Genomic DNA, 224,505 nt, shown 5'->3' with positions numbered 1-224,505 from the left:
TCACTAGGCTTTCTGATGGTCATCCTTGGCCGAATGCAGCTGTTCACCGAAAACACCATTACCACCGTGGTGCCGGTCATGTTGCGCGGGGACAAGGCCAGCCTGCTGCGCACCGCGCGGCTTTGGTCGGTGGTGCTGGCTGCGAATGTTGTCGGGGCCTTCCTGATTGCGTCGTTCTTTGCCCTGACCCCGGTGCTGGACCCGGCCCTGCGCGCCTCCATGGTGGAAATCAGCGAACACGCCACCGGAATGCCACCGTTTATCGGCATGATCAGCGGTATCCCGTCGGGGATCCTGATTGCCGCAATTGTCTGGATGCTGCCCTCTGCGCAGCATAGCGAAATCCCCCTGATCGTCATCTTCACCTGGCTGATTGCCGCCGGGGACTTCACCCATATCGTCGCGGGTTCGGTTGAGATGGCGTTTCTGATGGTGCAGGGCATGCTGCCTCTGGGGCAGGCTGTCTTTGGTTTTTTCCTGCCGGTCTTGGTGGGCAATATCATCGGCGGGACAGCGGTTTTCACCGTGTTGACCTACGCGCAGATCAAGCCTGAGATTGACGAGAAATAGGCGTCTGTTTCAGACCCGGTCCGCGCCAGTCAGGCGTAGGACCGGCCAAGTCTCGGAACCTTTTCCTGTCAAAAACGTTGTGTTTGCAGAACCATAACGGATAGAGACGAGGATGATCGATGATGAATTGGCCACTGGTTTTTTCTCTGATTGCAGCTGCTTCGGCAGTACTGGCATTTGGTGGTGTCGCGGCAGGGGCGGCATTTGCTGCCAACGTGGTATTCCTGATTTCAATGTTCTTGCTGGGGCTTTCGCTCATCGATCGGACGCTATGCGACTGACCGGACGACGCCTCCGATAAGAGCAGACAAAAAAAGACGCGACCCAGAGTGGATCGCGTCTTTTTTTGTCTGCGGTATCTTACGGGCCGACCGTCTCTTCTGCAAAACTGGGGTGAATGCCGACGACTGCGTCAAGATCGTCTGCGGTGGCTCCGCTTGCGATCAACGCGGCGAAGGGGGCGATCAGCTCCGGTGCTGCGTGATCGACCAGCGCCACGCCGCTCAGCAGGGGGCCGTTGAACGATCTGTCAAAGAACGAGTTGGCAGCCGTGCCGTCGTCCAGCACATCGCTGGACAGGCCAGACACCTGTTCACCGCCGGTGTTTGTCTGATCCATCCGGCCGACCTGCGCGACCGGCGGGATGGTATAGGCCGACTGCGGCACCAGATTGAGATCTATCTGTGCGGCGCCGTCGCCAAAGTGTTGGGTCGCAAAACAAGCGCCGTCTCGCGTTGCCACAGGGGTAAGCGGCAGACGGTCGGCAGCGTCGCCGACCGCGTAGATGCCGGGAATGGATGTTTGGAAATGCTCATCAATGGCCAGCGCGCCGGATTTCGCATGGACGATGCCCTGCACCCCTGGCCCAAGGGTGTCGGTGTTTGGTACTCTCCCAATGGCGGCTATCACCTGATCCGCATATTGGATGCTGCCATCGTCGAAGCTGACTTTGAACATTGTCCCGTTGAAGTCGATCTGCTTCGGCTTGCGGCCAAAGCCGATGGTGACGCCCTGTTTCTGAAGACCGGCCTGCACGCAGGCGATCGCCGGTGCGTGAAATTGATCAAGCAGTCTGTCGCCATCGGTCATCAGCTGCACCTCGCTGCCAAAAGCCGCGAAGATACTGGCGAACTCACATCCGATATAGCCGCCGCCGATAATCAGCAGCCGCCCCGGTAAATCACTCCACCCAAAGACATCATCACTTGTGGCGGCCAGATCACCGCCCGGAATATCCAACGCGCGCGGGCGCGCCCCGGTCGCAAGCAACAGTTTTCCGGGCTGGAAAACCTCACCACCGGCGTGAATCTGGCCCGCTTCGCCAATCTCGGCAGTGGCGCGCAGCAGGCGCACACCGGCCTGTTGCAATTGATCCTCGAAGTGGTGGTTGAGGTGGTCAATCTTGGCGTCGGAGCGACGGCGCAGCGCCGCGAAATCAAAGTCGGGCAAGGCCGTCAGGCCAACCTTGGCCATATCACGGTGGCTCTGGCGATGGGCCGCGGCCTTCCACATCAGCTTCTTCGGGGTGCAGCCGCGGTTGACGCAGGTTCCGCCCAGCTCAGCCTGTTCGATCATCACAACCGAGGCCCCCAGCCGCGCTGCCGCCTTGGCGGCCGCCAGCCCGCCGGAACCGCCTCCTATGACCACCAGATCGTGGGAAGCAGCCGGGTGATGGGTGAAGTGGCTCATGGTTGTCTCCAATTGGATTGCGTCAAAACCTCAACTCGCGGGCAAGGGCTAAGTTCCAAGAAACAAAACGCCATCTTGCTGCGTTGAGATGGCAACGCGGGAGACAGCCTCATGCCAAAACAGTCAGATCACAGCTCAACCTCCAAGTCGGGGACGACCACCACCACCGACCAGTCGAAAACAGCCCCCAACCTCGACCGCAGCGGTCCACCGAGTGACCCCGGACGGGACCGGAGCGGGCAGACACGGGATGGATCGCTTGCGCAACTGGCGTCGTTTGTGAAACTGCTCTGGCGGGCCTGGGGCCGGATGGGACAGGCCAACGGCGGGCTGCTCGCCGCCGGAGTCGCCTTTTACGGCCTCCTGTCGGTTTTTCCAGGTATTACGGCAGCGGTTGCTCTGTTTGGTCTGATTGCGGATCCAATCCTGATCACTGCACAGGCTGCTTGGCTGACCGGGCTGTTGCCACCGTCGGCTGCGGATCTGGTCAATCAGCAATTGGTGCAGGTAGCGGGCGCGCGCCCAGAGTCGCTGGGCTGGGCCGCCGCAATCTCCGCTGCTCTGGCGCTTTGGTCCGCATCGCGTGGCACCGACAGTATGATCCAGGGGCTGAACGTTATTTTTGGCACCCGGGAGGGGCGCAGTTTCATCGTTCTGAAGGCGATGACTGTCGGCATTACTTTCACGGCCATTATTGGCGGATGTGTCCTGCTGCTGGTCGTTGCAGCGATACCCGCCGCGGCTGCGCTCCTGGGCGAGTCAGCGTTGTTGTCGATGGTGACCCAACTCCTGCGCTGGCCCCTGATGTTCGCAGTCGGTATCGCTGGAATTTCGGCGCTCTATCGATTTGGACCGGACCGGTCCGGGGATGGCTGGCAGCTGTTCACGCCCGGCGCGATACTGAGTTGTACGCTTTGGGTCGTCGGCAGCATCGGCTTCAGCCTCTATGTGCAAGCTTTCGGCAGCTACAACGAAACCTTTGGTGCCCTCTCGGGGGTGATCGTTCTGCTGACCTGGATGTGGTTGTCTGCTTTTGTGATCCTGTTCGGGGCCGGGCTTGATGCCGAGCGCCGCGCGGTGGTGAAAACCGGCCATTCTGTACCGGGTGACGCGCCGCGTGAAGACAAGCTGACAGCGGATCACGTGCCAGCTCCCCACGCCGCCTAACCGAGCGATGGGATCGGGAGAGGCGACAGGGAGATGACGCGGGCCAGTTGGGGTGTTAGCCTTCGGCATCCTCCTGCACTTCGCTCAACCGTGAGCCAAGTGCCGCGCCCAGCCCGCTAAGCAGGGCGAGGAGCGCCAGAACCGGTGCTGCGCCAACAGCATCGGCCAGCAGCCCAAAGCCGCCACCCAGCAGCAACAGCACGCCAATCATCGTGTTGGAAAGTGCGGTATAGACCGATGTGTGACCATCCGTATCCATATCGGTCAGATGTGTTTTTCGACCGGCGCGCGCGCCTTGATAGGCGATCTGGGCGACAAAGACGAAGCAGGCCACCAAGGCACTGGCAACAACGCCCTCACCCGAGCCGAACGCCGCCGCCGCCGCCAGCGTCACAGCGCTCAGCGCACCCGACACCATCAGGGTTTGGCGGCTTGATCGGTCCGATAGCTTGCCCCAGATGTAGGAGGAGACAATCGCAGCAATGGAGGAGGCCAGCACCAGCAGCCCGAGATTGCCAAAGCCGCTTTCGGCGTCGCGTCCACCAAGCATTACCAGAAACGGCGGCGCCAAGGCGGTTGAGATCAGCAGCGCCCGGGTGCCGATGTAACGCTGCAACTCGCTGTCCTGCCGCAACGGGCGCAACAGCTCCTGCGGGCTGAATCCTTCTTCGGACTGAGGCTCGGCTTCTGGCTCGTTCAAACGTGCAAAGACGGCAGCGGCACCGAGCCAAAGCAGGCCTGATACGGCAACAACCAGCGAGATGGCCATCGGGCTGCGGGGCAACAGCCCGGTGCTGAGCAAAATCGCAAACAGAAACACACCGCTGGCGGCGACGGTTCCCGCCGTTCCCGAGACGGACCCCCGTTTGCCCTTGTCCACGGTTCGGGCGAGGATGTCCTTGTAGCTGGCGCTACACGCCGACCGCGCTAGGGCCAGCATGGCAAGGCAGCCCAGAATGACCCAGCCTGCCATGACACCTGGTAGCAGCATGGCAGCGGCGGCAATGCCAAGCGCAGCGAGACCTTGAAGCGCCGATCCGGCAGCCCAATAGTATTTGCGATATCGGCTTTGTTCGATCCGCTGGGCAAGGACCAGCTGCGGCAGGAGCGATCCTGATTCCCGCACCGGGACCAGCACCCCAATCAGATAGCCCGGCGCACCGATTGCGTTCATCAGCCAGGCCAGCACCAGTTTGGGATCAATCAAACCATCGGCCAGCTTCGTCGCAGTGAGGGCGGTGACATGGGTCGCAACCCGGCGGGCGGCTTTGGGATCGGAAGCCTCAGACCCGGCCGTCAGCTTATACGTCAATTTTGCAAAACCCATTTCAGTCTCCGCCTCGCGCTGTTCCGATATCCTCTGCGATATGTGGCAACGGGCGCAGAAGTCTACGATCACATGCAATTGCCGCCAGAAAGCGTCGCCGAAGGAGGAGGTGGCCCGGTTTCAGCCACGGGTCCGTCGCGCGACCTTCAGGAGCCGTTGAAAGGTTGGGCATTCCATATGCGATGGCGCAGGGCAGTCGGCCACATGGCGGATCGCGTCACGAAGCGTCGACAGGTTGCGGATCTGTTGATCCAGCTTGTCCGCCCTTTGGTGCAGCTCATCGCGTGGCAGGTCCGGCCGCCCATCCGAGCCAAACATCCCCGAAATTTCCGCCAGCGAGAAATCGGCTGCCTTGCCAAGCGCGATGACCGATAGCTGCAACAAGGTCTCAGGCCCGAATTGCCGCCGCAATCCCTTGCGCGCGAGCGAGGTGATAAGGCCGAGCTCTTCGTAATACCGCAATGTGGCGGGGGTGACGCCACATCGGGCGGCTACTTCTCCGATGTCGTACAGGCGCATCGCTCTTTCCTCTTGACCTAAAGTGGGCTTGAGGTTGCAGGCTGCGCCAGAATGCTCACACCCACAAGAGGAGACTGGCATGTCTGTACCGGCAGCCCCGATTTCTGATGCAGTCTGGAAGGATCCGCGCGCGCTGGCCCTGCTATTCGCCGCAACCCTGACCATTATGGCGAACGCCACCATCAGCCCGGCCCTTCCCGGGCTTGAGGCCGAGTTCGCCGATACACCGAATGCGGCCTTGCTGACGCGGTTCCTGGTCTCTGCACCGTCGCTGTCGGTTCTGATCTGCGCGCCGCTCGCCGGGTGGATGGCGGATAGATACGGGCGGCGCTGGATACTGCTGCTGGGTATTGCGTTGTTTGCCGTCAGCGGCGCCGCAGGGGCGGTGCTGCCGAACCTGACGGCGATCATGATCAGCAGGTTGCTCTTGGGCGTGGCGGTGGCGATGATCATGACTGCCCAGACAGCGCTGATCGGCGATTATTTCACCGGCGACGCGCGGCGTTCTATGATGGGTTTGCAGACATCGGCACGCAACTTCGGGGGGCTGATCTTCATCACCTCAGCTGGGGCGCTGGCGGTGATCTCAGCCCGGCTTCCCTTTGCGATTTACGCGGTTGCGATCCTTCTTTTGCCGCTGGTCTGGCGTTACCTGGCAGAGCCGGACCCGGCCCAGCGGAGCGAAACCGCAACCGGATCAACCGAGGGCGCAGCCCGTTCGGCTTGGCCTGTGCTGCTTGTCGGGTTGGCATCGTTGCAGATGATAACCAGTCTGGTTTTCTTCATGATGCCGACACAGCTGCCATTTTTTCTGGCGACGCAGGCTGGCGATCATTCCGCAAAAACTGGGCTTCTGTTGGGGGTGCTGACACTATCTGGCGGGATGACAGGGTTTCTTTACCTGCGCATCAATCGCTGGCTCGGTGCGGCGGGCGCCTACGCATTGGGATATGCCTTGATGAGCAGCGGGTTTCTGATGCTGACGGGGGGCGGCACCCTGTGGCAAAGCCTGGCGATGGTCGCCATCGGTTCCGGATTGGCCACGGTGATGCCGAATTTCGTTGCGCTGGCCTTGGCGCTGTCACCCGCCTCGCGGCGCGGCGTTGTGGCGGGCGCGTTGATGGCATCGGTGTTTCTGGGACAGATCCTGTCGCCTGCCGTCAGCATACCCGGCATTGCGACCCTGGGGTTTCTGGAGATGTTTCGTGCGGCGGCTGTGCTGCTGATCTGCCTGGCCATTGGCGCTGCTATGTGGGCCCTGATTCCCCGGCTCTATGCGATTCTTCTTGAGCCGATCAGGGGCTGCGCCGCTCCAGATAGGTCGAATTGGCAGCATCACACCACCGCGCGTTAAGATATTGCAGATAAGTCCTAAGGGAAGGTTAAGGCAGAGTTTTGGTTATTTGAAAGTTAAAACGGCTCTTCCTGTGCTCTGTCGACCGACCCGCCGCGCGGCGCCTGCGGCAATGTGGCAACCCTGCCGCACGGTGGCCGTAATGCCATCGTCAGCTGCCAACGGCAGGCTGCAGCCTGATTTGCCACCGTGAGAATTTACTAAGCGATCACAAAGGTTTGCTAAAAAGTTAATAAAACACCCGAGAAATTGTGTGCGCTCTGCGGTTTTTTTGCGATGATGGGCCATCAAAACCCTGGGGGGGGTCCTGATTTGTGTAGAGAGACTTATTTTGCGCATGGTTTCGGCCATGTCGGGCAGTTTTGCGTCTCATTCCAGCCGCACGCTTGAACCAAGGTGTGAGCGTGGGAATTTGGAGTGGGCGATGAAACGCATTTTTGCTGCTTTTGCGGCATGCCTCCTGTTTGGCATGCCTGATAGCTCTGCTGCGGAAGATCCGCAGTCGAGCATCACCTCCGTTATTGGATGGGAAGCCGTGGGTCGGCTGAACATTTCAGGACGGAATATGTGTACCGGGGCCTTGGTGGCACCCGATCTGGTCGTGACGGCGGCGCATTGCGTCTACAACCCCGACACCGGCCGCCAGGTTGATCCGACCAGCATCCGGTTCGAAGCGGGGCTGAACGGGCGACATGCCAAGGCGGCGCGGTCTGTCACCAAGGCGGTTGTCCACCCGAGCTACGAGTATCAGCCACTCGGCGATTCGCAATTGGGCAGCGATATTGCGATCCTGCGTCTGGATCGGCCAATCAGCCGCAACATGATCCAGCCCTTTGAACTGGCCAATCGTCCGGCGCGCGGGGCGTCGGTTGAAGTGCTGTCTTATTCGATGGCGCAGCAGAACCGTCCAAATCTGGAACAGAACTGCCACGTTCTGGCGCGACAGGCGCAGGTCGTGGTGATGACGTGCCGGGTTGATTTCGGTGCGTCAGGCGCGCCTGTCTTTGACGTCGTTCCGGGCCGGATGCCGCGACTGGTCTCGGTTATCTCGGCCAAAGCGGCGATGGGCAATCGTCGGGTCTCAATCGGAACTTCGTTTGATCAGACCGTTCTGGCGATGATGCGGTCCGCCAGCTGATGGTACGATACGGGGACAAACCGGCATTCAGACCGGTCGAGCAGACCCCGTTCATCCATCTTGCGAAGGATCTTTAGGCAGCACCGATCCGAGGAAACCAGCTGACGGCCGCGGATACACGTCGGTTTTCTCCAAGCGATCAACCCCTTAGACAGCCCCCCCTGCATCCAATTGGATCGCGGGGTTTCTGGATGTGTTGCCTTAGGGTTCGCGCAGGGCCTCGCGGGATTTATACAGCGGTTTCAGCATGTAGTTCAGGATCGTTTTGCTGCCGGTCTGCAATTCAGCGGTGGCGCGCATCCCGGGGCGGATCTCGATGGCCTGCTGGCGTTCGGTAAATTCGGAACGATCAACCTTCACCGTCACCCGGTAGTACGGCTCTGCACGGGGATTGCGCTCGTCTTCGAAGGTATCGGGCGAGACAAAATCCACCTTGCCGCGCAGCGATCCGTAGATGGTGTAATCATAAGCTGAAAGCTTGATCGTGGCATCCTGGCCGGGTTGGACGCTGGCGATGTTTTCGGGCTTCACCCGTGCCTCTACAAACATTTCCTCGCCGAGCGGGATGATCTCGACGATTTCCTCACCGGGGCGGATCACGCCGCCGATGGTGGTGACCGCAAGGCTGTTGACGATCCCGGCCATGGGCGAGGTGATCACGGTTCGGTCAAGCTGATCCTGCGCCAGCCGCAGCTCCTGCCGGTATGAGGTCAGCTCGCGAAGGGTTTTGGAGTAATCCTCCGCCAGCTCCAGCTCTGACTGGGTGCCAATTTCATTGTATTTGGCCTGGGCGTCGCTCACGGCCTTTTGCGCGCGGTTGACCTCAATCAACGCCACGATCTCTTTCTTGTAGAGACGCTGCATATTGGCCAGTTCGTCCTTCAGCTGGTCGAGGATCTCGCGGGCGCTGGCGCGGCGACTGGTGAAATCGGTCTGCCGGGCATTCAGCAGCGCACGCTCCGAGGTGTAGATGCCTGGGGAGCGTTCGGCCAGATCGTCGGGAACATTGAAATCAAACGCACCCTCCAGTTCGGCCTCAAGCCTGTATTGTTTGATTTCCAGCGCGTCGATCCGGTCCTGCAGATCATCAGCGGCGGCGCGGAACTTGGTATCCTGCAGACGGGCGAGGATCTGCCCGGCCTTCACCGTGTCGCCCTGATGCACATGGAGTTCGGCAAGAATGCCGCCTTCAAGGTTCTGCACGATCTGAGAGCGCGAGGAGGACACAACCTCGCCGTCGGCACGAACGATTTCGTCGACCCAAGCAAAGCTGGCCCAGATCAGAAACACCACCAGAGCGCCCGCCGCCAGATAGATGATGCGGCTTGCCCCGCGCGAGGTTTCGCGAAGATCGTAGCCGGTCGAGGTCATTTGCCCTCACCTGCGGCAAGATGTGCCAGAACCTGATCACGCGGTCCGTCGACCACCATGCGCCCGGATTGCAGGATCAGCGTCCGGTTGGTCAGCGACAGGATCGGCATCCGATGTGTCGCAATCACGGTCGTGCGACCCTCCAGCCAGGTTTCCAGACGGCTGACCAATGTGCGTTCCAGCGTTTGGTCCAGTGCGGCAGTGGGTTCATCCAGAAGCACAATTGACGGGTTCTGCAACCACAGGCGCGCCCAGCCGATCGACTGGCGCTGCCCGATGGACAGCCCGCCGCCACCGTCGAAGATTTCCAGATCGAGGCCCTTGTGGTGATTGCGCACATGGGCGCCGAGACCTGCAAAATCCAGCGCCGTCATCAGCCGGTCGTCGTCGCGTTCCAGCTGGTTGAGGTTCAGGTTCTCGCGCAGCGTCCCGGCAAACAGCCGCACATCCTGGCTGAGATAGCCGATATGGCGGCGCAGGTCGCGCGGGTCGATCTGGGTCATGTCGGTGCCGTCAATCATCACCCGGCCACGGTCCGGCGCATAAAGTCCCGACATCAGTTTCAGCAGCGTCGATTTGCCGGAGCCGTTGACGCCAAGAACCGCAACCCGCTGGCCGGGGGTAACGGCAACGCCCGGCACGTCCAGCGTCGGGGCGCCGTCTTCGTCATAGCGAAACATCACTTCGCGCAGTTCGAACCGGCCTTGCAGGCTGTCGCGGCGCAGATAAGAGCGTTCGTCTTCTTTTTCCTGAGCGGAGTTGGCGATGGCGTCCAGTCCTTCCAGCGCACCTTTGACGTTGCTCCAGCGGGCCAGCGTGGCAGCAAACTGGGTCAGAGGTGCCAGCGTGCGGCTGGTCAGAATACCGGTTGCGATGATGGTACCGACGGTGAACTCACCGGCGAAAACCATCAGAGTGCCCACCACGACAGAGCCGATATAGGTGGCCTGCTGGACCCCCTGCGACCAATGGGTTAGCGCGCTGGCAAGGCGGCGCTGCTCGGTCGCGGCATGAGTGGAGAGCGTGTTCAGCTCATCCCAGAGCCGCAGAACCCGGTCTTCGCCGCGCTGGCTCTTCAGCGTGTCCAGCTCGTTCACGACCTCATGCAGCAGGCGTCCGGCTTTGGCATTTGCGCCCTGTGTCTGACGTGTCAGCGCGATCATGCGCTTCTGCATGAAATAGGCGGGCAGCAGCATCAGGATGCCACCTGCAATGATAATCCAGACGATCGGGCCCGCAATCGATGCCACCAGCAGCAGGAACACGGCGATGAACGGAATGTCGGCCAGTGTTGAAATCGTGGTGGAGGTAAAGAACTCGCGCACCGATCCGAAATCGCGCATCGCGGCAAACAGACCTGAGGGGGGCAGTGGTTTCTTGTCAGAGCGCATCCCGATCAACCGTCGCATCAGGTTGTTCTGTACCGACAGCTCGATCTGGCGTCCGGCGGCATCTGTCAGCCGGGCACGGGCCAGCTTCAGCAGTGCTTCCAGCATGATCGCAAGGAAGGCGCCGATTGCCAGCACCCAGAGCGTCGCATGGGACTGGTGAGGAACCACGCGGTCATAGACCTGCAGCGAGAACAGCGCGACTGAGACGGCCAGAATATTGGCAACCAGCGAGCCGAGCATGATCTCGCCGACCTGACGGCGGTATTTGGGGAACTCACCCCAGAACCAGTGATCACTTTCCAGCTGCGGTGTATGGCGGGCGGCGATCTGTTTCAGGGAATTGCGTGCGCCCAGCGTTGTGCCGGTGAAATAGGGGCCGAACTCGGCCACTGGCACATCCGCGCGATTATCTGTGCAAGTGGTGTCATAGACGCTCAGCATATCCCGGCTTTGCGACAGGACCAGAACGCATTGACCATTGTTCATCATCGCCAGCGCGGGCCAGCTTTCGGGGATGAGCGGCACCTGATGATTGATCTGCGCCTGCATCCCCGTGGTCTGAAGCGCACGGGCAAGCGAGTCGACGGAGACATCGCCCGGATCATTGCGCCACATATGTTCGGCAAGGTCGCTGAGTGCGACATTCGTGCCTTTAAGGGCTGCAAAGGTCGCGATGAGCGCGGCGCGATGCTGAATACGCGCTGTTGCGTCCTCGATCAGCGCGCTGACCTCGCCCACGTTGCCATCCTCCAGCAGGCCGGTCAGATCGACATCGGGCATCGGTGGGGTCGCGGGACCGGGGGCCGGCGCAGGGGCGGCCGCGGCCGGCGCCAGATGTGGCGTCGACTGGGTATCAATGGCGCGCAGCACCGGTTTGCCACCACTGGCACGTCCTGCCGTCCCGGTGTCGCGCGGGGCAGGGGGGACGGTCCGCAGCACGGTGTCATCTGTCGGGCGGTTGGAATTGCTCAAATCCGGTCCCCATCGGCCAATAGTCCCATATCGCTTGCCAGCGCCAGCTGGATCAGAACGACTTCGTATTTTGCGTCGATATGGGCGTGTTCGCGGCGTACCACCTCTTCGTAGATGGATACCACATCCATGACCGAGCGTTGCCCGGCCTTAAACTGTGCCTGAAACAGGCGATAAGTCTCGCGGCTGGTCTGCGCCAGGGATGCCGCTTCGGCCTCTTGCCTACGATAAGAGGCGAGGCCTTGCATCTGGCGACTGAAATCGCGGCGTGCATCTTCCTCGGCCTCGGATACCTGCCGTTTGGCAATTTCCTTGGAGGCTTCGATCGCTTTCAGCGCCGCAGGCGTGCCAAGGCCAAAGGGCTGCGCCAGATCAAGGGTCAGTCCGGCGCCCGAACCATCGCTGGTGACATTGCCCGCGGCTGAGACCTGCGGCAGCAGCCCTGCGCGCTCCATCTTGGCCTGTTCGACACTGCGGGTGGCCTCGGCTTCGGCTTTGAGAACGGTGAGATAGGCACCGGCCTCCGGCGGGGTCGCCAGTTGCAGGTGGCTTGGCGTCCCGTCAAAGCTCTGACCGGTCATCGCCCTAAGTTCGGCTGTTGAGGTGGCGGTGGCGTCCTTGGCCGTGGCCACTGCTGAGCGGATGCCGTTGATCTTGCTCTGCACTACGTTGAGGTCGGACCGGTCCGACACGCCGCCATCAACGCGCCCCTTCACGATACGTTCAAATTCATACATCCGCGACAGGGCGCGGGTGCCGATCGCAGCTTTCTCAGCACCGCGCAGGCCCGCGACATAGAGGCCCAAGGCCGTCTCTACACGGCTGTTCATGTCAATCGAGAGGTTGACCGCTGCGACTTCGACATCGGCGGCGGCAAAGGCGCGCTCGGCCTTGCGGCGTCCATTGTCGAACAACACCTGTTCAATCAGGATACCCGCCACCAGATCCCCGAGATCGGTGAGGCTGACAGAGGGGCCAAGCGTCGGCAGCCAGTTCTTGGATTTGGCCTCCGCACGCAGTTTGGCGCTGGTCAGCTCGGCCTCGGCAGCGCGGGCAGAGGCGGAAATCGCGGATTGCGCAACAACGTCATAGACACTGCCGTCTTCAAGCAGGGACTGACGCTGCATCAGGGTTGAGATCACCACCGAGGGGTTTTTGGCATCCGGCTGGGCAAAGCTGCTGGCGCGCCGATTGACATCGGTTTCGGCGCCTTCGCCGGTTTTGGCAAAGGGCAGGGACTGCATGCAGGCCGACAGGCAGCACAACAGTGCCACCGCGCCAATGGGTCGTCCCAATTGCATTCTGCCCCCTCGCATCGCCTGTGCCCTTACCCTTGTTGCCGGGTAGTTTTGCCGGGGGCCGTTGGTTTGCGCCAAACGGCCCCCGGGTGATCGCTGTGGATCAGAAGACCACCTGAACGTCCTGATCGACGATCAGCGTCGTGCCATCGTTGCCAATGGTATAGACATTGTAGAGCTCACCATCGACCACACGGGTCCCCGCGCTCGCGGCGTTGCCGCCGGTGAGGGTGATCTGGTCGTTGTCATTGTCGCTGCCGTGGATCGTCAGGGTGTCGGAATTGTTCGACAGTGCCTTGATGTCAGCTTCATTGAGTGTGAGGTGCACGTCGTTGGCAAATTGCAAGTCCAGATGGTCGATGTTGAACTGGCCCAGCCCGGCGTGATTGATGGTGCCGCTGTTCGTTGCGTTGTCATCAAAGATCACCAAGGTGCTGGAGGTATTGCCAACATCATCGCTGCGCGACAGGACCAGATGTGTTCCATCCGGGATCGGCGTGCCGAAGGCAAACTCGGTGCCATCCTGCGGGTCGACCGTCTTGGTCGCCGCGGGAGAGCCAACAGTGCCTGCCGGGTTCAGCGTATTGACCGCGTAATTGTCGGTCGCGTCCTTGGTTTCCAGCTCAAGAATGCCCTGGCCAGTGATTTTCAGCGCGTAGATGGACGCCGGATCAACCAATGTGTCGATGTCGAACTGCTCGGTGATGCTGCGTTCGTTACCGGCAGCGTCGGTCGCGGTAATGGAGGCTGTCACGGTGCGGTCACCGTCCGGCAATGTTGCGTCGTCGAGCGTCGCCGTCCAGTTGCCGAGGGCGTCGACTGTGGCAGTCTGCTCTTTGCCTTCAACGTTGATCACCACCGTCGATCCTGCTTCGACAGTTCCGCTGAAGGTGACACCCGCCTGCTGCTCTGCCTTGTTCACGATGTCGTCCGAGGTCTGGTTCGGTTGCACCGTCAACGGCGTCACCAGCGTATCGAGCGCAACGCTATCTGAAACGCTCGCGGTATTGCCCGCGTCATCGATGATGGAGGCGGTGATCGGCAGGTTGCGGGTGCCGGTCGGGATCTGGGCCGCCGGGAAGGTGGTCGCCCAGTCGCCGTTTGCATCGGCGACGACCTGACGGCTTGCGGTGCCAAGGCCAACGGTCACGGTCAGGCCCGGCGTCGCGGTGCCGCTGATTTCGACACCGTCGGCGCGTTCGACAGCGTTGATCACGTCGTCGATCTCGATCGGGTCGGGAGATAGCGTCACAGTGCCCGCAACGGTGTCTACCCGCAGGGCAGAGGAGGCCGAAGCGGTGTTACCCGCCGCGTCCGTTGCCGACACTGTGACCGAGGTATTGTATTCGCCAGCAGCCAGCGCGCCGGGCTCGAACAGCGCACTCCAGTTGCCATTTGAAGCCACGGTTGCGCTGCGGGTCACGCCTGCAACGGTCACCGAAACCACGGAGCCGGGCTCGGCGTTGCCTGTGAGCGTGACACCGGCCTGCGCCTCTGCTGCGTTGACGATATTGTCGCCGCCTGCCTGGTTGGCATCAATGCTGACAGCGGTCGAGGTATCGACACGCAGGGTGCCGGAGGTGCTCTCGCTATTGCCGGCCGCATCGGTCGCGGTGACGCTGATCGGGGCGTCATACTCGCCGGGGGTGATTTCGTTGGTTGCGTAGGGCGCGCTCCAGCGGCCCTGTGCGTCGGCGGTGACGGTCCGGGTGATGCCCTGGAAGGTCACCGCGACAGAGGCGCCAGGCTCGGCGCTGCCGGTCAGGGTCAGACCACCTGCGGCTTCGGCACCGTTCAGCACATCGTCGCCACCGGCCTGCCCGCTATCAAGCCCAACGCTGGTGGTGGTATCCACACGGATCTGGCTGCTGGTGGAGGCGGTATTGCCGTAGGCATCGGTCGCTGTTGCGGTCACCGTTGTGTCATAGGTGCCATCGGCGATATCCGACCCGGCGAAGCTGGCCGTCCATTGCCCCTGGGCGTTGGCTGTCACAGTGCGGGTGGCTGTCCCCAGCTGGACCACAACGCTGGCGCCCGCTTCGGCGGTGCCGGTCAGGTCCAGACCGTTGTTGGCCTCTGCCGCATTGATCATATTGTCGCCCGCCAGCGGATTGCTGAGGGTGATATCGGTTTCGGTATCCACACGGACGGTGCCGGTGGTGGAGGCACTGTTGCCCAGTGCATCTGTTGCTGTCACCGAAACATTGGCGTCATATTCACCGGTCGGGATCTCGCTGCTGGTGAAATCGGCGCTCCAGTTGCCCTGCGCATCCGCAGTGACCGTGCGTGTCGTTCCCTCGAGCGTCACCGCGACACTGGCGCCTGGCTCGGCCTTGCCGGTCAGGGTTACGCCGCTGGCGACTTCCGGCGCGGAAATCACATTGTCGCCGGCCTGAACCGCGTCGAGCGACGCCATGGTTTCAGTATCGACCGGGATCTTGGTGGAGGTGGAGCTGGTATTGCCGCTGGTGTCTGTTGCCACGGCAGAGACGCTTGCGTCATAGGTGCCGGTTGCGATTTCAGAGCTGAGATAGCTGGCCGACCAGTTGCCCTGTGCATCTGCGGTTACGGTACGGCTGACCCCCTGGAAGGTCACCACAACACTCGACCCCGCCTCGGCTGTACCGGTGAGGGTAATGCCCGCTGCCTGTTCCGCGCCGCTGATCATGTGATCAGTGCCCACTTGGGTGTTAATCGTGACCCGGGTTTCGGTGTCGACGTCGACCGTGTGAGTCGTGGTGCTTGTGTTGCCAAAGGAATCGGCGCTGGTGACTTCGATGGTGGAGCTGTAGATGCCCGTCGCCACTTCGTTCACGCTGTAGTTCACCGACCATGTTCCATCATCGGCCACGGTGGTTGTGCGGGTCACACCCTGGAACACAACACTGACGCTGGCCCCTGCTTCGCCGGTGCCGTTGATCACAACACCGTCGGCCACTTCGATATAGTTGATGTGATCGTCGCCTTCGACAGTGTTGACGTCGATTGGCGGCGGGGTGGTGTCGATGATGACCGAGGGACCATCCAGATTGAATTCGGTCCCGGCCGGATCTTTTACATAGACTGTGGTCTCGTAGGAGCCATCCGGCGGCAGGTTGGTCACCGGGAAGTTGGCAACCCAGGTGCCATCATCCTTGACCGTGACGGTTTCGGTAATTGTGCCGAGCGTGACTTCCACGGTGGAGCCGGGGGCGCCAGTGCCGCTGACGATCACATCTTCGGTGGTCGAGCCTGCAACCGGATAGGTCGCATCGGGATTGTCGACGGTTGGCGTGACGGCCCCGCCGCCTCCGCCACCACCACCGCCGCCTGCACCAACAATGGCCGCCGCGCCAACGACGCCAGCTGCGGCGCCTGCGGTGCCGAGGCCGCCGATCAGCGGGGCCACAAGGGGAGCGACAACCGGTTCGATGCGGTCCACGTCAAGGAACACCATGTCATCGTAGGCGCTCCACTTGCCGCTCATGTCGAGAGGTTCGTAGCTGGCATAGAGCATGCCATCGGTGCGGTCCTCCAGAACCACTTCGATGAAGTTGCCTTCTTCGCTGAGGAACAGGTTCTTGCCACCTGTCGCATCGGTGTTGAAGAAATCATCCAGCACCACCACCTGACCGTCGATCAGCGTAATATGCAGGTCTTGGCCGCGCCGCGCGTAGCTTTCGACATCGGAGGGTCCGAGGTTCAGCGAAATGTCTTTCGCGGTTGCTGTCGCAATTGTCGCCTGGGGGGTGTCAGCAGATGTACCATGCTGCTTGGTGCCCGCCATGTCGCGGACGATGTATCCAACCGTACTCATTTTTATATACCGCTCGTCAAAAGACCAAAGCGCCGAAACCGTGACGCCCAGGTAGCCTGCATTGTTTTGCCCATCAGCCGTCTCCGCGGCCATATTGCCGCCATATTGCTGCCTTCCCAGCGGCCTTGTCTAGGTTTTGATGAGCGGATTTTTACCGAAAAGATCAGGGTGTGGCTAATTTGTATTCAATTTGCATCGAAGTTTATCCGTCGGTTTTTGTTAATGATCCCCTCTGGTTGACGTTAGGGAAGTGGCTGCGGTGGGTTTGCGGTGCATTTGCGATGGGCGCTGCGTTTATTTGCCTTCTGTTTATGGTGGTACCGTGTGTCCGCAGGCCGAAGAGCCGTCAGAAAGGGGGCCGGTTTCGGCTGTTCGGGTCACGTCTATATCGCCAATGTGTGAACAAGCGTTCTATTAAAACGCACTGGCAATTAACCAAAAAGACACCAGTTTCAGATAGGCTGAAGGACATAATTGGTGTAGAGTTGATCCTAAGTACACGACGCCGAAACCCAGGCCACAGCTGGAATGTCACCGCTCAGAGTGACCCGCTGGTCTTGTATCGCCGGATCCGGCGCCGAGCAGAATTCAGACGAATATTTTCACGCGGACATTACTTGGCCCTCGCGCTGGGCGCCCTCTGTCCGTGTGCGATCTTGGACCCCAGGAGGACCGGCGCGCAGTAACTAGGAGGCTAGAGCCAGATGAAAGACATTGCCGAAATTTTTGCCGAACAATACGGCGAAACGCGCGAGCAGGAGATGTCGTTACAGGACTATCTGAATGCTTGTCGCGATGATCCCAGCATGTATGCCAATGTCGCCGAACGTATGCTCAAGGCGATTGGCGAAGAGGAGCTGGTTGATACGTCAAAAGATGCGCGACTGGGTCCGATCTTTCAGAACCGCACCATCAAGCGATACGCTGCCTTCAAGGATTTCTACGGCATGGAGGACACGATCGAGCGGATCGTGGGTTATTTCCGCCACGCCGCGCAGGGGCTGGAGGAGCGCAAGCAGATCCTCTACCTGCTGGGTCCGGTCGGCGGTGGTAAATCCTCGCTCGCGGAACGTCTGAAACGTCTGGTAGAGGAGCAGCCGATCTACGTGCTGAAGGCTGGAGCTCAGCTGTCGCCGATCTTCGAGAGCCCGCTTGGCCTTTTCGATCCGGTGCGGATGGGCAAATTGCTGAGCGATGAATATGGCATCGCTCAACACCGGCTGCCGGGGCTGATGTCGCCCTGGGCGGTCCAGCGGCTGGATGAGTTCGGCGGCGATATCAACAAATTCTCGGTGGTGCGGCTCTATCCGTCGCGGCTGCGCCGGATCTGCGTTGCGAAGGTTGAGCCGGGCGATGAGAACAATCAGGACATCTCCACGCTGGTCGGGAAGGTCGATATTCGCCAGCTGGAACATTACAGCCAGGACAATCCCGACGCCTATAGTTTCTCAGGTGGCCTGAATCGTGCGACCCAGGGCGTTCTTGAGTTCGTCGAGATGTTCAAGGCGCCGATCAAGATGCTGCATCCGTTGCTGACGGCGACGCAGGAAGGCAATTACATGGGGACCGAGAGCTTCGGCGCGATCCCCTTCACCGGGCTGATCCTTGCACATTCCAACGAGAGTGAATGGCAGCAGTTCAAGAACAACAAGAACAACGAGGCCTTCATCGACCGTGTGTCGATCGTGAAGGTGCCTTACTGCCTGCGGGTTTCCGAAGAGGCTAAGATCTACGACAAGCTGATCGAACACAGCGAGCTGGCTGCGGCCCCATGCGCGCCTGAAACTCTGAAGATCCTCAGCCGGTTTTCGGTGCTGACCAGGCTGAAACCGCATGAAAACTCAAATCTCTATTCCAAGCTGCGCGTCTACGATGGCGAAAGCCTGAAGGACACCGACCCGAAGGCCAAGACCGTGCAGGAGTATCAGGATCGCGCCGGAGTCGACGAGGGGATGAACGGGATTTCGACCCGTTTTGCCTTCAAGGTACTGTCGACCACCTTCAACTTTGACACCGATGAGGTGGCGGCGGATCCGGTGCACCTGATGTATGTGCTGGAGCAGATGATCAAACGCGAACAATTCCCGGCGGAGACAGAGGCGAAATACCTTGCTTTCATCAAAACGGAACTGGCCCCGCGCTATGAGGAGTTCATCGGCAATGAAATCCAGAAAGCCTATCTGGAGAGCTATACCGAATACGGGCAGAACGTGTTCGATCGCTATATCTCTTATGCCGATGCCTGGATCGAGGAGCAGGATTACAAGGACCCGGACACCGGCCAGCTCTATGACCGCGAGGTTCTGGACGCCGAGCTGAGCAAGATCGAAAAACCGGTGGGCATCGCCAACCCCAAGGACTTCCGCAATGAGGTGGTCAAATTCGCCCTGCGTCATCGCGCCAATACCGGCTCGAACCCGGCATGGAACTCCTACGAGAAGCTGCGGGATGTGATCGAGAAACACATGTTCAGCCAGGTCGAGGAACTGCTTCCGGTTATCTCCTTCGGATCGAAGAAGGACAGCAAGACCGAAGGCAAACATCAGGAGTTCGTCGAACGGATGCGCAGCCACGGCTATACCGACCGGCAGGTTCGCAGGTTGGTGGAATGGTACATGCGCGTAAATAAGGCGGGCTAACAGCAAAGGGTGGGTGGCAGATGCATCACTTTATCGACAGGCGCGCCAATCCCAAGGGCAAGAGTTTGGGGAACCGGCAACGGTTCCTCGAACGCGCCCGCGAAAGCATCAAGGAGCGCGTGGACAGATCGGTCCGCGACAAATCGATCAAGGATGGTGGCGGTATTCCTGCCGAAGGTGAGAAGGTCACTATTCCCTCACGCGGTTTGAAAGAACCCCGGTTTCACCATTCCGCCAAGGGGGGGCGCCGCCGTCACGTGCTGCCCGGCAACAAGGATTTTGTTGTTGGCGACACGCTCAAGCGACCGCAGGGGGGCGCCGGAGAGGGGGGCAAACAGGCGTCCGAGGATGGCGATGGCGCGGATGAATTTTCCTTTACCCTGACGCGCGACGAATACCTTGAGATCCTGTTTGATGGTCTTGAGCTTCCAGATCTGGTCAAAAAAGCCTCTGTAGAGACTGAAACCATCGGGACACGCCGTGCCGGGCTGACCACTGCGGGCACGCCGAACAACCTCAACCTTGTGCGGACGATGCGCAATTCGCTGGGACGTCGGATCGCACTGCAACGCCCGACTGCCAAATCCATAGCCGAGCTGCAAAAACAGATCGAGGAGCTTCAGGCGCTGGCGGAACGCAGCACCGAACAGGAAGCCTATCTTGAAGAGCTGATCCTCCGGTTGGAGGCCCTGGAGCGCAAACGTCGCGTGGTGGGGTATATTGACCCGCTGGATCTGCGATATGACACCCACGTGCCGGAGAAGATCCGCAACTCCCGTGCGGTCGTGTTCTGCCTTATGGACGTCTCTGGCTCCATGCAGGAGCGGGAGAAGGATCTGGCCAAACGGTTCTTCCTGCTGCTGCATCTGTTCCTGGCGCGCAGCTATGAGCATACCGAACTGGTCTTTGTGCGTCACACCCATCACGCGCAGGAGGTTGATGAAGAAACCTTCTTCTATGCCCGCGAGACAGGCGGCACCATCGTGTCGACCGCGCTAGAAAAGATGAAGGAGATCGTCGCCGAACGCTACCCGCCGGATGAGTGGAACATCTACGGGGCGCAGGCCTCTGATGGGGAGAATTTCGGCAATGACTCGGCGCGTTGCAAGGCGCTGCTTCTGGAAGAGCTGCTGCCGGTCTGCCAGTACTACGCCTATGTCGAAATCGTCGATGAGAACGCGGAGATGCTGTTGAGCAATCCCGAGGCGGGTGAGGATCTCTGGCAGAACTACCGGCAGGTCAAGGCTCAGGTCCCGCATTTTGAGATGCAGCGTGTGTCGCAACCCTCCCATATCTATCCGATTTTCAGGGAGTTCTTCCTCCCCAAGGCAAAAGGGGCGCAGAATGCAGGCGGGTGATACTATCGCGAAGCCACTGTTCACGGGGCCGGAATGGACCTTTGAACTTCTGGAAGTTGCGCGGGACGCGATTGAGGATATTGCGCTGAATGATCTGGGGCTTGATGTATATCCGAACCAGATCGAGATCATCTCGGCCGAGCAGATGCTGGATGCCTATTCCTGCGTCGGTCTGCCGCTGATGTATCAGCACTGGTCATTCGGCAAGCATTTCGCCCGCGACGAGGCGCTGTATCGGACCGGGCGGCAGGGGCTGGCCTATGAGATCGTCATCAACTCAAACCCCTGTATCAGCTACAATATGGAAGAAAATACCATGGCCATGCAGACGCTGGTCATGGCCCATGCGGCCTTTGGGCATAATCATTTTTTCAAGAACAACTACCTGTTTCAGCAATGGACCGATGCGGCCGGCATTCACGACTATCTGGCCTTTGCCAAGAACTACATCGCCGCCTGCGAGGAGCGCTACGGGCTCAGCGCAGTAGAGGAGATCCTGGACGCGGCCCATGCGCTGCAATCGCAGGGGGTCTTTCGCTATGGCCGTCCGCCCAAACCCACCACCGAAGAACTGGCAGCGATGCAGAAGGTGCGTGAAGGTTATGAAAGCGGTCAGAGCGTTCTGGATATATGGACCGATGCAACCATGGGGGGCGACAAGCTGGAGCAGATCAGGGACGAGCCCTATAGTGCCCGTCGCAAGCTGATGAATCTGCCGCAGGAAAACTTGCTGTATTTTCTGGAGAAACACAGCCCGGTTCTTGATCCCTGGCAATCTGAAATCCTGCGCATCGTGCGGATGCTGGCGCAGTATCTTTACCCCCAGAAACAGACCAAGGTTATGAATGAGGGCTGCGCGACCTTTGTGCATTATTACATTATCAACAAGCTGTTCGAGCAGGGCCGCCTGACCGAAGGCGCCTATATGGAGATGATGCACAGCCATACCAATGTGGTGCTCCAGCCGGAATATGACGACCCGCGGTATTCTGGCATCAATCCCTATGCGCTGGGCTTTGCGATGATGCAGGACATTCGCCGCATCTGCGAGAACCCGACCGATGAAGATCGCGAATGGTTTCCGGATTTCGCGGGTGATCCCGACTGGCGCCGGGTGATGCGGGATGCCTGGGCCAATTACCGCGATGAAAGTTTCATCCAGCAGTTCCTGTCGCCGCATCTCATCCGCAAGTTCAAACTGTTCACCCTCGCTGATGACGCCGAGCAGTCACATCTGGTGGTGAGTCAGATCCACAATCGCAGTGGCTATCGCTCGGTGCGGCGCGATCTCGCGCATTCCTACGATCTGGCCTATTTAGAGCCTGATATTCAGGTCACCGATGCCGATCTGAAAGGCGACCGCGAGCTGAAGCTGACCCATACGGTGCGCGACGGCATTCACCTGTCGGAGGATGACCGCGACGAGGTGTTGAAGCATCTGCGCCGCTTATGGGGCTACGATGTCAGCCTTGAGGCGGTGGACGCCGGATCCTAGAGGTGCGGCAGTGCGGCGTTAGGGGATCTGCGCGCGTAGCTGATCCTCAAGCGAGGTTTTGGCAGCCAGAATATGCTCTGCTGTCAATTGGGCCGCGAGATCGGCATCACCTGTTTCGCAAGCCGCCAGTATCGCGCGATGCTCCCTGCTGCTGCGGGCCATGCCGTCGCTCATGATAAGCTGCGCGCGAAGGTAGCGATCAATCCGGTCCATCGAGGTTTCGACGATCTCGACGTGATAGGGCAAGCCGCTGACGCTATAGAGCGTGCCGTGAAATTTTCGGTTCAGCGGCCCCCATTGCATTGGCGCATTGCAGGCGGCAAAGGCATCCAGATGCGCGCGCGCCTGTGCGAGGATGTCCATGGTCATATTCGGGACGGCGGCGCGGATGATATCCGCTTCAAGCTTGGCGCGCAGGTCAAAGAGTTCTGAGGCGTCCTGCATCGACAGGGTTGCGACCACGGCACCCTTGTAGCGCTGGGAGGTGACCAGCCCCTGCTGTTCCAAGCGGGCAATCGCCTCGCGAACGGGAAAGCGCGAGGTGTGAAAGGCCTTGGCGATTTCATCTTGCCGCAGGGGGGTTCCATCCGACAGCTCACCGGTGATGATCGCCTTGCGCAGGGTGCGAAAGATGATCGTCGCGGCGGATTCGGTCCGGGAGATGTCAACGGCTTGTAGTTTCAAGCAAGGTCCTCAACCAAAGCGGGGCAGGTGCCGGGCAATTATGCCTTTGGTTGACGCGGCTCGCCACCCCTTGCTGGCAGGACGTTCCCCGAATGCAGGCAGATGAAGTGCAAAAAAAACGCAGGCCCTGCGGCCTGCGTCATGATCTCGGGTCTGCGGGTGGATCAGAATTCGACCACGGCGCGGATCGACTTTCCTTCGTGCATCAGTTCGAACCCATGGTTGATCTCGTCCAGCGACAGTTTGTGTGTGATCATCGGGTCGATCTCGATCTTGCCGTCCATATACCAGTCCACGATCTTGGGCACGTCGGTACGTCCGGCGGCGCCGCCAAAGGCGGTGCCACGCCAGCTGCGGCCTGTGACCAGCTGGAACGGACGTGTCGAAATCTCGGCGCCTGCCGGAGCCACGCCGATGATGATGCTCTCACCCCAGCCTTTATGCGCCGCTTCAAGCGCGGTCCGCATGACCTGCACATTGCCCGTCGCGTCGAATGTGTAATCGGCGCCACCCTTGGTCAGCTCAACCAGATGCGCCACCAGATCGCCCTCTACCTCGGAGGGGTTTACGAAGTCGGTCATGCCGAATTTCTTGGCCATCTCAACCTTGCCGGGGTTGAGGTCGACGCCGACGATCTGATCCGCACCTGCCAGTCGCAGACCCTGGATCACGTTGAGTCCAATGCCGCCAAGGCCGAAGACAATCGCGCGCGACCCGATCTCGACCTTGGCGGTGTTGATCACCGCGCCGATGCCGGTGGTGACGCCGCATCCGATGTAGCAGACCTTGTCAAAGGGGGCGTCCTTGCGGATCTTGGCCAGGGCGATCTCAGGCACCACCGTGTGATTGGCAAAGGTCGAGCAGCCCATGTAATGGTGGATCGGTGTCCCATCCAGCATCGAGAAACGGGTGGATCCGTCCGGCAGCAGGCCCTGACCTTGGGTAGAGCGGATCGCCTGACACAGATTTGTCTTTGGGTTGAGGCAATACTCGCATTCGCGGCACTCGGGGGTGTAAAGCGGAATGACGTGATCGCCCACTTCAAGGCTGGTGACGCCTTCGCCAACTTCGATCACGACGCCTGCGCCCTCGTGGCCCAGGATGGCCGGGAAGATCCCTTCTGGGTCATCCCCGGAGCGGGTGAATTCATCCGTGTGGCAGAGGCCGGTTGCCTTGATTTCGACCAGCACCTCGCCCTTTTTCGGGCCTTCGAGGTTCACTTCCATGATCTCAAGCGGTTTGCCCGGGGCAACGGCCACAGCGGCGCGAGTGCGTATCATTGCGAAATTCCTTTGTTCTGTCAGTGACGGCAGGCGCCAATTGCGCTGAGCGGCATATTGGCAGACCCATTGGGGGGGCGTAAACCATCGGCCGTCGCGGGATGTGTATTTCTTGCGCTACCACACTAGCGGCTTCGGCTGGCTGCGCCTCAGAAGAATACGACGAGGGCCTCTTCGTTCCCGTCACCTGCCGGTCCGGTGCGCGTAAGTATGGCCACATCATCTGTTCGAGAAACCTGCGCTATCTGCCCTTGACCTTCCCCTAACTGGAAGCCTCATATCTGCCGCAAAAGGGGATGATCAGATGTCGAAAGGGGCGAGCCATGGAACAGGCGCGTGTCAGAAAACTGAACGTTAAGGTGACCGGCCTCGGCAACAGCCTGGGCTTGCGTCGGATGAGTTCCGAAATAGATCCCTTAGGAAAGTTCCCAAACGCGCGAGGCGCGCAGCAATTGGCAGAGGTGCGACCATGAATATAGGCGATGTGGCGAACCGCTCCGGCCTACCGGCCAAGACCATTCGATACTATGAGGACATTGGGCTGATCAAACCGCGGCGCAGCGAAAACGGGTATCGCTGTTTTGCGGAGACCGACCTTCACAAGCTGGCGTTTCTGGGTCGTGCCCGCGCGCTTGGGTTTACGATCGAGGACTGCCGCACGCTTCTTGCGCTTTACGAGGATGAGAGCCGTGCCAGCGCAGATGTCAAACAACTGGCGCAGGAACATCTGGACAAGATCAACCTCAAGATCGCGGATCTGGAAGCGATGCGGGACACATTGTCGGAACTGGTCACCTGCTGTTCCGGCGATAATCGCCCGGACTGCCCGATATTGCGTGATCTGTCGCAGATCCCGGAGCAGCAAGACGTCGCGGATTGAGGAGGCTTGGCGCTATATCTCATGGCCAATGGGATGCGAGGGATGGTAACGCGCGGCGCATTCCAAGCCCTGTGCAACTCGGGAGGGTTAGGCAATCAGGCTACAGCAGCCGAGGGAGGAGCGGCTCTTGCTGCGAATGCGTCGCGCGCATTCTCGAGATAGGGTGCGATATGCGCGCAGACAAGGGGGTCAGGCTGGCTGACGCCGCGTCCGTTGGGATGGGCATGAAACAGCCGAAAGAGGTGTCTTGGGTCGGCCTATTGCTGCGCTGACAGGTGATAGCCGGTCGCCCCGTTTCAGCCGTTGGCTGCGCGAAGGCCCAGAATGCTGCGGGCCTGATGAGCGGTAGCAACGGGTCGCCCGTAGCGTTCGCACAGATCCGCCGTCCGGCGCACCAGTGCGGCATTGGAGGGGGCAAGCGTATGCCGGTCCAGTCGCAGATTATCTTCCAGCCCGGTACGGGTGTGCCCGCCTGCCGCGATGGCCCATTCGTTGACCTCGATCTGTCCGGCTCCGATCCCGGCCGCGCACCACTGCGCATCTGGGGCAAGGCGCTGCATAGTCTTGACGTAGTAGTCGAACACATCACGATCCACCGGCATTGCATTCTTCACGCCCAGTACAAACTGGACGTAGAGTGGGGCCTTCAACCGGCCGTCACGCGACATCGCCACTGCCTGATGAATATGGGAGAGGTCAAAGGCCTCAATTTCCGGTTTCACGTCGTAGGCCTGCATCTGCGCAGCCAGCCAATCGACCAGATCCGGCGGGTTCTCGTAGACGCGGGTTGGAAAATTATTGGAGCCCACCGAGAGCGAAGCCATATCGGGCCGTAGAGACAGCATTCCGCCGCGTTCGCGACCAGCGCCGGAGCGGCCGCCGGTAGAGAGTTGGACAATCATGTCGGGACAGTGCCGCCGGATCCCATCCATCAGTTCAGCAAACCTGTCAGGATCGGAAGTCGGTGTTTCGTCGTCCTGGCGGACGTGGCAATGGGCGATGCTGGCACCGGCTTCATAGGCTTCCTGTGTGCTCTCTACCTGTTCGGAAACAGTGATCGGCACGGCCGGGTTATGGGCCTTGCGCGGCACAGAGCCGGTTATCGCGACGCAGATGATACAGGGATTGGTCATGATCAGCCCTCAGATATCGAAGAACACGGTTTCGTCCGGCCCTTGCAGGTGAATGTCAAAGCGATAGGTCACGGGTGCCTGCGCATCGTCCGCCCTGCCGTGATCCTGGCGGCGGGCGATCAGGGTTTTTTGCCGCTCGGTCTGCTCGATCAGCGCCATGATGGGATCGCTGGCGTTGGCCTCCGGCTCATCGTCGAAGTAGAGCCGGGTATTCAGCCCGATGTTGATGCCACGCGCCACGATCCAGAGGTTGATATGTGGTGCCATGGTCTTCCCGTCACGCCCGCAGACACCTCCCGGTTTCACGGTATCGAACTGCCAGTCCCCGGTGTCGAAATCAGAAATCGCGCGGCCCCAGCCACGAAAGCCGGGTTCGACCGGCGCGCGCGTGTTATCGGATGTCGGAGTTTCCGGGTGCGGATAGCGCCCATCGGCATTGGCCTGCCAGACCTCGATCAAAACGTCCTTCAGAGCTGCGCCGGTGCCATCGAAGACCCGGCCTTGAACCCGAATGCGCTGGCCCCTGGCATTAGGCCCGGCGATATCCTGACCCAGCTCGGCCTCATAGATTTCAAACCCGGCGGCACCTGGCGCTAGGCCGATATGCACATAGGGGCCTGCGGTCTGAGACGGGGTTTCCTTCAGTGGCGGCACCATCAGTTCCCCTCCCGCCGGTTTTCAAACAGGGTAGAGCGACGCCCGCGCAGCACGATATCAAAGCGATAGGCAATCATGTCAAACGGCAGCGTCTCGTTCATGTCGAGCCGCGCAATCAGTTGCTGAACGGCGGCGGGATCGGGGATGGTGCTAACGATAGGGCAGCGGGCAATCAGCGGATCGCCCTCGAAGTAGAGCTGGGTGATCAGCCGCTGCGCAAAGGCGCGGCCAAACACCGAAAGGTGTATATGTGCAGGCCGCCAGTCGTTTATGCCATTGCGCCAGGGGTAGGCCCCTGGTTTCACTGTGCGAAAGGCATAGGCGCCCTGATCATCGGTCAGAACACGACCGCAGCCGCCAAAATTGGGGTCCAATGCACCCAGATAGCCGTCCTTTTTATGGCGGTAGCGGCCCGAGGCATTGGCTTGCCAGATCTCGACCAGTGTATTGGGAACGGGACGTGCGTTTTCGTCCAGAACACGCCCATGCAGCAATATGCGCTCGCCGATCGGACTGCCGCCATCGTGGGCGAAATTGGTCAGAAGGTCATTGTCTCCGGGCGCGATATCGCTGGGCGCAAACGTCGGGCCGGTGATTTCGCTGGCAGTGTTTTCGAGGCTGAGCAGCGGCAATCGGGGGGATCGGCTGACCGAGGTTTTGTAGTCCGGCGTGAAGGCAGGAGGGTGCCAGCGGCGGTCGCGGGTAAAATAATCAGGGGGCGTCACAGCTGTCTCCTGCGGGGGTGGCGTCGCCTCGTTCTTCGGCGGCCATTTCGGCATAGGTTCTCTTGGCGAGCTTCAGCGCATGATTGGCGCGCGGCACCCCCGCGTAGATGGCAACATGTTGGAAAACTTCAGCAATATCTTCGGGTGTTGCGCCGGTATTTGCGGTTGCACGGATGTGCATCGGGATCTCATCGAAATTGCCGAGCGCCGCAAGAAGGGCCAGCGTCAGCATCGAGCGTTCGCGTCGGCTGATCTGCTCAGAGGCCCAGACTGTCCCCCAGGCTGCTTCGGTAATCAGGGACTGGAAAGGCGCATCCAGCGCTGTTGTCGCAGCATCTGCGCGGGCCACATGGGCTTCGCCCAATACCTCGCGACGAACCTTCATCCCTGCGTCATACTGCGGCTTGTGCATATGCTCCTCCATGGATTATCCCTTATCTCATATCGTAAATGGTCTGTATAATCCCCTTGTGTGGATATTTTTATGTCGAAAATGATATGCGCCTTTCATCTCAGCTGAAGCTCCGCCATCTGGAGGTCTTTGTCGAGGTTGCCAGAAATATGAGCGTGACCCAAGCGGCGGAGCGCCTGGGCATGACCCAGCCGGCAGTGACGCGGGCGCTGCGCGAATTGGAAGCCGTCTGCGATAAACCTCTGGTCGAGAAACACGGTCGCGGCATTCGACTATCCAGCTATGGTGAGATGTTCAGGGACTATGCGGGGCGCAGTCTGGCCCTGACACGCGACGGTGTCGAATTGCTACGTGGGCTGGATGAGGCCGCGGGATCCAAGGTCGCGATTGGGGCTTTGCCGACGGTCTCGGCAACCGTTGTCCCGGAGGCGCTGGCCAATATCTGGACGCAGGGCGCGCGTAACCGGTTTTCCGTCATGTCGGGAGACAATCAGCATCTGCTGGATCTGTTGCGGCGCGGAGAGCTGGATGTGGTCGTAGGGCGACTACCGGCACCCGAAAATATGGTGGGCCTGGATTTCGATCCGCTGTTCCGTGAGCGGGTAACCGTGGTCGTCGCACCGGGCCATCCGCTGACGGAGCTGGCACCGCAGGATCTCCCCTATGCGCTGTTCGGCGCGTTTCCGGTTTTGATGCCGCCGCCGAAGTCAATTATTCGCCCTTCGGTTGAACGCATGTTCTTGGAACAGGGCATTTCGATGCCTGAGGCCGCCATTGAAACAGTCTCGTCGACGTTTGGGCGCCAGTTCACATTGGCACATCAGGCGGTCTGGATCATCAGCCATGGGGTGGTGAAATCTGACCTCGCCAGCGGCGCCCTGGTAGAGCTGCCGCTGGACACTGACAGCACCCTTGGGCCGGTCGGGCTCTGCCTGCGGAGTGAGCACCTCTTGTCGGCAGCGGCCGCGAGATTTTGCGCTGCGCTAAAGAGCGTCTGCGGCTGACTGGTCACCTCGCGCACCGGTTCGGCCCAAGATTGCGCCGCGAATGGTAGAGGCATTTTTCGAATGCGGTAGCCTGTTTTTCTGGCGCTGACGCAGTGTCGCGCGGATTGACAGGTGAATTTCAACCTCTCTACTCTGGGTTTAATCGCAGCGGCGTTTTGGCTTGAGGAGGTCTGAAACGCATAGGACCTGCGCAAAAGAAAAGCCGCCTTGAACGGGTGGGGGAGGACAATTTGGACGGAGTGCAGCTGCTGGTCAGCGGGCTCGCGAACGGCTGTGTTTACGGTCTGATCGCGCTTGGCTTCGTGTTGATCTACAAGGCGACCGAGGCGGTCAATTTCGCTCAGGGCGATTTCATGATGCTTGGCGCCTTCGTTACGCTGGGACTGACCAATGCTGAATATCTGGACTTACCCTTCTGGGTCGCGGCACCGCTGTCGATCGCAATCATGGCCGGGCTTGGGTATCTGCTTGACCTGCTGATCCTGCGTCATCTCTTTGGGCAGAACCAGACGGCGGTTGTCATCCTGACGATCGCGCTGGGCTTTGTCATTCGCTTCTTTGCCGGTGCGATCTGGGGCCATGAGCCACAGACGCTTGAGAGTCCGCTGGCGCTGGGAGATGTACAGCTTGCCGGCGTCGTTCTGGGGCTGGCCGATATAGCGGTGATTGTTGTCACGGTGCTGTTGACTTGGTCGCTCTACCAGTTCTTTCAGCGCACCAAGCTGGGTCTGGCCATGCAGGCGGCCAGCCAAAACCAGATGGCGGCCTATTTCATGGGCATTCCGGTCAGGCGGGTGCAGGGGCTCATCTGGGGGCTCTCGGGAGCGACGGCGGCTGTTGCGGGAATCCTCTTTGCGTCGAAGGGCGCGATTGATCCAAATGCCGGGCTGCTGGGCATCAAGGCCTTTGCTGCGGCGGTGATCGGTGGATTCGGCTCGCTTCCGGGTGCGTTGGCGGGCGGGTTGATCGTCGGCGTGATCGAACCTTTTGCCGCGCGTTACCTGGCGGCTGGCTATTCGCAGATTGCCCCTTACGTGCTGTTGCTGGCGGTGCTGGTCTTCCGTCCGCATGGTCTGTTCAGCCAAGTGCGCACAAAGAAGGTATAAGGCGATGCGGATTCAGTTCAAAACCAGCTACGACCACGACATCCGCCTGTTTCCTGACCGTCATAGCCTGCTGGTTTATGGTGCGTTGATTGTGCTGGCGCTGGCTTTGCCACTGCTGATCAACGAATTCTACATCGGCGAGGTCACCAATGTTCTGATCTGGGCGATTGCCGGGCTGGGGCTGATGCTGCTGACCGGCCAGACGGGACAGGCCAGCCTTGGCCATGCTGCGTTTCTGGCGATTGGCTGCTATGCCAATACCATCCTGATTGAACAGGGTGTGCCCTTTGTTCTGGCGTTCCCGCTGGCAGGGGTACTGACCGGGGTTGTTGGGGCCATCATCGCCATTCCGGCCCTGCGATTGCACGGGATCTATCTGGCGATTGCTACCATTGCCCTGTCGATCCTGGCCGATGACATCATCGTTCTGCTTGAACCCTGGACCGGTGGTGTGTCGGGCAAATTTCCTGACGTGATCCGTCTCTTTGGGATCGAGATTGAACGCTGGACCATGCCGGTGCGCTTTTACTATCTGGTTCTTGGTGTCACGGTGATTTCAACGCTGTTTTACCGCAATCTATTACGGTCACCGCTTGGCCGGGCCTTTGCAGCGGTGCGCGACAGTGAAGTCAGCGCCACCGCGATGGGCGTACATATCGCCCGGACCAAGGCAACCGCCTTTGGGTTAAGCTGCATGATCACCGGTTGGGCCGGGGCGCTGATGGGCTATTACGCCGGTGCCTTTAACAATGAGACCTTCTCTCTGGTGATCTCGATTACGCTGCTGATGATGATCGTGATTGGCGGGCTGGGATCAATACATGGCGCGTTTTTTGGCGCGGTGGTGGTCGCCTTTCTGCCGCAGGGGCTGTCGATCCTGAAAGACAGCGTGCTCGGCAGCGGGGTTGCCATTCCGGGTCTGGAAACCGGCGTCTTTGGCATGATCCTGATCCTGTTCATTCTGTTTGAGCCGATGGGCCTCTATGGACGCTGGCTGAAGATTCGCATCTGGTTCGAGCTGTTCCCCTTCGCACGCAAGGACATGTTCCGGCGTCAGAAATCCTATCTCAAGACGGAGCGCCTCAGATGAGCCTGTTGGAGATTGAACATGCCACGTTGAAATTCGGTGGCGTTGTGGCGGTGAATGATCTCAGCTTCTCGGTTGAGGAAGGTGAGGTCTATGCCATCGTCGGGCCAAATGGGGCGGGGAAGTCCACCGTATTCAACCTGATTTCCAGGTTCTACCAACCACATTCCGGCCAGTTCCGCTTTGATGGGCGTGACCTGTTGCAGTGCAACGCGGATGCGGTGGCGGATCTGGGCATTGCGCGGACGTTTCAGAATATCGAGTTGTTCGATCATGCGACGGTGCTGCAGAACCTGCTGGTCGGTCGGCATCGTCATCGGCGCACTACCCTGATCGAAGAGCTGTTTTTTGCGCCACGTGTCCGGCGCGAGGAACGGTTGCACCGGGCTGCTGTTGAGCAGGTCATCGATTTCCTGGATCTGCAAGCCTACCGCAACAAGATGATTGCCGGGTTGCCCTATGGCATCCGCAAGGTTGTCGAGCTTGGCCGTGCATTGGCCTCGGGGCCGCGGCTTTTGTTGTTGGATGAACCCGCCTCCGGCCTGTCGGTGGAGGAAACCCAGGATATGCGCTGGTGGATCGACGATATCCGCAAACAGATGGGGATCACTGTCCTGATGGTGGAACACGACATGGGTCTGGTGTCCAGCGTGTCGGACCGCGTTCTGGCCCTCGCCGATGGCGCGAAACTGGCCGAAGGCACCCCGGCTGAAGTGCAGGCCGACCCGGCTGTTATCGAAGCCTATCTGGGCGCGGGGGCGGTGTGATGGGCGCGGCCTTGCTGGACATTCGCAATCTTGAGAGTTTCTACGGGCCGATCATGGCCATTCGCGGTGTTTCGCTATCGGTTCAGGCCGGGCAGATCGTCACGGTTCTGGGCGCCAATGGCGCTGGAAAATCTACCCTGCTGAAGACGATTTCGGGTATCATGGATCCTGAGAAGGGCACGGTCAGCTTCGACGGCGAAGAAATCCAAGGTGAGGAACCGCATCGGATCGTCCGCCGGGGCATCGTACATGTGCCCGAGGGGCGCGAGGTCTTTCCGTTGCTCAGCGTTGACGAAAACCTGACCCTCGGGGCCTATACCCGCCGTGATCAGGCTGAGATCGAGCGCGACCGTCAGATGGTGTTTGACTATTTCCCCATCCTGGCTGAGCGGCGCCATCAGGAGGCTGGCACACTGTCAGGCGGTCAGCAGCAGATGCTGGCGATCGGGCGTGGGTTGATGCTCCGTCCGCGCATCATGCTTCTGGATGAACCAAGCCTTGGCCTGTCGCCACTGCTGGTACAGGAAATCTTTGGCATCCTGAAGCGGCTGAACCGCGATGAGGGGGTGACCATGATGCTGGTGGAACAGAACGCGCGGATCGCGCTGGAGTTGGCGCATGTCGGCTATGTCATGGAAATCGGGCGTATCGTCATGGATGGCAGCGCCGACCGGCTGATGGACAGCCAGGATATCAAAGCGTTTTACCTCGGCCATCAGGAGGCCGGGCAGCGCAGCGAGAAACGCTGGAAGCGCAAGAAGACATGGCGCTGATCGGCGCGACTGAGATCAACTAGGGACCTGAATGGATGCGAGGACAGCGGTGACACAGACAGCGTCGGCGGCAGACATAACAACACAGGCGGGCGGCGATGCGGCCCCGCTTCCTCAGGTTGAACTGAACGGCGCCAGCTACAATGCCACGCCGGGGCAGCGGCCCGTCATGGTCGATGGCTGCGATACCGTGGCAAAATTGTTTTCGCTGCGCTGTCATCAACTGGGCAAACGGACCGCTCATCGCGAAAAGGATATGGGCATCTGGAAGGCCTATTCCTGGCAGGACTACTGGGACCATGCGGAAAAGATCGGCCTGGGCCTGATGGCGCTGGGGCTTGAGCGAGGTGAAGTTGTTTCGATCCTGAGCGAAGACCGCAAGGAATGGCTCTATCTCGATATGGGCATCCAGGGCGCCGGGGCCATTGCGTCTGGCGTCTATACGACAGATTCCGCCCAGCAGCTGGCCTATTTGATCAATGACAGCGGCAGCCGGTTTCTGGTGGTAGAAAACGACGAGCAGCTGGACAAGTTCCTGGAGATCGAAGCCGAGGTCCCGCATCTGCGCTGGGTTATCATTCTGGAGCGCGACGGGCTGCATGATCTGGAGCATGACAGATGCCTGTTTCTCGATCAGCTTTATGATCAGGGCGCGGCCTTCAAGATGGCAAATCCAACCGCTTTCGAGGACGCGGTGGCCCGGTCGCGGCCAGATGAAACCGCGCTGCTGATCTATACGTCGGGCACCACTGGCCTGCCCAAGGGCGCCATGTTGAGTCACGAGAACATCCTCGCGACGATGGAGTCAGGCGCGCGTGCACTGGAATGCTACGCCACGGATGAGCAGCTCTGTTTCCTGCCGCTCTGCCATATCCTTGAGCGCAACGTCTCCGTCTACCTGCCAATGGCGGCCGGCAGTACGGTGAATTTCGCCGAAAGCCCGGAAACCGTTTTCGACAATATGCAGGAAGTGTCGCCGGCCACCTTCTTTGCGGTGCCGCGTGTCTGGGAAAAAGTCTATTCCCGCGTTCTGGTCCTGGCGCAGGAGGCGACCTGGCTGGGGCGCTGGGCCTTTGGTCGGGCGGTCGCTGCGGGGGCTGCGCGGGCCGAGTATGTACTGGCCGCAAAACCCGTCCCTGCGGGTATCGCCCTGCGCTATCGGATCTGGGATATGCTGGTTCTGCGTAATCTGCGCCGAATGCTCGGGCTGGACCGGCTGCGCCGGGGCGGCACCGGGGCGGCACCGATTTCCCCTGAATTGCTGCGTTGGTATTGGTCGATTGGCGTGCCGCTGATCGAGGGCTACGGGATGACCGAAAACGCAGGACTTACGGCGGCAAACCGGGTGTTGTCGCATCGGCCGGGCACTGTTGGCCAAGCCGTGCCGGGCGTTGATATTCGTATCGCGGCGGATGGGGAAATTCAGCTCTGGGGGCTCAACAATTTCCAGGGATATTGGCGCAAGCCTGAAAAAGCGGCTGAGACCTATACCGAGGATGGCTGGCTGCGCACTGGCGATGTCGGGCGGCTGGACGAAGATGGGTTCCTGACCATCACCGGGCGGATCAAGGACATCATTATCACCGCTGGCGGCAAGAATATTACACCGGCTGAAATCGAAAGCCGGTTAAAGTTCAGCCACTATATTTCAGACGCAGTGGTGATCGGTGACCGGCGCAAATTCCTGACCTGCCTGATCATGATTGATCAGGAAAACGTCGAGAAATTTGCGCAAGATCGGAAAATCCCGTTTAGTGATTTTGCCTCGCTCTGTGCTGCGGAACCGGTGGTTGATCTGATCCGGAGTGAGGTCGGTGCGGTCAACCGTGATTTCGCGCGTGTCGAGCAGATCAAGGATTTCCGTCTGATCAACGTTCTGCTCACGGCCGAGGATGACGAGCTGACCGCGACCATGAAGTTGAAACGTGGGCTGGTGGAGAAAAAGCACAAGAACCTGATCGACCAGATGTACTGACAAACAGGCGCATCCGCGCCGGGGGACACAAGGGAGTAAGCGCAGATGAAGAGATGGACAGCGGGCTTTATCGGGGCCGCACTGGCGGCGGGGCTTGCGCCTCAGGCGATGGCGCAGACCCAAGGAGTGAGCGACAGTGAAATTGTGCTCGGCTCGGTCAATGACCTGAGTGGAATATTTGCCGCTGTTGGTGTGCCGGCCGTAAATGGCGCCAATTTGCGGTTTGACGAGGCCAATGCCAATGGCGGCATTCACGGCCGCCAAATTCGTTTCGTGGTCGAAGACAATGGCTATCAGATTCCGCGGGCCATGCAGGGCTACAATAAGCTTCTGAATCGCGATCAGGTCTTTGCAATGCTCCTGTCGTTGGGAACACCCATGAATATCGCAGGGTTCAAATTGCTGGATCCGAAAGGCATTCCCAATATCAGCCCGCTGACCGCTGCGCGTCAGATGTTGCAGGAGCCGATCGACAATAAGTTCATCGGGTTTTCCAGCTATTACGATCAGGTCCGCGCCGGTGTGACCTATCTGGCGGAAGAATTCGATGCGAAAGAAGTCTGCTCGATGTATATCCCGTCGGATTTCGGCAAGGAGATCAAGGAGGGTAGCCAGGATGTTGCTGCCGAACTAGGGCTGAGTTTCGCTGCCGAGACGACCCATAAGCCGGATGAGCTGGACTTCGTCGGTTCGCTGACGAAGCTGAAGTCCGAAGGATGCGATATCATCACCATGGCTCTTGGCGTGCGGCAGGGGATTACCGTGGTTGGCACCGCCAAGAAGCTGGGCTGGACTGAGGCGAAATTCCTCAACACCTCCGCCGGTTTTCTTGAGGTGGTGGCGGCGGTGCCCGGCGGCGTAACGGAGGGTCTATATGCTGCGGCTGGCTGGGCTGACCTGATCGCGCGGGCTGAAGACGACGTTCCGGCGAAGTTTATGGCGGATTACGAAGCAAAGTTCGGCCAGCCCGCCGGTGGCTTTGCCATGCTCGGGTATAGTGCAGCCAATACCGTGGTGAATGCGCTGGAGGCCGCAGGCCCCGATCTGACTCATGAAAGCTTTATCAAGGGGATGGAAAGCCTCGATTTCTTTGATGCCTTGACCGATACCCAGATCACCTATGGGCCGGATGACCATAGGGGCGCCGATGTCATTGTCATCTCGGTGGTAGAGAATGGCGTCTGGAAAGAGCTGAGCCGGAAATAGGCGACCGCCTCGAAAACAAAAGGGAAAAAGCCGACAGGTTTCTATCTGTCGGTTTTTGCTATTCTTCGGTCAGGCCCTCTATCCGGCGTATTGGGCTTCATTTTATGCACATATTTGAATATTATTACTCTTGCGGAAGAGGGAGTTGAACCATGGCAGTAACAAGACGGCATTTTGTGCAGGGGTTGGGGGCCGGGCTCGCGCTGGTGCCCTTCGGGCGTGTTTGGGCGGAAACCAGAGTGTCGCTCGGCGCAGCGGAGCTGCTCAGCCTCTCAGATGGCCGAATGCAGTTGCCACCCTCTTTTCTGTATGGGGATCTGGAGCCATCTGCGCTTGCGCGTGTCCTTGCGGAGCATGGGATTTCTCCTGATGAGCCGCTCACACCGGAGGTGAATGTCACGCTGTTGCGCGACAAGGATCACATCATTCTGTTTGATACCGGTGCGGGGCCCGCCTTTCAGGATGGGACTGGACAGCTGCCCGATGCGCTAGCTGCCGTGGGGATCAGCCCGGAGGATGTCACGCATGTGGTGTTCACGCATTGCCATCCTGACCATCTCTGGGGCGTTCTGGATGATTTCGACGAACCGCTCTTTAGCAACGCTCAACATATGATGGGGCGCAAGGAATGGGACTACTGGTTTGATCCTGCAACCGTGGGGTCAATCGGCGCCGCGCGTGAGTCCATGGCGGTTGGCGCACGCCGACGTCTGGAGATCCTTGCCGATGGTATCACCCTGTTCGATGATGGCGCCGAGATCCTGCCAGGTGTTGCTGCACACGCGACCTTTGGCCATTCACCCGGCCATATGTCGTTTGAAATTTCAGGTGGGACGGATAACGCGATGGTGCTGGGTGATGCGATCACCAATGCACATGTCAGCTTCTCCGAGCCGGGCTGGGAAATCGCATCCGATCAACTCCCGGCCGCCGCGGCCAGGGTGCGGCAAAAGCTGTTGCAGCGGCTGTCATCTGAGCAGCTGATGGTTGTAGGGTATCACCTACCGAATGGTGGCGTGGGTCGTGTCGATACTGTCGGCAGCGGGTATCGGTTTATATCTGAAAATTAATCAAAACAATCATAGGGTGCATTATTTCGCATCCGTATCCGGTCTCCCGATCAATGACTGTTAGAGAACGGCGTCGGATGTGACGGCTATTCCGCCTGCGCGGCTCGGCTGTCCTGACACCGGATGTGCAGTTTCTCCATCTGGAGGAGACAATATATTGCGGCTGTCGTCTCATTCAGCCGTGGTCAATAGCTGGATTCCGATCAGTGGTTTGGATGCTGGAGGGAATACTCCACAAGTGTGCGTTATCCAAACATACTGAAATCCTTTAGGTTGTATTATTTGTGGTGACTTTTATTGATTCTTGTGAGATGGTTAATGGGTGGGTAATCAATTCGGTCGGAGTTGGGGTTTATAGGTTCCGGTTGTATTGCTAGAGGTAATGGGTTTGGGATATGGAAAATAAACTTAGAATTCGCCATTTTGGCGCGTTTGGAGTTTTTCTGCCCGACGGAGACAGTCTTCTCCTCGGCTCAAAGCACCAAGCACTGTTGGCACTTTTGTCTACTGCAGAAGGCGGTGTGCGAACACGAGCGTTTTTGGAGCGTACCCTGTGGAGTCTGGCCCAGCCAGAGCAGGCGAAGGCCAGTTTGCGAACCGCGCTCTCGACTCTCCGTCGGCATCTTGGAAGCGAATGTGCGTCCTTTCTGTCCGCCAATCGAGAGCGCGTGGTCCTGGATCTGTCGAAAATCGAAGTAGATGCAGACCCTGCCAAGGGCGATTTCATGGAAGGCTTTGAGCTGCCGCATGAAACGACATTTGCGGTCTGGTTGGAACAGCAGCGCAATGAGCTGACGCGCGCCGATGCCCGCAATCGGGCCGCCACGGGCATGCTGCGTGACTACAGCCGCGCCGTATTGGACAGCCTATTGCCGCCGATCGCCGTTCTGCCGTTTGTGCACCGCGCGCCGGGAGATGCAAAATCTCCGCTTGGGGCATTGCTCTCGGAGGAGTTGGTGCGCCACCTGTCGCGCAGCCATGCCTTTTGCGTCACGTCATATCTGGCGTCGCGGCAGTTCGATCCGCATCAGATCCGCCCTAGCGAAGTCTATTCGATGGCGGGTGCCAGCTATCTTGTATCGGGGACCGTCAATGTTACCGGCCAGACCTACCGTTTGCAGGTTGACCTGCATGACGCCGAGCGGGAGCGGGTTATCTGGTCGCGAGACTTCACCGAAACCCTCGCGATGCTAACCAATGGGTGCAGCATGGCCTTGCGAGATGTTACCGCACAGATCGGCTGGACCGTGGTCGGTGAAGCGGTGCGTTTGGTTGGCTTCAGGCCGCTGTCCAAACACGATAGTCATACCTTGCTGATGGCGGCGATCGCGCTGATGCAGGACATGCAGATGCCGCAGTTCAACCAGGCGCAGGAAATCCTCGCAGTCCTGCTGGAACGTGAAGTGCAGCACCCGGTTGCCCTGACGTGGATGGCGATGTGGCATGTGATGCGCGTGCAGAAAGGTTTCTCCACGGATCGTCAGCTTGACGCGCATCTCGCCAACCAGCTGGTGGCAGCGGCGCTCGCCCAGGATCCGACGTTCTCTCTGGCACTGACGGTACGGGGGCTGATCGCCAGCCACCTGATGTTCCGGTTCGATCTGGCGCAGGATTCCTATGATCTCGCACTGAAGGACAATCCGAACGAAGCATTGGCATTGCTGCTGAAGGGCACAACCCTTGCCTATCAGAACCAGCCGGAGGATGCGGTAAGGCTGACGGATGCCGCACGGCGGCTCTCTCCGCTGGGACCGCAGCGCTATTACTTCGATTCATATTCGGCGACAGCCAATCTGGGCGCGCAGAATTACGAGCGTGCAGTCAACCTGGCAGACCGGTCCTTGCAGGCCAACCCGACCTTCCCGGCAACGTTACGGACCAAAGCCATCGCCCTGCAGGCATTGGGGCAATCGGACAAGGCGCGGGATGTCGTGAAATCGCTACTCACCGTGCAGCCGGGGTTCAACATTGCACGTTACGAAAAAGATCACGCGGCATCCAATGCCCCCTTCGGCAAGGATTGGAGCAAGGCGCTGCGGTCCGCGGGTGTGCCTGCCTGAGCGGTAAAAATCCATCGGGCGGACCATCGACCCGGTGAGAGCGGTGGAGACGCGGGGGCTTGCAGGCCTGCCGTGTCTTCGCTCATTTACGGGGGCAGCAGAGGGTGTGCATCGCACTCGCCAGTACGAAGAGGTCCCTATCATGAAGGCAGTCACCTATCGCGCGTTTGGAGCGGCAGAAACCGTCCTGCAGCTGGAAGACCTGCCCGATATCGCACCGGGGCCAGGTGAGCTGCGTGTGGAACTGACCTATTCCGGCGTAAACCCCTCTGACGTGAAGGCGAGGGCTGGCGCCCGCGCCGGAGTGACTGAGCTGCCCTATCCGGTGATCATTCCCCATAGTGACGGGTCGGGCGTGATTGCAGAGGTCGGCGAGGGGGGCGACCCGGCCCGTATAGGGGAGGCCGTCTGGATCTGGAACGGTCAGTGGCAGCGGCCGTTCGGGACCGCCGCCACCTCCATAACGCTGCCGGCTGAGCAGGCTGTTCCGCTACCGGAAGGGCTTGACCTGAAACAGGGCGCGGCTCTGGGGATCCCGGCGCTAACGGCTGCTCATGCGGTGTTCTCGGGTGGGGATGTCACCGATCGAACAGTGCTCGTTCAGGGCGGTGCCGGCACCGTTGGTCTATTGGCCGTGCAGCTGGCCAGATGGGGCGGGGCGCGGGTGATCGCGACCTGCGCATCTCACGCGGCGGACCGGGTCCGGCAGGCCGGAGCTGACGCCACCCTGGCCTATGCCGACGGGGACCTGACAGAGCAGATCCTGGCGGCAAATGATGGTCGCCACGTCGACCGTATCGTCGAAGTTGAGTTTGGTGCGAACTGTGCCGTCGACACCGAGGTCATTGCACCAAATGGTCGGGTAACGGCCTATGGGTCGGCGCAGCAGATGACACCGCAGCTGCCGTTCTACCCGTTGATGTTCAAATCGGTGACGCTGGAGATGATGCTGGTCTATCTGCTGCCGCCCGTGGCCCGTCGTGCAGCGATCAAACGTATCGAACATGCCGCAGCCGCTGGGGCGTTGCATCTGCCCATCGCTGAGGTTTTCGATCTGGTCGACACCGCCAAGGCGCATCAAGCCGTCGAACGGGGGCATCGCGTCGGCTCCATCCTTGTAAGGACCGGAAGAGATTGAGAAACCCAGCACCAGAGCTGAGTATTTCCGGGTCAGAACAGACCAGCCAAAGGGAAGCATGAAAACTGCATTTTTTTCCAAAAATCCTCTTGCACCTGCTGAAATCTGGCATTAGACACCCGCTCACCGATGGGGTGTGGCCAAGTGGTAAGGCAACAGTTTTTGGTACTGAAGATCGTAGGTTCGAATCCTACCACCCCAGCCATTTTTCCACATATTATGATGCTTTTTAAGGGTCTGGCTCCTCTGGCCACAGTTGGCGTATCGGTGTGGCCAACTGATACCTCGCGGCATATTCGTCTCTAGGTGAAGACCGAGGGGAGGCGCGCTCTACGGTTGTAGTCTCGCTCTGTTCAGCTGCGATATCCGTGCTGAATGCCTCTGGTGCTCGTCAAATCAGAATGGATAAGAGGCAAATACTATATAAATTTTAATATATTTTACAAAGCAGTATCGATTTTCGAACCGTTGCAGGCCCTGTATTCATTTTGTTTCAACCATAACAGCCTAACCTGATGCACCCGTCGAGACGCGGCAGGCCCACCGGCGCGCACTCGAGGAACGGTAGACTCGGAGGCTGGCCATGACGGTTGGGTATCTTGTCACTCTTGGCGACGGCACACTGGATGCCGGCGACGGGATTTCTGCGAACCAATCCAACTTTACTTCAGCCGATGTCATCGGGACTGGCAGCTGGACCTGGAGCGGTGTCTATCAGGGCGACGGTCAGACCTACTCAAACATCAGTGACACTGGCACCTATCACTATGGAAGTGACGGGAATGTCTATTTTGTTCCAGATACTTGGTACACGACCAGCGGATCCGGCAGTGCGACGACGATCCCTGCCAATTCGATGTCGGGCACATCGGGTAATGACGCAATCAACGGCGACGCCAATGACAATGTTATCTACGGCGGTGATGGTGATGACTACCTGACCGGCTCCTCGGGCGATGACATTATCTTCGGCGGCGAGGGGAACGATAACTACGATACCGATACCGGCAATGACACCTTCTACGGTGAGGGCGGCGATGACTGGGTTGCAATCTATGACAACATGGATGGCGAATCGCTCTACGGTGGCGAAACCGGAGAGACCCTGGGCGATATGCTTGAGGTCTACGGCGATTATGCAGGTGTTGATGTCAACGTCACCTTTACCGGCGATGGGGACGGAACCGTCACATTTGAAGGGCAGACGGCCTATTTCTGGGAGTTTGAGCGGTTCTATCTCCATTCGGGAGACGACACGCTGGACGGCTCTGCGGCGACTTCGGCGCTCAACGTGCAAACTGGCAGCGGTGCCAACAGTGTTACGGGTGGGGCTGGTGATGACACGATATCGACCGGCGCGGGAGCGGATGTGGTCGACGGCGGCGCAGGCGACGATCTTGTCTGGGCCGGGGTAGGGGCCGACACGGTTGACGGCGGCGCCGGGGCCGACAGGCTCTTTGGTCAGGACGACAACGACCTCATCTACGGTGGCACAGGGTCTGACACCATCGATGGGGGTTTGGGCGACGACACGATCTACGGGGGTGAAAACCCGGCAACCTCGGTCGGCGGAAGCAATACCGCAGGGAACACCTACACGGTCATTCATCTTGGGACGGCGTCCGAGGTCGACAGCGTCGAGGGGAACGCCGCCAACGAAAACCCGAACGCTCTGCTGGGGACATACGGGAGCGCGGGGGCAGAGCTATATAACAACTTCCAGACTGCCATCGCGTCAGACGATAATGCGAATACGCGCATCGACTTCGATGACGAAGCCGCGCCGGAAACGATCAATATCAACGGTGTAGACAAGCTCGTCGACACCGGCATGGTCTATAACGCAACGGTAACGTTCACCGACGGCACCACCGGGACGTTCACGGCTGTGGTCATCCAGACCACGGACGGCCACGTCTACATGATGCCGGAAGCCTCGAACAACGCCGAGAACGTTCTTCTAACCAGCAAGACGATCGAGAGTATTTCGCTTGATAGTGTTGTTGTCGGCTACTCAAACGTCACCGCAACCCGGGTAGATGCCGACTATGCTCTGCCGGGTGACACGGATACCTCGGGCGACAGCATCATTGGCGGTGCCGGCGCAGACGTCATCTATGGCGGTGCCGGGAATGACACCATTGCGGGCGGAACCGGCGCTGACAGCATAGATGCCGGGGACGACGCGGACCTCATCCTTCTCCAGGATGGCTTCGGCAACGACACCATTGTTGGTGGTGAAGGGGGCAACGACAGCGATACGCTTTCCATGTCGAGCCTGACCGGGCCAGTGACTGTGACCTATACCGGCGACGAGATGGGGACGATCACCAACGGAACCGATACGGTCAGTTTCTCGGAGATCGAGCGTCTGAACCTGACCGAGCAGGCCGATGTCGTGAATGCCAGCGCGGATAGTGCCGGGGTCGATATAGATGCTCGAGGCGGTGACGACACCATAACCGGCGGCGCGGGGGCCGATTCCATCAAGGGTGGCAGCGGCAGCGATTCCATCGTTGCCGGGGCTGGTGCTGATACGATTGTTGGCGGCATTGGCGACGACACCATTCGGCTGACTGCGGATGCAGATCGCGATCAGCTGGTGTTGGCCGATGGGGCGGGATCCGATCTGATCTATGATTTCGATCTGACGGACAGCGGTGACGGGACCACGGTTGATCAGCTGGATGTTTCAGGGCTCACCAATTTGGCTGGAGATCCAGTCAAAATCGGTGATGTCGTGGTGACCGATACCAATGGTGACGGGACCGGCGATGCGATCATGACCTTCCCCAATGGGGAGAGCATCACATTGGTCGGGGTGCAGCGGTCGCAGGTGGACAACGGGCCCGAAATGCACGCGATGGGCATACCCTGTTTTACGGCCGGGACGCTGATCCAGACGCCAACCGGGCGCGTCAAGGTCGAAGACCTCAGCCCCGGTGATTGCGTCAGCACAATGGGGGCGGGTGCCCAGCAAATCCTATGGGTTGGGGCATCGTCGTTCACCGCCACGCGCAAGCGCCTATCGGAGGCGCTGATGCCGGTGCGACTGGACCCGGACGCCTTTGGAGGTGAGCGGGCGCTGCTTGTTTCGCCTCAGCATTGCGTCCTGATGAAACAGCGCAGTAGCGGGCGCCCGGTGCATGTGCGCGCCAAGCATCTGGCACAGGTAACCGGATTTGCATCGTTCGCACGGGAGGTGACGCAGGTTACCTATGTTCATGTACTACTGAAAAAGCACGAGAATATCCTGTCGAACGGAATCCCCAGCGAGACGTTTTATCCCGGCCCTATGGCGGTCTCCACGCTTGGCCCGGCAGATCGCCTGGGACTGTTTAAATGCCTGCCGCAGCTGATCCTCCATCCGGTAGAGCAGGCTTATGGGCCTCGTGTTCTGCCCGTTCTGACACGCCGGGAGGTGCAATCACTGGCCCGCGCCGGAGACCTGGTGCCCTGGCTGATCGGTGACATATCTCGGCACCCGCCCGCGGAGCAGTGGGCCGAGACGGGCGGCTGGCAGGCAATGTATTCGCCGCGGTACAGCTTTCAATCCGGCGCCGCAGCAGGGTAGGCAGTCGTCTCAGCCTATCCGCTGTATGGACATGGTCAGTGGGTGTCGCGCAGGATCATTTCTGCGTCCAGCCTCACCGTTTCTTCGGGGGCCTGCGGGTAATCCAAGCGCCGCTCCAGGCAGCGCAATACGGCGGCAACCATGCCGTCAATCGGGTTTCGCAAAGTGGTCAGTCGTATGGTCGGCCAACGGGCCATTTCGATGTCATCAAAACCGATCACCGAGACGTCGTTGGGAACCACCCGACCGGCATCCCGCAGCGCACCGAGTGCGCCGATGGCCATGGCATCATTGGCACAGAATATCCCATCGAAATCCGTCTGTTCCAGCAGATTGCGGGTGGCGAAATATCCACTCTCGGTGGTGTAGGTTCCGGTGATCTCCCCTGCCAGCGTGATGCCTTTGGCCGTCAACCCGGCAAGCAGTCCGCTGCGGCGTTCAGCGGTCGCGCCGAATTCCCCCGGACCGCCCACCATCGCAACCCGGCGACGGCCGCGTTGCGCAAACAGATCCGCCGCCATCTGTGCGGCTTCGTGGTTGCGCAGACAGATGTTGTCGACGCCCTCTGCTGCGATGATTCGGCCAGAGGCGATGACCGGGATATGCAGTTTGCTACAGAGTTCGACGATTTCGGTCGCAAGACTGCCGCTACGCAGGATCATCGCATCCAGCGGATAGCGGAGCACCTGGGTCACCGCATCGCGGGCATGGTCGCCACCACCGGCGATCACCACCGGCCATTTGCCCGCGGCATTCAGGCCGGCGATCAGGGCAGAGGTCGCCTCCTTGTCGTATTCATTGCGCATCTCACCGGCGAAAACCGCAACCAGATTGGAGCGCGCCCCCTGCAGACTGGCGGCCAGCGCATTGGGCTGGTAGCCGAGTTCATGTGCCGCCAGCAGGATCCGTTCACGTTTTTCTTGATCCAGATAGGCGCCCTCGGTGAAAGCCCGAGAAACAGCCGAACGCGAAACGCCAGCGATTTCAGCCACATCTGCGGCTGTCACCCGGGGTTGGCGTTTGCCGCCAGCTGACCCTTGTCGCTTCATCTGTCGTCCCTTTCGGGCGTGATGTTTTTTTTGTGAGACACCGAAACCCTTGACACAACCGTTACATAGCGCCCCTATATGAACACGTGTGCAGTTCTGGTGCAACGGACAAGCTCCTGGCAAAAGACACAGGGCGGAAAGACGCAGCGAGCCGCACAGGCCCAGGGGAGGCCATTTCAAAAAACACCATCGGTGGCCGTTTTCGGCTGCCTTGGACAATTGGATCGTTGGCCCGATTGGGCAACGGCAGACCGGAGACTGATGATGAAGCGTATTACGTTTACGACCGCTGCGACGCTGGCTTTTGCTGCAAACGCTGCGTTTGCCGAAACCGAGATCACCTGGTGGCACGCAATGGGTGGAGCGCTGGGCGACACCGTCAACCAGATCGCATCCGACTTCAACGCGAGCCAGGATGAGTACAAGATCACCCCGGTCTTCAAGGGCACCTATGAAGAGACCCTGACCGCAGGTATCGCTGCCTTCCGCGCAGGCGAACAGCCGAATGTGATGCAGGTGTTTGATGCTGGCGCCGCAACCGTGATCGGCGCCAAGGGCGCGACCATTCCGGTTCAGGATCTGCTGGCCAACAATGGTGTTGAATTCGACATCAACGATTACATCGCCGGCGTGCGCTATTTCTACGCCGACAGCGATGGCAAGATGATCGGCATGCCGTTCAACTCCTCCACGCCGATCATGTATTACAACATCCAGGCGCTGGAAAAAGCGGGCGTTACCGCGCCCAAGACCTGGGAAGAGTTCCAGACCGTCACTGCACCAGCGCTGAAAGAGGCAGGCTATACCGCCCTGTCGCAGTCACATCTGCCCTGGATCTTCACCGAGAATTTCCACTCGCGCCACAACCTGCCGTTTGCCACCAACAACAATGGCTATGATGGGGTCGACACCCAGATCCTGGTGAACAACGACGCGATCAAGGCACATTTCACAGCTGTCACCGACTGGCAGAAAAACGGCTACTTCGAATGGTTCGGCACAGGTTGGGGCGACAACCAGACGCCGTTTGAAGAAGGCAAGGTTGCGATGTGGCTGGGCTCCTCCGGCTCCTTCGGTGGTCTGAGCAAGAAAGACCTGCCGTTTGATTTCTCCGCGACCATGCTGCCCTATTGGGAAGGCGTGACAACAGAGCCGACGCAAACCTTCATCGGTGGCGCCTCGCTGTTTGCCATGGCGGGCCATGATGCCGAAGAAAACAAGGCAACTGCTGCGTTCTTCGACTTCCTGACCTCCGCTGAGGTTCAGTATTTCTGGCATAAAGAAACCGGCTATGTGCCGATCACCGAAGCCGCATATGAGATGGCAAAGGCGGACGGCCATTATGACCGCGCCCCTGCGGCCGAGGTCGGCATCCAGCAGCTGTCGCTGGCGGCTGGTGACAACACCAAGGGCTATCGCATGGGCTTCTACGTACAGATCCGTGACGTGATGAACCGCGAATACGGTCGCATCCTGACTGGTGAAACCTCGGTTGAAGACGCCTTTAACGCGATTGAGTCCGAAGCCAACAACCTGCTGGCCCGTTTCGCCAAGACCCAAGGCTAATCGCGGGGAATTCCCCCTTACCTGTGACGGCCGCAGCCCCTGCGGCCGTCACGCATTACAACGAAGAGGCACACCGTGAAACGCGCCGGATTCTCGACCAAGTGGATGCCGATCCTGCTGCTGATGCCGCAGCTCGTCATTATCGCTATTTTCTTCTATTGGCCCGCCTGGCACGCAATCCAGTCGTCCTTTTACCTGCAGGATCCGTTCGGGTTTGGCTCTACCTTTGTCGGTCTGGAAAATTACACCGATCTTATGGGAAACAGTGAATATCGCCGCGTTGCGGTTTTCACGCTTGTATTTACGGTTTTGGTGACCTTCTTCTCGCTTGCGATTGCACTGTTGCTGGCGGTGAAGGCGGACAATGTCCTGCGCGGCGCACGCACCTATAGGACCCTTCTGATGTGGGTCTATGCGGTCGCCCCGCCGGTTGCCGGCTTCATTGGTCTGATCATGTTCGACCAGAGCTGGGGACCATTGACGCGGCTTGCCGGTTTCTTTGGCTGGGACTTTGTTCTGGGCGTGAACTTCAACGATACGGCAGCCGCCATGGTTCTGGTGTCGGTCTGGAAACAGATTCCGGTCAACTTCATCTTCTTCCTGTCCGGTTTGCAATCCATCCCGCGTTCCGTACGTGAGGCGGCTCTGATCGACAACGGATCGGCGACCAGCCGGTTCTGGGATGTGACGTTCCCGCTGCTTGCGCCGACGGGTTTCTTTCTCCTGATCATCAATATCACCTATGCCCTGTTCGACACCTTCGGCATTGTCGATACACTGGTGAAGGGCGAGCCGGGCAACAATCCGATGACCCTTGTTTACAAGGTTTATGTCGATGGTTTCCGTGGCAATGACCTTGGCGGTTCCTCGGCACAGTCGGTGATCCTGATGGTTCTTGTCCTCGCGCTTACGGTCTTCCAGTTCCGGCTGATTGACCGTCGGATCCACTATACCTGAGGGGGCTGACATGGCTGACCAAACACCCGTTCAAACGCCGCGCCGCTCCATCAACTGGGGGGCCGTTGGCGACCACACCGTTCTGATCCTCGGCTCGCTCTTCATGCTGGTGCCGCTGATCATGGTGGTGATGACCACAACCGTGCCGGATGTGGATATCATCAAATACGGACCGCAGCTGAAGATCGGCGACCAGTTCGACGAGAACTTCAAAAAGGCGATGTTCGAGGCCTCCGGCTTTTCCGGGGCCAACACCGGCACGCGGATGCTGTTCAACTCCTTTGTTCTCGGCATCGGCTTTGCGCTTGGGAAGATCCTGATTGCGATGATGGCGGCCTATGCCATCGTTTATTTCCGCCTGCGGTTTGCCACGCTGGCATTCTGGGTGATCTTCACCACGCTGCTGCTGCCGCTAGAGGTCCGTATTCTGCCGTCCTATGAGGTGGTGCAGCAGCTGGGCATGCTCAACACCTACCAGGGTCTGATCATCCCGTTGATTGCGTCTGCAACCGCAACCTTCTTCTTCCGCCAGTTTTTCCGGTCTGTGCCGGAAGAGCTGGTCGAGGCTGCGCGCATTGATGGGGCTGGGCCGGTGAAGTTCTTCATCGATATTCTGGTGCCGCTGTCGCGGACCATGATTGCGGCCATGTTCATCATCATGTTTGTCTTTGGCTGGAACCAGTATCTCTGGCCCACCATGATCACCACCGAAGAGGACATGTATACGCTGGTGCGGGGGATCAAACAGATCACCCAGACCCTCGAAGGCACCAATGTCCCCGAATTCGGTCGCGCAAATCTTCTCGCCGTGATCGCCATCCTGCCGCCCGTGGCAGTCGTCATTTTCTTCCAAAGCTGGTTCGTCAAGGGCCTGACGGAATCCGATAAGTAAGGACTTCAAATAATGGCTCAGGTTTCCCTGAATTCTGTACGCAAGGTCTACCCCAATGGGGTCGAGGCCGTCACTTCCTCCAGCTTCAAGATCGAGGATGGCGAATTCGTCGTCCTGGTCGGCCCATCGGGCTGCGGCAAATCCACGTTGCTGCGCATGATTGCCGGTCTGGAGGATATCACCGAAGGCACGCTGGAAATCGGCGACCGGGTGGTCAACAATGTCGATCCGGCGGATCGCGATATCGCGATGGTGTTTCAGAACTACGCGCTCTATCCGCATATGACGGTGCGCAAGAACATCGCCTATGGCCTGAAGAACCGCAAAACCCCCGAGGCTGAGATCAAGCAGAAGGTGGCCGAGGCCGCCAAGATGTTGAACCTTGAGGAATATCTGGACCGCAAACCCTCGCAGCTGTCCGGCGGCCAGCGCCAGCGGGTTGCCATGGGGCGCGCCATCGTGCGCGATCCGGCGCTGTTCCTGTTTGACGAACCTCTGTCGAACCTTGATGCCAAGCTGCGCAACCAGATGCGGATTGAGATCAAGGCCCTGCAACGCCGTCTGGGCGTCACCTCGATCTACGTGACCCACGATCAGGTTGAGGCGATGACCATGGCGGATCGCATCATTGTCCTGAACGGTGGCCGGATCGAACAGATTGGCACCCCGTCTGAGATCTATCACAATCCGGCGTCGGTCTTTGTCGCCTCCTTCATGGGCGCGCCACCGATGAACCTGGTTGATGCCACGATCTCCGATGGTCAGGTCACCCTGCCGGATGGTGTGGCGATGGGGGCACTGGATGGCGCCGCATCAGGTGCCGTCAAGCTCGGCATCCGCCCCGAGGATGTGCAGCTGGTCAGCGAAGGTGGTATTTCGATCAACGTTGAACTGATCGAAGAACTGGGCGCACATCGCCTGCTGCATGGCCAGCTCGGCGGGCAGCCGTTCACAATCCACGTCCTGAAGGACATTCCGGTTGATCCCGGACCCCATCAGATCTCGGTGGATCCGGCGGCGATCTGCCTGTTTGACGCAGAAAGCGGCAAACGCAGATGACCGAGGTTCTGGACAGTCTGCCGCCGGTTTCCCCCGAGATGCAGGCCCGGATCAAGGCAGCGCCGCGCACTGCAGCGGCGCACCGCGCGCTCATGGCAGAGGTGCCGGCGATGGCCGCCTTGCAAGGCGGTGGTAAGGGTCATCTGGAGGCGTTGGCCTCCTCGGTGTCGGTTGTGGCCTGGAACGTCGAGCGCTGCCTTTTTCCTGAGGATACCGCGGGCCACATCCGCCCGCTGGCGCCGCAGGTTGTCCTGCTGTCAGAAGTCGACCATGGCATGGCGCGTACCGGTCAGCGCCACACCACCGAGGAGATGGCTGCCGCACTCGACATGGCTTATGTCTTTGGTGTGGAATTTCACGAGCTGGATCTGGGTGGGCCTACCGAACAGGCGTTTTGCACCGATGATTTCAATCTGTTCGGCTGGCACGGCAATGCCATCCTGTCGGCGGTCCCGCCGGAACGGGTGACGCTGATCCGGCTGGATGATCACGGGCATTGGTTCGCCTCGGATGAGGTGCCGGCTGACCCGGACCAGCCGCGCCTTGGTGGCCGCATGGCGATTGCCGCGGTTCTACCGACTGAGGCTGGACCGATCTGCGTGGTTTCCACCCATCTGGAGAGCAACGCCGACGCAGCCCATAGGCATCAGCAGTTTGACAGGCTGCTCCGCGCCATCGACGCATTTGCGCCGGATATGCCGGTACTGATTGGCGGTGATCTGAATACAGGCAATCACCTGCCGCCTGATTTCGACTGGCAGCGCGAGACGCTGTTCGATCTGGCCCGTTTCCACGGCTACGACTGGAGCGCGACCCCGGATGGTGTCACCACCCGCCCCAGTCTCATCACGCCGCATCCTGATCGGCAGATGAAGCTGGACTGGTTCTGCACCCGCGATATGCGCGCGACCGAGAGCCGGCTGCTGTCTTCGGTTGATCAGAATGGTCGCCCGCTGTCTGATCATGATGCCGTCTGGTGCCGCGTCGCGCTCGATTGATGCCGGCACTGGCCTGATCCATTGACCGGGCGGCATGTGTCCGGCCGGTCAAGGCCCTGAGGTGCTATACGCCCGCGGTATTAAAATACACGCCTGATTATCGGCGGCAGGTCTGCGATCGCGTGATAAACAGGGCGCATGTTGTTTGATCTTCCTGACCACGAAGCGCTCTATCAGGCGCTGCTGAACCGCGATGACCGTTATGACGGGCAGGCCTATGTCTGCGTGGCCACGACCGGCATCTTCTGTCGCCTGACCTGTCCGGCACGCAAACCTAAGCGGGAGAACTGCCAGTTCTTCGGCAGCGTCGGCGAATGTATCGAAGCCGGGTTCCGGGCCTGCAAACGATGCCACCCGCTGCGCCCGATGGCAGAGGCCGATCCGGCAGTGGCCAGCCTGTTGGCCGCCTTGGATCAACGCCCGGAGCACCGCTGGAGCGAGGGTGATATCCTCCGCATGGGTCTTGATCTCTCGACGGTCAGGCGCAGCTTCAAGCGGCAGTTCGGCATGACCTTTCTTGAGATGGCGCGCCAGCGCCGTCTTCGCGAAGGCTTCACCGTGCTGTCAGACGGCGGCAAGGTCATTGAGGCGCAGTTGGATGCGCAATTCGACTCTCCCAGTGCGTTTCGTGCGGCCTTTGCCCGGTTGCTGGGCAGGGCGCCCGGCAGCCTGACCCGCGAAGGCCTTTTGTTGGCCGATTGGATCCCGACACCGCTCGGCGACATGATCGCAGTCAGCAGCCGGACTGAGTTGCACCTTCTGGAATTTGTGGAGCGCAAGGCGCTGAAGGGCGAGCTGGACAAGCTGCAAAAGGCGGTGAAGGGCGATCTTGGAATTGGTCCGACACCACCCGGAGAGCAGATCCGTGCGGAACTGGACGCGTTCTTTGCCGGGATCTCCGCCCGGTTTGAAACGCCGCTGGCCTATCACGGGACACCTTTCATGCAGCAGGTCTGGGATGCTCTGCGCCAGATCCCGCCCGGCGTGACGCGTAGCTACTCGGAGATCGCGCGCCAGATCGGACGTCCAGAGACGACCCGCGCTGTTGCACGCGCCAATGGTTCCAATCAGATCGCGCTGGTGGTGCCCTGTCACCGGGTGATCGGGGCTGATGGGTCGCTGACCGGTTACGGCGGCGGTCTTTGGCGCAAACAGCGCCTGCTGGATATCGAGCGGCAGTATCGCGCGCCCGTCCGGCATGCCGCCAGATCCTGCAAGTAACGGCGGGAAAGGGCGCCCGGATGCCCTGCAAAGGCCTATCGGCGGTTTCCCAAGCCCCGGCAAATCTGTAGAAGGCGGTAACGCCACTCAGAGCCGGAGCCTGAAACCATGTCGACGCCCAAACCTGTTGTTCTGTGTATCCTTGATGGCTGGGGTAGCGCCGATCCGGGAACCGCCAACGCGCCCTATCTGGCCAAGACGCCGACGCTGGACGAGATTGCGAAGACATGCCCGACAGCACGGTTGATCACGCATGGGCCGGACGTCGGCTTGCCGACCGGGCAGATGGGGAACTCCGAGGTGGGGCATACCAATATCGGTGCAGGTCGCGTGGTGGCGATGGATCTGGGCCAGATTGATCTCGCAATCGAGGATGGCTCATTCTTTGACAATGACGCGCTGCAAGCCTTCATTGCGAAGATGAAGCAGACCGGCGGCACGGCCCATCTGATGGGGCTGGTTTCGGACGGTGGCGTGCACGGCCATATCACCCATATCATTGCGGCGGTAAAGGCGATCCGCGATGCCGACGTCCCTGTCTGGCTGCATGTGATGACGGATGGCCGCGACGTGGCCCCGAAATCTGCTGCCGGTTTCGTCGCTGCCCTGCAATCGGAACTGGCGGCTGGCGCGCGCATCGCAACAGTGACAGGCCGTTACTACGCCATGGACCGCGACAATCGCTGGGAGCGGGTCAGCCAGGCTTATGACGCAATGATCCATGCCAAAGGCCAGCACCGGGCAGCGACAGCGGAGGCTGCTATTGAGGCCAGCTATACCCGCGAGGAGTTCGACGAGTTCATCAAGGCGACAGTGATCGAGGGCTATGATGGCGTGAAAGATGGCGATGGCCTGTTCTGCCTGAATTTCCGCGCCGACCGCGCCCGCGAGATCCTGCGTGCGATTGGCGAGCCGAGCTTTGATGCTTTTGACACCGGCGCACGCCCGGATCTTGCGGCGCTGCTTGGCATGGTGGAATACTCCGAAGGCCACAACAGCTATATGCAGACCGTGTTTCCCAAACGGGCCATCGTCAACACCCTGGGGGCATGGGTGGCAAAACAGGGCAAGCGCCAGTTCCGTCTGGCCGAGACCGAAAAATACCCGCATGTGACCTTCTTTCTCAACGGTGGCAAAGAGGATCCCGAGGACGGCGAAGATCGCGCGATGCCGAAATCGCCGCAGGTGGCGACCTATGATCTGCAGCCGGAGATGTCGGCGCCAGAGGTGACGGAGCGCTTTATCGAGGCTATCGAAGCGGGGTATGACCTGATTGTCACCAATTATGCGAACCCGGATATGGTGGGCCATACCGGTGATCTCGACGCTGCGATCAAGGCCTGTGAGGCCGTGGATCAGGGTCTTGGCAAGGTCGTGGCCGCGCTGACGGCGGCGGGCGGCGTCATGCTGGTCACCGCCGATCACGGCAATTGCGAGGTGATGGTGGACCCCGAAACAGGCGGGCCGCACACCGCTCATACCACCAATCTTGTGCCAGTCGCGCTGGTTGGTGGGCCGACAGGCGCAAAGCTGCGCAACGGTCGGCTCGCGGATCTGGCCCCAACCGTGCTGGAGCTGATGGACCTTGCGAAACCGGATGAAATGACTGGAGAGAGCCTGCTCGTATGAGGCCTGCGTTTGGCATCACTGGACTGTCGGTAATCCGGCGCGCTCTGCTGATATCGGCGGCGTCGCTTGTCCTGCCGATCCTGGCCGGGACTGCGGCGGCCGCGGATAATCCCGCCGCTGCCGCGCAGCAGGCCGCCAACCAGCTGGAAGCCGCGACGCTGGCCTTGCAGGACGCCGAAAGCGCGCGCGACCGGGTTGCCGCGCTGACCGAGACGGTGCGTGCCTATGAGGCGGGTCTTGCTGCGATGCGCGATGGGCTGCGTCGTGTGGCGCAGCGCGAGGGCCAGCTGGCGGCCCAGCTGAAGGCACGCGAGGACGATGTGGCGGATCTTCTCGGCGTGTTGCAGACCATTGAAACCTCGCCGCCGCCGGTGTTGATGCTGCACCCCTCAGGCCCGCTTGGCGCGGCGCGCTCCGCCATGACACTGGCAGAGGTGACACCGGCGCTTCAATCGCGCGCAACCGCACTGCGTCGCGACCTTGAGGAGGTCCAGACCTTGCGCCTGTTGCAGCAGAACGCGGCGAATACGTTGCAGGAGGGGCTTAACGGTGTGCAGGAGGCGAGGGCGCAATTGTCTGCCGCTATCGCCGACCGGACCGACCTGCCGCGCCGCTTTACCCAGGACCCGGTGCGGACGGCTATTTTGATTTCATCCACTGAAACCCTCAGCGGATTTGCCAGCGGGCTTGCTGAAATCGCCGAAGGCGAGATTGCAACGACTGACGCTGATATCAGCGCCCTGCGGGGTGAGTTGTCGATCCCGGTCGAAGGGCTGGTTCTGCGCGGCTACGGCGAGAAAGACGCCGCAGGCATCGCCCGGCCCGGCTGGCTTGTTGCGGCACGTCCGCGCGCGCTGGTGGTCTCTCCCACGGCGGCAACGATCCGCTATCAGGGGCCGCTTCTGGATCTTGGCAATGTGGTCATTCTTGAACCACAGCCGGAGACACTGTTTGTACTCTCCGGGTTGGCTGAGGTTTACGGCACCATGGGCGAGGTCATCCCGGCAGGAACCCCGGTTGGCCTGATGGGGGGCAAAAGCCCCGAAATCGGTGCCATTTTGTCACTAAGCGGTGAAGGGGCTGGAACTGACCGCACAGAAACGCTCTATATAGAAGTGAGAATGGACAACAGTCCGGTGGACCCCGAAACCTGGTTCCGCACCGACAAGGATGGAAATTAGTTCATGAGAAAATTTGCGATGGCCGCGGTGGGCGGCACGCTGGCAGGAATCCTTGCCACCACCTATGTAGCTGAGCCGCTTCTGGCTCAGGAAGGCAGCCGAGAGGCCAGCGTCTATGAACAGCTGGATCTTTTTGGCGACATCTTTGAACGCATCCGCGTGCAATATGTCGAAGACGTCGATGAGACCGAGCTGATCGAAGCCGCCATTGGCGGAATGCTGGCCTCGCTGGATCCGCATTCCAGCTATCTGTCGCCCGACGATGCCACCAAGATGCGGGTGCAGACCCGTGGTGAATTCGGCGGTCTCGGGATCGAGGTCACGCAGGAAGAGGGCTTTGTCAAAGTTGTCTCTCCGATCGATGGAACACCGGCGGATGAAGCCGGGATCGAGGCCGGTGATTTCATCACCCATGTGGATGGCGAAAGTGTTCTTGGCCTTTCGCTGGACGATGCGGTTGAGCTGATGCGGGGGCCGGTTGGTTCCGAAATCATCATCACCGTTGTGCGCGAAGGCGAGGCGGAGCCGTTTGACGTCTCGATCATCCGCGACACGATCAAGCTGACAGCGGTGCGGGCGCGGACCGAAGACGACACGGTCGTGCTGCGACTGACCACATTCAACGATCAGACCACGCCGAACCTGGAAGCCGGGCTGAAAAAACAGCTCGAAGAAGCCGGTGGTATGGATAACGTCAACGGGATCGTGCTGGACCTGCGCAACAACCCCGGTGGCCTTCTGACACAGGCGATCAAGGTGGCCGACAGCTTCCTCGACAGCGGTGAGATTGTCTCGACCCGCGGTCGTAACCCCGAGGACGGCGAGCGGTTCAACGCTACGCCGGGCGACCTTGTGGACGGCAAACCGATTGTGGTGCTGATCAACGGTGGATCGGCGTCTGCATCGGAAATCGTTGCAGGTGCCCTTCAGGACCATCGCCGCGCCATCGTGGTCGGCACCAAATCCTTTGGCAAAGGGTCTGTGCAGACCGTGATGCCGCTGAAAGGGGAGGGCGCAATGCGCTTGACCACGGCGCGCTATTACACACCCTCCGGGCGCTCCATTCAGGCCCTGGGTGTCTCACCCGATATCGTCGTGGAACAGCCCCGACGCACCCCGGATACCGAGGAGGAGGACGAGAAGGCCTCCGCAGCACGCCGGACCCGTTCGGAGGCCGACCTGCGCGGACGTCTGAACAATGACAGCCTTTCCGAGGATGAAATCCGCCAGATCGAAGAAGACCGCGCCAAGGCCGAGGCCGCTGCCGAACGTCGCGAAGAGGATTATCAGCTGGCCTATGCCATCGACATTCTGAAAGGTTTGTCGAAGCTGGGGCCGGAGCAGCAGTAGACACCACCTCGCAGATATGACCCATGATAACCGCCCCGGACCTGTTCCGGGGCGGTTTCAGTTTGACCAGCTCGGTCGCAAATGGGGTTTGGCCAGGGCGGGGCGGCTCACGCGCGGGGCGGTTTTCCCGCAATGATATCGCGACGAAACCGGCGTGGGGGCAGCCCGGTGCCCCGGGTAAAGACGCGGCTGAAATGTGCCGGGTCCGAATAGCCCAGCTCGTAGGCGATTTCTGCCGCACTCAGCGCGGTATAGATCAAAAGTCGCCGCGCCTCGCGCAGCATCCGCTCACTGATAAGTTGCGAGGCTGGCTGACCGGTAGCCTGATGGCAGATCCGATTGAGGTGTGTTGTCGAAACGGCAAGTTCGCGCGCATAGTCGCTCACTTGACGCCGTTTGCGGAAATCCCGGTTCACCAGTGTTTCGAACCGCGCAAACAGCTGGTGGGCCTTGGGGCTCGCGTTGCGATATCGCAAGGCGCCGATAGACTGCGCGACAGTGCCGGTAAGCGCGCCGACAAGCCCGCGCAGGATCTGGCGGCGTGCAAATCCATCGGTTTCATAGGCGTCCCGGATACTCTCGACAAGGCGCTCCAGAGGTGCATCCAGCGGGGTGATGGTTGCGCGGTCTAGCGTGGTCAGGACATCGGGAATGTCATCAAGTACCTGATCAATAAGGTCTGATGTCAGGGTCAACACCCAGCCGCAGGTGTCACTGTCAAAGCGGAAGCCATGCACCGCACCGCGTGGCACATTGATCACGCAAGGCGGTGTCAACTGTTGAGCGATGCCATCCAGGGTAGCCTCACCGCTGCCCCGCATCAGCACGATCAGTTGGTGAAGCCGCGCGTGGCGGTGTGGTTTCAAAGCCCAATCATGCAGCGAGGAACGCGCCTCAATGCTCTCGATATGCAGAAGGTCTGCCAGCTCCCCATGCTCTCCAAACAGGGAGTAGGTATTGATAGCGTATTCTTTGTTCATGTACGAAATATACAAGAAATCGGCGGTAGGGTCTATTCGCAACCCTGCCTTCTCCGGGCAAGATATGGATGCGAACAGGAGAGAACCGGAATGCCGAACCAGACAACACAGGTGGTCATTGTAGGGGGCGGCCCGTCTGGCTTGTTGCTCTCGCAACTGCTGCACCGGGCCGGTATCGATACGATTGTGCTTGAGCGTCAGACCCGCGACTATGTGCTTGGTCGCATTCGTGCCGGTGTGTTGGAACATGGGTTTGTGGACCTGATGCGCCGGGCAGGAGCCAATGCACGTATGGACCTCGAAGGCGTGGTTCATCACGGATTTCACATTGCTCATCAGGGTCGTCTGGACCGGATCGACCTTTCGGGCAGAACCGCCGGTCAAACCGTCATGGTCTATGGCCAGACCGAGGTCACGCGCGACCTCTACGACGCCCGCGATGCCATGGGCGGGCAGATCATTCACGAAGCGATGAATGTCGCCCTTCATGATATCCAGTCGGATCAACCCTATGTCACCTATGAGTTGCAGGGCGAAACCCGCCGGATCGATACCAAGTTCATCGTCGGGGCGGATGGGTTTCATGGCGTCAGCCGTCGCTCAATTCCAGCGGATGTGCTGCGTGAATATGAGAAGGTCTACCCTTTTGGCTGGCTTGGCGTGCTCTCACAGACGCCGCCCGCAACGGCTGAGCTGATCTATGCCCGCCATGAACGCGGATTAGCCCTGTGCTCGATGCGCAATGCACAGTTGAGCCGTTACTACATTCAGGTGCCGCTGACCGACCGTGTCGAGGATTGGAGCGATGCGCAATTCTGGGAGGAGTTGAAGAGGCGCTTGCCTGCGGATGTTGCGGACAGTCTGAAAACCGGCCCCTCGATTGAGAAATCCATCGCCCCGCTGCGCAGCTTCGTCGCAGAGCCGATGCGCTACGGCGCGCTGTTTCTGGCAGGCGATGCGGCGCATATCGTGCCACCCACCGGGGCCAAGGGGCTGAACCTCGCGGCATCTGATATCTACTATCTGTTCGAGGGGCTGTCGGATCATTTCCAGCGCGGCGATGACGGCGCGCTGGACAGCTATTCAGAGCGCGCACTGGCGCGGATCTGGAAGGCGGAGCGCTTCAGCTGGTGGATGACCAACCTGCTGCATCGGTTCCCCGACATGTCGCCGGCGGATGTACGATTGCAACAGGCCGATCTCGACTATCTGTTTTCCTCCGATGCGGCCCAGGCCTCTCTGGCGGAAAACTATGTCGGCCTGCCTTATTAGGCTCTACCCCAGGCCACTGTCAGCCGTTTATCCGGCCGGTGGTCCTGTTCCGCCAGATCCATAAGCGCACCGCCGAAATCGGCAAAGGAAATCTGTGACTGGCCTTCGTGATCGGTGACCAGAGTGTCGGTTCCCCAAGCGTACCGCCCCTTGCGCGGTCCCTCTTGCAGCATCGCTGGCGGGCGCAGGCAGGTCCAATCCACATCCGGTGTGGAATCCAGTAACTGATCCTGCGCAGCGCAGGCTTCCGCGATCGGGCGCACCGCTTCGGGCAGAAAACCAGGTGCGCTCAGCACGGTCTCGCCGCTGCCATCTGCAAGCTTCAACAGAGCGGCGCCACCGGTGATGAGGGCAGGGATGCCGGCGGAGCGGGCGGCATTCAGGACCGCCCTGGTCAGATCCACCAGCAATGCATCCTGCCCGGGCAGCGGGCGAAGGGCGCTGATAATGATCTGGTGTTGCCGGGCCAGCCCCGCCAGCTGGTCTGCACTGGACAGAACATCCAGCGCAACTGCGGTGACCCGGGCGTCGCCGCTATGGCCTGACCGTTCAGGATGACGGGCGACGGCGGTCACGGTATGGCCGCGTTCGATGGCCTGTTGCAGAGTCGCACTCCCGACATCGCCGGTCGCCCCAAAGAGAAGAATATCCATTTCAAACCTTTTATCTTGATATCGAGATAGTGGGTATTGATTATTTATCTTCACGTCAAGATATTTGGTGCAGTGCAAAAACGCACAAAATATTGCGCGCAGGCAAACATTTGGCCTGCATTCCACGCTGGCGATCCGATGACCTGGACGCTAACGTGCACTGAACTGATCAGTTTACTTTTAAGGGAGGCAGCAATGTCAGCCATCCTATCTATCCGTGATTTGGAAAAGACGTACGAAGGCGGGTTTCAGGCGCTCAAAGGGGTCTCGCTCGAGATCGAGAAGGGGGAGATCCTCGCCCTTCTGGGGCCGAATGGCGCAGGTAAGACGACGCTGATTTCGACCGTTTGCGGCATCACCACGCCCAGTTCCGGGAAGGTGTCGGTGGGCGGTCACGACATCATCGAAGACTTTCGGGCCGCGCGCAGCCTGATCGGGCTGGTGCCGCAGGAGATCAACCTTGAGCCGTTTGAGACGGTGTGGAATTCGATCAAGTTTTCGCGGGGGCTTTTTGGCAAGCCGCGCAATGATGCGCTGCTGGAGGATATTCTCCGCAAGCTGTCGCTCTGGGACAAACGCAAGAGCCAGATCAAGGAATTATCCGGCGGCATGAAGCGCCGTGTGCTGATCGCCAAGGCGCTCAGCCACGAGCCGCGCATCCTGTTTCTGGATGAACCGACTGCCGGGGTGGACGTGGAGTTGCGCAAGGATATGTGGGACGTCGTGGCAGAGCTAAAACGCGGCGGTGTCACCATCATCCTGACCACCCACTACATTGAAGAAGCCGAAGCCATCGCGGATCGGGTCGGAGTCATCACCAACGGAGAGATCCTGCTGGTCGAGGACAAGGACAAGCTGATGGCGCAGCTTGGCAAGAAGCAGCTGGAGGTGCAGCTGACAGAACCGCTAACAGCCGTGCCGGAAGGTCTCAGCGGCTATGGTGTGACTCTGACAGAAGATGGCCGAGGCCTGATCTATTCCTATGACACCAACGCCGAGCGGACCGGCATCACTGCCCTGCTGAACGACGTGGCCACCGCGGGTCTGACGCTGGCGGATGTGCAGACCCGGCAATCCAGCCTCGAGGACATATTCGTCGGGCTGGTCTCAGGAGAACCGACATGAATTGGACTGCTATCGCCTCCATTTACCGCTTTGAAATGGCGCGATTTTTTCGCACCCTGATGCAGAGCTTCCTGTCGCCGGTGCTGTCAACCTCGCTTTACTTCGTGGTGTTTGGTGCCGCCATCGGTAGCCGGATCGACCAGGTCGAAGGCGTGCCTTACGGTGCCTTCATCGTTCCGGGTCTGATCATGCTCAGCGTGATGACGCAAGCCACCTCCAATGCCTCTTTCGGGATCTATTTCCCAAAGTTCATCGGCACTATATACGAGCTGCTATCGGCGCCAGTGAACTTCCTTGAGATCGTGATCGGCTATGTCGGCGCCGCCGCCACCAAGGCCCTGTTTATCGGTGTGGTGATCCTGCTGACAGCCTCGCTGTTTGTCGATCTGACCATTGCGCATCCGCTCGCCATGGTGCTGTTCATGGTGCTGACCTGCGTCAGCTTTGCGCTGCTGGGATTCATTATCGGGGTCTGGGCGAAAAACTTTGAACAGCTGCAATTGGTGCCGCTGCTGATTGTCACGCCTCTGGTCTTCCTGGGCGGGTCTTTTTATTCGATTTCGATGCTGCCGCCGATCTGGCAGAAAATCACCCTGTTCAACCCGGTGGTCTATCTGATTTCCGGCTTTCGCTGGTCCTTCTTCGGAACCTCTGACGTGCCGGTCGGGCTCAGCCTTCTGGCCATCGGCGGCTTTACCGCGCTTTGCCTGGCGGTGATCTGGTGGATCTTCAAAACCGGCTGGCGGATCCGCGCCTGACCCTGAGTAACCGCGCGGCAGAATAGGGCCATAACCCGCCCGCCGCGCGGCTTTGGGGCAGCCGCAACATCGCTGCCCCAAGGGAAGGTAAGCCCGGTTAATTCCGCACGTATGTGGCGAACGTTGCAATTTTACCCAAGGTGCGCGGCTTTTTTGCTGCTGCTTTCGCCTCGTTCCGGTGCCATCCCTTGTTTCAGGGCAGTCGGCATTCTACATCGGCGCCATGAACCTGAGATTGCCTTTCTTGAACAAGCCTCCGCTGGTTGCTGTTGTGCGCCTCAATGGCGCCATTGGCATGGCCGGTCGCGGTGCGCTGAATGATGCCACTCTTGGACCGGTGTTGGAGCGCGCCTTTCGAAAGGGAAAGCCGGCAGCGGTCGCCTTTGAAATCAATTCGCCCGGCGGTTCGCCGGTGCAAAGCGCCCTGATTGGTGCCCGCATTCGTCGCCTCTCCGAAGAACTGAAGGTTCCCACTATCGCTTTCGTCGAAGATGTCGCCGCGTCCGGGGGCTATTGGCTGGCCGCCTCGGCGGATGAGATCTGGGCCGACGAAAGCTCGATCCTCGGATCGATTGGGGTGATATCGGCTGGCTTCGGCGCCCATGTCTTTCTGGCCCGCCAGGGTGTCGAACGGCGGGTCTATACCGCTGGCCGCAGCAAATCGATGCTCGATCCCTTCCGCCCGGAAAACGCTGAGGACGTGAAGCGTCTGAAGCAGCTTCTGGGGGACATCCACGACAATTTCATCGCCCATGTCAAAGATCGCCGCGGCGATAAACTGGACACCAGCGAAGATCTCTACACCGGTGAAATCTGGCTGGGACGACGTGCGGTCTCGCTGGGGCTGATTGATGGCATCGGCCATCTGCGCCCCAAGATGCAGGCCCGTTTCGGCGACAAGGTGCGGTTCCGCCGCTATGGTATCAAAAAACCCCTGTTGGGCCGGATCGGTATGCAGATGGCGCAGGATGCGCTGAACGGTATCGAGGAACGCGCTGAATATGCGCGGTTTGGCCTCTGACGTGATTTTCAAAATCGTTTCCCTGTTTCTTGTGGTGATGGCTGTGCTGGCGATGTTCGGCAAGCTGCGGATGCCCGGGCAAAAGCGCCTGGCCTCGCGGCGCTGCGCCAGCTGCGGACGCTTCAAGATCGGAAAAGGCCCCTGTGCCTGCAAAAAGAATGGAGGGCCTCGGCAATGATGCCATGGCTGTTATCTGGACTTGGGCTGGTCATCCTGCTGTTGGCAGGGGATGCGCTGGTACGGGGTGCGGTGAACCTCAGCCTGCGGATCGGCGTGCCTGCATTGATCGTCAGCCTGACCATCGTTGCCTTTGGCACCTCGGCGCCTGAGATGCTGATCTCCATCCGGGCTGTCGGAGACAATGCGGACGGCATCGCCCTTGGCAACGTCGTTGGCTCGAACACGGCAAATATCCTCATGGTTCTCGGCATCCCGGCGTTGATGCGATCGCTTCACACCAGCGAATGCGATACCCGCAAGAACTATGTGTTCATGTTGATCGCATCGGTTCTGTTCATCGCGCTGGCGTTTTACGGAACCTTCACGGTCTGGTCTGGCCTTATCCTGCTGGGCGCGCTGTCGGTTGTTCTGGGCGTGGCCTTCCGCGAGGCGCGCGCCCATCGCCGCAACGGCAAGGATAGTGACCTCGATGAGATTGATGAGGCGGATCCCGATATGCCCTATTGGCGGATCGGCATCTACCTGTTCCTCGGATTGGTCGGATTGCCGCTGGGGGCCGATCTGCTGGTCGACAACGCGTCGATCATCGCGCGGACCTATGGCGTTACCGAAACGGTGATCGGTCTCACGCTGGTGGCCATAGGCACCTCGTTGCCGGAGCTGGCAACCACCGTCATGGCTGCACTGCGTCGGCAGGCGGATGTGGCACTGGGCAATGTGATCGGCTCCAACATGTTCAACCTGCTGGCAATTGTCGGCGTTGCCACCTTTGTCGGCCCGATCAGCGTTGATCCCTCCTTCCTGCGGGTGGATCTCTGGGTGATGCTGGCCTCATCGCTGCTGCTGGTGCCGTTTGTTTTTCTCAAAATGGACATCACCCGCACCTGGGGTGTGATTTTATCGGCGGTTTATGTGGTCTACCTGGTGCAGCTGTTCTAACTCATTGCCAAACAGGCAGATGAGGAGAGAGCAAGATGCGGGCATTGGTAACCGGCGCGGGCAAGCGACTTGGCCGCGCGATGGCACTTGAATTGGCTGCGAGCGGCTATGACGTCGCCGTTCACTACGCCAGTTCCGCAGATGCGGCGGAACGCACGGCGGAAGAGATCCGCGCCATGGGGCGCATGGCTGTTACCCTGCAGGCCGATCTTCTGCAGGAGTCGGCGACAGCCGCCCTGCTGCCCGCCGCTGCCGAGGCTCTGGGCGGTCCGATCACCTGCCTTGTGAACAACGCGTCAATCTTTGAGCATGACAGCCTGGAGACGGCGACCCGCAGCAGCTGGGATCGTCACATGGACAGCAATCTGCGCGCGCCGTTCATTCTGACACAGCAGCTGGCCGCGCAGGACCTGCCCCAGCAGATGGACGATGAGGGGCGACCGCTGGCTTCTGCCGCTGTCATCAATCTGATCGATCAGCGTGTGCGCAAGCTTACACCGGAGTTCATGACATATACGCTGGCGAAATCCGCCCTCTGGACGTTGACGCGGACCAGCGCACAGGCGCTCGCCCCGCGCATCCGGGTAAACGGGATCGGTCCCGGCCCTACGCTGAAAGGCCCGCGTCAGAGCGAGAGCCAATTTGCCCGTCAATGTGCAAATACACCGTTGCAGCGCGGCGCTGACCCGGCCGATATCCGCGCGGCTCTGGCCTATCTCCTGCGCGCACCCTCGGTCACCGGGCAGCTGATCTGCATCGACAGCGGTCAGCATCTCAGCTGGGAAACACCCGACGTTGTGGGGTTGGAATAAGGGGCTCTGCGGCCTGGTTCAAAAGTGGTAGCGGCGAAGTTGTGCACGTAGCGTCAACGCGTCGTAAATCCGTTACAAAATTCCTTTTGGAATCATAAACTTGTCAGCAATTGGAAAATTTTACGATTGAAATCAATAACTTATGATAGTGCCTAATTATTAGGCAAACGCTGGAAATCAGCCGAATATAAGGAAAAATCGCGGATAGCCATAAGATACTACCAGACTTATCCACAGCATCGGTGGATTTGTTCGCTGTTGATCCCGATGCGCTAACATTGCAGACCAGCCCCGGGAATCATAGATCTCGAAACATGACAGACCATCAGCCCGACACCCCATCCGAAACGGCATCTTCCCCGGCATTGACGGGGTATGCCGTGATTCAGGAGTACCTGAAGACACTGGACCACTCGCCCGGTGTTTATCGGATGCTCGATAGCGAAAGCCGCGTGCTCTATGTCGGCAAGGCGCGCAATCTACGGGCGCGGGTGTCGAATTACTCTCGTCCCGGCCATTCGCCGCGGATTGAACGAATGATTGCGGCGACCGCTTCGATGATGTTCCTGACAACCCGGACCGAAACCGAGGCGCTGCTGCTGGAGCAGAACCTGATCAAGCAGCTGAAGCCAAAATACAATGTGCTGCTGCGTGACGACAAAAGCTTTCCGAATATTTTGGTGGCAAAGGATCATGCCTTTCCCCAGATCAAGAAACACCGTGGTGCCCGGCGTGAGAAAGGTAGCTACTTTGGACCTTTCGCCAGTGCGGGCGCCGTAAACCGGACGCTCAATCAGCTGCAAAAGGCATTTCTGCTGCGCAATTGCAGCAATGCCATGTTCGAAAGCCGCACCCGCCCGTGTCTGCAATATCAGATCAAGCGCTGTACTGCGCCCTGCACCGGTGAGATATCGGCCGAGGATTATGCCGCATCCGTACGGGACGCCGAACGTTTTCTGTCCGGTCGCTCGACCAAGATCCAGGAGGAACTCGCCGAGCAGATGACCGCCGCATCCGAGGCCATGGAGTTTGAACGCGCCGCTGCCCTGCGCGACCGGATCAAGGCGCTCACTCAGGTGCAGACGTCTCAGGGCATCAACCCCCGTGGTGTGGCAGAGGCCGATGTGCTCGGCCTGCATCTCGACAGCGGACAGGCCTGCGTGCAGGTGTTCTTCATCCGCGCCAATCAGAACTGGGGCAATCAGGATTTCTATCCCCGCACCAGCGGCGATGTCTCCCCGGCGGAGGTGATGGAAGCCTTTATCGGCCAGTTCTATGACAATAAGGAACCGCCCCGGCAGCTGATCCTGTCGGATGAGATCGAGAACTGCGACCTGATGGAACAGGCGCTCAGCGACAAGGCCGGGCGTCGCGTCGAAATTCTGGTGCCACAGCGCGGGGAAAAGACGGAACTGGTCGCTGGTGCTGTGCGCAATGCTCGCGAATCTCTGGCCCGCCGCATGGCCGAAAGCGCGACGCAGGCGAAACTGTTGCGCGGCGTGGCCGAAGCCTTCGGCCTTGATGGGCCACCCCAGCGGATCGAAGTCTACGACAACTCGCATATTCAGGGCAGCCATGCCGTCGGCGGCATGATCGTCGCAGGTCCCGAGGGTTTCATGAAAAACGCCTATCGCAAGTTCAACATCAGAGGTGACGAACTGACCCCCGGCGATGACTTCGGCATGATGAAAGAGGTGCTGAACCGACGTTTCTCACGCCTGCTGAAAGAAGATCCCGACCGTGACAAAGGTCTTTGGCCGGATCTATTGCTGATCGACGGTGGCGCCGGTCAGGTCAGCGCCGTTGCCGAGATCATGGCCCGCCACGGCGTCGAAGACATCCCGATGATCGGCGTCGCCAAGGGGGTTGATCGCGATCACGGCAAGGAAGAGTTTCACCGTCTCGGCGAAGCGCCCTTTGCTTTGCAGCGCAATGACCCCGTGCTTTATTTCGTGCAGCGGATGCGGGATGAGGCGCACCGCTTTGCCATCGGGACCCATCGTGCCAAACGGGCGAAAGCCATCGGCGCGACCCCACTGGATGAGGTGCCGGGGGTTGGTGCCGCGCGCAAACGCGCCTTGCTCACCCATTTTGGCAGCGCAAAGGCGGTGAGCCGGGCCAACTTGTCGGACCTGAAAGCGGTCGAGGGGGTCTCGGCAGCGCTGGCGCAGCGGATCTATGATTACTTTCACGGGCAGGGGTAGCCACGCAAACCGGCCGTCGGGTGCCATTGGCGCCTAACCATTGGTTGGGCCGGGCAAGGTCCTGACTTATTGGTCAAAAAACAGCCTCGTAGATGTGACCATTCGCGACGGAAAATTCATCTGTTCCGCTTTCCACCCGTGAAACTGCGGGCTAGTGTGCAGCCATGAAATGGACTGTTCCCAATATCCTCACCCTCCTGCGACTGGTGGCAGCCCCGGGGCTCGCGATCATGTTCCTCTATTTTTCGCGCCCCTATGCCGATTGGTTTGCGCTGATCCTATTTGTCAGCGCGGCCATCACCGACTGGTTTGATGGCTATCTGGCACGCTCCTGGGGGCAGGAGACCAAGATGGGCGCGATGCTGGACCCGATTGCCGACAAGGCAATGGTGGTGATCGCGCTGATGATCCTGGTTGGATATGCTGCCGAGCATTGGACACCCTGGCTGGTCCTGCCTGCAACGGTGATCCTGTTTCGCGAAGTCTTCGTCTCAGGCCTGCGCGAATTTCTTGGAGATACGGCCGGCACGCTCAAGGTGACGTCACTGGCGAAATGGAAAACCACGGCGCAGATGATCGCCATCGCCACCTTGTTTTCGCAAGGGATCTTTGAACACTATCTGGTCATGTCCTCCTTTGGCATGGATCAGTCGATTGTGGATCAGATCATGATGGGGGAGATCAGCGATGAATTCGGCCTGCGCTGGAAGTTCGAGGGCATGATCTGGACCGGCCGACTCGGGTTGTGGCTGCTTTGGATCGCGGCCGCGCTAACCCTGATCACCGGCGCTGACTACATGCGCAAGGCACTGCCACATCTGAAGGAGACCCGCTGATGGATATCCTCTATTTCGCCTGGGTGCGCGAACGTATCGGCCTGCCGAAGGAAAAGATCGAGACAACTGCCGGCACCGTGCGCGAGCTGGTGGGCGAGCTGAGCGCCCGGGATCCGCGCTATGCGGCCGCATTTGCCGACCTGTCGGCGCTTCGTGTGGCGCTGGATCAGGACCTCTCGGATTTCGATGCCCCGTTGGAGGGCGTGCGCGAAGTGGCGTTCTTCCCGCCGATGACCGGAGGCTGAGCCATGCGGATCGCAGTGCAGGAGGCCACTTTTGATCTGGGCGAGGAGAGCCAGCGCTTTGCGGCAGATGTTGCGACGTCCGGCGCCAATGCCGGCGCCATCGTGACGTTCACCGGCGTTGTGCGCGGGTTGGACAGCGGCGACATGGTGGCGATGGAGATCGAACATTACCCCGGCATGACCGAGCGTGCGATCGGGCAGATCACGGAGGAGGCGCTGCGGCGCTGGTCTTTGGCCGATGCGCTGGTGATCCACCGCCATGGACGTCTGGTCCCCGGCGAGCAGATCATGATGGTCGCCACTGCCGCACGCCACCGGTCCGATGCTTTTGAGGCGGCGGAATATCTGATGGATTACCTCAAGTCCCGCGCGCCCTTCTGGAAGAAAGAGCTGACACAGGACGGTTCGGGCAACTGGGTCGAGGCCAAAGACAGCGATGAAGATGCCCTGACCCGCTGGGACTGACCCGGCGTTCTGCGCCCGGTCAGCGGGCAGCCAGACTGGAACGTTTCTGATTCCGGTATTAACCGTGCAGCTGGCCGCGCAGTTCTTCCGCCTCGCGACGGGCATCGCGCAGCCCATCCATGGCAGCCCGCAACTCGGCTTCGGTCTGAACCAGTTGATTGGACAGCTCTGCCTCACGTTGTTGCAGGTAGGTGATCGCCTGATCGCGGGTTTCCTCCGCTTCGTGCAGCTCCTGGCTCATCCGATCCAGATCGGCGACATCGCTTTGCCGCACGCGGGTGAAACGATGCACCAGCCAATTGGCAAACCACCCCATCGCAAAGGCGACAAACAGGATAATGGCAGTGGTGATGATGAACTCTGTCCTGTTCATTGTCCGGAGGTCTCCTGTTCGCTGTCTGGGGCGGCTTCTTCGGCGGCGGCCTCATCAAGGGTCGTTTCGCTTGTCGGGTCATTGGCCGGGCGGATCAGCCGGAATTCGATACGGCGATTGGCCTCGCGCCCTTCCTCGGTATCATTGGTCGCAATTGGTGTGCTTTCGCCATAGCCCTTGGCGGTAAAGCTGCTGGTCACCAGCCGCCGTCCGCGCAGCTCGTTCAGAACCGATTGGGCCCGCGACTGGCTGAGCGACTGGTTCATTTCCTCGCGCCCCTGACTGTCAGTATGGCCCTGGATCTCCAGCCGCACACCGTTACAGCGCGACAGGATATCGGCGATCTGATCCAGCGTATCGCGGCTGCCCGCGGCGACGGTTGCCGACCCCGGCTCAAAGGTGATTTTCGAAACGGTCTGCACCGCTGCCAGTTCGGCTTCGCAGAGTTCCGGCGACATCGGTTTGTCCGCAGGCTCTGGCGGCTCCTCATAGGAGACGTTCAGCTCATAGCTCTCCGCCTCGCCCAGCTTGGCCGACAGCAGCTTGGCAATTTCAGCCGGGGCGTCTTCGCGGTGGCTCATCCCGCTCAGTGTGAGACTATCCGGCGTCACGGAGACCGCACCGCGTTGCAGAAAGGACAGCGCCTCCAGCCCGGCCAGCACCCGCACAGGCCAGTCGGCAGGCAGGTCTTCGACAACGCGGGTGGCGCTGTGAACATTGTCGGAACCAAACCGGGCCTTGGCATAGCTGCTGCTGATCTGACGCAGCGCCTCATCCGAAATGCGCCCGCGCAGCTGGACCTGGCCCTCCGGGCTCAGGGTTGCGGTGAACTCAGGCGGCCCATTGCCCGCGTTGGCTTCGGGTTGCGGCAGGACCGCGTGAACCGCAAAGACCTGCGGCAGGGCGCTTTCCAGCTCTCCCACGACATGGTCAAACAGCGCCGCTGCGGTGCCTTCGGCGGCGACCAGCGTCATATCGGCATTGGCCAGTGTCATGGATCCAGCGCCCAGCTCGGCCAGTGCCGCGATCCCCAGCTCTGCGGCGCGCGCCCAATTGGGCGAGGGAACGCCCATGCCGATCACGCAGTCAACCTTGCCGTCAAACCCGGCCTTCTCGGCGGCCCGCAGGATGCGGTCGCGGCTCAGCTCGCTTTCGGCGGAACAGGCATCAAAGCGCCCGCCAGAGCCATCAATGCTGTAGCGCAGTGTAAATGGAGTAATGACCGGACGCGGGGCCGCGATATCCAGCGATAGGCGCAGACCGGCCGGCGCCATCCGTGTCAGGCGTTTCTCGATCTGTTCCTTGGCTTCGATACTGTCCGAGATCGCGGTGATCGAAACTTCCTCGGCCTCAACCGAAATCTTGGACCGGGGCAGCAGGCTCAGCGCGTCCAGCGCGTAATCCATCGCAGACATCCAGCCCTTCGGAGCGGCGTAATTGGCGGTCTCCAGCAGATCGGCGACCTGATCGGCGCCCGCAATCGTATTCAGCCGCGTGATCACCGTGTCACGGTCCGTGACGCGGGGGATCAGTCCGATGATCGAAATGCCGCTGTCATTGCGCAGGATCTCAGCCGAAAATCGCGGAGGGGCGATCCCTTCGGACGGGGTGATCTGCATGTCGTCGATCACGCGCGCCGCATCGACCACGCCACCCACCAGCGAAATCGCGCCAAAGCGTGTGGCCTCATCGGGGGCGGTGCCGTTCAGGATCACCCGCAGCCCGTCGGCGGTCACCTCGGCCCAGGTGTAGCCTGCCTTGTCCAACGCGCGCCGCACGGCGGTTTCGCTGCCTGCTTCGATCCCCGTCACTGCAAACCCGGCCACAACCAGACTGAGCGCGGCAGCCGCGACAAAGGTCAGGCCAGAGATCAAAAGCGAGGACAGGCGCATGGGCAGACTGGTCTCCGTTGGGGCATCCGTCCGAGACGGCTTTTGTCTGTCTTACAGGGGCGCGGCGGCGGGTTCAATCATGCGAACAGAGCTGCGGCAAAGAAGATCAGCGGAATCAAGCCCGTATCCCGATTGAGCCGAAACAGCTGCAACAGGCGCTCGCCGTTTTCGGCATCAAACACCCTGAGTTGCCAGGTCATGTGCCAGCCCATCGCCCAAGGAGCCACCAGCGCCAGCACCAGCGCCAGCACCGATCCCTGCGGCTGCACCGCAAGAATGATCGCGATCCCCATCAGGCTGACCGTTGCCACGATGAAGCGGCGCAGCCACATCGGCGTTTGCGTGCCAAACAGCCGGGCGGTTGATTTCACGCCGATCAGCGCGTCATCCTCGGTATCCTGATGGGCGTAGATCGTGTCATAGAACAGCGTCCAGGCAATGCCCGCCAGATACAGGATGACCGCAGGCCAGTTCAGCGTGCCGGTATGGGCAACCCAGGCCAGCATCGCACCCCAGTTGAAGGCAAGGCCAAGAAAAACCTGCGGCCACCAGGTGAACCGCTTGGCAAAGGGATAGATGGCCACCGGAAACAGCGCGAGGATTCCCATGGCAATGGCCGCCTGATTGAACGTCAGCAGGATGCCAAGGGAGACAAGCGCCTGAAGCCCCATCCAGATCACCGCACCGCGAACGGTCACCTGACCGGATGGAATGGGGCGCGAGCGGGTGCGTTCGACCTGACCGTCAAAATTGCGGTCGGTGATATCGTTCCAGGTACAGCCTGCGCCGCGCATCAGCCAGGCACCGGCACCGCAGGCCACAAAGATCCACAGATCACCCCAGCGCGGGCTTTGATCCCAGAGGATCGCCAGCATCAGGCCCCACCAGCAGGGGATCAGCAGCAACCAGGTTCCGATGGGGCGATCGGCGCGGCTCAGCCGCAGATAGGGACGGCTCCATGCCGGGGCGTAGTGATCGACCCAATTGCCTTTGACCGCATCTGCGACCTGTCCATCTGGTGTTGGCGTCCCGCCTTGCATATGTATGCCTCATGAGTGCAAAGATCAGACTGTATGTAGAGCACCCGCTGGGGGCAGGGCAATCGGTTCCTCTGGACCGCGATCAGGCGCATTACCTGTTTGGGGTCATGCGGCAGACGGTGGGGGCGCAGCTGTTGCTGTTCAACGGACGGGACGGCGAATGGCGCGTCGAGGTGGCCGAGGCCAGCAAGCGCAGCGGTGTCCTTATCTGCCAGGAGCAGACCCGGCCATTGGTGCTGCCGCCGGATTTGTGGCTGCTGTTCGCCCCGATCAAGAAGGCGCGAACCGATTTCATCGTGGAGAAGGCCGCTGAAATGGGCGCGGCGCGGATCCTGCCGGTGCAGACCGATTTCACCAATTCCGACCGCATCCGGCAGGATCGACTTCAGGCCCATGCGGTGGAGGCCGCAGAGCAATGTGGCGGCACCTACGTGCCGGAGGTCGCGGATCTTCAGAAACTCTCGCGGCTGCTCGACTATTGGCCCGAAGAGCGCCAGCTGATGTTTTGTGACGAAGCAGAGGTCGGCAGCGCATTGGCACTGGCCAGCGAGGCACAGGCACAGGTACCTTGGGCCATCCTGATCGGTCCCGAGGGCGGGTTTTCCGAGGCAGAGCGCAAGCGTCTCCACGCGTTGCCGCAATCCCATGTCGTGAGCCTTGGTCCCCGCATCCTGCGCGCGGATACCGCAGCGGTGGCGGCGCTGACCGTTTGGCAGCAACGCTATGGGGATTGGTAATGACTTGGCGCCCGGCACAGGACAATGATCTCCCGGCGGTTCAGGATCTGCTGCATCGCCATATCGAAAGCTCCATGTTTCTGCTGATCAACCTGCGTGATCACGGGCTGGCTGGCACCGCGCCAAAGGCGGTGCAGCTCTGGGTGCGCGGTCGCGCAGAGGATGGTGTTGCCGGGCTCACCAATGATGGGAGTCTCTTGATCCAGGCGGGCGCCGCCACCGCAGAGGACTGGCGGCAGCTGCAACAGCTGGTGGATCACCGACTGGCGCAGACAGCGTCGCAACAGCAGGTCGGCGTGTTGGGGGAGACCGCCGAGCTGCGCCGCTACCTCGCCGCCACCGGCCTTGATCAGCGGCCCAAGCGCCTTGACCGCGATGAGCCGGGGCTGGCGCTGACCCTGTCCGATCTGGATCGGAGCAGCCTTGATCGTCCGCAGCTGCGGGGCGCGGTGTTGCATCCGCTATCTGCGGCACCCCGCCCGATGTTGGTACAGTGGCGGGCCGCCTACCATCAGGAAACTCTGGGCACTCCGGCATCAGAGGCCGTCGCCGTCGCGGTCGGCGATATCGACAGCTATCTGCTGCGCGACAGCCATAGGGTGCTTGAGGTGGCGGGCCATTGGGTTGCGATGACCGGCTTCAACGCCCAGCTGCCGAAGGTCGTACAGATTGGCGGGGTCTATACGCCACAAGAGCAACGCGGGCGCGGCTATGCCCGCTGCGCTCTGGCATTCCACCTGCAAGAGGTCCAGACCGCAGGGGTCGAGAAGGCGGTTCTCTTTGCAGCCGGAGACGCGGCAGTCCGGGCCTATCGTGCCATCGGGTTCCAACCCATCGGGGGCTATTCGCTTGTCCTGTTCGATCGGGAACCCGAGACCGTCGTGACCGCGGGAGAGCTGACAACATGAGCTTCATCCGACCCGAAGCCCGCCGGTCCCTCTGGCGCTGGCGCGAGATGATCGCGGCGGCCGTGCTGGGGGCTCTCGGCCTGTTCTGGGCTTTTGGTGGCTACGGGGTTCAGGCGCTGGTCGGTTGGGCTCTGCTGGGCCTTGGGGTGATCATTGCCGTCATCGGTATGCAGCGGATGCGGTTCCGTCTGGGTGGAGGTGGCCCCGGCGTGGTTCAGGTCGACGAAGGCCAGATCGCCTATTTCGGTCCGCTGACCGGTGGGGCCGTTGCGCTATCCGAACTGGAGCGGCTGACACTGGACCACGCCGCGAAACCACCCCATTGGCTGCTGGATCAGCCGGGGCAGGCAGCGCTGGCGATTCCGGTCAATGCGACCAACACGGATGCGCTCTTTGATGCCTTTGCGACCCTGCCGGGGTTGCGTATGGAGCGGATGCTGGCAGAATTGCATAAATCCGGCGCTCACCAGGTCGTGATCTGGGAGCGTGCACCAACACGTCAGACCGTGCACAGGCTGCATTGACACCACCGGAAATACCGACCACGACTTGCAACGCAAGACGGATCAACCTTACGGAGAGCCCCAGATGTCTATTCCTCAATCCGGCGGTGGGCCGATCGAACGTCACGAGCAGCTTGCGGAATATCTTGCCTCCGGCTGCAAGCCCCGTGACCAGTGGCGGATCGGTACGGAGCACGAGAAATTCGGCTACTGCAAGGACTCCCTGAAACCGCTGCCATTTGAGGGCACCCGCTCCATCGTTGCCGTGCTTGAGGGCTTGCGCGACCGCCATGGCTGGTCCGAGGTGCGCGAAGGGGGGCATCTGATCGGTCTGGAAAAGGATGGCGCCAATGTTTCGCTGGAACCCGGTGGTGCCTTGGAACTCTCTGGTGCGCCATTGGAGACCATCCACGAGACCTGCGACGAGGTGAACACCCACCTGCGCGAGGTGAAGGATATCGCCGACGAGATCGGCGTCGGGTTCATCGGTCTGGGCGCGGCTCCGATCTGGACCCATGAAGAAATGCCGCTGATGCCCAAGGGTCGCTACAAGCTGATGGACGCCTATATGGGCAAGGTCGGCACCATGGGGCGGACCATGATGCGGAGGACCTGTACCGTGCAGGTCAATCTCGACTTCGGATCGGAGGCCGACATGGTGCAGAAAATGCGGGTGGCCATCGCGCTGCAACCCGTTGCCACTGCGCTGTTCGCCAATTCTCCCTTCCTTGAGGGAAAACCGAACAACCACAAATCCTGGCGCTCGCGGGTCTGGCGCGATCTGGATGCAGATCGGACCGGCATGGTGCCTTTCGTGTTCGAAGAGGGCTTCGGCTTTGAACGTTGGGTGCAATATGCCCTCGATGTGCCGATGTACTTTGTCTACCGCGACGGCCAGTACATTGACGCGCTGGGCATGTCGTTCCGCGATTTTCTCAACGGGGAACTGCCCGCACTGCCGGGTGAAACCCCGACCCTCAGCGACTGGGCCGATCACCTGACGACGGCTTTCCCTGAGGCACGTATCAAGAAATACATGGAGATGCGGGGCGCCGACGGTGGCCCGTGGCGTCGCCTCTGTGCCCTGCCGGCCTTCTGGGTGGGGATGATGTACGATCAATCCAGCCTTGATGCCGCCTGGGATCTGGCCAAGGGCTGGGACGCGGAAACCCGTGAAACCCTGCGTGTCGCCGCTTCGGAGCAGGGGCTGCAGGCACAGGTGGGCAATATCAAGATGCACGATCTGGCGCGCGAAGTGGTGGCGATTTCCGAGGCGGGTCTCAAATCCCGCGGTCGCGCGGGCGCCGGTGGGCTGGTGCCGGATGAAACGCATTTCCTCAACGCGCTGAAGGACAGTATTGAAACCGGCAAGGTCCCGGCGGATGAGCTGCTCGACCGCTACAATGGCGACTGGAACGGCGATCTGAGCCGGATCTACGCGGAATACAGCTACTGAGGAACGCTCAAGATCGCCTCAGACCAATCTCAGGGGGTGCCTATCGGGGCGCCCCTTTTTTCATATGGCGGCCGGTTGATACCTGCTCGCTATGACTGGGTGTCGCAGGGGCGTTCACCGGTGGGTTCACTGGCGCTATCCAGCTGGTTTTCCCCCTAAATGACACCTTGCCCACTCATTTACTGGTCCCTAGAAGAGCGCGCATTCTATAGCTCTGAAAGGTGTTGAAATGGGCAATTTCTTTATCTCCGCATTTGAAAAACTTGTAGGCGTATTCATGGTTTTGTTGCTGATCGCCGTCGCAGGGGGTGCTGTGCTTGCCGCCCTGCAGCCCGGTGGCGGCGGTATCCTCGCAGCCCTCGGCGTGCTGGTGGTCGGCGGTCTCTACGTCGTACTGATTGGTGGCTCGCTGTATCTGGCGGTGGGGATCTACAACAACACCAAGCGGACGGCTGATGCGATCGAACGACTGGCTTCAAAGTAACTATTGTCGGCTGGGGCGATGCTCCCAGCATTGCGGTAATACAAATGGGCGGCAGGATACCTGCCGCCCATTATTCATGATCTAGCGTCGCGCGCTGGGAAGGTTACTGCAGAAGCTCGGCCGGTTCAGCGTCGGCGATTTCTTTCCAGTTCACATCAGCTTTTTCAATGAAGCCGGGAATGTCCTTGCTCCAGCGTTCCTGAATGTCCTTCGACAGGTTCAGGTAAAGCACATTGTCGACGATTTTCCACTCGTTCGGGTCGCCGTCGAATTTGAAGCCCATCGCGGCCCCAAAGGCGCAGTAGCCACCATAGGCCGGGACATAGGCCTCGGGGCTGGCTTCAAACAGTGCTTTGTTTTCCTCGGTGGCAAACCAGTAGGTGGCGTCATCGAATGTCGCGGTTACCTTGTAGGATCCTTTGGTCGGCTCTCCGGCGTTGAAATATGCGACCGGGTCGTAGCCCTGCATTGCCAGACCGGTGGAGGAGGCGTTGACATCCACGCCGGCTGCCAGTGCCGAGGTTGCCAGTGTCACGGAAAGGGCGATCCCGCCCAGAAGGGATTTTACGGTGTTCATCGGTGTGAACCTTTCGATTTGTCGGATGCCGTGGCACCCGGAGTTGGAATGATAAAAGGCGTGCGTCATCAAAATGTCGGCGTTCGAAATTGGACCGTCCTGGTCACGACACCGATATGAGGGCTCTACCGATCACGTTCAAAACAACTCCTTTTGTATGTGTGTTGATGCACAATCACTCTGCACCGGAGCGCTGGCACATTCGCGTGATGAAAAAAGCCCTCATCCGATGTGGATGAGGGCTTTTCTTTGAAAACAAGTGCTTATCTGGCGATGGCCGCTATTTCTGGCCGATCCTCGGTTCGGTGCCCATGCGCAGCCGGGCGATGTTTTCCTTGTGCCGCCAGAGGATGATCAGCGCCAGAAGCGCGGCCAGTGCCGTGATCATCGGGACACCCAGCAGCAGGCACCACAGCGGTGCGGCCACGGCTGAGACCAGAGCGCCCATCGAGGAAATCTTGCTCAGATAGGCTGCCGCCAGCCAGGTGAGACAGCAGGCGATGCCCACCGGCCAGGCCAATGCCAGCATCAGGCCGAGGAAGGTCGCGACGCCTTTGCCGCCTTTGAACTTCAGCCAGATCGGGAAGCAGTGACCCAGAAACGCGGTGAGACCGGCCAGCTGCGCTGCATCCTCACCGGCCAGAACACGGGCCAGCAGGACCGCCGCCGCGCCCTTACCGCCGTCCAGCAGCAGCGTCAGCGCTGCGGCCTTTTTCGATCCGGTGCGCAGCACATTGGTGGTGCCGATATTGCCGGATCCAATGGCGCGAAGATTGCCTAGGCCCATGATCCGGGTCAGCAACAGGCCAAAGGGGATGGACCCCAGACCATAACCGATCACGGCCCAAAGCAGCAGAAATGGGGCGGCAGTCTCAATTGGCGGCATCAGTCTCTCCGATAGACCGGTTCGCCGGCCACATAAGTTGCCAGCACCCTACCTTGCATGCGCTGCCCGTCAAAGGGGGTGTTCTGCGATTTCGAGTGCAGCGAAAAACGGTCCATTACAAAGGGCTGGTCGGCGTCAAACAGCACCAGATCAGCCGGTGCGCCTTCGGCCAGGCGACCGCAGTCGAGCCCCAGTCGTTTGGCCGGGTTGAGGGCCATCGCCCGAAACAGCGTTGGCAGGTCCAGCTGTTCGGCATGATAAAGCCGCAAGGCCGCGGGCAGCAGTGTTTCCAGTGCGACAGCCCCGGCGGCGGCTTCCTCAAACGGCAGGCGCTTGCTTTCTTCATCCTGCGGTGTGTGCATCGAGGAGATCGTGTCGATCAGCCCCTCGCGCAGCGCGTCGATCAATGCCAGCCTGTCCTCCTCGGATCGCAGCGGCGGTTTGACCTTGAAGAAGGTGCGGTAGTCGGCAACGTCCAGCTCGTTCAGGGTCAGGTGGTGGATCGAGGTTCCGGCAGTGATGTCCAGCCCGTTGGCTTTGGCCCGCTGAAGGGCGGGCAGGGCGCGCGCGGTGGTGATCTGATCTGCGTGATACCGCGCTCCGGTCATTTCCAGCAGGGCGATATCGCGATCCAGTCCCATCCGCTCGGCCATCGGGGTGACGGCGGGCAGCCCACGCAGCGTGGCGAATTTACCCGAGGTTGCGGCGGCCCCTTTGCTCAATCCCGGCTCCTGGGGGTGGGCGATGACCAGCGCGCCGCAGCTGCGCGCATAAGACAGGGCGCGGGAGAACACCTTGGTGTCGGCGACGACATGATCGCAATCGGAAAAGGCAACCGCACCTGCATCCATGAGAAAGCCGATCTCGGTCATTTCTCGGCCCTCGCGCCCCTTGGTCAGGGCGGCCATTGGCAGCACGTTCACCGGTGCATCGGCCTGCGCGCGGCGGGTCACGAATTCCAGTGTCTCGGGGCTGTCGATGGCAGGCGTCGTATCCGGCCGCGTCACCATGGTGGTAACCCCCCCTGCCGCTGCTGCAAGGCCTGCGGATTTATAGCTTTCCTTGTGACGTTCCCCGGGTTCGCAGACCTTGACCCCGATGTCGACGATACCCGGCGCAAGACATTTTCCGTGGCAGTCAATAAGGGTCGCATCCTCTGCCCCAATGTTTCGCGTGCGAAACAATTGGTCAGGGTCGGTGCCATTCTTTTCAACCGCTGCAATGCGCCCCGAGTGTACCAGAACCGCACCTAGGCTGTCGGTGCCGACTTCGGGGTCGATCAGTCGGGCGTTGGTGAACAAGAGGGTCATGCGCGTGGACTTTCCGGGTGGTCAGAGAGGGCGGTTTCGATGGCGGTGCGGGTCGCAGCCGGGTCGGGCTGGTATTTGATCAGGTATTTGTGGCCGTCGCGGGTGACGATCTGCACAGTGCTGCCGAGCTGGTTCACCTGGGCAATATTGGCCAGCGGAATCTGTTGGTGATCCGGGCCGATCACCGATGTGTCGCCAAGGGCCCAGACCCGGGTCAGCTCATCCGACATCAGATAGCCACCACGCAGGCCGATCGCGGCGAGCCCGCCAATGGCGCCAGTCCAGACATATGGGTTCCCCATCACCCAGAGAATGCCCATCGCGCCAACCATGGCGATGACCGCGAGCCAGGCGTGGCTGCGCCAGTAGGCCATGCGGTCCGGGGAAAAGCGGGTCTCGGCCATGATGTCAGCTCGCCAGCAACAGCACGACGAGGAGGATCAGTGCCATCACGATGGCAAAGATGGTCGCGCCGATGCGTCGGGCGCGTGAGCGTGCCGCGCGCGGGGAGGGGCGTGGAGCCGAATAGGGTTTGGCGCTGTCAGGGGTTTCGTCGGGATTGCTCGGCAGGCTGGCCCAATCCGCACCAAGTTCGCTGTAATCGCCGATATGGCGGATCTGATGCGCCGGGATCAGGCGGGTTTCCTCGCCCCGAAATGCGCGCGACCGCAGCAGCAGCACATAGCCGTCGATTGCCATCAGCCTCTGGGCATCGGCTTGCAGCTGCTCGGCGGGAATGCCGCAGCCGTCGCGCAGGTAACCGATCAGCCCCAGATCCTCCAGATCGCTTACCGGAAAGATTTCGACGTGATCGAGGTCGACATACTCAATCCCCAGAACCTGTGCCAATGCGCCGGGCTCTCGCAGGAAACGGGCCTGTTCCGACCGCATGTCGAGATCAAAGACATGGATCATCCGCTGCTCGCCTGCGGGGATGGTCAGGGGCTGCGTTACCGGCTCGGTCATTGATCAGACCACGCCCGGTTGCGCCATGGCAGTCTGACGGCTGGCGCGCAGATTGCGGGCCAGAAGATCCATCACCGCCATGCGAACGGCGACACCCATTTCGACCTGCTCCTGAATGACCGAACGATTGATATCGTCCGCCAGCGTACCGTCGATTTCAACGCCCCGGTTCATCGGGCCGGGGTGCATAACGATGGCGTCGGGTTTGGCCAGCGCCAGCTTCTCGGCATCCAGCCCGTAGCGGTGGTAATACTCGCGTTCTGAGGGGATAAAGCCACCGTCCATCCGCTCCCTTTGCAGGCGCAGCATCATGACCACATCCACGTCTTTCAGCCCTTCGCGCATGTCGTCGTAGATTTCGGCACCGAACTCTGCGAAATGGTCGGGCACCAGGGTTGGCGGGCCGATCAGCCGGATGCGGTTTTCCATCTTGCCCAGAAGGATCAGATTGGAGCGGGCTACCCGGGAATGCGCGACATCGCCACAGATCGCAATGTTCAGACGGTGCAGGCGCCCTTTTGCACGGCGGATGGTCAGCGCATCCAGCAGCGCCTGTGTAGGGTGCTCATGCCGCCCGTCACCTGCGTTGAGCACGGCGCAGTTCACCTTTTGCGCCAGAAGATCCACGGCACCTGAGTGCGGGTGGCGCACCACCAGCAGATCGGGGTGCATCGCGTTCAGTGTCATCGCGGTGTCGATCAGGGTCTCGCCCTTTTTGATCGAGCTGGCCTGCATCGCCATGTTCATGACATCTGCCCCCAGCCGTTTGCCTGCGATTTCAAAACTGGCCTGAGTGCGGGTGGAGTTCTCAAAGAACATGTTGACCTGGGTCAGCCCGGACAGCGCATCGGCGTGTTTGTCAGGGCGTCGGTTCAGCTCGGCATAGCTGTCGGCCAGATCCAGGATGGCGGTAATTTCATGCGGCTTCAGCGGCTCAATACCCAGAAGATGCCGTTGGTTGAAGGACATCGGATCAATCGACGTGGGGGCATTGGGCATGGGCTGGCTCCGTGCTGTTTGGCGCTCTTATAGCAGGGCTGTGGCGTCCGGCAAGACAGCCGGGGCGTGTTCTGGGCCGGGGTGAAGGCTGCGGTGAAGTCAGGTGTTTTGCTTGGCTCCCGAGCAGAGTAGCTTGGGGCCATGGAATCGGCATTGGATTATCACAGCGCGCGGGCGCTCTTGGCGTGGCAGATTGAACTGGGGGCGACCGATGCAATCGGCGATGCGCCGGTTAATCGCTATGAGCTGCAGGCGCGGCTGCCCAAGGCGGCTGCGACGGCTGCGGATGCCGCGCCGATCAAACCTCTCGAAATCGACCCGGTTGCGGTGGCGCGACAGATGGCAGGGGCGGCTGGTTCGCTGGCGGCGCTGCGCGATGCGCTGGATCAGTTTGAACATTGCGAGCTGAAAAAGGGCGCGCGTAACCTGGTGTTTGCCGATGGCCACCCCGGTGCCCGCGTGATGGTGGTTGGCGAAGCCCCCGGTCGGGATGAGGATATGGCCGGAAAGCCTTTTGTGGGCCGCGCCGGGCAGCTGCTGGACCGGATGCTGGCAGCCATTGGCCTGTCGCGTGAGGACAGCGTTTATATTGCCAATGTGTTACCGTGGCGACCGCCGCAGAACCGGGATCCGCTGCCTGCGGAAATCGCCATGATGACTCCGTTTCTGGAGCGCCACATTGCCCTTGTGCAGCCGGATATCCTGATTGCCATGGGCAATATCAGCTGTGATGCCCTGCTCGGAAAACGCGGTATCACCCGGATGCGTGGCACTTGGCATGAGGCGCAGGGCAAACCGGTGATGCCGATGTTTCACCCGGCCTATCTGCTGCGTCAACCGGTGCAGAAACGCGCCGCCTGGGCGGACCTGCTCGAGGTGAAGATGCGGCTGACCGCCGGGTGATACGCAACCACTAACGGGGCGGGCCGGAAACGGGCGCGACCCAAGGCAGCTGATATTTCAGATGGGGGCCGGAAACATGGCACAACTCGACGACAGCAAGGATTTTATTCCCGTCCGCATTGCAGTGCTGACGGTCTCGGACAGCCGGTCGCTGGCGGAGGATCGTTCCGGTCAGGTTCTTGTCGATCGGCTGGAGGCGGCGGGGCATGTGCTGGCCGATCGCAAGATCCTGCCGGACGAGCAGGCCGAGATCGCAGGCCAGCTGCGTGACTGGATCGCCGACCCAGAGGTCGATGTGGTGATATCGACCGGCGGCACCGGGCTGACCGGCCGCGATGTCACGGTCGAGGCACACCGGGATGTCTATGAAAAGGAAATCGATGCCTTTGGCACGGTTTTCACCATCATTTCCATGCAGAAGATCGGCACATCAGCGGTGCAATCAAGGGCCACTGGCGGCGTCTCTGGCGGCACCTATCTCTTTGCGCTGCCCGGAAGCCCGGGCGCCTGCAAGGATGCCTGGGATGAAATTCTGGTGAAGCAGCTGGATTACCGGCATCGTCCCTGCAATTTTGTGGAAATCATGCCGCGGCTTGACGAACATTTGCGTCGCAAGTGAGACGGAATTGATCCGTGACTGCGTGTAACCTCGTATAGTTTGTACAAACTGGTATTCTTGCGGCTTAAGGTGTTCATTTTGAACGCTGCGGTGGTGGTGTGGCCGGTTCGTTTAGCCGATTGAAGGATAAAGAATGCACTTTTTGCGGCAAACGGTGATTGGGGTCTTTCTTGCGGCGCTGACAGCGGCGCTGCTGCTTCTGGCGGTGCAGATGGTGGTGTCTGCCATTCAGACCCGTATGGCGGACGAACGTGGCGCGCCGCCGGATCGTGAACGGGTGTTTGCGGTGAATGTCGAGCGGGCTGAGCTGGGTACGGTGCAGCCGCGGCTGACCGCCTTTGGCCGGATCGAGAGCCGCCGCAGGCTGGAGCTGCGTACGGCGGCTGCCGGCCGGGTGGTCGAGCTGGCGCCGGGTTTCGAGGATGGCGGTGACGTGAAGGCCGGGGCGCTTCTGGTGCAGATCGACCCGGCAGATGCGCAGGCCGCCCTGCGACGCGCAGAGGCGGACATGCTGGACGCAGAGGCCGAGACCCGAGAGGCCCGGCGCGGGCTGGCGCTGGCGCAGGATGAACTGGCCGCTGCCGAGGATCAGGCAGAGCTGCGCACGCGGGCGCTGGAGCGGCAGCGCAACCTGGAAACGCGGGGCGTCGGATCGGCGGCAACGGTTGAGGTGGTGGAACTGGCGGCGGCACAGGCCCGGCAGGCGGTGATTTCTCGCAGGCAGGCGGTGTCGCTGGCCGAGGCCCGCATTGATCAGAGCGTCACGCGACTGGCCCGGGCCGAGATCGCACTGGAGGATGCCCGCCGCAACCTGGCCGACACCACGATCACCGCCGCGTTTGACGGGACGCTGCAATCGGTGAACCTGGTGGAAGGGCGGTTGGTTTCGGCCAATGAAAAGCTGGCCGATCTGGTGGATCCGGCGCAGCTGGATGTGGCGTTCCGGGTGTCGACGGTTCAATACGCCCGTCTGCTGGATGCCGATGGGCAGCTGCTTGCGGCCCCGGTTGAGGTCACGCTGGATGCCACCGGCGCCGCATTGAAGGCAAGGGGTGTCGCGGTGCGGGTCAGCGGTGATGCAGGCGAAGGGCTGGCAGGGCGGTTGATCTACGCGCGGCTTGATCCGGCACTTGGCTTCAAGCCCGGCGATTTTGTCACCGTTCACGTGCAGGAACCGGAGCTGGCAGAGGTGGCGCGGCTGCCGGCCTCGGCGCTGGGGGCGGATGGGACGGTTCTGGTGCTGGGGGAGGACGACCGCCTTGAGGCGCTTCCTGTAACGCTGGTGCGTCGCCAGGGTGATGACGTGCTGCTGCGCGGCGCAGGTCTGGAAGGCCGCGACGTCGTCACCGGGCGCACGCCGCTGCTGGGGGCGGGGATCAAGGTGCGCCCGCTCCGTCAGGGGGCGGAGGCCAGCGGCGCAGGGGATAGCGCCGCCGCGGAGGCGGATCTGGTTGAGCTGACCGAGGATCGTCGAGCCAAGCTCGTCGCCATGGTCGAAGGCAACAGCAGGATGCCGCAGGCGGTGAAGGCGCGGATGCTGGAACAGCTGGCTGCGGCCAAGGTGCCCGCTGGGCTGATCAACCGGATCGAAACGCGGATGGGAGGGTAGCGACGATGCTGCGCAATCTCCCCCGATCGGCTGGCGGTGTTCTGAGTTATTTCACTCGCCACCGGACCTTGTCGAACCTGCTGCTGGTCCTGCTCCTGGTGCTGGGTGCGGCGGCGATCCCCAATATGCGGGCGCAGTTCTTTCCCGATGTGATCGTGGACCAGGTGTCGGTGGGAATCGAATGGGAGGGGGCTGGCCCGGAAGATATCGACAACGCGATCGTGCAGGCGCTGGAACCGGCGCTGCTGGCGGTTGATGGGGTCGAGAGTTCAAGCGCGACGTCGCGCGAAGGCTGGGCCAGCATCTCCTTGGAATTCGAACCCGGCTGGGACATGGCGCGGGCTGCCGATGACGTGCAAACCGCCGTCGACGGCGTCACCACCCTGCCGGAGGAGGCAGAGGAGCCCAGCGTGCTTCGCGGGGCCTGGCGTGACAGGGTCACGGATGTGGTGATCACAGGCCCGATCGCGCCGCGCCAGCTGGGGCTGTTTGCGGATGAGCTGATCGCGCGCCTGTTCGAGGTCGGGGTGACGCGAACCACGATCCGTGGCATCGCCGCACCGCAGACCATGGTCGAAGTGCCCTCGGCCAGTCTGATTGCTCATGATATCGCGATGACGGATATCGCCGCCGCAATCGCCGCAGAGGTTGATGCCAATCCCGCGGGCGATGTGAGTGGCGCAAATGCCCGGATCCGCACCGGCAGCGAAAAGCGCAGCCCGGAGGAATTGGCAGGCATCGTGCTGCGTACCAACCCCGATGGGTCCGCGCTGACCGTGGGAGATGTCGCCACAATCCGTGTGGAGGGTGTGGATCGCAATCGTTCTTATTTCGTCGGCGACGATCCGGCGATGTCGATCCGGGTGGACCGATCGGATCAGGGCGATGCGATTAAGATTCAGCATCAGGTCGAAGGGGTGGTTGAGGCTTTGCAGGCCAGCCTGCCGGATGGTGTCAGCGCCAGTCTGATCCGAACCCGGGCCGAGGCGATCACCGGTCGTCTGGATATCCTGCTGGACAACGGGCTGATGGGTCTGGGTCTGGTGTTGGCATTGCTGTTCCTGTTTCTGAACGCACGCATTGCCTTCTGGGTCGCGGCAGGGATCCCGGCGGCGATGTTTGCCGCAGTGGCCTTCATGTATATGGCTGGTCTGACGATCAATATGATCAGCCTGTTTGGCCTGATCATCACGCTGGGCATTGTGGTGGATGATGCGATCGTGGTGGGTGAACATGCCGATTTCCGTGCGCGGCGTCTGGGCGAGCATCCGGTTGCGGCGGCAGAGAACGCCGCGCGCCGCATGGCCATGCCGGTTTTCGCGGCCACATTGACCACGGTGATCGCATTTTTCGGATTGGTGTCGATTGGCGGGCGGTTCGGCGAGCTGATCCGCGATATCCCCCTGACGGTGATTGCCGTGCTTGCGGGGTCACTGATCGAGTGTTTCCTGATCCTGCCCAATCACCTGGCCCATGCCCTGGCCCATAGCGCCAAGGAACATTGGTATGATCTGCCGAGCCGGGTGGTCAATCGCGGGTTTCGCAGGCTGCGCGATGGTCTGTTCCGACCGCTGATGGCGCTGGTCGTACGCGGACGCTACGTAGTGCTCGCGGGTGCTTTGGTGATCCTGGCCAGTCAACTGGCGCTGTTCATCGGCGGCGATGTCAAATGGCGGTTCTTCAATGCGCCGGAGCGTGGCTCGGTCACCGGTAATTTCGCGATGGCCGAAGGTGCGACGCGGGCCGATACGCTGGCGATGATGCGCGAGATGCAGCGTGCGGTGGATGAGCTGGGTGCGGAGTATGAGGACCGCTATGGCCGCAACCCCATCGAATTTGTTATGGCTGAGATCGGCGGCAACGCCGGGCGCGGTCTGGCCGGTGTCGATGCCAAGGATAGTGATCTTCTGGGCGGGATTTCGATTGAGCTGATTGATGCGGATCTGCGGCCCTATTCCAGCTTTGCCTTTGTTGCGGAGATCCAGGAGAGGGTGCGCCGTCATCCGATGACGGAGACGCTGTCTTTCCGTGGCTGGCGGTCCGGCCCGGGTGGGGATGCGCTGAATGTGCAGTTCAGCGGTGCGGCGGTCGAGGTTCTGAAAGCCGCATCGGAGGATCTGAAGACGGCACTGCTGCGCTATCCTGAGGTCTCCGCTGTTGAGGACAATCTTGCCTATGACAAGGAAGAGCTGGTGCTGGAGCTGACGCCGCAGGGGCGCGCGCTGGCGTTCACGGTTGAGACGCTTGGCCGGGCGCTGCGTGCGCGGCTCAATGGGATCGAGGCGGCAACCTACCCGGAGGGCCCGCGTAGTGCCACGATCCGGGTGGAACTGCCGAAGGACGAGCTGACGGCCGATTTCCTGGAGCGCACGCTGATGCGTAGCCCGGCGGGTGTCTATCTGCCGCTTGCGGATATCGTCTCTGTCAGCCAGCGCACCGGTTTTTCGACAGTGCGGCGGGAAAACGGGGTACGCGTGATCAGTGTCACGGGCGATATCTCCGAGGACGATCCGGCCAGAGCTCAGGCCATAGCAACCGCGCTGGAAGAGGAAATCCTGCCGAGCATCGCCAGCGAACGGCAGGTCGATTGGCAGCTCGCCGGGTTGAGCGAACAGGAGAACGAGTTCCTGAATGACGCGCGAACCGGACTGATACTCTGCCTAACCGGTATCTATCTGGTGCTTTCGTGGATATTCGCCAGCTGGACGCGGCCCTTGGTGGTAATGGCGATTATTCCCTTTGGTCTGGTTGGCACGATCTGGGGCCACTACCTGTGGGACGTGCCGCTGTCGATGTTCACGGTGGTGGGGCTGTTGGGAATGACCGGCATCATTATCAACGATTCGATCGTGTTGGTGACCACGATCGATGAATATGCGCAGGAACGTGGCTTGATACCGTCGATCATTGACGGGGCCGCTGACCGGCTGCGGCCGGTGATGCTGACGACGCTGACAACGGTGCTGGGGCTGGCGCCCTTGATGTACGAGGGTTCGCAGCAGGCGCAGTTTCTGAAGCCGACCGTGATTACGCTGGTCTATGGTCTTGGTTTCGGGATGTTCCTGGTGCTGCTGGTGGTACCGGCGCTGATCGCGGTTCAGGCCGATGTGGCGCGCCCCTTTGCGGCGCTGCGGCGCGGGCTGACATCGCGGGCGGGCGAACTGCGCTGGCTGACGCTGGGGCTGGGAGCGGCGCAGCTGCTGTGGCTCGCGGTAACACTTGGCTATGCGATGGCGGTTGGGCTACTGCATCCGCTGCTGCGAACGTTTGTGCCGGTGCTGGCGGCGATGGATCCGGTGCGGGCAGCCACGCTGCTGTTCATCGTTGGTGCTGCGCTTCTGAGCCTGTTTGGCTACCTCTGCGCCCGCGCGGTGGGCGCACGCCGCGCCAGGGTCTGAGCGCGCAACAGTTCTGAGCGTCGACCCGGGCTTTATGGATGCAGTGTGAGCGGGAGTCCCAAGGCTAACCCGTCATCCGGCGGCGCTGTTGCTGGGCGAGGGCGGCGACCTCCGCCACCTGGTCAATCAGCATCCTGTCAGGAGACTGGTCGAAGCCAGTGGTCAGATCGGAGACCTGCACCCATTGTGCCTGCAGGGCGTCATCATTGGGGGCGGGCTGGCCTGAGACGTAGTCGCAGAGCACGGCGACGAGAAGATATTGCCGCTGCACCTCACCTGCGTCATCCCTCAGCATAACGTCGATATGGGTCAGCACTTCGCGGGGGCTGGCGATGACGCCGGTTTCTTCCAGCAGTTCGCGGGCGGCAGCCTGCATCGCGGTCTCGCCGAGTTCGACATGGCCGCCGGGAAAGCCCCACCAACCTGCATTTGGCGGCGATCTGCGCTGGATGAGGATCACCTGATCACCATCCTGCCGGGGATGGCAGACCACGGCCAACGCCCCTAGGACCGGGCGGCGAGGGGCTTCGTCGGAGGCGGGATTGGCGGGCATGGCTGGATCCGGTCGGGCAGATGATCCCTTGTTAGTGCCGGGTGCAGCCCTGAATGTCTACCGCCCGGTTCTGCCCAAGTACGGTGATACGCATCTGCGAGCGATCCACAGCGAAGGGACCGCCATCGGCGGAGATGATTTCGGTTTTCGCCGTCAGCTTGTGGCCCTGTCGGCTGGTCGTCGTTTCGGTTGTGACCAGCGAGGGGACGCCGGGTTCGACAACCACGACCTCCTCACCGCCTGCGCTGGGCATGGTGATCCGGGCAACCAGCTCCATCCCATAGCGGCTGGGGGACAGCGCACAGGTCGCGGCCTGCACCCCTGCCTCCTTTGCGGACCAGGGACGGTCAGCCAGTGCTGCGACAATTGCCGGGTTGCGCGGGCTGTCCGGTTTCAGCGCCTGATCGAAACGCAGTTCCGAGGGTATGCAGACATCCTTGCAGATGCCGAGCTCCATGCGGCCCTTCAGCCGCAGCGGCTGCCCGGGTTTGGCCGGGGTGATCTCGACCGGAAGCACCAGCTGATCATGATAGCCGATGGTGCGAAATCCTGAGGTGAGGAACACTTCGGGCGTGGGCCAGCGGATTGCGACGGCCCCGACATTGCGCGAGCCTTGCCAGCTGAAGCGGGGCGGAATGCCGGCATCGCCGGGCGCGCGCCAGTAGGTTTTCCAGCCTTCGGAAAGCGTCAGCCGCAACGCTCCCATATGGGTGCCGCGTCGCGTGGTGCCGCCGTCCAGCACCTCGATACGGACAATATCGGACATCTGCTCGGCGGGGGCCGTGGCAGGCAGGGCCAGAAACGACAGCGCCAGCGGTGCGCAGAGGCATTTCGCCAAGGTCTTGGCCGTCGTGGTGCGGGCCGTCAGGGGCGTCGCAAGCGCCGAGAGAAGGGAGAACATAACCATGCCCATTTACATGCGCATTCCAGTAAGAAAAGCCAAGTCACGTTCCGGTCAACGGCGTTGAGCATTGGCTAAGGCGCGGGTTGGTCTTGAACCTCTGCCTGCGGGTGGCCATTGTGACAGGGCAGGCAGGTTGCCCGGTCATGGGTGGCGGCGATTTGAAAAAAGGACGACAGATTCATATGGATCTTACCGGCGAACTGCTGATTGCGATGCCCGGCATCGGTGACCCGAGGTTCGAGCATTCGCTGATCTTGCTATGCTCGCATGAGGACGATGGTGCGATGGGCTTGATCGTGAATAAACCGGCCACCGGCGTTGATTTGTCCAACCTGTTGGAACAGCTGGATATTACTCCGCGCAGTGCAGAAGAGGCCGCGCTACCGGTGCGGTTTGGCGGGCCGGTCGAGACGCAGCGCGGCTTTGTCCTGCATTCACCGGAGTACAAATCCAACGTCAGTTCGTTGCGGGTTTCCGAGGCGTTTTCGATGACCGCGACCGTTGACGTGCTCGAAGACATCGCGATGGGGCGGGGACCTGAGCAGGTGATGGTCATGCTCGGCTATGCCGGCTGGGGGCCGGGGCAGCTTGAGACCGAGATTGCCAATAATGGCTGGCTGACCGCAACAGCAACGCCGGAGGTGGTGTTCGAGCTGGACGATTTCGCCAAATGGGAGGCGGCGCTGCGCTCCCTCGGCGTCGATCCGCTGACTCTGTCCACCAGCGCCGGTCACGCGTGACCGGCGGCTTACGATGCCCTGAGCAGGCTGCTAGCGTGGCGCGGCGGCGCGGCGCAGCCGGTCGTTGATGGCGACACCCAGCCCGATTTCCGGGATTGGGGCGACAGCGATAGGGCGGGCGTTGGCGTCAAGCTGGTGGAGATGTCCAAACAGCTGCGCCGCAGCCTCGCGCAGATCGCCGCTGGCCGAGAGGTTGAGATCACAGTCCATTTTGCCAAATCCGAGATAGAGTTCGCCCTCTGCTGGGTTTGTGACATTCAGCCTGACGCTGGCGCGCGGGGCGTAGTGCGACAGCAGCTGCCCCGGAGCGGTCAGTGGATCGCCGACATCGCGCTGCTGCAGCGGGTGTCCCAGAACGGCCTCGATTTCCTCGGCGGCCAGCCCGCCGGGACGCAGCAGCAATGGCGTGCCGGTTGCAAGGCCGACAATGGTGGATTCCACGCCGACGCCGCAGGGACCGTCATCGACCACGGCCGCGATGCGGCCGTCCAGTCCGGCGATGACATGGGCGGCGGTTGTCGGGCTGATCCGGCCCGATGGGTTTGCGGAGGGGGCCGCCACCGGGCCATCCAGAACCGACAAAAGCGCCCGGGCCGCAGGATGGGCCGGGATACGGACGCCGAGGGTGGTCAGCCCGGCGGTGACCAGAGGCGAGATACCGTGGTCCTCACGCAGCGGCAGGACCAGCGTCAGCGGGCCCGGCCAGAAGGCCTCGGCGAGTTTGCTGGCGGTGTCGGACCAGACCACATAGCGCTGGGCGGTCTCCACCGCGTGGACGTGGGCAATCAGCGGGTTGAAACTGGGGCGGCCCTTGGCGGCATAGAGGGCCTCAACCGCGTCGGTCTGGCGCGCATCAGCCCCGAGCCCGTAGACGGTTTCGGTTGGAAATGCGACCAGCCGGCCCTCTTTTAACAGGTCCGCAGCTGTGCTGATCTCCTGTGGTTGCGCGGTCAGGAGGCGGGTTGTGGGGCTGGACATGGCTGGTGACGCGGCGTTTTGGTTGCTTGATTAAAGGGCCCGGTTAGGTAATCGGACAAGACATTCAACATAAAGGTTTGGGGCAATGATGCCAAGGCTGCCCCAACCAGCTCTCTGAAAGAGGCCAGACATGACCTTCCGTGCCCCGGTTCCCGAGTATCAGTTTCTTCTCGAACATATCATCGGTTTTCATGAAATCGCCGCTACCGAGCGCTTTGGCGAGGCCAGCGATGATGTGGTTACGGCGATCCTGACCGAGGCGGGGAAGTTCTGCGATGAAGTTATGGCCCCCTTGAATCGTGGCGGCGATCTGCAACCGGCGCGTCTGGAAAACGGGGTGCTGCGCAGCTCTCCCGGTTATGCCCAAGGCTGGCAGGCGATTTCCGAAGGCGGCTGGATCGGGATGAGCGCGGCAGAGGAATTTGGCGGCATGGGGCTGCCGATGACCCTGACCACCGCGGTCAATGAGATGATGTCGGGCGCCTGCCTGTCGCTGCAACTGGCCCCGCTGATGAGCCAGGGTCAGATCGAGGCGTTGGAACATCACGCCAGCGATGAGCTGAAGTCGCTCTACCTGCCCAAGCTGATTTCGGGGGAATGGTCGGGCACCATGAACCTGACCGAGCCGCAGGCCGGATCGGATGTGGGGGCGCTTAGCTCGAAGGCAGAGCCTCTGGACGACGGCACCTATGCGATCAGCGGTCAGAAGATCTATATCTCCTGGGGCGACAATGATTTTGCGGGCAATATCTGCCATCTGGTTCTGGCCCGCCTGCCTGATGCGGCACCCGGAACCAAGGGGATTTCGCTGTTCCTCGTCCCCAAGTACCTGCCGGACGCCGAGGGTAACCCCGGCAAGGCCAACACGCTGAAGGTGGTGAGCCTTGAGCATAAGATGGGCCTGCACGGTTCGCCGACCTGCGTCATGCAATATGACGGCGCAATCGGCTGGATGGTCGGCAAACCGGGGGGCGGTCTGGCAGCAATGTTCACCATGATGAACAATGCCCGGCTGGGCGTTGGTGGTCAGGGCGTCGGTGTCGCTGGTGCGGCCTATCAAAAGGCGCTGGCCTACGCGCTGGAGCGCAAGCAGGGCAAATCCGCCTCCGGCACCATCGTGGACCATGCGGATGTGCGCCGGATGCTGATGGAAATGAAGGCCGATCTCTTTGCAGCGCGCGCGATCCTGCTGGCCTGTTCGCAGGCCATCGACATGCAGACCGCAACCGGCGCACAGGAATGGACCGCGCGGGCAGCGTTTCTGACGCCCATCGCCAAGACCTTTGGCACGGAAACCGGGATGCGTGTTTCGGAAACCGGTGTGCAGGTGCATGGCGGTATGGGGTTCATTGAGGAAACCGGTGCAGCGCAGTTTTATCGCGATGTGCGGGTGACGGCGATCTACGAAGGCACCAACGGCATTCAGGCGATGGATCTGGTTGGGCGCAAGATGATGGACGGCGGCGATATGGCCAACCGTCTGATCGACGAGATCGAGGAGCAGGCCGAGCGCGCCCGAACCACTCATCCGAATATGGCCGAGGCCGTCTGGCAGGCCTGTGAATCCCTGCGCGAAGCGACCGAGTGGTTGACCGCACAGAGCGACATGGATGAGCGTTTCGCAGGAGCGGTTCCCTATCTGCATGCCTTTGCGCGGGTTCTTGGCGGGCATTACCACCTGGCGGCTGCGATGGCCGACATCGGTGGCCCGCGCGAAAAGCTGGCGCGGTTCTACATCAACCGGATGTTGCCGGAACACGCCGCGCTCTTGGCTCATGCGCAGGCGGGTGCGGACGGCGCGCGCGCTCTGACGCTGGATGAATTGGCTGACGGATGACCAGCCCGCGACCCGACGGTCCATGGAACACGCCGCCTGCGGAGGGTGAGGCGATCGAGGTGGCGGAGGGCGTCCTCTGGATGCGGCTGCCGCTGCCGATGAAGCTGGATCATGTGAACGTCTATGCGCTGGATGAAGGCGATGGCTGGACCATCGTCGATACTGGCATGTCCTCAAACAAGACCCGCCGCATCTGGGAGCGGCTGATGGCGGGGCCGCTGGAGGGCAAGCCGATCCGGCGCGTGGTGGTCACGCATCATCACCCCGATCACATCGGCAATGCCGGCTGGTTCCAGTCTGAGCATGGGGCTGAGCTGGTGACCACGCGAACGGCCTGGCTGTTTGCTCGAATGCTGACGCTGGACGTGCAGGAAAGCTGGCCTGAGGAAACGCTGGCGTTTTACCGCAGCTCGGGCATGGATCCCGCGATCTATGACGCACGGTTGGCGGAGCGGCCGTTCAATTTCGCCGATACGGTCTATCCGATGCCGCTGGGCTTTACCCGGATCGAACAGGGCGACGTGTTTCGCATGGGCGGGCGCAACTGGGACGTCCACATGGGTAATGGTCACTCACCAGAGCACGCAACCTTCTGGAGCCGCGATGACAATCTGGTGATCACCGGCGATCAGATCCTGTCCTCGATCAGTCCCAATATTGGCGTCTATGCGACCGAGCCGATGGCGGATCCCGTGGCCGAATGGCTGGAGGCCTGCGAGCGTCTGGCACCGCTGACACGGGGTGATCAGCTGGCTTTGGGCGGGCATAAGTTGCCATTTCGCGGTCTGCCGCATCGGATGGCCCAGTTGATCGACAACCATCACGGGGCGCTGGCGCGGCTTCTTCAGCATCTCGACGAACCGCGCAGCGCGGCCGAATGTTTTGCGCCGCTGTTCAAACGCAAGATCGGCTCCGGGGAATATGGCCTTGCTTTGGTCGAGGCGGTGGCCCATTTAAATCATCTGTACCATCTGGGTCAGGTTGACCGCAGCCGTCGTGCGGACGGGGCTTGGCTTTACCAGCGCAAGGGGTGATCGACCCCTGGAAAGGGAGAGATCATGACCGATGAGATCGCAACCAGCGCCGAGGCAGCAGAGGCGGCCGTTCTGCCCTGCGTTCACGAGGTCCACGCGGATCCCGACGCCTGCACCGGTATCGAAAAAGTGCAGATGCCGTTGCAAAAATCCGTTGCCGAGAAAAGCGCCGCACGCTGGGCCTATGAACGGTTGATCCTTTATATCAAGAACTTCGAGGAGCAGCTGGATAGCGAGCATGAGGTCGCGATGGGGTTTGCCGGCGGCGATGCCGGTGTGATGCGGATCGAGGGTATGGGCTACTTCGACCCCGATATCATCACCTATTACGGCAGCGATTCCAGCGGCGCGCGCACGCAGCTGGTCCAACACGTCAGCCAGCTCAATGTGATGTTGCGGGCCCTGCCGAAGCGGAATGAGGCGGCACCTGCCAATCGGATCGGTTTTCGTTTGGTGTCCGACCTTGAGAGTGATCCGGCTGAGACCTGACGTCCGGGCAGCCTGTTGCGCTGGGGGTGTTACCACACTTCTGTTCGGCGCGTTCAGCAGCGTTGCGGCCGCCGAAGACGCGGTTGCGGCGGGCTATTGGGCAATGTTGGAGCGTGCAGCTCATCGCGGCCTCATGCAGGAGGTCGCGGCAGCAGATGGCAGGCCAGCCCCCTTTGCCACCGATGGCTGTAGCGGTGGGTTGTCTGCGATCTGGCGCCAGTTCAGTGGCAGGGAAGAGACAGCCGACGGTCCGCCGTTTGAGGCCTGTTGCGTGGCTCATGACCTGCTCTATCACGATGCCGACGGGATCGGATCATCTGGCCGAATCCTTGATGGTCGCGACGAAGATCTGGCCACCGCCAGCCAGCAGGCAAGACTGGCCGCGGATCAGGCTCTGCGCCGCTGTGTAGAGACGCAACTCAGCAGCCGCGAGTCCCCAACAGCGGCCATCGCCGCACCGGTCGCAACCGCCATGTATGCTGCGGTGCGATTCGGTGGCGCGCCTTGCAGCGGGCTGAGCTGGCGCTGGGGCTACGGCTATGGTCACTGCCAAGCGGTGTTTGGCCGGTGAATTGCCCGGTGATTTGCCCTGGCTGCGCCCGATTGACGTGGTGACAGGGTCTGTGAAATCCAGTATTCAGCGGAAAACAGACGCGAATAGGAATGGACACATGGCTGACCATAAGCACGGTTCGATGGATATCACCGTTCAGGAAAAGACCTACAACGGCTTCATCAAGTTCACGACACGGTTCTGCATCGCAGCGCTGCTCTTTGCAGTGTTCCTCGCGATTTTTGCAACCTGATCACCCTCGTGAATGGTTCTGATCTGAGCGGGCGTTGTGGCGCCCGGCACCTTGCGAGCGGGCTAAGGCTTGCGCTTGTGTGCGCCGGTGTGGCGCTGCTCTCGGCCTGTGCCGCCCAGCAGCAGCCCAACGCGGATGACGCCACGCTGGAACGGGTTGCCTATCGGCATAATGGTCCGCCTGCGCTGACGCTTTATACGATGATCAACAATCGTACCGGGCAGGGCGCGCATACCTCGCTGATGATCAATGCCTCGGAACGGGTGATCTTTGATCCTGCCGGGTCATTCTATGCCGATGTGGTGCCGGAGCGGGATGATGTGCTCTTTGGCATCACGCCGGGGGTGGAGAAAGCCTATCGCGGATCACATGCGCGCAGCACCCATCATGTGGTGGTGCAGCGGATCGAAGTGACGCCCGAGCAGGCGCAGCGCGCCTATCAGCTGGTACGGGCAAACGGTCGGGTTCCGGGCGCGTTCTGTGCCAATGCCACGGCCTCGATCCTGAAGCAGGTACCTGGGTTTGAGACGCTGGATGTGACTTTCTACCCTGGCAATCTCTCGGAACAATTTGGCGCCTTGCCGGGGGTGACGACCGAACGCTACCGTGAAAACGACAGCGCAGACTTGCAAGAGGGGCTGGCAAAGAACAATGCGGCGTTGAACGCAGGCGGGTGATGCTGCCGCGTTCAGGCAGAGCTATAGATGGGAAAAGCCGCAGCATCGTCTGCGGCTTTTGTCTGTTCGTGTGGATGAATCAGCCTGCCAACAGAAAGAGCAGCAGGAAGCCAACAGCGCCGCTGCCCATGGCGATCAGGACATTGCGTGTCCAGTACCCGAGCGCGAAGACCGCCGCGGCGACGGCGAGATGGGGCAGGCTGGGGGTGCCACCGGTCGGCGTCGGCCAGACCACCAGCGGCGCCACCAGCGCAGGAATGATCGCCACCGCAGTATAGCGCAGATGGCGCATCAGCCAAACGGGCATGGTCCTGCCGCCCATCAGCCCGATAAAGGCAAAGCGCAGGGCGAAGCTGCCAATGGCAAGGCCGATGATGATCGTCCATAGCAACGTCGGATCGGGGGGCTGGGTCATGACGGATCCTTTGCAATGCTGCGGCGCTCCAGCCAGAGCTCGGCCTGGGCGCCAGCCATCATGCCGATAAGACCGGCAACAATCAGGCCAAGATTGTACGGCAGCGCGGTGGCCGGCAGCGCGGTGGCGACAGCGGCGAAACAGGCAATGACATGGGCCGGTGTGCGCAGCATTGGGCCGATCATGGCCAGGAACGCCAGCGGCAGGACAAAGTCGAGGCCCCAGCTGGCCGGGATCTGGGTGCCGACCAACGCCCCGATATAGGTTGCGAGCATCCAACCGGGGGCAACGCAGCCATTTGTGCCGAAGAAATAGGCCATGCGCTGTGATAGGGTCATCTGCGGATGGGTTTCGAACTGGACGATCGAGAGCGCATAGGATTGGTCGACGGTGAGATAGGCCGCACAGGCGCGTTGCCACAACGGAGCGCCGCCAAGGTACGGCGTCAGAGATGCCGAATACATCGCCACCCGCAGGTTCACCGCAAGCGCTGAAATCAGGATGATCAGAACCGGCGTGTTCTCTTGCATCAGCTGCAGCGCTGTAAACTGGGCCGAACCGGCAAAGACCGACAGGGAGAAGATCATGGCCTCAGGGACAATCAGTCCCGCTTCGGCAGCAAGAACGCCAAACAGCAGCCCAAATGGTCCCGAGACCAGAAGGAAAGGCGCGCCGTCGCGAAACCCCTTCCAAAAGGCCGATTTCGTGGTGGTGATTGCCATGATCAGGTCCTAGGTTATTGCTGAAACGGCATAGGCCTGCTGGCGGAGGTTTGCAATTGATGATGGTTGAGAACAGCTCCGACCTGGCGTCGATACTGGCTGAATATGTGATTGCACCTGCGCCGAACGATGCACGGCTGACACGGGTGGTTCAGGGGTTTGATCACACGGGGACCGCGACGGAGATCTCTGTCGTGGAGGAACGACCGCTGACGATTTACCTCAACCGTCAGGAAATCGTCACCGCCATGACCATTGGCGATTACCCCGAATATCTGGCGCTGGGGTTTCTGCGCAATCAGGGGATGTTGAATCCTGGTGATGAGGTCACCGCCATCGATTATGATGAAGAGCTGGATACCGTGGTCGTAAGGACAGCTGTTGAGACCTCATACGAAGACAAGCTGCAAAAGAAGACCCGCACGTCAGGCTGTGCGGTGGGCACTGTGTTTGGTGACATGATGGAGGGGCTGGAAGGGGTGAGCTTGCCGCAGACAGCGGTGCGCAGCTCCTGGCTTTATGCGTTGGCGCATAAGATCAACCGCACCCCCTCGCTCTATCTTGAGGCTGGCGCCATTCATGGCACGGTTCTGTGCCAAGAAGATCGCCCATTGGTCTATATGGAGGACGTGGGGCGGCACAATGCGGTGGACAAGATCGCCGGCTGGATCCAGAGCACCGGCGCGGAGGTCTCCGACAAAATCCTCTATACCACCGGGCGGCTCACCTCGGAGATGGTGATCAAAACCGCGATGATGGGGATTCCGGTGCTGGTGTCTAGATCCGGCTTTACCGCATGGGGGGTGGAGATCGCACAGGAGCTGGGTCTCACTTTGATCGGGCGGATGCGGGGGCAGCGGTTTATCTGCCTGTCGGGAGAGGATCGGCTGATCCGGGATGTGGATCCGGCAAAGGTGCCGGTTGAGGCAAAAGCGCATCGGCGCAAGAGTGCGGACCACTAGGCGCAGACCGCCCGCGATATGGTCCGCAGACGATGTGGCATCAGGCGCAGAGAGGAGATGTCGTGAGACAAAGCAAACCATTGGGCATCATCCTTGCTGGCGGGTTGGCCACAAGGATGGGTGGCGGTGACAAGGGACGCTTGCGGATTGGGGGACGCAGTCTGATTTCCCATGTGATCGACCGTCTGTCGCCGCAGGTCGAGCGTATCGCGCTGAATGCCAATGGTGATCCTGCGCGCTTTGCCGATCTTGCGTTGCCGGTGATCGCCGACAGTATCGACGGCTTCGCAGGTCCTCTGGCGGGGGTGCTTGCCGGGTTGGACTGGGCGGCAGCGCAGGGAGTCGAGAGCATTGTCACGGTGGCTGCCGACACGCCGTTCTTCCCCAAGGATCTGGTTCAGCGGCTAAAGGAGAGCGCCGCCGGGCAGCAATATCCGCTGGTGCTGGCGACAACGCCAAAGTCCGGCGAGGAACATCTGAAATCCGGTGGCGGCGGCCGGGTGAACCGGCATCCGACCTTTGGTCTTTGGCCTGTTGCCCTGCGCGATGACCTGCGCGCTGCGCTGGAGGGCGGCCTGCGCAAGGTGGTTTTGTGGACAGACCGTCACGGCGGCCAGGAGGCCCTGTTTGAGGCGGATCCGTTTGATCCGTTTTTCAACGTCAATACGCCTGAGGACTTGGCCCGGGCAGAGGCCTTGCTGCGATGAAAATATATGGCGTCACCGGCTGGAAGAACTGTGGCAAGACCGGGCTGATGGAGCGGTTGGTGGCTGAGTTCTGCAGACGGGGTCTTACCGTGTCGACCTTGAAACATGCCCACCACAGCACTGATGTGGATCAACCCGGTACTGACAGCCATCGCCACCGGATGGCGGGTGCCGCCGAGGTGATCCTTGCCTCGCCCAATCGGGTGGCGATCATGCAGGAGCTGCGTGGCATGGCCGAACCCAGCTTTACCGAGCTGCTGGCCCGTCTGCGGCCTGTGGATCTGGTGCTGGTCGAGGGGTTCAAACGCGAGGTGCATCCGAAGATCGAGGCCTATCGCACAGCGGCGGGCCAGCCGCTCATCGCGCCTGAGGACCGGTCCATTCGTGCCGTTGCCAGTGACATTCCGCTGCATCTGGACAGGCCGGTTTTCGATCTGGACGACACGGTGGCGATTGCCGATTTCATCGCCGGGGAGATTTCCCTTTGAGCGGATGGCAGAGCTTTGCCATGGTGGATTGGTCTGGCGGCAACGACCGCGGGCCAAGCCCCTGCAAGGATTCCATCTGGGCCAGCGTCAGCCGCGATGAATCAGCGGATGAACCGGTATATCTGCGCAATCGGCAGCTGGCGGAGCTGTGGCTCACCGAGCTGGTCGAGGCAGAACTGGCCGCCGGGCGCCGCCTTATGCTTGGGTTTGATTTCCCCTTTGGCTATCCGGCGGGGTTTTGCGATGCAATCACGGGTTCGGATGATCCTCTTGGCCTGTGGGACTGGTTTGAGACACATATTGAGGATGCGCCAAAGTCTAACAACCGCTTTGATCTGGCGGGGGCGATCAATCGCCGCTTTGGTGGGCAAGGGCCATTCTGGGCCAATGGGCTAGCCCGCGACATCGACGGTTTGCCGCGTCGCAAGGACCGCTATCGCAACCCGTTCCCGGACCGCCGCGCGGTTGAGCATCGGGCCAAGGGCAGCTTTACCTGCTGGCAGATGGCCGGGGCAGGTGCCGTGGGCAGCCAGGTGATGATGGGCCTGCCGGTTCTGTCACGCCTGCGAAAGCGTTTTGCCGGGCAGGTCGCTGTCTGGCCGTTTGAATCCCTGGACACGCCGGTGGCTCTGGTGGAGATCTGGCCGACCCTTCTGGCAGGCCCCGCGCCGGATCACTGGATCAAGGATGCCTGGCAGGTGCATAAGGTGTCCCTAGAATTGTCGGGCCTGCACATGGCAGAGTTGGACCAGTTATTGACCGTCACAGCGCCCGAAGAGGGCTGGATCCTGGGAGTGGACCAGATATGAGCCTTGCCCCGCCACCCCTGCGTAATGATTGCTTTGCTCTTCCAGCAGGCGTCGATTGGACACCGGTGGATGACGCGCTGGATCACTTACGGCGAAATCTCACGGCAGTGACGGCGGCAGAGGTTCTGCCATTGGGGCAGGCTTTGGGGCGGGTTCTGGCTGAGGATGTTTTTGCCGCGCGCAGCAACCCGCCGCAGGCGAACACGGCCGTGGATGGCTACGGGTTTGCGGGTGCCGCCGGAGAGGGGCCGCAGGTCATGCCGCTGAGCGAGGGACGTGCGGCGGCGGGGCTGGCCCATGAAGGCGCGGTTGCTCCGGGGCAGGCCATCCGCATTCTGACAGGGGCGGCGTTGCCTAGGGGGGTTGATACCGTCATTCTTGAAGAGGACGTAACCTGCGATGGTGCGCAGATTGCTTTTCACGGACCACTTAAACTGGGCGCCAATACTCGCCGGGCTGGCGAAGATGCCGCCGTCGGCGATCGGATCCTAACCAAGGGTCGCGTGGTGACCCCGGCGGATCTGGCGCTGGCCTCCGCCACGGGATTGTCTGAGCTACCGGTGCGGCAAATGCTGAGGGTGGGTGTGCTGTCGACGGGAGATGAACTGATCGAGCCGGGTGAGACGGCTGCGGCAGGGCAGATTTACGATGCCAATCGCCCGATGCTGCTCGCGCTGCTGGCAAAGATGGGGTTCGACGCTGTGGATCTGGGCAAAGCTGCCGACGATCGCGCCGCTCTGCGACGTCGCCTGGACGCTGCGGCTGAGGCGGTGGATGTGATCCTGACAAGTGGTGGTGCCTCTGCCGGGGATGAGGATCATATGTCGGCGCTGCTGCGCGAAAGCGGGGCCATGCAGCAATGGCGGATTGCCCTGAAACCGGGCCGACCGCTGGCGCTGGGGGTTTGGCAGGGAACGCCGGTGTTCGGTCTGCCGGGCAATCCGGTGGCCGCGATGGTCTGCACGTTGATCTTTGCCCGCCCTGCGATGGGGCTGATGGCGGGCGCAAGCTGGGCTGAGCCGCAGGGGTTTGATTTGCCAGCCGCCTTTGAGAAACGCAAAAAGCCGGGACGGCGAGAATATTTGCGCGCCCGTGTACGCAACGGTCAGGTCGAGGTCTTCAAATCAGAAGGGTCGGGCCGTGTCAGTTCGCTGAGTTGGGCCGAAGGTCTGGTGGAACTGGCGGATGGCGCTGCGGTGATTCAGCCGGGGGATCCCGTCCGTTTTATTCCCTACGCCAGTTTTGGCATGTAACCGGAGCGCGGTCGGAAACCGTCAGTCAAAGGTGCCAGCGACCCGCCCCAGCAGCATGAAGGCGCGGGCGGTGCGGGTTTCGCCAAGCGATGATATCTCGGCGTCGCTGGCCTCTTGTTCAAATTCCGCCAGCATCTGGTCAAAGCGGCGCAGGAAATGATGTGCGGCATCGCGAAAGATCGGATCCTGTTTCATCCGCGCATTTGTCAGGGCAAGTGAGCTGCGATCCCTCACGCCGCCCAATGCGGCAACGGCGCGACCGCGTGTGCCCTGGGCGAACTGTCGCCAGATCTCTGGTCGGGCCATATCGGGGCGCAGGTCATCCATGTAGATGCCATCCTGACTGAGCAGGGTGAGCACATCCTGCGCGGCCTGAATGATCTGGGCGGCTTTGCGGTCCCGCAAGGCAAGGCGCAGGGCGGCAAAGCCTTCCTCGTCTTCGGCGGTTTCAGGAAAATTCAGGGCCCGGATCAATTGCGGAGCAGGCAGCGGGGCTGCAAAATCCTCGGCGGGCGTGCCAAGCGCCAGCAGTCCCTGATCGGTCGCGTCGCCGTCCGTCCCCACGGTGGTGGATATGCCCGGCATGGGTCGATCACGGCGGCTGGTGTGAAATGTCGCGAGGGCGGTTTCCGTCTTGCGGGTCGCGGCGGCAATCTCGTCCAACTTGCGTGTGACGGAGGGTTCGGAGACCGAAGCCGCCTGCTGCGCATGGGCGATATAGGCGTTGCGCATTCCGTCGATGGCAGCGTGCAGGCGCTGCGATTCATCCCGCATCACCTGGGCGGATCGCAGGGCGATAGCACCGACCCAGATCAGGAGGACAGGCAGGACCACAGCGACGATCCGCAGCAGGATATCCGACCATCCCGCCGCAGGCGTCGCGTCAGGCGTACCACCCAGCACGAAAACTGCGACAACCACGAGCAGCCACAACGCGCTCAACGCAAGCGCCGCAGCCTCGATCAGGCCAAAGACCGGTCGTTCCGGCGGCGCGTCGAGGGCGCTGGTGGGCGGCTTTGCAGCGGTGGAACTGGTGCGGGTCATACTGTTGCTCGAAACAGAGGGTGGCGAGAGAGGTTGGCATATGCCGCATGGCGCGGCGGCGAGATGGACATGGCGGGGCGCCGGTGACTGGCGCCGAGCCGGTAATGCGTATCAGGAAAAGACGATCTTGAGGATTTCATAGGCGCGGTCGCCGCCTGGGGTGCGGACCTCGACGCTGTCGCCTTCTTCCTTGCCAATCAGAGCGCGGGCGATCGGGGATTTGATGTTCAGAAGGCCAGCTTCGATATTGGCCTCATGCTCGCCGACGATCTGCCAGGTCTTTTCCTCATCGGTGTCTTCGTCGACGACGGTGACCTTGGCGCCGAATTTGATCGCGCCGGACAGTTTTGCCGGGTTGATCACATCGGCGAGCGACAGGATGCCCTCCAGCTCTTTGATGCGGCCTTCGATGAAGGACTGTTTTTCGCGCGCGGAATGATATTCGGCGTTTTCCGAAAGATCGCCGAGTTCGCGGGCTTCGGCAATGGCCTTGATGATGGCCGGGCGTTCGACCGACTTCAGGGTCTTCAATTCAGCTTCTAGGGCGGCGTGACCCGCGGGGGTCATCGGGATCTTTTCCATGTCTGTGTCCAGATATCGTGTCAGGTTTGGCCACCGGCCGTGGCGGTTCGCGTCTATAGGAAAACCGGTTTGTCCCACTGCCAGACTGACAGCGGGACAAACCGGTTATGTCTCATTTACCTGACCCAATCCTGCCGCCGAATGCAAGAGGGCGGCAGGGGCTGTCCACAGCGATTTCATGCCAACAGGCGGAAAACTCCGCTTTTTTACGCCTGTCCGCTTTGCGCCTGTCCGGGCGCGGTGTGGCGGCAAACGCGTCACTGACAGGCGGGACGACGGGTCGGCGCCTCGCAGTCCTGCCGTTACGGAGTAAGGTCAGCGAACCTGCGCCGTGGAGGACGTCTTGCCGGTGATGCTGTGGCGGGGCACCCGCGGGCGCGGATCCAGTTGCCGCAGCAGCTTTAGCAGACGGCTGTACCCGAGCAGGGTTTCTTCCCGCCCGAAGCATGGCTGTATCACAGGTTGCCGCTTCGAGCGTTCGGCGTCAGGCGTGATGAGGCGCGGAGGCAGGATCGCGCGCGGGCGGCTGGTGTGCCAGAGCAGATCAAGCATCATATTGAACCACCTCGAATTCGATATTGTCGCGGTCGCGGAAGTAGAACCTGCGACCCGGCTCGTAGTCGTGATGCTCACCTGGGGTGAAGCCGGCATCCCGAACACGGGTCTCGACCGTGCTCAGATCATCAACGACGACGGCAATGTGATTGAGCCCTCCGGTGATGCCGTAGCTGATCGGGGCTTTGGCCAGCGGTTCCGGGGGGCAGTAGAGCGCAAGATAACTGTCAGAACCACCGATATGCAGGCTGTAGCCGCCGTTGATAGCCTCACCCTGCCAGCGAATGCGCCAGCCGAACACATCCTGCATCCAGGCGGCGGTGGCTTCAGGGGAAGAAACGGTGATGTTTGCATGTTCAAGACGTACAGTCATATCAGGCTCCGATGCTTGTCATTTTGGATCGATTACCTGTAGGCTAACTTCTCAACCTAACTTTAGATCAAGGTTTTTCTTTACCTTGAAGGTGAATCTGTAAACCTATTATTTTTCAGTTGTTTATCAGAATGATGGAGGGGTTATGGCAAAGTCAGCTGGCGTGTCGATCGGATATCTTGCGGAGCGAACCGGGCTCGCCGTGTCTGCTATCCGCTATTATGAGTCGCAGGGTCTGGTTGAGCCCTGGCGGAATGCGGGAGGACAACGGCGGTTCCACCGGGCGGACCTGCGGCGGCTGAGTTTTGTGATGATCGCGCAGAGGTTTGGGTTTTCCCTGCCTGAGATCCAGGGGTTTCTGAAGAGCCTGCCGGGTGGGCGCACCCCGACCAAGGCTGACTGGACGCGGCTTTCATCGCAGTTCCGCGAGCACCTGAACGCCCGAATCGAAACGCTGGAGCGGCTTCGTGACAATCTGGATGGCTGCATCGGCTGTGGCTGCCTGTCGCTGCCCAATTGCAAGTTGTACAATCCGGATGATGCTGCCGCTTCCAAGGGGCAGGGGCCGCGCTATCTGATGGGGGACCGGCCAGCGGATCTGGCCAAAGACGGGAACAGCGCGCCAAATGACGATATTTGACGCACCATTTGTCGCAATTGAGGGTTCTAGATCATCGTAACGTAGAGTTTGGATTGACCAGAGCCTCTGGCACCCGCTAAGCAACCGCGAAAGAAAATTGCGCCAAGGACGCACAGCCTGCACGGGCTGGTCCTGAGCCATAGCCTAAGGAGCCTTCGATGGCCGAGATTGAACGCGAAGCAATGGAATACGACGTTGTGATCGTTGGGGCAGGCCCGGCTGGTCTGTCTGCGGCGATCCGTTTGAAACAGCTGGACAGCGACCTGCAGGTCGTGGTGCTGGAAAAAGGCTCTGAAGTGGGTGCGCATATCCTGTCCGGCGCGGTGCTGGACCCCTGCGGGCTGGATGCACTGATTCCCGACTGGAAAGAAAAAGGCGCGCCACTGAACGTTCCGGTCAAGGACGACAATTTCTACATGCTGGGTGATGCGGGGCAGATCCGCATCCCGAACTTCCCGATGCCGCCGCTGATGAACAACCATGGCAACTACATTGTCTCGATGGGCAATGTCTGCCGCTGGATGGCTGAGCAGGCAGAAGAGCTGGGCGTCGAGATCTTCCCGGGTATGGCCTGTTCCGAATTGGTCTATGGTGACAATGGTGAGGTCAAAGGCGTGGTTGCCGGTGTCTTTGGTCTGGAATCCGACGGTACCTATGGTCCGAACACCGAGCCGGGGATGGAACTGCACGGCAAATATGTCTTCCTCTCCGAAGGTGTGCGCGGCTCGCTTTCCAAAGAAGTGATTGCCAAATATGGCCTGTCTGACGGCAAGGAGCCGCAGAAATACGGCGTTGGCATGAAAGAGATCTGGGAAATTGATCCTGCCAAGCACAAAGAGGGCTCTGTCACCCACACCATGGGCTGGCCGCTGGGGTCCAACGCGGGTGGCGGATCCTTTATCTATCACCTCGACAACAATCAGGTTTACGTCGGTTTCGTGGTTCACCTGAACTACAAGAACCCGCATCTGTACCCCTACATGGAATTCCAGCGCTTCAAGCACCATCCGATGGTGGCTGAGCTGCTGAAAGGCGGTAAGCGCGTGGCCTATGGCGCCCGTGCGATCACCGAAGGTGGCTATCAGTCGATGCCGAAGCTGGTCGCCCCCGGCGTGGCGCTCTTGGGTTGCTCGGCTGGCATGGTCAACGTGCCGCGCATCAAGGGCAACCACAACGCCATGCTGTCGGGCAAGGCAGCCGCCGAAGCCGCCTATGACGCGATCAAGGCTGAGCGTTCGGGCGACGAACTTGCCGACTATGAGGTCAGTGTCCGCGACGGCGCGATCGGTGCCGACCTGAAGAAAGTGCGCAACGTCAAACCGATGTGGTCGAAGTGGGGCCTCACCGCCTCGCTGATGCTGGGTGGTCTGGATATGTGGACCAATACGTTGGGCTTTTCGCTGTTTGGCACTTTGGGTCACGGTAAAAATGACGCAGAGGCAACCGAGGAAGCCTCCAAGCACAAACCCATCGACTATCCCAAACCCGATGGTGTGCTGTCGTTTGACCGCCTGACCAACGTTGCCTTTGCGGCGACCAACCACGAAGAGAGCCAGCCCTGTCACCTGCGTCTGGGCAATCTGGACACGCCGATCAGCGTCAACCTGCCAAAGTTCGCGGAGCCTGCGCAGCGCTATTGCCCTGCGGGTGTCTATGAGGTGGTGGAGAAGGACGGCAAGCCGGAGTTCGTGATCAACTTCCAGAACTGCGTCCACTGCAAGACCTGTGACATCAAGGATCCGAGCCAGAATATCACCTGGACCACGCCGCAGGGCGGTGACGGGCCGAACTACCCGAATATGTGATCGGTTTCGGCAGGTATTTGCCGGAATAATTGGGGCAGCCTGCGGGCTGCCCCATTGCGTGTTAAGGGGCGGCGTTCTACGCTTTGTGGCGAGGCAGTATTTGACCAGTCACCAACGAGGAGGCCCCCCGTGCCCGTCCCATTCTTTCGCAGCCTGACAAGCGCAGCGGCTCTTGCCGTGGCGACCACCCTGCCGATACTGGTGCAGGCCGATGCGGTGCGTGCAGATGGGCTGGCGGGTGCGTATCTGGCGGCACGGGCTGCTACCCTGGATAGTGATTTCCGCGCCTCCGCGGATTATTACAACCGCGCGCTGGTGCGCGACCCGAAGAACCCGCTGCTCATGGAGCATGTCGTGTTTTCCCGGCTTGCGCTGGGTGATATCAAAGGGGCCGCGCCGGTCGCGACCCGCCTGTCGGAGATGGGCGCGCGCAGTCAGGTCGCCAATATCGTTACCACTGCCAACCTGGTCCTGACCGAGGACTATCAGACCATCATCGAACGCGTGACCTCTCAGCAAGAGGGGCAGTATGAGATCAATGCCCTGGTGGATGGCTTGCTGTTGGGCTGGGCACATCTGGGCGCCGGTTCAGTGTCCGATGCGCTGACACAGTTTGACGTCTTGGGTGAAAAAGAGGGGCTTGGCCTTTTCGCGCGCTATCACCGGGCGCTGGCGCTGGCCTCTGTCGGGGATTACGAGGGGGCGGAGGCCCTGTTTGCTGCCGAGGAGGGCCAGCTGACCAATACCTCGCGTCGGGCGGTGATCGCGCGGCTTGAGATTCTGTCGCAGCTGGGGCGCAATGAACAGGCGCTCGATGTGCTGTCCGACGCCTTCAATGGGCAGCTGGATCCGGGGCTTGCAGCGCTGTCCGCACGGCTGAAGGACGGCGAAACCCTTCCCTATACGCTGGCGGCCACGCCGACACAGGGCATTGCCGAAGTGTTCTTCACCATGGGGGCTGCCCTGAATGGTGAAATGGCCGATGACTATGTGCTGATGTATGCCCGTGTCGCAGCTGCCTTGCGCGAAGATCACGTGGACGCATTGTTGCTGGCTGCGGAGCTCTTTGACCAGCTGGGCCGCTACGCCCTGTCGATCGAGCTTTACAAGCAGGTGCCGCGCGAGCATCCGGATTACCACGCCGCAGAACTGGGACGCGCCGAAGCATTGCGTCGCGCCGCCAAACCTGATGCGGCCGCCGAGGTCCTGCAGCAGCTGGCGCGTGATTTCCCGAAAGAGGCACCGGTCCATACTAATCTGGGTGATCTGTTGCGGCAGCAGGAGGACTACAGCGGCGCCGTCGCTGCCTATGACACCGCGCTAGGGCTGATGGATGAAAGCGTGGAGGGACGTTGGTTCCTGCTGTATGCCCGTGGCATCTGCCACGAGCGGCTGAAAAATTGGGAGCAGGCAGAGGCGGATTTCCGCGCCGCACTCGAAATTCGCCCTGATCAGCCGCAGGTTCTGAATTATCTCGGCTATTCTCTGGTGGAGAAGCAGATCAAACTGGACGAGGCGCTGTCGATGATCGAACGCGCTGTCGCCGCGCGCCCTGACGCGGGCTATATCGTCGACAGCCTCGGCTGGGTACTCTATCGGCTGGGTCGCTATGAAGAGGCGGTTGGCCATATGGAAACCGCGGTTGAATTAATGCCGGTCGACCCTGTGGTCAACGACCACCTCGGGGATGTTTACTGGGCTGTCGGGCGGGCGCGGGAAGCTGAGTTCCAGTGGAAGCGCGCGCTGTCGTTCATCGACCCCGAAGATACCGACAGTGAAGCCGACCCTGAGCGCATTCGCCGCAAGCTGGAAAGCGGGCTTGATGCCGTTCTTGCCGAAGAGGGTGCGGCGCCGTTGAACGTGGCACATGACGGTTGAGGGATTTGCCCCGGCCAAGATCAATCTGACCCTGCATGTGACCGGCCAGCGCACAGATGGCTATCATCTGCTGGATTCGCTTGTGGTCTTTGCTGACATCGGGGACCGGATCACGGCTGTATCTGCCGACACCCTGAGCCTGCGGGTGGGGGGCGCGATGGCAAGGGGTGTACCGACCGACAGCTCCAACCTGATGATGAAAGCGGCTGAGCTGTTAGAGGTCGAGCGGGGGGCGGAGCTGAGGTTGGATAAGCAGCTGCCACCGGCCTCTGGCATCGGGGGCGGGTCCTCCGATGCGGCGGCGACGTTGCGGGTCCTGTGCGAGCTGTGGCAGGTACCTCTTCCCGGAGTTGCAGAGGTTCTCCCCCTGGGAGCGGATCTGCCGGTTTGCATGGAGCCGGGCGCCCAGCGGATGCGTGGTATCGGTGAGCAGCTGGAGCGGCTGCCAGCCTTGCCTGACTGCGCGATTGTTCTGGCAAATCCGGGGGTGTCAGTCGCCACGCCCGCGATTTTTCGCGCGATGGAGAAACGTGACAACCCACCGATGCCCGACAGGCTACCCGTTTGGCAGAGCGCAGAGGAGCTGGCGGCCTGGCTTTCGGGTCAGCGCAACGATCTGCAGGGGGCGGCAATTATGCTCGAGCCTCTGATCGGAGCGGTTCTCGACGCGCTGTCGGGTTTGGCCCCGCTGTTTCACGCGATGTCGGGGTCAGGTGCGACCTGCTACGCGTTATTTGCCGACGAGGCGACGGCAGAGGCGGCGGCTGCCACCTTGCGGGCGGCACATCCTGACTGGTGGGTGCGCGCGGGCCGGTTGCTGGCATGACCGGCGCACAGCCAAAAAAGCCTGCGCAGCGGTGCGGGCCTCCCAGGCGTTAATCCGGTTATTCTTTAGGCCTAGGCAAGGCGGGCGACAACATAGTCGGCCAGATCATGCAGCATCTGGCGGATCGGATCCTCTGGCAGGGATGTCAAGGCGTCCTGTGCCTTGGAAACCCATTGCATCGCATCGCGGCGGGTCGCGGCCAACGTGTCGTATTTGTCCATCAGGGACAGCGCATGGTCGAGGTCGCCCTCATCCTGACGTCCCTTTTCAATGGTGCGAACCCAGAAGGCGCGCTCTTCTGCGGTGGCCTGTGCAACGGCCTTGATCACCGGCAGGGTCAGCTTGCGTTCGCGGAAATCATCGCCGACGTTTTTTCCCGTCGCGGAGCTATCACCCTGGTAATCCAATAGATCGTCGGCAATCTGGAAGGCGATACCAAGCGCATCGCCATAGGCAAACAGCGCGTTTACCTGCGCTTCGGGTGCGCCGGCGACGACGCCACCGGCCTGAGTTGCGGCGGAGAACAGCGCTGCTGTCTTGCCGCGCACAACCTGCAGGTACACGGCCTCATCGGTGGCAAGATCGCTGGCCGCAGTCATTTGCAGAACTTCACCCTCGGCAATGGTCGCCGAGGCGTTGGCCAAGATATCGAGCACCCGCAGAGAGCCGGTTTCCACCATCAACTGGAAACTGCGCGCAAAGAGATAGTCGCCGACTAGAACCGAGCTTTTGTTGTCCCACAAGAGATTGGCTGTCGGACGACCGCGGCGCTGTCCGCTTTCGTCAACCACGTCATCATGCAGCAGGGTGGCGGTGTGAATGAATTCAACGGTTGCTGCCAGTTTCACGTGGTTTTCACCGCTGTAGCCACATAGGCGCGCTGCCGCGAGGGTCAGCATCGGGCGCAAACGCTTGCCGCCGGCCTCGACAAGATGGGCCGTCACCTCGGGAATGCGCGGCGCATGTTTCGAGGCCATGCGTGTCTGGATCAGCGTATTGACCGCTGCCATTTCGTCGCTGAGTGTCGCGGCCAGCATGTCATGCGGCTTTTGCGTCAGGATTTGATTCATCGTTTTCCCGCTTGCAAGGCTCGACAAGGCGCAGCCCTTGCCCTTAGATCCATCCCTATGAAGGAACTTTTGCGCAGCACCGACCCAACTGTCATGGCCTTTGCCACCGCCCTTCTTGAGGGTGAGGATATAGACTGCTTTCAAATGGACGTAAATATGAGCATCCTTGAAGGTGGTATCGGGATATTCCCGCGCAGATTGATGGTGCGCAGCGATGATCATGCCGCTGCCGAGCGCGTGATGCGTGACAATGATATTCCGCTGCGCTGATGTCGGGATTTGAGGACAGCGCTCTTAGCCAGGACGCGTTTCTGGGTGGGCGGGTACAGTTGTTGCAACCAAAGCAGGGGTATCGCGCCGGGGTCGACCCTGTCCTGCTGGCCGCAGCCGTTCCCGCACAGCCTGGTGATCGGGTGCTGGAGCTGGGCTGCGGAGGCGGTCCGGCTCTGTTATGTCTGGCTGCACGGGTCCCGGATCTGGACCTGACCGGGGTCGAGCTTCAGGCCGATTATGCCGATCTGGCGCGACGCAATGCCGCGCTGAACGCAGTCGATATCACGATCGTCGAGGCTGATCTGGCAGCACTGCCGGTGGATCTGCGCCAGATCCAGTTTGACCATGTCATCGCCAACCCGCCCTATTATCGCGCCGGTGCGCACAGTCCGGCGCAGGACGTGGGGCGGCAGATTGCACTCGGCGGGGCGACGGAGTTGACCGTCTGGTTCGATACCGCAGCGCGACGCCTCACCCATAAGGGATATCTGCACATGATCCAGCGGGCCGATCGCCTGCCGGAAATGCTTGGGGCCTGTTTTGGACGTCTGGGCTCACTTGAGGTGTTGCCATTGGCCGCCCGTGTCGGTCGTGGCGCCGAATTGGTTCTGCTGCGGGCGCGCAAGGGTGGCCGTGCAGGGTTCAGGCTGCATGCGCCGCTGATCCTGCACAACGGTGAAGCACATTTGCGTGACGCCGAAAACTACCAGGCGGAGATCCGGGCTGTTCTTCGTGATGGCCATGGGTTGCCCTGGCCAAGCTGATATTTGCGGGAGACTCGCGGAGAATCGGCTCTCATTCGGCGAGGACATGCCGAAATGACGGTTTCATGACAAAATATATGCTTCTGCAGCGTGACAGAGCAATAATCTTGTGTTCCACTCACTTTGTACGCAACACGCTCAAAGAAGGAGGAATGACATGAGCCTCAGCTCGCATCTGACCGAACTAAAGAAGAAGCACGAGCATCTGAGCATGGAAGTCGAACACGCCCAACGCTCACCCGCGACCGACGGGCTGCGTATCGCGTCGATGAAGAAACAGAAACTGAAACTCAAAGAAGAAATTAAACGTCTCTCGACGGAGGAACTTGCCGTCTGAGAGAGTGGTCTGATCTGAGGTGACCGCAGTCCCGTCGCTGCGGTGCCTGAGGCAGAACCGATTGGTTGTTAGGGGTCATCAGCACGGCTGGTGACCCCTTCTTGTTTCTGCGTCTGGCGCGGGATTTTCTGTTGCGGCCCTTGGGAAGGGATGCGCCGGTAGATGGATGCTTCAGGGCGTCGCATTGGCCCGCGCGGCCAGCAGCGCCCCGCCTGTTATCAGGCAGGCTGCAATCGCCAGCGTCCATGACGCAGGCGCAATTCCTGCAACAACAAGGATCAGTGTTGAAAGCAAAGGTGCTGCATAAGAGCTGGTGCCGAGCAGTTGGATGTCACCCTGTTTCACTCCGATGTCCCAGACATAGAACGCAAGGCCGACCGGCCCCAAACCCAGCGCGACTGTCGCTCCCCAACCGCTGATGCCGATGGGCCAATGGCTTTCTTCCAGCGCGAAATGAAGGCCCCAGGATGCTGCTGCAGTGATCAGGCAGAATACGGCAACCGTGCTGGTGGGGGCTGTCCCCAGGCGTCGCGCAAGCACGGAATATCCCGACCACGTCAGTGCGCAGAGTAGCGCAAGCCCATAGCCGGGCAGTGCCGCGGCATCAAACTCGGCTCCGCCACCGGTGATGATCGTTGCAGCACCGGCGAAGCCGAGGAGGGCCCCCAGCAAATGCCCCGCGCGCAGTGTTTCCCCTGGCAGCAGGCCGGACAACAGCACAATCAGCAATGGCCAGAGATAGGCAATGAGCCCTGCTTCGGCTGCGGGGGCCATCCTCAGCGCGGAGAAGTAAAGCGCATGATAGCCAAAGAGACCGAGGCTGCCGAAGAGATAGACCCGCCATGACACTTGTCGCAGTGCCGTGAGGCCACCACTGCGCCAACACCATATGAGGCCCAATGAGCCGCCGATTGTGAAACACAAGGCGTTCAACAGGAGCGGTGGGGTCGGCGCAGTGCCAACGGTGAGAACAGCCAGTAGCGACCAAAGCAATACCGCGACAAAGCCGGTCGCCGTTGCGCGGTTCCTGGTCATGTGAGACTGTCTACCGACACGATTTTCAGCCCATCTGACACAGCGGCGGTCTTTTCGATTTCGGCCAGGATCCAGTCGCGGAATGCCACGATCTGCGGGCGCGTTTCAGCGCCTTTCTGACAGAGGAAACTAAATCGGGCCTTGCCGGTTAGCGCCGTTTTGAAGGGGGCAACCAGACGCCCTTCGGCAAGATCCTTTACCACCAGCGCGCGCCGCCCTAAAACCACCCCGGCCCCTGCCAAAGCGGCATCCACCGCGTGGTCGGCGTTGCTGAAGCGGGCGCCATGGGTGGGGTTGAACTCCTCACCCATCAACTTGAACCAGGCGGTCCAGTCGAGCTGCGGTGACATAAAGTTCAGTGAATCGTCGTGGATTAGCGGCGCGTCTTTCAGCGCGGCGACGGTGGGGTAACGCTGCGCGATATCAGGTGTCATGACCGGCATCACCCACTCCACAGGCAGCGGCATTGAATAGACGTCTGGGTATGGGCCGTAGCCAAAACGGATCGCCACATCAACGTCGTCGCGCATCAGATCGACACGGCGCAGGCTGGCCGAGAACCGAAGGTCGATTTCAGGGTGGGCGCGCGCAAACTCGTAAAAGCGCGGCGCCAGCCATTTCGCGGTAAAGGCAGGGCCGGCCGTGACCGTCAGGACCCCATCGTCCTGTAGCCGGATTGCCGCGCGCCAGGCTGCCGTCAGTGCCTGAAACCCATCAGACGTCCCGGGCGCCAGGGCAGCCCCTGCTTCCGTCAGCTCGACGGCGCGGTTCAGGCGGCGGAATACCGGTGTTCCCAAATGCTCTTCCAGGGATTTGATCTGAAATGACAGCGCTGCCGGGGTCACGTTCAACTCCTGTGCCGCACGGGCAAAGGACATATGGCGGGCGGCGGCTTCAAAGGCGCGCAGGGCGGTCAGTGGTGGCAGGCGATCAGACATATGAGATAAGTAATACTTAAGTGAAGTGCTGAAAAGTCTCGTTTGTCTGTTGTCACGAAAAGGTGCATATCTAGGTCAAGTTAGCAACACTGATCTGAATGGAGGCCGAAACGATGGAATATTCTGCCAGTGCTACCGTAAAACTCGCCCTGCAACGCGCACATGAGGAGCGCGGCCAGGTCGTACGTGCGCTGTGGGCGCGTATATTTGCACCGCGTCGCGCCACGCGGCTGCGTGCTGGGGTTTCCCGCTGGGCATAGCGCGCATGTCCTTACGGGATTGGAAAAGGGCCGGCCCAGTGGACCGGCCCTTGCCATGTGTGCTTGGTGCGGTCTTACACGAAGAACTGCGCGCCATTGGCCGAAATGGTGGAGCCGTTGATAAAGCCCGAGTCCTCTGATGCGAGGAAGGTCACGCAGCGAGCAATCTCTTCCGGCTCACCCAGGCGGCCAGCTGGGATCTGGCCAATGATCGACTCGCGGACCTTCTCAGGAACGGCCATCACCATCTCGGTCGCAATATAGCCTGGGCAGATCGCGTTGGCGGTGATGCCCGCCCGCGCCCCTTCCTGGGCCAGAGATTTCACGATGCCGAGGTCGCCTGCTTTGGTCGCGGCATAGTTTACCTGAGCGAACTGCCCTTTCTGACCATTGATCGAGGAGATCACGATCACACGGCCGAACTTGCGTTCGCGCATGCCGGGCCAGATCGGGTGCACGGTGTTGAAGACACCAGTGAGGTTGGTGTCGATCACCTGCTGCCATTGCTCCGGTGTCATCTTGTGGAACGGAGCATCGCGGGTGATGCCTGCATTGGCGACGACGATATCGATCGGGCCGATATCCGCTTCAACCTTGGCGATGCCAGCGGCGCTGTCTTCGTAGCTGGCTACGTCCCACTTGTACGTCTTGATGCCGGTTTCATCGGTAAACTTCGCCGCTGCCTCATCATTACCGGCATAGGTCGCCGCCACAGTATAGCCTTCCGCTTTCAACGCCTGTGAGATTGCAGCGCCGATGCCGCGAGAGCCGCCGGTGACGAGTGCGTTACGTGCCATGGAAAAGTCCTCCGTTATTTGACTTGGTAATCTTGCTACTATTTTGTTTTTGATTGCGCAATTATATTACTCCGTGAATTCGGGCGCTGGAGCCGATACGGAGTGCGACGCTGCGTCGCTCTCTTCGACAAAGCTATCGTAAAATGCGCTCCATATAGAAAAGGGCGCCAATCGGGCGCCCTTGATATGGTCAGAATAATGCGCCTCAGGGACGCTCCACGCACATGGCAACGCCCATACCGCCGCCGATGCAAAGCGTGGCGAGGCCTTTCTTGGCACCCCGCCGCTTCATTTCAAACAGCAGCGTATTGAGGACGCGGCAGCCGGAGGCACCAATCGGGTGACCAATTGCGATTGCGCCACCGTTGACGTTGACGATTGCCGGATCCCAGCCCATGTCCTTGTTCACGGCGCAGGCCTGCGCTGCGAAGGCTTCGTTGGCCTCAACCAGATCGAGGTCATCCACGGACCAGCCGGCTTTCTCCAGTGCCTTGCGCGAGGCGTAGATCGGACCAACGCCCATGATGGAGGGGTCCAGACCTGCGGTGGCATAGGAGGCGATCCGGGCCAGCGGTTCGATACCCCGCTTTTCGGCGTCATCGGCACTCATCAACAGGGTGGCCGCGGCGCCGTCGTTCAGGCCTGAGGCATTGGCGGCTGTGACCGAACCGTCCTTGGTGAAGGCGGGGCGCAGCTTCTGCATGGCCTCGATGGTGGCACCGTGGCGGATGTATTCGTCCTGATCCACAATGATGTCGCCCTTGCGGGTCTTGACGGTGAAGGCTGCGATTTCATCGGCGAATTTGCCTGCCTTCTGTGCCGCTTCGGCCTTGTTCTGGCTTGCAACGGCAAATTCATCCTGCATGTCACGGGAGATCTGCCATTTCTCGGCAACATTCTCCGCAGTCTGGCCCATGTGGTAGCCGTTGAAGGCATCCCAAAGGCCATCGCGGATCATGGTATCAATATAGCTCATATCGCCCATTTTGTGCCCGGCGCGCAGATTGGCGGCATGGGGCGAGAGGGTCATGTTTTCCTGACCGCCCGCACAGACGATGGCCGCGTCACCGAGTTGGATGTGCTGGGCGCCAAGTGCCACGGCACGCAGACCGGAACCGCAGACCTGATTGATCCCCCAGGCTGCCGATTCCTGTGGCAGGCCGGCATTGATATGGGCCTGGCGAGCAGGATTCTGACCCTGTGCCGCCGTCAGCACCTGACCCAGAATGGTTTCGGAAACTTCGGATTTGTCTATCCCGGCACGTTCAACTACAGCCTCCAGCACTGCGGCGCCAAGATCATGGGCGGGGGTATTGGCGAATGCGCCACCAAAGCTGCCGACGGCGGTGCGTGCGGCGGATGCAATTACTACATTGGTCATCAGTTAGGGTCCTCTGCCATTCATAGTCCCGGGAGGCCAACCGCGCAGTCCGCATTTCGCAGCCGCAGCAACCGGGATCCCCCTGCCTTTTTTTAAAGGCCGTGTGTTTCGCTGCAATTGCAGCACGTGCAAGGTGTCCCACAGGGAGAGCCTGTGTCAATCAATACTATGGCACATATTCTGAGGCAGGTCCGGTCGTTTGCCAAGCGATCATTCCCGACAGGAATTCGCCCTTACGTTGCGCGGCAGGTATCTGGCGCAAAGATGCGCGAATTCACCCATAAGGCAACGTGCTGTGAGGTCAGGATGCGCGACTGTTCCTGCGCAGCTCTTCCAGCCATGGCGGGCTGACCGAGGGGGCGCCGAACAAATAGCCCTGCAGGCAGTCCACACCGATGGAGATCAGGAACTCGGCGTCAGCTGGGCTTTCGACGGATTCCGCAACCACCAGCATATCGAATTGCTTGGCGATCCCTACCAGCGCGCGGACAACAGCCTGATTGTCATGGTTGGCATGAATGTTACGGATGTACTGCCCGTCAATTTTCACCGCATCAAAGAAGAACTGCCGGAAATAGCTGACGGCCGTTGCCCCGGCGCCGAAGTTATCAAGCGCAAAGGCGATACCGTGTTTCTGCATCCGGTCCATGAAGTCGATGACCAACTCGGGCGCAGCCATGGCAGAGGCCTCAGTGATTTCCAGCACCAGCCTTTCGCCTGCGGCGGCATCTTTCTTCAGATGTTTCTCCAGGACACGCATCCAGCGCTGATAGCCGATCGAGCGCGCGGACATATTGACGGAAAGGCGGATATTGGGGCTGCGGGCAAGTGCCTTCAGGCCATGTTCGAGGGCAAGACAGTCCAGTTCACGCCCGGTTTCCTTATCCTCGACCAGCGGCATGAATTCGCGCGCAGGTATCACGCGACCCGTTGAATCGAGAACCCGGATATACCCCTCGTAAAACGCAACCCCCTGTGGCGGCATAGCCTGTATGATGGGCTGATAGGCAAGCATCGTCTGGTTGTGGCGAATCGCGTCGCTGACCATGTCGAGAGTCGACCGATCACGCGATACAACCGCAGAGGTCAGCGGGTTATCGCCGCCTTCTGGCATGTCGGCCATGACCTTTTGCTTCTTCTTCACGGGTATATCCCTTGGCGCTGGGGTGGTCTGATCAATATGGATCAGACCGGACCTTGGCGCAAAAGCGTTGAGCTAGGATTAAGGTGACAATTTTACCCAAATTGAGAGCTGCACTCAGGTCTTGTCAAAGCCAGCGCTGCCGATGTCCTCAGGATGACGTTGCAAATGCTTTGCGCGGATTGTGTCGGAGCTGTCGCGGCTGCCGTCATGGCTGTAGCCCGGCGGGGCAACCGCATATAGCAACCGCTGCCGGAACGTCAGCCCGGGTTGGGTCGCATCCTTGAAGATGCTGACCCATTCGTGGAAGGCGACACGCAGTGGGTTGAAGGTGCCGATGTTGTGAACCAGGCCGTAATCCGGGCGGTCGTGATCCTGTTCGGGTACGAATGTGCCGAACATCTTGTCCCAGATGATAAAGACGCCAGCATAGTTGCAATCAAGATAGCGCGGATTGCGGCCGTGGTGGGCGCGGTGATGGCTGGGTGTGTTCATCACGGCCTCAAACCAGCGCGGCATCCGGCCGATGGCCTCGGTGTGGATCCAGAACTGGTAGACCAGATTGATGCCTCCGACAAACAGCACCATGGCAGGATGGAAGCCCAAGAGAACCAGCGGCGCGCGCACCACCATCATAAAGGTGAATGTGCCCGTCCAGGTCTGCCGCAGAGCGGTGGTGAGGTTGTAGTGCTGGCTTGAGTGATGATTGACATGGCTGGCCCAGACCCAGCGCACCCGGTGGCCAAAGCGATGCACCCAGTAGTAGCGCAGGTCGTCCAGGACGAAGCACAGAACGATCACCCAGACCGATGTGCCCAGGTCCAACGGCGTGATCTGCCACAAAAGCATGAAGAAGGCCCAGGCGATGAAGCCAAGCGCAATGCCTGACGCCACGCTACCGGCGCCCATAACAAGAGATGTGACGGCGTCGCGGGTTTCATATCGCCCGCCACGTCCCTTGATGGCGATCCAGAGGAACTCAGCCAGAATCGCGGCGATGAAGAAAGGGACCGCCCACTGGGTGACATCAGGGTACGAAATCGTATCAGGCATGTGTCTGTCCTTCTGTCTGCGCTGTCACGGTCGGTGTGATTGGTGCGCTGTGGTCGCCCATGATGCGCCGTCGCCAATCTTTTCGCTCGGCATCCGACAGGTGGAGCACCACGGAGGGGGTAGCAAAATCGGCGAACCGCAGCTTCAGGCCCTTGGGGTGATCCAATAGTCGCACCCCGGCAAGTGGCCGGGCAATGGTATCGGCGCCAAAACACCAGACCAGACCAAGCCCGAGATCGGTTTCAATCAGGGCCGCCTGACCAAGAGTGCTTGGCCATGTGTTCAGGATTTGAGTATCGGGATCATGACGAGACCAGGCCTTGGCGGCGGTGTCTCGCGTCATCAGAACCGGAGCGGACCGCCCGGTGACATGAAGCAGTATAGCTATGACAACAATGCCGATCAGCACCATCGCCACCAAGATTTCCAGCGGCATCACGTCCTCCCTGCCGCTCAGATTGGCGGCAGGGTGACGGCTCTGTCAAAGGTGGCGTTGGGTCAAGCTCCGAAAGATGCCAGCTATCTGGCCACCGCCCGCGCACGCCCGGGAAAGCTGCTGCACTGCGGTACGGCCGCGGGTCTTCTTAATGAGCGTCAATCAGTCATTCTGCGTCGATCAGAGTTTGCAGGATTGCCTTGGCACTGTCGGAGTTCCACTCTGCATCGCCACGCAGGCGGCCGATTTCATTGCCGTCGCGATCGAGGATCATTGTCATCGGTAGGCCAAACACGGCCATTTCCTTGGCCAGCGCACCCTTTGGATCCTGATGGCGGGGCAGATTGGTGATGCCCGTTTCATCAAAGAACTTCTGAATCCCGGCGGGCGAGTTGCGACCGGTGGCTAGGGTCAGGACCTCAAAATCCTCACCGCCAAATTCACTTTGAAGTTCGGACAGCATCGGCATTTCTTTCCGGCAGGGAGCGCACCAGGTGGCCCAGAAGTTCAGCAGGACGACCTTACCCTCATAATCGGCAAGCGAGGCGCTGCCCTTGCCGTCTTCCAGTTCAAAGCTGTTGCTGGAGGTCGGTTTTGCTTCCGGGTGGAGGATCAGACGGCGCATGTCACCTTCGCGGAGCTCGGAAAGGGCTGCGGGGTCCGCGGCAAAGGCGGCATTTGCACCGAGGGCAAGGGCCATATAAAGGGTTAGCTGACGAAACAGACGCATATTATCTCCGGGGTTCCACACCATGACAGATCAATCCTCGAACCAGATGTGGGGCGGCCGCTTTGCCGCTGGCCCGGACGCGATCATGGAGGCGATCAATGCCTCGATCGGGTTCGACAAGCGGATGGCAGCGCAGGACATTGCCGGCTCCAGGGCCCATGCGGCGATGCTGGCCGCGACAGGTGTCATTACGGATAATGATGCCGAGGCCATTCGGGAAGGGCTGCTCACCGTATTGTCAGAGATCGAGGGCGGAACCTTCCAGTATTCCACCGCACTGGAAGACATCCATATGAACGTGGAGGCCCGCCTGAAAGAGATCATCGGTGAGCCTGCGGGCCGCCTGCACACGGGCCGGAGCCGCAACGACCAGGTGGCAACCGACTTTAAACTCTGGGTGCGCGACCAGCTGGACGCCGCCGAAAGCGGCCTCTTGGCGCTGATCCGCGCGCTTCTGTCGCAGGCGGAGGCTGGTGCCGATTGGGTGATGCCGGGCTTTACCCATCTGCAGACCGCGCAGCCGGTGACCTGGGGCCACCACATGATGGCCTATGTCGAGATGTTCGGCCGCGACCTCAGCCGCGTGCGCGACGCCCGCGCGCGGATGAACGAATCGCCGCTGGGCGCGGCAGCGCTGGCCGGGACCTCCTTCCCGATTGACCGGGAAATGACCGCCAAGGCGCTGGGCTTTGACCGCCCGGCGGCAAATTCGCTCGATGCCGTCTCTGACCGCGATTTCGCGCTGGAGTTCCTGTCCTGCGCCTCGATCAGCGCCATGCACCTCTCCCGCTTTGCCGAGGAGCTGGTGATCTGGTCTTCTGCCCAGTTCCGTTTCGTGACGCTCTCCGACCGCTTCTCCACCGGCTCGTCGATCATGCCGCAGAAGAAGAACCCGGACGCGGCTGAGCTGATCCGCGCCAAGGTGGGCCGGATTTTTGGCGCCAACACCGCGCTGATGATGGTGATGAAGGGGCTGCCGCTCACCTATTCCAAGGACATGCAGGAAGACAAGGAACAGGTCTTTGACGCTGCCGACAACTGGATGCTGGCGCTGGCGGCGATGGAAGGCATGGTGAAGGACATGACCGGCAACCGCGAGAGCCTGGCGGCGGCCGCGGGTTCCGGCTTCTCCACCGCCACAGACCTGGCCGACTGGCTGGTTAGGGTGCTGAAGGTGCCGTTCCGCGATGCGCACCACGTGACCGGCACCTTGGTGGCGATGGCCGAAAAGCGCGGCTGCGACCTGCCGGACCTCGCGCTCGCGGATATGCAGGGCGTGCACGCAGGCATCACCGAGGACATCTTCACTGTGCTTGGCGTCGAAAACTCGGTAAACTCGCGCATGTCTTATGGCGGCACCGCACCCGCCCAGGTGCGCGCGCAGGTGGCCCGCTGGCAGAGCCTCCTGGCGGACTGATAGCAGGGCGGTTGCGGTTAAGCGGTGATGTGCCGGTTCAATCGCAACCGCCCAGATCGAAAGGGATCAATATGCAGAAAACCGTTCTGATCCTGGGCATTCTGGTGGCCTGCGTGGGTCTTGCGGCCTGCGGGGTCGACGGAGAGCCGGTACGACCCTCGCTCAATGCCGGAGTTGGCGTGTCCAGCAGCGGCGTCCACGCGGGCGGCAGCCTTGGCCTGCACAAAGGGCCACTCAGCGTCTATCTGGGCGTCTGACCCTGAGCGGAATCATTTGATCCGCGCCCCGGTTCTGGTCTAAGCGCGATCTATGGATCATTTTCTCTATCGTGACGGCGCTCTCTACGCCGAAGATGTGCCGGTGGCCGAGATCGCGGCTGCTGTGGGCACTCCGTTTTACCTGTATTCAACGGCGACACTGCTGCGCCATTTCCACCTCTTTGATGATGCGCTGAAGGAGATGGATCATCTGGTCTGCTACGCAATGAAGGCAGCCAGCAATCAGGCGATCCTGAAAACGCTGGCACAGGCCGGCGCCGGCATGGATGTGGTCAGCAAGGGCGAATATCTGCGCGCCAAGGCGGCCGGGGTTCCCGGTGACAAGATTGTGTTTTCGGGCGTCGGCAAGACCGAGGACGAGATCCGAACCGCCCTGAGCGGTGGTATCCGTCAGTTCAATGTGGAATCCGAGCCGGAAATGGACGTGATCAACGCGGTTGCGCAGGAACTGGGCGTTGTGGCGCCGATCACCGTACGCGTGAACCCGGATGTCGATGCAAAGACTCACGCCAAGATCGCGACGGGCAAATCTGAGAATAAATTCGGCATTCCGATTGCGCGGGCGCGGGAAGTCTATGCCCGTGCCGCCAGCCTGCCAGGGCTGAAGGTGATCGGCATTGACGTACATATCGGCTCGCAGCTGACCGAACTGGCCCCGTTCGAGCTGGCCTATCAGAAAGTGGCGGAACTGACCGAGCAGCTGCGCGCTGATGGTCATGAGATTCACCGTCTCGACCTTGGCGGTGGTCTTGGTATTCCCTACACCCGCTCGAACGATACGCCACCGTTGCCGGTTGAATACGGCGCTATGGTACAGCGCACCTTGGGGCATCTTGGGTGTGAGATCGAAATCGAACCGGGGCGTCTGATTGCCGGCAATGCCGGCATCATGGTGAGCAAGGTGATCTATGTGAAATCCGGCGAGGACCGGGATTTCCTGATCATCGACGGCGCCATGAATGATCTGATCCGCCCCGCCATGTATGAGGCGCATCACGAGATTGTTCCGGTGATCGAAGCCGACGCCGGAGTGGAGCAGCGTCCATATGATATCGTTGGACCGGTCTGCGAAACTGGCGATACCTTTGCGCGCCATCGCGATATGCCGCCCCTGGAAGCGGGGGATCTGGTGGCTTTCCGCAGTGCCGGCGCCTATGGCGCAGTGATGTCGAGCGAATATAACTCGCGCCCGTTGATCCCTGAAGTTCTGGTCAATGGGGATCAATTCGCGGTTATCCGCCGACGTCCGGACTTTGACGAAATGATAAACCGCGATACCATCCCCGAGTGGCTCTGACGGGTACCGCGACATCTGACGCGGCGCAGGGCTGATCGGAGGCGCCGCCCGCATGGTCAACGACCCCAAGTTTCGCCGCAAGGCTGACGCGACATCTGCCGCCGCGCCGGGTTCACCGGCGCGCCCGCAGGCGGAGGGTGGGTACTCGCGGAAAGACGGCGGTTCCGATCTGCCGTCCGATCCGATCCCAACAGGTCGCTGCTCAGGCCCGAGGCTCTCAGATCCGCGCCTGGTGCGGCTTCGCTGGCCGTTGCGGCTGACCTGGGTGGGGCTGTTGTCGGAACGTCTGGTGCGCGCCTTCTGGCCGTTGGTTTCGCTACTGATGCTGGCGCTTGCCGCTGTGATGTTGGGCCTGCACGAGCAGTTGCCGATCGAACTGGTCTGGGTGGGGGCCGTGCTGCTGGTGTTGGCTGCGGCAGTCGCGATTGGCTTTGGGGGCTGGCGGTTCAGAATGCCCAGTCTGTCCGACGCCCTGGCTCGTCTGGATATGACGCTGCCCGGACATCCTATTGCGGCGCTGCTGGACGCGCAGGCCATCGGGTCGGATGATCCGGCGTCGCAAGCCCTGTGGCAGGCGCATCAGCGGCGGATGCAGGCGCGCGCCGCCACCGCAGTTGCCCCTAAACCCAATCTGTCAGTCGCGCGCGCTGACCCCTTTGCGCTGCGCTATCTGGCACTTCTGGCGCTATCGGTTGCCATGCTCTTCGGCTCCATCTGGCGGGTTGGTAGCCTTGGCGAGATGGCCCCCGGCGCGGTGAATGCGGCAGCAGGGCCGACATGGGAGGGCTGGATCGAACCGCCGCGCTACACCGGTCTGCCGGTGCTTTATCTCAATGATCAGTCCGAGCCGGTTCTGACCCTGCCCGAAAACAGCCGCCTGACCCTGCGGTTTTACGGTGAGGTCGGAGATCTTACACTGGATGAAACCCTCTCGGGACGCACCGGAGACGTGCCCTCTGCCGCCGCGGCTGAGCAGAGTTTCGTGATCACCCGCGACGGGACATTGACCATCAATGGCACCGGTGGCCGCAGCTGGGATGTGACGCTGATTGAGGACCTGCCTCCGACGATTGCCATTGTGGGAGAGCCGACGCTGGAGTCCGATGATACGACCTCGCTTGCCTATACCGCCAGTGACGATTACGGCGTGGCGGCTGGTCAGGTCGAAATCTCGCTGGATATGGCCGAGATTGATCGGAGCCATGGGCTGGCAGCCGAACCAGATACGCGGGAGCCGATTGTTCTGGACCTGCCACTGCCGCTGACCGGTGATCGCCACAGCTTCGACGAGCAGGTGATCGAGGCCTTCGCCAAACACCCCTGGGCCAACATGCCTGTCAGCTACCGTATGGTCGCACAGGACGCCAAGGGGCAGGAGACCGAGGCAGAGGTGCTCAGGGCGCCGTTGGTGACCCGGCGTTTCTTTGATCCGATGGCCGCAGCGGTGGCAGAGCAGCGGCGCGATCTGCTCTGGGCGCGTGCCAATGCGCCACGGGTGGCCCAGGTCCTGCGCGCCCTGTCGACCTATCCGGCCGAAGTGTTCCACGACCATGGGGATTATCTGCGTCTGCGCACTATCCTGCGTCGTCTGGAACAGCACAGCAACGCAGGAACGCTTGGGCCAGAGCAGCAGGACGCGTTGGCTGAAGCGCTCTGGGATTTGGCAATCCAGCTGGAGGAAGGCGATGTCGGCGACGCTCTTGCCCGCATGCAGCGCGCTCAGGAGCAGCTGAGCCAAGCGATGCGCGATGGTGCCAGCGATGAAGAGATTGCCCGTCTGATGCAACAGCTGCGCGATGCCACGCAGGACTATCTGCGTCAGTTGCAGCGACAGGCGCAGGAGCAGGGCAATGACGGGCAGCCGCAAGGCGCTCCGGATGAGAACGCCATGCAGCTCACTCAGCAGGATCTTCAGGCGATGATGGATCGTATTCAGGAGCTGATGGAACAGGGCCGGATGGCCGAGGCCGAGCAGGCGCTGCGCGAGTTCCAGCAGATGATGGAAAACATGCGTGTCACCCAAGGGCAGGAAGGTCAGGATGGCAGCCCCGGAGAGCAGAGCATGGAGGGGTTGGCCGAAACCCTGCGTGAGCAGCAGGGCTTGTCGGATCAGGCATTTCGGGATTTGCAGGAGCAGTTCAATCCCGGTGCACGCCGCGGCGAAAGTCAGGGAAATGAAGGGCGCAATGGCGGCCTGGGACGTGGGGAGTCCCACGAGGGCGGTCAGGGCAATCAGGGTGGCCAAGGCGACAGGCCCGGCTCCGGCGACCCCAGCGGTGACCGGCAGCCCGGTCAGGGTGGTCAGGGACAGCGCGCGCCTGATAATGATGGGACCGGGCAGGGTGGCGGCGCCAACACTCCGCAGGGCGGCACACAGGGTCCTGCCGGGTCGCTGGCTGATCGCCAGCAAGCTCTTCGCGATCAGTTGCGGGCGCAGCGGGATGGCCTCCCGCTTGGCAATGGCGAAGGCGGTCAGGCGACGCGTGATGCGCTTGATGATGCCGGACGGGCCATGGATGGGGCGGAGGAGGCTTTGCGGCAGGGTGACCTCGCCGAGGCCATCGACCGCCAGTCCGACGCGATGGAAGCTCTGCGAGAGGGAATGCGCGCGCTGGGAGAGGCAATGGCCGAACAGCAGCAACCGGGTCAGGGACAGGGGCAGGGGCGCACCAGCAGCTCAAGCCAAGGCAACCAAATGGATCCGCTTGGCCGACGCAATGGGGAACAGGGTGATGGTGGTGTTTCCGACGGGCAGTTCAGCGAAGGGCAGGCCTATCGCCGCGCCTGGGATCTTCTTGAAGAGATCCGCCGCCGCGCCGGAGAGCGCAGCCGTAGCGAGACTGAGCGAAGCTATCTTGAGCGTCTTCTGGATCGCTTCTGACGACGGCGGTGGACCTGCGGGACGACCGTTCGTGTCCGATCGGTCGCCGGTACCGTCTGGTTGCGGTTCTACTGCTGCACGGTGAATGCACGCACCTGCGTATCTAGCCACAGCCGCGCCGCGTCCACCTTGGCGACATAGGTGCTGAGGTAGGGATCCGCCTGTGGCAGCTTCTGGGCGATCAGGGGCGCGTTGTCATAGGCCATGGCAAGACCCAGCGCGATCAACAGTGCAAAGGCAAAGCCCCGTGCAAAGTTCCGCTTTTTCCTTGGGGTCGGTGCATCGACTGGTGGTGCGATCGGGGCCGCAGGCCCTTCACCGGATCGCAGGGTGGAGTTGATTTCGTCGATATTGGGCAGCAATCCGCGACGAGATTCGGTTTCCGAGGTGGAGAGCTGCTGGGGATCTTCGCCACGCATCCGGGCCATCTGCTCGCGGGCTTCGCGGGCACGGCGGGCGGATTCTTCTTCCGGCAGAGAATCCAGTCCCAAATCCGTCTGTGTTTGCAGGCTGTTGCTTTCAGCGGCGCGCAGCCGGGCTTCACGCTCAGCCTCCTCGCGCAGAATATCGCTGATCGTCGGGTCAAGACCTCGCGACGTGGCTGTGATCTCTGGCGGCTGATTCTGGATTTCATCCTGCTGATCAGGCTCTGCGGTCTCCTCCTCCGGCGCGTCTTCCACGATGTCATCGTCTTGTGTCGCCGTAAGGGAAGCGGGATCAGGGGTGCCGATTTCGTCCTCAACCGGGGCTATATCGTCGCCGGGTTCCGCAGCGGGGGAAATGCTCGGGTCATCCTCCGCCTCAATCGCACGGCCAGCCTGAAACCACGTTTGCCCGCAATTGGAACATTGCACGTCGCGCCCCTCATCGGGGATCACATCATCCGGCACCTCATATTGGGCGGCACAGTTCGGACATGTCAGTCGCATGGGTCACTCCTTGGGACCTGAGGTGGCTCCCGGGGGGGCCGGGCGGCTGTCGGCGGGTGATTGTTGAATAATCATAGGCAGTTCCGTCTTTCCACGAAAGAGCCAATCGCTCTCATCTGAACGGACTGTTTCAGCCAGGGTGGCGTGGCAACAGCGCGGACCATTGAAACTGGGCGCACAGTCGGGCAAAACACCGGTGACCAAAAGGGGACCGCCGTGATCGAGCTGGACAATGTGGGGTACAACTACGGTGGCGGGGAACTGCTGAGCGACGTGTCGGTGCAGCTGGCACCGGGGTCGTTCCATTTCCTGACAGGCCCATCGGGCGCGGGCAAGACCACCCTGTTGAAACTTTGTTACGGCGCGCTGACACCAACGTCAGGCCGCGCACGTGCTTTCAACATGGATATCAAGGGGCTGGATCGTGACCAGATGGCCTATCTGCGCCGCCGCATCGGGGTGGTCCACCAGGATTGCCGGTTCCTCGATCACCTGCCGGTGCTGGAGAATATCGCGTTGCCGTTGACGGTCTCCGGGCGGGATATCACCCAGGAAGAGGCTAATCTGCGCGAGCTGTTGAACTGGGTTGGCCTGTCGGAGCGCGCCCATGCCACCCCACCGGAGCTCTCTGGTGGTGAGCGGCAGCGCGCGGCGCTGGCCAGATCGGTGATCCTCTCGCCTGAGGTGATCATCGCCGATGAACCAACTGGCAACGTGGATTGGGACATGTCGCAGCGGCTGCTGCAATTGTTGGTGGAATTGAATCACATGGGCAAAACCGTTCTGGTCGCGACACATGATCTGTCGTTGATCCGGGCCGCCAAGAAGCAGGTTCAGGCACGAGTCCTGCGGATTTCGAACCGCCAGCTTCAGCAGGCCGGAGCGGACCTATGAAACTGACCCGTTTGCGCAACCTGATTGTCGGGGATGCCCAGGCTGACCGTGTTGTTCCGCCCAGTGGATTTACCGCCCAGCTGACTTTGTTTGTCTCTGGTGCGATGGCGTTTCTGGCGGTTTTTGCCTTGGCGCTGTCGCTGGCCTCCGGCCGTTTGGCAGATCGCTGGGCAGAGGAACTGGCGCGCGCGGCCACGCTACGGATCAATGCACCGGCGGAGCAGCGTGCTGCCCAGACCGAGGCGGCAATGACCATTCTGGAACAGACGCCGGGTGTCGCCTCTGCTCGTGCGCTGAGCCGCGAGGAACAGGCGGCTCTGTTGGCGCCATGGTTTGGCACCAAACTGCCGCTGGATACGCTGCCGATCCCACAGCTGATCGAAGTGATCGAGGGCGATCCGGGCTATGATGAGACCGGTCTGCGCTTGCGCCTTCAGGCTGAGGTTCCGGGCGCGATCTTGGATGATCACACGCGCTGGCGGGCGCCGCTGGTGGATGCTGCCCAGGCGCTTCGGCGGTTGGCCTGGGTGTCCATCCTGTTGATCGGCGGGGCCACCGCGGCGATGATCACCCTTGCTGCGAATGCAGCGCTTGCGGCCAATGCCCAGGTGATTGAGGTGCTGCGTCTCGTCGGCGCGCTGGACACCTATATCGCTCAGGCCTTTATCCGGCGTTTCACCCTGCGCGCGCTATTTGGTGCCAGCGTTGGCATGGCGCTGGGAATGCTCGGGGTCTGGCTGATGCCCGAAGCCTCCCGCGAGGGCGGGTTCCTGACCGGGCTTGGCTTTCAAGGCTGGAGCTGGCTCCTGCCACTCTGCATCCCTCTGCTTGGTGCGCTTGTCGCCTTTGCCGCGACCACCCGTGCGGCCAACAAACGTCTTGGAGATTTGGCGTGAAAACTGCGTTTAGATGGCTGCTCTCGGCCGTGTTCATGATTCAGATCTATGTGATGATGCTGATCTTCGGTCTGGTCTTTGCGCCATGGGCCCTGGTCTCGCCGCGCGGTGCCCGAGTGGCCTGTCGCAGCTATGCCGGTTATGTGCTGTGGTGCGCGCGTTGGATGCTGGGCCTGCGTACGGAGGTGCGTGGCGAGGTCCCGACCGATGAGGTGATCATTGCGGCCAAACATCAGAGTTTTCTGGATATTCTGATCATCTTTCACGCCACGCCAGCAGCCAAGTTCATTATGAAACGTGAGCTGTTGTGGACGCCGATTATCGGCATTTATGCCAAGCGCCTGGGCTGTGTGCCGGTCAACCGTGGCAAGAAGGGCAATGCCATTGCCCGCATGGTCAAGGACGTGGCAGCAGAATTCGCAGAACCCGGCCAGCTGGTGATCTATCCGCAAGGCACGCGGGTCGCGCCCGGGGTTGACCGGCCCTACAAGATCGGCACTGGCGTCCTTTATGCCGCGCTGGAGCAGCCCTGTGTGCCTGCGGCGACCAATGTGGGGTTGTTCTGGCCACGCACAGGTATCATGCGCAAACCGGGTTTGGGCGTTGTGGAATTTCTGCCTGCTATCGCCCCGGGACTGGACCGCGATGCCTTCATGGCCACGCTGGAGCGCGAAGTGGAGACACATTCAGACAAGTTGATGCGGGAAGCGGGGTTCAAGGTCGATGGAATTTCTCAGCACAGTTGATGAGTTGGAGGCGCTTTATGGCGCTCCGGGAACACCGTCCCTGCGCAAGGTGGCACGGCAGATGACGCCGCTGTACCGGCAGTGGATCATGGCATCGCGACTGTGCATGTTGGCCACCGTTGGGCCGGAGGGGACCGATGACAGCCCGCGCGGTGATGATGGTCCGGTGGTGCTGGAGCTGGATCCCGGAACGCTCGCGCTGCCGGATTGGCGCGGTAACAACCGTATCGACAGTTTGCGAAACATCCTGCGGGACCCCCGGGTTTCGCTGATGTTTCTGGTACCGGGGTCAAACAATGTGGTGCGGGTCAACGGGCGGGCACGGGTCACTGCAGATGCGGCGATGTTGGCCCGGTTCGACAAGAACGGCAAGCAGCCGCGCACAGTGATTGTGATCGAGATTGGCGAGATCTACAGCCAGTGCGCCCGCGCGCTGATGCGGGCTCGGACCTGGACCTCAGGCGACGAAAGCGCGGGGCTTCCTTCTATGGGCGAGATCCTGGCCGAGCAGACCGCAGGGCAAGAGGGCGGTGTCGCCTATGACGAGGCCTGGGCGCCCCGTGCAGCCAAGACCCTCTGGTAACCGGGAGCGGCTGTGAATGCCCCATCCGGGCTTTCACAGCAGGGTTCGCCCGGGTGGCAGAGCAGGGTCAGCTCATAAAGACCTCACCGACAAGGATCTGCGGACGCACATTGGTGAAATTGGCGACGTCGTCGATGATTGGTCCGCTTTTTTCGCCCATCGCGCGGTCCAATGTGTCCATATCTGGAAAGGTGATCGTGGCGATCAGCAGATAGGCCGGCGGAATATCCGGGCCGCTTGCAATCCCGCGCGATGCCTCGACGGTTTCCATCAGATCGCCAAAATGTTCTTCGACCAGCGGCAGGTGGGTGGTCTCATAATAATCATAGTCAAACGTCGCGTCGGCGGAGGCGGGGTAGATCACTTGCAGGCTGACAGTCATGGCAGAGGCTCCGGTTCATGAGAAAGCGGCCCACCATGGATGGGCCGCTCTGGTGTGGGTTAGATATCTAGCAGGCGGAGCCCGGGTAGGGCACCCGGTTTCCTGCGCTGCTCCATTTAACTGTGGATCGGACCGTCACCGCAGGCCAGCGCCGCTTCGCGGACAGCTTCGGAATAGGTCGGATGTGCGTGGCAGGTCAGCGCCAGATCCTCGGCGGAGGCGCCGAACTCCATTGCTACACAGATTTCGTGGATCAGGTCACCGGCTGCCGGGCCAATGATCGAAGCGCCCAGGATGCGGTCGGTTTCCTTATCGGCGATCAACTTGACGAAGCCGCCTTCTGCCTGATGCACCGCTTTGGCGCGGGCGTTGCCCATGAACATGAACTTACCCACCTTGATCTTGCGACCTTCGGCTTTCAGCGCATCTTCGGTCTGGCCGACGGTGGCCACCTCCGGTGTGGTGTAGACCACGCCAGGGATCACGCCGTAGTTGACGTGGCCATGTTTGCCCGCAATCACCTCGGCAACGGCCATGCCTTCGTCTTCGGCTTTATGGGCCAGCATAGGACCTTCGATGACGTCACCGATGGCATAGACGCCTTTGACATTGGTCGCCCAATGGGCGTCGGTGGCGATCTGACCCCGTTCGGTCATCTTGACGCCGAGGGCGTCCAGCCCCAGCCCCTCCGCAAAGGGTTTGCGACCCGTCGCTACCAGCACCACATCTGCGTCGATCACCTCTTCGTCGCCGCCTTTTTTCGGCTGGTACTTCACCTTTGCCTTGGTCTTGGCGGCGTCGACCCCTTGGACGGCCGCGCCCATCACAAAGGTCAGGCCCTGTTTTTCAAGGATCCGCTTGAAGCTGCGCTGAACGTCCTTGTCCATACCGGGGCAGACGGCGTCCATATATTCCACCACGGTGACTTCGCTGCCCAGGCGGGCATAGACCGAGCCCAGCTCCAGACCGATGACGCCAGCGCCGATTACCACCATTTTCTTTGGGATCTTCGGCAGGTCTAGTGCGCCGGTGGAATCCACCACGATGCCCTTGTCATTGTCGACCTCGACGCCCGGCAGAGCCGAGGGAACGGAGCCGGAGGCAATCACGATGTTCTTTGCCTCATGGGTGTCATCGCCCACCTTGACCTTGCCAGCCTCCGGGATGGAAGCCCAGCCCTTGATCCAGTCGATCTTGTTCTTCTTGAAGAGGAATTCGATGCCACCGGTGTTCTGGCCGATGACCTCTTTCTTGTAGGATTTCATCTGTGCCCAGTCGACCGAGGGGCTTTTGCCCTTGAGACCCATATGGGCGAAGTTGTGCTCGGCCTCATGCAGCAGATGGGTGGAGTGCAAGAGCGCCTTTGACGGGATACAGCCGACATTGAGGCAGGTGCCGCCGAGGGTTTCGCGGCCCTCGACCACTGCGGTCTTGAGGCCCAGCTGGGCGCAGCGGATAGCGCAGACATAGCCACCGGGGCCGGCGCCGATTACGATCACGTCATAGGATGCCATATTGATGTGCTCCTTGAGGGGTTAGCGATGAAGATCATGGGGAAAGGGGGCGCTGCCCCCGGCCCCTGGCGGGGCCTCCCCCGGAGTATTTTGGGAAAGATGACGGCTCATGTCAGGGCCGCAATCAGCATGAGGGTGGTTGCGAGGTAGCCCACAGACCAGATCAGCGAGCGCCACGGGACCCAGCCAAAGGCATAGGCGGGAATGTAGAGGACGCGCGCGCCGAGGTAGGCATAGGCGCAGGCCGCGGTGAACCCGGTTGACTTGCCCGCCAGTGACACCACCAGGCAGGCGATCCCGAAGAGGATCAGCCCCTCAAAGTGGTTTGACATCGCCCTGTGTAGACGCGCGGTGCGGGTCGAGAGCTGATCGCGCAGATCACCGCCGAGACGATCCCGGTCGCGCGGGCCAAGCGTTTTGCCCTGACCCAGCTCAAGGTTCGCAGGCACCGCCATCAGGGCGATCTGAAACACCTGCAGAAGGGCGGCGAGGGTGAGGGCGGTGAGTTCAGGGGGCATCTAGACCTTACACAATGCTTGTAGAGGTTGCAGATCGGTTTCGCAGCCAGATCACGATGCCGCACAGAGCCACGAAGTTCAGGATACTGGAAACGATGGTGCCAAGAGCGTAAAGCAAGCCCAACCCGATAAGATTGCTGCCAACAAAAAATCCTAGCAGAAGGTATCCACCGTAAAGAATGCCCACTACCGCCCAATCGCGGGCGAGAGCATAGAGAAAAAAGATATAGAATATGCAAACCGCTACCATCGCTTGCGAGTAGGGCGCAATCTCATTCCCAGCAGCAATCTCCAGCGTGCCAATAACGGCGAACAGCCCCCAGACAACGGCGAGCTGAACAAGAGTTGCGCGCGCTGCGAGGCGGCGACCGTCAGCCGCCCGGCCCTTCTCCGTAATCTGGAACAGCGCGCGCATGCTATCCTACAGATCCATCAACAACCGGCGGGGATCTTCCAGCGCTTCCTTGACGCGCACGAGGAAGGTCACGGCACCTTTGCCGTCGACGATGCGGTGGTCGTAGGATAGCGCCAGATACATCATCGGGCGGATTTCCACCTTGCCGTTGATCGCCATCGGGCGGTCCTGGATCTTGTGCATGCCGAGGATACCGGACTGCGGCGGGTTCAGGATCGGCGAGGACATCAGCGAGCCATAGACACCACCGTTGGAGATGGTGAAGGTGCCGCCCTGCATTTCCGCCATCGACAGCTTGCCGTCGCGGGCGCGCGCGCCTTTTTCGGCAATCGCTTTTTCGATGTCAGCAAAGGACATTGCATCGGCGTCGCGGATGACCGGAACCACCAGTCCCGTGGGCGTGCCTGCGGCGATGCCCATGTGGACAAAGTTCTTGTAGACGATGTCGGTGCCGTCGATCTCGGCATTGACCTCGGGCACTTCCTTCAGCGCGTGGCAGCAGGCCTTGGTGAAGAAGGACATGAAGCCCAGTTTCACACCGTGCTTCTTCAGGAACAGATCCTTGTACTCGTTACGCAGGGCCATCACCTCGGTCATGTCGACCTCGTTGTAGGTGGTGAGCATGGCCGCGGTGTTCTGGCTGTCCTTCAGACGCTTGGCGATGGTCTGGCGCAGGCGGGTCATTTTCACCCGTTCTTCGCGCGCGGCGTCGTCGGCTGCCACAGGTGCGCGCACCGGAGCGGCAGCTGCGGGCGCTGAGGCAGTAGCCGCCGGTGCCGCTGCGGCCGCAGCCACAGCGCGGGCGACATCGTCCTTCATGATGCGGCCATCGCGACCGGTGCCCTGGACCTGATCTGCGGACAGACCGGCCTCGGCCATGGCTTTCTCTGCGGAGGGCGCATTGGCGACATCCTTTGCGGGACCGCCCTGACCTGCAGGAGGTGTGGTGTATTGCGCACCACCGGCGGTTTCTGCCTTTGTCGGCTCGGGGGTGACGGCGCCGGCGTCGCCACCGGAGATCACACCAAGTTTGGCCGTTGCATCCACAGTGCTGCCTTCTGCGGCGGTGATTTCGGTCAGAACGCCGGAGACCGGCGCGGGCACTTCGACCGAGACCTTGTCGGTTTCCAGCTCACAGAGCATTTCATCCTGCGCGACGGTATCGCCGACCTTCTTGAACCAAGTCGAGACGGTGGCTTCGCTGACCGATTCACCGAGAGTGGGGACCATCACATCGGTGCTGGCCCCCGCCTTGTCACCGGTGTCTGCGGCTGGCGTGGTATCGCTCTTGGGCGCACCCGAGGTTGCGGCGCCGGAGGACGCACCTTTGGAGATGGTGGCCAGAAGGGCGTCGACCCCTACGGTCTCGCCTTCGGCGGCGACGATTTCACCCAGGGTGCCTGCGGCAGGGGCGGGGACTTCGACGGTGACCTTGTCAGTCTCCAGCTCACAGAGCATTTCATCAGCCGCTACGGCATCACCGGGTTTCTTGAACCAGGTGGCAACGGTGGCTTCGGTCACGGATTCGCCCAGGGTGGGCACGCGAACTTCGGTGGTCATAGGGTGTTATCCTTCGATGCTCAGCGCTTCGTTGACGAGCGCAGCTTGTTGGGCTTTGTGTTCGCTGGCCAGACCCGTCGCGGGTGAGGCCGATGTGGCGCGACCGACATAGATCGGGCGGCTGTTCTTGGCGCCGATACGGGTCAGCACCCATTCGATATTCGGCTCGATGAACGTCCAGGCACCCTGGTTCTTGGGCTCTTCCTGGCACCAGACCATCTCGGCGCCCTTAAAGCGCTCCAGCTCTTTTACGAGGGAGATGGCAGGGAAGGGATAATACTGTTCGATCCGCATCAGGTAGATGTCGTCGATGCCGCGCGCGTCACGTTCTTCCAGCAAGTCATAGTAGACCTTGCCAGAGCAGAGCACCACGCGCTTGATCTTGTCGTCGGCCACCAGATTGGTGTCGGAGTTGCCGTGCTGTGCATCATCCCACAGCACCCGGTGGAAGCTTGAGCCGGTGGTGAACTCCTCGGCCTTGCTGACCGCCAGCTTGTGACGCAGCAGCGATTTCGGCGTCATCATGATCAGCGGCTTGCGGAAGGTGCGGTGCAGCTGACGACGCAGAATGTGGAAGTAGTTTGCCGGTGTCGTGCAATTCGCCACAATCCAGTTGTCCTGGCCGCACATCTGCAGGAAGCGTTCCAGACGGGCGGAGGAATGCTCCGGGCCCTGACCTTCGAACCCGTGCGGCAGCAGGCAGACGAGGCCTGACATACGCAGCCATTTGGATTCGCCGGAGGAGATGAACTGGTCGAACATGATCTGGGCGCCGTTGGCGAAATCGCCGAACTGGGCCTCCCACAGGGTCAGCGCATTGGGTTCCGCCAGCGAGTAGCCATACTCGAACCCGAGGACAGCATATTCCGACAGGGCGGAATCGATCACCTCATACTGCGACTGGCCGCTGCGGATGTTGTTCAGCGGATAGTAGCGCTCTTCGGTCTCCTGGTTCACGATGCCGGAATGGCGCTGCGAGAAGGTGCCGCGCGTGGCATCCTGACCGGCGAGGCGGACAGGGTAGCCTTCAGTCAGCAGCGAGCCAAAGGCGAGTGCTTCACCGGTCGCCCAGTCGATGCCTTCACCGGTCTCGAACATCTTGCCACGGGCTTCGAGGAAACGGCCGATGGTCTTGTGGATCGGGAAGCCCTCCGGCACGCGTGAAAGTGCGGTGCCGATTTCGTTCAGGGTGTCCGGCTTGATGGCGGTACGGCCGCGCTGATACTTGGCGCCGTGTTTGTCGAGGTGCGACCAGCGTCCGTCCAGCCAGTCCGCCTTGTTCGGCTTATAGTTCTTTCCGGCTTCGAATTCCTCGTTCAGGCGAGCCTGGAACGAGGCTTTCATATCCTCAATCTCGCCCTCGGGGATCAGCCCGTCCTTCACCAGACGTTCGGTATAAAGCGACAGCGTGGTCTTGTGGCCCTTGATCTTCTTGTACATCAGAGGGTTGGTGAACATGGGCTCGTCGCCCTCGTTGTGACCAAACCGGCGGTAGCAGAAGATATCCAGAACCACGTCCTTGTGGAACTTCTGCCGGAACTCGGTCGCGACCTTCGCGGCATGGACCACCGCTTCCGGGTCATCGCCGTTGACGTGGAAGATCGGCGCCTCAACCACCAGCGCGTTGTCGGTGGGATACGGAGAGGAGCGAGAGAAATGCGGTGCGGTGGTAAAGCCGATCTGGTTGTTCACCACGATATGCATGGTGCCGCCTGCCTTGTGGCCGCGCAGCCCTGACAGGGCGAAGCATTCCGCCACGACCCCCTGGCCGGCAAAGGCCGCATCACCGTGCAACAGGATCGGCAGAACCTTGCTGCGATCGCGGTCTTTCAGCTGATCCTGCTTGGCGCGCACCTTGCCCAGAACCACCGGATTTACCGCTTCGAGGTGAGAGGGGTTCGCGGTCAGCGACAGGTGGACGGAATTGCCATCGAATTCACGATCTGACGACGCGCCAAGATGATATTTCACATCGCCCGATCCATCCACGTCTTCGGGTTTGAAGCTGCCACCCTGAAATTCGTTGAAGATCGCCTTGTAGGGTTTCTGCATCACATTGGCGAGCACCGACAGGCGGCCCCGGTGCGGCATCCCGATCACGATGTCTCTGATCCCCAGCGCGCCACCGCGCTTGATGATCTGTTCCATCGCCGGGATCAGGCTCTCGCCGCCATCAAGGCCAAAGCGTTTGGTGCCCATGTACTTGACGTGCAGGAATTTCTCGAAGCCCTCGGCCTCCACCATCTTGTTTAGGATCGCCTTGCGCCCTTCGCGGGTGAAGGTGATTTCCTTGTCGTAGCCCTCAATCCGCTCCTTCAGCCAGCTGGCCTGCTCGGGGTCTGAGATGTGCATGTACTGCAGGGCAAAGGTGCCGCAGTAAGTGCGTTTCACGATGTTCACGATCTGGCGCATCGAGGCGACCTGAAGACCCAGAACATTGTCTATGAAAATCGGGCGATCCATGTCGGCTTCGCTGAAGCCGTAGGTGCGCGGATCCAGCTCGGGGTGCTGGGCGTCCTCGCGCATACCGAGCGGATCAAGATTTGCTGCCAGATGGCCGCGGATCCGGTAGGCGCGAATCAGCATCAGTGCGCGGATCGAATCCAGCACGGCGCGCTGGACCTGATCGTCGGTCACTTCGACACCCTTGGCGGCAGCCTGCTCCTTGATCTTCTTGCCGGCGCTCTTGCTCTCTTCCGGGGCGGGCCATTCGCCGGTCAGCGCGGCCGTCAGGTCGTCATTGGGAGCAGGCGGCCAGTCGGAGCGCGCCCAGGAGGGGCCTGCGGCCTCGGCCTTCACGTCGAGCTCTGCGTCCCCCATCTGCCGGAAAAACTCCGCCCAGGCGGCATCCACCGCATTGGGGTCATTGGCATATTGGGCATAGAGCTGCTCCAGATACTCCGCGTTGTGCCCCTGCATGAAGGAGGAGGCATGGAAGAGATCGTTAGGGCTCTGGTCGGTCATGAGAGTACCTCTTGCGGGTTGGGACCGGTTTTGGTGCGACCTTGGGTCAATGCGTTGCAGCCTGATCAGAAGGCGTTTCGGAAGAGTAAAACGCCCTCGGAATCCTGCAGCAGATAAGAACGGCCTCTGGAGGTAACAATCTTATCTGCAAAAGGATCCCCGAAACGGGAAGACGAGCGGCCCGGACAGCCGCTCGGTTCCCGGACAGACAGGGTATGCCCGTCCGGGATTTGGTCCTTGATGCCATATGAGGCAGCCTTCGGCATTATTTGCCGATAGCTTTCAGAACGGCCTCGCCCAGGGTGGCCGGGCTGTCAGCCACAACGATACCAGCGGATTTCATCGCTTCGATCTTGTCCTCTGCGCCACCTTTGCCGCCTGCGACGATCGCGCCGGCGTGGCCCATGCGACGGCCCGGAGGGGCAGTACGGCCTGCGATGAAGCCAGCGACCGGCTTCCAGCGACCTTTTTTCTTCTGCTCGGCGATGAATTCTGCCGCTTCTTCTTCAGCGGAGCCACCGATCTCACCGATCATGATGATGGATTCGGTTTCCGGATCGTCCAGGAACATATCCAGCACGTCGATGTGCTCGGTGCCCTTGATCGGGTCGCCGCCGATGCCCACAGCGGTGGACTGGCCGAGACCGATATCGGCGGTCTGCTTAACAGCTTCATAGGTCAGGGTACCCGAGCGGGACACAACGCCGACCGAGCCACGCTTGTGGATGTGGCCGGGCATGATGCCGATCTTGCAGGCATCTGGAGTGATGACGCCGGGGCAGTTCGGGCCGATCAGACGCGATTTGCTGTCTTCCAGCGCGCGCTTCACCTTCATCATGTCCAGAACCGGGATGCCTTCGGTGATGCAGACAATCAGCTCCATTTCGGCGTCGATGGCCTCAAGGATGGAGTCAGCCGCGAAGGGCGGTGGCACGTAGATCACGGAGGCATTCGCCTCGGTGACGTGCTTGGCTTCGTGCACGGAGTTGAACACCGGCAGGTTCAGGTGGGTCTGGCCACCTTTGCCGGGGGTCACGCCGCCGACCATCTTGGTGCCATAGGCGATGGCCTGTTCGGAGTGGAATGTGCCCTGCGAGCCAGTGAAGCCCTGACAGATGACCTTGGTGTTTTCGTCGATGAGGACTGCCATTTTAGGAGTCTCCTGTAAATTCTGTGGGGGTTTGCCACACGAGCATCGAGCTACCTGTAGTATAGGGACTCGCGTTTCGACCGCCTTTGAGTGCTGGATTGAACTGGAATGAGATCTCGATGATTTCTTCTTTTTCGGTAGAAACCATGCAAAGCACCTCGACCGCCACGTCTCCGTGCTCCGACGAAAGTCGACTGTCTGGGAATGCATAATTCTCAATGCCGACAATAGTAGAAGTCCAGTAGTTCGAAGCTGTAATGGTGAGACTATTGATCCCTTCAAAACGTTTGCCCAACGCTTTCAAAGCTTCGGTCTGGCAAGCCTTATCGCGTTTCGACACCTTTGACTCAAAGTACTGATGCTGGCTCTCGAGAATGAGTTCTTGAGCCACGACAGGGGTTGCACCAACGAGAGCCAGCGCAGCGACCAGAAGGGATTTGAAGCCTTGCATCGGGTTTACCCCTTAACCGCTTTCACGATCTTCTCGGCGCCGTCGGACAGGTTGTCGGCTGCGATGACATCAAGACCGGAGTTGTTGATGATGTCTTTGCCGGCTTCCACGTTGGTGCCTTCGAGGCGAACAACCAGCGGAACCTTCAGGCCGACTTCTTTCACCGCGGCGACCACGCCTTCGGCGATGACGTCGCAGCGCATGATGCCGCCGAAGATGTTGACCAGGATGCCTTTGACGTTCGGGTCAGAGGTGATGATTTTGAACGCTTCGGTCACTTTCTCTTTGGTGGCGCCGCCGCCAACATCGAGGAAGTTCGCAGGCTCAGCGCCGTAGAGTTTGATGATGTCCATGGTGGCCATCGCCAGACCCGCACCGTTCACCATGCAGCCGATCTCACCGTCCAGAGCGATGTAGTTCAGATCGTATTTGGAGGCTTCCAGTTCCTTGGGGTCTTCCTCGGTGGTGTCGCGCAGCTCGGAGATATCGGCGTGGCGGTAAACCGCGTTGCCGTCGAAACCGACCTTGGCGTCCAGGACCTTCAGATCGCCACTGTCGGAGACGATCAGCGGGTTGATCTCCAGCATTTCCATGTCTTTTTCGACAAATGCCTTGTAGAGTTGGCCCATCAGTTTGACGCATTGCTTGATCTGTTGGCCCTCAAGACCCAGCGAGAAGGCGATGCGGCGGCCGTGGAACGGCTGGTAGCCGGTTGCCGGATCAACGGAGAAGGACAGGATCTTCTCGGGGGTGGCTTCCGCCACTTCCTCGATGTCCATGCCGCCCTCGGTGGAGCAGACAAAGGAAATGCGCGAGGTCTGGCGGTCCACCAGCAGCGCGAGGTAAAGTTCGGTCTGAATGCCGGAGCCTGCCTCGATGTAGATGCGGTTCACCTGTTTGCCGGCCGGGCCGGTCTGGTGGGTCACAAGCGTGCGACCCAGCATTTTTTTGGCTTCGTCAGCGGCTTCTTCGACCGACTTGGTCAAGCGCACGCCGCCTTTTTCGCCCGCGTCGGCTTCCTTGAAGGAGCCTTTGCCGCGGCCACCTGCGTGGATCTGAGCTTTAACCACCCAGAGCGGGCCGTCCAGCTCACCAGCTGCGGTTTTGGCATCTTCTGCCTTGAGAACCACACGCCCGTCCGAAACCGGCGCGCCGTAGCTGCGGAGGAGGGCCTTGGCCTGATATTCGTGGATGTTCATCTGAAACTGTCCCGTCTGGCTGCAATTGTCTTGTCTAATACGCCGTCATGGCGCCAATGTTTAAAGGGTTTTCTCACAGCTGGTAAAGAATTCCCGAAGATTTATCGAATTTGTGATCACAGTTTTCCAGCGTGTGATCACAAATTTACGGAATGTGAATGCAGTTGATTCGATGGGAGGGGTTTGGATCCTGACCGACCGTAAGATGCCCGGATGCGGCATTCGACCGCCCGGACGCCGCGCGTGTGGCACGAACTGGGCATGTGGGGTCGCCGTCTCAGCGGGGCACGGCAGAGATTTCCAACACCCGAGCGCTGAGGCGACGGGCAGTTTCCATGATGCAAAAGGGGGGGGGCTTCATGACCGAGGGGACAGCGCGGCATGTCATTCTTTCGGGATGTTCAGGGGGTGGAAAATCCACTCTACTGACTGAGTTGGGATGGCGCGGGTTTGCGACTGTGGCCGAGCCGGGGCGTCGGATCGTCGCCGAGGAAAAGCTGGGGAGCGGCGCTGCGCTGCCATGGGTGAATATGGAAGCGTTTTCGCGACGGGCGATGGATCTTGCGCGCGAAGATCGCCGCTGCGTTTCTTCTACCCGGGGATGGGTGTTCTTTGACCGGGGGATGGTGGATGCGGCGGTCGCGTTGTCGCATGTCACCGGACGGCCTGTTGGCGATATTCTGGCCAAATCCGAACGCTACCACGATCTGGTGGTCCTAACGCCGCCCTGGGCGGAGATCTATTGCCAGGACGCCGAGCGGCAGCATGGTTTCGGACAGGCTGTTGAGGAGTATGACCGCCTGGTAATGGCTTATCGACGGCTCGGCTATCGTGTCGTTGTCCTGCCTAAAACGACTGTTGCGGCTCGAGCCGATATCGTGCTGCGCCTTCTTGGGATCTAACTGGGTACAGGCGGGGGCGGCTTCCTGCTGGAGGCCGTGCGGCAAGAAAAAGGCCCGCCAAGATGGCGGGCCTTCTAAAATGACGTGTTTCTTGCCGTCGAATTCAAGCCAATGAGCCGTCGATACCTTTGCAGGCTTCGACCAGGCCTTTGACTGCGTTGACTGAATTGTCGAACATTGCCTGCTCGTCTGCGGTCATCTTGATGTCGATGACGCGTTCGATACCTCCGGCACCAATCACCGTGGGCACGCCAACATACATGCCTTTGAGGCCCAGAGCACCATCAACATAAGCCGCGCAGGGCAGGACGCGCTTTTGATCTTTGAGGTAGGCTTCTGCCATTTCAATCGCCGAGGTGGCGGGCGCGTAGAAGGCCGACCCGGTTTTCAGAAGGCCGACAATCTCGGCGCCACCGTCACGGGTGCGCTGAACGATCGCGTCGAGTTTCTCCTGGCTGGTCCAACCCATTTTCACCAGGTCCGGCAGCGGGATGCCCGCGACGGTGGAGTAGCGTGTCAGCGGAACCATCGTGTCGCCATGTCCACCCAGCACAAAGGCGGTGACATCTCTCATGGAGACGTTGAACTCTTCAGCCAGGAAGTGACGGAAGCGGGCGCTGTCCAGAACACCGGCCATGCCGCAGACCTTTTCGTGGGGCAGGCCCGAGAACTCGCGCAGGGCCCAGACCATTGCGTCCAGCGGGTTGGTGATACAGATCACAAATGCGTCCGGCGCGTGGTCACGGATGCCTTCACCGACGGATTTCATAACTTTGAGGTTGATGCCCAAGAGGTCATCGCGGCTCATGCCGGGCTTGCGCGGGACACCGGCCGTGACGATGCAGACGTCGGCGCCTGCAATGTCCTCATAGGACTGGGTGCCCTTCATTTTGGCATCGAAGCCCTCCGAAGGACCGGATTCTGCGATGTCGAGCGCCTTGCCTTCAGGGGTGCCTTCGGCAATGTCGAACAGGACGACGTCGCCGAGTTCTTTCAGTGCTGCGAGGTGGGCAAGTGTGCCGCCGATCTGGCCTGCGCCGATCAGGGCGATTTTGGGTCGAGCCATTGGAATATCTCTCCGGTCCGGTTGTGATTGCCGGGAGGACTAAGCCCTTCTGTGTCTTGGCGCAAGATCCCTGCGTGGCTACGGCTGATCTGCCGCAGACTGTTCATTTCGGACGGATCTGTTTAAAAAATCGACATATGAGGCACTTAGAGGGATTTCTCAGATGCCCGAGATCACGGTTATGTTTTTTCTGGTGGCGGTTCTGGCAGTTACCTTCGCGGGTGTTTCCAAGGCGGGCTTTGGCTCTGGCGCTGCCTTTGCCTCATCCTCGATTCTTGCTCTGATTGTGGAGCCTGGTGTGGCACTAGCCTTTATGTTGCCGTTGCTGATGCTGATTGATGTGGCATCACTCCGACCGTACTGGGGGCGCTGGCGGATGCGCGAGTCGCTTTTGCTGATTGTCGGCGGTTTGCCCGGTGTGCTGTTGGGGGCTGTCTTCTACCGATCTGTCGACGCAGATGCCATGCGGATCCTCATCGGTGTCATCTCGGTGGGGTTTGTGGCTTGGCAGCTGTCGGGGCATCTGCGGGCGCGATTGGCAGAGCCGCGTGAGAACGCTGATGTGACCGGGCTGTTGGCCGGACTGGTTGCGGGGTTCACCAGCTTTGTAAGCCATGCCGGCGGGCCGCCGGCGGCGGTCTATCTGCTGGGGCGCAACATGACCAAGACGGAATATCAGGCCTCTACCGTATTGGTGTTTGGCGTTCTGAATATGGCGAAGTTCGTGCCCTATGCGATGCTTGGGTTGGTGACCCCGGCATCGTTGACACTTGATCTGATGTTGGCGCCCTTTGCCTTGCTGGGGGCCTGGATCGGGGTGCGGCTGCACCACCGGGTATCTGAGCCGCTATTTTTTGGACTGACCTATGTTTTATTGCTGGCCACGGGGACCAAGCTGATCTGGGATGGGTTGACCTAATGATCGACCCCGCCCCAAAGGTTTAAAATGCCGGAGCCAGAGAAATCCAGGTGTCTTTATCCGTGCCCGTAGTCCCGGTCAGCCAGATTGGCAGAGGGCCGTTTGCTGCTCCCCTCCGCCGCTAGACGAACCGACCAATTGGGCAGGTGGTCTTCTGTCTTCGGGTGGGCCGTCTGTCAGGCGTCACTGTCGACAGCCGGGAGCGCCTCAGCCAGGAACTCAAAGGATTGGCCCGAGGCAACAAGGCATGTCACCCCACCCGGCGTTGTGATCGTGATTGTCCAGCTGCCAGTGTCGGCCGAGGCGAATGTTTCCATCACGACACCACGTTGGCCAATCCCAATGCTTTGGCGGCTTTCACCGTAGCGCTCAGCCAGCCGTTTCACGACCTGATCGCGGGGCGCGCAGTTATTGCTGGTTTGTGCCGTCGCCGGCAGGGCCATAAGACCAAGTGCCGCCAGCGTGGCGCCTTTGAGAACTGCAACTTCAAACGTCTTCTTCAACATGGGTTTTACCCTTTCCGGAAGATCCGGCAGCGGGGCGGTCCCTCGGGTCGTGTGATCCGACCCGGGCGGGTCATGCATCGCGCCGGTATCGCGTCATCGTCTGTGCGGATCTGTTTGCCCGCTCCCGGAAGGGTCGTGCCGTTTTGGTTCGGTCCTCATCCGGTCTGAAAAGTGTTGCAAATAGATGCTGACATCCCATTAACGCAGAGTTCTCCTTGATTTTTCTTTAAAATAATAAATCGTTCCAAGTGTTTAGGTTTTCACGGTGACTCGCTTCCAACCGGTGTGATGTCGGGAATTCTGCGCTGCGGCGTAATTTCACTTGAAAGCTTCCTTTCACTTGGATACCCGTTTGCGCAACAAAATGTCTCAGGAGGTCGCTCATGGATCCGCGCACACGTCCCTATCGTTCGGTACTTTACATCCCCGGTTCCAAGCCTCGCGCGCTCGACAAAGCGCGCAGCCTGCCTGTGGATGCGATTATCTTTGACCTCGAGGATGCCGTTTCTGCCGATGAGAAGGAAAACGCCCGGGCGACGCTGGCGGCGGCACTGGACGAAGGGGGGTATGGCGGTCGGATGAAAATCGTTCGGATCAACGGTCTGGACAGCCCCTGGGGCGCCGCGGATGCAGAGGCGGCGGCCGAGATGGATTGCGATGCAATACTGCTGCCCAAGGTGTCCTCTGCCGCTGACCTGGATCAGCTGTCCAAGGTCACAGGCGATACGCCGCTCTGGGCAATGATGGAAACGCCTCGCGGCATGTTGAACGCAGCAGAAATCGCCGCACACCCGCTGCTTCAGGGCATGGTGATGGGCACAAATGATCTCGCCAAGGAGCTACAGGTCCGTTTCCGCGCGGATCGGCTGCCGTTGATGGCCGGGCTCGGTCAATGTCTGCTCGCGGCAAAGGCGGAAGGGATCATTATTGTGGACGGGGTCTATAATGCCTTCAAGGATGGCGAGGGCCTTGCAGTGGAGTGTGCCCAGGGCCGCGACATGGGGTTCGACGGCAAGACGCTGATCCATCCGGCGCAGGTCGATGTGGCGAATACGGCCTTTGCTCCGTCAGAGGATGAGATTGACCTCGCCCGTCGTCAGATCGCGGCCTTCGATGCAGCCGAAGCAGAGGGGCAGGGGGTCGCGGTGGTCGATGGCAAGATCGTCGAAAACCTGCATGTCGCCACGGCCCGCGAAATTCTCGCAAAAGCGGATGCAATTGCGGCGTTTTCCGCCTAGGCGTTGGGTCAGTCATATTTCTTGGGGAGACTGACATGGCATTGTTGCTTCTAGGCATCCTGATCTGGTGGGGCGCGCATTTCTTCAAAAGGCTGGCGCCGGATGCGCGCGCCGCAATGGGGGGGCGTGGCAAGGGGATGATGGCGCTTGCGCTGCTTGCAAGCGTTGTCTTGATGGTGATTGGCTACCGCAGCGCCGAATCCTTCGATCTGGCGCTGCCGCCCCCGTTTCTTACCCATATCAACAACACTCTGGTGTTGCTTGGCCTCTACTTTACCAGTCCTGGCCCCAGCAAGGGGGCGCTGTTTTACAAGCTGCGTCACCCCATGCTGCTCGGCTTTGCGATGTGGGCCGTGGCGCATCTTCTGGTGAACTGGGATCCGGCCTCTTTTGTGCTCTTTGGCAGTATGCTCGTCTGGGCGCTGGCTGAAATGGTTGTGATCAACCGGTCCGAGCCGAACTGGACCCCGAACCCTAAAGGCAGCATCGCAAAAGATGGGATGTTCCTTGTCGCGTCGATCGTGCTGCTGGGGGTGATCGGCTATATCCACGGGCTGGTTGGCCCTTCGCCGTTTCCGGGGTGATCGCTGATGAAACTCTATCGTTTTCTGTCCGAGGACGACACCTCGGCCTTCTGCCACAAGGTGACCGATGCACTGAACAAAGGGTGGGAGCTTTATGGCAGCCCCACCCAGACCTTCGATCCGGTGAAGGGTATCATGCGCTGTGGTCAATCTGTGGTGAAAGAGGTGCCCGGCACCTATACCCCTGACACCAAATTGGGAGATCACTAATGGCCAAGACCAATCCGGGCCGGTTCTTTGAGGACTATGCCGTCGGCGACGTGCTGCATCATGCGGTGCCGCGGACGGTTTCAGGTGGGGAGCGCGCATTGTATCATGCGCTCTACCCGGCGCGACATGCGCTCTATTCCTCGGATGAATTTGCGCGCGGGTGTGGTCTGGCTCAATCGCCGCTGGAGGATCTGGCGGCGTTTCACATGGTTTTTGGCAAAACCGTGCCGGATGTTTCGCTGAATGCGGTGGCGAACCTCGGTTATGCGGAGGGGCGCTGGCACCTGCCTGTTTACCCGGGCGACACCCTGCGCGCCGAGAGTGAGGTGATTGGGGTCAAGCAGAACTCAAACGGAAAGTCCGGCGTGGTCTACGTGCGGACGCGTGGCCTCAACCAACATGATGATTGCGTGCTTGACTATGTTCGCTGGGTGATGGTGCGCAAAGGCGATCTGGACGTCCCTGCGCCGGAGACCTGCATTCCGGACCTGGCCAGGGTGATCTCTGCTGAGGAGCTGGTCATTCCGGCCGGGCTGGATTTTTCCAACTATGATTTCACGCTGGCAGGCGAGACGCATCGCTGGGGCGACTATGAGGTTGGCGAGCAGATAGACCATATTGACGGGGTCACTGTTGAAGAGGCTGAGCACATGCTGGCCACGCGCCTGTGGCAGAACACGGCCAAAGTGCATTTCGACACCACCGCGCGGCCCGATGGCTCACGATTGATTTATGGTGGTCATGTGATTTCCATGGCGCGGGCGCTGTCGTTCAACGGCCTTGCCAATGCACAGATGATCGTGGGGCTGAATGGAGGCGCCCACGCAAACCCCTGCACATCCGGCATGACCATTCGCGCCTGGTCGGAGGTTCTGGACAAGGCGGAAACCGCGGCTCCCGGGGTTGGGGCAATCCGGTTACGTCTGGTTGCGACGAGTGGCGGTGCTCCGTTCCAGCTGAAGGGGGATGACAACAAATATCGGCCCGAGGTCCTGCTGGATCTGGACTATTGGGCCCTGATGCCACGATGACCTACGCGGGATCAATGGGTGTGAAATGATCGAACTTGATCCCGCCACTGTTCTTTACATCACGCATCCGCAGGTGGAGATAGACGCGGCTGTCGCCCCGCCTGATTGGGGGCTGTCCGCGATCGGCTCAGCGCGGGTGGCGCACCTGGCGCAGCGTCTGACGATATTGAAGCCGACAGGCAAGGCGGCGGTGATCGCCAGCGCCGAACGCAAAGCGGTCGAGACCGCCGCGCCGCTGGCCGCCGCGCTTGGGGCGCTGGTCAGCTGTCGACCGAACACGCATGAGAACGATCGCTCCAGCACAGGGTATCTTTTGCCTGAGGCCTTTGAGGTGCAGGCTGATGCCTTCTTTGCGAAGCCGTCGCAGTCGGTACGCGGCTGGGAGAGAGCTATGGATGCGCAGGCGCGGATCCAGCGGGAGGTTCAGGCGGTGGAGCAGGATTACCCGGATTCAGCGCTAGTTTTCTGTGGTCACGGGGCGGTCGGCACACTGCTATACTGCGCCTTGAGGGGCGTGGCGATTGATCGGCGCTGGGATCAGCCCGCTGGTGGCGGCAATTGGTTCGCCTATGATCGGCACAGCCGCCAGGTGCTGGGTCACTGGGCGCCGATCGAGACCCTGTTTGCGGGACAGCGGGCGGGCTGCGAAAAACGATAGGGCAACCGCCCGGTTTTCGCTAAGCTTGGAATATGCGGATCCTTCGACTGTGCGTTTTTATGCTTGTGACACTGGCGCCGATGCAGACGCGGGCGTGCGATCTTGCCTTGGTTCTGGCGGTTGACGTCTCCGGCAGCGTCGATGTCGAGGAATACCGCACGCAGATGGAGGGATTGGCTGCGGCGCTGCGCGATGGGATCGTCGCCGAGGCTCTGGTGCGGGCACAGGCGCGGGTAGCGCTAATTCAATGGTCGGGCAGCGGGCGCCAGGACCTGACGCTCAGCTGGCGCAGCGTCACAGATTTCCCGGCGGTCGACCGGCTGGCTGCGGAGATTGCCAGTGCTCCGCGCCCCTGGCGCAACTACGCAACCGGCATCGGTGAGGCACTGCAGCTGGCGTTGGAGCAGTTCCAGCTGGTGCCGAGCTGTCGCCGCCGGGTGATCGATGTTTCTGGTGACGGGCCGTCGAATGAGGGGATCGAGCCGACGGCGATGCGCGGTGCTCTCAGCGCGGCAGGGGTGACTGTCAATGCGCTTGCAATTGAGGAGAGCGAGCCGGATCTGACGGCGTATTTCTTTGAACAGCTCATTCACGGACCCGGCGCCTTTGTTCAGACTGCGGCCAGATTCGACGACTATCCAGATGCGATCCGCAAAAAACTGTTGCGGGAAGTGGCACAGCAAAATGCAGATTTGGGCAGCTTTGTCCCGTCAGTCCATTAAATTCGCGAACACCATGTGATTCTGTAAGGATTCACCTATATGCTGTTTTGTGATCACTTACCGGAACCGTGTGATCACATATTGTTGTTTTCGTAGCATTCCCAAAAATAACTGCGCATTTTTACCGCTCGTTTGCGTGACAGGACGCAAAAAACCGCTAAAACGTCGTCAGCTAACCGGAAAGGAGCCAACATGGCCGATGTAAATCGGGGCAACCGCCCGCTTTCGCCACATTTGCAGGTCTACCGCCCGCAGATCACTTCGATCACCTCGATCCTGACGCGGATTACGGGCAATGCCTTGCTTGTGAGCGCGCTATTGATCGCCTGGTGGTTTCTGGCGGCGGCAACTTCTGAAGATTATTTCCGCACCGCAAATGCGGTGATGACCAGCTGGCTCGGCGACATCGTGATGAGCCTGTCGGTGCTGGGCCTCTGGTACCACACGCTGGCCGGTGTGCGTCACCTGATTTGGGACAACGGCAAGATGTTGGATCTGGAACCCGCGCAGAAACTGGGCTGGGCCGTCATTATCGGATCGGTTGTTCTGACCGTCCTCACCCTTGTTATCGTCTGAGCTGAAGGAGTTGTCGCAATGCGCTATTTGACAGATCGCAAGCGTGCCGTTGGCATGGGTGCAGCAAAATCCGGTACAGCACATCACTGGTCGATGCAGGTCAGCTCCATTGGATTGCTGATCCTGGTTCCGCTGTTTGTCTTCACCTTTGGCTCCGCGCTGGGGGGATCCTACGAAGAGATCACAGCCTATTACGCGCGCCCGTTCCCGGCGCTGGTTGCTCTGCTGACCATCTGGGTGGGCATGATGCACTTCAAATCCGGCGCGCAGATTATGATCGAAGACTATGTTCACGGTTTTGCAGGTCGTCTGACGATTATTCTGATCACCTGCCTGTCCTATGCCGTGGCCGCTGTCAGCGCCTATGCGCTGATCCGCCTGGCCCTGTAAACTCCGAGGTTCTCAATGGCTGCTTACGAATACGAAACACATGATTATGACGTGGTCGTGGTTGGCGCCGGTGGTGCTGGCCTCCGTGCGACCCTCGGCATGGCAGAACAGGGCCTGCGCACAGCCTGTGTGACCAAGGTGTTCCCGACCCGCTCCCACACCGTCGCGGCGCAGGGCGGCATCGCGGCATCGCTGTCAAATATGGGGCCTGATCACTGGCAATGGCATATGTATGACACCGTCAAGGGGTCTGACTGGCTGGGTGACACCGACGCGATGGAATATCTGGCCCGTGAAGCGCCCAAGGCGGTTTATGAGCTGGAGCATTACGGCGTGCCGTTCTCGCGTACCGAGGAAGGCAAGATCTATCAGCGTCCCTTTGGCGGTCACACCACAGAGTTCGGCGAGGGTCCCGCCGTGCAGCGGACCTGCGCCGCTGCGGACCGGACCGGCCACGCCATTCTGCACACACTCTATGGTCAGTCGCTGAAGAACAATGCTGAGTTCTATGTCGAGTATTTCGCCATCGACCTGATCATGTCCGAGGACGGGCAGTGTCAGGGCGTTGTCTGCTGGAAGCTGGACGACGGCACCATGCATGTTTTCAACGCCAAGATGGTTGTGCTGGCGACCGGCGGTTACGGCCGGGCCTACTTCTCTGCCACCTCGGCGCATACCTGCACCGGCGACGGGGGCGGCATGGTGGCGCGCGCAGGCCTGGCGCTGCAGGACATGGAGTTCGTGCAGTTCCATCCGACCGGCATCTACGGCTCCGGCTGTCTGATCACCGAGGGCGCGCGTGGCGAGGGTGGCTATCTTACCAACTCCGAAGGCGAGCGGTTCATGGAGCGCTATGCGCCCCAGTATAAGGACCTCGCGCCGCGTGACTATGTTTCGCGTTCGATGACCATGGAAATCCGCGAAGGTCGCGGTGTTGGCGAGCATGGCGACCACATTCACCTGAACCTCAGCCACCTGCCGGCCGAGGCGCTCGCCGAGCGGCTGCCGGGCATTTCCGAAAGCGCCAAGATCTTTGCCGGTGTTGACGTGACCAAGGAACCGATCCCGGTTCTGCCCACGGTGCACTACAACATGGGCGGTATCCCGACCAACTATTGGGGCGAGGTGCTGAACCCGACCGCAGATAACCCGACCGCCGTTGTGCCGGGCCTCATGGCCGTGGGCGAGGCGGGCTGCGCCTCGGTGCATGGTGCCAACCGTTTGGGGTCGAACTCGCTGATCGACCTCGTGGTCTTTGGCCGCGCCGCAGCGATCCGTGCGGGCAAGGTTGTCGATGCGGATGCCCCGAACCCGGTGCTGAACCAGGCACAGGTTGACAAGGCCTTTGATCGGTTTGATGGTCTGCGCCACGCGAAGGGCGGTATACCGACCGCTGATCTGCGTCTTGAGATGCAGCGCACCATGCAAAGCGACGCTGCCGTGTTCCGCACCTCGGAGACCATGTCCGAAGGCGTAACCAAGATGACAGCGATCGCTGCTAAGCTTGATGATCTGGCTGTGACCGATCGGTCTCTGGTGTGGAACTCGGACCTGATGGAAACGCTGGAGCTGACCAACCTGATGCCAAACGCGCTGGCCACTATCGTTGGCGCCGAGGCGCGCAAGGAAAGCCGTGGCGCCCACGCGCATGAGGATTTCACCAACCGAGACGACGAAAACTGGCGGGTTCATACCGTCAGCCGCGTCGATGGCAACAAGGTGGATCTGTCCTATCGCCCGGTGATCGTCGAGCCGCTCACCACTGAGGCCGAAGGTGGCATCAGCGAGGCGAAGATCGCGCCCAAAGCACGGACCTTCTAAGAGCGTGATGCAGGCAGCCCCAGCATATCAGATTGCAACATTTCCCCGCATACGCGGGGGAGTGGCGACATCTGTGCAGGTGGTCGCGTGATGGCGACAGGTCGGACATCATCGGTGATGCCGGTTGCAGGCGTTGTTGGCAATGCGGGCTGTTGGCCAGAACTCGGCTGGCGGCCCGATGCTGCGCTGCGGATGTTCGGGATGCGTCGTTCCGGCAATCATGCGGTAGCCAATTGGTTGCAGCGCAATGCGCCGCACGGACAGGCGTTGTTCTTCAACAATTGCAAATCGGGCCGGGGGCCGCTGGCGCATCATCAGGGGCTGGAGCGCAACGCTGTGCAGCTGGCGCGCCATGATACGCGCGATCTGGCAGGGTTGGGGGCAACGCTGGGGGCCGGTGGCCTTTTGCTCATCTCATATGAGGATACGGTGCCGTCGGACTTCGGTCTGGAACGGCCAGTTTCCGGTGATCTGGATGAGACTCTTCTGAGCGATGATATCCTGTTGCTGCGTGGGTTTCTGAACTGGTCGGCCTCGCTTTTGAAGAAGCTACAACGGAACCCGGATTTCACGGTAGCGCATCGTAGCGCTTCGGTGCTGCGGGCGATCGACAGCTACCGCAAGATGCTGGAGTTGGTCGCGCGGGCGGATGATCTCGCTCTGACCGTGATTGACTATGATGTCTGGATACATGACGCGGAATACCGCTCCGCTCTGCTGGATCGACTGGGGCTGCCCTGCGTTGACAATACCCTTGGCAAGGTTCAGCGCTATGGTGGTGGTTCGTCCTTTGATACGCCAGAGGCTGGCGCCGATTTTGATTTGCGGACGGATCAGCGCTGGCAGCGCATGTCGGGTGACGCTGAGTATCAGGCGATACTGCATATCGCAGCGCGTGACACGGCACTGCTTGCCGCGCTGAGCCGACACTACCCTGACGATGCCAAAAGGCTTGCGTCGCTTGCAGATCAGACGCCGATAGCGGCGGGAGGGCTGCGCTGATGCTGCCCTGCGCCTACCAGATTGCGACCGACCGGGTCGCTACACCGACAGATCTTCGTTCCGGCCCTGCCGGAGCGCGGACACCGATCTCCTGCCAGCGCAGCGCTTTGTGCCTGTGGCTGGCGGGCAGCTAAGCAAGGAGAACGATCTATGGTCGAATTCGCACTTCCGAAAAATTCCAAGATCACCACGGGTAAAACCTGGCCCAAGCCCGAAGGCGCAACCAATGTGCGCAAATTCAGCATCTACCGCTGGAATCCGGATGACGGCAAGAACCCGCAGGTGGATACCTATTTTGTCGATATGGACAAATGCGGTCCGATGGTTCTGGACGCGCTCATCAAGATCAAGAATGAGATCGATCCGACCCTGACATTCCGCCGGTCCTGCCGCGAAGGGATCTGCGGCTCCTGTGCGATGAACATCGATGGGATCAACACCCTGGCCTGTATCTACGGCCTCGATGAGATCAAGGGCGACGTAAAGATCTACCCGCTGCCGCATATGCCGGTGGTGAAGGATCTAATCCCAGATCTGACCCATTTCTACGCCCAGCATGCCTCGATCATGCCATGGCTGGAAACCAAGACCAACCGCCCCGCGAAAGAGTGGAAGCAGTCCATCGAGGATCGCAAGAAGCTGGACGGGCTGTATGAATGCGTCATGTGCGCCAGCTGCTCGACATCCTGCCCGAGCTACTGGTGGAACGGGGATCGTTACCTTGGGCCGGCCGCGCTGCTGCACGCCTACCGCTGGATCATCGACAGCCGCGATGAGGCAACCCCTGAGCGTCTGGATGAGCTGGAGGATCCGTTTAAGCTCTATCGCTGCCACACCATCATGAACTGTGCGAAGACCTGCCCGAAGGGCTTGAACCCGGCCAAGGCAATTTCGCATATCAAGCAGATGATGGTTGAACGCGCGGTTTAAGCCCTGCCAAGCTTTGATTAGGGAGAACGCCGCTCACCTGCTGTGGGTGGCGTTCTGCGTTGTCGAGCAGCGACTGCGCCCCGAAGTTGCGGCTGACAGTGGGGATCGGTAAACAGGCGATATGCCAGTGTTGATCCTCTTTCTGTTGCTCGGTGTCCTTGGATATTTCCTTTGGCGCCACAATACATCCACCCTCAGCCGGGATTGTCGCTGGCGTCAGGAAAAGTCGGCGAGCCAGTGGCGCTGTGCATCCTGTGGTGCCGTCCAACCAGGAGACGGGGTGCCGCGTGCATGCCTCAGACCCCGAAATACCGGGTAAGTGTTGCAATAGGCGCATGGCTGAAATCTGATCAAATTCCCCATGAAAATAAGGGCTTCAGTGGCCCAGAAAACTCTTGATCGACTCGTGTGTTTGGTAGATATGGCGGACAGACGCCAACGCACGCGCCTCTGTCCCAAGGGTTATCCCCCATGGTTACGTAGCGACGGTAACGTCTCTGATTGAAGTGAGCGGTCATAGATGGCCGGGTCTTTTGGAGATGACCATGAACGCAAACGTAACCGGGCAACTTGCCCGTCAAGATGCTATTGTCCCCGTTTCTCGCCACCTGTCCTATATCGCACAGACCGCGTTTGACCGCCCGACACTGGTGATTGACAGCCAAGCTGTTGCCCGGCAATACGCCGCCCTGGCCCAAGGCCTTGGGCGTGCCCGAATCCACTATGCGGTAAAAGCCAATCCAGAAGCGCAGATTCTGCGTCGGCTCACCACTATGGGGGCAAATTTCGATGCGGCCAGCCGCGCCGAGATTGAAATGTGTCTGGCTGCTGGCGCAAGGCCTGGCCAGATTTCCTTCGGCAACACCATCAAACGGCCGAGCGATATCGCCTTTGCTCATGAGATCGGGATCACCCATTTCGCGGTTGATGCCTTGGCCGAGCTGGACAAGCTGGCCGCCCATGCGCCTGGTGCCCATGTCTGCATCCGCCTGCTGGTCGAAGCCACCGGGGCGGATTGGCCGCTCAGCCGCAAGTTCGGCTGCTCCAGTGCGATGGCGCTTAGCCTGATGGACCGCGCCCGCGAGCTTGGGTTGATTGTCTCCGGCGTATCCTTCCACGTTGGCTCGCAAACCCGCGAGCCGCAGATGTGGGCTGGCACGCTTGATCAGGTCGCCCAGGTTTGGCAGGCCGCAAAATCCGCCGGTCATGAGCTGACCCTGCTGAACATCGGTGGCGGTTTCCCGGCGAGCTACGGCACCGAGGTGATGGCCCCTAATCGCTATGCGCAGGAGGTCATGGCGCTCGTGGAGGCACGTTTCCCCGACGCAACCGAGATCATGGCGGAACCCGGTCGTGGCCTGGTGGCTGAGGCTGGCGCGATCGCGGCCGAAGTGTTGCTGGTCTCGCGCAAGGATGCGCACGATCTGCACCGCTGGGTCTATCTGGATATCGGCAAATTTTCAGGCCTGGCGGAAACCATGGACGAGGCTATCCGCTACCGGATCACAACCGATTATGGGGATGAGCAGACCGGCCCCTGCATTCTGGCGGGCCCGTCCTGTGACAGTGCTGATGTGCTCTATGAAAAGCAGCTTTACCAGCTGCCGCTTGATCTGAAAGCAGGGGATCGCGTTGTGATCCATTCCTGTGGAGCCTATACGACGACCTACGCCTCCGTTGGCTTCAACGGCTTTCCACCGCTCGATGTGGTGGTGATCTGATCTCGGATCTTTGATCAGCAGGGCCTGAGCACCCTGCAATGTCGGCTTGTTTCCGGCGGCTGCATTGGATTTCATGGCGCAAACAACAGAGAGGTTTGCGCCATGTCCGCTACTGATTTTCCCGGCACCGAGGCACAGCCTCCCGAAGATGCAGAGCAAAGGCGTGCCGTGGCGCCAGTCATCTGCTACCCGAACGAGACATTGCCCAAGCCGGATCTGTCGCGATATCGGACTGCTCGTGAGACGGCGCAGAAAACCGCCGAAGTATTGGTCTCGCCGCGGGAGGCGGCCTGTTTCAGCGTCTCTGCTGGAAGCTTCTTTCGTATCACCTCGGTCGAGGGGCCGCAGGTCGGGGACCTAAATCTCTGGAACAGTGCTGATCTGACCGAGCGCTTTTTCTCCGGCAAAACGCGTGCGCTGCATGGAACTCATGTAACCACGGGGGAGAGGCTGTGGAGCAGCCTGCCGCATCTGCGTCCGATGGCGACCATTGTTGCGGATAGCCTGGGCTGGTACGGGATCGACGGCTATGGCGGCTCGGTTCATGACGTGATCGGCACCCGCTGCGACCCCTACACCGGTAATCTGCTGTCTGGCGGTCACTATCATCATTGCTGCCATTCCAACCTGACCCGGGCGCTGGCAGATCATCTGGATATGCCACTGGACGCAGCCGAGCCGCATATTCACGATGTCCTGAACGTATTCATGTGTACCGGATTTACTCGTGACACCGGGCAGTACTTCATGAAAGCGAGCCCAGTGCGCCCAGGCGACTATCTTGAGTTTTTTGCGGAAATTGACCTCTTGGGCGCATTGAGCGCCTGTCCGGGAGGCGATTGTGGTGACGAACACACCAGTGACACCGCGTCCTGTCATCCGTTGTTGATTGAGCTCTTCACCCCCGAAAGCGGTGCGTTGGGAGATTGGCGGCCACCTGCGCGCAACGGGTATGACCGTAGTCACGGGCGCGGTTGAGCCTGGCTGCTGGCAGAACGAAAAAGGCAGCGCGATCGGCGCTGCCTTTTCTATGGGTCTTTGCGATTTCTCAGTTCAGGCAAAGGCCGCTTCGAGAGCGATTTCCACCATGTCGCCGAAACTCCGCTCACGCTGATCGGACGGCAGCGCCTCGCCTGTCCCGAGGTGATCGGATACCGTCAGCACCGCTAGCGCGCGGCGTCTGTAGCGGGCCGCCAGGGTATAAAGCTCGGCTGCCTCCATCTCGACGCCCAGAATGCCATGACGCACCATCTGCTCGTTCAGGTCCGGTCGCTCGTCATAGAAAACATCGGATGAGTAGATGCCACCGATATGCGGCGTGAGCTTATGCGCCTCTGCGGCCTTCGCGGCAGCCTGAAGCAGGGACCAGTCGGCACAGGGGGCAAAATTGACCTCTTTGAAAATCCCACGCGAAGGGGAGCTGACAGTGGTTGCCGTCATGGCGAGGATCACGTCACGGATTTTCACCTTGTCCTGCATTCCGCCACAGGACCCAATGCGGATCAAGGTTTTGGCGTCGTAGTCACGGATCAGCTCATTCACATAAATAGACAGGGAAGGCATGCCCATTCCGCTGCCTTGAATGGTGACCGGATGCCCATTCCAGGTGCCGGTGAAGCCCAGCATTCCGCGCACTTCATTCACGAGGCGGGCATCTTTCAAAAATGTTTCGGCGGCCCATTTCGCGCGATAGGGATCGCCGGGCAGCAATACCGTTTCGGCAATCTCGCCCTTGGCGGCTCCGATATGAACAGTCATACTTTGTCCTCAACTTCTGGAAATCAGATTTCCAGATCGGAAATATCAACGCCCGATGTCAGCGCTGCATGGACCCAATGAGGTTTGCGACCGCGACCGGTCCAGGTTTCTTCCGGGTTCTGCGGGTTGCGGTATTTCGGAGCTGCCTTGGTTTTCTTGGCGGTGCCCCGGTTGTTGCCTGCAATCTCGTCAAGCGAGAAACCATATTTTGCGGCAGCTTCTTCAGCGGCTTTCAATGCTTCGATGCGCTCGCGCTGCTCGGCTTCTTTCAGTGCCTTTTCGACATTCGCCTGCAATTCCAAAAGCTCTTTTCGTGACATCGTTGTGAGGTCAACGGCCATTTTCTTCTCCATAAATGAATGCGCGTCGTGATGCTACGAGGCGCATTCATTTATGACCTTATTCCCATGGTGATTTCACCAAGAAAATTGTGTCGATTAAATTGATTTGCGAAAATCCGCTAATGTGAAGTCGTTTGCGGTTGTTTTGCAAGTTCAACAATATCACCCATGATTGCGTTGAGTTCGAAATCCTTGGGGGTATAAACACGGGCCACACCCATCTTTTTAAGGCGGGCAGCGTCGTCGTCGGGAATGATTCCACCAACGACAACCGGAATATGCGACAGGCCCGCGTCATTCATCCGACCCATCAGCTCCTCAATCAGGGGCAGATGGCTGCCGGAGAGGATGGACATGCCGACCACATGTGCATCGTCCGCCAGTGCCGATGCTACCAGTTCTTCGGGTGTCATGCGGATCCCATCGTAGGTGATATCCATACCGCAGTCGCGTGCGCGAAAGGCGATTTGTTCGGCGCCGTTGGAGTGGCCGTCTAGGCCGGGCTTGCCGACGAGGAATTTCAGGCGGCGTCCCAGTTGGTCGCTTACGGCATTGACCTTTTCGCGCAGCTCATCCAGCCCCTCTGTCTTGTTGGAGGCGGACCCTGACACGCCGGTCGGGCCGCGATATGTGCCGTAGACCTTGCGCATTTCCTCGGCCCATTCGCCGGTGGTGACGCCGACCTTGGCCGCGGCAATCGACGGCTCCATGACATTGGCGCCGCTTTGCGCTGCTGCGCGCAGCGCGGCCAGGGCCGATTGCACAGCGTCATTGTCACGCTCACCGCGCCAGTGGTTCAGGCGGCTGATCTGCTCCTGCTCCACCGCGGGGTCGACCACCATAATGCCGCCGTCCTCGGTCTGCAGCGGCGATGGCTCGCCCTCGGTCCATTTGTTGACGCCCACTACGATGGTTTCATTCTTCTCGATCCGGTTCAGCCGGTCGGCATTGGACTCGACCAGCCGGCCCTTCATGTATTCGATCGAGGCGACAGCGCCGCCCATGGATTCGAGGTTGGCCAGCTCGGCGCGAGCGCCTGCCTTCAGTTCCTCGACCTTGGCATCGACCGTCGGGTTGCCGTCGAACAGGTCGCCGTATTCCAGCAGGTCGGTCTCATAGGCCAGGATCTGCTGCATCCGCATCGACCATTGCTGATCCCAGGGGCGGGGCAGGCCAAGCGCTTCGTTCCAGGCGGGCAGCTGCACCGCGCGGGCGCGGGCTTTCTTGGAGAGCGTCACTGCCAGCATCTCGATCAGGATGCGGTAGACGTTGTTTTCCGGCTGCTGTTCGGTCAGGCCGAGCGAGTTCACCTGCACGCCATAGCGGAAGCGGCGGAACTTGGGGTCCTCGACGCCATAGCGGTCGCGGCAGATCTCGTCCCACAGATCGACAAAGGCGCGCATCTTGCACATCTCGGTCACGAACCGGATGCCCGCGTTCACGAAGAAGGAGATGCGTCCGACCATGGCCGGGAAATCCTCCGGCGCGATGCGCGGTTTCAGCTCGTCCAGCACCGCCTGCGCGGTCGCCAGGGCAAAGGCCAGCTCCTGCTCCGGTGTCGCGCCGGCCTCCTGCAAGTGATAAGAACACACGTTCATGGGGTTCCACTTGGGCACGTTGGTGTAGCAGTACTCCGCCACATCCGCGATCATCTTGAGGCTGGGTTTAGGCGGGCAGACATAGGTGCCGCGGCTGAGGTATTCCTTGATCAGGTCGTTCTGAACCGTGCCCTGCAGCTTGGACACATCCGCGCCCTGTTCCTCTGCCACCGCGATATACAGCGCCAAGAGCCACGGCGCTGTTGCGTTGATGGTCATCGAGGTGTTCATCTGCTCCAGCGGGATCTCATTGAACAGGGTCCGCATGTCACCCAGATGGCAAATGGGTACTCCGACTTTGCCCACTTCGCCGCGGGCCAGCACGTGGTCGCTGTCATAGCCAGTCTGGGTCGGCAGGTCGAAGGCGACCGAGAGGCCGGTCTGCCCCTTGGCCAGGTTGGCGCGGTACAGCGCGTTGGATGCCGATGCCGTGGAATGGCCGGCATAGGTGCGGATCAGCCAGGGGCGGTCTTTTTGCATCTGCGGCATGTCGGGCCTCGCGAGTCAGTGTGATGGTAATTTTATTTCGCCACGATGATGTAGACTGCAATTTTAAACCCATGTCAATTCGCTGCGTTGCGGCATTTCATGCCAACTGCTAATTATGGGTGCCTCTGCCGATCCGGCAAAGTGCTTGTAATGACAGCAAGCATGGGGAAGGGTCTCAGGATGACGCAGACCGTGGAACTCCCGCTTTGGCTTTTTGTGCTTATCGTGCTGTTTGCCGCGATCACCTTTGCCTCGCATTTCCTGTTTCCGTCGGTGCGGTGGTTCTTCCGTCGTCGTTTGGAGCGGGCTGTGGCGCGGTTGAACCGCCGCCTGGAACGACCAATTCAACCGTTCAAACTGGCACGCCGTTACGACATGATACAGCGGCTGATCTATGACCCGCAGGTGGCCCAGGCGATTGCAGACCATGCACGTGCGCAGGGCATTCCCGAAAACGTCGCCTTCGAGGAGGCCCGGCGTTATGCCCGCGAGATCGTCCCGTCGTTTTCCGCAGTTGCCTATTTCAGCATCGCGATCCGTCTCGCGCGGTTTTTGTCCAATGCGATCTATCGTGTTCGCCTCGGTCATCTGGATGAAGCTGCAGTGAAGGCAATAGACCCTGAGGCGACGGTGGTTTTTGTCATGAATCATCGCTCGAACATGGATTATGTCCTGATCACCTATCTGGTGGCGGACCGGTCGGCCTTGTCCTATGCGGTGGGTGAATGGGCGCGGGTATGGCCGTTGTCGCGATTGATCCGGGCCATGGGTGCCTATTTTATCCGCCGTAAGTCACGCAATGACCTCTATCGTCGCGTTCTGGCGACCTATGTGAGGCTGGCGACGCAGGGCGGGGTGACCCAGGCGATTTTTCCCGAAGGCGGGTTGAGCCTAGATGGCGCTCTGGCACAGCCGAAGGTGGGGCTGCTGAAATACATCGTTGACGGTCAGGCGGCACAGGGCGAGGGCGGGCGTGATGTGGTGTTTGTGCCTGTTGCGCTGAACTACGACCGCGTGCTGGAAGACAAGATCCTGACATCGGCTGCGAAATCCGGTGATCGACGATTCCGCGCACGCATCCATGTGGTGGCGGTTCGTATGCTGCGTCAGCTGTGGCTATGGGCGACGAGGCGCTACCAGCGATCCGGCTATGCGGCAGTCAGTTTTGGGCGCCCTCTCAGCCTGCGCGACTTTGTTCTTTGCAGCGGGGGAGAGGACACGCCGACGAGTCTTGCGCAGGAGCTGATGGGTCGTATCGGCGAATGTGTTCCGGTATTGCCTGTGGCCTTGGTCGCCGCCACTGTGGAGTACCTCCCGAAGGGTAAACAGCCGCTCAGCCGTACGGATATTGAAGCTGGGATGGACGCGCTGCTGTCGCGATTGCCCTATGCTTATATCCATACATCGCGCAACGACCGCGGTTCCGCCGCCGAGTTGGGGCTACGTCAACTGACGATGAGAGGCATCCTGCGACAGACAGCGGGCGGCTACGAGGTGGTGGCCGACCAACACGATCTGCTTGTCTACTACGCAAATTCAATCCGTCATCTGATCCCGGAGCCTGACACTGACGGGCCAAAAGAGGCTGGTATTGCTGCAGGTGCAAAGGGTTATTCTGCATCCGCTGGGTCATAAAATTACCCAAATCAAATAAATGATGTTGCATTGTTGCTTGGCGGATCTTATTCCCTAGGTAGCAGCTGCGATTCTGCATTGCGGCAAACAGCGGAAAAAAGGAGGCCAGCATGGCTTTGGACACGCAGAACGGCGCCCTCTCCTACGAGGCCCCTGAAAAAGAGCTTTATGAGATCGGTGAACTGCCGCCGATGGGCTATGTGCCACAGAAGATGTATGCTTGGACCATCCGCAAAGAGCGCCATGGCACCCCTGATACTGCGATGGTGCAAGAAGTGGTCGATGTGCCCGAACTGGACAGCCACGACGTGCTTGTGCTCGTGATGGCGGCGGGTGTGAACTATAACGGTGTGTGGGCGGCTCTCGGCACACCCATCAGCCCCTTTGATGGTCACGGTGCGCCGTTCCATATTGCCGGTTCCGACGCCTCGGGCATCGTTTGGGCCGTGGGCGACAAGGTTAAGCGCTGGAAAGTCGGCGACGAGGTGGTCATTCACTGCAATCAGGATGATGGCGACGACGAAGAATGCAACGGTGGCGATCCGATGTACTCTCCCAGCCAGCGCATCTGGGGGTATGAGACGCCCGACGGCTCCTTTGCGCAGTTCACCAATGTTCAGTCGCAGCAGCTTATGCCCCGCCCCAAGCACCTGACCTGGGAAGAAAGCGCCTGCTATACGCTGACCCTTGCGACCGCCTACCGGATGCTGTTCGGCCACGAGCCGCACGATCTGAAGCCGGGCCAGAACGTGCTGGTCTGGGGCGCTTCGGGCGGCCTCGGCTCCTACGCGATCCAGTTGATCAATACGGCTGGTGCAAATGCCATCGGCGTGATCTCGGACGAAAGCAAACGTGATTTTGTCATGGGGCTGGGCGCCAAGGGTGTGATCAACCGCAAAGACTTTGATTGCTGGGGGCAGTTGCCGACAGTGAACACGCCCGAATATGCCAATTGGTTCAAGGAAGCCCGTAAGTTCGGCAAGGCTATCTGGGACATCACCGGCAAAGGCGTGAATGTCGACATGGTGTTTGAACATCCGGGCGAAAGCACGTTCCCGGTTTCGACCTTTGTCTGTAAAAAAGGCGGCATGGTTGTGATCTGCGCAGGCACCACTGGCTATAACCTGACGTTCGATGTGCGTTACATGTGGATGCACCAGAAGCGTTTGCAGGGCTCGCACTTTGCGCATCTGAAGCAGGCCGCCGCTGCCAACAAGCTGATGGTCGAGCGCCGCCTAGACCCCTGCATGTCGGAGGTGTTCTCCTGGAACGATCTGCCGGAGGCGCATATGAAGATGCTCCGCAACGAGCACAAGCCGGGTAATATGTCTGTTCTGGTTCAGGCGCCCCGGACCGGTCTGCGCACACTGGAGGATGTTCTGGCAGGGTAAACACCCTCGAGAGACACATTATTTCACCCGTCAGTCGCTCCTGTGACTGGCGGGTTATTGTTTTGCTGGTGCGAACGTGGTTGTCGAACATTTGTGCGGAATGACCAGCGGTCATGTGCTGATGGTGAAGACATTTTGTGGCCGCGCCCTAGATAATCGCTTATGAAATAAAAACCTGATCATTATGCGGGCTTACCGTTGACGCTGCATCGATGATCGCGGCACAAAGGCCAGAGCTGCGGCAATTTGGATCTGCCGACAGCCAAATAGGTGCAGAGGTTCTGCGCTGAGACCAAGTGAGAATTCAGGCATTTCATGGCAACCAAAGTTAATCTTGATCTTATCCTTGAGGTTTTGGACGCCACGACAACGGTCGATGGTCTGCAAGAGATCATTGAGCGGGTCTGTGAGACCTTTGAGGTTGATCACGCCATGTATCACTGGGTCGACAGCGCTGGCGATCACTATCACTTTGGCACCTATTCGCGGGAATGGGTCGAGCGCTATCAGGAAAAAGCCTATGTTCGTGTCGATCCGGTCATTATCGGTTGCTATCAGCGGTTTCACCCGGTTGACTGGCGCCGCCTTGATTGGTCGTCCAAGCCTGCGCGCGAGTTTCTGCAGGACGCCCTTGCCCATGACGTAGGCAATCAGGGGTACTCAATCCCGATCCGTGGGCCAAACGGGCAATTCGCTTTGTTCACGGTCAGCCACAACTGCAACGATGAGACCTGGACGAAATTCACGGACAGACACAGCCGTGACCTGATCCTGATCGGGCATTACTTCAACCGCAAGGCGCTGGAATTTGAACCGGATCGCAGCCCGGAGCATGTCCAACCCCTGTCCCCACGTGAGATTGACGCGTTAACCTTGCTCGCGATGGGCTACAGCAGAGCCCAGGTGGCCAAGACGCTGACCATTTCGGAGCATACATTGCGGGTCTATATTGAGAGCGCGCGATTCAAACTGGGGGCGATCAACACCACGCATGCCATCGCACGGGCACTGAGTCTCGGGTTGATCATCATCTAAGACGTTGAAGCTGTTGATGTTCATTAACCCTATAGTTGAAAATATCTTCTGATCGTAATCTGGTCTCACTTTTCTATCTAAAGGGGACTAAGTTATGCTTCGTTACGTATATGCACACGACCTGTATAAGCACCGTGAGCTTGCCCATTCGATGTTCGTGGATCGCGCGGATCAGTTCAAGACGCGGCTGGGTTGGGAGGTCTCGGTAGATGCCTGCGGGGAAGAACGCGATGAATACGATGCGCTTGATCCGCTATATGTGATCTGGCAGCAGCCCGATGGCAGCCACGGTGGGTCAATGCGTTTTCTGCCCTCCACGGGTCCAATCATGGTAAATGATGTTTTTCCCGAGCTGACCGGCGGGGAGGCGATCCGCAGCCCTCTGATCTGGGAATGCACCCGGTTCTGCCTGTCCCGACATGTCAGCGGCAATGTGGCCGGGGCACTGACCCTGGCCGGGCTTGAGATAATGCGGAACTTCAATATCGCGCATTTTGCCGGGGTGTTTGATCGGCGGATGGTGCGGATCTACCGCTCTCTTGGGTTTAGCCCGGAAATTGTCGGCACCATGGGCGCGGGGCGGGACCGGATCTGCCTTGGCCTGTGGGACTATTCTACCGAGGCGTATCACCGGGTCGCGCAGAAGGCAGGCATTCAGCCGGAATTGTCGACACTCTGGTTCGACCGCTCCTTTGGCGGTGCAGGCGCGCCAGGACCCGTTGCGCTGACGGGGTGAACAGGGTGTCGATGGGCATAGCGCTGAAGGAGGGCGAGCTGCGCTGAAACGATATGATGTGGGGCCGTCTGCTCTGGTGCAGCCGGCCCGGCGGCTGTAGTGTCGCCGAATGAGCGCAGCACCCATTAAATTCTCCGACGATCAGGCCGTCGCTTTTGATCGTGTCAGCAGTCTTCTTCGTGACGCAGGGGTCGATCTCGAAGACGATCTGCTTCACCCGCCCCGCGGTGACGGTGGCGCAATGGCGGTTATTGGCAAGGCCGGATCTGGTAAGACGCTGTTGTTGGCGGAGCTCTATAAGGCGTTGGAAAAGGCCGGTGTCGAGGTTGTTTCCGGCGACTATGAGAGCCGCAAGAAGAATGAGGACCGGCGCACACTCGCAATCCTCGCGCCCACAAACAAGGCCGCCAGCGTGCTGCGCCTTCGTGGTGTTCCCGCAACTACGATCCACCGGATCCTCTATACGCCTGTCTATGATCCGGAATATGAGCGGATAGCGGAATGGCTGGCGGGTAGTGGCGATGAACCCGAAATCGAGGGGTTAACCGAAGAAGCCCTGGCGCGGGCGAAGGCGTTTTATGAACGCAACAAGTCGATCCCTGGTGCGTTGGCTGCTGCCGGTCTGCGCGGATCTGACTTCATCACCGGTTGGAAACGGCGGGAGGAGCCGCTGGATATCGGCTTTATCGATGAAGCTTCGATGCTGGATGACCGCCAGTTCCAGGACCTTCAGGAAATTTTCCCGACATTATTGCTGTTTGGCGATCCCGCACAGCTCGCCCCGGTGAACCAATCCGGAGCCATGGTTTTTGAAACGCTGCCAGAAGAGCGCAAACTGATCCTCAACCGCATTCACCGCCAAGAGGCAGGCAATCCCATTCTGGACCTCGCTCATGCTCTGGCTGATCCGAACATCGGGTTTGAGGATTTTGAGCGCATGGTTGAGGACCTCTCTCGCCAGGATGATCGCGTCGTCTGGGGGCAACGGGTCGAGGTGGATCTGATGGCACGTTCTCCGGTTCTGGTCTGGCGCAACAACACCCGGATTCGGCTGATCAATGCGTTTCGTAACGTGCACGGTGCGCCGGAGGACAGTTTGCTGGCTGGCGAGCCGCTGATCTGCGACGGAATCGAATTGCCGATGAAACATCGCAAGAAAAGGCTGGATCTGGAAGCCCGCGGCCTGATCAAGGGGGCCCAGGTCATCTACCTCGGACCGGGTCGCAAGCCTGGATTCTCGCGCCTTCATGTCATGGGAGCCGAGGACCCGCAGGTCTCCGCGGCCTCTATCGTGAAGATCGAAAAACCGGATGAAGAAGAACCCTTCATTCCATTTGCTGCGCGTATGGGGGCGGCGTTTCTGCACGGGGCGGCCGTCACTATTCACAAGGCGCAGGGCTCGCAATGGCCCACGGCGCAGGTTTTTGCGCCTGATATCTATGCCGCGGCGCGCATGGGCCGGGTGGAGGCCGGGCAACCGCTCTGGAAGCGGCTTGCTTATGTGGCCATTACGCGGGCGCAGGAGCGCCTGATCTGGGTGGTGCGCAATCGTCTGGCAAAGCCGACAGGCCCTCTGCAGGTGGACGACCTGCGGGCCGCGCCGGTAGGCGCCCTGACCCTGGAACTGCAAGAGGACAGCCCACTATGACGATCCAAGCTCCAGATTCTAGACGCACGATCCTGATCACCGGAGCCAGCTCCGGTATCGGCCGTGCCGTGGCGGAGCTGTTTCTGGATGAAGGCTGGCAGGTGGGTCTGCTTGCCCGCCGCGCAGAGGCGCTGGAGGCCGTGGCGCAGGGGCGCGACACGGCTCATGTCGTGCCGGCGGATGTCACCGATGCCGAGGCTGTCGATCGTGCCGTGGAGACCTTTGCAAAGCGGGCCGGACGGTTAGATGTGTTGTTCAACAATGCAGGCATCTTTACCCCTTCCGGCACGATTGATGAGATTGCGCTGGAGGATTGGTTTGCAGCCGTCAATGTGAACTTGAACGGCATGTTCCTTTCGGCCCGAGCGGCCTTTCGCCAAATGCGCCAGCAGGCCCCGCAGGGCGGGCGGATCATCAATAACGGATCAATTGCGGCCCATGTTCCGCGCCCACATTCGGTACCCTATGCAGCGACCAAAGCCGCGATCACCGGGCTGACCCGTAGCCTGTCGCTGGATGGGCGCCCGTTTGATATTGCCTGCGGGCAAATTGACATCGGCAACGCACGCACGCCGATGGTTGCGGATTTGAGCGCCCGGCAGGCCGAGACGGATCCGGCAGCGGGCGCGATGGAGACCTTCGCCGTTGAGGATGCTGCACGGTCGGTGCTGCATATGGCAAATCTTCCGCCTGAGGCAAATGTGCAATTCATGACCGTGATGGCAACCAAGATGCCTTACATCGGGCGTGGATAGTCACTGCAGAGGTCTCCCGCCCGTTGTGACACCAGCAAGCTGGCACCACGCCCGTTGGGCGTAGCGCCGCGCTTTGCGCGGCGGTCTGGGTCTGGATCTGGTTCGTGGTCGTCAGCTGTTGCGCAGCAGGCGGAAGGCGGCAGAGGCACCCCAACCTGCGGCAATTGCAATGGCCAGTGACATAAGGCCGTAGAGAAACGGCTGTTCGCGTGAAAGTGTGTAAAGAAACCGTTCCAGCCCGACTTTGCGCACGTCGATGCTGGTTTCGTACTGCGCGACAACCGACCCGCCTCGTGTGAGCAGGATGCGGGTCCGATAGGCCCCTTCGGTCAGGTCAGCGGGCATCTCGATCGCAGTGCGAAACAGCGTTTGCTGATCGACGGCGACAGTGTTCTCCCGCAGAGAATAGAGATTGTTCTCGGACCGGATGCGGATCACGGCTTCGGCGAATTTCTGTGCCCCGCGGATGTGCATTCCGGCACCGACCGAGCGGATGGCCCGCCCCACGGAGACTCGATACCGCAGGTCCTCAGTATCGCTCAGCACCTGAGAGAGCGGCGCGCTTGTCGCAACTGCGTAGAAGCTCGGTGCCGAGTCTACCAGCACGCTGTCGGTGTTGACCCAGATCCCAAGCTTTTTCTCCTTGCGGCGTACCATCACGGGCGAGGCCGGACCGGATACGGCGACGATCACCTGAAGAGGGTCGTCCTGCGGGATAGGGGCTTCCCGCTTCACGGCCCCAAAGACGAGGATTTCCGATCCATCGAAGTCGGCGGTGATGGCAACACGGTCTTGGCTCAGACCGAGCACGACTTCCTCGCGCGGGCCAGCGGGAGGGTCGCTATCTGCCGGATCGGTGGAGGTCTGAGCGGTGGCCATCGACCCGAGTGGCAGGACCAGGAGGAATGCAATCCAGAGCCGCGCGGAGCCGCGGGCCGGCTGGGATTGCGGCGCGCGGCGGAGGCGTTGCCTGATGACGCGATGGAGCATCTCAGTGCCCTCCATCGCTGCCGAGCGAGTAAAGCTCAGACGGCATCAGCAACAGGTCCAGCCCGAGTTTGACGCAGACAATAATTACCATCAGCGCCAACAGGATGCGGAGCTGTTCAGCCTTGAGATAGACGCCGATCCGGGTGCCGATCTGGGCACCGATCACCCCGCCGATCAGCAATAGAACCGCCAGAACAATATCCACGGTATAGTTCGTGGTGGCGTGCAGCATCGTGGTAAAGGCGGTGACCAGAATGATCTGAAACAGCGATGTACCAACCACAACCTTGGTTGGCATCCCGAGGATGTAGATCATGGCTGGCACCATGATGAAGCCACCACCAACACCCATGATTGCCGCGAGGATGCCGACGACGACACCGACCAGCAAGGGAGGAATCACGGAGATATAGAGGCCGGATGTGCGGAACCGCATCTTGAAGGGCAGGGCATGGACCCAGCCACGCTGCCGACGCGGCGCGGGGGCGCCACCTGCGGAGGCTTTGGATTTGCGGATCGCATTCAGGCTTTCGATGAACATCAGCCCGCCGACAACGCCAAGAAAGACGACGTAACAGAGTTTTACCAGCAGATCGACCTGGCCCAATGCTTTGAGATAGTTGAAGACCACAACCCCAAGCGCCGCACCGAAAAGACCGCCCGCTTGAAGAACCAGGCCCATCTTGATGTCGACGGTTCGGCGCCTGAAATGAGCAAGCACACCGGAGAATGAGGAGGCCACGATCTGATTGGCTTCGGTGGCAACGGCCACTGCCGGCGGGATGCCGATGAAGAACAGGAGCGGTGTCATCAGGAAGCCGCCACCGACACCAAACATGCCGGACAGGATACCGACCATACCGCCAAGCCCCAGCAGCAGGAATGCGTTGACCGAGACTTCGGCGATGGGAAGATAAATCTGCATATCAGTGTTAGAGCGCAGCAATTGGCTAAAATCAACTGCCGATGCCGCTCCGCAGAAAACAGGACTGACGCTAGGGCGAAAACTGGACCTATGAAAGTTGGCCGGAACTCGGATGGGGAGAACTGGTTTCCGAAAAGTCTGACTCTGGCTGTGTCAAAACGGCAAGCGCCCGGCCGGAGCCGGGCGCTTGCAGATGCCTTTGGTACAGCCCCTGCGGGCTGTACCAAATTGATGGCTCTATCAGCGCTCCTTGACGTAGGGCTCTCCACCTGCCTTGGGCGGAACCGCCTTGCCGACGAAGCCTGCCAGGATCACCACGGTCAGGATGTAGGGCAGGGCGTCCATCATCTGCACCGGAATCACAAAGTTGCCGATTTCGATGTTCTGAAAACGCAGGGCCACCGCTTGAAGCAGGCCGAACAGAAGGCAGGCACCAAGCGCGTGCCAGGGGCGCCATTTCGCGAAAATCAGCGCTGCCAGAGCGATAAAGCCGCGACCGGCTGTCATGTCCTTTACGAACCCGGCCTGTAGTGCTGTTGCAAGATAGGCGCCGGCAATGCCGCAGAGCAGGCCACAGATCATTACCGCCGCATAGCGCAGACCGACCACGGACACACCGGCGGTATCGACAGCTGCAGGGTTTTCCCCGACCGCGCGCAGGCGTAGGCCAAAGCGCGTACCAAAGAGGATCCAGGCGGTAGCAGGCACCGCGAGGAACGCCAGGTAGACCAGCACGGAGTGACCGGAAAGCAGCTCGCTATAGATCGGGCCCAACACAGGGACATCCGCCAGCGCATCTGCAAACGGCAGGCTGAGAGGCTCAAACCGACCGCCCGAGAACAGCGAGGGTGTGCGTCCACCCTGCTGGAACCAGTCCTGCGCGATCAGTACGGTCATACCTGCGGCCAGGAAGTTGATCGCCACACCGGAGATCAGCTGGTTGCCTCGGAAGGTGATCGAGGCAAGCCCGTGCAGGCCGCTGAGAACCAGCGATGATGCGATACCGGCCAGGAGGCCCAGCCAGACATTGCCAGTGGTCGCAGCCACCGCCGCCGAGAAGAAAGCGGCCATCAGCATTTTGCCTTCAAGGCCGATATCGAAGATCCCCGCCCGTTCGGAAAACAGTCCAGCCAGACAGGCCAGCAGCAGCGGTGTTGCGAGGCGAACGGTGCTGTCGAGCACCTGGATCAGAGTCAGAAAATCCATCACGCTTTCCCCCGGCGCAGAGCAAGGAAGATCCGTTCAAGCGGTCCTCGTACCATATTGTCCAGCGCGCCTGTGAACAGGATCACCAGTGCCTGAATGACGACGATCAGTTCCCGCGGGATGCTGGTCCATAGCGCCAGTTCCGCGCCGCCCTGATAGAGGAACCCGAACAGGATCGCGGCCAGAAACACGCCAAAGGGATGGCTGCGCCCCATGAGTGCCACGGCGATGCCGATGAAACCGGCGCCCTCGGTTGAGTTCAATACCAGGCGCTCGGCCTCGCCCATCACATTGTTGGTGGCCATCATGCCCGCCAGACCGCCAGAGATCAGCATCGCAATCATGGTGATCTTGACCGGCGAGATTCCGGCGTAAAGTGCGCCATATTCGGAGTTGCCATAGGCCCGGATCTCGTAGCCCAGTTTGGTACGCCAGATCAGCAACCATACCGCAACGCAAGCAGCAAGCGCGACGAGGAAGCTCACATTGGCAGGTGCCGCCTTGGAAAACTCGATCCCGATAGGTGCGAGGAGCTCATGCAAGGACGGCAGGTGGACAGCTTCGGCAAAACGGGCTGTCGCCGGGTCCATCGAGCCTTCTGGACGCAGGAGATTGACCAGCACGTAGTTCAGAACGGCCGCCGCAATAAAGTTGAACATGATTGTGGTGATCACGATATGGCTGCCGCGCTTCGCCTGAAGATAGGCGGGGATCGCGGCCCAGGCCGCACCAAAAAGGGCAGCACCCAGGCTGGCAAAGATCAGTGCCAGCGACCAATGCGGCCAGGGAATATAAAGGCATACGAGGGCCACACCCAAACCACCGAGCATCGCCTGACCTTCACCACCGATGTTGAAAAGCCGGGCGTGGAAGGCCACGGAAACGGCCAGACCCGTGAACAGGAAGTTGGTGGCATAATAGAGCGTATAGCCCCAGCCATAAGTGGATCCAAGCGCGCCCGAAACCATCAGCTTCACGGCGGCAATCGGGTCTTCGCCAATGCCAAGAATCACCAAGGCAGACAGAATAGCGGCCAATACGAGGCTGATCAGCGGGATCAGTACGACATCGGCCCATTTAGGCATTTTATCCATTTACGCGGCCTCCCCCGCGACACCGGCCATCAACAGGCCCAGCTCTTTCTCATCGGTCTGATCGGCCGGGCGCTCGCCCATGATCATTCCGTCAAACATCACTGCAACACGGTCGGCGAGTGACAGGATTTCCTCCAATTCAACCGAGACCAGCAGGATCGCCTTGCCCTGATCGCGCAATTCGACGATTTGCTTGTGAATAAACTCAATGGCGCCGATATCGACGCCCCGTGTCGGCTGCCCAATCAGCAACAGGTCAGGGTTGCGCTCGATTTCGCGGGCAACAACGATTTTCTGCTGATTGCCGCCGGAGAAATTCTTGGCCGCAAGCCAGGGGTCCGGGGGGCGTACGTCAAACTTGGCCATCTTGGCCTCGGTATCGGCGCGCAGCGCAGCATTGTTCATTAACAGGCCGCGTTGGTATTCGGGCGCGTGATGATAGCCGAACGCCACGTTTTCCCAAGCGTGGAAGTCCATGATCAGACCTTCGCGCTGACGGTCTTCGGGAACGTGGGCCACATGTGCTGCGCGACGGGCGCGGGCATCGGATCCGGCACCTGACAGGGGCAGCGGCGATCCATTTAGACGAATGGTGCCCTGACCTTCGCGCATGCCACCGAGCACCTCCATCAGTTCGGACTGACCGTTGCCGGCCACCCCGGCGATGCCAAGGATCTCTCCCGCACGCACGGTCAGGTCGATATTCTTCACCCGCGCAACGCCCGCCTCATCGACGACACTGAGGTTCTCGATCTCAAGGATCGGCTTGCCGGGAGTGGCGGGAACCTTGTCCACCCGCAGCAGCACCTTGCGTCCCACCATCAGTTCGGCCAGATGTTCGGGGCTGGTTTCAGCGGTTTTCACGGTCGCGGTCATCTGGCCGCGGCGCATCACCGACACCGTATCGGTATACTCCATGATTTCGCGCAGTTTGTGAGTGATCAGGATGATCGTTTTGCCCTCGGCACGCAGCCTGTCCAGAATGCGGAACAGCTGGTCGGCCTCTGCGGGGGTCAGAACCCCTGTCGGCTCGTCCAGAATCAGAATGTCGGCCTGGCGGTATAGCGCCTTCAGGATCTCGACACGCTGCTGCATGCCGACACCGATTTCGTCGATACGGGCATCGGGATCAACGTTCAGCTCATATTCTGCTGCCAGGTCTTTCAGCGAATTTCGGGCCTTGCTGAGAGAGGGCTTCAACAGTTTGCCATCCTCGGCGCCGAGGATGATGTTCTCCAGTACCGTGAAATTCTCAACCAGCTTGAAGTGCTGGAACACCATGCCGATCCCTGCCGAGATCGCCGCCTGGCTGTCGGGAATCTCGGTACGTTTCCCGTGAATCCAGACCTCACCCTTATCGGCTTTGTAAAAACCGTACAGGATACTCATCAGCGTTGATTTGCCTGCGCCATTCTCGCCGATGATCCCATGGATCGTGCCGGGGGAAACACGGATTGAGATATCCTTATTGGCCTGAACGGGGCCAAAGGCCTTGGAGATGCCTTTTAGTTCAATTGCTGGTGCCGTCATTCGGGCTCCCCTTATTCATCCTGGATCGGTTGGCACAGATCCACGCCGAAGCGAGCGGCGGTTAACATGTGCAATTTGGCCAACCTAGGAAAAACCAAACCCGGAGGCGGCAAAGGCGCAGCCTCCGGGCAATATGAAACCCCCGGTCACCACCATAATCATCAAGAGGATCACGGTGGGCCGGGGGGCAGTTCAGTACTTAGAAGGACAGAGCCGGGCAGCTGTCATCCGACATATAGTCATGCACGGTGATTTCGCCGGTTGCGATCTTGGCTGCGGCTTCATCAGCGGCGGCCTGCATCTCTTCGGTGATCAGCGATGCGTTGTTATCGTCAACCGCAAAGCCGACGCCGCCGTTCGACAGGCCCATGACGGAGAAGCCGGTTTCCAGGTCAGGACCGTCGGAGAAGGCTTCGAACACAGCGTTGTCGACGCGCTTCATCATGGACGTCAGAACTTTGCCCGGGTGCAGGTGGTTCTGGTTGCTGTCCACACCGATTGACAGGATGCCTTCGTCGGCGGCGGTCTGCAGTACGCCAACACCAGTGCCGCCCGCAGCTGCATAGACAACATCAGCGCCCTGGCTGATCTGCGCCTTCGTCAGTTCGGAGCCCTTGACCGGGTCATTCCAGGCCGCAGGGGTGGTGCCGGTCATATTGGCGATCACAGTTGCGTCCGGGTTTGCGGCCTTCACGCCCTCGGCGTAGCCGCAGGCAAATTTGCGGATCAGCGGGATATCCATACCGCCGATGAAGCCTACTGTGCCCGATTTGGACGCTTTGGCCGCCAGCATACCGACAAGGTAGGAGCCTTCATGTTCGTTGAAGACAACAGAACGTACATTCGGCGCATCAACAACCATGTCGATGATCACGAATTTGGTGTCGGGGTAGTCGGCTGCAACCTGGCCCAGAGCGTCGGCAAAAGCAAAACCGGCCATGACGATCGGGTTCGCGCCCGCTTCGGCAAAGCGACGCAGGGCCTGCTCACGCTGAGCTTCGGATTGCAGTTCGATTTCGCGGAAGCTTTCGCCGGTTTCCTCAGCCCAACGCTGCGCGCCGGTGAAGGCGGCTTCGTTGAACGATTTGTCGAACTTGCCGCCCAGATCAAAGATCAGTGCAGGCTCTGCCAATGCGGCACCCGCTGTCAGCGCCACGGCCGCCGCGGCGCTCATCAGGGATTTCATCAGGGTCATAGGGGTACTCCCAATTTGTTGTTCTTGTTGCGGCCAGTTTGACCGCCCCAACCCATGTGTTTTTAAAAAGGTGCGACAATTTAGGCCGTAGCCTGCGGAAAGGGTCAACCGTTTTTTGACCTTTTGGTGTTATTCTGCGGTTTCGGCCTTGCGTAAACTGACGCACATGAGCACTGCGTCCACTGAAGACGCGCCTTCGCGCGGGTAGTAGCCGACCCGCCGCCCGGTTTCGGCGAATCCATAGGAGTGATACAGGGCACGCGCCGATCGGTTGTCTGCGGCAACTTCCAGAAAGCCATCGGTTGCATCTCTGGCCAGCGCGGCTTCCTGCCAGCTGTCCAAGACCATACGCGCAAACCCTTGACGCCGGTAGTCAGGGTGGGTCGCTATGGTCAGCAGTTCGGCCTCTCCAGCGACAACGCGTCCCAAGGCAAAGCATCGTGTATCGCCGACAGCATAGCTGAACGGGCTGTCGAGCAGGGCAGAAAATTCATCCGAAGACCACGGGCGCCCCTGCACAAAGGCAGCCCGATGGGTGTGGGCCATGTCCTGTGGTGTCAGATTTGAGGGACAGTTTCGTAGCATGGTCGACCGAAGGTATCAGCCATCAATCAGCGTTGGTGGGGCGTCTCTTGCCGGCGCGGCATCAGCAGCCCGCAGGTACAGCGGGGCAGGGGCAACTGCTTCTGTTTGGTAACGGTCGACGGCGTTGCGGGCGATGGCTTCGGCGATATTCGGCGGAGTTGCCTCGGCCAGCAACTCTAGATCATGCGCGGCGGCAACCGCCTGCGCTTCAACAAGTGGCATCAGCCGGGGCTCGCCTCCGGGAGGCAGTGCATAGACATGATCGCGAGGTGCGGGCACCGCAGCGAGAGTGCCGGGGTGATGGCGTGCGTCAAATCCGTTTACACCGACTGCCGGAATATCCAGCCCCAGCGCCAAACCGCGTGCAGCGGACACGGCGATGCGAATGCCTGTGAAGTTTCCGGGTCCGATACCGACACCAATGGCATCAAGATCCGCCCAAGCTGCGCCACCTTCGGCGAGCACCTCGTCCAGCAACGGCATCAATCGTTCGGCCTGGCCGCGAGTCATCTCCTCCAATCGGGAGGCCAGCACCGTGTCCCCACGCAACAAAGCGGCCGCGCAATGCGCGGCCGATGTATCAAAGCCAAGGACGAGAGCGTCAGACGGCAACGGGGCGAACCTCGGTCACTTCGGGGATGTAGTGGCGCAGCAGGTTTTCGATGCCCATCTTCAGCGTCAGTGTCGACGAAGGGCAGCCTGCGCAGGCGCCCTGCATATGCAGGTAGACCACTCCACGGTCAAAGCCGTGGAAGGTGATATCGCCGCCATCCTGAGCCACAGCAGGGCGCACGCGGCTGTCCAGAAGCTCTTTGATCTGGTTGACGATTTCGCCATCCTCACCGGTGTGTTCCGCATGGCCAGAGGTCTGTTCGCCACCTTCGGAAATCACCGGCTGACCGGACTGGAAATGTTCCATCACCGCGCCGAGGATGGCCGGTTTGATGTGGTCCCATTCAACCGTCTCTGCCTTGGTCACGGTTACGAAATCGTTGCCGAAGAACACGCCAGTCACGCCTGCAACAGCAAAAATGCGCTGCGCCAAAGGCGATGAGCCTGCGGCCTCTGCGCTGGGAAAATCAGCTGTGCCCATTTCCAGTACGGTCTGGCCCGGCAGGAATTTCAGCGTCGCCGGGTTGGGCGTGGATTCTGTCTGAATGAACATGTCGGGCCTCCTTAAAGCGTGGCAGAGATATGCGCCTCCGGTCGGCTTAAGTCAAGATTTGGAACGGTTCTAAAGTTGCGGAACCTTGTGGCGCGCGCTGGGGCCTTTCGCTTCGGATCCACTCGCGGCGAGTTCGTGCAACCCGCAGATCGGTCAGCTTGGCAGCGATCAGGTGATCGCTTCCAGTTTTTCTTTAGACAGATCGCCGGGTACGATTGTGATCGGCACCGGCAGGCTGCCGGATGAGCGACTTAACTGGGTGACGAGAGGACCAGGGCCTTTGCGGTCGTCACCGGCGCCCAGTACCAATACGCCGATTTCGGGATCAGATTCGATCTGGGCGATAATCTCTGGCACCGCTTCGCCTTCGCGGATCACGAGTTTGGGTTCGATACCTTGCCGGTCGCGCATCCACTTCGCGAATACTTCAAAATGGGCGTGTATGCGTTCGCGGGCCTCTTCGCGCATCACTTCGCCGACGCCAATCCAATGATTGAATTCGTCGGGTGGAATCACCGAAAGGATTTCTACTCCGCCGCCAGTCTTGGCGGCACGCATGGCGGCGAACCGCATGGCGTTCAGGCATTCGCGGCTGTCATCCAATACCACAAGAAATTTGCGCATATTGATCCTCTGGTTGTTCCGTCTGGATCATGGCGCAAGCCATCCCCCGGCGCAATAGATGAGCACAAAGGCTAGTCGCACGCAGCTATCCACGGCTGCTTGTTGCCCAATCCCAATAGAGATCCCGTGTGCGCTTGGCGATTGGTCCGATCTGGTATTGCCGATCGTCAAAGGCGGCAACTGGCGTGACCTTGCTCATATTGCCGGACATGAACACTTCGTCGGCGTCTTCAAAGTCTTTATAGCCAAGCACCGTTTCATGAACGGTGACACCATCTGAGCGCAGGTTTGCGATGTGACGGGCACGGGTGATCCCTGCAAGGAAGGTGCCATTTGCAATCGGAGTAAAGACCTCTCCGTCACGCACCATGAAAATATTGGCCGTGGCGGTCTCAGCGACATTCCCCATGGCATCGAGGGCGAGCGCGTTGCTGAATCCTTTTGCGCGCGCTTCACGCAGCATGCGGGCGTTGTTCGGATAGAGGCAACCGGCCTTTGCATTGACCACAGAACTCTCCAGCACGGGCCGGCGGAAGGAGGTGCGTGTCAGAGTCGCTACAGCTGTCGGGGCAGCCATAGGGATTTCTTCCAGACAAAGAGCAAACTGGGTGCTTGCGGGTTCCGGCGCGATCATCGTGGAATCGCCCTCGGTCGCCCAGTACATAGGGCGGATGTAGACCGCGGCATCTGGTGCAAAGAGAGCGAGACCCTCTTTGGCGATGGCGACCATATCGTCGACGCTGACGGTTGGAGCCATCATCAGCGCGTGGGCCGATGCGTTGGCTCTGGCGCAGTGCAGATCAAGGTCGGGCGTGACACCATCGAACAGCCGTGCACCGTCGAAAACCGACGATCCAAGCCAGGCCGCATGGTCAGCGGCCTTCATGATTGCCACATCGCCCTCATGCCAGCTGCCGTTGAAATAGGTGCGAATGGTCTTGCTGATCGCCATGTCGGGCCTCGTTTTTGGTGTGCTGGAACAGGCTGACCCTAGGATGCGATGGGTCAGTCGTCCAGACCTTTTCCGCTGGGTTCTTCCGCCATATGGGTGGGTGTCGGGCGGTGCCTTGATGTCGCCGCTTCAGGCCGGTTCGGGGGCCTCCAGCCCCAGCTCTCGCAACACGCCACGCATCTCGCTTTGCCACCGTGCGCGCAGCTCTGCGTTGCTGCGATGGCGCAACCCCAGTGTGCGAAGGGCTTCGAATTTGTCGGAGTCATCGACCCCAAAGCTGATGGCGACACGTGGCCACCAGTAACCGATGGACTCCTGCAACATACCGATGTCGCCTTCCTGGACGAGACGCGACAGGCCTTCATGGGCAAGCCGCGCGTGATGCGCCTCAATCGGTTGAATGGCGCGGAAGGCCTCGGCCAAGGGCTGGTAGGAGATCATGGACAGTTCTGCCAATTGCACGGCAACGGCGCGTCCCATCAAAAGGTTCATCACCACTGCATCGGCCCAGCCTTCGAGCGGGTAATTGAACACAGCAAGGCGCCGGTCATGTTTGGATCTGGCCTGATCCAGTCCAGCCTCGCGGTCCAGTCGGGCTGTCCAGGGGTGGTGGTCGACATAGCGCTCCGTGTCGGCCCCGAAATCGCCCATGACCTGCAAGACCCGGTCTGCATTGGCGGTTTTTTCCAATACGATCCGGGCGGCAGCCATGCGCGATTTGATCCCCGGGCCTTCGTTTATGATATCGACAAACCCCGCCGCTCCCGCCAGCGCGCTATCCACGAAACTGGCCATGATGGTCATCAGCTCAGCGCGATAGCGTGGCGGTACGTTGGAAGGATTGCTGAGGACGCCACCGGCCGCCAGATAGCTCTCAATGCTCATCTCGTCACTCATGCGATTGTCCTCTTGAGTCTGTTGCTGTGTGTTTCGTCCTGATCGCTCGGGCTCTAACCTAGTGGGCTATTGATCGTAGTCCACCACCACCTGATCACTCAGCGGATAGGCCTGACAGGACAGCACATAGCCTTTTTCGACCTCGTAATCCTCCAGCGCGTGGTTGGCGACCATTTCGACCTCGCCCTCCAGCACCTTGCAGCGGCAGGTGGAGCATACACCTGCCTTGCAGGCATAGGGCGCGTCCATGGCGTTCTCGAGCGCCGCGTCCAGCAGGGTCATGTCCTTGCCCATCTCGATGGTCTGGGTGGCGCCGTCCAGCGTAATCGCGGCCTTGGTCTGGTTGGCGCTGCTGGCCGCATCCGTTGCGGTGGCATTGCGCTTGGCGCGGCCTGGCTGAGCAGAGGCGAACAGTTCGAACTTGATCTGGCTATCGCCTAGACCGGCGGTGCGCAGTGCCGCAGCGATGCCCAGCATCATCGGCTCCGGGCCGCAGATAAAGGCGGTGTCGACCGACTGGATGTCGATCCAGTGCTCGAACAGCTGGGCGCACTTCCCCTCTGTCACCAGACCGGTGAACAAGTCGATTTCCTGAGCGTCGGATTCCAGTACATGGATCACATTGAAGCGGCCCATGTAGAGGTTTTTCAGATCCTCCAGTTCCTCGCGGAACATGATCGTGTTCACGCCCTTGTTGGCGTAGACCAGCGTGAAGGAGGATTTGGGCTCCGCCGCCAGCGTGGTCTTGAGGATCGACAGCACAGGGGTAATGCCGGAGCCGCCGGCAAAGCCCAGGTAGTGCTTTTCGGCGGTACCATCGAGCGGGGTGAAGAAGGTCCCCATCGGCGCCATCGCCTGCAGGGTATCACCCGCCTTCAGCTCGGTGTTAGCCCAGGTTGAAAAGGCGCCGCCGTTGACGCGCTTGATGCCGACCTGCAGGATGCCTTCGTCCTTGCCGGCGCAGATCGAGTAGCTGCGGCGCAGTTCCTCGCCGTCGAAGTCGCGGCGGAAGGTCAGGTACTGGCCTTGGGTGAAATCGAATTCCTCAGCCGCGCCACCCGCGGGCTTCAGGGTGACAACCACCGCATCGCGGATGGTCTTGCGGACGTCGGTGACTTCAAGGTCGTGAAAGCGCGCCATCAGGGTCTCCTCAGATGCACTTGAAATAATCAAAGGGTTCGAGGCAGTCCTGGCAGCGCCAGTGGGCCTTGCAGGGGGTCGAGCCGAACTGGCTGACCTTGGTGACATGTGTGCTGCCGCAGTGCGGGCATTTCTCGGGGCCGCCTGCGGGCTGGGGCGGGGCGATGCCGTAAGCCTCCAGCTTGGTGCGGCCTTTTTCCGACAGCCAATCGGTGGTCCAGGCCGGCGAAATCTGCGTTTTGAGCCGCAGATCAGTGATGCCGCGGCCGCGCAGGGCGGTCTCAATATCCATGGCGATCACCGCTGTGGCCGGGCAGCCGGAGTAGGTCGGGGTTACGGTGACCACCAAAGTCTTCCCTTCCCAGGCCACATCGCGGATGATGCCGAGATCCACCAGCGAGATCACCGGGATCTCCGGGTCCGGCACGGCGTCGAGCCAGTCCCAGACTTGGGTGATGCTTGGCTGAGTTGTCACTTGGCTCATGCGGTTACCCTCATTGGCTGTTCCGCCCGGACTTCCCAGCGGAAGCGGGCCTCACCCCCGTTTGACGCCGGGGATGCCCTCAGTTCCTTGGCCGAGGCCTTACCACTTGGCGCCGGGATAGGCGCGCTGCAGCCATTGCATCTGGGTCAGCAGGTGGCCCAGATGCTCTGTGTGCATCGCACCGGTGCGCCCGCCTTTGTGGGCAAAGCGGCTTTCGGGAATGGTCAGCGTCGCGTCACCCAGGATGCGGGACACCAGCGCGTCGTATTCTTCGCGCAGGGCCGCCGGATCGGGGGCGATGCCAGCCTTCACCATTTCGGCGTCCACATCGTCGGACTGGAACATCTCGCCCACATAGGGCCAGAGGTAATCCAGCGCCTCCTGCATCCGGCGGTGGCTTTCCCCGGTGCCGTCGCCCAGGCCCACCACCGTGTCGGCAGAGCGTTCCAAGTGATAGGCCACCTCTTTCGAAGCTTTTTCGGCGATTGCTGCAACGCGTTCGTCCGACGACTTCATCAGCCGGCCCAGCTGGATCGAATGCCAGGCGTCAAACAAGAACTGGCGCATCAGGGTGCGGCCGAAATCGCCGTTCGGCACCTCGCACAAGAGCACGTTGCGGAAATCCCAGGCGTCGCGCAGGAAGGCGAGATCGTCGGCGGATTTGCCGTCGCCTTCAACTTCGGCGGCAAGGCCGAGCCACATCTGGGTCTGGCCGATCATGTCCAGCGCAGTGTTGGCCAGCGCGATGTCCTCTTCCAGTACCGGCGCGTGGCCGCACCATTCGCTGACCCGGTGGCCGAGGATCAGGGTGTTGTCCCCCATCCGCAGCAGGAACTGGAAAAATGCGTCTTCGCGGGCCATTACATCGCCCCCACTTCTTCGGGGATGTCAAAGAAGGTCGGGTGGCGGTAGACCTTGCTCTCCGACGGCTCATAAAGCGGGCCCTTGTCGCTGGGCGAGGAGGCGGAAATGTGGTTCGCCTCGACCACCCAGATCGACACGCCTTCGTTGCGGCGGGTGTAGACGTCGCGGGCGTTCTTGATCGCCATTTCGGCGTCCGGCGCATGCAGCGAGCCGACGTGGCGGTGGCTCATGCCGTGCTGGCCGCGGATGAAGATTTCCCAGAGGGGCCATTCATTTTTCATGTCTCAAATCCTCCTGGCTGAGGGGGCGCTTGCGCGTCAGGGCGGAGCGCCGGAATGCTTGGGGTTACTCGGCGGCGTGCTGGCGCGCGGCTTTTTTCTTGGCGTGGGCAAGCAGGCCGTCGCGGACCCAGGCGCCGTCGTCCCAGGCCTTGTTGCGGGCGGCGAGGCGGTCAACGTTGCAGGGGCCATTGCCCTGGATCACGTCAAAGAACTCGCTCCAGTCCGGGTCGGTGTAATCGTAATGGCCGCGTTCCTCGTTCCATTTCAGGTCGGGATCGGGGATCGTCAGGCCCAGGTATTCGGCCTGCGGCACGGTCTGGTCGACGAACTTCTGGCGCAGCTCGTCGTTGGTGTTCATCTTGATCTTCCAGGCCATCGACTGGGCAGAGTGGACCGAGTCCTTGTCGGAAGGCCCGAACATCATCAGCGACGGGTACCAGAGGCGGTTCAGCGCATCCTGGGCCATCTTCTTCTGCTCCGGGGTTCCTTCCGCCATCTTGCGGATGGCATCGTAGCCCTGGCGCTGGTGGAAGCTTTCTTCCTTGCAGATGCGGATCATCGCGCGGGAGTAGGGGCCGAAGGAGGTCCGCTGCAGCGGCACCTGGTTCATGATCGCCGCGCCATCCACCAGCCAGCCGACCGCGCCGATGTCGGCCCAGTTCAGCGTCGGGTAGTTGAAGATCGACGAGTACTTCATGCGGCCGTCCAGCAGCATTTCGGTGATCTCGTCGCGGGAGACGCCCAGCGTCTCCGCCGCGCAGTAGAGGTAGAGGCCGTGGCCGGCCTCATCCTGCACCTTGGCGAGCAGGATCGCCTTACGCTCCAGCGTCGGCGCGCGGGTGATCCAGTTGCCCTCGGGCAGCTGGCCGACGATTTCGGAATGGGCGTGCTGGCCGATCTGGCGGATCAGCGTCTTGCGGTAGCCTTCGGGCATCCAGTCCTTGGGCTCGATCTTCTCGCCCGCGTCGATGCGGGCCTGGAAGGCCGCCAGCTTTTCCGGATCGTCCTGGGTCGCCTCGGATTTGATCATCTGAGCATACATGTCTGGGACCTCCCTAGAGTTCGTTACACGCGTTCGAGGATCAGGGCGGTGCCCTGTCCAACGCCGACGCACATGGTGCAGAGCGCATACCGCCCGCCGGTGCGCTGAAGCTGATAGGCAGCGGTCAGCACCAGCCGCGCCCCGGACATGCCGAGCGGGTGGCCCAGTGCAATCGCACCGCCGTTGGGATTAACATGGGGTGCTGCGTCCGCAACGCCAAGCTCGCGCAGGGTGGCAAGGCCCTGCGATGCAAAGGCCTCGTTCAGCTCGATCACGTCCATCTGTTCGATGGTCAGGCCGGTGCGGGCCAGAACCTTGCGGGTGGCGGGCACCGGGCCGATGCCCATGATGCGCGGCTCGACCCCGGCGGAGGCCATGCCGACAATGCGGGCCATCGGTGTCAGGCCGTTCTTTGCCGCAGTCGCTTCATTCGCCATCAGGATCGCCGCGGCGCCGTCGTTGACGCCGGAGGCATTGCCTGCGGTCACGGTCTTGTCCGGGCCGTTAACGCCCTTGAGGCCCGCCAGCTTCTCTGCCGAGGTGCCGGGGCGGGGGTGTTCATCGGTGTCCACCACCAGATCATAGCCCTTGCGCTGGGGGATTGTGACCGGGGTGATTTCGTCCTTGAAGATGCCGGCCTCATGCGCGGCAGCCCAGCGGGCCTGGCTGCGGGCGGCAAAGGCGTCCTGGTCCTCGCGGGAGACGCCGTAGTCCTCTGCCACATTATCGGCAGTCTGCGGCATCGAGTCGGTGCCGTACATCTCGTGCATCTTCTTGTTCACGAAGCGCCAGCCGATGGTGGTGTCGTAAACCGCATTGGCGCGGGTGAAGGCAGAGGTCGCCTTGGGCATCACGAAGGGCGCGCGCGACATGCTTTCGACGCCGCCGGCGATGGCCATGTCATAGTCGCCCGCCTTGATCCCGCGGGACGCCATACCGACCGCATCCATGCCGGAGGCGCAGAGACGGTTGATGGTGGTGCCGGGCACAGAGGTGGGCAGACCCGCCAGCAGCGCCGCCATGCGGGCCACGTTGCGGTTGCTTTCCCCGGCCTGGTTGGCATCGCCAAAGATCACATCGTCGAGGGAGCCCCAGTCCACGTCCGGGTTTCGCGCGGCGAGCGCGGCAATCGGCAGGGCGGCAAGATCATCGGTACGCACCTGGCTTAGCGCGCCGCCGTAGCGGCCGATCGGGGTGCGGGTGGCATCGCAGATGAAAGCATCCATGGGTGTTCGCGTCTCCTGTGGCGGCAGTAGATAAGCCGACCATTTAGTCGGTGATACGCGCAGAAGTGATTCTGGGCAAGAGAGATGTAACCAGATCGAACAAAGTGGTGGAATTCTGTAACGTATTAATGGTTCTCTTGCTGATCCTTCATATTTCGGTCGCTCTGCGCCTTCGCGCGTATGATCCATTCAGCGTCGCAGTGGCTGTCGAAAATAGTTTACATGTTGACTAATTGCGAGTGTCCGCTCTGATTGGAGAAGCGCGAGGTATCTGTTCGCTGCGATCTTTGCGGTGACCGGAATGGGGGGGTGAATGAATATTCTCTATATCATGTTTGACCAGCTGCGGTTTGACTACCTCAGCTGTGCTGGGCATCCACATCTACAGACGCCTCATTTGGATGGGCTGGCACGGCGCGGGGTCCGGTTCACCAGAGCCTATGTGCAGTCGCCCACCTGCGGTTCTTCCCGTATGTCGAGTTACACCGGGCGCTATCCCTCAAGCCACGGGGTGCAGTTCAACGGTTACCCGCTGCGGGTGGGCGAATGGACAATGGGTGACCACTTGCGCAAGACCGGGATGAGTTGCCACCTGATTGGCAAGACGCATATGGTTGCCGATGCCGAGGGGCTGGAGCGTCTGGGTCTTGCCCCTGACAGCATCATCGGTGTGCGCCAGACGGAATGCGGTTTTGACCCATTTGTCCGTGATGACGGGCTGTGGGCTGAGGGGCCGGACGGTTTTTATGACAGTAAGCGAAGCCCCTATAATGAGTATCTCAAATCGCAGGGCTACCCCGGCGACAACCCCTGGAGCGATTTTGCAAACGCCGGCGTGGATGGTGACGATATCGCCTCTGGCTGGTTCATGGTCAACGCAGACAAGCCCGCCAATATCGCGGAGGAGGACAGTGAGACGCCTTGGCTCACCCGTGAAGCCATGCGGTTTATCGAAACTGCGGAGAGGGAGGGCGATCAGCCGTGGTGTGCGCATCTGAGTTACATCAAGCCGCATTGGCCATATATTGTGCCTGCGCCTTACCACGATATGTATGGTCCTGAGCATGTTCTGCCCGCAGTTCGTTCGAGCGCCGAGCGCGAGAATGCGCATCCGGTATTTGCCGGTATGATGAACAATCAGATTGGTCAGGCCTTCTCCCGTGAGGAAGTGCGTCAGAAGGTGATCCCCGCCTATATGGGGCTGATCAAACAGGCTGACGATCAGATGGGTCGACTGTTCTCCTGGCTTGAGGCAACCGGGCGAATGAAGGATACGATGATCGTGGTGACCTCGGACCATGGCGACTACCTCGGCGATCACTGGCTGGGCGAGAAGAACCTTTTCCATGAACCGTCGATCAAGGTGCCGCTGATCATCTACGATCCGCGGCCCGAGGCCGACGCCACCCGCGGCACCACCTGCGATGCACTGGTCGAGTCGATTGATCTGCTTCCGACCTTTCTGGAGGCAGCGGGCGGCGCGGCGGCACCTCATATCCTGGAAGGGCGCTCATTGATGCCCTTGTTGCGCGGCGAGACTTCAGAGTGGCGCGACTACGCGGTGGCCGAGTTTGATTATGCGACGCTCCCCCTGTCCGAAACACTTGGCCTGGCTCCGAAAGATGCGAGGCTGTTCATGATCGTGGATGCGCGCTGGAAGTTCATGCACGCTGAGGGCGGGCTTCGGCCCATGCTGTTCGATTTGCAGGAGGATCCAGATGAGCTCGTGGATCTTGCCAAAACGAAGGCGCATCAGGAGGTGATCGACCTCATGTACGATCGACTGCTCGAGTGGGGGCTGCGGATGTCGCAACGCATTACCCTTTCTGACGAGCAGATTGCCAAGCGCCGAGGGAAATCGGCGCGCAAAGGGATCCTGTTAGGCGTCTATGAGCCGTCGGAGGTGGATGCAACCCTGACCGAGGCCTATCGTCGACCGGTTCCGAAAGCTGAGAGCTGACCGTCTAGCGCCCAAATACCGCGAGACGCACCGTCACGACCCGCAGGCAAATCGTGATGCTTGGCAAGCGGCGCAGACGCGCGGCATGATATCTCTTGTCAGGTCACGAAGCCGGATTTAGGGTCGGCATCAAGTTTGCGGAATGATGTTCCGCATGGCGAAATGTGCGGGGGTGACGTCTGCGTCCTGATCCGTGCCTGCCGCAAGGCAGCTGCGTTCCCGCGGTTGGAGCCTGTCGAAGTTTTGATCGGCATCGCTCGCAATAAGAGGAAAGATCCATGACTGAAGCCGTTGTTTATGAGCGTATTGGCGATATTGCAGTGCTGGGCGCGCAGAACCCGCCAGTGAACGCTCTTGGCGTTGACGTGCGCCGTGGGCTTCTTGCCGGGATTGAGCGCGCCGAGGAAGAAGGCGCACGTGCCGTACTGATCTACGGCGAGGGGCGAACCTATTTCGCTGGCGCCGATATCCGCGAGTTCGGCAAGCCTATGCAAGAGCCCGGATTGCCTGACCTGTGCAACCGCATCGAAGCCGCCAAGCTCATCGTGGTTTCTGCCCTCCACGGCACCGCGCTGGGCGGTGGGTTGGAAGTGGCGCTGTCGTCGCACTACCGGATTGCAGTGCCAAGCGCCAAGATGGGCTTGCCTGAGGTGCATCTCGGCATCATCCCGGGCGCTGGGGGGACGCAGCGGCTGCCGCGCGTCACCGGAATCGAGGCGGCACTGGAGATCATCACCACCGGCCGCCATGTGTCGGCGGCAGAAGCCTTCGACAAGGGGGTCGTTGACCGTATTGCGGAGGGCAGTCCCCGCGAAGTCGGTCTGGCTTACACCCGTGAATTGCTGGACCAGGATGCGCCGCGTCGACCGGTCTGTGATATGCCGCCACCGGAACCCATCGATTTCGATGAGGCCTATGAACGGGTGCTCGCCCGGGGCCGCGGTCAGCTGTCCCCGGCCGTCGCGGTGCGTGCCGTTCAGGCTGCATGTGAAGCCAAGAGCTTTCTTGACGGGGTGCGCCAGGAGCGAGAGCTGTTTAAGAAGCTGATGGAGAGCGATCAGCGACAGGGTCTGATCCACGCATTCTTTTCGGAGCGCGCGGTCAGCAAGCTGCCAGAGCTGGCCGATGTGACCCCGCGCGACGTCGCCTCGATGGGGGTGATTGGTGGCGGCACGATGGGCGCAGGCATTGCAACCGCCGCCCTGTTGTCGGGGCTGCCCGTAGTACTGATCGAACGTGATGATGCGGCGACGGTCGCAGCTCATGAACGGATCGAAGGCAATCTGAAAGGGGCGCTTAAACGCGGCAAGATCGATCAGTCGCAGTTTGATACCATGATGAACGAGGCGCTGCAGCTGGCGACGGATTATGCAGCGCTGTCGCAGGTCGATCTGGTGGTCGAAGCCGTGTTTGAAGACATGGACGTCAAACGCGACGTTTTCTCGGCGCTGGATACGCATTGCAAACCCGGCGCAATTCTCGCCAGCAACACGTCATATCTCGATATCAATGAAATCGCTGCTGCGACGCGCCGACCGGCGGATGTGATCGGGTTGCACTTCTTCTCCCCGGCGCATGTGATGAAACTGCTTGAGGTCGTGGTTGCAGATCAGACCGCGCCTGATGTGGTCGCCACCGGAATTGCCCTTGGCAAACGGCTGAAGAAGATCTCTGTGCGTTCAGGTGTCTGCGATGGTTTCATCGGCAACCGGATCATGAACAGCTACCGCAAGGCTGCCGATTACATGGTGCTGGACGGAGCCTCACCCTACCAGATTGACAAGGTGATGACCGGGTTCGGATTTGCGATGGGGCCATTTGCGGTGGCGGATCTGGCAGGGCTTGATATCGGCTGGGCAGCCCGCAAACGGCGGGCGCCGACACGCGATCCCCGTGAGCGGGTTGTGCATTTTTCCGATATGCTCTGCGAAGCTGGAGACTTCGGGCAGAAGACCGGCCGGGGTTTTTATGTCTACGAAGAGGGCAAGCGCGGCGGGACCCCAAATCCACAGGTATCCGAGTATATCGAACGCGATCAGCGGGATCAGGGCGTGACGCCGCAGGTCTTGGCCAATGACGAGGTCCTGCGGCGCTACATGTGCGCGATGGTTAATGAGGCGGCGAAGGTTGTCGGCGAGGGAATCGCCCGGCGTCCGCTGGATGTGGATATGGTATTGCTGTTCGGCTATGGCTTTCCGCGGTTTTGGGGCGGCCCGCTGAAATGGGCTGACCTGCAAGGTTTGGATAGCATCCTCAAGGACATCAAACGCTATGCCAAGGAAGATGCGTTTTTCTGGCAGCCGGCGCCCTTGCTGGAAGAGCTTGTCGCCGAGGGCCGCAGCTTTGACGATCTCAACAAGGAGGCCCGGTGAGATGAAACAGGCTGTCATCGTTTCCGCTGCCCGCACTGGGTTGGCCAAGTCTTTTCGCGGATCGTTCAACCAGACCCATGGCGCGACTTTGGGCGGCCATGCCGTAGCTGCAGCCGTCGAGCGGGCTGGCCTAGATGGTGGAGAGATCGAGGATTGCATTATCGGCTGCGGGTTCCCCGAACAGGCTACGGGTCACAATATCGGACGTCAGATTGCGCTGCGCGCGGGATTGCCGCAGACCGCAGCAGGCATGACTGTGAACCGGTTCTGCGCCTCGGGTCTTCAGACCATCGCGCTTGCGGCCCAGCAGATTACAGCCGAAGGGGCTGGCCCGATGGTTGCAGGTGGGGTCGAGAGCATCTCCATGGTGCAGCCCAATGTGAAGCAGGTGCAGGACCCCTGGTTGCAGGCGCACAAGCCAGACGTTTATTTGGCCATGATCGATACCGCAGATATCGTTGCCGAGCGTTACGGGATCAGCCGGGAAGCGCAGGATGCCTACGGGCTGCGCAGCCAGCAGCGGATAGCAGCGGCGCAGGGTGCAGGGCTGTTTGACGACGAAATCGTGCCCATGCAGACCGTTATGGCTTTAAAAGATAAGGAAACCGGTGAGGTTGGCACCCGCGAGGTGACTGTGGATCGCGACGAATGTAATCGCCCGCAAACCACTTTGGACGGGCTTGCCGGATTGGACCCGGTGCGTGGCGAGGGCAAGTTCATCACCGCAGGAAACGCCAGCCAGCTTTCCGATGGTTCGGCGGCGGTCGTGATGATGGAGGCCACCGAGGCAAGCCGTCGAGGGCTGAACCCGATGGGGGCGTTTCGCGGGTTCTGCGTTGCCGGCTGTGCGCCTGACGAAATGGGCATCGGCCCGGTACATGCGGTGCCGCGCCTGCTGGAGCGGCACGGGCTGACAGTCGCGGATATCGATCTGTGGGAGCTGAATGAGGCTTTTGCCAGCCAGGCGCTCTATTGCCGTGACCAGCTCCGTATCCCAGATGAAATCTGCAACGTGAACGGCGGATCAATTGCCATCGGCCATCCCTTTGGCATGACAGGCGCACGAATGGTCGGGCATCTGCTGCGTGAGGGCCGTCGACGTGGGGCCAAGCTGGGTGTTGCAACCATGTGCATCGGCGGCGGCATGGGGGCTGCGGGCCTGTTCGAGATCTACTGACTATCTGGGTACGGCTTCGCCGGTAGGTGCGGTCCAAGTAGATCCCGGATGAGAGCAGCGGGCACTATCGAAATAGCGCGGGGAGGTACGCGGAGATGGATCTGAATTACTCGACCGAAGAGTTGGCCTTTCGCGCGGAAGTGCGCGCCTTTCTGGAGGCGAAGCTGCCTCAGGATCTGTCGGACGCTGTGCGCCTGGGGCGGGGTATCGGCAAAGAGGGGCATGATCGCTGGCACCAGATCCTGAACGATCAGGGGTGGCTGGCACCGACCTGGCCGCAGGAGTATGGCGGCTGCGGCTGGAATGCGGTCCAGCGCCACATCTTCGAAGAAGAATGTTGTCGCGCCCACGCGCCGCGCATCGTTCCGTTTGGTTTGACCATGCTTGCGCCGGTTCTGCAAAAATTCGGATCCGATGCGCAGCGCGCGTATTTCCTGCCCAAAGTTCTGTCCGGTGAACACTGGTGGTGTCAGGGATATTCCGAGCCGGGCGCAGGGTCCGATTTGGCCAGCCTGAGCACGCGCGCAGTTCGCGATGGTGACCATTATATCGTCAACGGACAAAAAACTTGGACCACGCTTGGCCAATTCGCCAACTGGATTTTCTGTCTCGTCCGCACTGATCCTCAGGCCAAGCAGCAGGAGGGGATTTCCTTTCTGCTGATTGACATGGCGACACCAGGCATCGAAGTGCGGCCGATCATCCTTCTTGATGGCACCCATGAGGTCAACGAAGTCTGGTTCAATGATGTGCGCGTGCCTGCTGAAAATCTGGTTGGTGAGGAAAACAAAGGCTGGACCTATGCCAAATATCTGCTGACCCATGAACGCACCAATATTGCAGGTGTCGGGTTCAGCCAAGCAGGGCTGGAGGCGGTGAAACGTCTCGCGCGTCACCAGCTTCATCGCGGTCGCCCGCTGATCGAAAATCCACATTTCGCCGCGCGACTCGCCCGCGCGGAAATCGATCTGATGGCCATGTCCACCACCAATCTGCGCATCATCTCAGCTGCGGCCCAAGGGCAGGCGCCCGGCGTCGAAAGCTCCATGCTCAAGGTGAAAGGCACCGAAATACGTCAGGAGATCAACGATCTCGCACGGCGCGCAGCGGGCGTTTATGCCCTGCCGTTTGCGTCGGAGGCGGTAGCCGGTGACAACAACGCGCTTTCTCCACCAGAGGGGAGCGAAGCTGTCGCGGCCCAGTATTTCAACAATCGAAAACTGTCGATCTTCGGTGGATCGAACGAGATCCAGAAGAATATCATTGCCAAGGTTTCTCTGGGAGGCAGGACATGAACTTTCAGCTGACAGAAGAGCGCCAGATGCTTCAGGACAGTTTGCGCCGGTTTCTTCGCGATCGGTATTCTGTCGCCGCCCGAAACCAGGCGCTTGCCGATCCTTCGGGGTACTCTCCGGAAATTTGGGGACAGCTTGCTGACCTCGGGCTGATTGGCGCGCTGCTGCCCGAGGCCGCTGGTGGATATGGCGGGGCCGGATTCGACATTGCGACGGTGTTTGAGGAATTGGGCCGGGCCGGCGTTGTTGAACCGGTGCTTGACAGCGCCGTTCTTTGTGGCGTGCTGCTGTGTGGCTCTGGCACAGATCCGATTTCGCCGCGTGATCAGAAAATGATTGATCGGCTGATCGCTGGAGATCTGCAGCTGGCCTTTGCCCACGGCGAGCCTGCCAGCCGGTATGAGCGTACCTGGATCGAAACCAAGGCTGTCGACGAGGGGGATGACATTCTGCTCACCGGGCGGAAATCCGTGGTAGTGAATGCAGAGGCGGCCGACTTGCTGATTGTTGCCGCGCGCGAAGCGGGGTCACCCGGAGATCGTGACGGCCTGTCCCTATTTTGTGTTCGCCCCGATGCACCCGGTCTGCGAATGCGGGGTAGCGCATTGCTGGCAGGCGGCAGAGCCGCCGAGATGGAACTGGATTGTGTTCGGCTGTCGAAATCAGCGCGGATCGGCGCAGCTGGCCATGCTGCGGACCGTATCGAAGGCGCCATTGCCGCGGCGGAGGTTGCGCTCGCCGCAGAGACGCTTGGCGCGATGGAAACAGCCGTACGGCTGACGATGGATTACCTGACTACACGGCAGCAATTTGGACGTCCAATCGGCACGTTTCAGGCCTTGCAGCATCGCGTTGCAGAGATGTTGATCGAGCTCGAACAGGCGCGTTCTGCCGTGATCAATGCAGCAGGCCACCTGGAGGATCTGCCACTGGTGCGGGATCGTCATATCGCCGCCGCGCGCAATCTCATCGGGCGGACGGGGCGCCATATCGCGGAAGAGGCGATCCAGCTTCACGGAGGCATCGCGATGACTGCCGAATATGAGTTGGCCCATATCGCCAAACGCATCGTCTTGGCGGAACACCGCTTTGGTGATGCTGATACCCAGTTGGAGCGGTTCATTGACCTCACGGCGGCCTGATCCGATATCGCAGGCCACCGAGGCTGCGGCAGCATATGGGTCCGGGGGCACCAAGCGCATCATTGACGATCCAGGTTGTCAGCAGATGGTCGGGTATCGCACCGAGATCGATACGCAAACCGGGGCATGCCTTGTGATGCTGGAGCTTGCTCCACAGCACCTTAACCGCAATGGCCTCCTGCATGGTGGCATCGTTGCGACCCTGATGGATGTGGTCTGTGGCAATACGGCATCTCAGCATTTTGACGCAGCCTTGCACCCGCCGGTGGTGACCGTCTCACTGACCTTGTCCTATATCGCGGCTGCACGGTCCGGGCAGGTTGTGGCATCGGCAACGGCAACAGGCGGTGGTGCCTCCCTGGCCTATGTGGCGGGAGAGCTGGTGGATGGTCGCGGGCAGATCTTGGCCACTGCGAGCGGGGTCTTCAAAAGGATACGGGGCTGAGGCCCCCGCGGCGCAGCTTTGTCTGCGGGGGGGGACAGATATCAACACGACCACGGGGAATCGAACATGACGCTTTGGCACGAGTATCTTGAGCAACATGCGCGCCATCGTCCGGAGTCTCCGGCCTTCAGCGACAGCGGCGGGACGAAGTGGACCTATGGTGAGCTTGCCCGCGTCTGCGACGAACTGCGATCTCATCTGGTGGCCGCTGGAGTGGGGCCGGGTGACCGGGTCATGTTACTCTGCGAGAACTGCTGCGTCGCCGTTGCAGCCCTGTTTGCTACCTCACAATTGGGCGGTGTTGCAGTTCCCGTGAATGCCCGGATGCGGGCGCCCGAGGTCGAGCGTATCCGCGCCCATGCCGAGCCGACAGTGATCCTGCTGACGGTGGCCGCTTCGCCGGATGCTGCGGCCCACGCGGCCCGATTGGGCGCACACCCGATGCCGGGCGATCTGGGCAGCTTGCAGATCGTCATGTCAGCCCCCGGAGAGGGTGTTGCGGCGGGCGATCGAGGCGATGAAACGATACCGTCCGATCTGGCCGTGCTGCTCTACACAACCGGTACGACCGGTGATCCAAAGGGGGTGATGCTCAGCCATGGAAACCTGAGTTTCGGCGGCGGTGCCTCGGCTCGCTTGCGCGATATGACCGTAAGAGATGTGATCTATGGCGTTTTGCCACTTAGCCACGTGTTTGGCCTTGCGTCCGTTCTGACCGCCTCCGTGATGATCGGGGCCGAGGTTCGTCTTGAGGCGCGCTTTAGCGCGGCGCGGTTTTATCAGGCGTTGCGGAGCGGCGTCACCTTGGTTTCCGCCGTACCGCAGATGCACGCGCTGGTGATGCAATACGCTAAGGAACAGGGGTTGGCGCATCTTGATAGTCCCGATCTGCGCTATGTCTCCTCTGGCGCGGCTCCGCTCGACCCGGATTGGAAACGGCGGGCGGAAGATTTTTACGGCGTTGCCCTGCAGAACGGCTATGGGATGACCGAGGCCACGGCAGGGATCTGCGCGACACGCAACTGCCTGGGTGACCCTGATACATCGGTTGGCCCACCGCTATCGGGGGTTGAGGTGCGTCTGGATGAAAATGTTCCGGGCGGCGGCGGCGGGCTGGGAGAGATCTGCCTGCGCGGAGACAACGTTATGCTCGGCTATTTCCGCAACCCGAACGCCACGCGGGCGGCTCTCGATCCCGAAGGTTGGCTGCGCAGCGGCGATATGGGGCGTTGGGACCAAAGCGGCAATCTGCACATCGACGGACGCGCCAAGGAGCTGATTATCCATGGCGGTTTCAATGTCTTCCCGCCGGAGGTCGAAGCAGCTCTGAATGCCCATCCGCAGGTGGTTCAATCCGCTGTTGTCGGCCGCCAGATGGACGGGGACGAACAGGTGGTCGCCTTTGTGCAGCTGGCCACTGCCGATGCGCCTCGGGTTGAGGACTTACGTCTCTTCGTGGCAGAGCGTCTGGCAGGCTATAAACGGCCCGGCCTTATTGTGCTCACAGAACAGCTGCCAGCGGCACCGACAGGCAAGATCCTGAAGCATCTTCTGCTGTCCCATTTCGCGGACCGGCTGGCGTGAAGCGCCCGCGCCGCGCAACGCGCGGCGCTTGGCTCAACGGCTTCAGCGCCTTTCTTGAAAGGCGTCGCAGCGGGCGGGAGTTCCTTGTGTCCGCCCTACTGAATGCGCGCTGCTGTGATGTCGCTCGCTCAGGCCCAGACGCCAGCAGCAGCGGCTCGGATGTTGCGGATATTCTCTCCGTAAACCTCCGGCGTATCGACGGAGCCGCCCTTGAACACTGCTGATCCGGCGACCAGCACGTCTGCCCCGGCTTCTGCCACCAGCGGTGCGGTCTTGGGGTCAACGCCGCCATCAATCTCGATATGCACCGGGCGATCACCGATCATGGACCGCAGGCTACGAATCTTGGCGGTCATATCGATGAACTTCTGACCGCCGAACCCGGGGTTCACCGTCATGACGCAGATCAGATCGGTCAGATCCAGCAGATGGGCAACCGCCTCGGCAGGGGTGCCGGGGTTCAGGGCCACACCGGCTTTCATACCTGCCCCACGGATCGCTTGCAGGGTGCGATGAATATGCGGCCCGGCCTCGACATGTGCGGTCAGCACGTCGGCCCCGGCATCTGCATAGGCATCGATATAGGGGTCGACCGGCGCAATCATCAGATGCACATCCATCACGGTTTTGACATGTGGGCGAAACGCCTTCACCGCCATCGGACCAAAAGTAAGGTTGGGTACAAAATGCCCGTCCATCACATCGATATGAACCCAATCGGCGCCTTGGGATTCGATGGCCTGAATCTCCTGACCAAAATTGGCAAAGTCGGCAGACAGGATCGAAGGTGCGATTTTGATGGAGCGGTCGAAAGACATGGCAGCAGTTCCTTGGTTTCGTGGGCAGCGTTTCGTCGCCGTATAGCGGCTTGTTGCCGGCGCGCCTAGGGGCGTGCTGGCTGTTGTCACGCCGGCCGTTACAAAAGCTTCACCGCGATGACACACAAGCTTTGATCTGGCAGCTTAGTCAGTCCCGCAAAGAGACGGGAGCCTCAGGTGCTGCGAATTGACAAACTGACCAAGAGATTCGGCGACAAGATCGCGGTGGATGCCGCGACGCTGGATATCGACAAGCCCTGCATGATCGGCATTATCGGCCGCTCGGGCGCGGGGAAATCCACGTTGCTGCGGATGATCAACCGGCTTGGGGACGCCAGTGAGGGGCGCATCCTTTTCGAAGGGCGCGATGTGACCCAGCTGCGCGGCAAGGAGAAACGCGCCTGGCAATCCGATTGTGCGATGATCTTTCAGCAGTTCAATCTGGTTCCGCGGATGGATGTCGTGTCCAACGTGCTGCACGGCACGCTCAACCGTCGCTCGAGCCTTGCGACGTTGTTCAATCTCTACCCGATGGACGACATCCATCGCGCGATTGATATCCTTGACCGGCTTGGTATCGCCGAACACGCCGCCAAACGGGCCGAGGCGCTCTCGGGTGGTCAACAACAGCGGGTCGCGATCGCACGGGCTCTGATGCAGGATCCGAGGATCATTCTGGCGGATGAGCCGATTGCCTCGCTTGATCCGATGAATGCCCAGACAGTCATGGAGGCACTGCGCCGCATCCACGAGGAGGACGGCCGCACGGTCATCGCCAATCTGCACACACTGGATACCGCACGTCGCTACTGCGACCGCGTTGTCGGCATGCGGGACGGGCGCATCGTGTTCGATGGGTTGCCGGAACAACTGACGACCGGTGTCGCCCGCGAAATCTACGGCGCGGGCGCGGACTTCTCCGAGGCCGCAACCTCTACCGAGATCGAGACATTGAACCGTATTCAGCCGCGCCGACAGCCTGTTCCGGCGAACTGACAGTTTTTTCCAAACCCGGCGGTTCGTTCGCCGACATGACCAACCAGAGAGATTGACTAATGAAAAACCTTATTGCTGCCATTCTGGCGACCACCGCGCTGACCGCACCGGTTCTTGCTGAGACCTCGGAAATTCAGGAATTCCGTATCGGTATTCTTGGTGGTGAAAACGCTCAGGATCGCCTGAACAACAACGAGTGCCTGCGTCAAAAGACCGAGGATCTTCTGGGGGTCGAAACCAAACTCTTTGCCCCGGCCGACTACAACGGGGTGATCCAGGGGCTGTTGGGCGGCACCATCGACATGGCGTGGCTGGGTGCATCCGGCTATGCCAAAACTTATCTCAGTGATCCGGCGGCGGTAGAGCCGATCCTGGTAAAGGTGAACAACGACGGTGGCTATGGCTACTATTCCATCGGTTTCACGCGTAAGGATAGCGGGATCACATCGCTCGATGACATGCAGGGCAAGACATTTGGTTTTGGTGATCCGAACTCCACCTCCGGTTTCCTGATCCCTTCGATCGAGATTCCACAGGCAACCGGCGCGACCATGACCTCCGGCGATTACTTTGGCGAGGTTAAATTCACCGGCGGGCATGAGCAGACAATCGTCGCTGTTGCGAATGGCGATGTGGACGCCGGCGTCAGCTGGGCTGACGGCCTGGGTGAGTGGGAAGATGGTTTCAACTCCGGCGCGCTGCGTCGCGCGGTTGATGCAGGTCTCGTCGATATGAACGATCTGGTGCAGATCTGGCAGTCCAAGCCTATTCCCGAGGGCCCGGTTGTTCTGCGCACCGAACTGCCCGAGGACGTGAAGCTGAAGATGACTGGCCTGATGGCCTCTCTGAAGTCGATGGATGCTGAATGTTTCTATGGTGTGGCCGCCGGTGAGGCGAAAGGCTTCATGCCGATCACCCACGAGGCCTACGAGGTTATCATCGAAGCGCGGAAATTGAAGTCCAACTAATTTCAGTACCTAAGCGCGCGGGGTTCGGAGAATTCGTACCGAACCCCGCCATTTTATCTGCCAACTGCCCTGGTTCGGAACTGACTGCGCGCAGTCTCCACCACGTGAAACATCGAAAGCCCAGCTGTTCGGCTGTTTTCGACGACACAGGATCCCATTCATGACAGATGCAACAGCCTCGGCCTCTTCGGTGTCCGACATTCAGGCCGATTACCAGGCGCTGATACAGCGCAAGCGCCTTTATGGCGGGATCCTTCTGGCCGTATTTGTGGCGATGATGGCCGCCGGTTTCAGGATCGCCGACGATCGCAACGCAGGGTCTTTCTGGAATGGGATTACCCATGTTTTTGACTACCCCTCTGAGGTGCTTTCGGAAGCAGTCGAGAAAGTGGCCCTATTGCCCGGGCATGTGTTACAGTTTTCACCGGCCCTGATCGAGACCTTGAACATCGCTGCCGCTGCCACGCTGATTGGGGCAATCTTCGGAACCATCCTGTCTTTGTTGGCAACACGGGGGCTGGCGCGCTGGCCGCGCCTTATCCCGCTGTTCCGCCGGATGCTGGATATCTTTCGTGCGATCCCGGAAATCGTCATCGCACTGGTGCTGATCTTTCTTTTGGGTGGTGGACCGGTGCCTGCGATGATCGCGATTGCGATCCATACTGCGGGCGCTCTGGGCAAGCTGTTTTCCGAGGTAAATGAGAACGCGTCGCTGAAGCCTGTCGAAGGACTGGCTTCTGTCGGGGCCGGCTGGGCACAGCGCATGGTGCTGGGCGTTTTTCCCCAGGTCGGTCCGAACTATGTGAGCTACGCACTTCTGCGGTTTGAGATCAATATCCGCGCCTCCGCCATTCTCGGCTTCGTCGGGGCAGGCGGTATCGGCTACGAGCTGCGTAACGCCATGTCCTGGGGGCAGGGGCGGTATGATGAAGCTGCGGCGATCTTTCTTTTGCTGTTTTTTACCATCGTCCTGGTGGATCAACTGTCGGGCCTGCTGCGCGACCGGCTGACCCACGGAGCCAAACAATGACGACCTTTGACACCACTGTTCCGCCGACCTTGCGCAAACTGGACATGGAGCGCCTGTTCATCCGCAAGCGCGTCCTGAGCCTTTCTCTGCCGCTCTTGGTACTGGTCTATCTCGCCTATGTCTTCGTCGCCTTCGACGTTGCGGGACTGGCCGCGCGGATGAATCCGCAGAATGCCCGCACGCTGGTGGCGGATAGTTACAGCTACAAAACCCACGTCACGCGCGACAATCGGACAGGTGACGTTAGCGTCGCCATCGAGGGAGAGCGCAAAGGGGCCTATCCCGATGGGCAAGCGCCGGAGTGGGTTTCCCTCGCGACGACACCGTCCGACGTTACCGTGATTGACCTCGAAGATGGTCATCAGGTTCGCTTCGGCCCCGAGAGCATTGTTTTTGATATCCCCGGCTATGGTAGGATCCGCGCAACCCCAAGTCGCAGCGCTGGCGTGCAGGCCGAATTTCCGGCAGGCGATCTGCCGGATTGGATCAATGTCTCAAAGAACCGGTTGGCGGTGACGACCGATGCCGGGCGTCTGACGGTGACCCGTAACCGTGCGGAGGTGTTTCGGTATTTTGCTGGTTGGGAGCTGTTCTTCTTCACCCTCGACAGCCGTTACCACGGTCTGGGGCCCGGTGAGCTGATGACCCGGGCCGCAACCGGTGAAGCGGGCGCGATCTTCCACGATTTCTGGACCAACAAGATGTGGCGGCATCAGGATGTGGCCTGGGCCATTTTCGAAACGCTGCTGATGGCGTTCCTTGGCACGATGGGCGCGGGGCTGATTGCGCTGCCGCTCGCATTTGCTGCTACCCGGAACTTCATGCCGCTGCGCGCGGTCCGCTTTGCAACCCGTCGCCTTTTTGACTTCGTGCGCGGCGTCGACTCTCTGATCTGGACCGTGGTCCTTGCCCGGGCCTTTGGACCCGGTCCGCTGACTGGCGCTTTGGCGATCCTGGTGACCGACACTGGTACCTTTGGCAAGATTTTCTCAGAGGCGCTGGAGAATGTGGACGAGAAACAGATCGAAGGCGTTGCCTCCACAGGCGCGAAGCCGGCGCAGCGCTATCGCTTCGGTGTCATTCCGCAGATCACGCCTGTCTTGCTGAGCCAGCTGCTCTATTTTCTGGAATCAAACACGCGCAGCGCAACGATCATTGGCGCCATCACCGGTGGCGGTATCGGCTTGCTGCTGACTCAGGCCATTATCACCCAGAAGGACTGGGAAGAGGTTGCCTATTACATCGTGCTGATCATTCTCATGGTGATGGTCATGGATTGGGTGTCCGGTTGGCTGCGCCGCCGCCTGATCAAGGGCGAGCCGGGCCGCAAGGCCCGCCGTCAGGGTGGCGCGATGCTGCTGCCGTGACCGTTGGCGGTGCTAAGAACCTGTCTCTTCAATATCTTCGAAAGCCACCCAATGCCCCGTCTCTCTGCCGATCAGCCGTATCTTCATTCCAACTGTTCGATCGCAAACAGCCAGTTTGGCGCCTTCGTCGAAATCGGGGCGGAAAGCCGGGTACTGAACAGCCGGTTCGGCGATTACAGCTACTGTGATCGCTACTGTGATATCGCCAATGCTGAGATCGGGAAGTTCTCGAATATCGCCAGCGCCACGCGTATTGGCGCCACCGATCATCCGCTGCAAAAGGCCTCGCTGCATCATTTCCTCTACCGCTCGTCGGCCTATTGGGACGACATCGAAGATGACGCGGACTGGTTTCAGCATCGTGCCAGTCGGCTGGCACATATCGGCCACGACACCTGGATCGGGCATGGTGTGCTGATCAAGCCCGAGGTGACCATTGGCCATGGTGCCGTGGTGGCGGCCGGGACTGTCGTCACCAAGGACGTTGCCCCCTATACGATCGTCGGGGGAAACACGGCGCGGCTCATCCGGCGTCGGTATACCGAAGCAGTCGCTGAGGCGATGATCGCCTTGGCCTGGTGGGACTGGGACAATGCCCGGTTGAAGGCGGCGGTCCCCGATTTCCGAGCGCTAAGCGCCGAAGCCTTCTTAGAGAAATACGCCTAGCACCTGCCTGCGGATCAGCCATCAACGAGGGCGTTATGCAGGCAGGTCACCCGTCGGCCAAACCCGCGTCATCCTGATCGCTGACGGTCAGGGTCACCCGGTCCCCGGCAAACCAAGTTCGGCCAAATTCGACAGGGGTCCCGTCTGACGCTGCGTTGATGCCGGTTGTCCGCAGGATCGGGCTGCCCTCGGAGATCCTGAGGTGCAGTGCCTGCGTGGCAGTTGCGAGTTTGGCCGTGATACGGGTCTCCACCCTCGTATAGTCGGTGACCCCGCAGATCTTCAGCGCCGCTGTTACCGATTGGGTCTCTTGCAACGCGGGGAGCAGATTAGGCAGGTCTTCGGCGGGGAACACGCTTTGGAAGAGGGCAATCGGCTGGCCATCCGCCAGTGACAACCCATCATAGACATGTACGGCTGTTCCTGATTCCAGCCCCAGTGCCTCGGCTTCTCGGCGGTCGGCAGCCCGGGTCTCTAGGCTGAGGATTTTCTTTGCTGGAATACGTCCCAGCCGAGCGACGTTCTGGTGAAAGCGGACTCTTTTGCCAATCGGGTAGTCTGTTGGCTGAGCCGCAACAAAGACACCGGCGCCCCTGCGGGCGTGAACCAGCCCCTGGTCTGCTATCTCCGACAAGGCGCGACGGACAGTGTGGCGGTTGACCCCAAATCGGCCTGCGAGCTGCACCTCTGGCGGAAGCTTGTCGCCGGTCTGATAGCGCCCCTGTGCGATGTCATCGGTGAGGCTGATGGCGATGGATTTCCAGACCGGGGTGCGGGGCATGTCACGAAACTTTCACAAGGTTGTCGTTGCGCCGCGTGGGGCGACTCAGGTAACATTTGTCTAGTTGTATAGATAAGCTAGACAAACAGGCCAAGAGGCTTCGACAAGATGAACAGAGAAAACAGCATGACAGCGGGTGGTACCGGCAGCGGGGTGGACCGCCAAGCATGGATGAGCCTTCTTGCCTCTGCAAATGCCGCGGCATTGCAGGAGCTCTGGCAGAGCTATGGGCAGAACCCCGATCACGCATGGCTGCGCCCGCCCGAAGTTGGCGGCGTGATGGTGCGGGGGCGTATGGGGGCCAGCGGAGCGGCCTTCAACCTAGGTGAAATGACGGTTACCCGCTGCGCGCTGACATTGGCCGATGGCGTTGTCGGCCACGGCTATGTTCAGGGCCGTAACAAGGTACAGGCTGAGATCGCCGCCAAGATTGATGCGCTGATGCAGACCGGGGCGGCGGCTGACGTGCAGCGTCAGATCCTGGCACCGCTGCGCGAGGCAAAGCAGGCGAAAAAGGCGGCTCGGGCTGCAAAAGCCGCCGCTACGAAAGTTGATTTCTTTACAATGGTGCGGGGGGAAGACTGATGTCGACGCAAGCCCAGGCTTCTCATTTCTCTGGTGGTTTTGCTTCTCCTGCGGTGCAGTCGGCGCATGCGTTTCGCGCTGCGATGACCGCCATGGCACGTCCTGGCCAGATCATGGACATCACTGGCGCAGCGACACCCGATGACCTGTCTGTCGCCGCTGGCTGCCTGTTGCTGACGCTGTGTGATCCCGACACGGGTCTCTACCTAGCGCCGGATGTTGACACGCTGGCGGTGCGGGAATGGGTCACGTTTCATACAGGCGCGCCGCTGGTGGCGGCTGATGTTGCAGATTTTGCGCTGGGCGGCTGGGCTGCGCTGGCACCAGTTGATGCCTATCGTATCGGCACGGCTGAATACCCGGATCGCTCAGCCACTCTGATCGTTGAAATGGACGAACTTGCACGACCCAACGCTGAATTGAGCGGCCCCGGCATTAAAGACACCGGCCAGATTCGCCTGCCTGATCTGGGCGCATTTCAGGATAACTCTGCGCTCTTCCCGCTGGGGTTCGACACTTATTTCACCGTCGGCAGCCAGCTTTGCGCGCTGCCACGTTCCAGCCGGATTGCTCCGCTGTCCAAGAAGGAGGGCTAAGACATGTATGTTGCCGTAAAAGGGGGCGAACGGGCGATTGACAACGCCCATGCGTGGCTGGCCGAAGAACGCCGGGGCGATACATCGGTGGCCGAGCTGAGCCTGGCCCAGATTCGCGAACAGCTGAGCCTGGCGGTGAACCGGGTGATGGCTGAGGGCTCGCTTTACGATCCTGACCTGGCGGCGCTGGCGATCAAACAGGCGCGTGGGGATCTGATTGAAGCGATTTTTCTGATCCGCGCCTATCGCACAACGCTGCCGCGCTTCGGCGCATCTGAGCCGGTTGAAACGAGCCGTATGGCCTGTGACCGACGGATCTCTGCGACCTTTAAGGATGCGCCTGGTGGTCAGGTGCTTGGACCGACCTTCGATTACACCCATCGCTTGCTGGATTTCAAACTGGCGGCGGAGAGTGATGCCGGAGATCTGCCGGAGGCCCAGACAGCTGAGGCGCGGAGCGAAGACACGCCACATATCCTGACTTTCCTCGATGGCGAGAACATTATTGAACAGGAGCCTCAGGACGATACCGAACCGGGCGACCTGACGCGCGAGCCGATGTCATTTCCGGCGGGGCGGGCGGTGCGTCTACAGTCGCTCACGCGCGGGGACGAAGGCTTCATCCTTGGCATGGCCTATTCGACCCAGCGTGGCTATGCGCGCAACCACGCCTTTGTGGGGGAGCTGCGCATCGGCACCGTACCAGTCGAAATGGAGATCCCAGAGCTGGGTTTCGCGATTGAGATCGGAGAGGTTGAGCTGACCGAATGCGAGACCGTGAACCAGTTCAAGGGGTCGAAAACCGTGCCACCGCAGTTCACCCGTGGCTATGGGCTGGTGTTTGGTCAGTCAGAACGCAAATCTATCGCCATGGCGCTGGTCGATCGCGCCCTGCGCTGGGAAGAACTCGGCGAAGACAACCTTGGCGCCCCGGCGCAGGACGAGGAATTTGTCCTAAGCCACGCCGACAATATTCAGGCCACCGGTTTCCTCGAGCACATCAAACTACCGCACTACGTGGATTTCCAATCCGAACTGGAACTGGTCCGCAAATTGCGCCGCGAGGCAGCGGAGCTGGCGGAAACGCTGGCGGCACGGGAGGCGGCAGAATGAGGCTAGTCTCCCCATCCATCAGTATTGCTCGTTTCGGCGTACCAGTCACCTCCTGGCCGATCAGGATGATTGGGCGATTTGTATTCAGAGCCGTCAAGGCCAATCCAAGTCCAAGTGCCATCAGGTTCTTTGCGGAGGCTATCCCTTCGACGTTTCTTTCGACGGTAGTCCCAAAGAGCGAACACCCCGAAGGCCAAAATCAAAATCCAGGAAATCAGGGGCGTTTGCATAAAACGGTTCCTGCAACGAATTGAGGCAACATGTCTGACTACAACTTTGCATATCTGGACGAACAGACCAAGCGGATGATCCGCCGGGCGATCCTGAAAGGGCTGGCGGTGCCGGGCTATCAGGTGCCCTTTGCCAGCCGCGAAATGCCGATGCCCTATGGCTGGGGTACAGGTGGCGTGCAGGTGTCGGCAGCGACGCTGACGCCGGATGATACGTTGAAAGTGATCGATCAGGGTGCCGATGACACCACCAACGCGGTCTCGATCCGGAAGTTCTTCGAAAACACCGCAGGCGTAGCCACCACTGAAGAAACTGCGAAGGCCAGTGTTATCCAGACCCGCCATCGTATCCCTGAGGCGGAGCTGAGCGAGGATCAGATCTTAGTCTATCAGGTGCCAATCCCGGAGCCCCTGCGCTTTCTCGAGCCGCGGGAGACCGAGACCCGCAAGATGCACAGCCTGCAGGAATATGGGCTGATGCACGTGAAACTTTATGAGGACATCAGCCAGCACGGCGCGATTGCGACCTCCTATGCCTATCCGGTGAAGGTCGCAGGCCGCTATGTGATGGACCCCTCGCCGATCCCGAAATTTGACAACCCGAAAATGAACATGGCAGCGATCCAGCTGTTTGGCGCAGGGCGCGAGCAACGCATCTACGCGGTGCCGCCTTATACCGAAGTGGTCTCGCTGGATTTTGAGGACTATCCGTTTGAAGCCAGCAAGGCGGATCACCCCTGCGATCTCTGCGCGGCCGAAGACAGCTATCTGGATGAGGTGATCCTCGACGACGCGGGCAACCGGATGTTTGTCTGCTCGGACACGGATTATTGCCGATCCCGGCGTGACGCTGGCCATATTGGCCGCCTGAGTGAGGAGGCCGCGTGATGACGCCGCTGCTGCAAGTAAAGAACCTGGCCAAGATGTATGGCGCGCGGATTGGCTGCACTGATGTCAGCTTTGATCTTTATCCGGGCGAAGTCATGGGCATTGTTGGTGAAAGCGGGTCGGGGAAATCGACTCTGTTGAACAGTATGGCGGGGCATCTGACGCCGGATCGTGGTGAAGTGATTTTCGACACCCGTGCAGACGGGCCGGTAGACACAGTCACCATGTCGGAACCGGCACGTCGTATGCTGGGGCGAACGGATTGGGCGTTTGTCCATCAGCACGCCCGCGATGGGCTGCGCATGTCTGTGTCAGCCGGTGGCAATATCGGTGAACGGCTGATGGCTGTGGGGGATCGTCACTACGGCAGCATCCGCGCCCGAGCGGCCGATTGGCTGTGCCGCGTCGAGATTGCCGAAAGCCGCATCGATGACCGGCCCACAGCTTTTTCCGGCGGGATGCAGCAGCGACTTCAGATTGCCCGCAATCTGGTCACCGGGCCGCGCCTTGTCTTCATGGACGAACCCACTGGCGGGCTTGATGTCTCGGTGCAGGCGCGGCTGTTGGATCTGTTGCGCGGGCTGGTGCGGGAAATGGGCCTGAGCGCCATTATCGTGACCCATGATCTCGCGGTGGTGCGTCTCCTGGCGGATCGGCTCATGGTCATGAAAGACGGTCATGTCGTCGAGGCTGGTCTGACCGATCAGGTGCTGGATGACCCGCAGCACGCCTATACCCAATTGCTGGTTTCCAGCGTTCTTCAGGTCTGAGGATCCGAGATGATTGAACTTCAAAACGTCAGCAAGAGCTTCACCCTGCATAATCAGGGCAGTGCGGTCATCCCGGTCATGGAAGGTGCAAATCTAAAGGTGGCCCCCGGAGAGTGCATTGGCCTGATAGGCGCATCCGGGGCGGGAAAATCCACCCTGATGCGGGTAATCTACGGGAACTATCTGGCGGCATCTGGCAGGGTTATGGTGGGCGGCGTGGATGTGGCGAAGGCGGCTCCGCGCGAGATCTTGGCGCTGCGCCGCGAAACGCTGGGCTATGTGAGCCAGTTCCTGAGGGTCGTGCCGCGAGTACCAACGCTCGATGTCGTGGCTGAGCCGCTTCTGTCGGTGGGCGTTGATACAGCTGCGGCGCGCGACCGGGCCGCGACCCTGCTTGCCGGATTGAACATACCGGAACGCCTGTGGCAGCTCAGCCCGACCACCTTCTCGGGTGGGGAACAGCAGCGGGTGAACATTGCTCGCGGTTTCGCCCATACCTACCCGGCGATGCTCTTGGACGAACCAACGGCGAGTCTCGATGCGCAAAACCGGGCGACCGTTCTGTCTCTGATCGAAGACGCCAAGGCGCGCGGCGCCGCCATTATCGGTATCTTCCACGATGAGGCCGCACGCGAGCAGGTCTGCGATCGTTTTGTCGATGTTTCAGCCTTTACCCCAAAGGCTGCTGCATGATCCTGGAGCCTTCGATAGCCCCTGTTATCGCTGTGGTTGGCCCCTCAGGGGTTGGCAAGGATAGCCTGATGGATGCGCTGATGGCCCGTCTGCCGGGCGTGCAGAAGCAGCGGCGCGTCATCACGCGGGCGCCGGAACTGGGTGGTGAAGACTATGAGGCTGTAAGCGAGGCCCGTTTTGCAGCGCTCCGTGCCGAGGAGCGGTTTGCGCTCCATTGGCAGGCGCACGGTCTGCACTATGCGATTCCACGAGAGATAGACGAGGCGCGTGGGATCGCATCGGGCGTCTTGGTGAACCTTTCGAGAAAGGTGCTCCTCGAAGCGCAGGATGTTTTTGGGGTCCTGATTGTTCTGTCTGTCACAGCCACCCCAGAGGCGTTGGCGGCGCGGTTGGCCGAGCGCGGGCGCGAGGATGGCGCTGAAGTCAGCCGCAGGCTTGCCCGCGCGGCAACGCCGTTACCGACCGGGCTCGAGCATGTAATCGACATCGACAACAGCGGTGAACTGGACGGGGCGATCAAGGCCGCAGAAGCAGCCCTGGCCCCCTGGCTTCAGCCAGTGAGGGCATGACGATGGATCAGCTGAAAACGACCGTCGCTGCCCTCGCCGACCAGAGCCAGATCTCCAAGAACAAAGGGCGCTGGCAGCAGCGGCCCAAGCCGGTCCTGCAACATGCTTTCGATGGCAGGCAGTTCCGCCTTAGGCCGTTTGCCGGTCAGCGTGATGTGGAACCGGAAGCTGTCGCCGACATAGGGGTAGCCCCAGGTGAGAAGCGCCTGTTCCTGAGCGGGCGTCAGACCTCCAGTGCGGCGCCGATCCAGTTCAGCTGCCGAAGGTGGAGAGCGGAAATCGTCCAGATCCCGCACGCAGTTAAACGCAAGGCGGTTCAGAGACAGCTGATCCCCGGTCGGACAAAGGGCGAGGAAACGGCCAAGCCGTGTGAGCGTCAGCCCGTCCAGCCTAACTGGTGCCATCTCAGTTGCGAACTGCGCAAACCGCTCAGCCAGAGCGTCCGCTGTCTTGCCCTCAGCGAGCCGAAACGGCGGCTTGATGGTCGCGTGAAGCCCGTATTTGCGCGGCACGTCAGTGATTGCAGCAACGTCCAGACCGGTGTTCGGGGGATGATCCAGCGGACGCCCTTCGCAAAGGTCCCAGCCCAGCCAACTGGATGCAAATCGGCTCCATTCCGCCTGCTTGGGCGGCACATAATAGATCGCGTATCGCGTGAATGTCACAATGGCCTCCTAGGTGTGGCCCGTTCTATAGCTCAAACCGTGTGAAACTCAGATGACAGAACCTATGATCCTTGCCAATGCCACGCTCGTTCTTCCCGGAGAAACCCGCACCGGTTCCGTCACCCTGAAAGATGGGCAGATCGTGGATATCGCCGATGGCGCATCCGTACCGAATGGGGCTATTGACCTAGAGGGAGACTTTCTGTGCCCCGGTCTGATTGAGCTGCACACCGACAACTTGGAGCGACATATTCAACCGCGACCGAAGGTCGACTGGCCCCATGCCGCGGCCATTATCGCCCATGATGCCGAGCTGGCGGGAACCGGGATTACCACAGTTTTTGATGCAATGCGCGTTGGCTCGATCAAGGCGGCTGAGTCCCGCTACGGCGCCTATGCCCGTAGTCTTGCATCTGAATTGCTTGAGCTTCGCGATCAGGCGGCGCTCAAGATCAGCCATTTTCTACATCTGCGCGCCGAGGTGTGTTCTGAAACCCTGGTACAGGAGCTGAACGAATTTGGGGAGGAGGATCGGGTCGGTCTGGTGTCCCTGATGGATCACACGCCGGGACAACGCCAGTTCCGCGACATGTCAAAGCTGGAAGCCTATGTGAAGGGCAAGCATGGCTTTGATGACGACGGCTTCCGAGCGCATGTAGCGGGACTGAAGCAAATGCGCGAGACCTATGGCGACCTGCACGAGGTCGAGGCGGTGAATGCTGCGCGCCGCTTTGGAGCGGTTCTGGCGAGCCATGATGATACAACTGCAGACCAGGTGGCGGTATCAGCCGGTCACGGCATCCATCTTGCTGAATTCCCCACCACCGTCGAGGCGGCACAGGCCTGCCATGCGCACGGCATCAAGGTGATGATGGGCGCGCCGAACCTGATCCGCGGGGGTTCGCATTCCGGCAACGTTGCGGCAAAGGAGCTTGCGGAACTAGAGCTTCTTGACGTGCTGTCCTCCGATTATGTGCCAGCGGCCCTGTTGCTGGCAGCTGCGCAGCTTGGCGATATCTGGGGTGACATGTCTCGAGGCCTCGCGACCGTCACTTCGGCACCGGCGGACGCGGTGAACCTGACGGATCGTGGACGTATCGACATCGGCAAGCGCGCAGATCTGATCCGCTTCCGAATGCGGGCAGGGGTGCCAGCGTTGTCTTCCGTCTGGTCACAAGGAAACCGCGTCGCCTAGTGCCTGCGCGGCAGGGCTGCGCCAGTCAGGCGCGATAGAACAGGTAGCGCCCCGGTGGAATATCCGCCGGGCCTTGCAACTCTTCAAATCCGACCAGCGGCTGACCTGAAACGATGACCCCGCCCGGCGTCATCACTGCCGCAATGGCCGGTGACAGAGCCGCAGCCTCGGCGATGTCCCGCTCCGGGACGCCGAAACCCAGATCATAATGGGCCAGCGCTATTGGGCTGTTCTCGCCGGCCAGCTGGTCCAGCATCGGGCGCGCCTCCCCTTGGAGGAAGTCTGCTTCTGGCGGCACGCAGGAGGGATGGCACTGCAGCACCCGGTCGATGACCCGCACCCTGCGGTCAGGCAATGTTTCGCGCAGGTGGTCATAGGTGCGGCCGTTGCCCAGCCCGATATCAAGAACATCACCGCTCAGGCCACGAATTTGGTCTGCGGCCCAGTTGAGCCCATCTCGCTGCGCGGTCAGCCGACGCAGCATGGAATCCAAGCGGCTCATTCAGTTAATCCTTTCATCAAAAACCCAAGCACGCCCCGGGCCGTCCAGCAGGCGGCGTATCACATCGCTGCAGAACGTCCATGTCACATCGTCCTGCACCAGATGATGGGTCAGGATGCCATAGGGTTCGGCGACATCGGCCTGCCCCTTGCGGCGCGCAGCGAGCTGCGTGACCAGCTGTGAAAGAAGCAACGCTGGCGGTACGAGTGAGCGCGTGCCCTTCCAGTCGATTGGGTCCAGATGCGTATTGATCTGCCATAGACCCGGGGCTGCCTTGGCCCGTCGCCGAGGAGCAAAGGTCGATAGCGCGCTATAGCCGAGTCCGGCCAGCCAGGGTTCAACTTCGGCGTCGATCCGGTTCCAGGGCGGGACGAACATCGGTCTTAGCCGATCGCCAAAAAGCTCACGCAGACGGGTCAGGGCGTTCTCTGCATCCTCCAGCACGTCATCTATCGGTCGATGGGTGCCGAACTCGGCCTTCTTTTCACCATACGGGGCATGGTTCTGATGCGCCCAGCCATGAACCACCGGCACCAGCGTGTCGACCTGAGCCAGCCGATTGGCAAGGGAGGAGGTTGCGTCACGTCCCACAACCGCGAGATGGGCAGGTAGCGCCAGTTGCTGCGATTGTTCGATTAGCCGGTCGAGCTGTGGTGTCGCCGCAATCGCGTCGTCATCGCGCCACCACAGCGGCAGGATCAGCCCATCCTCCTGCCACCTGGCAAGCTCCCGGTCCAAATTGGTCCAATCGGGTGTCATGAACGCTCCTTTGCCATTTCGCGGGCAATCTCTACCGTTCGGGAGGCGCCGTCAAACCGGAAGCCATCTGTTGGCCGTGCGGGTGCCGCCATAACCGCGTCAACGGCCCTGCAAAGCGCCTCCGGCGTCAGATCGGCCGAGGGTATCGCCGCGATGCCATCCAGCTGCGTGAGACTGCTGGCGCGCAGGGTCTGTTCGACCTCATTGCCCGCATCGAAGGGAACGATCACTGCGGGCACCCCTGTTTGCAACAGATCGAGCGCAGTATTGTAGCCACACATGCTGACCGAAGCGGCTGCGCCTTTTAGCATCTGCCTGAAATCTGGCCGTGCGGGTTCCAGATGTGCGAGTGTTTCGCCGTGCTCCGCCACCAGCTGGGCGATTTGCTCCGCTGCGGACGGGCCGCCCACCAGAATCCGCCAGCGTAGAGCGGGACGCAGCGCGGCGGCTTTGAGCGCGATCCGGTAAAGCGTTTCACCGACGGCGCCGCCACCGGCGCTGACAAGGATCTCGCCTTTGCCGGTTCCTTCTGGGTGCGGTGCTGGCGGGGGCGGTGCGACATATCCGGTATAGTGCAGCATTGACGAGATCGCCGGTGTGACAGGCCATGAGGCCTCTAACTGCGTGGCCTGGGGATCTGAATGAACCAGCACACCATCATAGCGTGTTGTCAGAATGGCCGCGGCGTCATCGGCCTTCTTGGGTTTCGAGGGTGGTGCCAGGATATCGCGCACGGATGCCAACACGACAGGTCGTTTCGGCAGGTCGTGAGCCGCATCGAGCAGTGCCAGAAATTCCTGCCGCAAGCTGCGCCGTCCAAAGGGGAACAACTCAGTGATGACAATATCCGGCTGGATCCGTTGAACCGTGTCGCACAGCATTTCGATCCGGCTGTCGAAATAGGCATCGTCGGTCACTTCACCGGTTGGTGTCAGCAGGCGCGAGAAACTGACGCCGTCTGATCGCAAAGGAGGCAGCTGCACGAGATCAACACCGCTATGATCAAGCTGACGCGCCGACCCGCCGCCGGAGACGACATAGGGCTGGTGTCCGGCAGCGCTGAACGCCCGGCCCAGTGTCAGGGCGCGTGACAGATGCCCAGTGCCCAACAGATGCGTGACGGCGATGAGGACTTTCATCACATGTCACGTTTGCTGAGACGCACTGGTCCAGCGACAGGTGTGAGCCTGACGTCAGCGTGTCGCTCCACCACGAACAACCGGTTGCGCTTGATCTGAAACGGGGCTGGCGAGTCAAAGTTCCAGCCATATGCCCGCGCGAGGATCATCCGCATGATCCCGATATGGCACACGGCCACGGTGTCCTCTGTCAACTGGGCGAGCCATGGCACGATCCTCTCCCAGACCTCCTGTGGGGTTTCGCCGCCAGGCGGGCGGTAGTCCCAGCCCCACTCCTCGATGTCGCGAAATCCGCTGGTCGGGTCGGCTCTTAGATCCTTGCCGTGCCGGCCTTCCCAGTCTCCCCAGTTCATTTCGATGAGCGCCGGGCTGGTCTGGGGGGTACGGTCTGCAACCAGCTTGGCGGTCTCGGCCGCGCGTTTCAACGGGCTCGACCAAAGCGAAGCTTGATCCCAAGGGGCAGGCAGGGCCTGCACGGCGAGTTCGGCACGTGCCGTGTCGTCCAACGGGATGTCGCTGCGACCTTGAATTCGGCCGGCACGGTTCCAGTCGGTGTGGCCGTGGCGCAGGAGGGCAAGCCTGATCATGATGAAATCTCCAGCAAGGGTGAGAGCGTGGCCCACAATTTTTGTGCCGCCACCGGTGCGAGGTGTCGCGTGGCAATCCGGTCGCGGGCGCGTTTGGCCTGCCGGTTCCGCAAGGCTCCATCATCCAGCGCCCGTTCGAGCGCCCGGGCGTAGCCCGCAGCGCCGCTGTCGGTCGTTGGATTAAGGTCTGGTTCCTCCCATTGGGTGACGACATCGCACAGGCCAGGGCGATCCTGCGCCACGACAGGCACGCCATGGGCCTGGGCTTCAAGATAGACCATTCCAAACGCTTCGTTGACACCGGGCCAGAGAAAAAGGGAGGCCTGTTGATAGAGCGCCTCCAATGCCTCCCGGTTCAACTCACCAAGAAATCGGACATGCTCGCCAAAGGGGCGCATCAGGGTTTCGACCTCGGGGCGGGCCGGGCCGTCGCCGACGATGTCCAACCGCCAGGGCTGGGATACCCTGGCCAGCGCATCCGCGAGCAAACGATAGGAGGCGAGCTTGTCGCCCGGTCGCATCATACCGACGCTCAACAGCGGGCCGGAGTGATCGCTGGCGGTTGGCAGCGTCTTCGCTGTCAAGAACGGGGGCAGGTGGACCAGCCTCTGGTCCGCGTATCTGTCGCGCAGCAAGGTCTCGTGGTCCTGTTCGGTCAGATAGAAGATGACCGCAGCCGCATCGGCCGCCTCATGGGCTGCCCTGGCGAAATCCGACCATGGACCTTCGAGCCTTTTGTTGGCGCGTGTCGATTCTACCTGAACATAGGGGATGCCGAGACGCTCCGCGACGGCAGGGCCGATCAGATCGGGGGCCTTGTAATAGTTGTGGTAGGTAAGCCAGAGCGCAGGCCGGTCGGCCTCGGGAGTGGCGTGAATCTCGGTACAGATGCGGTCGATCTCATGTGCTGCTTTGCCGCGCAGTGTGGCTTGGTGTTCGGTGTCACCGGATCTGTCATATACCCGAAGCTCGCTGGCCAGCGTGACGGTTGCCCCAGTCCCGGCGAGTAATCCCATCAGATTGCGGGCCATCTCTCGATCACCTGAAGGCACCGGGTGGCGCGGTGACTTCATCGGCGCATAAAAGGCAATCTTGTGGCCCCGGCTCATGTCTCGCGTATCATCGTCTTCAGCCGCTCCGACAGGCGGGCGATGCCGGGGTCCATGCCAAAATCATGACGCAGTCGAACGAGTGCCGCTTCTGCCATTCGGGCGGCTTGCTCGGGATTCCGGCTCAGGGTCAGGATGGCCTCCGCCAAGGCTTCGGGGGTATCTTGGCTGAGCACGCCGTGGGTGCCATTTTCGATGAACTCCGGGATCGCAGAGACCGCGGTGGACAGGATCGGCAGGCGCTGCGACGCGGCTTCCATCAGCACGTTAGGTAGCCCGTCCCGATCACCATCGCTGGCGATGCGGCTGGGCAGGACGAATATGTCACATGCGCGCATGGCCGAGATAACCTCGGGCTGATCGCAGGCGCCGCGCCAGGTGATCCGATCGACCACGCCTAGATCCTCTGCCATGCCTCGTAGCAGGTCTTTCAGGTCGCCGCCGCCGATGTGGGTCCAGTGCCAGTCAAGCGAACTGGGCAGGAGGGCGAGCGCGGCGATCAACCGGTCGAAGCCCTTCTTCTCGACCAATCGGCCGACCGACATCAGATGCAGCGGGTCGCCCGGAGCACGCCATCTGCGCTGGGGCGGAGAGGGGAAACGCGAGAGATCCAGACCGTGATAGATCAGGTCAACCCGGTCAGTTCTGTCCGAAAGCGCTTGCAGGTGTTTCGCCCCAAACCCGGTGCAAGTGGCGCCAAAGGCAGCGCCATGTGTCGCGGCGGCAAGTTTCTCTTTCAGTTCCCACTCGGGGGATGTCCAGATGTCCTTGGCATGGGCGGAAAAACTCCAGGGCAGACCGCGCATGATGGCGGCATAGCGCGCCACTGAAGACGGCGTGTGCAGGAAATGAGCATAAAGCCCGAGGACCTGCTCCGGCATTTCCGCAGCCAGGACGCAAGCCTGGCCAAATCGGCGGATCCGGTTGCGGGAGGGATCGCGGCGCAGGTCGTGCCGCCAGATCCGATAGGCGGTCTGATAGCCGGGCATGGCCTGTGCCTGTTGCCGCGCGCTCCAGACACGATCAGGTTCCTGATAAAGATACTCCGGCAGGTAGTGGACCGCAGCGCTCAGCTTCTCATGTAAGGGGTGACGTTTGATATCCGTGGGATGACGAAGGGACCAGATTTCAAAACTATGGCCTGCGGCCTCCAGCGCGACCAGTTCCTGCGCGATGAACGTTTCGGACAGGCGCGGCCAACCTTTGACGATCACGGCAAGAGGCGGGCGCGACGGCGTGGTCTTGCGAGAGTTCATTCGGCGGCCTTCCCGCTGGTCTTATGCAGAAGTGCATCGACCCGGTCGGTTACATAATCGAGACCGTCCAACAACCCGTCGGGGATCGCCGCCGAGGGCGGTGGTTGGTCGGCGAGCGCGCGGATCGCACGGATCATCGCCTCTGGTGTCCAGCCGTCTCGACTCTCATCCAGCATGGCCGTCAGCCCAAGTTCTTCGGCGCGGCTGGCGCGGATCCACTGCTCAAGCCTCGGGGTGGTGCGCGGTACAATGACGGCGGGTTTGTCAAAGGACAAAACCTCGCAGAACGTGTTGTAGCCGCCCATGCAGACAACGCCCTGCGCCCCGGCGAAGAGGGTTTCGATCTCGGATTCGAACCCCACTGCTGTGACGCGGCCGTTCAGAGCGGCAACACGGGTCTCGAACTCGGTTCGGGTTTCGCCCGACAGGAAGGGGCCGTAGACCAGCATGGCCCGGGGTGCCAGGTTCGGGTCGCGTTCATAGGCGGTCAGGACAAGGTCGACCATCATCGCGCCATCGCCGCCGCCGCCGGGGGTGATCAGGACATATGGCTGTTCTGGAGGGGTTCCCAGCTCGCCAAGATCGCGGCGCAGATACCCGGTCCAATGCATCCGCGCCTGTGCGTCCGCGCTGAGGGGAAGCCCGGCGGTGGGATCATAGACGGAGCGGATGCCATAGACCCAGATCTCGTCATAGAATTGTTCAGTGGCGGCAACGGCATCCTTGCGGGCCCACTCGGTGGCCAGCACCTCCGGCTCATCCAGAACATCGCGCAACCCGAGGATCAGGCGTGTTTTGCCCTTGCGCTGCAGCTCTTCCAGGGTGGGCAGCAATTCGCCGCGAAACCCGGTTGGTTCCTTATCGACGATCAGCACATCGGGGGCGTATTCCATCGCGGTAGATCGGATAAGACCTGCCCGCAGCGTGGTGGTCTCTTCAATCGACATTCCCATTGTCCGTGACGCATAGGAGCCGTCCGACCGCTTGATTACACCGGGTAGCCGCACATGGTCGACGCGTGAGGGAAAGGCGAAACGCCCGGCCACGGGAGAGCCGGTCAGGATCAGGGCCGAGGCCGACGGGTCCGCATCGGTAATCGCACCGGCCAGGGCCCTCGACCGTCGCAGATGACCCAGCCCGAAGGTATCGTGGCTGTAGAGCATGACACGGGGGCCGCGAGGGGTGCTGGAGGGTGCGTTGACTGTCATCGCTGGGCCTGCGTCTGGTACAAGGATAGGAGAGATGAAACACCGGGAAACCCAAGTCGGGAGGACGTGCAGAGATGTTCTGGACACGGGTGCCCATCCTCCGCATCAGCGGCTGTGCGTAACAGCTCGGCCAGGGTCCGCCTCAGCATAGTATCGCCTCAGGTTGCTCAGCCTGACACGCTACGGGCCAAGGCACAGATCATCGTTGCGTCAGATCCAGAACGTCGAAGGTGGCATCCTGCGCCCGTCCGCGTGGTCTGCCCTCTTGCGCTCTGTGTGGTACGCTGAATTTTCTATAACGTGCAGAGGTATAAGTTGCAATCAAGCGCTTGCGAACCGCACTTTCACCACTGAAACGCCGTGCCAAGGTGCAAAGACTTGATATTTTCACCGTTTTGCGGCCTTGGTGAAGGGATGGTTCCAAAAAATCGGGTTGTTCTCATGTGGCGAATTGTATCGCAGTATCTTGTCTGTTTGACGCTGGCGCTGGTTGTGGCTGCCTTTGGTCCGGCAGCAACATGGGCGCAATCGACGTCACCTCAGGGTGGGGATGATCTAGCCAAGGCGATTGAGCAGGCAGCTGAGAGCGGCGTCGGCGTCATCATCGTTGATGGTCGCGGCCAGCTGGTTTCGCCCTCGGATGCGCAGGGTGGAACGATACCTGTTCCCGCCACGGATCAGATGGAAGGGGCCTCGGCGCTGATGAAAGCGCAATCGGAGGTGGAGCAATTCGGGGATGCCCTGAAAAGTCGTCTGGAGGCGATGCCCTATTCGATCTTTGAGGTGCAGTACATCCTGCGACAGACGAGCCCGGATGGCCGCATTATCACCTACGTGAAGGTGCTCGGCTGGAGCTTGTTTCTGCTGTTCATCGGTCGCTGGGTCTCGGTCGAGATTTACGGCAAGCGTATCGCCAAGAAACATGTGGTGTCGCGGATCAAGGAACAGCCCGAAGGCTATCAGGATAAAATGCCGTTCCTGGTCTTCCGTTTCATTATGGGGGTCGGCGGTACAATTGTAGCCATGGCGTTTGCGTTGCTGACGTCCTATCTCATCTTCGGAACTTCCGGCAATTCATCGGTGAAATTCACCGTCACCGCGATCTACACGGCGTTTTTCTTGTCGCGGACAGTTTCGGACCTGTGGCGCATGGTGCTGTCGCCTTACCTCAGCCAATACCGCATTCCTGTGTTCTCAGACCGGGACGCTCGGCGTCTGTATTTCTGGGCCTCCGGGCTGGCGACCTACGATATCTGTTCGGTGCTTTTTGCGACTTGGGTTGGCGATTTCGGGCTCAATTACAATGTATATGCGCTTGTCTATGGCGTGTTGGCATTGGTTGGCACGTTCGGCAATCTGTTGATGGTTGTGATCAATGCACGACCCATTTCCAACGCCATACGTGCAGGCCGCGCCCCGGAAACCTGCTCCTGGCTCGTCCGGCTTCTGTCTGTTGCCTGGGCACCTGTTCTGGTGGTCTACATCATATTTGGATGGCTGGAGCTGGCCTTCGATCTGGTGTTGGAGCGCGATATGTCGCTGCCGCTCATGGCGGGCAGCTATTCGGTGCTGACCTCTATTCTGGTTGTCTACGGCCTCATCAACTATGTGATCGAACGCTTCTTCAATCGGTCGCAGCGACGGGTGCTGGTCAACGCTGCCGATGGAAGCGACGAAGACAGTGACGCAGAGACCGACGACGATGCCGAGATGCTTCCGCAACAGCAGCGGCACCCGATAGCCACTTTCGAAGATCTCGCGCGCCGCATCGCCGGTATACTGGCCTTTACCGTCGGCTTTCTCGCCATGGTCACGATCTGGAACCCCGAAGCAGCCTGGATGGAAAACTCCCGTCTGGACCGGATGAGCGATATAATCGTGATCCTGTTCATCGGTTATATTGTCTACCACATCGCCCGGATCTGGATCGACAGCAAGATCGACGAAGAGGTTGGCGACATGCCGGTTGGCGAATTAGGGGACGAGGGCGGCGCGGGCGGTGCCAGCCGGTTGGCAACCCTGTTGCCGCTGTTCCGAGGCGCGATCTTGGCGGTTGTCGTGGTCTCCATCATCCTGATCGTTCTGCTGGAACTGGGGATCAACGTCAGCCCGTTGTTCGCCGGTGCCGGTGTAGTCGGTCTGGCGGTGGGTTTTGGGTCGCAGACCCTGGTCCGGGATATCTTTTCGGGTGCCTTCTTCCTCGTGGACGACGCCTTCCGCAAGGGCGAATACATAGATATCGGCGATGTCAAAGGCACGGTCGAACGTATTTCGGTGCGATCCTTTCAGTTGCGCCATCACCTGGGAGCGTTGCACACCATTCCCTTTGGTGAGATCCGCGTGCTGACCAATTATTCCCGCGACTGGGTCATGATGAAGCTGCCGCTACGGGTGACCTATGACACCGATGTGGAAAAGGTGCGCAAACTCATCAAGAAACTGGGACAAGAGCTGCTGGATGATCCGGTGATCGGAGACACCTTCATACAGCCGCTGAAGTCGCAGGGTGTGATCGAGATGCAGGATTCTGCAATGATCATTCGGGTCAAATTCATGACCAAGCCTGGCGACCAATGGCTGGTGCGCAAGAAGGTGTTTCAGGAAATCCGCGATCTCTTTGCGCGCGAAGGTATCAAATTTGCCCATCGCGAGGTTACCGTGCGTTTGGCTGGGGATCAGGTCGAGCAAACCCCCAAAGAGAAGCGCGATCTGGCTGTCGGGGCTGTTCAGGCGGCCATCGATGAGGATCTGATGGACGTGAACGATGGCGACGGTGACGATCGCTAGGAGATCAGCGAGGCCAGTCCGGCGCTGCTGTTCCTGATGCCGTCGCGGGCTGGACCCACTGCATCTGCGTCTTACCAACCGCCAGCGGCGCAAGCAGCCGCTGTCCGGGTCCCCAGCTTGTCTGCTCCACTTCCGGTGAGAAGTCGTGATCGACTGCGCCCGCCAGTTCCTGGCCGGGTGCGCTGTCATCGCCATGACAGTCGGTTAGGGATGTGAGCTCATGCGCGGTGCGGGCCAGCGACAGGCGCGCATCGGCAACAGGCTCGCCTCTGCTTGCCTTGCTCAATGCCTGTAGAACTGCTGCGGCCATCAGATAACCGGTCGCGTGGTCCAGTGCCTGTACAGGGAGCGGAACCGGTTTTGCCGCGGGGTCAGATGTCGATGGAAATCCGGCGACCCATTGGCGCCCACGTTCGGCGATCCCGCTGCTCATCTGCACAAGGCTGTCAAATCCCCTGCGCTGCGCCCACGGGCCGGTCCAGCCATAGGCATTCAGGCGCACATCAATGAGGTTCGGCGCGAGTTCCTGCAGCTTTGCGGTATCATATCCCAGCCCGTCCAGCGCGCCGGGACGAAAGCCATGCACCAGAACATCGGCGTCGGCTAACAGAGTTTCAAAGCGATCACGCCCGCTGGCGGAGCGCAGATCCAATGACGCCATATGTTTGCCCAGCGAGATATCCTGAAGCACGCCGGGTTCGTCCCAGTCCGGCGGATCAATTCTGAGGACAGTTGCACCGAAGGCGGCCAAGGTCCGGGTCGCTACGGGGCCTGCCAGCACCCGCGTGAGGTCCAGCACCCGCAGTCCCGCCAAAGGCCGAGCCCCGGTTGCCAATGGATGCTTTCGAAGGTTGATGTGACGGGGCCGCCCCCAGGCGATTAAGGGCTCGGAACCGACTGCCTGCCCCTGTTGATGGGCCTGCCAGTCTGCATGGCTGCGCATCGCTGCCGCGACACCGCCCGCACCAACGATGGCCTGCTCCAACGTATCCGCGGATCTGCTAGCAACAGCGTCGCGTACCGCCTCCGGGGTAGGTTGGCAGCCGAGGGTCGTCAGCGCCGCGTCGCGATGATGGGGAAGGTTGGTATGAAGCCGGATCCATCCGTCGGCTGTGCGATAATCGCCGGCCAAGGGGTCCCAGAGATTGGGCATCTCCCAGCCCATGGGACGGAAGCTGTAGCGAAACCAGAGCGCAGCCCGGCGCTGATCGACGGTAACGGCCAGATCTTCGGTGTCGAGGTTCATCGCGGTCATCAGTTCGGCTAGGGCGACCCCGACCGCAGCCAGCGAGCGGTTGGCCAGTTCCGAAACAGCATAGCAGCTGGGCCAGCGAGCACCTGCGATCACGGAGTAGGTTTCAGGGTCTGGTAGCGCCTGCATTGGGCTCTCCTTTCGCGGGTCAGTTGATCACCTGGGGGTTATTGCTGGTAGGGATCGAGGCTGTCGCGCAATCCGTCGCCGAGGAAATTGAATGCAAGCACAACAATGATGATCGGAAGCATGGGAATGGCGGTCCATGGGTAAATCTCGATCGAAGCAAGATTTTGCGCGTCGTTCAGCATGACGCCCCAACTAACGGCCGGGGCGCGTAACCCGAGGCCAAGGAACGAGAGCGCCGTTTCACCAAGGATCATCGCCGGGATCGACAGGGCAGCAGAGGCGATAAGATGTGACATGAAATTCGGCAGCAGGTGTTTGCGTATCACCCGCCCCGAGGACGCTCCCATCATTTCTGCAGCGCGGACGTATTCTTCTTCGCGCAGGGATAGGAACTTCGCTCTGACGGAGCGCGCCAGTCCGGGCCAGTCAAGAATGCCCAGAATGATTGAGATGACAAAGAACACCGCGACTGGCGACCAGTTGGATGGCACAGCGGCGGAGAGCGCCAGCCACAGTGGCAGTTCAGGCAGCGAGCGCAGGATTTCGATCATCCGGTTGATCATCCAGTCCAGCTTGCCGCCGAAGTATCCCGCGAGGGAGCCAAAGAATATCCCCAGCACAAAGGAGACAGTGATGCCAATCAGACCCACGGTGAGTGACAGCTGGGCGCCATAAAGAATACGGCTGAAGACATCCCGGCCCAGCCGGTCGGATCCCCAGATAAACAGAGTTGCGCCTTCGGGGGGGCAGAACAGATGGGTGTCGGACGGGAACAGCCCGGCAATCTTGTAGGTTGCACCCTCGCAGAAGTATCGCAGCGGTTGCGGGTTTTCCAGATCTGGCTTGAAGACCCATTGAAAGGTTTCGAGATCCGCCTCCGAGGTCATCGGATAGATAAACGGCGCGCGCAGCTTGCCCTCATGGAACAGGTTTATGGATTGAGGCGGCGAGTAGATATGCTCGCTGTCGCGCTCATTCGGGCCGTAGGGTGCTATGAAGCCGATGACAGGAAGAAGCAGGTAGCAGACCAGCAGGAAGATACCCGAGGTGAGGCCCAGTTTGTGCGTTTTGAACTTGCGCCAGATCAACACCCAATTGGGGGCGTCGAGATCCTTGCGCTCCAGCTCTTGCAGGGCCGTATTGGGATCATAGGGCGTGGTATCGACGTAGCGATTGTCGGGTTGGGTGCTCATCGCTTGCGCTCCTCATAGCGGATGCGGGGATCGAGCATCACCAGCAAGACATCGGAAATCATGGTCCCGATCAGGGTGAGCAGTGCGACGAACATCAAGACGAACCCGCTCAGGAACATATCTTGTGTTTTGAGTGCGGTGAGTAGGGTAGGCCCAATGGTCTGCAGGCCCAGAACAACGGAGACCAGAACCGAGCCGGAGATCATGGCTGGCAGCAGGTTGCCAATGTCCGCAACAAAGGGGTTGAAGGCCACACGCAGCGGATATTTTGTCAACATCCGGGCCGGTGCCATCCCCTTTGCTATCGCGGTTTCCACATAGGGTTTGCCGAGTTCATCCAGCATATTGGCCCGCAGCCGCTGCATCATGGCCGAGGCGCCGGAGGTTCCGATCACGAAGGTTGGCACAATCAGGTGGATCAGAATGGATTTCACCTTTTCCCATGTCATCGGCTCTCCCTCATAGGCGGGATCCATCAGGCCACCGATTGGCAGATCGAAATATTTATGCCCATAATAGAACAGGATAAGCGCCAGCAGAAAGTTCGGCGTTGCGAGCCCGAGGTATCCAACGAAGGCAGAGGTATAGTCGACCCAGGTGCGAGAGCGCGCTGCCGCCAGGACCCCCAGCGGAAGTGCAACGAGGTAGACAAACAGCACTGCTGCAACATTGACCAGAACGGTGAGCCAGAGGCTCTCACCGACGATCTCGGCAACCGGGCGGTCAAATTCGAAAGACCAGCCAAAATTGCCCTGTATCATCCCGGAGAACCCATGCGGGCCCGGCATGAACCCCATCCAGATCATGTATTGCTGCCACAGCGGGCGATCCAGCGCATATTCCTTGCGAAGGAATTCCGCCTTGTCCACGCCGGACGACTGGCCGGAGGCTCGCAGCTCCGCGATCTGGTTGGACAGGTAGTCACCGGGGGGCAGGTTGATGATGACGAAGATCAGCACTGATACCACAAGCAGCGTCAGCAACATGGTTCCAAAGCGATAGATGGCGTAGCGCAGGATCTCCATCTGGTCGTGGTCCCTCAGCCTTTGCCGTCTTCGAAGAAGAACTCATCCGGGCGGTAGATGCCAAAATGGGCGCCCGGATCCCAGGCCCAGGTGCCTTTTGTCGGCACATTGCGCAGACGATTGCTGACAACAACAGGTTGCGGGGCCGCAGCGACCAGACCGATTGCATAGACTTCATCAGCGTGGATCTTCAGCATTTCCTGCCAGACCTTGGTGCGGGTTTCGTCCGTTGTTGCGGCTTCCCAGGCGTGCCAGAGTTCCATCAGTCGCTGGGCGGGTTCGAGGTCCGGTGCCTCCCCAACGTCACCTCCGGTCTGATGGTATTGGCCCCATTTCGGCCAAGACAGAAACACCTGATCGGTCGGTGCCAGATAAGCAGGTGAGGTATAGGTTTGCGGCAGCCCGTTGTCCCAGCCATACCAGACCGAGGCCATTGTAGTGCCGGAAAACACCCGGTTGCGCAGGATGTCTCGATCAAGGGGCCGCATCACCAGTTTGACGCCAACATCGCGCCAGTCATCGGAGATGATCTGTAGCGCGTTTTCTACCTCCTGACGTTCGCCGGCGGTCTCCACGACAAGTTCCATGGGACGGCCATCGGGCAGTTTACGGATGCCATAGCTGTCACGCTCGCTCAGCCCGGCTTGGTCCAGAAGCTGGTTTGCCAGCTCGGGGTCATATTGAGCCCAGGCCTCGCGCAGGGCGGGATCAAAGAAGGGGCTGGCCTCAAGCACCGTCATCGCCCCCGGCTTTGCCAGTTTGAAATAGAGCGCCTTGTTGATGCCGGCCCGGTTGATCGCGACAGAGAGGGCCCGGCGTACGCGCGTGTCGCGCAGAACCTGGCGCCATTGGTCGTCGTTTACGTTGAGATTTGGATAGATGGCGATCTGAGAAGCAGTTCCATTGCCCCAGAGATAGGTCTTGTAGGCGGCGCCATCGCTCTCTCCCTTGCGCAGGATCGGAATATCGCGAAAGCCAAGTCCGCGGGCTTGCAGGTCCGCTTCGCCGGCATTGGTCTTGGCGGCGACCAGGCCGCCTGCCACGATTTCCATCTCGACCGTGTCGATATAGGGCAGCTGCACGCCCTTGCTGTCGACACGATGGTAATAAGGATTGCGCACGAAGAGATGCCGGATCTTCTTGCCCGAGGTTGCATTGATCCAAGGCTGCAAAGTCGGCAATTCGTGGTTGTCGAACTTATACATATTGTCGAGCTTGTTGTGCAGGGCGGCCCAGCTCTTGACCCGGGCATAGTCCACTTCCTCAGCGAGCTTTTCGGGGTCGGCGTAATCGGCATGAAACTGTTTCAGATAGGCCGATGGGCGATAGATGAAGGGCGGGCTGGCCTGCGCAAGACTGTGCAGGAAACTGGGATTGGGGGCAGCCCATTCGTAGATGATGGTTGTTTCATCAGGAAAACTGACGGTTGGCAGCGCCCCATCCACCCGCAGATAATCCGGGGCGCCAGTAGGGTTGAGCAGCAGGTTATTGGCGACGTCTTTCCACCAGTATTCAAAATCGGCAGAGGTGAAGGGATCACCATTTGACCAGCGGTGACCCGGACGCAGTTTCAAGGTGAAGCGGCGATTATCCTCAACCTCGAAATCCAGCAGGATGTCTGGCTGTAGCTGATAGGTCTCGTCATAGCCCGCCAGTCGGGCGTAGCCGTACACCACCATCTGCCGGATGTCCTTGGACCGCGTCACCATGGTGTTGAGCGTGCCGCCCTGGACCCCGAACTGACGGCCCTTGGCTTCCAGATCGACGATCAACGGGACCTCGGGCACTCGTTCGGCGACAGGCGGCAGGTCGCCGGATTGCACCTCCTGTTCCCAAAACCCGCTTTCGATCAGTTGTGCGGGCGTGGCGACGGCCGTCGAGGCCATTGCCAGACTGAGGGCATGGGCCAGAACCGCGCCAGTTGCGAGGGTCTTCAGGGATGAGCGCAGATTAAACATGACAACGTACCTTATGTCCGGGCTCCACTTGTACCAAAGGCGGTGCCGTGATGCCGGAGAATTTGAAACGGTCTGGCCAGCTGTCGGGCGATCCGGCGCCCTGTGCTACCAATTTGAGATTGATTGGGCGCTTGATGCTCGGTTCCGGCTGCGCAGCAATCAGTGCCTTGGTGTATGGATGCTGAGGATTGTAAAACAGCGTTTCAGGCGGCGCCTGTTCTACCACCATACCACGGCGCATTACAGCGACCTCATCGGCGATGCGTGCCACCACAGCGAGGTCGTGGCTGATAAAGAGATAGGACAGTTGCTGCTGATCGCGGATGTCCTCCAGCAGTCGCAGGATCTGTTCCTGGACCGAGACGTCCAGGGCCGATGTCGGCTCGTCGCAGACGATCAGCGATGGATCGAGCATCAGCGCGCGGGCGATCGACAGGCGTTGGCGCTGACCGCCCGAGAACGCATGTGGATAGCGAAGCAGCATTTCAGGTTGCAGGCCCACCAGCCGCAACATCTCTTCGGCGCGATCCCGGCGGCTGCTGCGATTGCCCAAACCGTGGATCTCCAGCGGTTCAGTCATGGCATCCTGAACACGCATCCGCGGCGACAGCGATGAATAGGGGTCCTGAAACACCATCTGGGCGGCTCGTTGAAACGCCGTCCGGCTGCTGCGGTCCATGTCATGAACAGAAATCGGTGCGGCATCTGCTGCGGGTCTGAACAAGACTTCCCCGCCGGGGTCGGGAGCTTCGGCGCCAAGCGCAATACGTGCGGCTGTTGTCTTTCCCGAACCACTTTCGCCGACGATTGCCAGCGTCTTGCCGCGCGGGAGCGCTAGATTCAGCTCTTTGCAGGCATGAATAAGGGTGGGCGCAGACCAGCCTTTGCCAGCCCGCAACGCGTATGTCTTGGAAATGTTGCGCAGTTCAAGGATCAGATCGTCCTGCGGCACAGGGGAGACGGGTTCTGGTGTCTCGGGGATCTGCGGGGCCGCCCTGAACAAAGCCTGAGTGTAGGGATGCGCGGGCGCGCCAAGGACAGCTTCGGCACTGCCGGATTCCATGACGCGGCCTTTGTGCATGACGACGACTTGCTCTGCCATATTGGCGACAACACCCAGATCGTGGGTCACCAGGATCATCGCCATGCCGGTATCGCGCTGGAGGTCTTTCATCAGGCCCAGTACCTGTGCCTGGGTGGTTACGTCCAGCGCCGTCGTCGGTTCGTCCGCGATCAAAAGATCAGGCTTGGCGACCATCGCCATCGCAATCATCGCGCGCTGACGCATCCCGCCGGACAGCTCGAAAGGATAGGATTTATAGGTGCGCTCAGGATCCGGGAAGCCCACCCGTTCAAAACAGGTCAAGACCTCGCGCTTGGCGGCGCTTTCGCTCTTGCCACCATGCAGCCAGAGTACTTCGGCAACCTGATTGCCGATCCTGTGCAGTGGCGAAAGAGAGCGCATCGGCTCCTGAAAGATCATTGCGATTTCATTGCCGCGAACGTCTCGCATCTGCCGCTCGCCCAGCGTGCGCAGATCCCGTTCGCCACCGCCGTTGGCGCCACGCCACAAGATCCGGCCCTGCCTGATCTGCGCGGCCTTCGGCAGGATCCGCAGGACAGCACGACAGGTCACGGTTTTGCCCGAGCCGCTTTCTCCGACAAGCGCAACGGTTTCACCTGCGGAGACGGAAAAATTCACGTCTCTCACAACCGGGTCACCCTGGCCAAATCCGATACTGAGGTTCTCGACAGACAGCAGAGGCGTCATTTAGCCTAAGCCGCCAAGCCGTTGCGGCGCTTGCATAGCGGTTCCATATCCCCTGTTTTTTTCGCCCACTGTCGCGCGCCACTGGGGCAATAGTCAAATCCCATTTCCATACCCTAAAGATTGATGCCAAAAAATTGAGTGCGCGCGAGCAGCCCAGGCTCGTGCAAAAGCGCAGAGACGCATAGCTTCCGGATGCTACACATTCGCGACAATCTCTGTCACAGCTGTCGCAACTTGCGGCCTTAGTGCTGCCACGGTCATCTAAGGGAGAATGTCATGAACGCGCAGAATACCACCACACGGCTTGATCTGTTTATCGACCGGATGGTGTCGCAGCGGGCCTGTCTGGATGCGGCTATTGCGCAGACCGCGGGCCGGACAGAGCCGGTGTTTGAACTGGGGTTAGGCAATGGCCGTACCTTTCACCACATGCGCGAACGCATTCGTGATCGTGACGTCTATGTATTCGAGCGCGCCGTCGCCTCGCATCCCGACAGCACGCCAGCGGAACATCTGACCATCCTTGGTGACGTTCGTGAAACACTGCCCGCAGCCGCAGACCGGTTTTCGGGAGGCGCCAGCCTGATCCACGCCGACCTGGGCGGGCATGACCGCGAAAAGAACGACGCCTTCGCGAGGATGATCTCGCCTCTGGTCGAGCCGCTTCTGGCGGTGGGCGGCCTTATGGTGTCCTCAGACCGGATGTATTTCGACTCGCTGGTGGAACAGCCTTTGCCAGCGGGGGCGGTTCCGGGGCGGTGTTTCATCTATTGCCGTGTGAGCTGATCCGCGCGTGTCAGCTGCGGTTGCGACGTCGGGTTTGACTGGCGCCGTGGCCTTCCGGCGACCTAGGCTGCTTGAGACGTTCCGAAACGCAGATGAGAGGCCGCACTATGATATTTTACGATTGCAGCACCGCCCCCAACCCCAGACGAGCGCGGATGTTCATCGCAGAAAAGGGGCTGGAGATCGAGACGCGCGACATTTCGATTGCAAAGGGCGAACAATTGTCTGAGGCGTTTCGGGCGGTCAATCCGCAGGCGACGCTGCCGGTTCTGGTGACGGATGACGGGCTGACCTTGACTGAGAACCTGGGGATTGCGGCCTATCTGGAGGCGCTCCACCCGGAACCGCCATTGATGGGGCGCACTCCGGCGGAAAAAGGGCAAGTCCTGATGTGGCATGCGATAGTAGAGGCGCAGTGCGGACTGCCGATCGCCGAAGCGCTGCGAAACAGCCACCCGGCCTTTGCCCACCGGGCCATTCCTGGCCCCGAAGATCATGCTCAGATTCCAGAGTTGGCAGAACGAGGTCTTGCCCGAACTGCGCGGTTTTTCGATTTGCTGGAGGCGCGCTTGCAGCAAAGCGTCTTTGTCGCTTTGGACGATCTGACCCTGGCCGATATTGCCGCCTTTGTTTTTGTCGACTTCGCCCGGGTCATCAAGATGCGTATCCCGGCAGACAATACTGCGACCCGCGCGTGGTACGATAGGATCGCCGAGCGCCCAAGCGCCCGATTGTGAGAACACTTGTAGGACCGGATGGACAGCCTGTACAAACAGCGGCAAGTTGTGCGGTCAGATCATTCGTGTCGTCTACGGCCCGCCCGCCGAGGTTTCAATCCAAGTATTCAGAGGTCAGCCATGGCTGAAAAACCGATCCTGCACCGCGATGATCCCGAAGCCATCCCATTGGTTGGCAACGTCAAGGTCACGCGTGCAGATTGGCTGAATGTGGCGATGGATGTGCTGATTACCGACGGGGTCGAGCAGGTCAAGGTGCTTGCGCTGGCGGAACGCATGGGGGTTTCTCGGTCTTCGTTCTATTGGTATTTCAAGTCACGGCAGGATCTGTTGGACGCACTGCTGACCAATTGGGAACAGACCAATACGGTTGGCCTGATGGGGCAGGCTGAAGCTGCGGCAGAGACCATTACCGCCGCTGTCCTGAATGTGTTTCGCTGTACGGCGAACCCGCAGTTGTTCAACACGGCTCTTGATTTCGCGATACGGGACTGGGCGCGCAGATCCGGCCATGTGCGCAATATTCTGGACATGTCGGATGCCCGCAGGATCGATGCGTTGACCTCGATGTTTCGGCGCTATGATTACCCTGAACGCGATGCAGAAACGCGGGCCAAAGTGCTCTATTACATGCAGCTGGGCTACGACATGGCGGGCCTTAATGAGCCGTACGAGCAGCGGCTCAGCATGACGGGGGCTTATCTGGAGGTCTTTACCGGCCAGTCGGCCAGCCCCGCAGAGCTGGCCGAATTTGCGGAATACGCCAAACAGTACTGGCGCCCCTGAGACGCGGTCTCACATCGCAGTGAGCAGATTGTCGACGTCGGCCCTGGTCTTTTCGGCGGCGGCCATGCGCACCGGTCCGTATCCACGGATATCCATCGGTGCAGTCAGCACGGACAGCCATTTGTCGTGATCCTCTGCTGTATAGCGTACGGCGGCCTGCTGGAGGATGCCCTGATACCAGCTGAGCAGATCGCGGTGCAGACGTGCCTCTTCGTGATGACCGAAGGGGTTCCAGCGATGGCCTCTCAGGCGGCGTCCCTTCGCCAGAAGGCGGAGTGCCGGACGCATCCAGCCGCCGAACTGGATTTTGCGGGGCCGGCCCCGCGCATCGGTTTTGCGGCTGAGGAGAGGCGGGGCAAGGTGATAGTTCACCTGAAAGTCGCCCTCAAATTCGGTTTCGAGCTGATGCGTAAAACGATCGTCGCTCAGAAGGCGGGCCACTTCGAATTCGTCCTTGTAGGCCATCAGTTTGAACAGCGATCTTGCGGCCGCCTTGACCAGCTCTTCAGACCGATCCGCAGGAAGGGCATCGCGCAGGGTTTCCAGCTGGGCAGTATAAGATTGTGCATAGGCAACATCCTGATAGCCGGTCAGAAACGTGGCACGGCGGTCAATCAGCTCGGCCAGGGTTTCTGTGCGCGCCTCCTCTTCGGAGTAGAGATCTAACAGGCGCGCCGGATCATGGGCGAAGGCCCGCCCGATGGCCAGGGCCAGGCGGTTCTTCTCGATCGCAACACCGTTCAAGACAATAGCCTGATCAAGGGCGACGAGGCTGACCGGAACCAGTCCCTTTTGCCAGGCAAAGCCCAGCATCATGACATTGGCCAGAACGGCATCGCCAAGCAGAGTTTCTGCCGCTTCATTCGCGTTGAAGCCCGACAGGTTGTCGGCACCGATAACATCGGCGATGGATTTTTCGCGCAGAGTGGCCATCAAGTCGGCATCACGGCGCAGGACCAGATCGCCTGTGGGCATTTCGGCGCGGTTCAGCACCATTTTCGTGCCCTCGCGATAGTGGGCTGACGCTTTCGGAGCGGAACTGACTACCACGTCGCAACCGATTACCGCATCTGCCGCACTTTGGTCGATACGCACCTGATGCAGCGCGTCCGGTGCATTTGAAAGGCGGATGTAGCCGAGTACGGTGCCGAACTTCTGTGCGAAGCCGGTAAAGTCCAGGACGCTGGCGCCTTTCCCTTCCAGATGCGCGGCCATAGTGATCACAGCACCTACCGTGACGACGCCCGTACCGCCGACGCCGGTCACCAGAAGATCGAACGGATCCTCCAGCGATGGCAAAGCAGGCATAGGTAGGCCAGCGGTCAGCGTACCAATGTCCAAAGCGGCAATTTCTTTCTTGCGCCGCGTTGCACCTTCCACGGTTACGAAGCTTGGGCAGAAACCATTCAGGCAGGAGAAATCCTTGTTGCAGCTTGAAAGGTTGATCTTGCGTTTTCGGCCAAAGGGGGTCTCTTTCGGCTCGACACTCAGGCAGTTGGATTCCACCGAACAATCGCCGCAGCCCTCACAAACCAGATCATTGATAAAGGCAAACCGCTTTGGATCCTCCATTGTGCCACGCTTGCGGCGGCGGCGTTTTTCGGTGGCGCAGGTCTGTTCGTAAATCAAGACGGTAACGCCGGGGATCTCCCGCAGCTCGCGTTGGACGGTGTCCATTTCGGCACGGTCGTGAAAACTGGTGCCCGCAGGGAAATCGGAGGGGGAGAACTTGCCGATCTCATCGGACACCAGCGCAATCCGGTCGACGCCTTCTGCGCGGCAGGTCTGGGCGATGCCTGAGACACTGACCGGTCCATCTACTGGCTGGCCGCCGGTCATCGCGACCGCATCATTATAAAGAATTTTATAAGTGATATTTGTGCCCGCAGCGACCGCCTGACGGATCGCCAGAGAGCCGGAGTGATACCAGGTGCCCTCGCCAAGGTTCTGGAACACATGCTTGCCGCCGTTGAATTTCGAGGCAACTGTCCAGGGCACCCCTTCGCCTCCCATCTGGGCATAACCGGCGGTGTCGCGGTCCATCCAGCTGGCCATGACATGGCAGCCAATTCCCGAGTTGGCATTGCTGCCTTCAGGCAGTTTAGTGGAGGTGTTATGAGGGCAGCCCGAGCAGAAATAGGGGGTGCGGGTGGCACCGGGGATATTCAGCAGCTGAGGGGGCTTGGCGGTCAGAATATCTGCCCGCTCCAACAGGTTTTCCTCTGGGAAAAACCGGTTCAGGCGTTCCGCCACGATCGGCACCAGCTGCAAAGGCGACAGCTCACCTGTCCAGGGGATCAGCGGGTTGCCCTGACTGTCATGTTTGCCGACCATCCGTTCCGGTTTGTCGCCTGGCCAGTCGTAGAAATATTCCTTGAACTGGCTCTCGATGATGCCGCGTTTTTCCTCGACTACCAGAACTTCCTGTTTGCCTTTTACAAAACGCAGCGCCTCGGTGCGGGCTAGGGGCCAAACCATCCCAACCTTGTAGATATCAATACCGAGACGTTTGCAGGCGGCGGCATCAAGTCCGAGCAGGCGCAGCGCCTCCATCAGGTCCAGATGTCCCTTGCCAGTGGTGACAAAGCCGAATTTTGCCTCCGGCAGATCGTAGATCCGCGTATCAATCGGATTTGCCTCGGCGAAGGCACGCACCGCACGCAGCTTGGCGTGGATCCGGGTCTCGATCTCCGGCGAGGGCAGGTCTGATCTGCGGAT

Annotated in this window: 213 protein-coding genes and 1 tRNA gene (2 of these 214 only partly in view); 122 read left to right on the top strand and 92 right to left on the bottom strand. The window is 60.6% G+C overall.

Features of this window, described 5'->3' with window-relative positions:
• Positions 1-570, top strand: the 3' portion of a protein-coding gene (locus tag VWY60_RS14140) for a formate/nitrite transporter family protein (RefSeq protein ID WP_340544127.1). Its footprint begins 270 nt before the window's first position; 570 of the gene's 840 nt are visible here — the last part of the coding sequence; its start codon lies beyond the left edge, outside the window; the stop codon is at positions 568-570.
• 119 nt (positions 571-689) lie between these two features.
• Positions 690-851: a DUF1328 domain-containing protein gene (locus VWY60_RS14135; protein WP_340544129.1), complete on the top strand. Its 162-nt coding sequence runs from the start codon at positions 690-692 to the stop codon at positions 849-851.
• Between the two features lie 79 nt (positions 852-930).
• On the opposite strand, the gene VWY60_RS14130 is transcribed toward VWY60_RS14135, so the two are convergent.
• The gene (locus tag VWY60_RS14130) at positions 931-2,259 is read right to left on the bottom strand and encodes an NAD(P)/FAD-dependent oxidoreductase (RefSeq protein ID WP_340544131.1); all 1,329 of its coding nucleotides are present in this window, start codon (positions 2,257-2,259) and stop codon (positions 931-933) included.
• 111 nt (positions 2,260-2,370) lie between these two features.
• Between VWY60_RS14130 and VWY60_RS14125 the strand changes: the two genes are divergently transcribed.
• The gene (locus tag VWY60_RS14125; RefSeq protein WP_416540776.1) at positions 2,371-3,426 is read left to right on the top strand and encodes a YihY/virulence factor BrkB family protein; all 1,056 of its coding nucleotides are present in this window, start codon (positions 2,371-2,373) and stop codon (positions 3,424-3,426) included.
• A gap of 55 nt (positions 3,427-3,481) precedes the next feature.
• Here VWY60_RS14125 and VWY60_RS14120 read toward each other — a convergent pair whose 3' ends face one another.
• Positions 3,482-4,753: an MFS transporter gene (locus VWY60_RS14120; protein ID WP_416540775.1), complete on the bottom strand. Its 1,272-nt coding sequence runs from the start codon at positions 4,751-4,753 to the stop codon at positions 3,482-3,484.
• A 120-nt stretch (positions 4,754-4,873) separates the two neighbouring features.
• On the bottom strand, positions 4,874-5,272 hold the full coding sequence (locus VWY60_RS14115) for a helix-turn-helix domain-containing protein (protein WP_340544135.1): 399 nt from the start codon (positions 5,270-5,272) through the stop codon (positions 4,874-4,876).
• A gap of 79 nt (positions 5,273-5,351) precedes the next feature.
• On the opposite strand from VWY60_RS14115, the gene VWY60_RS14110 reads away from it, so the two are divergent.
• Complete coding sequence (locus VWY60_RS14110) at positions 5,352-6,626, top strand: MFS transporter (protein WP_416540774.1); 1,275 nt, start codon at positions 5,352-5,354, stop codon at positions 6,624-6,626.
• A 424-nt stretch (positions 6,627-7,050) separates the two neighbouring features.
• The gene (locus VWY60_RS14105) at positions 7,051-7,764 is read left to right on the top strand and encodes a trypsin-like serine peptidase (protein WP_340544138.1); all 714 of its coding nucleotides are present in this window, start codon (positions 7,051-7,053) and stop codon (positions 7,762-7,764) included.
• Positions 7,765-7,965: 201 nt separating this feature from the next.
• Here the strand turns inward: VWY60_RS14105 and VWY60_RS14100 are convergent, their stop codons facing one another.
• The 4 genes from VWY60_RS14100 to VWY60_RS14085 all read right to left on the bottom strand — a co-directional run bounded on the left by VWY60_RS14100 (position 7,966) and on the right by VWY60_RS14085 (position 16,592).
• Complete coding sequence (locus tag VWY60_RS14100) at positions 7,966-9,135, bottom strand: HlyD family type I secretion periplasmic adaptor subunit (RefSeq protein WP_340544139.1); 1,170 nt, start codon at positions 9,133-9,135, stop codon at positions 7,966-7,968.
• Positions 9,132-11,498, bottom strand: a complete 2,367-nt coding sequence (locus tag VWY60_RS14095) for an ATP-binding cassette domain-containing protein (protein WP_416537130.1) — start codon at positions 11,496-11,498, stop codon at positions 9,132-9,134. The genes VWY60_RS14100 and VWY60_RS14095 overlap by 4 nt, the downstream gene beginning before the upstream one ends.
• Positions 11,495-12,799 carry a TolC family protein gene (locus VWY60_RS14090; protein ID WP_416540773.1) on the bottom strand — a complete coding sequence of 435 codons (1,305 nt, stop codon included), beginning with the start codon at positions 12,797-12,799 and terminating at the stop codon, positions 11,495-11,497. The genes VWY60_RS14095 and VWY60_RS14090 overlap by 4 nt, the downstream gene beginning before the upstream one ends.
• Positions 12,800-12,899: 100 nt before the next feature.
• Positions 12,900-16,592, bottom strand: coding sequence for an Ig-like domain-containing protein (locus tag VWY60_RS14085; protein WP_416540772.1), 3,693 nt, complete (start codon positions 16,590-16,592; stop codon positions 12,900-12,902).
• A 704-nt stretch (positions 16,593-17,296) separates the two neighbouring features.
• Here VWY60_RS14085 and VWY60_RS14080 point away from each other — a divergent pair.
• From VWY60_RS14080 to VWY60_RS14070, 3 genes are read left to right on the top strand one after another with little or no spacing between them, the layout of a single operon-like run.
• Positions 17,297-19,231: a PrkA family serine protein kinase gene (locus VWY60_RS14080; protein ID WP_416540771.1), complete on the top strand. Its 1,935-nt coding sequence runs from the start codon at positions 17,297-17,299 to the stop codon at positions 19,229-19,231.
• 20 nt (positions 19,232-19,251) lie between these two features.
• On the top strand, positions 19,252-20,589 hold the full coding sequence (locus VWY60_RS14075) for a YeaH/YhbH family protein (protein WP_416537134.1): 1,338 nt from the start codon (positions 19,252-19,254) through the stop codon (positions 20,587-20,589).
• The gene (locus VWY60_RS14070) at positions 20,576-22,084 is read left to right on the top strand and encodes a SpoVR family protein (protein ID WP_416537135.1); all 1,509 of its coding nucleotides are present in this window, start codon (positions 20,576-20,578) and stop codon (positions 22,082-22,084) included. The genes VWY60_RS14075 and VWY60_RS14070 overlap by 14 nt, the downstream gene beginning before the upstream one ends.
• An 18-nt stretch (positions 22,085-22,102) precedes the next feature.
• Here the strand turns inward: VWY60_RS14070 and VWY60_RS14065 are convergent, their stop codons facing one another.
• Both VWY60_RS14065 and VWY60_RS14060 read right to left on the bottom strand, forming a co-directional pair.
• Entirely contained in the window at positions 22,103-22,768 is a 666-nt protein-coding gene (locus VWY60_RS14065) for a GntR family transcriptional regulator (protein ID WP_416540770.1), read from the bottom strand.
• A 164-nt stretch (positions 22,769-22,932) separates the two neighbouring features.
• Positions 22,933-24,048: an S-(hydroxymethyl)glutathione dehydrogenase/class III alcohol dehydrogenase gene (locus VWY60_RS14060; protein ID WP_340544152.1), complete on the bottom strand. Its 1,116-nt coding sequence runs from the start codon at positions 24,046-24,048 to the stop codon at positions 22,933-22,935.
• A gap of 469 nt (positions 24,049-24,517) precedes the next feature.
• Between VWY60_RS14060 and cueR the strand changes: the two genes are divergently transcribed.
• Positions 24,518-24,928 (top strand): Cu(I)-responsive transcriptional regulator, encoded by a 411-nt coding sequence (cueR, locus tag VWY60_RS14055; RefSeq protein WP_340544153.1) that lies wholly within the window; start codon positions 24,518-24,520, stop codon positions 24,926-24,928.
• Between the two features lie 296 nt (positions 24,929-25,224).
• Here the strand turns inward: cueR and VWY60_RS14050 are convergent, their stop codons facing one another.
• Genes VWY60_RS14050 through pcaC form a run of 4 tightly spaced genes read right to left on the bottom strand, consistent with a single transcriptional unit; the run spans position 25,225 to position 27,855 of the window.
• Positions 25,225-26,061, bottom strand: coding sequence for a 3-keto-5-aminohexanoate cleavage protein (locus VWY60_RS14050; RefSeq protein ID WP_416540769.1), 837 nt, complete (start codon positions 26,059-26,061; stop codon positions 25,225-25,227).
• A gap of 9 nt (positions 26,062-26,070) precedes the next feature.
• A complete protein-coding gene (pcaG, locus tag VWY60_RS14045; protein WP_416540768.1) occupies positions 26,071-26,718 on the bottom strand; it encodes a protocatechuate 3,4-dioxygenase subunit alpha in 648 nt (215 codons plus the stop codon).
• The gene (gene pcaH / locus VWY60_RS14040; RefSeq protein ID WP_416540767.1) at positions 26,718-27,443 is read right to left on the bottom strand and encodes a protocatechuate 3,4-dioxygenase subunit beta; all 726 of its coding nucleotides are present in this window, start codon (positions 27,441-27,443) and stop codon (positions 26,718-26,720) included. Before pcaH ends, pcaG begins: the two co-directional genes overlap by 1 nt.
• Positions 27,430-27,855: a 4-carboxymuconolactone decarboxylase gene (gene pcaC / locus VWY60_RS14035; RefSeq protein ID WP_416536371.1), complete on the bottom strand. Its 426-nt coding sequence runs from the start codon at positions 27,853-27,855 to the stop codon at positions 27,430-27,432. The genes pcaH and pcaC overlap by 14 nt, the downstream gene beginning before the upstream one ends.
• 86 nt (positions 27,856-27,941) lie before the next feature.
• On the opposite strand from pcaC, the gene pcaQ reads away from it, so the two are divergent.
• The 12 genes from pcaQ (at position 27,942) to VWY60_RS13975 (ending at position 43,618) form a co-directional block, all read left to right on the top strand.
• Positions 27,942-28,859 (top strand): pca operon transcription factor PcaQ, encoded by a 918-nt coding sequence (gene pcaQ, locus VWY60_RS14030; RefSeq protein ID WP_416540766.1) that lies wholly within the window; start codon positions 27,942-27,944, stop codon positions 28,857-28,859.
• A gap of 233 nt (positions 28,860-29,092) precedes the next feature.
• The gene (locus VWY60_RS14025; RefSeq protein ID WP_340544161.1) at positions 29,093-29,968 is read left to right on the top strand and encodes a branched-chain amino acid ABC transporter permease; all 876 of its coding nucleotides are present in this window, start codon (positions 29,093-29,095) and stop codon (positions 29,966-29,968) included.
• 4 nt (positions 29,969-29,972) lie between these two features.
• Positions 29,973-31,058 (top strand): branched-chain amino acid ABC transporter permease, encoded by a 1,086-nt coding sequence (locus tag VWY60_RS14020; RefSeq protein WP_260082436.1) that lies wholly within the window; start codon positions 29,973-29,975, stop codon positions 31,056-31,058.
• Positions 31,055-31,822, top strand: coding sequence for an ABC transporter ATP-binding protein (locus tag VWY60_RS14015; RefSeq protein WP_416540765.1), 768 nt, complete (start codon positions 31,055-31,057; stop codon positions 31,820-31,822). Before VWY60_RS14020 ends, VWY60_RS14015 begins: the two co-directional genes overlap by 4 nt.
• Positions 31,822-32,595 (top strand): ABC transporter ATP-binding protein, encoded by a 774-nt coding sequence (locus tag VWY60_RS14010; RefSeq protein ID WP_416540764.1) that lies wholly within the window; start codon positions 31,822-31,824, stop codon positions 32,593-32,595. Before VWY60_RS14015 ends, VWY60_RS14010 begins: the two co-directional genes overlap by 1 nt.
• 169 nt (positions 32,596-32,764) lie before the next feature.
• Positions 32,765-34,570, top strand: a complete 1,806-nt coding sequence (locus VWY60_RS14005; RefSeq protein WP_416592524.1) for an AMP-dependent synthetase/ligase — start codon at positions 32,765-32,767, stop codon at positions 34,568-34,570.
• A 45-nt stretch (positions 34,571-34,615) separates the two neighbouring features.
• Complete coding sequence (locus tag VWY60_RS14000; RefSeq protein ID WP_416536374.1) at positions 34,616-35,776, top strand: ABC transporter substrate-binding protein; 1,161 nt, start codon at positions 34,616-34,618, stop codon at positions 35,774-35,776.
• 152 nt (positions 35,777-35,928) lie between these two features.
• On the top strand, positions 35,929-36,846 hold the full coding sequence (locus VWY60_RS13995; protein ID WP_416540762.1) for an MBL fold metallo-hydrolase: 918 nt from the start codon (positions 35,929-35,931) through the stop codon (positions 36,844-36,846).
• A gap of 395 nt (positions 36,847-37,241) precedes the next feature.
• A complete protein-coding gene (locus VWY60_RS13990; protein ID WP_340544173.1) occupies positions 37,242-38,906 on the top strand; it encodes a tetratricopeptide repeat protein in 1,665 nt (554 codons plus the stop codon).
• 142 nt (positions 38,907-39,048) lie between these two features.
• Entirely contained in the window at positions 39,049-40,044 is a 996-nt protein-coding gene (locus tag VWY60_RS13985; RefSeq protein WP_416540761.1) for an NADPH:quinone reductase, read from the top strand.
• Between the two features lie 130 nt (positions 40,045-40,174).
• Positions 40,175-40,249 (top strand) — tRNA-Gln (locus VWY60_RS13980).
• 378 nt (positions 40,250-40,627) lie between these two features.
• Complete coding sequence (locus VWY60_RS13975; RefSeq protein ID WP_416540760.1) at positions 40,628-43,618, top strand: Hint domain-containing protein; 2,991 nt, start codon at positions 40,628-40,630, stop codon at positions 43,616-43,618.
• A gap of 35 nt (positions 43,619-43,653) precedes the next feature.
• On the opposite strand, the gene VWY60_RS13970 is transcribed toward VWY60_RS13975, so the two are convergent.
• Positions 43,654-44,667: a LacI family DNA-binding transcriptional regulator gene (locus VWY60_RS13970; protein ID WP_416540759.1), complete on the bottom strand. Its 1,014-nt coding sequence runs from the start codon at positions 44,665-44,667 to the stop codon at positions 43,654-43,656.
• A gap of 264 nt (positions 44,668-44,931) precedes the next feature.
• Here VWY60_RS13970 and VWY60_RS13965 point away from each other — a divergent pair, with 264 nt between their 5' ends.
• The 9 genes from VWY60_RS13965 to VWY60_RS13925 all read left to right on the top strand — a co-directional run bounded on the left by VWY60_RS13965 (position 44,932) and on the right by VWY60_RS13925 (position 55,520).
• Positions 44,932-46,233, top strand: a complete 1,302-nt coding sequence (locus VWY60_RS13965; protein ID WP_416540758.1) for an extracellular solute-binding protein — start codon at positions 44,932-44,934, stop codon at positions 46,231-46,233.
• A gap of 75 nt (positions 46,234-46,308) precedes the next feature.
• Positions 46,309-47,190 carry an ABC transporter permease subunit gene (locus VWY60_RS13960; protein WP_340544181.1) on the top strand — a complete coding sequence of 294 codons (882 nt, stop codon included), beginning with the start codon at positions 46,309-46,311 and terminating at the stop codon, positions 47,188-47,190.
• A gap of 10 nt (positions 47,191-47,200) precedes the next feature.
• Positions 47,201-48,082, top strand: coding sequence for an ABC transporter permease subunit (locus tag VWY60_RS13955; protein WP_340544182.1), 882 nt, complete (start codon positions 47,201-47,203; stop codon positions 48,080-48,082).
• A 12-nt stretch (positions 48,083-48,094) separates the two neighbouring features.
• Positions 48,095-49,141, top strand: a complete 1,047-nt coding sequence (locus tag VWY60_RS13950) for an ABC transporter ATP-binding protein (RefSeq protein ID WP_340544184.1) — start codon at positions 48,095-48,097, stop codon at positions 49,139-49,141.
• Positions 49,138-50,139 carry an endonuclease/exonuclease/phosphatase family protein gene (locus tag VWY60_RS13945; RefSeq protein WP_416540757.1) on the top strand — a complete coding sequence of 334 codons (1,002 nt, stop codon included), beginning with the start codon at positions 49,138-49,140 and terminating at the stop codon, positions 50,137-50,139. The genes VWY60_RS13950 and VWY60_RS13945 overlap by 4 nt, the downstream gene beginning before the upstream one ends.
• Before the next feature lie 138 nt (positions 50,140-50,277).
• A complete protein-coding gene (locus VWY60_RS13940) occupies positions 50,278-51,360 on the top strand; it encodes a bifunctional transcriptional activator/DNA repair enzyme AdaA (RefSeq protein ID WP_416540756.1) in 1,083 nt (360 codons plus the stop codon).
• 108 nt (positions 51,361-51,468) lie between these two features.
• Entirely contained in the window at positions 51,469-52,989 is a 1,521-nt protein-coding gene (gene gpmI, locus VWY60_RS13935) for a 2,3-bisphosphoglycerate-independent phosphoglycerate mutase (RefSeq protein ID WP_416540755.1), read from the top strand.
• Positions 52,986-54,170, top strand: a complete 1,185-nt coding sequence (locus VWY60_RS13930) for a murein hydrolase activator EnvC family protein (protein ID WP_340544189.1) — start codon at positions 52,986-52,988, stop codon at positions 54,168-54,170. Before gpmI ends, VWY60_RS13930 begins: the two co-directional genes overlap by 4 nt.
• Before the next feature lie 3 nt (positions 54,171-54,173).
• A complete protein-coding gene (locus tag VWY60_RS13925) occupies positions 54,174-55,520 on the top strand; it encodes a S41 family peptidase (protein ID WP_340544191.1) in 1,347 nt (448 codons plus the stop codon).
• Between the two features lie 107 nt (positions 55,521-55,627).
• On the opposite strand, the gene VWY60_RS13920 is transcribed toward VWY60_RS13925, so the two are convergent.
• Entirely contained in the window at positions 55,628-56,500 is an 873-nt protein-coding gene (locus VWY60_RS13920; RefSeq protein WP_416540754.1) for a helix-turn-helix domain-containing protein, read from the bottom strand.
• Between the two features lie 90 nt (positions 56,501-56,590).
• Between VWY60_RS13920 and pobA the strand changes: the two genes are divergently transcribed.
• Entirely contained in the window at positions 56,591-57,772 is a 1,182-nt protein-coding gene (gene pobA, locus VWY60_RS13915; protein ID WP_416540753.1) for a 4-hydroxybenzoate 3-monooxygenase, read from the top strand.
• Here the strand turns inward: pobA and VWY60_RS13910 are convergent.
• Positions 57,769-58,425: an NAD(P)-dependent oxidoreductase gene (locus VWY60_RS13910; RefSeq protein ID WP_416540752.1), complete on the bottom strand. Its 657-nt coding sequence runs from the start codon at positions 58,423-58,425 to the stop codon at positions 57,769-57,771. The two genes, pobA and VWY60_RS13910, sit on opposite strands and share 4 nt — an antisense overlap.
• Before the next feature lie 195 nt (positions 58,426-58,620).
• Here VWY60_RS13910 and VWY60_RS13905 point away from each other — a divergent pair, with 195 nt between their 5' ends.
• The 10 genes from VWY60_RS13905 to VWY60_RS13860 all read left to right on the top strand — a co-directional run bounded on the left by VWY60_RS13905 (position 58,621) and on the right by VWY60_RS13860 (position 67,010).
• Positions 58,621-59,550 carry an ABC transporter ATP-binding protein gene (locus VWY60_RS13905; protein ID WP_340544196.1) on the top strand — a complete coding sequence of 310 codons (930 nt, stop codon included), beginning with the start codon at positions 58,621-58,623 and terminating at the stop codon, positions 59,548-59,550.
• Complete coding sequence (locus VWY60_RS13900) at positions 59,547-60,308, top strand: ABC transporter permease (RefSeq protein ID WP_340544197.1); 762 nt, start codon at positions 59,547-59,549, stop codon at positions 60,306-60,308. The genes VWY60_RS13905 and VWY60_RS13900 overlap by 4 nt, the downstream gene beginning before the upstream one ends.
• Before the next feature lie 223 nt (positions 60,309-60,531).
• On the top strand, positions 60,532-61,329 hold the full coding sequence (locus VWY60_RS13895) for a S49 family peptidase (protein WP_340544198.1): 798 nt from the start codon (positions 60,532-60,534) through the stop codon (positions 61,327-61,329).
• The gene (locus tag VWY60_RS13890) at positions 61,310-61,507 is read left to right on the top strand and encodes a hypothetical protein (RefSeq protein WP_340544199.1); all 198 of its coding nucleotides are present in this window, start codon (positions 61,310-61,312) and stop codon (positions 61,505-61,507) included. Before VWY60_RS13895 ends, VWY60_RS13890 begins: the two co-directional genes overlap by 20 nt.
• Entirely contained in the window at positions 61,504-62,448 is a 945-nt protein-coding gene (locus VWY60_RS13885) for a calcium/sodium antiporter (RefSeq protein WP_340544200.1), read from the top strand. The genes VWY60_RS13890 and VWY60_RS13885 overlap by 4 nt, the downstream gene beginning before the upstream one ends.
• Positions 62,449-62,483: 35 nt before the next feature.
• Positions 62,484-63,260 (top strand): SDR family oxidoreductase, encoded by a 777-nt coding sequence (locus VWY60_RS13880; protein ID WP_416537156.1) that lies wholly within the window; start codon positions 62,484-62,486, stop codon positions 63,258-63,260.
• 314 nt (positions 63,261-63,574) lie between these two features.
• Positions 63,575-65,464 carry an excinuclease ABC subunit UvrC gene (uvrC, locus tag VWY60_RS13875; RefSeq protein WP_416540751.1) on the top strand — a complete coding sequence of 630 codons (1,890 nt, stop codon included), beginning with the start codon at positions 63,575-63,577 and terminating at the stop codon, positions 65,462-65,464.
• A gap of 164 nt (positions 65,465-65,628) precedes the next feature.
• The gene (pgsA, locus tag VWY60_RS13870) at positions 65,629-66,300 is read left to right on the top strand and encodes a CDP-diacylglycerol--glycerol-3-phosphate 3-phosphatidyltransferase (protein WP_340544206.1); all 672 of its coding nucleotides are present in this window, start codon (positions 65,629-65,631) and stop codon (positions 66,298-66,300) included.
• Entirely contained in the window at positions 66,300-66,545 is a 246-nt protein-coding gene (gene moaD, locus VWY60_RS13865; RefSeq protein ID WP_416536399.1) for a molybdopterin converting factor subunit 1, read from the top strand. The genes pgsA and moaD overlap by 1 nt, the downstream gene beginning before the upstream one ends.
• A gap of 3 nt (positions 66,546-66,548) precedes the next feature.
• The gene (locus VWY60_RS13860) at positions 66,549-67,010 is read left to right on the top strand and encodes a molybdenum cofactor biosynthesis protein MoaE (protein ID WP_416540750.1); all 462 of its coding nucleotides are present in this window, start codon (positions 66,549-66,551) and stop codon (positions 67,008-67,010) included.
• 58 nt (positions 67,011-67,068) lie between these two features.
• On the opposite strand, the gene VWY60_RS13855 is transcribed toward VWY60_RS13860, so the two are convergent.
• The 3 genes from VWY60_RS13855 to ubiA all read right to left on the bottom strand — a co-directional run bounded on the left by VWY60_RS13855 (position 67,069) and on the right by ubiA (position 70,315).
• A complete protein-coding gene (locus VWY60_RS13855) occupies positions 67,069-67,383 on the bottom strand; it encodes a hypothetical protein (RefSeq protein WP_340544210.1) in 315 nt (104 codons plus the stop codon).
• The gene (locus VWY60_RS13850) at positions 67,380-69,275 is read right to left on the bottom strand and encodes an OmpA family protein (RefSeq protein WP_416536400.1); all 1,896 of its coding nucleotides are present in this window, start codon (positions 69,273-69,275) and stop codon (positions 67,380-67,382) included. The genes VWY60_RS13855 and VWY60_RS13850 overlap by 4 nt, the downstream gene beginning before the upstream one ends.
• A 77-nt stretch (positions 69,276-69,352) precedes the next feature.
• Positions 69,353-70,315 (bottom strand): 4-hydroxybenzoate octaprenyltransferase, encoded by a 963-nt coding sequence (ubiA, locus tag VWY60_RS13845; RefSeq protein ID WP_260112936.1) that lies wholly within the window; start codon positions 70,313-70,315, stop codon positions 69,353-69,355.
• A gap of 11 nt (positions 70,316-70,326) precedes the next feature.
• On the opposite strand from ubiA, the gene VWY60_RS13840 reads away from it, so the two are divergent.
• The 5 genes from VWY60_RS13840 to VWY60_RS13820 all read left to right on the top strand — a co-directional run bounded on the left by VWY60_RS13840 (position 70,327) and on the right by VWY60_RS13820 (position 74,403).
• Positions 70,327-71,052, top strand: coding sequence for a 16S rRNA (uracil(1498)-N(3))-methyltransferase (locus VWY60_RS13840; RefSeq protein ID WP_260091212.1), 726 nt, complete (start codon positions 70,327-70,329; stop codon positions 71,050-71,052).
• Complete coding sequence (locus tag VWY60_RS13835) at positions 71,052-71,960, top strand: GNAT family N-acetyltransferase (protein WP_416540749.1); 909 nt, start codon at positions 71,052-71,054, stop codon at positions 71,958-71,960. The genes VWY60_RS13840 and VWY60_RS13835 overlap by 1 nt, the downstream gene beginning before the upstream one ends.
• Positions 71,957-72,484, top strand: a complete 528-nt coding sequence (locus VWY60_RS13830) for a hypothetical protein (protein WP_416540748.1) — start codon at positions 71,957-71,959, stop codon at positions 72,482-72,484. Before VWY60_RS13835 ends, VWY60_RS13830 begins: the two co-directional genes overlap by 4 nt.
• Before the next feature lie 64 nt (positions 72,485-72,548).
• Positions 72,549-73,919 carry a glutamate--cysteine ligase gene (locus tag VWY60_RS13825; RefSeq protein WP_416540747.1) on the top strand — a complete coding sequence of 457 codons (1,371 nt, stop codon included), beginning with the start codon at positions 72,549-72,551 and terminating at the stop codon, positions 73,917-73,919.
• 229 nt (positions 73,920-74,148) lie between these two features.
• Positions 74,149-74,403 (top strand): hypothetical protein, encoded by a 255-nt coding sequence (locus VWY60_RS13820; protein WP_340544218.1) that lies wholly within the window; start codon positions 74,149-74,151, stop codon positions 74,401-74,403.
• Between the two features lie 103 nt (positions 74,404-74,506).
• On the opposite strand, the gene VWY60_RS13815 is transcribed toward VWY60_RS13820, so the two are convergent.
• From VWY60_RS13815 to VWY60_RS13790, 6 genes are all read right to left on the bottom strand, one after another.
• On the bottom strand, positions 74,507-74,980 hold the full coding sequence (locus tag VWY60_RS13815; RefSeq protein ID WP_416536406.1) for a YHS domain-containing (seleno)protein: 474 nt from the start codon (positions 74,978-74,980) through the stop codon (positions 74,507-74,509).
• Between the two features lie 280 nt (positions 74,981-75,260).
• On the bottom strand, positions 75,261-75,866 hold the full coding sequence (gene plsY / locus VWY60_RS13810; protein WP_416536407.1) for a glycerol-3-phosphate 1-O-acyltransferase PlsY: 606 nt from the start codon (positions 75,864-75,866) through the stop codon (positions 75,261-75,263).
• The gene (pyrC, locus tag VWY60_RS13805) at positions 75,866-77,176 is read right to left on the bottom strand and encodes a dihydroorotase (RefSeq protein ID WP_416540746.1); all 1,311 of its coding nucleotides are present in this window, start codon (positions 77,174-77,176) and stop codon (positions 75,866-75,868) included. The genes plsY and pyrC overlap by 1 nt, the downstream gene beginning before the upstream one ends.
• Positions 77,173-77,580, bottom strand: coding sequence for a hypothetical protein (locus tag VWY60_RS13800; RefSeq protein WP_416536409.1), 408 nt, complete (start codon positions 77,578-77,580; stop codon positions 77,173-77,175). Before VWY60_RS13800 ends, pyrC begins: the two co-directional genes overlap by 4 nt.
• Positions 77,581-77,584: 4 nt before the next feature.
• The gene (locus VWY60_RS13795) at positions 77,585-78,142 is read right to left on the bottom strand and encodes a hypothetical protein (protein WP_416537164.1); all 558 of its coding nucleotides are present in this window, start codon (positions 78,140-78,142) and stop codon (positions 77,585-77,587) included.
• A gap of 3 nt (positions 78,143-78,145) precedes the next feature.
• The gene (locus VWY60_RS13790) at positions 78,146-79,141 is read right to left on the bottom strand and encodes an aspartate carbamoyltransferase catalytic subunit (RefSeq protein WP_340544224.1); all 996 of its coding nucleotides are present in this window, start codon (positions 79,139-79,141) and stop codon (positions 78,146-78,148) included.
• Positions 79,142-79,282: 141 nt separating this feature from the next.
• Between VWY60_RS13790 and VWY60_RS13785 the strand changes: the two genes are divergently transcribed.
• The 4 genes from VWY60_RS13785 (at position 79,283) to VWY60_RS13770 (ending at position 85,670) form a co-directional block, all read left to right on the top strand.
• Entirely contained in the window at positions 79,283-80,044 is a 762-nt protein-coding gene (locus VWY60_RS13785) for a uracil-DNA glycosylase (RefSeq protein WP_416537165.1), read from the top strand.
• Between the two features lie 76 nt (positions 80,045-80,120).
• On the top strand, positions 80,121-80,663 hold the full coding sequence (gene moaB / locus VWY60_RS13780; protein WP_416540745.1) for a molybdenum cofactor biosynthesis protein B: 543 nt from the start codon (positions 80,121-80,123) through the stop codon (positions 80,661-80,663).
• Between the two features lie 133 nt (positions 80,664-80,796).
• Entirely contained in the window at positions 80,797-82,272 is a 1,476-nt protein-coding gene (locus VWY60_RS13775; RefSeq protein WP_416540744.1) for an efflux RND transporter periplasmic adaptor subunit, read from the top strand.
• Positions 82,273-82,277: 5 nt separating this feature from the next.
• On the top strand, positions 82,278-85,670 hold the full coding sequence (locus tag VWY60_RS13770; RefSeq protein WP_416540743.1) for an efflux RND transporter permease subunit: 3,393 nt from the start codon (positions 82,278-82,280) through the stop codon (positions 85,668-85,670).
• Positions 85,671-85,734: 64 nt separating this feature from the next.
• On the opposite strand, the gene VWY60_RS13765 is transcribed toward VWY60_RS13770, so the two are convergent.
• The gene (locus tag VWY60_RS13765; RefSeq protein WP_340544230.1) at positions 85,735-86,223 is read right to left on the bottom strand and encodes an NUDIX hydrolase; all 489 of its coding nucleotides are present in this window, start codon (positions 86,221-86,223) and stop codon (positions 85,735-85,737) included.
• A 31-nt stretch (positions 86,224-86,254) separates the two neighbouring features.
• Positions 86,255-87,124, bottom strand: coding sequence for a protein-disulfide reductase DsbD domain-containing protein (locus VWY60_RS13760; protein ID WP_340544231.1), 870 nt, complete (start codon positions 87,122-87,124; stop codon positions 86,255-86,257).
• A 185-nt stretch (positions 87,125-87,309) separates the two neighbouring features.
• Between VWY60_RS13760 and VWY60_RS13755 the strand changes: the two genes are divergently transcribed.
• Positions 87,310-87,867, top strand: a complete 558-nt coding sequence (locus VWY60_RS13755; protein WP_416540742.1) for a YqgE/AlgH family protein — start codon at positions 87,310-87,312, stop codon at positions 87,865-87,867.
• A 30-nt stretch (positions 87,868-87,897) separates the two neighbouring features.
• On the opposite strand, the gene VWY60_RS13750 is transcribed toward VWY60_RS13755, so the two are convergent.
• A complete protein-coding gene (locus VWY60_RS13750) occupies positions 87,898-88,845 on the bottom strand; it encodes an L-threonylcarbamoyladenylate synthase (RefSeq protein WP_416540741.1) in 948 nt (315 codons plus the stop codon).
• A gap of 130 nt (positions 88,846-88,975) precedes the next feature.
• Here VWY60_RS13750 and VWY60_RS13745 point away from each other — a divergent pair, with 130 nt between their 5' ends.
• The 6 genes from VWY60_RS13745 to VWY60_RS13720 all read left to right on the top strand — a co-directional run bounded on the left by VWY60_RS13745 (position 88,976) and on the right by VWY60_RS13720 (position 93,688).
• Positions 88,976-90,682 (top strand): acyl-CoA dehydrogenase, encoded by a 1,707-nt coding sequence (locus VWY60_RS13745; protein WP_416540740.1) that lies wholly within the window; start codon positions 88,976-88,978, stop codon positions 90,680-90,682.
• Positions 90,679-91,716: an MBL fold metallo-hydrolase gene (locus tag VWY60_RS13740; protein WP_416540739.1), complete on the top strand. Its 1,038-nt coding sequence runs from the start codon at positions 90,679-90,681 to the stop codon at positions 91,714-91,716. Before VWY60_RS13745 ends, VWY60_RS13740 begins: the two co-directional genes overlap by 4 nt.
• Before the next feature lie 24 nt (positions 91,717-91,740).
• Positions 91,741-92,205 carry a DUF6173 family protein gene (locus tag VWY60_RS13735; RefSeq protein WP_340544237.1) on the top strand — a complete coding sequence of 155 codons (465 nt, stop codon included), beginning with the start codon at positions 91,741-91,743 and terminating at the stop codon, positions 92,203-92,205.
• Between the two features lie 103 nt (positions 92,206-92,308).
• On the top strand, positions 92,309-92,776 hold the full coding sequence (locus tag VWY60_RS13730) for a hypothetical protein (RefSeq protein ID WP_416540738.1): 468 nt from the start codon (positions 92,309-92,311) through the stop codon (positions 92,774-92,776).
• 100 nt (positions 92,777-92,876) lie between these two features.
• Complete coding sequence (locus tag VWY60_RS13725) at positions 92,877-93,011, top strand: aa3-type cytochrome c oxidase subunit IV (RefSeq protein ID WP_340544239.1); 135 nt, start codon at positions 92,877-92,879, stop codon at positions 93,009-93,011.
• Between the two features lie 8 nt (positions 93,012-93,019).
• Positions 93,020-93,688, top strand: a complete 669-nt coding sequence (locus VWY60_RS13720; protein WP_416536420.1) for a hypothetical protein — start codon at positions 93,020-93,022, stop codon at positions 93,686-93,688.
• 79 nt (positions 93,689-93,767) lie between these two features.
• Here the strand turns inward: VWY60_RS13720 and VWY60_RS13715 are convergent, their stop codons facing one another.
• Together VWY60_RS13715 and VWY60_RS13710 are read right to left on the bottom strand one after the other, a co-directional pair.
• Complete coding sequence (locus tag VWY60_RS13715; RefSeq protein ID WP_340544242.1) at positions 93,768-94,103, bottom strand: AzlD domain-containing protein; 336 nt, start codon at positions 94,101-94,103, stop codon at positions 93,768-93,770.
• Complete coding sequence (locus VWY60_RS13710; protein ID WP_340544243.1) at positions 94,100-94,825, bottom strand: AzlC family ABC transporter permease; 726 nt, start codon at positions 94,823-94,825, stop codon at positions 94,100-94,102. Before VWY60_RS13710 ends, VWY60_RS13715 begins: the two co-directional genes overlap by 4 nt.
• Positions 94,826-94,884: 59 nt before the next feature.
• Between VWY60_RS13710 and VWY60_RS13705 the strand changes: the two genes are divergently transcribed.
• From VWY60_RS13705 to glp, 5 genes are all read left to right on the top strand, one after another.
• Positions 94,885-95,787, top strand: a complete 903-nt coding sequence (locus VWY60_RS13705) for a formate dehydrogenase accessory sulfurtransferase FdhD (protein WP_340544245.1) — start codon at positions 94,885-94,887, stop codon at positions 95,785-95,787.
• A 62-nt stretch (positions 95,788-95,849) separates the two neighbouring features.
• Complete coding sequence (gene mobA, locus VWY60_RS13700) at positions 95,850-96,494, top strand: molybdenum cofactor guanylyltransferase MobA (protein WP_416540737.1); 645 nt, start codon at positions 95,850-95,852, stop codon at positions 96,492-96,494.
• Complete coding sequence (gene mobB / locus VWY60_RS13695) at positions 96,491-96,982, top strand: molybdopterin-guanine dinucleotide biosynthesis protein B (RefSeq protein ID WP_340544247.1); 492 nt, start codon at positions 96,491-96,493, stop codon at positions 96,980-96,982. The genes mobA and mobB overlap by 4 nt, the downstream gene beginning before the upstream one ends.
• On the top strand, positions 96,979-97,791 hold the full coding sequence (locus tag VWY60_RS13690; protein WP_416540736.1) for a molybdopterin guanine dinucleotide synthesis: 813 nt from the start codon (positions 96,979-96,981) through the stop codon (positions 97,789-97,791). Before mobB ends, VWY60_RS13690 begins: the two co-directional genes overlap by 4 nt.
• Positions 97,788-99,044 carry a gephyrin-like molybdotransferase Glp gene (gene glp, locus VWY60_RS13685; protein ID WP_416540735.1) on the top strand — a complete coding sequence of 419 codons (1,257 nt, stop codon included), beginning with the start codon at positions 97,788-97,790 and terminating at the stop codon, positions 99,042-99,044. The genes VWY60_RS13690 and glp overlap by 4 nt, the downstream gene beginning before the upstream one ends.
• Before the next feature lie 21 nt (positions 99,045-99,065).
• Here glp and VWY60_RS13680 read toward each other — a convergent pair whose 3' ends face one another.
• The 4 genes from VWY60_RS13680 to VWY60_RS13665 form a co-directional block, all read right to left on the bottom strand.
• Positions 99,066-100,088, bottom strand: coding sequence for a hypothetical protein (locus VWY60_RS13680; protein WP_416540734.1), 1,023 nt, complete (start codon positions 100,086-100,088; stop codon positions 99,066-99,068).
• Positions 100,089-100,199: 111 nt separating this feature from the next.
• Entirely contained in the window at positions 100,200-100,670 is a 471-nt protein-coding gene (gene greA / locus VWY60_RS13675) for a transcription elongation factor GreA (RefSeq protein ID WP_340544253.1), read from the bottom strand.
• 315 nt (positions 100,671-100,985) lie between these two features.
• Positions 100,986-101,225, bottom strand: a complete 240-nt coding sequence (locus VWY60_RS13670; protein WP_416540733.1) for a hypothetical protein — start codon at positions 101,223-101,225, stop codon at positions 100,986-100,988.
• Positions 101,215-101,598: a VOC family protein gene (locus tag VWY60_RS13665; RefSeq protein ID WP_416540732.1), complete on the bottom strand. Its 384-nt coding sequence runs from the start codon at positions 101,596-101,598 to the stop codon at positions 101,215-101,217. Before VWY60_RS13665 ends, VWY60_RS13670 begins: the two co-directional genes overlap by 11 nt.
• Positions 101,599-101,743: 145 nt before the next feature.
• Between VWY60_RS13665 and soxR the strand changes: the two genes are divergently transcribed.
• The 4 genes from soxR (at position 101,744) to VWY60_RS13645 (ending at position 106,747) form a co-directional block, all read left to right on the top strand.
• Positions 101,744-102,238 carry a redox-sensitive transcriptional activator SoxR gene (gene soxR / locus VWY60_RS13660; protein WP_416540731.1) on the top strand — a complete coding sequence of 165 codons (495 nt, stop codon included), beginning with the start codon at positions 101,744-101,746 and terminating at the stop codon, positions 102,236-102,238.
• Between the two features lie 158 nt (positions 102,239-102,396).
• Positions 102,397-104,043, top strand: a complete 1,647-nt coding sequence (locus VWY60_RS13655; protein WP_416540730.1) for a 4Fe-4S dicluster domain-containing protein — start codon at positions 102,397-102,399, stop codon at positions 104,041-104,043.
• 129 nt (positions 104,044-104,172) lie between these two features.
• Entirely contained in the window at positions 104,173-105,921 is a 1,749-nt protein-coding gene (locus VWY60_RS13650) for a tetratricopeptide repeat protein (protein ID WP_416540729.1), read from the top strand.
• The gene (locus VWY60_RS13645) at positions 105,911-106,747 is read left to right on the top strand and encodes a 4-(cytidine 5'-diphospho)-2-C-methyl-D-erythritol kinase (RefSeq protein WP_416540728.1); all 837 of its coding nucleotides are present in this window, start codon (positions 105,911-105,913) and stop codon (positions 106,745-106,747) included. The genes VWY60_RS13650 and VWY60_RS13645 overlap by 11 nt, the downstream gene beginning before the upstream one ends.
• 71 nt (positions 106,748-106,818) lie before the next feature.
• Here VWY60_RS13645 and VWY60_RS13640 read toward each other — a convergent pair whose 3' ends face one another.
• The gene (locus VWY60_RS13640; RefSeq protein ID WP_416540727.1) at positions 106,819-107,817 is read right to left on the bottom strand and encodes a polyprenyl synthetase family protein; all 999 of its coding nucleotides are present in this window, start codon (positions 107,815-107,817) and stop codon (positions 106,819-106,821) included.
• 57 nt (positions 107,818-107,874) lie between these two features.
• Between VWY60_RS13640 and VWY60_RS13635 the strand changes: the two genes are divergently transcribed.
• The 3 genes from VWY60_RS13635 to VWY60_RS13625 all read left to right on the top strand — a co-directional run bounded on the left by VWY60_RS13635 (position 107,875) and on the right by VWY60_RS13625 (position 109,191).
• Positions 107,875-108,087 (top strand): DUF2007 domain-containing protein, encoded by a 213-nt coding sequence (locus VWY60_RS13635; RefSeq protein ID WP_340544262.1) that lies wholly within the window; start codon positions 107,875-107,877, stop codon positions 108,085-108,087.
• The gene (locus VWY60_RS13630; protein ID WP_416537178.1) at positions 108,087-108,854 is read left to right on the top strand and encodes a tRNA1(Val) (adenine(37)-N6)-methyltransferase; all 768 of its coding nucleotides are present in this window, start codon (positions 108,087-108,089) and stop codon (positions 108,852-108,854) included. The genes VWY60_RS13635 and VWY60_RS13630 overlap by 1 nt, the downstream gene beginning before the upstream one ends.
• Positions 108,855-109,011: 157 nt before the next feature.
• Positions 109,012-109,191, top strand: a complete 180-nt coding sequence (locus VWY60_RS13625) for a YdcH family protein (protein WP_340544264.1) — start codon at positions 109,012-109,014, stop codon at positions 109,189-109,191.
• Positions 109,192-109,362: 171 nt separating this feature from the next.
• Here VWY60_RS13625 and VWY60_RS13620 read toward each other — a convergent pair whose 3' ends face one another.
• The 8 genes from VWY60_RS13620 to VWY60_RS13585 form a co-directional block, all read right to left on the bottom strand.
• Positions 109,363-110,226: a DMT family transporter gene (locus VWY60_RS13620; RefSeq protein ID WP_416536433.1), complete on the bottom strand. Its 864-nt coding sequence runs from the start codon at positions 110,224-110,226 to the stop codon at positions 109,363-109,365.
• Entirely contained in the window at positions 110,223-111,164 is a 942-nt protein-coding gene (locus VWY60_RS13615) for a transcriptional regulator GcvA (RefSeq protein ID WP_416540726.1), read from the bottom strand. Before VWY60_RS13615 ends, VWY60_RS13620 begins: the two co-directional genes overlap by 4 nt.
• Positions 111,165-111,498: 334 nt before the next feature.
• Positions 111,499-112,221, bottom strand: coding sequence for an acetoacetyl-CoA reductase (gene phbB / locus VWY60_RS13610; protein ID WP_340544268.1), 723 nt, complete (start codon positions 112,219-112,221; stop codon positions 111,499-111,501).
• A gap of 205 nt (positions 112,222-112,426) precedes the next feature.
• Complete coding sequence (locus VWY60_RS13605) at positions 112,427-113,602, bottom strand: acetyl-CoA C-acetyltransferase (protein ID WP_340544269.1); 1,176 nt, start codon at positions 113,600-113,602, stop codon at positions 112,427-112,429.
• A gap of 301 nt (positions 113,603-113,903) precedes the next feature.
• Positions 113,904-114,725 (bottom strand): EAL domain-containing protein, encoded by an 822-nt coding sequence (locus tag VWY60_RS13600; protein WP_416537323.1) that lies wholly within the window; start codon positions 114,723-114,725, stop codon positions 113,904-113,906.
• Positions 114,726-114,860: 135 nt separating this feature from the next.
• On the bottom strand, positions 114,861-115,796 hold the full coding sequence (locus VWY60_RS13595) for a sterol desaturase family protein (RefSeq protein ID WP_416540725.1): 936 nt from the start codon (positions 115,794-115,796) through the stop codon (positions 114,861-114,863).
• Positions 115,789-116,232: a hypothetical protein gene (locus tag VWY60_RS13590; RefSeq protein WP_340544272.1), complete on the bottom strand. Its 444-nt coding sequence runs from the start codon at positions 116,230-116,232 to the stop codon at positions 115,789-115,791. The genes VWY60_RS13595 and VWY60_RS13590 overlap by 8 nt, the downstream gene beginning before the upstream one ends.
• Positions 116,233-116,398: 166 nt before the next feature.
• Positions 116,399-116,962: a TlpA disulfide reductase family protein gene (locus tag VWY60_RS13585; protein WP_416540724.1), complete on the bottom strand. Its 564-nt coding sequence runs from the start codon at positions 116,960-116,962 to the stop codon at positions 116,399-116,401.
• Positions 116,963-116,984: 22 nt separating this feature from the next.
• Here VWY60_RS13585 and argH point away from each other — a divergent pair, with 22 nt between their 5' ends.
• The 4 genes from argH (at position 116,985) to VWY60_RS13565 (ending at position 122,835) form a co-directional block, all read left to right on the top strand.
• Positions 116,985-118,379, top strand: coding sequence for an argininosuccinate lyase (argH, locus tag VWY60_RS13580; protein ID WP_340544276.1), 1,395 nt, complete (start codon positions 116,985-116,987; stop codon positions 118,377-118,379).
• Between the two features lie 71 nt (positions 118,380-118,450).
• Complete coding sequence (locus tag VWY60_RS13575; RefSeq protein ID WP_340544277.1) at positions 118,451-118,636, top strand: hypothetical protein; 186 nt, start codon at positions 118,451-118,453, stop codon at positions 118,634-118,636.
• A 52-nt stretch (positions 118,637-118,688) separates the two neighbouring features.
• A complete protein-coding gene (gene lysA, locus VWY60_RS13570; RefSeq protein ID WP_340544278.1) occupies positions 118,689-119,954 on the top strand; it encodes a diaminopimelate decarboxylase in 1,266 nt (421 codons plus the stop codon).
• A 52-nt stretch (positions 119,955-120,006) separates the two neighbouring features.
• Positions 120,007-122,835 (top strand): DUF4175 domain-containing protein, encoded by a 2,829-nt coding sequence (locus VWY60_RS13565; RefSeq protein WP_416540723.1) that lies wholly within the window; start codon positions 120,007-120,009, stop codon positions 122,833-122,835.
• Positions 122,836-122,903: 68 nt separating this feature from the next.
• On the opposite strand, the gene VWY60_RS13560 is transcribed toward VWY60_RS13565, so the two are convergent.
• A complete protein-coding gene (locus tag VWY60_RS13560; RefSeq protein WP_416540722.1) occupies positions 122,904-123,764 on the bottom strand; it encodes a zinc-ribbon domain-containing protein in 861 nt (286 codons plus the stop codon).
• Positions 123,765-123,980: 216 nt separating this feature from the next.
• Here VWY60_RS13560 and VWY60_RS13555 point away from each other — a divergent pair, with 216 nt between their 5' ends.
• Genes VWY60_RS13555 through VWY60_RS13540 form a run of 4 tightly spaced genes read left to right on the top strand, consistent with a single transcriptional unit; the run spans position 123,981 to position 126,883 of the window.
• A complete protein-coding gene (locus VWY60_RS13555) occupies positions 123,981-124,658 on the top strand; it encodes a cell division ATP-binding protein FtsE (protein ID WP_340544281.1) in 678 nt (225 codons plus the stop codon).
• Complete coding sequence (locus VWY60_RS13550) at positions 124,655-125,554, top strand: cell division protein FtsX (RefSeq protein ID WP_340544283.1); 900 nt, start codon at positions 124,655-124,657, stop codon at positions 125,552-125,554. The genes VWY60_RS13555 and VWY60_RS13550 overlap by 4 nt, the downstream gene beginning before the upstream one ends.
• Positions 125,551-126,300: a lysophospholipid acyltransferase family protein gene (locus tag VWY60_RS13545; protein WP_416536441.1), complete on the top strand. Its 750-nt coding sequence runs from the start codon at positions 125,551-125,553 to the stop codon at positions 126,298-126,300. Before VWY60_RS13550 ends, VWY60_RS13545 begins: the two co-directional genes overlap by 4 nt.
• Positions 126,278-126,883 (top strand): pyridoxamine 5'-phosphate oxidase family protein, encoded by a 606-nt coding sequence (locus VWY60_RS13540; RefSeq protein ID WP_416536442.1) that lies wholly within the window; start codon positions 126,278-126,280, stop codon positions 126,881-126,883. Before VWY60_RS13545 ends, VWY60_RS13540 begins: the two co-directional genes overlap by 23 nt.
• A gap of 67 nt (positions 126,884-126,950) precedes the next feature.
• On the opposite strand, the gene VWY60_RS13535 is transcribed toward VWY60_RS13540, so the two are convergent.
• The 9 genes from VWY60_RS13535 to sucC form a co-directional block, all read right to left on the bottom strand.
• Positions 126,951-127,265 (bottom strand): EthD family reductase, encoded by a 315-nt coding sequence (locus VWY60_RS13535; RefSeq protein ID WP_416540721.1) that lies wholly within the window; start codon positions 127,263-127,265, stop codon positions 126,951-126,953.
• Between the two features lie 116 nt (positions 127,266-127,381).
• Complete coding sequence (gene lpdA, locus VWY60_RS13530) at positions 127,382-128,779, bottom strand: dihydrolipoyl dehydrogenase (protein WP_416540720.1); 1,398 nt, start codon at positions 128,777-128,779, stop codon at positions 127,382-127,384.
• Between the two features lie 107 nt (positions 128,780-128,886).
• On the bottom strand, positions 128,887-129,297 hold the full coding sequence (locus tag VWY60_RS13525; RefSeq protein WP_340544289.1) for an MAPEG family protein: 411 nt from the start codon (positions 129,295-129,297) through the stop codon (positions 128,887-128,889).
• Between the two features lie 7 nt (positions 129,298-129,304).
• Positions 129,305-129,712: a hypothetical protein gene (locus tag VWY60_RS13520; protein ID WP_340544290.1), complete on the bottom strand. Its 408-nt coding sequence runs from the start codon at positions 129,710-129,712 to the stop codon at positions 129,305-129,307.
• 6 nt (positions 129,713-129,718) lie between these two features.
• Positions 129,719-131,272, bottom strand: coding sequence for a 2-oxoglutarate dehydrogenase complex dihydrolipoyllysine-residue succinyltransferase (odhB, locus tag VWY60_RS13515; protein ID WP_416540719.1), 1,554 nt, complete (start codon positions 131,270-131,272; stop codon positions 129,719-129,721).
• A gap of 6 nt (positions 131,273-131,278) precedes the next feature.
• Entirely contained in the window at positions 131,279-134,236 is a 2,958-nt protein-coding gene (locus tag VWY60_RS13510) for a 2-oxoglutarate dehydrogenase E1 component (RefSeq protein WP_416540718.1), read from the bottom strand.
• Positions 134,237-134,501: 265 nt separating this feature from the next.
• Positions 134,502-135,386 carry a succinate--CoA ligase subunit alpha gene (gene sucD / locus VWY60_RS13505; RefSeq protein ID WP_416540717.1) on the bottom strand — a complete coding sequence of 295 codons (885 nt, stop codon included), beginning with the start codon at positions 135,384-135,386 and terminating at the stop codon, positions 134,502-134,504.
• 1 nt (position 135,387) lies between these two features.
• Positions 135,388-135,837, bottom strand: a complete 450-nt coding sequence (locus VWY60_RS13500) for a hypothetical protein (RefSeq protein WP_416536447.1) — start codon at positions 135,835-135,837, stop codon at positions 135,388-135,390.
• Between the two features lie 5 nt (positions 135,838-135,842).
• Positions 135,843-137,036: an ADP-forming succinate--CoA ligase subunit beta gene (gene sucC / locus VWY60_RS13495; RefSeq protein ID WP_340544296.1), complete on the bottom strand. Its 1,194-nt coding sequence runs from the start codon at positions 137,034-137,036 to the stop codon at positions 135,843-135,845.
• 359 nt (positions 137,037-137,395) lie between these two features.
• Here sucC and VWY60_RS13490 point away from each other — a divergent pair, with 359 nt between their 5' ends.
• Positions 137,396-137,938: an AAA family ATPase gene (locus VWY60_RS13490; protein ID WP_416540716.1), complete on the top strand. Its 543-nt coding sequence runs from the start codon at positions 137,396-137,398 to the stop codon at positions 137,936-137,938.
• A 103-nt stretch (positions 137,939-138,041) separates the two neighbouring features.
• Here the strand turns inward: VWY60_RS13490 and mdh are convergent, their stop codons facing one another.
• Entirely contained in the window at positions 138,042-139,004 is a 963-nt protein-coding gene (gene mdh / locus VWY60_RS13485; protein WP_340544298.1) for a malate dehydrogenase, read from the bottom strand.
• A gap of 163 nt (positions 139,005-139,167) precedes the next feature.
• Here mdh and VWY60_RS13480 point away from each other — a divergent pair, with 163 nt between their 5' ends.
• On the top strand, positions 139,168-139,923 hold the full coding sequence (locus VWY60_RS13480) for a sulfite exporter TauE/SafE family protein (protein WP_416536451.1): 756 nt from the start codon (positions 139,168-139,170) through the stop codon (positions 139,921-139,923).
• A 176-nt stretch (positions 139,924-140,099) separates the two neighbouring features.
• Here VWY60_RS13480 and VWY60_RS13475 read toward each other — a convergent pair whose 3' ends face one another.
• On the bottom strand, positions 140,100-140,429 hold the full coding sequence (locus VWY60_RS13475; protein ID WP_416540715.1) for a hypothetical protein: 330 nt from the start codon (positions 140,427-140,429) through the stop codon (positions 140,100-140,102).
• Positions 140,430-140,812: 383 nt separating this feature from the next.
• Between VWY60_RS13475 and VWY60_RS13470 the strand changes: the two genes are divergently transcribed.
• The 13 genes from VWY60_RS13470 to VWY60_RS13410 all read left to right on the top strand — a co-directional run bounded on the left by VWY60_RS13470 (position 140,813) and on the right by VWY60_RS13410 (position 152,290).
• Positions 140,813-141,667, top strand: coding sequence for an HpcH/HpaI aldolase/citrate lyase family protein (locus tag VWY60_RS13470; protein ID WP_416540714.1), 855 nt, complete (start codon positions 140,813-140,815; stop codon positions 141,665-141,667).
• A gap of 35 nt (positions 141,668-141,702) precedes the next feature.
• The gene (locus VWY60_RS13465) at positions 141,703-142,251 is read left to right on the top strand and encodes an NnrU family protein (RefSeq protein WP_340544303.1); all 549 of its coding nucleotides are present in this window, start codon (positions 141,703-141,705) and stop codon (positions 142,249-142,251) included.
• A 6-nt stretch (positions 142,252-142,257) separates the two neighbouring features.
• Positions 142,258-142,461: a DUF1737 domain-containing protein gene (locus VWY60_RS13460; RefSeq protein ID WP_340544304.1), complete on the top strand. Its 204-nt coding sequence runs from the start codon at positions 142,258-142,260 to the stop codon at positions 142,459-142,461.
• Positions 142,461-143,492 carry a MaoC family dehydratase gene (locus VWY60_RS13455; RefSeq protein ID WP_416540713.1) on the top strand — a complete coding sequence of 344 codons (1,032 nt, stop codon included), beginning with the start codon at positions 142,461-142,463 and terminating at the stop codon, positions 143,490-143,492. Before VWY60_RS13460 ends, VWY60_RS13455 begins: the two co-directional genes overlap by 1 nt.
• 25 nt (positions 143,493-143,517) lie before the next feature.
• Positions 143,518-144,150: a histidine phosphatase family protein gene (locus VWY60_RS13450; RefSeq protein ID WP_416540712.1), complete on the top strand. Its 633-nt coding sequence runs from the start codon at positions 143,518-143,520 to the stop codon at positions 144,148-144,150.
• Positions 144,151-144,182: 32 nt separating this feature from the next.
• On the top strand, positions 144,183-144,872 hold the full coding sequence (locus tag VWY60_RS13445) for a DUF1194 domain-containing protein (protein WP_416540711.1): 690 nt from the start codon (positions 144,183-144,185) through the stop codon (positions 144,870-144,872).
• Positions 144,873-145,064: 192 nt separating this feature from the next.
• On the top strand, positions 145,065-145,448 hold the full coding sequence (sdhC, locus tag VWY60_RS13440; protein ID WP_416536455.1) for a succinate dehydrogenase, cytochrome b556 subunit: 384 nt from the start codon (positions 145,065-145,067) through the stop codon (positions 145,446-145,448).
• Between the two features lie 18 nt (positions 145,449-145,466).
• Positions 145,467-145,838: a succinate dehydrogenase, hydrophobic membrane anchor protein gene (sdhD, locus tag VWY60_RS13435; protein ID WP_340544311.1), complete on the top strand. Its 372-nt coding sequence runs from the start codon at positions 145,467-145,469 to the stop codon at positions 145,836-145,838.
• A 15-nt stretch (positions 145,839-145,853) separates the two neighbouring features.
• On the top strand, positions 145,854-147,659 hold the full coding sequence (gene sdhA, locus VWY60_RS13430) for a succinate dehydrogenase flavoprotein subunit (protein WP_340544312.1): 1,806 nt from the start codon (positions 145,854-145,856) through the stop codon (positions 147,657-147,659).
• A gap of 90 nt (positions 147,660-147,749) precedes the next feature.
• The gene (locus tag VWY60_RS13425) at positions 147,750-148,661 is read left to right on the top strand and encodes a hypothetical protein (protein ID WP_416540710.1); all 912 of its coding nucleotides are present in this window, start codon (positions 147,750-147,752) and stop codon (positions 148,659-148,661) included.
• Positions 148,662-148,811: 150 nt separating this feature from the next.
• Positions 148,812-149,591 (top strand): succinate dehydrogenase iron-sulfur subunit, encoded by a 780-nt coding sequence (locus tag VWY60_RS13420; protein WP_340544315.1) that lies wholly within the window; start codon positions 148,812-148,814, stop codon positions 149,589-149,591.
• 539 nt (positions 149,592-150,130) lie between these two features.
• The gene (locus VWY60_RS13415; RefSeq protein WP_416540709.1) at positions 150,131-151,312 is read left to right on the top strand and encodes a type III PLP-dependent enzyme; all 1,182 of its coding nucleotides are present in this window, start codon (positions 150,131-150,133) and stop codon (positions 151,310-151,312) included.
• A gap of 102 nt (positions 151,313-151,414) precedes the next feature.
• Positions 151,415-152,290, top strand: a complete 876-nt coding sequence (locus VWY60_RS13410) for an urea carboxylase-associated family protein (protein ID WP_416536458.1) — start codon at positions 151,415-151,417, stop codon at positions 152,288-152,290.
• 75 nt (positions 152,291-152,365) lie between these two features.
• Here VWY60_RS13410 and deoD read toward each other — a convergent pair whose 3' ends face one another.
• From deoD to VWY60_RS13395, 3 genes are all read right to left on the bottom strand, one after another.
• Positions 152,366-153,070, bottom strand: coding sequence for a purine-nucleoside phosphorylase (gene deoD / locus VWY60_RS13405; protein ID WP_416536459.1), 705 nt, complete (start codon positions 153,068-153,070; stop codon positions 152,366-152,368).
• A 23-nt stretch (positions 153,071-153,093) separates the two neighbouring features.
• Complete coding sequence (locus tag VWY60_RS13400; protein ID WP_340544320.1) at positions 153,094-153,411, bottom strand: H-NS histone family protein; 318 nt, start codon at positions 153,409-153,411, stop codon at positions 153,094-153,096.
• Between the two features lie 119 nt (positions 153,412-153,530).
• On the bottom strand, positions 153,531-155,498 hold the full coding sequence (locus VWY60_RS13395) for a protein meaA (protein WP_416540708.1): 1,968 nt from the start codon (positions 155,496-155,498) through the stop codon (positions 153,531-153,533).
• A 180-nt stretch (positions 155,499-155,678) separates the two neighbouring features.
• Here VWY60_RS13395 and VWY60_RS13390 point away from each other — a divergent pair, with 180 nt between their 5' ends.
• From VWY60_RS13390 to VWY60_RS13365, 6 genes are all read left to right on the top strand, one after another.
• Entirely contained in the window at positions 155,679-157,133 is a 1,455-nt protein-coding gene (locus VWY60_RS13390; protein ID WP_416536461.1) for a 1-acyl-sn-glycerol-3-phosphate acyltransferase, read from the top strand.
• Positions 157,134-157,243: 110 nt separating this feature from the next.
• Positions 157,244-158,524, top strand: coding sequence for a crotonyl-CoA carboxylase/reductase (gene ccrA / locus VWY60_RS13385; RefSeq protein ID WP_340544323.1), 1,281 nt, complete (start codon positions 157,244-157,246; stop codon positions 158,522-158,524).
• Between the two features lie 315 nt (positions 158,525-158,839).
• Positions 158,840-159,559: a helix-turn-helix transcriptional regulator gene (locus VWY60_RS13380; protein WP_340544325.1), complete on the top strand. Its 720-nt coding sequence runs from the start codon at positions 158,840-158,842 to the stop codon at positions 159,557-159,559.
• A 94-nt stretch (positions 159,560-159,653) separates the two neighbouring features.
• Positions 159,654-160,295 (top strand): acyl-homoserine-lactone synthase, encoded by a 642-nt coding sequence (locus VWY60_RS13375; protein ID WP_340544326.1) that lies wholly within the window; start codon positions 159,654-159,656, stop codon positions 160,293-160,295.
• A gap of 109 nt (positions 160,296-160,404) precedes the next feature.
• Positions 160,405-161,943 carry an ATP-dependent DNA helicase gene (locus tag VWY60_RS13370; RefSeq protein WP_340544328.1) on the top strand — a complete coding sequence of 513 codons (1,539 nt, stop codon included), beginning with the start codon at positions 160,405-160,407 and terminating at the stop codon, positions 161,941-161,943.
• The gene (locus VWY60_RS13365; protein ID WP_416540707.1) at positions 161,940-162,698 is read left to right on the top strand and encodes an SDR family oxidoreductase; all 759 of its coding nucleotides are present in this window, start codon (positions 161,940-161,942) and stop codon (positions 162,696-162,698) included. The genes VWY60_RS13370 and VWY60_RS13365 overlap by 4 nt, the downstream gene beginning before the upstream one ends.
• A gap of 111 nt (positions 162,699-162,809) precedes the next feature.
• Here the strand turns inward: VWY60_RS13365 and VWY60_RS13360 are convergent, their stop codons facing one another.
• From VWY60_RS13360 to pcaF, 18 genes are all read right to left on the bottom strand, one after another.
• Positions 162,810-163,577, bottom strand: coding sequence for a TIGR02186 family protein (locus VWY60_RS13360; RefSeq protein ID WP_340546273.1), 768 nt, complete (start codon positions 163,575-163,577; stop codon positions 162,810-162,812).
• 112 nt (positions 163,578-163,689) lie between these two features.
• Positions 163,690-164,613, bottom strand: coding sequence for a sulfite exporter TauE/SafE family protein (locus VWY60_RS13355; RefSeq protein ID WP_340544330.1), 924 nt, complete (start codon positions 164,611-164,613; stop codon positions 163,690-163,692).
• A gap of 240 nt (positions 164,614-164,853) precedes the next feature.
• Positions 164,854-165,819, bottom strand: a complete 966-nt coding sequence (locus VWY60_RS13350; protein ID WP_340544331.1) for an ABC transporter permease — start codon at positions 165,817-165,819, stop codon at positions 164,854-164,856.
• Positions 165,819-166,913, bottom strand: a complete 1,095-nt coding sequence (locus VWY60_RS13345; RefSeq protein ID WP_340544332.1) for an ABC transporter permease — start codon at positions 166,911-166,913, stop codon at positions 165,819-165,821. Before VWY60_RS13345 ends, VWY60_RS13350 begins: the two co-directional genes overlap by 1 nt.
• Positions 166,914-168,443 carry an ABC transporter ATP-binding protein gene (locus VWY60_RS13340; protein ID WP_340544333.1) on the bottom strand — a complete coding sequence of 510 codons (1,530 nt, stop codon included), beginning with the start codon at positions 168,441-168,443 and terminating at the stop codon, positions 166,914-166,916.
• 199 nt (positions 168,444-168,642) lie between these two features.
• Positions 168,643-169,638, bottom strand: coding sequence for a BMP family lipoprotein (locus VWY60_RS13335; RefSeq protein ID WP_340544334.1), 996 nt, complete (start codon positions 169,636-169,638; stop codon positions 168,643-168,645).
• A gap of 129 nt (positions 169,639-169,767) precedes the next feature.
• A complete protein-coding gene (locus VWY60_RS13330; RefSeq protein ID WP_340544335.1) occupies positions 169,768-170,184 on the bottom strand; it encodes a GNAT family N-acetyltransferase in 417 nt (138 codons plus the stop codon).
• A gap of 54 nt (positions 170,185-170,238) precedes the next feature.
• Entirely contained in the window at positions 170,239-170,835 is a 597-nt protein-coding gene (gene tsaB / locus VWY60_RS13325; protein ID WP_416540706.1) for a tRNA (adenosine(37)-N6)-threonylcarbamoyltransferase complex dimerization subunit type 1 TsaB, read from the bottom strand.
• Positions 170,825-171,388, bottom strand: a complete 564-nt coding sequence (locus tag VWY60_RS13320; RefSeq protein ID WP_340544337.1) for a NifU family protein — start codon at positions 171,386-171,388, stop codon at positions 170,825-170,827. Before VWY60_RS13320 ends, tsaB begins: the two co-directional genes overlap by 11 nt.
• A 168-nt stretch (positions 171,389-171,556) precedes the next feature.
• Complete coding sequence (locus VWY60_RS13315) at positions 171,557-172,012, bottom strand: universal stress protein (RefSeq protein ID WP_340544338.1); 456 nt, start codon at positions 172,010-172,012, stop codon at positions 171,557-171,559.
• Between the two features lie 85 nt (positions 172,013-172,097).
• Entirely contained in the window at positions 172,098-172,964 is an 867-nt protein-coding gene (locus tag VWY60_RS13310; protein ID WP_416536466.1) for a branched-chain amino acid aminotransferase, read from the bottom strand.
• 129 nt (positions 172,965-173,093) lie between these two features.
• Complete coding sequence (locus VWY60_RS13305) at positions 173,094-173,861, bottom strand: Phenylacetic acid catabolic protein (protein WP_416536467.1); 768 nt, start codon at positions 173,859-173,861, stop codon at positions 173,094-173,096.
• Positions 173,862-173,927: 66 nt separating this feature from the next.
• The gene (gene paaE / locus VWY60_RS13300; protein WP_416540705.1) at positions 173,928-175,001 is read right to left on the bottom strand and encodes a 1,2-phenylacetyl-CoA epoxidase subunit PaaE; all 1,074 of its coding nucleotides are present in this window, start codon (positions 174,999-175,001) and stop codon (positions 173,928-173,930) included.
• A 10-nt stretch (positions 175,002-175,011) separates the two neighbouring features.
• On the bottom strand, positions 175,012-175,485 hold the full coding sequence (gene paaD, locus VWY60_RS13295) for a 1,2-phenylacetyl-CoA epoxidase subunit PaaD (RefSeq protein ID WP_260017686.1): 474 nt from the start codon (positions 175,483-175,485) through the stop codon (positions 175,012-175,014).
• A gap of 99 nt (positions 175,486-175,584) precedes the next feature.
• The gene (gene paaC / locus VWY60_RS13290) at positions 175,585-176,346 is read right to left on the bottom strand and encodes a 1,2-phenylacetyl-CoA epoxidase subunit PaaC (RefSeq protein ID WP_416536470.1); all 762 of its coding nucleotides are present in this window, start codon (positions 176,344-176,346) and stop codon (positions 175,585-175,587) included.
• Positions 176,346-176,630, bottom strand: a complete 285-nt coding sequence (gene paaB, locus VWY60_RS13285) for a 1,2-phenylacetyl-CoA epoxidase subunit PaaB (RefSeq protein WP_008562338.1) — start codon at positions 176,628-176,630, stop codon at positions 176,346-176,348. Before paaB ends, paaC begins: the two co-directional genes overlap by 1 nt.
• 64 nt (positions 176,631-176,694) lie before the next feature.
• Positions 176,695-177,672: a 1,2-phenylacetyl-CoA epoxidase subunit PaaA gene (paaA, locus tag VWY60_RS13280; RefSeq protein ID WP_416540704.1), complete on the bottom strand. Its 978-nt coding sequence runs from the start codon at positions 177,670-177,672 to the stop codon at positions 176,695-176,697.
• Positions 177,673-177,695: 23 nt separating this feature from the next.
• Positions 177,696-178,898, bottom strand: a complete 1,203-nt coding sequence (pcaF, locus tag VWY60_RS13275; protein ID WP_416540703.1) for a 3-oxoadipyl-CoA thiolase — start codon at positions 178,896-178,898, stop codon at positions 177,696-177,698.
• A gap of 313 nt (positions 178,899-179,211) precedes the next feature.
• Here pcaF and VWY60_RS13270 point away from each other — a divergent pair, with 313 nt between their 5' ends.
• The 7 genes from VWY60_RS13270 (at position 179,212) to VWY60_RS13240 (ending at position 188,873) form a co-directional block, all read left to right on the top strand.
• The gene (locus VWY60_RS13270) at positions 179,212-180,858 is read left to right on the top strand and encodes a sulfatase-like hydrolase/transferase (RefSeq protein WP_416540702.1); all 1,647 of its coding nucleotides are present in this window, start codon (positions 179,212-179,214) and stop codon (positions 180,856-180,858) included.
• A gap of 278 nt (positions 180,859-181,136) precedes the next feature.
• Positions 181,137-183,230, top strand: a complete 2,094-nt coding sequence (locus VWY60_RS13265; RefSeq protein WP_416540701.1) for a 3-hydroxyacyl-CoA dehydrogenase NAD-binding domain-containing protein — start codon at positions 181,137-181,139, stop codon at positions 183,228-183,230.
• 1 nt (position 183,231) lies between these two features.
• Positions 183,232-184,407, top strand: coding sequence for an acetyl-CoA C-acyltransferase (locus tag VWY60_RS13260; RefSeq protein ID WP_416537209.1), 1,176 nt, complete (start codon positions 183,232-183,234; stop codon positions 184,405-184,407).
• A gap of 95 nt (positions 184,408-184,502) precedes the next feature.
• Positions 184,503-185,702, top strand: a complete 1,200-nt coding sequence (locus VWY60_RS13255) for an acyl-CoA dehydrogenase family protein (RefSeq protein WP_416540700.1) — start codon at positions 184,503-184,505, stop codon at positions 185,700-185,702.
• The gene (locus VWY60_RS13250; protein ID WP_416540699.1) at positions 185,699-186,844 is read left to right on the top strand and encodes an acyl-CoA dehydrogenase family protein; all 1,146 of its coding nucleotides are present in this window, start codon (positions 185,699-185,701) and stop codon (positions 186,842-186,844) included. The genes VWY60_RS13255 and VWY60_RS13250 overlap by 4 nt, the downstream gene beginning before the upstream one ends.
• On the top strand, positions 186,825-187,289 hold the full coding sequence (locus tag VWY60_RS13245; protein WP_416540698.1) for a PaaI family thioesterase: 465 nt from the start codon (positions 186,825-186,827) through the stop codon (positions 187,287-187,289). Before VWY60_RS13250 ends, VWY60_RS13245 begins: the two co-directional genes overlap by 20 nt.
• A 66-nt stretch (positions 187,290-187,355) precedes the next feature.
• A complete protein-coding gene (locus VWY60_RS13240) occupies positions 187,356-188,873 on the top strand; it encodes a class I adenylate-forming enzyme family protein (RefSeq protein WP_416540697.1) in 1,518 nt (505 codons plus the stop codon).
• Between the two features lie 128 nt (positions 188,874-189,001).
• On the opposite strand, the gene rpe is transcribed toward VWY60_RS13240, so the two are convergent.
• A complete protein-coding gene (rpe, locus tag VWY60_RS13235; RefSeq protein ID WP_340544360.1) occupies positions 189,002-189,691 on the bottom strand; it encodes a ribulose-phosphate 3-epimerase in 690 nt (229 codons plus the stop codon).
• A 177-nt stretch (positions 189,692-189,868) separates the two neighbouring features.
• Between rpe and phnC the strand changes: the two genes are divergently transcribed.
• The 5 genes from phnC (at position 189,869) to VWY60_RS13210 (ending at position 194,718) form a co-directional block, all read left to right on the top strand.
• Complete coding sequence (gene phnC, locus VWY60_RS13230) at positions 189,869-190,687, top strand: phosphonate ABC transporter ATP-binding protein (RefSeq protein ID WP_340544362.1); 819 nt, start codon at positions 189,869-189,871, stop codon at positions 190,685-190,687.
• A gap of 59 nt (positions 190,688-190,746) precedes the next feature.
• Positions 190,747-191,655, top strand: a complete 909-nt coding sequence (phnD, locus tag VWY60_RS13225; RefSeq protein WP_416540696.1) for a phosphonate ABC transporter substrate-binding protein — start codon at positions 190,747-190,749, stop codon at positions 191,653-191,655.
• A gap of 160 nt (positions 191,656-191,815) precedes the next feature.
• On the top strand, positions 191,816-192,685 hold the full coding sequence (gene phnE / locus VWY60_RS13220) for a phosphonate ABC transporter, permease protein PhnE (protein WP_416540695.1): 870 nt from the start codon (positions 191,816-191,818) through the stop codon (positions 192,683-192,685).
• A complete protein-coding gene (gene phnE, locus VWY60_RS13215; RefSeq protein WP_416540694.1) occupies positions 192,682-194,052 on the top strand; it encodes a phosphonate ABC transporter, permease protein PhnE in 1,371 nt (456 codons plus the stop codon). Before phnE (VWY60_RS13220) ends, phnE (VWY60_RS13215) begins: the two co-directional genes overlap by 4 nt.
• A gap of 51 nt (positions 194,053-194,103) precedes the next feature.
• Positions 194,104-194,718: a chloramphenicol acetyltransferase gene (locus tag VWY60_RS13210; protein ID WP_340544366.1), complete on the top strand. Its 615-nt coding sequence runs from the start codon at positions 194,104-194,106 to the stop codon at positions 194,716-194,718.
• A gap of 46 nt (positions 194,719-194,764) precedes the next feature.
• Here the strand turns inward: VWY60_RS13210 and phnF are convergent, their stop codons facing one another.
• On the bottom strand, positions 194,765-195,499 hold the full coding sequence (phnF, locus tag VWY60_RS13205; protein ID WP_416540693.1) for a phosphonate metabolism transcriptional regulator PhnF: 735 nt from the start codon (positions 195,497-195,499) through the stop codon (positions 194,765-194,767).
• 108 nt (positions 195,500-195,607) lie between these two features.
• Here phnF and phnG point away from each other — a divergent pair, with 108 nt between their 5' ends.
• The 7 genes from phnG (at position 195,608) to phnN (ending at position 200,943) form a co-directional block, all read left to right on the top strand.
• Positions 195,608-196,084 carry a phosphonate C-P lyase system protein PhnG gene (gene phnG, locus VWY60_RS13200; RefSeq protein WP_416540692.1) on the top strand — a complete coding sequence of 159 codons (477 nt, stop codon included), beginning with the start codon at positions 195,608-195,610 and terminating at the stop codon, positions 196,082-196,084.
• Positions 196,084-196,680: a phosphonate C-P lyase system protein PhnH gene (gene phnH / locus VWY60_RS13195; protein WP_416540691.1), complete on the top strand. Its 597-nt coding sequence runs from the start codon at positions 196,084-196,086 to the stop codon at positions 196,678-196,680. Before phnG ends, phnH begins: the two co-directional genes overlap by 1 nt.
• Positions 196,681-196,683: 3 nt before the next feature.
• The gene (locus VWY60_RS13190; RefSeq protein ID WP_416540690.1) at positions 196,684-197,793 is read left to right on the top strand and encodes a carbon-phosphorus lyase complex subunit PhnI; all 1,110 of its coding nucleotides are present in this window, start codon (positions 196,684-196,686) and stop codon (positions 197,791-197,793) included.
• 260 nt (positions 197,794-198,053) lie between these two features.
• On the top strand, positions 198,054-198,911 hold the full coding sequence (locus tag VWY60_RS13185) for an alpha-D-ribose 1-methylphosphonate 5-phosphate C-P-lyase PhnJ (protein WP_416540689.1): 858 nt from the start codon (positions 198,054-198,056) through the stop codon (positions 198,909-198,911).
• On the top strand, positions 198,911-199,681 hold the full coding sequence (phnK, locus tag VWY60_RS13180; RefSeq protein ID WP_416540688.1) for a phosphonate C-P lyase system protein PhnK: 771 nt from the start codon (positions 198,911-198,913) through the stop codon (positions 199,679-199,681). Before VWY60_RS13185 ends, phnK begins: the two co-directional genes overlap by 1 nt.
• Before the next feature lie 9 nt (positions 199,682-199,690).
• Positions 199,691-200,374, top strand: a complete 684-nt coding sequence (gene phnL / locus VWY60_RS13175) for a phosphonate C-P lyase system protein PhnL (RefSeq protein ID WP_340544373.1) — start codon at positions 199,691-199,693, stop codon at positions 200,372-200,374.
• Positions 200,371-200,943, top strand: a complete 573-nt coding sequence (gene phnN, locus VWY60_RS13170; protein WP_416537220.1) for a phosphonate metabolism protein/1,5-bisphosphokinase (PRPP-forming) PhnN — start codon at positions 200,371-200,373, stop codon at positions 200,941-200,943. Before phnL ends, phnN begins: the two co-directional genes overlap by 4 nt.
• On the opposite strand, the gene VWY60_RS13165 is transcribed toward phnN, so the two are convergent.
• Positions 200,925-201,608 (bottom strand): DUF1045 domain-containing protein, encoded by a 684-nt coding sequence (locus VWY60_RS13165; protein WP_416537221.1) that lies wholly within the window; start codon positions 201,606-201,608, stop codon positions 200,925-200,927. The two genes, phnN and VWY60_RS13165, sit on opposite strands and share 19 nt — an antisense overlap.
• A 52-nt stretch (positions 201,609-201,660) precedes the next feature.
• On the opposite strand from VWY60_RS13165, the gene VWY60_RS13160 reads away from it, so the two are divergent.
• Complete coding sequence (locus VWY60_RS13160) at positions 201,661-202,803, top strand: alpha-D-ribose 1-methylphosphonate 5-triphosphate diphosphatase (protein WP_416540687.1); 1,143 nt, start codon at positions 201,661-201,663, stop codon at positions 202,801-202,803.
• Between the two features lie 25 nt (positions 202,804-202,828).
• Here the strand turns inward: VWY60_RS13160 and VWY60_RS13155 are convergent, their stop codons facing one another.
• From VWY60_RS13155 to VWY60_RS13125, 7 genes are read right to left on the bottom strand one after another with little or no spacing between them, the layout of a single operon-like run.
• Entirely contained in the window at positions 202,829-203,305 is a 477-nt protein-coding gene (locus tag VWY60_RS13155) for a class I SAM-dependent methyltransferase (protein WP_416536491.1), read from the bottom strand.
• Positions 203,306-204,064 (bottom strand): polysaccharide deacetylase family protein, encoded by a 759-nt coding sequence (locus VWY60_RS13150; protein WP_416540686.1) that lies wholly within the window; start codon positions 204,062-204,064, stop codon positions 203,306-203,308. It abuts the gene before it with no gap.
• A complete protein-coding gene (locus tag VWY60_RS13145) occupies positions 204,061-205,203 on the bottom strand; it encodes a glycosyltransferase family protein (protein ID WP_416540685.1) in 1,143 nt (380 codons plus the stop codon). The genes VWY60_RS13150 and VWY60_RS13145 overlap by 4 nt, the downstream gene beginning before the upstream one ends.
• Entirely contained in the window at positions 205,203-205,790 is a 588-nt protein-coding gene (locus VWY60_RS13140) for a histidine phosphatase family protein (RefSeq protein WP_416540684.1), read from the bottom strand. The genes VWY60_RS13145 and VWY60_RS13140 overlap by 1 nt, the downstream gene beginning before the upstream one ends.
• On the bottom strand, positions 205,787-206,899 hold the full coding sequence (locus VWY60_RS13135; protein WP_416540683.1) for a glycosyltransferase family 4 protein: 1,113 nt from the start codon (positions 206,897-206,899) through the stop codon (positions 205,787-205,789). Before VWY60_RS13135 ends, VWY60_RS13140 begins: the two co-directional genes overlap by 4 nt.
• Complete coding sequence (locus tag VWY60_RS13130; protein ID WP_416540682.1) at positions 206,896-208,155, bottom strand: glycosyltransferase family 4 protein; 1,260 nt, start codon at positions 208,153-208,155, stop codon at positions 206,896-206,898. Before VWY60_RS13130 ends, VWY60_RS13135 begins: the two co-directional genes overlap by 4 nt.
• A complete protein-coding gene (locus VWY60_RS13125) occupies positions 208,152-209,363 on the bottom strand; it encodes a glycosyltransferase family protein (RefSeq protein ID WP_416536497.1) in 1,212 nt (403 codons plus the stop codon). Before VWY60_RS13125 ends, VWY60_RS13130 begins: the two co-directional genes overlap by 4 nt.
• 441 nt (positions 209,364-209,804) lie before the next feature.
• Between VWY60_RS13125 and VWY60_RS13120 the strand changes: the two genes are divergently transcribed.
• Positions 209,805-212,150, top strand: coding sequence for a mechanosensitive ion channel domain-containing protein (locus tag VWY60_RS13120; protein ID WP_416540681.1), 2,346 nt, complete (start codon positions 209,805-209,807; stop codon positions 212,148-212,150).
• A 4-nt stretch (positions 212,151-212,154) separates the two neighbouring features.
• On the opposite strand, the gene VWY60_RS13115 is transcribed toward VWY60_RS13120, so the two are convergent.
• From VWY60_RS13115 to VWY60_RS13095, 5 genes are read right to left on the bottom strand one after another with little or no spacing between them, the layout of a single operon-like run.
• Positions 212,155-213,531, bottom strand: a complete 1,377-nt coding sequence (locus VWY60_RS13115; RefSeq protein WP_416540680.1) for a CoA transferase — start codon at positions 213,529-213,531, stop codon at positions 212,155-212,157.
• Between the two features lie 38 nt (positions 213,532-213,569).
• The gene (locus VWY60_RS13110; protein ID WP_416536500.1) at positions 213,570-214,724 is read right to left on the bottom strand and encodes an ABC transporter permease; all 1,155 of its coding nucleotides are present in this window, start codon (positions 214,722-214,724) and stop codon (positions 213,570-213,572) included.
• Positions 214,721-215,749 (bottom strand): ABC transporter permease, encoded by a 1,029-nt coding sequence (locus tag VWY60_RS13105; protein WP_340544391.1) that lies wholly within the window; start codon positions 215,747-215,749, stop codon positions 214,721-214,723. The genes VWY60_RS13110 and VWY60_RS13105 overlap by 4 nt, the downstream gene beginning before the upstream one ends.
• Before the next feature lie 14 nt (positions 215,750-215,763).
• Positions 215,764-217,707, bottom strand: coding sequence for an ABC transporter substrate-binding protein (locus tag VWY60_RS13100; RefSeq protein WP_416540679.1), 1,944 nt, complete (start codon positions 217,705-217,707; stop codon positions 215,764-215,766).
• Positions 217,700-219,478, bottom strand: a complete 1,779-nt coding sequence (locus tag VWY60_RS13095) for an ABC transporter ATP-binding protein (protein ID WP_340544393.1) — start codon at positions 219,476-219,478, stop codon at positions 217,700-217,702. The genes VWY60_RS13100 and VWY60_RS13095 overlap by 8 nt, the downstream gene beginning before the upstream one ends.
• A gap of 276 nt (positions 219,479-219,754) precedes the next feature.
• Between VWY60_RS13095 and VWY60_RS13090 the strand changes: the two genes are divergently transcribed.
• The 3 genes from VWY60_RS13090 (at position 219,755) to VWY60_RS13080 (ending at position 221,787) form a co-directional block, all read left to right on the top strand.
• Positions 219,755-220,264, top strand: a complete 510-nt coding sequence (locus tag VWY60_RS13090) for a class I SAM-dependent methyltransferase (RefSeq protein ID WP_416537232.1) — start codon at positions 219,755-219,757, stop codon at positions 220,262-220,264.
• A 107-nt stretch (positions 220,265-220,371) separates the two neighbouring features.
• Positions 220,372-221,001: a glutathione S-transferase family protein gene (locus VWY60_RS13085; RefSeq protein WP_416540678.1), complete on the top strand. Its 630-nt coding sequence runs from the start codon at positions 220,372-220,374 to the stop codon at positions 220,999-221,001.
• Between the two features lie 120 nt (positions 221,002-221,121).
• Positions 221,122-221,787, top strand: coding sequence for a TetR/AcrR family transcriptional regulator (locus VWY60_RS13080; RefSeq protein ID WP_340544397.1), 666 nt, complete (start codon positions 221,122-221,124; stop codon positions 221,785-221,787).
• 9 nt (positions 221,788-221,796) lie between these two features.
• Here the strand turns inward: VWY60_RS13080 and VWY60_RS13075 are convergent, their stop codons facing one another.
• On the bottom strand, positions 221,797-224,505 hold the 3' portion of the coding sequence (locus VWY60_RS13075) for an indolepyruvate ferredoxin oxidoreductase family protein (protein WP_416540677.1). The gene runs 714 nt beyond the window's last position; only the last 2,709 of its 3,423 coding nucleotides appear in the window; its start codon lies beyond the right edge, outside the window; its stop codon occupies positions 221,797-221,799.

The sequence above is a fragment of the Phaeobacter sp. JH20_26 genome, assembly GCF_048056275.1.
Lineage (GTDB): Bacteria > Pseudomonadota > Alphaproteobacteria > Rhodobacterales > Rhodobacteraceae > Phaeobacter > Phaeobacter bryozoorum.
Note: the sequence above shows the minus strand (reverse complement) of the source record. Positions and strands in the feature narration are given on the sequence as shown.

What these genes read in the sequence shown, in the direction of transcription:
- phnK (WP_416540688.1), top strand. Translation starts at nt 198,911, where the DNA reads ATGACGCCGCTGCTGCAAGTAAAGAACCTGGCCAAGATGTATGGCGCG.
- VWY60_RS13745 (WP_416540740.1), top strand. Translation starts at nt 88,976, where the DNA reads ATGACCTTCCGTGCCCCGGTTCCCGAGTATCAGTTTCTTCTCGAACAT.
- VWY60_RS13395 (WP_416540708.1), bottom strand. Translation starts at nt 155,498, where the DNA reads ATGCCGCAGATGCAAAAAGACCGCCCCTGGCTGATCCGCACCTATGCC.
- sucC (WP_340544296.1), bottom strand. Translation starts at nt 137,036, where the DNA reads ATGAACATCCACGAATATCAGGCCAAGGCCCTCCTCCGCAGCTACGGC.
- glp (WP_416540735.1), top strand. Translation starts at nt 97,788, where the DNA reads ATGAGCCTTGCCCCGCCACCCCTGCGTAATGATTGCTTTGCTCTTCCA.
- VWY60_RS13735 (WP_340544237.1), top strand. Translation starts at nt 91,741, where the DNA reads ATGACCGATGAGATCGCAACCAGCGCCGAGGCAGCAGAGGCGGCCGTT.
- VWY60_RS13190 (WP_416540690.1), top strand. Translation starts at nt 196,684, where the DNA reads ATGTATGTTGCCGTAAAAGGGGGCGAACGGGCGATTGACAACGCCCAT.
- VWY60_RS13625 (WP_340544264.1), top strand. Translation starts at nt 109,012, where the DNA reads ATGAGCCTCAGCTCGCATCTGACCGAACTAAAGAAGAAGCACGAGCAT.
- VWY60_RS13410 (WP_416536458.1), top strand. Translation starts at nt 151,415, where the DNA reads ATGTCCGCTACTGATTTTCCCGGCACCGAGGCACAGCCTCCCGAAGAT.
- VWY60_RS13550 (WP_340544283.1), top strand. Translation starts at nt 124,655, where the DNA reads ATGAAACTGACCCGTTTGCGCAACCTGATTGTCGGGGATGCCCAGGCT.
- odhB (WP_416540719.1), bottom strand. Translation starts at nt 131,272, where the DNA reads ATGACCACCGAAGTTCGCGTGCCCACCCTGGGCGAATCCGTGACCGAA.
- lpdA (WP_416540720.1), bottom strand. Translation starts at nt 128,779, where the DNA reads ATGGCATCCTATGACGTGATCGTAATCGGCGCCGGCCCCGGTGGCTAT.
- VWY60_RS13785 (WP_416537165.1), top strand. Translation starts at nt 79,283, where the DNA reads ATGGAATCGGCATTGGATTATCACAGCGCGCGGGCGCTCTTGGCGTGG.
- VWY60_RS13615 (WP_416540726.1), bottom strand. Translation starts at nt 111,164, where the DNA reads ATGTCTGATCGCCTGCCACCACTGACCGCCCTGCGCGCCTTTGAAGCC.
- greA (WP_340544253.1), bottom strand. Translation starts at nt 100,670, where the DNA reads ATGGAAAAGATCCCGATGACCCCCGCGGGTCACGCCGCCCTAGAAGCT.
- phbB (WP_340544268.1), bottom strand. Translation starts at nt 112,221, where the DNA reads ATGGCACGTAACGCACTCGTCACCGGCGGCTCTCGCGGCATCGGCGCT.
- pcaQ (WP_416540766.1), top strand. Translation starts at nt 27,942, where the DNA reads ATGCGCCTTTCATCTCAGCTGAAGCTCCGCCATCTGGAGGTCTTTGTC.
- VWY60_RS13465 (WP_340544303.1), top strand. Translation starts at nt 141,703, where the DNA reads ATGGCATTGTTGCTTCTAGGCATCCTGATCTGGTGGGGCGCGCATTTC.
- VWY60_RS13425 (WP_416540710.1), top strand. Translation starts at nt 147,750, where the DNA reads ATGGCGACAGGTCGGACATCATCGGTGATGCCGGTTGCAGGCGTTGTT.
- VWY60_RS13595 (WP_416540725.1), bottom strand. Translation starts at nt 115,796, where the DNA reads ATGCCTGATACGATTTCGTACCCTGATGTCACCCAGTGGGCGGTCCCT.
- phnF (WP_416540693.1), bottom strand. Translation starts at nt 195,499, where the DNA reads ATGCCCCGCACCCCGGTCTGGAAATCCATCGCCATCAGCCTCACCGAT.
- cueR (WP_340544153.1), top strand. Translation starts at nt 24,518, where the DNA reads ATGAATATAGGCGATGTGGCGAACCGCTCCGGCCTACCGGCCAAGACC.
- VWY60_RS14020 (WP_260082436.1), top strand. Translation starts at nt 29,973, where the DNA reads ATGCGGATTCAGTTCAAAACCAGCTACGACCACGACATCCGCCTGTTT.
- paaA (WP_416540704.1), bottom strand. Translation starts at nt 177,672, where the DNA reads ATGTATGCTCAGATGATCAAATCCGAGGCGACCCAGGACGATCCGGAA.
- VWY60_RS13360 (WP_340546273.1), bottom strand. Translation starts at nt 163,577, where the DNA reads ATGGCCACCGCTCAGACCTCCACCGATCCGGCAGATAGCGACCCTCCC.
- VWY60_RS14060 (WP_340544152.1), bottom strand. Translation starts at nt 24,048, where the DNA reads ATGATACGCACTCGCGCCGCTGTGGCCGTTGCCCCGGGCAAACCGCTT.
- VWY60_RS13670 (WP_416540733.1), bottom strand. Translation starts at nt 101,225, where the DNA reads ATGATGCTTGATCTGCTCTGGCACACCAGCCGCCCGCGCGCGATCCTG.
- mdh (WP_340544298.1), bottom strand. Translation starts at nt 139,004, where the DNA reads ATGGCTCGACCCAAAATCGCCCTGATCGGCGCAGGCCAGATCGGCGGC.
- VWY60_RS14085 (WP_416540772.1), bottom strand. Translation starts at nt 16,592, where the DNA reads ATGAGTACGGTTGGATACATCGTCCGCGACATGGCGGGCACCAAGCAG.
- VWY60_RS13355 (WP_340544330.1), bottom strand. Translation starts at nt 164,613, where the DNA reads ATGCAGATTTATCTTCCCATCGCCGAAGTCTCGGTCAACGCATTCCTG.
- VWY60_RS13330 (WP_340544335.1), bottom strand. Translation starts at nt 170,184, where the DNA reads ATGGCCCACACCCATCGGGCTGCCTTTGTGCAGGGGCGCCCGTGGTCT.
- VWY60_RS13575 (WP_340544277.1), top strand. Translation starts at nt 118,451, where the DNA reads ATGCAGAAAACCGTTCTGATCCTGGGCATTCTGGTGGCCTGCGTGGGT.
- VWY60_RS14105 (WP_340544138.1), top strand. Translation starts at nt 7,051, where the DNA reads ATGAAACGCATTTTTGCTGCTTTTGCGGCATGCCTCCTGTTTGGCATG.
- VWY60_RS13715 (WP_340544242.1), bottom strand. Translation starts at nt 94,103, where the DNA reads ATGACCCAGCCCCCCGATCCGACGTTGCTATGGACGATCATCATCGGC.
- VWY60_RS13620 (WP_416536433.1), bottom strand. Translation starts at nt 110,226, where the DNA reads ATGACCAGGAACCGCGCAACGGCGACCGGCTTTGTCGCGGTATTGCTT.
- VWY60_RS13630 (WP_416537178.1), top strand. Translation starts at nt 108,087, where the DNA reads ATGTCGGGATTTGAGGACAGCGCTCTTAGCCAGGACGCGTTTCTGGGT.
- VWY60_RS13445 (WP_416540711.1), top strand. Translation starts at nt 144,183, where the DNA reads ATGCGGATCCTTCGACTGTGCGTTTTTATGCTTGTGACACTGGCGCCG.
- VWY60_RS13900 (WP_340544197.1), top strand. Translation starts at nt 59,547, where the DNA reads ATGAATTGGACTGCTATCGCCTCCATTTACCGCTTTGAAATGGCGCGA.
- pgsA (WP_340544206.1), top strand. Translation starts at nt 65,629, where the DNA reads ATGAAATGGACTGTTCCCAATATCCTCACCCTCCTGCGACTGGTGGCA.
- VWY60_RS13910 (WP_416540752.1), bottom strand. Translation starts at nt 58,425, where the DNA reads ATGGATATTCTTCTCTTTGGGGCGACCGGCGATGTCGGGAGTGCGACT.
- VWY60_RS13350 (WP_340544331.1), bottom strand. Translation starts at nt 165,819, where the DNA reads ATGGATTTTCTGACTCTGATCCAGGTGCTCGACAGCACCGTTCGCCTC.
- VWY60_RS13540 (WP_416536442.1), top strand. Translation starts at nt 126,278, where the DNA reads ATGGAATTTCTCAGCACAGTTGATGAGTTGGAGGCGCTTTATGGCGCT.
- pcaC (WP_416536371.1), bottom strand. Translation starts at nt 27,855, where the DNA reads ATGCACAAGCCGCAGTATGACGCAGGGATGAAGGTTCGTCGCGAGGTA.
- VWY60_RS14115 (WP_340544135.1), bottom strand. Translation starts at nt 5,272, where the DNA reads ATGCGCCTGTACGACATCGGAGAAGTAGCCGCCCGATGTGGCGTCACC.
- VWY60_RS13590 (WP_340544272.1), bottom strand. Translation starts at nt 116,232, where the DNA reads ATGCCGCTGGAAATCTTGGTGGCGATGGTGCTGATCGGCATTGTTGTC.
- phnH (WP_416540691.1), top strand. Translation starts at nt 196,084, where the DNA reads ATGTCGACGCAAGCCCAGGCTTCTCATTTCTCTGGTGGTTTTGCTTCT.
- VWY60_RS13765 (WP_340544230.1), bottom strand. Translation starts at nt 86,223, where the DNA reads ATGCCCGCCAATCCCGCCTCCGACGAAGCCCCTCGCCGCCCGGTCCTA.
- VWY60_RS13760 (WP_340544231.1), bottom strand. Translation starts at nt 87,124, where the DNA reads ATGTTCTCCCTTCTCTCGGCGCTTGCGACGCCCCTGACGGCCCGCACC.
- VWY60_RS13150 (WP_416540686.1), bottom strand. Translation starts at nt 204,064, where the DNA reads ATGACACCCGATTGGACCAATTTGGACCGGGAGCTTGCCAGGTGGCAG.
- phnG (WP_416540692.1), top strand. Translation starts at nt 195,608, where the DNA reads ATGAACAGAGAAAACAGCATGACAGCGGGTGGTACCGGCAGCGGGGTG.
- VWY60_RS13380 (WP_340544325.1), top strand. Translation starts at nt 158,840, where the DNA reads ATGGCAACCAAAGTTAATCTTGATCTTATCCTTGAGGTTTTGGACGCC.
- VWY60_RS13460 (WP_340544304.1), top strand. Translation starts at nt 142,258, where the DNA reads ATGAAACTCTATCGTTTTCTGTCCGAGGACGACACCTCGGCCTTCTGC.
- rpe (WP_340544360.1), bottom strand. Translation starts at nt 189,691, where the DNA reads ATGTCTTTCGACCGCTCCATCAAAATCGCACCTTCGATCCTGTCTGCC.
- VWY60_RS13965 (WP_416540758.1), top strand. Translation starts at nt 44,932, where the DNA reads ATGAAGCGTATTACGTTTACGACCGCTGCGACGCTGGCTTTTGCTGCA.
- VWY60_RS13110 (WP_416536500.1), bottom strand. Translation starts at nt 214,724, where the DNA reads ATGAGCACCCAACCCGACAATCGCTACGTCGATACCACGCCCTATGAT.
- VWY60_RS14005 (WP_416592524.1), top strand. Translation starts at nt 32,765, where the DNA reads ATGGTCGATGGCTGCGATACCGTGGCAAAATTGTTTTCGCTGCGCTGT.
- VWY60_RS13100 (WP_416540679.1), bottom strand. Translation starts at nt 217,707, where the DNA reads ATGTTTAATCTGCGCTCATCCCTGAAGACCCTCGCAACTGGCGCGGTT.
- VWY60_RS13710 (WP_340544243.1), bottom strand. Translation starts at nt 94,825, where the DNA reads ATGGCAATCACCACCACGAAATCGGCCTTTTGGAAGGGGTTTCGCGAC.
- VWY60_RS13815 (WP_416536406.1), bottom strand. Translation starts at nt 74,980, where the DNA reads ATGAACACCGTAAAATCCCTTCTGGGCGGGATCGCCCTTTCCGTGACA.
- VWY60_RS13470 (WP_416540714.1), top strand. Translation starts at nt 140,813, where the DNA reads ATGGATCCGCGCACACGTCCCTATCGTTCGGTACTTTACATCCCCGGT.
- VWY60_RS14015 (WP_416540765.1), top strand. Translation starts at nt 31,055, where the DNA reads ATGAGCCTGTTGGAGATTGAACATGCCACGTTGAAATTCGGTGGCGTT.
- VWY60_RS13930 (WP_340544189.1), top strand. Translation starts at nt 52,986, where the DNA reads ATGAGGCCTGCGTTTGGCATCACTGGACTGTCGGTAATCCGGCGCGCT.
- VWY60_RS14080 (WP_416540771.1), top strand. Translation starts at nt 17,297, where the DNA reads ATGAAAGACATTGCCGAAATTTTTGCCGAACAATACGGCGAAACGCGC.
- phnD (WP_416540696.1), top strand. Translation starts at nt 190,747, where the DNA reads ATGAAAAACCTTATTGCTGCCATTCTGGCGACCACCGCGCTGACCGCA.
- VWY60_RS13995 (WP_416540762.1), top strand. Translation starts at nt 35,929, where the DNA reads ATGGCAGTAACAAGACGGCATTTTGTGCAGGGGTTGGGGGCCGGGCTC.
- VWY60_RS13115 (WP_416540680.1), bottom strand. Translation starts at nt 213,531, where the DNA reads ATGCAGGCGCTACCAGACCCTGAAACCTACTCCGTGATCGCAGGTGCT.
- VWY60_RS13825 (WP_416540747.1), top strand. Translation starts at nt 72,549, where the DNA reads ATGTCTATTCCTCAATCCGGCGGTGGGCCGATCGAACGTCACGAGCAG.
- VWY60_RS13345 (WP_340544332.1), bottom strand. Translation starts at nt 166,913, where the DNA reads ATGGATAAAATGCCTAAATGGGCCGATGTCGTACTGATCCCGCTGATC.
- VWY60_RS13565 (WP_416540723.1), top strand. Translation starts at nt 120,007, where the DNA reads ATGGTCAACGACCCCAAGTTTCGCCGCAAGGCTGACGCGACATCTGCC.
- VWY60_RS13120 (WP_416540681.1), top strand. Translation starts at nt 209,805, where the DNA reads ATGTGGCGAATTGTATCGCAGTATCTTGTCTGTTTGACGCTGGCGCTG.
- lysA (WP_340544278.1), top strand. Translation starts at nt 118,689, where the DNA reads ATGGATCATTTTCTCTATCGTGACGGCGCTCTCTACGCCGAAGATGTG.
- VWY60_RS14130 (WP_340544131.1), bottom strand. Translation starts at nt 2,259, where the DNA reads ATGAGCCACTTCACCCATCACCCGGCTGCTTCCCACGATCTGGTGGTC.
- VWY60_RS13850 (WP_416536400.1), bottom strand. Translation starts at nt 69,275, where the DNA reads ATGCGCCTGTCCTCGCTTTTGATCTCTGGCCTGACCTTTGTCGCGGCT.
- VWY60_RS13160 (WP_416540687.1), top strand. Translation starts at nt 201,661, where the DNA reads ATGACAGAACCTATGATCCTTGCCAATGCCACGCTCGTTCTTCCCGGA.
- ubiA (WP_260112936.1), bottom strand. Translation starts at nt 70,315, where the DNA reads ATGCAAGGCGGGACGCCAACACCAGATGGACAGGTCGCAGATGCGGTC.
- VWY60_RS13730 (WP_416540738.1), top strand. Translation starts at nt 92,309, where the DNA reads ATGTTGGAGCGTGCAGCTCATCGCGGCCTCATGCAGGAGGTCGCGGCA.
- sdhA (WP_340544312.1), top strand. Translation starts at nt 145,854, where the DNA reads ATGGCTGCTTACGAATACGAAACACATGATTATGACGTGGTCGTGGTT.
- VWY60_RS13265 (WP_416540701.1), top strand. Translation starts at nt 181,137, where the DNA reads ATGACTGAAGCCGTTGTTTATGAGCGTATTGGCGATATTGCAGTGCTG.
- gpmI (WP_416540755.1), top strand. Translation starts at nt 51,469, where the DNA reads ATGTCGACGCCCAAACCTGTTGTTCTGTGTATCCTTGATGGCTGGGGT.
- VWY60_RS13095 (WP_340544393.1), bottom strand. Translation starts at nt 219,478, where the DNA reads ATGACGCCTCTGCTGTCTGTCGAGAACCTCAGTATCGGATTTGGCCAG.
- VWY60_RS13210 (WP_340544366.1), top strand. Translation starts at nt 194,104, where the DNA reads ATGCCCCGTCTCTCTGCCGATCAGCCGTATCTTCATTCCAACTGTTCG.
- VWY60_RS13740 (WP_416540739.1), top strand. Translation starts at nt 90,679, where the DNA reads ATGACCAGCCCGCGACCCGACGGTCCATGGAACACGCCGCCTGCGGAG.
- VWY60_RS13795 (WP_416537164.1), bottom strand. Translation starts at nt 78,142, where the DNA reads ATGACCGAGCCGGTAACGCAGCCCCTGACCATCCCCGCAGGCGAGCAG.
- VWY60_RS13315 (WP_340544338.1), bottom strand. Translation starts at nt 172,012, where the DNA reads ATGCGCAAATTTCTTGTGGTATTGGATGACAGCCGCGAATGCCTGAAC.
- VWY60_RS13585 (WP_416540724.1), bottom strand. Translation starts at nt 116,962, where the DNA reads ATGCGTCTGTTTCGTCAGCTAACCCTTTATATGGCCCTTGCCCTCGGT.
- VWY60_RS13500 (WP_416536447.1), bottom strand. Translation starts at nt 135,837, where the DNA reads ATGCAAGGCTTCAAATCCCTTCTGGTCGCTGCGCTGGCTCTCGTTGGT.
- VWY60_RS13270 (WP_416540702.1), top strand. Translation starts at nt 179,212, where the DNA reads ATGAATATTCTCTATATCATGTTTGACCAGCTGCGGTTTGACTACCTC.
- sucD (WP_416540717.1), bottom strand. Translation starts at nt 135,386, where the DNA reads ATGGCAGTCCTCATCGACGAAAACACCAAGGTCATCTGTCAGGGCTTC.
- VWY60_RS14010 (WP_416540764.1), top strand. Translation starts at nt 31,822, where the DNA reads ATGGGCGCGGCCTTGCTGGACATTCGCAATCTTGAGAGTTTCTACGGG.
- VWY60_RS14000 (WP_416536374.1), top strand. Translation starts at nt 34,616, where the DNA reads ATGAAGAGATGGACAGCGGGCTTTATCGGGGCCGCACTGGCGGCGGGG.
- VWY60_RS14100 (WP_340544139.1), bottom strand. Translation starts at nt 9,135, where the DNA reads ATGACCTCGACCGGCTACGATCTTCGCGAAACCTCGCGCGGGGCAAGC.
- VWY60_RS13370 (WP_340544328.1), top strand. Translation starts at nt 160,405, where the DNA reads ATGAGCGCAGCACCCATTAAATTCTCCGACGATCAGGCCGTCGCTTTT.
- VWY60_RS13655 (WP_416540730.1), top strand. Translation starts at nt 102,397, where the DNA reads ATGGCCGAGATTGAACGCGAAGCAATGGAATACGACGTTGTGATCGTT.
- VWY60_RS13855 (WP_340544210.1), bottom strand. Translation starts at nt 67,383, where the DNA reads ATGAACAGGACAGAGTTCATCATCACCACTGCCATTATCCTGTTTGTC.
- VWY60_RS13185 (WP_416540689.1), top strand. Translation starts at nt 198,054, where the DNA reads ATGTCTGACTACAACTTTGCATATCTGGACGAACAGACCAAGCGGATG.
- VWY60_RS13970 (WP_416540759.1), bottom strand. Translation starts at nt 44,667, where the DNA reads ATGAAGCGACAAGGGTCAGCTGGCGGCAAACGCCAACCCCGGGTGACA.
- VWY60_RS13125 (WP_416536497.1), bottom strand. Translation starts at nt 209,363, where the DNA reads ATGACAGTCAACGCACCCTCCAGCACCCCTCGCGGCCCCCGTGTCATG.
- VWY60_RS13755 (WP_416540742.1), top strand. Translation starts at nt 87,310, where the DNA reads ATGGATCTTACCGGCGAACTGCTGATTGCGATGCCCGGCATCGGTGAC.
- VWY60_RS13645 (WP_416540728.1), top strand. Translation starts at nt 105,911, where the DNA reads ATGACGGTTGAGGGATTTGCCCCGGCCAAGATCAATCTGACCCTGCAT.
- VWY60_RS13335 (WP_340544334.1), bottom strand. Translation starts at nt 169,638, where the DNA reads ATGACCCTGATGAAATCCCTGATGAGCGCCGCGGCGGCCGTGGCGCTG.
- moaB (WP_416540745.1), top strand. Translation starts at nt 80,121, where the DNA reads ATGGCACAACTCGACGACAGCAAGGATTTTATTCCCGTCCGCATTGCA.
- VWY60_RS14075 (WP_416537134.1), top strand. Translation starts at nt 19,252, where the DNA reads ATGCATCACTTTATCGACAGGCGCGCCAATCCCAAGGGCAAGAGTTTG.
- pcaG (WP_416540768.1), bottom strand. Translation starts at nt 26,718, where the DNA reads ATGGTGCCGCCACTGAAGGAAACCCCGTCTCAGACCGCAGGCCCCTAT.
- VWY60_RS13520 (WP_340544290.1), bottom strand. Translation starts at nt 129,712, where the DNA reads ATGCGCGCGCTGTTCCAGATTACGGAGAAGGGCCGGGCGGCTGACGGT.
- VWY60_RS13250 (WP_416540699.1), top strand. Translation starts at nt 185,699, where the DNA reads ATGAACTTTCAGCTGACAGAAGAGCGCCAGATGCTTCAGGACAGTTTG.
- soxR (WP_416540731.1), top strand. Translation starts at nt 101,744, where the DNA reads ATGGCAAAGTCAGCTGGCGTGTCGATCGGATATCTTGCGGAGCGAACC.
- VWY60_RS13985 (WP_416540761.1), top strand. Translation starts at nt 39,049, where the DNA reads ATGAAGGCAGTCACCTATCGCGCGTTTGGAGCGGCAGAAACCGTCCTG.
- paaE (WP_416540705.1), bottom strand. Translation starts at nt 175,001, where the DNA reads ATGGCGCGCTTTCACGACCTTGAAGTCACCGACGTCCGCAAGACCATC.
- VWY60_RS14090 (WP_416540773.1), bottom strand. Translation starts at nt 12,799, where the DNA reads ATGCAATTGGGACGACCCATTGGCGCGGTGGCACTGTTGTGCTGCCTG.
- VWY60_RS13955 (WP_340544182.1), top strand. Translation starts at nt 47,201, where the DNA reads ATGGCTGACCAAACACCCGTTCAAACGCCGCGCCGCTCCATCAACTGG.
- VWY60_RS13145 (WP_416540685.1), bottom strand. Translation starts at nt 205,203, where the DNA reads ATGAAAGTCCTCATCGCCGTCACGCATCTGTTGGGCACTGGGCATCTG.
- VWY60_RS13340 (WP_340544333.1), bottom strand. Translation starts at nt 168,443, where the DNA reads ATGACGGCACCAGCAATTGAACTAAAAGGCATCTCCAAGGCCTTTGGC.
- VWY60_RS13895 (WP_340544198.1), top strand. Translation starts at nt 60,532, where the DNA reads ATGAACCTGAGATTGCCTTTCTTGAACAAGCCTCCGCTGGTTGCTGTT.
- paaC (WP_416536470.1), bottom strand. Translation starts at nt 176,346, where the DNA reads ATGGCCCGCGAAGACGCATTTTTCCAGTTCCTGCTGCGGATGGGGGAC.
- VWY60_RS13135 (WP_416540683.1), bottom strand. Translation starts at nt 206,899, where the DNA reads ATGAGCCGGGGCCACAAGATTGCCTTTTATGCGCCGATGAAGTCACCG.
- VWY60_RS14070 (WP_416537135.1), top strand. Translation starts at nt 20,576, where the DNA reads ATGCAGGCGGGTGATACTATCGCGAAGCCACTGTTCACGGGGCCGGAA.
- VWY60_RS14125 (WP_416540776.1), top strand. Translation starts at nt 2,371, where the DNA reads ATGCCAAAACAGTCAGATCACAGCTCAACCTCCAAGTCGGGGACGACC.
- VWY60_RS13310 (WP_416536466.1), bottom strand. Translation starts at nt 172,964, where the DNA reads ATGGCGATCAGCAAGACCATTCGCACCTATTTCAACGGCAGCTGGCAT.
- VWY60_RS13665 (WP_416540732.1), bottom strand. Translation starts at nt 101,598, where the DNA reads ATGACTGTACGTCTTGAACATGCAAACATCACCGTTTCTTCCCCTGAA.
- VWY60_RS14120 (WP_416540775.1), bottom strand. Translation starts at nt 4,753, where the DNA reads ATGGGTTTTGCAAAATTGACGTATAAGCTGACGGCCGGGTCTGAGGCT.
- VWY60_RS13480 (WP_416536451.1), top strand. Translation starts at nt 139,168, where the DNA reads ATGCCCGAGATCACGGTTATGTTTTTTCTGGTGGCGGTTCTGGCAGTT.
- VWY60_RS13940 (WP_416540756.1), top strand. Translation starts at nt 50,278, where the DNA reads ATGTTGTTTGATCTTCCTGACCACGAAGCGCTCTATCAGGCGCTGCTG.
- paaB (WP_008562338.1), bottom strand. Translation starts at nt 176,630, where the DNA reads ATGAAAAATGAATGGCCCCTCTGGGAAATCTTCATCCGCGGCCAGCAC.
- deoD (WP_416536459.1), bottom strand. Translation starts at nt 153,070, where the DNA reads ATGACTGTTCATATCGGAGCCGCCAAGGGCGAGATTGCCGAAACGGTA.
- VWY60_RS13770 (WP_416540743.1), top strand. Translation starts at nt 82,278, where the DNA reads ATGCTGCGCAATCTCCCCCGATCGGCTGGCGGTGTTCTGAGTTATTTC.
- VWY60_RS13820 (WP_340544218.1), top strand. Translation starts at nt 74,149, where the DNA reads ATGGGCAATTTCTTTATCTCCGCATTTGAAAAACTTGTAGGCGTATTC.
- VWY60_RS13455 (WP_416540713.1), top strand. Translation starts at nt 142,461, where the DNA reads ATGGCCAAGACCAATCCGGGCCGGTTCTTTGAGGACTATGCCGTCGGC.
- pcaF (WP_416540703.1), bottom strand. Translation starts at nt 178,898, where the DNA reads ATGGATGCTTTCATCTGCGATGCCACCCGCACCCCGATCGGCCGCTAC.
- VWY60_RS14110 (WP_416540774.1), top strand. Translation starts at nt 5,352, where the DNA reads ATGTCTGTACCGGCAGCCCCGATTTCTGATGCAGTCTGGAAGGATCCG.
- phnN (WP_416537220.1), top strand. Translation starts at nt 200,371, where the DNA reads ATGATCCTGGAGCCTTCGATAGCCCCTGTTATCGCTGTGGTTGGCCCC.
- VWY60_RS13945 (WP_416540757.1), top strand. Translation starts at nt 49,138, where the DNA reads ATGACCGAGGTTCTGGACAGTCTGCCGCCGGTTTCCCCCGAGATGCAG.
- sdhD (WP_340544311.1), top strand. Translation starts at nt 145,467, where the DNA reads ATGCGCTATTTGACAGATCGCAAGCGTGCCGTTGGCATGGGTGCAGCA.
- VWY60_RS13260 (WP_416537209.1), top strand. Translation starts at nt 183,232, where the DNA reads ATGAAACAGGCTGTCATCGTTTCCGCTGCCCGCACTGGGTTGGCCAAG.
- VWY60_RS13635 (WP_340544262.1), top strand. Translation starts at nt 107,875, where the DNA reads ATGAAGGAACTTTTGCGCAGCACCGACCCAACTGTCATGGCCTTTGCC.
- sdhC (WP_416536455.1), top strand. Translation starts at nt 145,065, where the DNA reads ATGGCCGATGTAAATCGGGGCAACCGCCCGCTTTCGCCACATTTGCAG.
- VWY60_RS13800 (WP_416536409.1), bottom strand. Translation starts at nt 77,580, where the DNA reads ATGGCCGAGACCCGCTTTTCCCCGGACCGCATGGCCTACTGGCGCAGC.
- VWY60_RS13375 (WP_340544326.1), top strand. Translation starts at nt 159,654, where the DNA reads ATGCTTCGTTACGTATATGCACACGACCTGTATAAGCACCGTGAGCTT.
- VWY60_RS13725 (WP_340544239.1), top strand. Translation starts at nt 92,877, where the DNA reads ATGGCTGACCATAAGCACGGTTCGATGGATATCACCGTTCAGGAAAAG.
- VWY60_RS13600 (WP_416537323.1), bottom strand. Translation starts at nt 114,725, where the DNA reads ATGGCCGACATGCCAGAAGGCGGCGATAACCCGCTGACCTCTGCGGTT.
- VWY60_RS13535 (WP_416540721.1), bottom strand. Translation starts at nt 127,265, where the DNA reads ATGACTGTCAGCCTGCAAGTGATCTACCCCGCCTCCGCCGACGCGACG.
- pyrC (WP_416540746.1), bottom strand. Translation starts at nt 77,176, where the DNA reads ATGACCCTCTTGTTCACCAACGCCCGACTGATCGACCCCGAAGTCGGC.
- VWY60_RS13525 (WP_340544289.1), bottom strand. Translation starts at nt 129,297, where the DNA reads ATGCCCCCTGAACTCACCGCCCTCACCCTCGCCGCCCTTCTGCAGGTG.
- VWY60_RS13750 (WP_416540741.1), bottom strand. Translation starts at nt 88,845, where the DNA reads ATGTCCAGCCCCACAACCCGCCTCCTGACCGCGCAACCACAGGAGATC.
- VWY60_RS13835 (WP_416540749.1), top strand. Translation starts at nt 71,052, where the DNA reads ATGACTTGGCGCCCGGCACAGGACAATGATCTCCCGGCGGTTCAGGAT.
- VWY60_RS13510 (WP_416540718.1), bottom strand. Translation starts at nt 134,236, where the DNA reads ATGACCGACCAGAGCCCTAACGATCTCTTCCATGCCTCCTCCTTCATG.
- VWY60_RS13640 (WP_416540727.1), bottom strand. Translation starts at nt 107,817, where the DNA reads ATGAATCAAATCCTGACGCAAAAGCCGCATGACATGCTGGCCGCGACA.
- VWY60_RS13240 (WP_416540697.1), top strand. Translation starts at nt 187,356, where the DNA reads ATGACGCTTTGGCACGAGTATCTTGAGCAACATGCGCGCCATCGTCCG.
- paaD (WP_260017686.1), bottom strand. Translation starts at nt 175,485, where the DNA reads ATGAGCCAAGTGACAACTCAGCCAAGCATCACCCAAGTCTGGGACTGG.
- VWY60_RS13130 (WP_416540682.1), bottom strand. Translation starts at nt 208,155, where the DNA reads ATGAACTCTCGCAAGACCACGCCGTCGCGCCCGCCTCTTGCCGTGATC.
- VWY60_RS13255 (WP_416540700.1), top strand. Translation starts at nt 184,503, where the DNA reads ATGGATCTGAATTACTCGACCGAAGAGTTGGCCTTTCGCGCGGAAGTG.
- moaD (WP_416536399.1), top strand. Translation starts at nt 66,300, where the DNA reads ATGGATATCCTCTATTTCGCCTGGGTGCGCGAACGTATCGGCCTGCCG.
- VWY60_RS13415 (WP_416540709.1), top strand. Translation starts at nt 150,131, where the DNA reads ATGACCATGAACGCAAACGTAACCGGGCAACTTGCCCGTCAAGATGCT.
- phnL (WP_340544373.1), top strand. Translation starts at nt 199,691, where the DNA reads ATGATTGAACTTCAAAACGTCAGCAAGAGCTTCACCCTGCATAATCAG.
- VWY60_RS13840 (WP_260091212.1), top strand. Translation starts at nt 70,327, where the DNA reads ATGAGTGCAAAGATCAGACTGTATGTAGAGCACCCGCTGGGGGCAGGG.
- VWY60_RS13090 (WP_416537232.1), top strand. Translation starts at nt 219,755, where the DNA reads ATGAACGCGCAGAATACCACCACACGGCTTGATCTGTTTATCGACCGG.
- VWY60_RS13680 (WP_416540734.1), bottom strand. Translation starts at nt 100,088, where the DNA reads ATGACCCGCACCAGTTCCACCGCTGCAAAGCCGCCCACCAGCGCCCTC.
- VWY60_RS13790 (WP_340544224.1), bottom strand. Translation starts at nt 79,141, where the DNA reads ATGCCCAATGCCCCCACGTCGATTGATCCGATGTCCTTCAACCAACGG.
- VWY60_RS13490 (WP_416540716.1), top strand. Translation starts at nt 137,396, where the DNA reads ATGACCGAGGGGACAGCGCGGCATGTCATTCTTTCGGGATGTTCAGGG.
- VWY60_RS13450 (WP_416540712.1), top strand. Translation starts at nt 143,518, where the DNA reads ATGATCGAACTTGATCCCGCCACTGTTCTTTACATCACGCATCCGCAG.
- VWY60_RS13990 (WP_340544173.1), top strand. Translation starts at nt 37,242, where the DNA reads ATGGAAAATAAACTTAGAATTCGCCATTTTGGCGCGTTTGGAGTTTTT.
- VWY60_RS13365 (WP_416540707.1), top strand. Translation starts at nt 161,940, where the DNA reads ATGACGATCCAAGCTCCAGATTCTAGACGCACGATCCTGATCACCGGA.
- VWY60_RS13890 (WP_340544199.1), top strand. Translation starts at nt 61,310, where the DNA reads ATGCGCGGTTTGGCCTCTGACGTGATTTTCAAAATCGTTTCCCTGTTT.
- VWY60_RS13950 (WP_340544184.1), top strand. Translation starts at nt 48,095, where the DNA reads ATGGCTCAGGTTTCCCTGAATTCTGTACGCAAGGTCTACCCCAATGGG.
- VWY60_RS13905 (WP_340544196.1), top strand. Translation starts at nt 58,621, where the DNA reads ATGTCAGCCATCCTATCTATCCGTGATTTGGAAAAGACGTACGAAGGC.
- VWY60_RS13155 (WP_416536491.1), bottom strand. Translation starts at nt 203,305, where the DNA reads ATGAGCCGCTTGGATTCCATGCTGCGTCGGCTGACCGCGCAGCGAGAT.
- VWY60_RS14135 (WP_340544129.1), top strand. Translation starts at nt 690, where the DNA reads ATGATGAATTGGCCACTGGTTTTTTCTCTGATTGCAGCTGCTTCGGCA.
- VWY60_RS13975 (WP_416540760.1), top strand. Translation starts at nt 40,628, where the DNA reads ATGACGGTTGGGTATCTTGTCACTCTTGGCGACGGCACACTGGATGCC.
- VWY60_RS13085 (WP_416540678.1), top strand. Translation starts at nt 220,372, where the DNA reads ATGATATTTTACGATTGCAGCACCGCCCCCAACCCCAGACGAGCGCGG.
- plsY (WP_416536407.1), bottom strand. Translation starts at nt 75,866, where the DNA reads ATGCCGCCAATTGAGACTGCCGCCCCATTTCTGCTGCTTTGGGCCGTG.
- VWY60_RS13605 (WP_340544269.1), bottom strand. Translation starts at nt 113,602, where the DNA reads ATGACCAATGTAGTAATTGCATCCGCCGCACGCACCGCCGTCGGCAGC.
- VWY60_RS13320 (WP_340544337.1), bottom strand. Translation starts at nt 171,388, where the DNA reads ATGTTCATTCAGACAGAATCCACGCCCAACCCGGCGACGCTGAAATTC.
- VWY60_RS13920 (WP_416540754.1), bottom strand. Translation starts at nt 56,500, where the DNA reads ATGAACAAAGAATACGCTATCAATACCTACTCCCTGTTTGGAGAGCAT.
- VWY60_RS13080 (WP_340544397.1), top strand. Translation starts at nt 221,122, where the DNA reads ATGGCTGAAAAACCGATCCTGCACCGCGATGATCCCGAAGCCATCCCA.
- VWY60_RS13400 (WP_340544320.1), bottom strand. Translation starts at nt 153,411, where the DNA reads ATGGCCGTTGACCTCACAACGATGTCACGAAAAGAGCTTTTGGAATTG.
- argH (WP_340544276.1), top strand. Translation starts at nt 116,985, where the DNA reads ATGACAGATCAATCCTCGAACCAGATGTGGGGCGGCCGCTTTGCCGCT.
- VWY60_RS13560 (WP_416540722.1), bottom strand. Translation starts at nt 123,764, where the DNA reads ATGCGACTGACATGTCCGAACTGTGCCGCCCAATATGAGGTGCCGGAT.
- VWY60_RS13775 (WP_416540744.1), top strand. Translation starts at nt 80,797, where the DNA reads ATGCACTTTTTGCGGCAAACGGTGATTGGGGTCTTTCTTGCGGCGCTG.
- VWY60_RS13925 (WP_340544191.1), top strand. Translation starts at nt 54,174, where the DNA reads ATGAGAAAATTTGCGATGGCCGCGGTGGGCGGCACGCTGGCAGGAATC.
- VWY60_RS13705 (WP_340544245.1), top strand. Translation starts at nt 94,885, where the DNA reads ATGATGGTTGAGAACAGCTCCGACCTGGCGTCGATACTGGCTGAATAT.
- VWY60_RS13420 (WP_340544315.1), top strand. Translation starts at nt 148,812, where the DNA reads ATGGTCGAATTCGCACTTCCGAAAAATTCCAAGATCACCACGGGTAAA.
- VWY60_RS13830 (WP_416540748.1), top strand. Translation starts at nt 71,957, where the DNA reads ATGAGCTTCATCCGACCCGAAGCCCGCCGGTCCCTCTGGCGCTGGCGC.
- VWY60_RS13105 (WP_340544391.1), bottom strand. Translation starts at nt 215,749, where the DNA reads ATGGAGATCCTGCGCTACGCCATCTATCGCTTTGGAACCATGTTGCTG.
- VWY60_RS13860 (WP_416540750.1), top strand. Translation starts at nt 66,549, where the DNA reads ATGCGGATCGCAGTGCAGGAGGCCACTTTTGATCTGGGCGAGGAGAGC.
- ccrA (WP_340544323.1), top strand. Translation starts at nt 157,244, where the DNA reads ATGGCTTTGGACACGCAGAACGGCGCCCTCTCCTACGAGGCCCCTGAA.
- VWY60_RS13880 (WP_416537156.1), top strand. Translation starts at nt 62,484, where the DNA reads ATGCGGGCATTGGTAACCGGCGCGGGCAAGCGACTTGGCCGCGCGATG.
- phnE (WP_416540695.1), top strand. Translation starts at nt 191,816, where the DNA reads ATGACAGATGCAACAGCCTCGGCCTCTTCGGTGTCCGACATTCAGGCC.
- uvrC (WP_416540751.1), top strand. Translation starts at nt 63,575, where the DNA reads ATGACAGACCATCAGCCCGACACCCCATCCGAAACGGCATCTTCCCCG.
- phnE (WP_416540694.1), top strand. Translation starts at nt 192,682, where the DNA reads ATGACGACCTTTGACACCACTGTTCCGCCGACCTTGCGCAAACTGGAC.
- VWY60_RS14050 (WP_416540769.1), bottom strand. Translation starts at nt 26,061, where the DNA reads ATGACCAATCCCTGTATCATCTGCGTCGCGATAACCGGCTCTGTGCCG.
- VWY60_RS13885 (WP_340544200.1), top strand. Translation starts at nt 61,504, where the DNA reads ATGATGCCATGGCTGTTATCTGGACTTGGGCTGGTCATCCTGCTGTTG.
- mobB (WP_340544247.1), top strand. Translation starts at nt 96,491, where the DNA reads ATGAAAATATATGGCGTCACCGGCTGGAAGAACTGTGGCAAGACCGGG.
- pobA (WP_416540753.1), top strand. Translation starts at nt 56,591, where the DNA reads ATGCCGAACCAGACAACACAGGTGGTCATTGTAGGGGGCGGCCCGTCT.
- VWY60_RS13305 (WP_416536467.1), bottom strand. Translation starts at nt 173,861, where the DNA reads ATGAGTGACGAGATGAGCATTGAGAGCTATCTGGCGGCCGGTGGCGTC.
- VWY60_RS13140 (WP_416540684.1), bottom strand. Translation starts at nt 205,790, where the DNA reads ATGATCAGGCTTGCCCTCCTGCGCCACGGCCACACCGACTGGAACCGT.
- VWY60_RS13390 (WP_416536461.1), top strand. Translation starts at nt 155,679, where the DNA reads ATGACGCAGACCGTGGAACTCCCGCTTTGGCTTTTTGTGCTTATCGTG.
- VWY60_RS13475 (WP_416540715.1), bottom strand. Translation starts at nt 140,429, where the DNA reads ATGTTGAAGAAGACGTTTGAAGTTGCAGTTCTCAAAGGCGCCACGCTG.